A 163,679-nucleotide genomic window follows, 5' to 3' on the forward strand; every position below is an offset into this window, starting at 1 on the left:
TCCCACCGCAAGTTTTCGGCCAAAACCGCAGGCAGCCGGCCGATGGGTGCTCAACCGGGTGGCACCCCCTCTGCTCAATTTTGCGACCGCGCGTGGGCGGATGAACAAACAAGCACACCCCCGCGTTGCGGCCGACTCAGAACAGGATACTGGCCGGCGACTCATGTCCGATGTTGAGACATTGGCCGGGCAATACCAAGTCAGAATGGACCACAGACACAACGTGATTATGAAGACGTATCGTTTCCGCAGCACCGTCGGGGCGTTGCTCGCAGCATTGGCCTGCTCCGCCGCCTTACACGCGCTGAACACCCGGGCCGTAGCCTTCCGCCTGCCCAATCAGGATCCCGCGGCGATTGCCCGCGGCAATGCCTTCGCCGCCACGGCGGATAATCCGTCCGCCATTTACTACAACCCCGCCGGCATCACGCAACTGGAGGGCAACAACGCGCGCATCGGGCTTTATCTCGTCTCCGCCGGGGTGGATTACACCTCGCCCGCCAACGCCAAGGCATCGGTGGACGGGTCCTTTCAGCCGGTGCCGGAAATTTACTACGTTTACACGCCGCAAGGGTCGCCGCTCTCGTTTGGTTTCGGTGCCTATTCGCCCTATGGCCTGGCGGTGGACTGGGGCAAGGACACCACCTTCAACACGCTCGCGGAAAAGGGCAAGGTGCTTTACGAATGCTTCAACCCCGTCATTGCCTGGAAGGTGCATCCGAAATTCTCCGTCGCCATCGGGCCGACCATCAACTACTCGCAGGCGAACTTCGAGCGCGCCATCGGCCTGTCGCCGGGCGACTCGTTCAAATTTGACGGTGACGGCATGGGCTACGGGTTCAATGCCGGGCTGCGCTGGCAACCCACCGAACACTGGGCGTTGGGCGTGAACTATCGCTATGAAACGGAGGTCGAATACAAGGGCAACTCCGAAACGATCCCCTACGCGCCTGCGCAATCCACGCACGGGCCGTTGCTTTATCCCCAGTTTGTTGTGCTCGGCCTTTCCTATCGGCCAACACCCGACTGGAACATCGAGGTGAACGCGGACTGGTCGGATTGGGACAAGCTGAACCAGATTGTTTTCAACGGCACGGCATTTGGCGACATCACACTGCCGCTCAACTATCGCTCGAGTTGGATGTATGAGTTCGGCGTCACCCGTCAGCTGGGCAAGGGATATTTTGCCAGCGTGGGTTATTTTTTCAGCGAGAACTCCAGCCCAGATGCGTATTTCAACCCCATAGTCCCGGATAGCGACCTGCACCTGGGCAGCGTCGGCTTTGGACATCATGGCCAACGGTGGGATTGGGCGATCGCCTACCACTTCGGCTACAATCCGGGACGCACGGTGACGGGGAGCCCGCTCAGCCTGACCGGGCAGAGTGCCGACGGCACCTACAAGGTGCTCAACCAGGCCGTCAACCTGGCCGTGACGCTGAAGTTCTAAAACCAAGCACCGGAACTCACAGCCGGTTGGCAGACATGTAAAACGTCATCGGCTGGGCCAGCACGCTGTCCAGGTCGATCAAAATCTCCCTCACCCAGTTGCGCATCCACGCTTCGGGCACGGATGCGCTGGTCGTCAATTCCGGATGGGCCTGAACGACCAGGCTGAGGCGGTTTTGAAACGTGACACAGCCGGCTCCGAGCATCTGGCAGCGCAACACGGGCGGCGAGAACAGCCAACTGCCCAGGCAATCGGTCTGTGTGATCCGCTTGTCGGGATCCCAGACCCCCAGATTGGAAAAGCCGCCAAGGTTCCACTGCGCCGTGGCGCGATCCATTTTCAGCATCAGCCGGCGCATCGGCGCGGGTAGGAAGGAACCGGATTTGTAGGCATTCCAATTCGCCCAGTGTTCACCGCCCGCCAGCGCGCGATAAATGCTGCGATGCACGTCATACACCGTTTCAAACGAACGCACCCGCACGCTGACGTAGCTGGAATGATTTTCCACATCGTTCGAGCGGCGCACGCGTCCCCGCAAATTCACCGGCACCATCCACGGCAACGTGGCTGATTGATCCCGCAGAAACGGCCGCACCGCCTTGGTAAGATGCTTCAGGAGGAAAGAATTGACGGTGTAGTTCGCCTTGCGGCAAACCCGCCGGATCTGCGTCGTCTCCGCATCATCGAACACGTGCCATGCAACGGCCGGCGGCGGAGCGTGGTGGCTACTGTTCTGTGTGGCCCCGTCCAACCGCGCCCACTGCACACGATAACGCGGTGCAGCATACTTCGGCAACGCGCGCAGCAATGCGCCCAGCGAGGGTTCCGAGTAGTGCCGGATTTGGGGCAGGCGGGAGAGTTCCGCGCCGCGCTGACGAAGCAAACCGGCAAACCCGCCGATGCCATCCACCTCGGAGTGGGGCAGGAAAAACCACTCCGGCCGGCTGGAGCCGGGGGCGATGCGCCCAAAACGAATGCCAATGAATTCGCCCAGCTCTTCGGCGGTAGCGAACCATTTGCTAATGGCATCAGCTTGTTGATTGGCCACGACGCCGTGGTTTTACTTGCTCCCCCCTGACCCGTCAACGCAGGCTTTTTCCCGAATCGCAATTCCACTGGCCGGAAAACTGCAGCATCCCACCCATACGGCGTGCCCGACCGGCGGGCCGCCCACACAGTGGCGGCCCGATCTTATGAGGCGATAATCACCCAATCGACGGGCTTTTTCTCTGTCCTTCCGCCGGTGCAATTGCTACAAGCCCGAGGGATGATGGATTTATACCAAGGCGTCCACCTGGTTTCCTGCGGAGTTGGCTGCCGTCGCCACGAGCCCGCTGCGTCATGACCCCCAACATTCACGACCGCAACGCTTCGGGCAGCCTCGCGTTGAATGTCGCGCAGGCGGTCAGCGCCGATTTCACCTGTGCCCTGCTCGTCTTTGATCAAGACCAGCAGTTGATTCATTACTCACCCAGCGCCGCCGGATTGTTGGACCTGCCACCCACAAGCCTGGCCGACCGCCACACTTCCCAGCTCCCGGCCCGCATTCGCAATCTGTTGGAACGGACGACCCGCCACGGCCAGACCACGTGTGAAACGGAATTCATCGAACGCCACGGCGCGCCAAACCAGAATCTTCGATTGACCGCCCTGCCCTTGCAGGACGCATCCGCCAAGGGCGCGGTGGCCATTCTGATCCAGGATGTCAGCCTCGCCCGCCGGCTGGAGGACGACGTGCGCCAGCTGGACCGTCTCGCTGGTGTGGGCACCCTGGCCGCTGAAATGGCGCACGAAATCAAAAACGCCCTCGTGGCGGTCAAAACGTTTGTGGACCTGCTTCTTGAAAAAAATCCCGAAGCCGAACTGGCCGGCACGGTCCAGCGGGAAATGAAGCGGATCGACTCCATCGTGGCGCAAGTGCTCGGTTACAGCCGCAATCCCGCCCCCGAACAAATCGCCATCTCCACACACCGGTTGCTGGAACGGACCTTGAAGCTCGTGACACCGCATTTGGACGGGCGCAACATCACGGTGGTGTCACGTCTGACGGCGGCCCCGGATGTCATCGCCGGGGACGAGAACCATCTCGAACAGGCCATTCTCAACCTGCTGCTCAACGCCGCGGAGGCCATGAATCGCGATGGCACGCTGACCGTGGAATCCGATTTGATCCGCAACGGCGGCAAAGCCCCCCACCCGGCCGCCCCAGAAAAGCTGGTGCGTATCGTGATTCGCGACACGGGCGTGGGCATTTCCTCCGAGCACATGGTCCGCCTGTTTGAACCCTTCTTTACGACCAAGAAGAACGGCACCGGTCTGGGACTCGCGATCACGCGGCGCATCATCCACGAGCACCACGGGTTGATCAGCGCCGAGAGCGAACCCGGCAAAGGATCCGCCTTCACCCTGCTGCTGCCCGCGGTTGAAACGGATTGATGCAGCGTCTCGCCATCGTCAGCGACATTCACTACGCCGGCCCGCGGGAATCCCGGCACGGGCGCGATTTCGAGTTTGCCGGCGCCCCACCGTCGTTCGCTCGCGCGCTGGTGCGGCTGTATCGCCGGCACATCTGGATGAACAACGCGCTGGCTCACAACAGCCTGTTGGACCGTTTCCTTGAAAGGACGGCCCAAGCCGACTGGGCGATTGCCGCGGGCGATTACACGTGCGACGCCGCGGGCGTGGGCGTCAGCAATGATGATGCCTGCGAAAGTGTGCAGCTTTGCCTGGGCAAACTGCGCGCGCGTTTTGGTGACCGCTTGTTGGCGATTCCCGGCGACCACGAACTGGGCAAGACCAGCCTGCTGGGGGACCATGGCGGGCTGCGGCTGGCCAGCTGGCAGCGCATGACGCACGACTGCGCCTTGCGCCCGTTCTGGCAGTTAAAACTCGGCGCCTACGTTTTGCTGGGGATCACTTCAACGCTGGTGGCACTGCCGCTCTTTCAAGCTGATGCGCTGCCCGCGGAGTGGCCGCAATGGGAGGCTTTGCGCGCCGCGCATCTGGATGAAATCCGCGCGGCGTTCGACGCATTGGCGCGCGATCAACGCGTGGTGCTGTTCTGTCATGACCCCACTGCGCTGCCGCGACTTTGGCAGGAGCCGGCGGTGCGCGAGCGCGTTCACCAAATCACGGCCACCGTTGTCGGCCATCTGCACACACGCCTGGTGTTTTGGAAAAGCCGGCTGCTGGCGGGCATTCCGCCCGTCCGCAGTTTGGGCATCTCCGTTCAACGCATGACCTCCGCCTTGCACGAAGCCCGGCAATGGCGGCCATTCAAGGTGCATCTTTGCCCCGCGCTGGCCGGCATTGAACTGACGCGGCGCGGAGGTTTTTTGACGGTGGACCTGGATGAAACCGGCGTGGTGCCGCCGTTGATCCACCGGCACGCCATGCCGAGGGAGAATTAGTAGTTGATGAACGAATCCGTCTCGATCGTGTCCTCGCCCGGCTGGTAGCGCGGCAGCGCCTTGATGGAAAAGGTAAACGCGATGGTGTAATCATCCGGCCGGCCTTCGTCCTTGCGCGCCCGGAACGACACGGCGCCAGTCCAGCTGCGAAAGTCACGGTATAGCGAGTAAATCTGCTCGCGCAGCTTGGAATCGCGCACGTCGAAATAGTGCGACGCGCGCAAGCCCCAGTTCTCGTTCACCCGCAGATAAATGGTGCTCGTCACCAGATCATTGCCTTCGCCCCACGCGGTCGGTTCGGGGTCAAAATTATCGCGCAGGTAGAAATACCCGAGCCGCCAGTTCCAGACCGTATTCGGTTTCAGCGTCAGCGAATTAAACGCCATGCGGAACTGTCCGCGGTCGATGTCGTAACGGCTGAGCGATTCCAGGGTGATCCAGGAACGCGGGCTGAAACTCAGGTCCGACGAAAGATCGGCAAAGGTTGTTTGGCCCGGCTCCGGACGTAGCCGCCAGTCAGCGAAGACGTCCCACGACAGAAAATCTTCAATGTGCCCATCGCGCTTGGTCTGGAGGCGATTGCGCAGGCCCCAACGGATGACGTTCTGGCTGTCCACCGAATCAATGGCGTTGTAGTCCGGATAATCGATGGGCAGCACCAACAGGCTGGGCAGCGCGGCATCAAACTGCGGTAAATCATTCGTCAGCACCGAAGGCTGCGGCACATAAACGTAGTTAACCGAGGGTTCGATGATGTGGCGCAATCCATCGAGATCGAACAGCCCGTTGTGCGCCCCCGCCCACGTGTGACTGGCCTTGAAAGAAACCTCCGCGCCGGTGTTGAAGACCGTCCGGTCCTGTTCGGACGTTGCCGCTCCCGGACCGCTGGCCTCGCTGTAATAGGTGTAGCGGCCGCCCGCGCGGGGGGTCACATTCAACCAGCCGAACAACGTCGTCGGCAACACCACTTGATGATACGTGTCCGCCCGGGCCGCTTCGTAATCCAAACCGGTCGGACCGTTCGTTTCCGCAAAGAGCCGCCGCAGATAGCCGACCCGGCTCTCGCTCTCGTAGTAAAGCGGCGTGGGCCCGATTTGCTGCCGGAAGGCGGACAGCTTGACTTCCGGCAGTCGTTCGACGGTCTCAAAAAAATCATTCACCCTTGGCTGCGCCATCACGCTGAGCGCGAAGTTGTCCCAGAAATGACGCGCCTCGACGAACGTGCTGGGCTGGACATTCTGCCGATACTCGCCTTCGAAGAATTCACGTCGCACGCCTTCGTCACTTTGATAACTGACCCGCGATTTGAACGTGGTGTTGGTGAACGGAGACGCGAGCCAGGAGAGCTCAACGCGTTGACGGTTGTCGGGAAATGGCGTGCCAAACTGGTTGGTCTCCGGTTTGAGATCGTAAAGATAATAGTATTTGAACAGCGCATCGCCCCATTGGCCCAGGTGGAAATCCAAGTCGGGCCCCACGCCCGGACCGCGTTTGGCCCGATAATCGACGTGCAGCTTGCCATCGACTGCATCGCCCCAGTTCCACGCATAACTCCCGCGCGCATACGGACCAAACCGGCTGCGATAACCGGGCGTGACGGTGAACGCGGGCCGGGCGGCCTGCATGTTCTGCGCGTAATACGGAAAATAAAAAACCGGCACCGGACCGATGTGCAGGGTTGCACCGTGGGCCTCGAACCGTTTGTTGGGACGGACGACCAGCCGCTTTGCTTGGACATACAACAGCGGCTTGGCGTAGTCATCGAGTGTGATGTAGCCGTTCGTCGCCGTGTAAGTCTGGTTGGTCACGTCGCCCGCCACGCCCTCCCCCCCCGCGTAGAACGGCGCCTTGCCCGTGCGAAACTGGCGCGATTCGATGTTCTTGGTCTTGTAGTTGTAGAGCACGTGCTCGCCCGCCCAGATCATGTCGTCGCTTTGGATGCGCACCCGGCCGTCGGCCATCACGTCGCCGGTCATTTTATTTGCGGAAATCTCATCGGCGGCCAGCACCACGTTGCCATAGCGGACGATCGCGCCATTGGTCACCGTGATGGTCGCGGCCGCCACATCCACGAAGGCGTCACCGCCATCAACAATCAAGTCCTGCCCGGCCGGTTCCAATCCCGGCAGGCCGGCCCGTAACGACACGGCCAGGCCGAGGCAAAAGAGGAGGAAAAAGGTGATGCGGGAGCGTCTCATTCGGGCGCGCACAACTAACCAGAAGCCCCGAAAACTGCCAAGCGGTAACTCTGCCGGCCCATCTTTTCCCACGCCCCTTCCGTCGGTGGCATACGAGTTGCACCCCTTCGGAGCGAAGGATGAAGCCTATGGCCAAGAAGCTAAAACTGATGTCGCTCCTCGAAGAGTTGAGCGGACGCGCGGTGGTCACCAACCGCCATGCCGTTCAGCCCGCGGCGGGTGTTTATCTGATGCAATTGCGGGCCCATGCCGGCGCCACGGGCCTGCCACGGCGCCAAATCCAGATCGAAGTGACGCTCAACCCGGCCCAGTCGCAGGCGCGTCCCGTTAAAATCAAGCACGTCACCCCGACAGTCCGCGAAAACGCACAGGCGCCGGACAGCACGACCGCACCAGCCAAGCTGCCCGCCCTGCCTCAAGTTCGGCCAGCCATTGACTGATAATGGGTCACCGAAGTGCGGACGACCGATCCCGGCCGGCCCGCCTTTCAGCGAAATTCAACCTGCTGGAACCCCAACTGCTGAAACAGCTGCTTGAGCTGTTCGCATGCCCGCTGGTCGGCGTCCTTGGCAATCCCGCCCAGCCGGGCAGCCCGCCGAATGTCATCAATCGCATTCTGCCGCGCGGTCTGTTCCAAATCCTTGTCGAACGCACGCAATAATCCGGTGCTCCGCTCGATGACTTGCGTTTTATCCTCGTCGAGATAGGTGTCCAGCACTTGCGCGGGCGGCAGCTTCAGCGAAATTTTGGTTCCGGTCACCGTGACATCCTCGGGCTTCAGCCGGCCCAAATCCACGCCCGCCTTGACTACGCCGTGCGCGAGCAGCAACACGCGGTTTTCGCCATACCACTTCACATCCTCCAGCACGACCACTTTTTCGATCACGTATTTTACGGTGACGAGCTCGGACAAGGCCTGGACTTGCTTGAGAATGGCGGCCGTGTTGTAGGTCCTCAATCCGCCAGCGCCCGGAAGGAACCGGCCGAGATAAGCGCCCACCAGGAGTCCGGCGATGAGGCAGATCAAAATGAGAATTGTCGCGAGAATTTTGCCTCTGCGCATGGCGGCAATGTAACCCGCCAACCCGGCATGCAAAGCGGAATCCGCCCGCCCGTCAGTTTTCCCTTTGATGGCGCGCAGCGCGGCCTAAACTGTTGCCATGAGTGCAATCAACGTAAGCTCGTTTCCCACCAACCGCCCGCGCCGGCTGCGTCAGTCCCCCGCCCTGCGCCGTCTGGTGGCGGAGACCCAATTGAACATTGGGCAGTTGATTTACCCGTTGTTTGTCCGGAGTGGCCGCAAGCTGCGCAAACCCATCGGCGCCATGCCCGGGGTTGCTCAACTGTCACCCGACGAGATGCTGAAGGAGGCGCAGCATGCGCACGAACTGGGGATTCCCGGCGTGCTGCTGTTCGGCATTCCGGACCGCAAGGACACCACGGCTTCGGGCGCCTACGCCCGCAACGGCATCGTGCAACAAGCAGTGCGGCTGCTGAAACGGGAACTGCCCGAACTGCTCGTCATCACGGATGTCTGTTTGTGCGAATACATGTCGCATGGTCACTGCGGCATCGTGCAGTCCGGTCCCGGCGGAGCACGCATCCTGAATGACCCCACGCTCGAATTGCTGGCCCGCACTGCGGCAAGCCACGCGGACGCCGGCGCGGACATTGTGGCGCCCAGCGACATGATGGACGGCCGGGTGCGCGCCATCCGGCAGCAACTGGACAAGGAGGGTTTTACCGACACGCCGATCCTGAGCTATGCAGCCAAGTTTGCCTCGGCGTATTACGGCCCGTTTCGGGAAGCGGCTGAATCCACGCCCAAGTTTGGCGATCGCCGCAGCTACCAAATGGACGCAGCCAACGGCAACGAGGCGTTGCGTGAAGTGGCGCTGGACATCGCCGAAGGAGCGGACATGGTCATGGTGAAACCCGCGCTGGCCTACCTGGACATCATCCACCGCGTAAAAATGGAGTTCGGCTTTCCCACCGCCGCCTACAACGTGAGTGCCGAGCATGCCATGATCAAGGCCGCGGCGGCCAACGGGTGGGTGGATGAACGCGCACTGACGCTGGAGACATTGCTGGCCATGCGGCGGGCGGGTGCGGACATCATCATCACCTACGCCGCTTGCGAAGCGGCGAAATGGCTCAAGGAAGGCTAAACTGGAAAACCAAGGGGAAGGGTCCACCGTCAAACGGTCGCGTTGGTCAGGGCGATTTGATGGATTTCAGGGCAATGGCCAAGCCAATCAGAATGATCACGCCCAGAATGATGCCCCCAATCAGGAAGTAACGATTGACCTTGTTGGTCTTCTTCGTGAATCCGCTGGTTGCGGTGTCAAAGCCGGAGCTGCGCGGTTCAGCGAGTTGATCCAAGCTGACGCCGCGCTGCACCGCCATGGTCTGGTCCTGCCGTTTGGCGCCCGCCGCTGGTCCGGGTGCGGGTGCAGGCGTGGACGCGCTGGCGGTAGCCGATGGCGGTGGCAGCGGTGTGCCGTCATCCAGGCGCAGCTCCACCTGCCCCAAACGGAGCACCTGGCCGGCCTTCAGAACGGATTCCGTGATTTTCTCGCCGTTGATGAAGCTGCCGTTGGTGGAACCCAGATCCTTGATGATGACGTCCTGTTCGACGACGTGGATTTCGGCGTGGTGGCTGGAGACCGAAGGTTCAGCAATCAGGATGGCATTGTCCTCAACACGACCGACGGTGGTTTTACCCTCCTTCAGTTCGAAGCTTTGACCGGCCAGCGATCCGCTGAGAACCTGCAATTTCGCCATAGCTTGGTTAATGATGTCGAATTATCCGGAGCATGTCAGTCAAGTCAAACGCAAAGCTCTTCTTTTCAATGACTCGCAACCAGCCACCCGGGCTTCATCGTGATTTGGCGAGCACCAATTCCCGAAACTCCGCGAACAGCGGCGTCGAATCGTGCGGCCCGGGCGACGCTTCGGGATGATACTGCACGCAAAACACCGGCTTGGTCTTGTGCCGCATGCCTTCCACGGTCTGGTCGTTGAGATTAATGCGGTCGACCTGCACATCGGCCGGCAGCGACGCAGGGTCAACGGCGAAGCCGTGGTTTTGCGAGGTGATTTCGACACGCCCGGAATTCAAATCTTTGACGGGCTGGTTCCCGCCTCGATGGCCAAACTTGAGTTTGAACGTCTTCCCCCCGAACGCCTGCCCCAAAATCTGGTGGCCGAGGCAAATGCCAAAAATCGGAATGCCGGTCTGCAACAACGCGCTGACGGTGTTGACGGCATAACCCAGCGCCGAAGGATCACCCGGACCATTGGAGAGAAAGATTCCGGCCGGCTTGTATTCCAAGACCTCGGCCGCCGTGGTGGTGGCCGGCACAATCTGCACTTGAAAGCCGTGCTGCCGCAGCCGCCGGGCAATGTTGTATTTCATCCCAAAATCCAGCGCGACAATGGGAATGTCCGCGGGTGGCAGGGGATCGCGCACGTTTCGCGCGTCAGGAGCGGCATTGCCGCGCACCAAGTTGAAACTCGCACTTTGCTGATCGCCCTTGTCCCATGCAAAAGCCTCCTTGTGCGTCACCTCTTTGACGTAATCCACCCCGAGCAAACCTTCCCATGCCTTCGCCCGCGCCACCGCCTCATCGGCCGTCGTGTCTTCGGTGGTGATGAACCCGTTCATTGCGCCTCGCACGCGCAACTTCTTGGTCAGGGCGCGGGTGTCGATTCCTTGAATGCCGGGAATGCCATTTTTGGCCAGATAATCCGGCAACGACGAATCCGCCCGCCAGTTGCTCACCACCGGAGAGAGTTCGCGGACGACAAAGCCCGACACATGCGGCTTCCACGACTCCACATCCTGCTCATTCACGCCATAATTGCCGATGAGCGGATAGGTCATCGTAACAATTTGCGCCTTGTAGGACGGATCGGTCAGGATTTCCTGATACCCCGTCATGGACGTGTTGAAACAAACCTCGCCGCACGCCGACGCACGTGCGCCGAATCCTGTGCCGTGGAAAACCGTGCCGTCCTCGAGGGCTAGAATTGCTTTCATCTCGGTCAAAACTGACTGCGATGCTAGGGCACGTCCCCCCATGGTCAAGAACCAATGGACAAGGGAACCGCTTGTCTCGCCGCGGCGGCGTGCGCCACCGGGCGCATTTTTAAGCCCGAAGTTCGGCGGCGTGTTCTAGGATTTTGACTTGGGCACAACGGGAGCACTCGGCGGCTCATCTTCGGCCAGCGCGTCTTCAACCGAACGGTTTGAAGTCTTGGGCAGACCGCGCGCCACCATCAAGTAGAGCCCCCAGATGCACACGAGCATCACCACGAACAGCGGTATGAACCAGAAGTAATGCATAATGGCTCGCAGGGATTGCGCTTCACCCTCGCGCCGCACGCTGGCGCTGTCAACCGTGCTGCCGGAAAAGAAAAAGCGCGGCGGATTCAATCCCGCCGCGCGTTGTCATTCAACCGGTTGACTATTTCTTCAGCTTGTCGAGCGCCGCAATGAACGGCTTGGGGCCACCCGGCTGATAACCCAGTTCGCCGACTTTTTTGCCATCCGCGTTCAGCACAATGACGGTCGGGTAGCCTTGGATGCCATACTTCCGTTCCAACGCAGCGTTGGCCTTTTTCAATTCCGCGCTCTGGGCCTTCTTGCGGGGGAAATCAACTTCCACCAGCACGAGGTTTTTGTCCGCGTAAGTCTTGAATTCCTGGGTGTCAAAGACTTCATTCCGCAGCTTGATGCACCAAGGACACCAGTCGGACCCGGTAAAGTCCATCAACACCAGTTTGTTGTTCTTTTTGGCCTGCGCCTGCGCTTGGGGCACATCGGTCAGCCATTCGCCCGCCGACGCGCTCAACACAAGCGTCGCGGCCACCATTCCCATCAATAGCTTTTTCATAGTTTTCTTTTAACTTCGGTTAGACTCCGGTCGGTAAACTTTGTTCAACCCAGACCAATTGTCCGCCCACTATAGTCCCAAGCGGCCGCCCCTTCAATGTCCACCCGCCAAATGGCGTATTCTGCGCCTGGCTGGCCGAGTCCTTGACGTCAAACACCCATTCGCGATCCGGGTCAAAAATCGTGACATCGGCATCGGCCCCGACGTTGAGCGTGCCCTTTTCCAGCTTCAACAGCCGCGCGGGATTGACCGTGAACTTGGCAATCACGTCCGCCAGGCTCAAATGCCGCGCGTGATACAGCTGCATCAGCGAGAGCGCGAGTTCGGTTTCCAGTCCGGTGATGCCGAACGGCGCGTAATCGAATTCGACCTCCTTTTCAAAGTTGCAGTGCGGCGCATGATCGCTGGCCAGGATCTCAATGGTGCCATCCGCCAGTCCGGCAATGATGGCCGCCCGGTCCTGGGCCGAACGCAGCGGCGGGTTCATCTTGAAATGCGTGTGATACGCCGGCCACGCGGGCAGGGCCGCGGCCATCCGGTCAAAGCCCGTCACGCCTTTGCCATCGGCGGCCCAGAACTTCTCGCTGCCGGCGATTGCCGCGTCCGTCAACGTGAAGTGATGCGGACAGGCCTCGCCCGAAATCGGCACGCCGCGCTGTTTTGCCTCCCGCAGCAGCCGGACGCTGCCCGCCGAACTCAGATGCTGGCAATGCACGCGGCAGCCCGTTTTTTCGGCGAGCAAAATGTTCCGGGCCACAATCATTTCCTCGCCGGCCGCCGGCCAGCCGCGCAGTCCCAGCACCGTGCTCCAGTAGCCTTCGTGCATGACGCCATCGGTGACCAGCGCGTAGTCCTGACAATGGTCCATCACCGGGAGGTCGAACATCCGGGCGTATTCCAGAGCCCGGCGCATGATTTCGTTGCTCTGCACGCAGTGACCATCGTCGGTGATGGCCACCACGCCGACGTTTTTGAGCGAGCCGATTTGCGCCAGTTCCTCACCCGCAATCCCCTTGGTGATGGCCCCAGCCACATAGACGTTGACCCGGGCGGATTGAGCGGCGCGTTCGTGAACAAGTGCGACCGTGGAGGAACTGTCAATGGCCGGCGCCGTATTCGGCATGCATACCACCGAAGTAAAGCCGCCGCGCGCGGCGGCCAGCGTGCCGGTGGCGATGGTTTCCTTCGCCGTCTGCCCGGGTTCGCGCAAGTGCACGTGCAGATCAATCAAGCCGGGGCAAACCACGAGCCCGCTCACATCCAGCGTTTTGGTATCAGCCGGCGCCTGGGAACGCACCCGGGCTCCCACTGCGGCGATTTTTCCACCTTGAATCAGAACATCAGCAACTTCATCCCGACGATTGGCCGGGTCCACCACGCGCCCGCCAGTGAGCAGCAGCGAATTCATGTGGCCGCGAGGATATACGCGCAGATTGACAAGGCAAGCGCCCCGGCTACGATGCCGGTCGTGGCGGGCGTAGTTCAATGGTAGAACGGCAGCCTTCCAAGCTGCACACGAGGGTTCGATTCCCTTCGCCCGCTCCACTTCCGCCCAGCTTGGCCTTCCTCAGTTCTTTGGCCAGTTCCGTGAGATTTCCACCGTCGCTTGAAAATGAACCCCGGTGCCGTCGAGCCATGCCGTCCTCTCGACTTTCGCAGGCAAGTTGGTGGTCAGTTCGTTTGATCAGGAAATTATCGTCCACGCCCACTTCGGCCAACGATGCGGGCGATGAAAACGAAGAACCTAGCGGTCGAAGAACCGCGGCCGTAAGACGCAGCATTCAATAAACGACGACGTAGAACTGCCGGCCGTAGTCGGTCACGCCCCACAGATTCAGCGGCGCGCACGCGGTGCCATAACGGAAGTAACGCGCGCTGCCATCCGTCATGGTGAAATTGGAGCCGCCGGTCTTGCTCCCGCCACCCCGCCCCTGATGGCGGCTCTCCTCCACCTCGCCCTGGTCGTTGCCGATACCCTCATCGAAGTCCATGTAGAAGTGCCCGGAGCTCGTGTCCTTTTCGCCGAACAGGAAGGTGTCGCTGGAGTGCAGCACCGCTGTCGTCTTCATGCCGCGCGGATAGGTGCCGCTCATGTAGGCCGTCCAGTTTGTGGAGTCGAGCGACTGTTGAAAATAGTCATTGAAGGCATTGATGATGTAGCTGCGCGGGGAGGCGTCTGCGATGTAGTTGCTGTCCGCGCCGAAGGTTTTCGGATCGAGTCCATCCGACGGGCACCGGAGAATGGTCGGAGTTTTGAAGTAATCTTGCAGCCGGGAGGGCCACCGCTGCGCACCGCTACGGGGTGGAAAGTAATCGTCATTGTCCGAGGCATACATCATGACCGACAGGCCCATCTGGCGCATGTTGTTAAGGCAGGCAATACGCTTGCCCGCCTCCTTGGCGCGTGCCAGGGCCGGCAGCAGCATGCCGGCGAGAATGGCAATGATGGCGATGACCACCAGCAGTTCAATGAGCGTAAACGCGCACCGCGCGCGACACCGGGCTGGGATGAATGGAGACCGTGACATGATTCTTCTTCTGTTGGGGCCACCCCAATTGATTTAATGACGTCGGGCGCGGGCAAAAGGTTTCAGTTTGAATAACCTCGCCCCACCCGCGTCCACCAGAGAACCAGGTTATGAACAAACGACAAATCGGACTGCTGATCCTCCTCCTAGCCCTGGCCGGGGCGGCGTTTTACATGTTGAAGGACTCGTTTGCGTCGCCGGATATTCAAATCACCTACTCCATCCGGCCGCTGCCCCCAGACCGCCAGGCCCAAGCCCGCCGCCGCGCCAACCCGTCCGGCCTGCCCGGCTACCTCGTGGCGTTTGGCTTTGACCAGAAGATCTCGCTGACCGGTGTGAAGGTGTTCCCTCTGCAGGATGTGCTCACCAACAAGTATCCACATCCCATCTGGAATCTGACGGCCGTATCCAACTCCCCGCCCCTCAAATCCATCGTTTACGGCGGCTACATCCGCGGCCTGCATCCGGCGGTCAAAGGCGCCACGCCCGACCCGTTGGAGCCCGGAACCAAGTATCGCCTGATTGTCGAAACCAAGGATCGCCAGGCCGAGAAGGATTTCGAGATGCCGAAGTAACAATCTCTCGCGCGGGGCCGTGCTTTCGCCCACGGCAATTCCCTTGCCTTGACGGGCGGGGTGGCTACGTTGCGCGCACATGAAACTGAAGTCGTTTGCCTGCCTTGGGGCCGCCGGTTTGCTGGCGGCCTGCGCCAGCCAGAATGCAAAATCCCCCACCCCTTCGGCTCCAACCATGACCCTCGCACAGTTCCAGGCCAAAGCCGCCACGTTCGGCAACCTTATCAGCGTCCCGCCCTACGAAACCTCGGCGGCGGAAGTCAATCAATCGCTCGACGCCACCATCGCCAACGCCAACACGGCGCTCGACCGCCTGGGCCGTTTGCGCCCCGACGAAGTGACCTTCGCCAACACTGTCGGTGCGCTGGACGCCATCATGTGCGAACCCACGGACACCTCGGACCGTCTCAACCTGGTGAAGGAAACCAGCCGTGACACCGCGGTGCGCGAGGCGGCCACGGAAGCTCTCAAGAAGTTCGAGGCCTGGTCCGTCGGGCTCGAATACCGCACGGATGTTTACGCCGCCATCAAGGCGCTGGACGACAAACATCCGTCGCTTGATCCCGTCGAAACAAAACTGCTGGAAGAAACGCTGCGTGATTACCGTCGCGCCGGGCTCGGCCTGCCAAAGGCGGAACGCGACGAAGTGGAACGGCTCCGCAAAGAACTGGCCGGATTGACCACCGACTTTGAATCCAACATCAACAAGGCGCGCGGGCCGGTGAAATTCACCCGGACCGAACTCGCCGGGGTTCCGGACAGTTTCCTCGGCCAGGAAGGCCTCAAAACCGGCCCCGATGAATACACGCTGATGGCGAACATCACCTTCCACTACCTGATGGTGCTGGAAAATGCGAAGAGCGAGGAAACCCGCAAACGCTTTGAAATCGTGCACGACAGCCTCGCCAAGGACGAAAACGTGCCGCTGCTGAAAAAAATCCTCGTCCTCCGCGACACCATCGCCCAAAAGCTGGGTTACGCCTCCTGGGCCGACTACGAAATCGAACCCAAAATGGCCAAGACCGCCGCGCGGGCCACGACCTTCCTGGAAAAGCTCAAGACCGGACTGCAACCCAAGCTGGATACCGAGATGGCGGAGTTTCGCGCCTTGAAAGTCAAGGAGACCGGCGACCCCAACGCGCAGATCAACCTGTGGGACTGGCGTTACTACGCCAATCAACTGCAAAAGACGCGTTACAACGTCGATGCCGAGCAGTTGCGGAACTATTTCCCCATGGACCGCACGCTGAATGGCATGTTCACGATTTACCAGAAAATCTTCGGCGTGAAATTCCAGCAGCTTCAGGCGCCGGCCAAGTGGGTTGACGACCTGCAGCTTTGGGCCGTCAGCGACAGCAAGACCGGCGAGCCGCTCGGGCTGTTTTACCTCGACCTTTTTCCGCGTGACGGAAAATACAACCACTTCGCGTGCTTCGGCATCATCGAAGGCCGGCGCCTGAAAGACGGCCGCTATCAGCGGCCCACCGTGGCCATGGTGTGCAACTTTCCGCCGCCACAGCCGGGCAAACCCTCCCTCATGGCGCACGACGAGGTGGTGACGCTGTTCCATGAGTTCGGCCACGTGATGCATTCCATGCTGACCCGTGCGCGTTTCATGCGCTTCTCGGGCAGCAACGTGGAACGGGACTTTGTGGAAGCGCCGTCGCAGATGCTGGAGAACTGGGCGTGGGACAAGAACGTGCTCGACACCTTTGCCGCCGACTACCGCAATCCGCGAAAGAAAATTCCCGAGGCCATTCTGGCCGGTTTGAAGCAGGCGGACCTGGCAACCAAGGGCACTTGGTATCGCCGCCAGCTTAGCTTTGGTCTGCTGGACCTCGCGCTGCACACCCGGATTCACGCGGACGGCAATGTTGATCCCGTCGAACTCTCCAACCAGATTCTCAGCGACACCCTGCTTCCAGTTCCGAAGGACTCGGCATTCGTAGCCTACTTCGGCCACCTGATGCATTACGATGCAGGCTACTACGGTTATGCGTGGGCAGACGCCATCGCGGCCGACATGGCGAGCGTATTCGAGCATTCGCCGGGCGGTTACTTCGATGTGCCGACCGGCATGCGGTTGCGCAACGAAATCTACGCCGTGGGCGACTCGCGCGATCCCAATGTGTCGATTGAAAAATTCCTTGGCCGGCCGCAGTCGATTCAGCCGTTCCTGGAGAAAATTGGCATTGCCAAACCGTGAGTCTGGCGGGCTTGGGCAGCAGGGATGAGGATGGTGCGCGATGCAGGGTTCGAACCTGCGACCCCCACCGTGTCAAGGTGATGCTCTACCACTGAGCTAACCGCGCAACCAGCGGGCTGGTAAAATGGCAAACAAGCGCCCATTGGCAAGCGCGGATTTCCCCGCATTTGCCGATTGACTCATCCCGTCCGGCAGGACAAACGTGTCCGCCCTATGGGGAAAATTCGTCGCGCCCTTCTTTCCGTCTCGGACAAACATGGCCTGGTGCCGTTCGCGCAAACACTCGCGGCTGCCGGCGTTGAACTGATTTCCACCGGTGGCACGGCCAAGGCCCTGCGGGAGGCAGGCCTGACCGTCAAGGACATCAGCGAACACACCGGCTTTCCCGAAATGCTCGACGGCCGCGTCAAAACGCTTCATCCGAAGGTCCACGGCGGGCTGCTCTACATTCGCGGGAATGCCGATCACGAAGCCGCCGTCGCCCAGCACGGCATCGCCCCCATCAATCTCGTGGTCGTCAACCTTTACCCGTTCGAGGCCACCGTGGCCAAACCGGGAGTCGCCTTGCACGAGGCGATCGAAAACATCGACATCGGCGGACCATCCATGCTGCGGAGCGCCGCGAAGAACCACGACAGCGTGACGGTGATTGTGGATCCGGCCGATTACGACGCGGTCGCGACGCAAATCAAGGAAACCGGTGACACCACGCTGGCATTGCGGCGTTCGCTCGCGGCCAAGGTGTATGCCCGCACGGCAGCCTACGACGCCGCGATTGCGGCGCATTTGAGCAAGGAATTTGGCGGCGCCGCCCTGCCCGCCACCCTGACCTTGAGCGCAAAACAGGCACAACCCTTGCGATACGGCGAAAACCCCCACCAGCAGGCCAGCCTTTACGGAAAGTTTCACGACTACTTCCAACAGCTCCATGGCAAGGAACTTTCCTACAACAACATTCTCGATCTGACGGCGGCCGCGGCCCTCATCACGGAATTCCGCGCAGAACCGCCAACCCTCGCCATCTTGAAGCACACCAACCCGTGCGGCGTCGGCCAGGGCGGCACCTTGCGCGAAGCGTGGGACAATGCCTATGCCACCGACCGGCAGGCCCCCTTTGGCGGCATCATCGCCGTGAATCAGCCGTTGGACGGGCCCTGCGCCGAAGCCATTGCGGAGATTTTCAGCGAAGTGATTGTGGCGCCGGGCTTCACCCCGGAAGCACTGGCCATTCTCCAGAAGAAAAAGAACCTGCGGCTGCTGCAATTGATGAAGAGCCCGCTCGACGCGACCCCGTGGGACGTGCGCAGCGTCGGCGCCGATTCATTCCTGCTCCAACAGCGCGATCTCAAGGAAATCCAGGCGGCCGATTTGAAAATCGTCACGCAGCGGGCGCCCAGCGACGCGGAACTGCGGGCCATGCTCTTTGGCTGGCGGGTGGTAAAGCACGTCAAATCCAACGCGATTATTTACTGTTCGGCAGACCGCACGTTGGGGATTGGCGCCGGACAAATGAGCCGGGTGGATGCCAGCCGCATCGCGGTGTGGAAAGCCGGGGAAGCAGGACTGTCACTCAAGGGAAGCGTGGTGTGCAGCGACGCCTTCTTCCCCTTTCCGGACGGGCTGATCGCCGCCGCCGACGCCGGAGCCATGGCTGCCATCCAGCCCGGGGGCTCGGTGCGCGACCCGGAGGTCATTGCCGCTGCAGATCAACGCCACCTCGCCATGGCATTCACGGGCGCACGGCATTTCCGGCATTGACCCCGAGCCGGCGGCGAACGTCTCAGCGTGAGAACTGGTAGATCAAGGCCACCTGCGCCAAGGTCACCGCAGCGATGCCGGCCCACACCAGAAACTCGCGCAGCCGGAAACCCGCCTGACGAGTTTCTGCGAGCCAGAATTGCAGCCGGGCGCCACCCATGGCGATAACATCGCCATTGTGCAACCGCTGCTCCCGCACGGATTCGCCGTTGATGGTCAGCAGGGCTTCGCCTTGGGCCTGCGCCCAATAGCCTTCGCCTCGCTCGAATTGAACCGCAACATGCTCGTCCCAAACGCCCGGATCATCCACCACCATGTCCGCGTCCGGCGCACGCCCCACCCGGAAAGGAAAACGGCGGGCCACCGAAGTGCTGCCCGCCTGTTTGCCAGTTATGACTCGCAGTTGAATCATCACCACCACTTTTTGGCGACATTGATCAGGTCCCCCGGATAAACGGGCAAGTCGAGTTCAGGCCGGTCCTGGGCCTTGTCGGCATTAATGGTGATCTTCTTGCCGTTGACGCGGGTCAGATAGACTTTTTTGTGATTCGCATAATCGGTGAAACCACCCGCAGTCTGGATGGCCTTCAGCACGGTCATGCCCTCGGTGTAAGGATAACGATTTGGCAGCCGGACTTCCCCACCGACAAAGACGAAACGCTCCTGGCCCGAAACCGTGATGTTCAAACTGGCCGTGTAGTAACCGCCTTGAATGTATTTGTCCCGAATCTCCCGTTGCAACTGGCCGGGGCTTTGGCCCGCCGCCTTGATGGAGCCGATGAACGTGAGCGTAATCGTGCCATCGTCCTTGATGCGCTCCTCGTGGGGCAGCGGTGGCACGTCGATGCCCGAGTAGGTGACCTTGACGAGGTCACCGATGTTGAAGATGTCGTTTGTAACCGCGGCCCCGGCGGCGGCGCCGTCAAAATGCGGTTGCGGCGTGGTTCCACAGCCGGCGAACAGAAATGCCGCCAACGCCAACAACAGCAAGCCGGCCGTGTTCTTGATGATCTTCAATCTCGCCATGTTTCAAATCCCTCGCTTCTTCCGACAGCAACTCAGTATTTTTGTTTGATCTCCACGCCACCCTTCTCGCCGGCCGGCTTTTTGGCAGCACCCTTTTCGTCCTCGTCCTCGTTCTTGGAGTAATAGTAGTCGTGGTAGTAGCCGCTGTAGTAGTAGTAGCTCTCGTCCTGCGACATGTTGATGTTGTTCAGCACGATGCCCACGAGATTACCGCCCACCTTTTCGATCATCTGCTTGGCGCGGATATTCATCGGCTGTGGATACCGGCGGTATTGAATGACCTGCATGGTCATGTCCACTTCACTGGCCAGAATGGACGCGTCGCTCACCCCCATGATCGGCGGCGAATCGAAAAAGACAAAGTCGTAGCGCTGCTTGAGCTCGTGGATCAGCTCCTTCATCTGCGATGAGCTCAAAATGCCCAGCGAACTGCTCGGCAGTTTGCCGCTGGCCATGAAGTCGAACGACGGAATGCTGGTCGTTTGAATTACCTGCTCCAGTGTGTTTTGCTTCAGCAGGTAGTTCGTCAATCCGATGGAATTGGAAACCCCGACCATTTTGTGGAGCGTCGGGCGGCGCAAGTCGGAATCGACGATGATCACCCGATGGCCGCTTTGGGCGAAAATCGTCGCCAAGTTGAACACGGTGGTCGATTTGCCTTCGCCTGCGCCGGCGCTGACCACGCACATGCAATTGCGCTTTTCATCCTTGCGGGAGAAAAGAATGTTCGTGCGCAACACCCGATAGGCCTCGGCGTGCGGACTTTCCGCCCCCTCCTTGATCAGCAAGCCGACGTTCTGTGGAATGACCCCAAGCACCGGCGCCTGCAATGCCCGCTCAACGTCGTCAATGGTCTTCACGCTCGTATCGAGGTATTCAATGAAGAACGCCAGGCCGATGCCCACCACCAGCCCGACCACCACGCCGAGCGCGATGTTGAGCGGCTTGTTGGGGCGATCAGGCCGGGCTTGAACGACCGCGCGATTCATGATTTCCACCATGCCGCTGCGGGGAAGTGAAACATCGACTTTTTCCGCGGAGAGCCGGGTTTCCAGAATTTTTTGGAAGTTGAGAAGCACCTCGAGCTCCCGCTTCTTGTCCCAATAGGGACGGGTCTCGGAGGCGCGTTTGATGTCGGCATTCTTGGCGTCGGTGAGCATCTTGCGGAGCGATTCCACCTTGGCCTTCATCGTTTCCACGGTGGCTTCCTGCCCGACCAATATCCCATCAATTCGATCATCCAATTTTTGGGTCAGCTCGCTCACCAGTTTCTCCGCGTTCTGATAGGTGGCGGAATTGGTGCCGTAATCCTTCGAAACCTTGATGAGCGCCTGCTGGGCGAGGTTGAGCTGCGAACTGAGTTCGGTGAACTGGGTGTCGGGCACCACATTGGGAATGGCTTTACGCAGTTCCCCCCGGCTGAAGGACTTGAGGATGCGCAGCTTGGTCTCTTCTCCCTGATATTGAGATTCACCTTCAGTGAGCAGGCCGTTCAAATGTTGCACCGTGGTGAAATCCAATGAGGGCGCCGGGCCGGTGCCTGCTGCGTCCGCATCGCTGATTTCGTATTTTTGGCGCAATTCAGCGAGCTCCTGGCTGGCCTTGGTTATCTTGTCCTGCTGCTCCTGAAAGCGTGCCTCCAAAGCTTTGATACCACCCTCCGACGCGTTGCGAATCTGCAGCAGGCGATAGTCGCGATACGCTTCCGCAATGGCATTGGCCAGGTCAGCCGCCTCTTGCGCGTTGTCACTGTAAACCCCGATGTCAATGAACATCGTGTTGCGCACCGGACTGAGATTCATGTTCTTGCGCAGAATCATCAGTGTGTCGGTCTGCTTCAGCGGCTTGCCATTGTTATACTTGCGGCCCCACTTGTTGTTCAGGTCAAAGCGGGCAATGACATTGGTCAGAATGGCCTCGGACTTGATGGCTTCAAATTCCGTCTGGATGAAGTAAGGGTCATACACTCCCGGATTGCGAGTCCCGGTGAAGGAGGTGATGTCGGTCACATCACGATCGATTTTAATGCTGGCCGTGCTCAGGTAGTATTCGGGCAGCACGAAGGTGACCAGCGTGGCCGTAATGAGAACCAGCAAAAAAACCGCGAGAATAACGGTTTTACGAATGCGAATGATCCGCCAATAGTCGAGAAAGTGAAGCTTGTTCTCTGGCGCAGCCGGGGCGTTCAACGGGTCCATATAAAAAACGAGGGGGCTAGCCTGTCAGTGCTGCCCCCCACGGTAAACATCTTTCTTCGGTTAATAAGTGGCGGTCACGCCCAAATAGACACGGTTGCGGTCGTAGTCGCGGCCCGGAATGTCAGAACTGAGGTTGCTGAAGTTGTAGCCCACTTCGCCCGCGAGATGGCGGTTGAACTGGTAGGTCAGACCCACGCCCGCGTCGAGGAAGTTGTCGGTCTGGCCATCATAAAGGCCGCCGTTGAAATCCGAATTCTGCCATTGAACGGAGGCATTGCCTGAAATTTTCGCATCAAACTTGTGGTGGATGGAACCGTAAACCACGGACGACTGCTGGTCGGCAGTGACTTTGCCCGAAGCATCCGGCGCAAGGATGTCGGTCTGATTGCGTGAATGGGTGAAGCCGATTTCCACGCTGCTGCCCGGCAGATACGCGTAGTTCAGGCTGACACTGCCGTAGGGGCTGGTGGCACTGTTATTCGCCGGATCATTGTAATAGTCGGTCCATTGACCGCCACCACGAACCGAAAGCACCAAGTCCTTCGAAAAGTTTTGGTCGATGCCGCCGTAAACATAATGCGACCGGTTGTTGCGCAGCTTGCTGGTTTGAAACCCTGCGGACGGACCAATCGGAATGAAGGTGATGGTTTCGTCGCTCTGATAATCGACCTGACCGTAGTTGTAGCCCAAAACAAACACCGTTTCGGGCTGCACCTGCCAACGCAGATTCGCGAGCACCAGATGTTCAATACGGTCCAACAAACCAGAGAGGCTGGGCGTTACAAAATTGCCGCCGCTGTTTTCGTAATCGTAGTAATTATTTTGATACCCGACAACAAAGCCCAACTGCCGGGTCAACGCGCCATTGAGCAAGGCCTCACCGTGATTGTGAATGTTGTTGCCCTGAATGCGGTAGGGGAGCGTGATGGGCCCGGAAGTCAGCAGTTCCGGTTCTTGGGCCACCACGAACGAATCGCGCACGCTCACCGAATAACGCTCGTTGAACCGGTGCAGCAACGACGCGTCGATTTGATGGGACTGATCCCAAGCGTTGTTGTCGGAATTGACATCCGAGCGGTCCGCATACCATGTGGCGCCGTAAGTGTATTTCAGATCAATGTCCGTCTGATCGAGTGGCAATTTCAACGCCACCGACGGACTGATGGAAATGCCAAAACTGTCCCGCTCGTAACCCTTCGGCGCGGTGATGTAGTTGTCATCGTAAAACCCGCGCAACGTTGCCGAAACGCTCCAAGGTTTGGACGAATCCGCCGCGTCGCTACCCGCCGCTTGCACATGAGCGGCCGTTGCTCCCACGGCGACAATTCCAACGGACGCAAGGATCTTTTTCATAAGCTTCTAACGGTTTGCTGTTCCGGCAACTAGGTGACAAAAACTCCCCATCGTTGTATCTGCTCTTCCAGGATTTTGTCAAACTAAACTTCGAGCGAATCAAGCATTTAGGTTTAACCCGCCTCGGGCACTGAGAGTTGCTGTTTATTGCTCCTCCAGCGCCAATAAAAACCCATCGAAAGGGCCTCACCCAACTTCGAGCCGCATGATTTTTCCTCATCGCACCTCACAACCGCCCAACGAACTTCCCAAGGAAGCCTTTGGACTCAACCGATGCGTGAAGGATGGCGTCACTGTGCCGGAATGTTGATCGTTTGTCCAACCTTCATTCGCCGGGGGTCAAGCCCGGGGTTGGCGGCAACCAGCGATTCAAGCCTGACTCCGTATTTTTTCGCAATCGCCGTTAGTGTTTCTCCGGATTTGACGGCGTAGGTGCGTGCTGCTGTGGCACCGACAGACCGGCTGGGCGGATCACTGGCGGCACTTGAGGAATTTGCCGTAGCCCCAGCAGCCCCCGAAACCGCCGGCGTGCGCGGGCCGACCGAATGCTCCGGCGGGCGGGTTTCCACCGAGCCGCTGGCTACCCGCGCCCGGGTCTGCCGGGCATAATAGGCGCGCCATTGATCGAGTTCTGCGCGCAACTGCTTGTTTTCCTCGGCCAGCTTGTCGAACTCTTTTTGCAGGTTCTGGGTCACGGGAGCGAAGGCGGCCGTTTTGGACAGCTCCATTTTATCGGCGGTCACACGCTCCTTGACGATTTGTGAATATTCGGAAGCGGGCCGCAGCTTCAAGAAGCGTTCAAAGTGGTAGATCGCCGCAGCGTAGTCGGTTTCCTTTTCGTAAAGCAGCCCGAGTTCAAAATGAGCAGAGCCATTCTGTGGATTGACTTCCAGCGCCTTCTCAAAGGCTTCGATCGCACCCTTGTAGTCGAGCGCGTTCTCGCGTGCCTTGCCCGTCAGGAAGTGCGGCTCTTTTTGTTCATCCAAAGGCCCCTGACTGGAAGGCAGGCACCCGCACAGCGAAGCGCACAACGCGAGGCCCACGAACCAGTGGCGGAAACCCGTCTTCAAAAACATGCCGCGAACGTAAACAATGGCCAGAGGGCGTGCAATCGCAGGTTGTTCGCAGCCGTCAGTTCCGTCACGGAGGGCCGGCAAAGGGATTCTTGGCCGGACCCGGCACCTCGGCGACTCGCGGCAGGAAGAGCGGGCCGACGAACAGATAAACCCACGCGATCACAAGGTGCAGGCAGAATGCCAGCCCCAGACGGATGAAATCCAGCCACTGCAATCCGTAAAGCAGGATGGCCGCCGCCATCAGCAGGGCGCCGGGCATCAACGCCGCACCAGCCAGGCGCCAGCTTCCGCCCCACGACAGTTCGCGATTCAAGAAAAACGCCACCAGCCAGGCCGGCACGAAATACACCGTGGCCAGCACCGCCCAACTGCAAAACAAATACAACCCCGCGCCCAACACCGCCAAGGCGATCAGGAACGGCTCCCGCGCCTCCCACCATGGCCCCAAATTGGAACGGCTGAACGCAATCACATATCCGCGTGGATAGCCGGTGTTCAGCAACCGCGGCAGGTGGAGCGTTCCAAGCAAGGAAGACACCTGCCAGTCATGCCGGCCAAATTCAATCCGGACGGGCGAGGTTGTTGTCGCCTGGCCGGTGTGGTCCAGATCGACGGCAATGGACAAAAAGTGATTTTCCGCCAGAACGCACGGTGACTCGCGCGGCCACAACAGGGTTCCATCCTTGATCTGCGATTGCTCCGGCAGATTGGCAATGGCCGCGCCGATCGTGGGGAACCATACGACCCAGAGGAACCAGCCCACCGCTCCGGCCGCCCCCAGCGCCACGATGAACTGCACCAGGAACAGACGGCTCCACCGCGCCCGGGCAAATGCGGCGACCCCCCGGGGCGTCAGCGGAAGCCAAGCGGTCTTGGGAACCAAGGCTGGCAAGTTCATGGCAATGGCGGAGCAGCCCACCCCGCTGGCGATGGCGGCCGGCCGCGCCTCAACCGGCGGCCGGCCCGCTGGCGGGCGCCGGCGATGGCGTGTTGGGCGGCGGAGCCAGAATCACCGGCACCGGATAGCGGAGCTTCATGACATCATCGACCAGCACTTCGACGTAGTAGGTGCCCGCGGTCTTGAACTCGACTTGCGTCAACACCGTGACATTCGTCGCGTGCATGCTGGGCTCCGGCAGTGCGAACCGCACCTCGCCCTTGCGCAAAACCGTCGTCTGATCCGGCCCGATCAGCCGCACACTTTCCACAAACTGCCCCACCCCGGCGGTCCACCGGTTGAAGATGCTCAGTTTAAACGCCATCACCGGCACCTGTGGCACGCGGATGTAGTTGATGACACCGAGCAGAATGAAATTACCGGTGACTTCCTGACGCACGTCTTCGCACAGCAGCGAGCATTGCAGGTCGGGCAGAATTCGGGAGGCTTGCATGAATGGATGAATCGTTGTGGGGTATGAACTGCGATAAAAAAGCGGCCTAGCGCATGGCCATTTCAGCGGCGCGCACTGTGTTTTGCATGAGCATGGCGATGGTCATGGGACCAACCCCACCCGGGTTCGGCGTAATTAGACCAGCAATGGGCTGCACTTCGGCAAACGCCACGTCGCCCACGAGTCTGGTGCCCGTCTTGGATGCAGGATCGGGAATGCGATTCACCCCCACGTCCATTACGACCGCGCCGGGCTTGACCATGTCCGCCTTCACAAACTCGGCCACGCCCATCGCCGCCACGATGATGTCCGCCCGGCGGCAGTGCACCTTGATGTCGCGGGTGGCCGAATGACATAGCGTTACCGTGGCGTTGGCGTGCCGGCCCTTCTGGCAAAGCATGGCTGCCATCGGTTTGCCCACAATGTTGCCACGCCCCAGAATCACCACCTCGGCGCCCTCGATTTTCACACCGGCCCGCACGAGCAGTTCCCGCACACCCGCCGGCGTGCAGGGCTGAAACCCATCAGGGTCGCCCAGCATCAACCTGCCCACGTTCATCGGATGAAAGCCATCCACATCCTTCGTCGGCAGCACGGTGGCATAAACCACTTCCTGACGGATGTGCCTGGGCAGGGGCGCCTGCACCAGAATGCCGTGCACGCGCGGGTCCGCATTCAAGCGATGCAACAACGCCAGCAATTCGCCTTCGCTGGTCTGTTCCGGCAGGACGTGCGTCTCGGAATGAATGCCCAGCTCGGTGGACGTCTTTTCCTTGCGCCCAACGTAAACCTTCGACGCCGGATCCTCGCCCACCCGGACGAACGCCAAGCCCGGCTGCACGCCACGCGCCGTGAGCGCGTTCACCCGTGCCGTCAATTCATGGAGGATTTGGGCCGAGATGGCGCGACCATCGATCAGGTTCGCGGCCATTGCTATTCGTCAATGACCTGGATGCGCTGAAGCGTCAGCACCGGCGTGTTGGGCCACCGCTCATCGATGGATTCCTCGCCGGTTACGATCACATGCAGGCCGTTGTAGAGGTTGAGGTTCAAATTGGTCGAAGTCGTGTAAAGGTAATCAATCGTGCGGCCGGTATCCATGCCAGCCAGACTGTAATAGCTCGGAGCCTGGATGCTGGTGGCATTGCGCACGATGCCTTCGCGCATGACGATGCGCGGGGGCAGCGGCTCGTCCGGCGCCTCAGCCATCTCGGTGTCATTGGTGCCGGCTTCGTTGGTTACAGCCGCATTGCTGGCCAGAAATGCGGCCAGTTCGTTGGTGTCACCACCCGTTGCAGCGGAAGCGACGTCCGTGGTGTTGGTCGCAATCGGCTCAACGTCCACGACGGGATTGGTCGAAACCGGTTCGACCGGCGGCTTGACCGCCGTTGGCTGGGCTGCGGCCAGCAGGGTTGCATCCTGCTTGAGGTAGATCGCCGAAATGTAGGCCGTGGCGGTGTCCGGCGGCACAATCTTCAGCCATTCGCCTTTGGTGTCGGTGACGGTGACGGTCGTTCCCTTGGTGATGCGGCCGACGATGCTGTAATTCTCACCAGGCCCGCCGCGCAAATTCAGCTTGGGCGCCGTGACCGCCTTGTTGGCGTCAATGAACGAGCCGAAGATCCAGCAGCCCGCGTTGGTGGGATAAGCGATGCGCGCCCACTGCCGCATGTCGCCATCCTTGGCCCACTTGTTCTCCACCTGTTCGATCACGGTGACCGTGTCGCCCTTGTTCATCTGGGTGAGCACCTCGCTCAGGATGGTGCTGCGCCCGCGCACGTTGACGTGGGTGGCATCCACCACGGCCGGGCCGGGCTGGAGGGAAACGGTTTTTTCGACGATGACGGGCCGCTTGGCGGCGGGTTTTTTCGCCACGGCCTTGGTTTTCTTCACCGGCTTGGCGGTGGCCACCGGCGCGGGCGTGGCCGGCGCAGCGGTCGGAGCGGTCGCGGGCGTTGCCGGAGCCACGGCCGGTGCCGCGTCAGGCACGACGGGAACTGTGCTGTTCGTTTGAGCCATCAAACCGGTGCTCAGGAACACCCCCAACACCAGCGCGTAATTCTTCTTCATGTCAACGAGAGTAGAGTTTTTATCTCGGCGCCTGTCAATGTCCGCCACCGGCCCGGACGCAGTTCGCCGAGTTTGATTTTTCCGACCTGCGTGCGGACCAAACGTTCAACCGTCAAGCTGACCGCGGCACACATCCGCCGCACCTCGCGATTCTTGCCTTCTGTCAGTTCCAATTCAATCACAGAACGGCTTTTTGTGGCGGTGACAATCCGGGCCGACAACGCCCGCAGCAGCTCCCCTTCATCCCGGATGCCCTGCACAAAGGCTGCCACCTGCTCCGGCTCGGCGCGGCCTTCAACCGTCACCTGATAGATTTTGCGCACGCCATACCGAGGATGAGTCAGCCGCAGATTTAGTTCTCCGTCATTGGTCAGCAGCAGCAGCCCCTCGGAATCATAGTCCAAGCGGCCCACCGACTGGACATTGGCCCAATCCGGCGGCAGCAATTGATAAATCGTGGGCCGGCCGCGCTCATCGCGACGCGAGCAGACACATCCCGGTGGCTTGTGCAAGGCGATGTAATGCTTGCGCACCGACCGAACCAGCTTCCCGTCCACCATCACTTGGTCCCGCGCGGGATCCACCTTGGTGCCAAGTTCCTGCACCTGCCGGCCGTTCACCGTTACCCGCCCGCTTAGAATGATTTGCTCCCCGGCGCGCCGCGAGGCCACACCGGCTTCGGCCAGATATTTTTGGAGGCGAACCATGGGAAAAAGCGCCGCGCAGCATCAAAAGCGGCAATAAAAAGAGCGGAGCGGCGGACAAACTCCGCGCTCCGCGCTCAACAAATGCGAATTGGACTATACTGGCGGCTTGGTCTTGCGCAGACCGGTGATGCGATTGCCGTCCTTCCACTCGCCCGCCTTGCGGAGGAGTTCGACACGCTCGTAGCGCTTCAGGACATTGCGCTTGCCACCCAGCGTGGAGGCGGCGCGGAGACTGCGATGTTGTGACATAAGCCGGATTATCTGGTTAAAAACAACCGCCCCATGCCGGGGCGGACGGGCGGTATAACAGATCCCTCCGCGCCTGCCAATGGGGAATTTAGCCCCGCCGGGGCGCGGAGCGGCTGGCAGCGAATCCCGGCCGGCCGGCAAGCCGACTGCCCATACCCAAGCACTTCGCCGGCAAGCTTATCAGCAGGACGACCGCACTGACCACTCCGACCCGGCTCCAAAGCCGTGCGCGAAAAATAATTTCCTGCGCCAGCCGGCAATTTTACCCTGCGCTCACCATGAAAAAGCGCAGCCAAGGGAGTGGTCTGACCATCTTGCTGATCTTCGGACTGTTCTGGACGGCGCTGGTGGGCACTTTCGATGGTTTGCTGGGCTGCAATTTCTACCGGCAGGTGCGCGCCTCCCATTTTGCCCAAACCACCGGCCAGGTCACCGCCAGCGAGGTCACTCACCATCGCGGGTCCAAGGGTGGCACCACCTACGGCGTCAGCATTCATTACAACTACACGGTGGACGGTCAGAAATTCTCCGGCGACCGTTACCGCTACGCCAACTGGTCGTCCTCCGATTCCCAGTGGGCTCACGACGCAGTTGCGCAAAACCCCGTTGGCGCCGCGGTGCCGGTCTTCTACAACCCCAAGAATCCCCAGGACTCGCTGTTGAGTCCGGGCGTGACCGGCGGCGATTGCTTTATGCTCCTGTTTCTGACGCCGTTCAATGTGGTCATGCTGGGGATTTGGTCGCTCCCGTGCGCTGCGTTGCGGCGCAAATGGCGGCCATCCGATTGTGGCGGCGTAAAGTGGACCACCGACGGTCGCCGGTTGCGGGTTCGTTTGCCGCGGTATTCACCCTGGGTCATCGGCCTGGCCACCATCGGGTTGACCTCGTTTTTGGCCACGTTTGTGGTCGCATTGAGCGGCGGTTTTCACCCCCGGTTTGCCGTGGTCATGGGCACCTGGGGCTTGATCCTGGTGCTGGGCGCCGGCGTGGCGCTGTGGACTTGGCGCCGGCAACGGAGCGGACAGTCGGATCTGGTCATTGACGAAATCGAAGGCACGGTGCAACTGCCCGCCACTTTCAGCCGCAAGTTCCCGCAGACCGTGCCCCTCGCCGCCTTGGGCGAGGTCGAGGTGGAAACCATCGCGAATCGCGGCAGCCGCGGCGGCACGACCTACTCCTACGCCGTCACACTCCCCTGCGACGGCGGCTCACAAAAGCTCACGGAATGGTATGACGAACAGCGGGCCCGCGATTTTGCCGGCTGGTTGCGCCAGCGTCTCAAACCGGCCGAGCCGGCTGCGCCACCGCGCAAAACGAAATGGCCCGACACCCTGCCCGTCACCTAGACTCATCGCGTGCATTCACCGGCAGCCAGCAAGCAAACCGTCATCCGCTACGTGGAAGCCTTCAACCGCCGGGATTATCCGGCACTGACCGCCGTGTTGGCGCCCGACGCCACGGTGCAGGGCGTGCTGGGCTGGGGCAACCCCGACCAGGCGTTGCCAATCTGGCGCGAACTGCACGCAGCGTTCGACCTCCAGCTCGCGATTGAAAGCCTGGTCGCCGAGGGGAACTTTGTGGCCGTGCGCTACACCGAACGCGGCAAGTTCATCGGACCGTTTCGCGGGCAGGCGCCAACCGGAAACACGTTCGAGCTGGTCGCAATGGAATGGCTTGAACTGCGCGACGGCCGGATCTGCCGCCGTTGGGGCGCCCGCGATCACGCTGCCCAAGCCCGCCAGCTGGGGTTGAAATTGAATTAACCGCGGCGCTCAAAACGGCCAGAACCGCGGGATGAACCACACGGCCAGCGCCCAGAAAATCAGGTTCAACGGCAGGCCGACCTTGAGGAAGTCCGTGAAGCGATATCCGCCCGCGCCATAGACCATCGTGTTGGTCTGGTAACCCACCGGCGTCGCAAAACTCGTCGAGGCCGCGAACGTCACGGCCATCAACAACGGTTTCGGATCCACGCCCAGATGGGTCGCCGTGGAAATGGCAATCGGCGCCAGCAGCACGGCCGCCGCGTTGTTGCTCATCACTTCGGTCAGCAATGCCGTGATGAAATACAGCGCGGCGAGCACCACCAGCGGACCGAACTGGCCGATCCAGCCGAGCAGATGGTCGGCAAAAAAACGCGCCGCCCCGGACTTTTCCAGCGCCAGCCCGAGCGGCAGCACGCCCGCGAGCAGGAAAACCACCTTCCAATCAATCGCCCGATAGGCTTGCGCCAGTGTCAGGCAGCGCGTGAGCACCATGCCCAGCGCACCGAGAATGGCCGAGACAAGAATCGGCATGACATTCAACGCCGCCAACGCCACCGCGCCGCCGATGATGAGCAGGGCCGTCAAGGCGCGCCCTGTCCGCAGCGCCGGTGTGTCCACCTCCGAGAGCACCACGATGTCGTCGTTGGCGCGTAGCCGGTGCAAATCCGCGCGGCGCAGGAGCAGCAGCAGCGCATCGCCAAATTCGAGCCGCACCCCCGCCAGCTTTTCGCGCAACACCTGGCCGTGCCGTTGCAGCGCGAGGACGATGGCATCGTAGCGCCACCGAAAATCCGCCTCGGCCAGCGTGCGATTGGCAAGCCGGGAACGCGGCGACACGAGCGCCTCAACCAGCACCAGTTCCTGGTTCGCCAGCGTTTCATCCTTCAGCTTGAACTCGGATTCAATCTCAAGCCCGGTCCGCGCGCGCAGCTCCATCAGATTCGCCACCTTGCCGCGGACGAGCAGGATGTCGCCGGCCTGCAGTTGCGCGTCGTCCGGCGTCCAAATGCGCCGGTCGCCCCGCAGAATCTCCAGCACCGTGACGTCATGGCGCTCGCCCAGCTGGCTTTCGGTCACCGTTTTGCCGATCAGCGGCGAATCGCGCAGCACACGCACCTCGGTGAGATACTCGCGCAACTGGTAGGTTTCGGTCAGTTGAACGCCGCGACGGTCGGGCAAGAGCCACCGGCTCGCGAGCAGCAAATAAACGCTGCCCACGCCAAGCAGAATCACGCCGAGCGGGCTCATCTCAAACAGACGAAAGGCGCCCGCGCCCGCCTTCTCCGAAATTGAACTGACCAGCAGATTGGTCGAAGTGCCGATGAGCGTGCAGACGCCGCCGAACTGCGACGCGAACGAGAGGGGAATCAACACCCGCGACGGCGGCAGGTTGTGGCGGGCGCACACCAGCAGCACCAGCGGCAGAAAAACGGCGACCGTGGCGGTGTTGTTGATGAACGCGGACACCACGCCCACCACCAGCATCATCACGGTGAGCAGCACGGTTTGATGCCGGCCCAGCCGGATGAACACCTGGCCAACCGTGGCCAGCGCGCCGGTCTTTTCCAAGCCGGCGCTCAGGACCAGCATGGCCGCCACGGTGACGACGGCCGGATTGCTGAAGCCCGACAACGCCTCCGGCAGCGTGATCCATTTTGCCGCGTCCACCCAGCCCGTCGCGGGCCCGACTGCGGCGACCAGCAGCAACAGACCCAGCACCAGGAGCGACACCAGTTCCACCGGCAAACGCTCGGTGACAAACAGCGCAAGCGCCCCCGCCAGCAGCACCAGCACAAGCAGCATTTCCACGCGCGAAACTATGGCAGGGCCTCGCGGCGCACGCCATCCCGGATCGCGTTGCGCGGGTTGACGACGGAGCCAATCGGTCCGAAGTTTTCCCATGAAAACCTTGTGCTACTTAATCCCGTTGCTGGGGACGGCCCTGCTCGCGACCGCCGCGGAACCCGCCCAGTCCAATTTCAACACGCGACCGCTGACGCTTTCAGCCCCGACAAATTCCACCGTCACCAGCGCCGTTGATGTGGTCAACGCCGCGGACAAAACGTTTGACCGGCAAATCAGCCAGCAGCTCATCCGGTCCGGCGCGCTCACCGTCAAGCCGCCGTCCTCGCCCGGCCGCGCGCTGTTGCAATCACTCAATCCTTTTGCCCCGGTGAAGCGCGCCCTGCAAACGCCGTGGCTGAGCCGGGCGGCCTGGAGCACCGCGGCCACCTCCGCCGGGCACGGCACCACGCCGATTGAAATGTGCCATGAATCGCATTTCGGAGTGGTGGTGGTAAGCCGCTGAGGATCGCCCGGAGCACTCCCACTCCGCCCGCCATTCAAGGTTGCGATGGTTGCAACGCCCGCTCGCGTTCGACCAGGGTTGGGTGCGAGTAGTAGAACCCGCTGTAGAACGGATGCGGCGTGAGGTTGCTCAGGTTCTTCTCGTTGAGCTTGCGCAGGGCACTGACCAGCGGAGCGGCGTCGTGCATGATGTCCCTCGCGAACGCATCGGCTTCGTATTCGTAGCGGCGCGTCAGCCCGTGCGTCAGCGGGGACAACCAGAACAGCACCACGCCCGCCAGCAAGCCAAAGAGCACCAGCACCGGCGCGAGGCCGGCGTCCGGCGGGAAACCGAACGCCCCGGCAAACCACGATTGCCGCGCCAGCCAGGCCAGCGCCGCAAACGCGATCAGCGAACCGGCGGCCGACAGCGCGAGCATTTTGGCGATGTGCCGCCGCCGCCAGTGGCCGATCTCATGCGCCAGCACCGCCTCCAATTCCGGTTCGGCCAGTTGCGCGATGAGCGTGTCAAACAGGACGATTTTTCGCAGCCGGCCAAACCCGGTGAAAAAGGCGTTGGAATGTTTGGACCGCCGGCTTCCGTCCATCACCTGAATGCTCGCGGCGCGGAAGCTTGTTTTCTGGGCCAGCGCGAGCAGCCGTTCGCGCAACGAGCCTTCCGGCAACGGCGTGAGTTTGTTGAAGAGCGGCAGAATCAACACGGGCGCGAGCACGGACATCAGCAGTTGAAAGGCGAGCAGCGCCGCCCAGGCCCACAACCACCACATCGCGCCGGCCCAGGCGAAGCATTGCAGCACGAGCACCAGGAGCGGATAGCCCAGCAGCGCGCCGAGCAGCAGGCCCTTGACCCGGTCCAGCCACCACGTCGCCTGGGTGGTGGTGTTGAAGCCGAAGCGCGCTTCAAGGCGGAATTGATTCCACCATTGCAGCGGCAGGCTGACGAATGAGAGCGCCACAAACACGACGAACAGAAAGGCGGCACCAGCCCAGGCGGATTGCGGGTTGAACTTCGCAAAGCCCCACGGCAGCACGCCGCTGAAGAGCACCGCCAGCAGCACAAGCAAATCGAACGTGGCCTCAAACTGGCTGAAGCGGCTGTTCGCGAGCGTGTATTGGACGGACTTTGCATAGGTTGCATCGTCCATCACGCCGCGGAAAGCTTCGGGCACGGCGGCAGCGTGCGTGCGAACATGGCGTTGGTTGAGGCGGTCGAGCCACAGTTGCGCGAACCAGCGCGCAATGAGCAGTCCCGCAGCGGTGATGGCCATGCCGTTCATTGCCCGTCCCCGGCGGATTTTTCGGCCAGGGAGGCAGCCGTGCTCCATTCGCGCATCATGGCTTCAACTTGTGACAGGGTTCCCACCGGCACAAGCATGCGATAAGAGTAGTCACCAGTGGGCAGGCCCTTCGCGCCATGCACGCGGAAAACGCAGTTCCATTTCACCACGCGGTGATCGGCGAATTTCCACCGGCCATAGCTCGGGCCGGTCGTGTTCGGTTGCGCCTGCGGCGGGGCGAAGATGCCCATCGCATGGCGACCATCGGGCGTGGCGAGCACGACGGGATTCCGAATTTCGCCGGGGCCATCACTGAGCGGCTCCAGCTTTTTTGCCGCCGGGCTGAACTGCCAGAATTCGGAAAACTCCGGCGGCATGTAGCCGGTCAGCGCTTCGAATTGTGCCGCGGTATGCTGTGCGTTCGCTGGCACGGTAAAGGTCACCCGATAATCCAGCGCCTGCGGCCAGCGCTCATAACCAATGCGAACGTCCTTCGTCAGGACATAATCGGAGAGCGTGTTGGTGTTGCGCGCGAGTTGGCCGTCCGAGCGCTCGCCAGGCGCGAGCCAGAAGGCCATTTGCGTCCGCGTGTGCAGGTGGTTGCCGTCCGCGGCAAGTTCCAGCAAACGGCTGGTCGAGTTCGGCCCGACATGGTCGCGGCGCGAGCCGGCCTCGGTGGGATTGAACGTCTCGGCGTTCGCCTGGGGCGCGTTGTCGAAGGAGCAGGCGGATTGCAATTGCCGGCCGTGGTCGGTGCTGTTGATGAATTCGCGTCCGTTCCACGTCAGGGAATGAATCGCCCCCGCCAGCCGTATGGTCGTGGTGATGACGATTTCGGACCTGCCCGCCGGCGCGCGGATCACGGCGTCGCCGGCTGGCCCGGCTTGCAGCGGCATCGCAGCCAGCGTGAGCAGGATTGAAAGGTGAAGCGGCCACATGCCGCCAGCTTGAAACAGGCGCGCTAAAGAAGCAAACCGCGGCTCAGCCTTCTACCACTTCAACTCCGGCAAGCGGCGGGCGACTTCCTCGGCGTTGGCGCGGCTGTTGAAGCTGCTGATGCGGAAGAAGCCTTCGCCCTTTGAACCAAAACCGCTGCCGGGAGTGATGACGACGTTCGCCTCCTTCAGAATCTTGTCGAACGCGTCCCAGCTCGTGACGCCTTTGGGCGTGCGGACCCAGATGTAGGGCGCGTTCTCGCCGCCGAAAACTTTCAGTCCGGCCTTCTTTGCGCCCTTGCGCAGAATCGCCGCGTTGCCCATGTAGTGCTCGATGAGCGCCTTCACCTGCTGCTTGCCTTCGGGTCAGTGCAACCCCTCTTCGGCATCGCAGTGTGGTCCTGCTATTCAAGGGATTCCAACGACCCGGTAGAAACGGAAGTTCAGATTGGATGTGTCGCCGTCAATCACCCCAAAAACACTCGCCACGGGCACGTTGGTGGCGATGGGTAACCAGTTCTGTAAATCCGTGCAGGCCTCAACGAGATAGGTGTGGCCCGGTGTTGCACCGGTCACTGTTAACTGGAGCCCGCCCTTTTTGAGCAGCCTGACATCGGAGATCCGCATGGAGCCGGGTGAAGCCACGCCTGCTGCTGCGCTCGTGGTTTGATAGCCCGCGAACTGGACCCGGTTGCTGTTCCCGTTCCAGAAACGACTCGTGGGGGCCACGGTTGGCACCAACGCGTCGCAGTCCTTTGTGCCGTCACCCAGCATGGTCCAGAATTCCGTGGCCAGCAGGACCGGCGCATTTGTCGCCAGCCCAAACGCACTATAGTTGATGTCGCCAGCGGCGAACTGGACCGCGTCCGCGTCACCATCGCCTTCCAAATCCGATCTGGCAGCAGGAATTTTCAGCGCGAATCGCCACATTTCTTCGCCCCAGCTCATTGCGATGAACTGGCCAGAAGCAGCTTGAGGCTGAACAAAGCCTGTTTTGGTGCTGGCGATGGTTACCGCGAAGTCCGACAGCCCGATCGCATCGGTCCCGTGCATCTCACCCCAGACCTCGACGGCGAAGCCCGCATTTGAGGAAATGGGCCCGCTGGGGATCACGAGCCAAACATCAAATGTGGCGCCAGATAACCAACCTGCCCCAAAAAGCATGATCACTCCGAGAATCGTCGTAATCGATTGTCCACTTCGCCTTACCCTGCATCCAACAAGTTTGAATCCAGTTTTCATGGCGGACGCCTCCCGGTCCGGGTCATGAGGATGACTCTGCTTCAAAAATACCCTCCGACGAGAAACGATCAGGGTCAACTCACCAAGGGCGGAATTGATCCTGAGGAATGCTTCAAACAAGGCAGAATAATCCGCACTGTTGGTGCCACACGCCTTGCATTCCCTGCACCGATAGGTTCGGCTGGCTCAGCCTTCTACCACTTCAACTCCGGCAACCGGCGTGCGACTTCCTCGGCGTTGGCGCGGCTGTTGAAGCTGCTGATGCGGAAGAAGCCCTCCCCTTTCGAACCGAAACCGCTGCCAGGGGTGATGACGACGTTCGCCTCCTTCAGAATCTTGTCGAACGCGTCCCAGCTCGTGACGCCTTTGGGCGTGCGGACCCAGATGTAAGGCGCGTTCTCGCCGCCATAAACTTTCAGCCCGGCCTTCTTTGCGCCCTTGCGCAGAATCGCCGCGTTGCCCATGTAGTGCTCGATGAGCGCCTTCACCTGCTGCTTGCCTTCGGGCGAATAAAGCGCCTCCGCAGCGCGCTGGATGATGTAGCTCACGCCGTTGAACTTCGTCGTCATGCGGCGATTCCAGAGCGGATGCAGCGGCTTTGCCTCGCCGGTCTTGGTGTAGGCGTTGAGCGTCTTCGGCACGACGGTGAACGCGCAGCGCACGCCGGTGAAGCCGCCGTTCTTCGAGAAGCTGCGGAACTCGATGGCGCAGTCGCGCGCGCCGGGAATCTCGTAAATTGAGTGTGGAATCGCCGGGTCGCTGATGTAGGCCTCGTAAGCGGCGTCGAACAGGATGATGGCCTTGTGCTCCAGCGCGTATTTCACCCACGCCTCCAGCTGCGCGCGCGTGGCAACGGCGCCGGTCGGATTGTTCGGCGAGCAGAGGTAGATCACATCCACGTGCTTCTTCGGCGGCTCGGGGATGAAGCCGTTGCTCGGGCGGCACGGGAGGTAAACGATCTTGCCGTAGGCGCCGGCTTCGTTGGCTTCGCCGGTGTGGCCGGCCATCACGTTCGTGTCCACATAGACGGGATACACAGGATCGCTGATGGCGATTTTGTTTTTGCCGCCGAGGATGTCGAGGATGTTGCCGCAATCGCACTTCGAGCCGTCACTGACGAAGATTTCATCGTCGGCCACGTCAAGATTGCGTTCGCGGAAATCGTTCTGCGCAATGGCGTGGCGCAGCCATTCGTAGCCCTGCTCAGGACCGTAGCCTTTGAAAGTCTCCCGCACAGCCATCTCGTCCACGGCCTTGTGCATCGCGGCGACGACGGCGGCCGGCAGCGGCTCGGTCACATCGCCGATGCCGCAGCGGATGAGGCGGCTGGCGGCTTCGGGATTGGCGTCGCAGAAGGCTTTCACGCGGCGGCCAATTTCGGGGAAGAGGTAGCCGGCTTTGAGTTTCAGGTAATTGTCGTTGAGTTGGGCCATAACAAAGTTCAGGTGCGACGGGTCGGGTTTTCAGTTCAGTGCGCGGCCGCGGCCGCAAAATCAAGGCGCGGAAAGTAGCGGAAAGCGGCCCGGCAGGCAATCCTTGTGGCGGAGGCGGTTCGCCCGCACCACTACGGCTCGTTCATCCGCGCCAGCCGCCGTTCGGCTGTCCCGGCGACGGTCGTGCGCGGGAATGCTTCCACAACCCGGCGCAGCAGCGCCGCGGATTCATCCGGGCGCCGCAGCAACAGGTAACACGCCGCCAGCCGCACCATCAGTTCCGCCTGCACCGGCCGCGGCAGGCGTTGTTGCAGCGCGGCTTCGTATTCCAGCGCCGCCGCCAGCGGGTTGCCGAGGTCCTGCTGATAAATCTCCGCGATGCGAACCGCCAGGCGCCACTGACGCGGGTGGGCGATGAGCTGTTCGCGCAGCACGCGCACGGCATCCAAGGGTCCGGCCTGCCGCCGCAACCGTTCGGCGCGCCAGAACACGGGGGTGAAGCGTCCCAGCCGGCCGCCGCCCAGGAACAGGCGCGCAACCAGCCCGCCGCTGAAGACGGCGACTTCGCGCGCAAGGAACACGGCCAGCGCGGCGCTCACCAGGAGATACCCGCTGAACAGCGCATAGGCCCGCGTGCCGTCATCCGTCGAGCCGGTGGCGGTTGCGCGATTGAAGCTCGCCGCGATCTGCGGGACCAGCCAGGCCAACGCGGCCATGGCGAGTCCCAGGAACAGCAATTTCAAAAAGAGACGCATGAAGCGCGTTGCGTTTCAGACCGGACCGTCAACTGCGACCGCCGTTTTGTGGAACGCAGGACGCACCAGCACGTCGGATTTTCGGCTTTGTTCGGGCATGGGCAAACAAGCAGCAAAGCAGAGACATTCGATCCACGCCCACGTTCATCGTCAGGCGGCTCTCACAACAAAACCCCGGCGATGGACGCGGTGAGGTAACACGCCAGCAAGCCGCCGATCATCGCGCGGATGCCCAGCCTGGCCATGTCGCCGCGGCGCTCGGGCGCCAGCGAGCCAATGCCGCCCACCTGGATGGCGATGCTGGCCACGTTGGCAAAACCGCAAAGCGCGTAGGTCGCAATCGTGTAGCTGCGCAGGTCCACCGTCACGGCGTTCAGCGAGGTGTAGCCGATGAATTCGCTCAGCACGATGCGCTGCCCCAGCACGCTGCCGACGGTTGCGCAGTCGTGCAGGGGCACGCCCATCAACCAGGCAAAAGGCGCGTTGAGCCAGCCAAGGATGGCCTGCAGGGTCACGGGATGCGCCACGTGCAACTGCGCCTGCGGCCAGACCAGCAGAAAATTCACCGCCGCCACCAGCGCCACGAAGGCGATCAGCATGGCAATGACGTTGAGGGAAAGCATCATGCCATCGCCCGCACCGCGGCACAGCGCGTCCACGCTGTTTACAGTGACCCGCGGTGGATCCGCCACGTGGCCGCCGGCCGTTTCGCTAAGCTCGGTTTCAGGCACAAGAACTTTCGAGACCAGCAGCGCTGCGGGCGCATTCAGCACGGAGGCGGTCAACAGGTTGCCCGCGACCTCGGGATGGCCGGCTTGCGCGCCGAACGCCGCATACACGGCGGCCACACCGCCGGCGATGGTGGCCATGCCGCCGGTCATCATGCACAGCAGTTCGCTCCGGGTCATGCGCGGGATGTAAGGCTTGATGAGCAGCGGCGCCTCGGTCTGGCCCATGAAGATGTTCGCCGCGGCCGAAAGGGTTTCCGCCCCGCTGGTGCGCATGGCCTTGCGCATCACCCACGCCATGGCGTGCACGACCTTTTGCAGAATGCCCCAGTGGTAAAACAGCGTGGACAGCATCGCGACGACGATGATGGTGCCGAGGATCAGGATGCCGAGCACGAGGGTGTTTTGCGGTCCGAACGCCTGCCCCAGCGACGTATTGTCCGCCAGCGGACCGAAAACGAATTTCGATCCTTCGTTGGCAAAATCCGCCAGCTTGCGGATGGCGGCGCCGGTCACGTTGAAGATGGCGCGGCCGGGCGCGGTCTTGAGAATCAGAATCGCGAAGGTGAATTGCAGGGCCAGCCCCCAGAGCACGGTGCGCCAGGGAAACAGTTTGCGGTTTGCGGAAAGTGCCCACGCCAATCCGATGAAAGCCACCAGACCCAGCAAACTGATCAGCCTAAGTTGCACGGCACCGCACGGTAGTGGCTCACCCCGGGGAAGTCGAGCGTCGCGCCCGCCGACTTTCTCCTTCCGTTCGGCCGGCAGATGGCGTTTCTTCCCGGCTGTCCATGAAAACGTTTGCCACCCTCACCGTGATTGGACGGGACAAGACCGGCGTCATCGCCCGCGTCACGAGTTTTCTGTTTGCGCAACGGGCCAACATCGAGGCGCTCGAAGAACAGGTCACGCGCGGCCAGTTCAGCATGACCCTGCAGGCGTCCTGGAAGCGCGGCCAGCTCGACGGCGAAGGACTGGAGTCGGGCCTGCTGCGGCTCGCCCGGGAACTCGGCATGGAAATCAAGCTGCGCTTCACCGACCCGCGGCAACGGCAACGCATGGCCCTGCTGGTCACGCGGGAACCGCATTGCTTCGAGGCCATCATGGCGGCCTTCAAGCGCGGCCAGTTCAAGCAGGCCGAACCCGCCGTTGTCATCGGCAACCGGACGGATCTCCGGCCGCTGGCGGAAAAACACAAGCTGCCCTTCGTGCACGTGCCCTGGAACGAGCGGGCCGAGGCCGAGGAACGCCTGCTTGCGCTGACCGAGGAGCACCGCGTGGATTTTATGGTGCTCGCGCGGTTCATGAAGATTCTCTCGCCGAACATCGTGTGGCGGTTCAAGAACAAGATCATCAACGTGCATCCGTCGCTGCTCCCCAGCTTTCCCGGCGCGCAGGCGTATCGGCAGGCCTACGAGCACGGCGTCAAGATCGCGGGCGTCACCGCGCACTTCGTCAGCATGCACCTGGATGAAGGCCCCATCATCGCGCAGGATTCATTTGTGATTTCGCCGCGCATGACGCTGAAGGACATCGTGGCCGCGGGCCAAAAGCGTGAAGCCCGGGTGCTGGTGAAAGCCATCCGGCTTTACCTGGCCAAACGGCTGGATGTGTATTGGGGCACGGTGAAGCAGGTGTGAGACGCGGGGAAGGGTTGGAAGCGTCGAACAAGTTGCAGGCGTCAAGGTCAACGCTCCCCGCATTGATTCGCCTTGGCAACCTTTCGTCTATTTGACCTTTTTAACCGTCTTCGCCTTGCCGCCCTGCCGGTAAACGTGCGGATGCAACACGCCCACGAATGGCAGGTTGCGGTAGCGCTCGGCGAAATCCAGTCCGTAGCCCACCACAAACTGGTTCGGAATCTTGAAGCCGACGTAATCCGCTTCCACGTCCTCGGTGCGGCGCTCCGGCTTGTCCAGCAGCACGCAGGTTTTGATGCGACGCGGTTTAAGCACGAAAAGCTTGGCCAGCACCCGGCTCATCGTCCGGCCCGTGTCGAGAATGTCGTCCACCAGCAGCACGTCGCGCCCCGCCACGTCGATGCGCAATTCCTTGGTGAAGACCAGTTCGCCGGATTCCGTGCCGGCGCCGTAGCTGGACACGCCCATGAAGTCCAGCCGCAGCGGCAGTTCCAAGTGCCGGATCAGGTCCGCCAGAAACATGACCGTGCCGGTCAGCAGCGAAACCACCACCAGTTCCCGGCCGCGGAAATCGCGCTGAATTTCCCGGGTCATCTCGGCCACGCGGCTGGCAATTTGCGCTTCCGTGATGAGGATGCTTTCCACCTCGGCCTGCCAGCGTTTGGGCACCGCCGCCGCGCTGCTCCCGGAACACACACGCGCTTCCATAAGGTCAGATGTGCTTTGAATCGTCGTGGTTTTTCACCGCGTAGCCGGAATCCTGCCGCTGGAAATTGACCTCGTTCTTTTTGACGTAGGCGGCGAACACGTCGTCCGCGCTCATCCCGAGCACCTGCGCCAGGCTGATGAGAAAGTGAAACAGGTCCACGACCTCGACGCGGGCGTTTTGCTCGTCAAACTTCTGATACTTCGCCCACCACTTCCAGGGCACGCTGTCGGTCAGCTCGGCGATTTCCTGCGTCATGGCGCGGCAGTAGTTGAGAATCCATTTCGTTTTTTCCTCGTCGCTCATGCCGGCCGTCCGGACGCCGATGCGCTCGTTCAGCGCCTGCTGCATGCGGAACAACTCGCGAAGCTGGTCTGGCTTTTCCATGCCGCAGAATTTCGGCGAAGCGGCGGCGAAGCAAGCGGAAAGGTATGAAAACAAACGGCCCGCAACCGGCAATGCCCAACGTCGATCCGGTGCATTGGCGACCGGCCGAACTGGGCCTTCGGCATGGCCGATTGAGCGTTGAATGTTGCCCCTTTTTTGCCGCCGCCGTATAACAGGCCCATGCTACTCGCGACGCTCACGTTTCCGGTCCTGGCCGCGGCGCCGGGAACGGCGCCCGACAGCCAGCTGATGCTCCGCACCCTGCTCGGCAACGGCGGCCCGATGATGTGGTTGCTGCTCGTGCTGAGCGGAGTTGCCATCGCGGTGTTCATCGAGCGCGTGCTTTACTGCCACCGTTCCCAGATCAACTCCACCGAGTTTCTCAACGGCGTCCGCACCGTGCTGAAGCGGGACAACGTCGTGGAGGCCCTGTCCATCTGCGACGCCACCCCCGGTCCGGTGGCCCGGCTGGTGCGCACCGCCATCGTCAATCGTGACAAGGGCAAGGACGGTGTCCGCGAGGCACTGGAGGACGCGGGCCTCGTCGAAGTGCCGCGGCTGGAGGCGAAACTAAACCTGCTGGCGACGGTGGCCCAGATCGCGCCGCTGCTGGGATTGCTCGGCACCGTGCTGGGCTTCATCACGGTGTTTTACCAGTTGCAGGACGCCGGGCTGGGCGCACAAATCGGGCAGCTTTCCGGGGGCATCTGGCGCGCCCTCATCAGCGCCGGCGCCGGCATCGCGGTCGCCATCCCGACGCATGTCGGCTACAACTACCTCGTCAGCCGGGTGAACACAATCGTCCTGGACATGGAACGTTCCGCCACGGAAATCGTGAACATTCTGGCGGAGCTGAACAGCAGCAAGACGTCATGAAATTTCCACGCAACGCCCGCATCGCCAAGGGCTCGCTGGAAGCCGCACCGTGGGCGGCCGTCATGTTCCTGCTGGTCACCTTCCTGTTACTGGGCAACCTGCTCTACACCCCGGGCGTCCACATTGAACTGCCCGTGGCCAGCCTGCCGGCGGACGACGCCCTGCCCGGCACGGACAAGCCGACGCTCAGCGTGGCCATGGACGCCAGCGGCCGGTTGTTCTACGAGAACCAGCTGATGGAAGAAACCCAACTGCTGGCGCGGTTGAGCGAAACCGTAAAGGCCGCCCCCGAGAAACCAACGCTGATCGTCCGCGCAGACCGGGCCGTCAGTTACGAAAACTTGATCCGTCTGACGCTGCTGGCGCGGCAGGCCGGCATTGAAAACGCGGTCCTGGCGACGCTTCCCCGGCCGTTCGACAAAACGCCGGCCCGCCCGTGAACGCCGTGCTGCCAGATTCCTCCGCCTGGACAAGGCGCCAGTGGATTGGGGCCGTTGTGCTCGCCGTGCTTGTGCAGGCGGGATTGATTCTGTGGTTCAGCGAACACACGCCACGCCCGGTGCATCGGTTGAACGCACGGCCCGTCGTGCGCATGGCGCCACGGGTCAAAAATGAGTGGCTGACGCTCACGGACCCGACGCTGTTCGCGGTGCCGCACCCGGAAGGATTCTCGGGTCCGGCCTGGCTCACTGTTCCGCCGCATCAATACCGCCCCCCCGGTTCGCTGGACGAACCCTTGTGGCTGGCGCCAACTCCGGTCGCGTTCGGCGCCGCCTTTCATGAATTCGTGCGGACAAGTCCGCTCGCCCCGTTCCATTTTACCGTCCGCCCGCTGGCCGCTCCAACCGATCTTGGCAATGTGCCCAACCCACCGCTGCGCACGGGCTCCGAGTGGGAGGTCACGGGCGACCTGGCCCGCCGCGGTCTCGAGTTCATTCCGCCGCTGCCGTCCTGGACGAACGCCGAAATCCTGGCGCCGAGCGTCGTGCAGGTATTGATTGACGCCCGCGGCAATCCCATTTCCGCCGTGCTGCTGGACCCCAAGGGCAGCGGCCTGAAGGCAGCCGACCAACGCGCGGTGGATCTGGCCCGCGCCGCTCATTTTGGCCCGGACCAGGCGGCGTTGACCGAACATCCGAACGATCCGGCGGCCGGACTTGGCTCGGGCCGGCTGATTTTTCACTGGAACACCCTGCCCGCGCCGGTCACCAACGACAGCGTCAACCCGCGTTAATCATGCCCATTCATACGCTGATTCTGGGATTCGTGGTGATCTCGCTGGGAGCCTTGGGGCTGCTGGTGATTTGGACTGAACTGCGCCGGCGCCGCTTCGAGCCGCACCCCAGCCAGGATCGCATTTTCCGCTGCCAGAAATGCGGCTCGGTTTACACGGACGACCCCGACGTGGACCGCTCGCGCTGCCCGCAATGCGGCAAGCTGAACGAGGCCATCCAATTTTAGCTGCCGTTCCCGCAGGCAAACCCGCCACGAGCCGCGCCCGCCCCACGCGCGTCGCGTGGACGACGCGCAATGCGCGCCCACGCCTCGCCAAATCACACGGTTTCGGCCCCACCTTCGGTTGGCAAGCGCGATGCTCAACAGGCAGACGCACCCACAACCCGCGCCACCATGCCAACGCCGTTTCATGATCTCAAAATCGCCGGGCTCGATGAGGAGCGTTGTTACCGGCTAGGCACAGGCGAGGTCCGGTCTATCTGCAACTGTCAGAGAAACCGCCCGTGGGCTGGTCGAATCTGTTCATCCGCGCGTGGCAATCCATGATCCACGTGCCGGAACGCCGGGTGGGCATGGAAGATGGCGCGATCTGGATCGAGTGCACGCCGGCCGAATTGAAATCCCACCACCTGGCGGAGCTCGAATCCGCCTTGGCTCAGGCGAACCAGCAATTCTGGTCGGCTGTGGAGCGGCGGCTCAACGCGGAACGTGCGCAGCGGGAGGCCGCCCGACAGATGGAAGCGGAACTGGCCTCGCTGGCCGAACATTGGAATCCTCCGTCACAACCCGTCCACGAGGAAGCACCACCGCGCGCCGGCCCAAGGTTCCCGGGCCACCGCTTTTGGCGGATGATTTGGCGCGCGTTTTAGCGCCGCCGCCGGCTCCGTCAATGGCCCGTCTTCAATTCCACGACGTCGTGGGGCGCGGCTTCTTTCATGCCGGCCGGACTGACGCGGATGTAGCGGGCCTTCAGGCAGAGCTGCTCCAGATTGGCGGCGCCGAGGTAGCCCATGCCGCTCTGGATGCCGCCGATGAGCTGGGACAGCACCTGGTCCACGGAGCCGGACACTTCCTTGAGCGCCTCGATGCCTTCGGCGGCCACCTTGCGCGTGCTATCGGCCTTGTCGTGGCCGTAACGCGCGGCCGAGCCCGCCTTCATGGCTGCCAGGCTGCCCATGCCGCGGTATTGCTTATACATTTTGCCGCCGATTTCCATGATCTGCCCCGGCGCCTCGGGACAACCGGCCAGAATGCCGCCGCACACCACGGCCTGCGCGAGCGTCAACGCCTTCACGATGTCGCCCGACTTCGTAATGCCACCGTCGGCCAGAATGCTGACGCCTTTCCTGGCCGCAGCGCGAGAGCACACGTAGAGGGCCGTCAACTGGGGAATCCCGACGCCCGCCACCACGCGCGTGGTGCAAATGGAGCCCGGGCCCTGGCCCACCTTGATGATGCTGGCGCCAGCGTCGGCGAGAAATTCCACGCCGGCGGCGCTGGTGACGTTGCCCGCGATGATGGGCAGCTGTTTGAATTCGCCGCGAATCATCTTCACCGTTTCCGCCACGCCCTTGCTGAAGCCGTGGGCCGTGGAGACCGCCACCACATCAACGCCCCGCTCCACCAGACCGCCGACGTGCTTCAGGATGCGGTCGCGGTCCAGCTCGCCAAAGGCGTTGCGCGTGGCACTCACGGCCGCACCGCAGACGAGCCGGAATTGCGCGTCGCGCGCCGGTTTGAACTGCGCCTTCCGCTCCTGCGTGATGCGCTCGACGTCGCTCATCGTGAACAGCCCGTGCAGGTGATCCTTGTCATCGACGACGAGCAGTTTGTGAATGCCGGGATGGTCGGTGAAGAATTTGTCCGCCCGCGCGATGGGGTTGGAGCCGAGCTCTTTTTTGCCGATGGTCTGGACCTGGCTGCGCGGGGTGAGCGCCTCGGAAACTTTGCGCGCCGCGTAACGGTGCTTCACGACGTGCCCCGACAACAAGCCGACGAGCTTGCCGGAAGCGTCCACCACGGGGAACGTCCGAAACTCGAAACGGCGCTTCTCCACCATGGCCAGCACATCGCCAATCAGTTCATCCGGGGAAACCTTGATGGGATCCTGGATCAGACCGTGCACGTGGTTCTTCACGCGGCTGACGTGATGCAGTTGGTCCTCTTCGGGCATGTTGTAGTGGATGAGCCCCAGCGCCCCGTTCAACGCCATGGCGATGGCCATGCGCGATTCGGTCACGGTGTCCATGTCCGCGGAGACAATGGGGATGTTCAACTGCAGGCCATTCGCGAGCATGGTGCCCAGTTGCGTGTCGCGGGGCAGGATTTCGGAATACTGCGTGGCCAGGGTAACGTCGTCGTAGGTCAGGGCGAGGCCGGCCTGCGCCGGGAAAAAGACATCCGCCGCCTGGAAAAACTGTGAATCAATGGGGTGGGGCTTCAGCGTAGCTGCCATGCGCGAAAATGCCCGAGGCGGCTCGGGGTTGGCAAGAATTTCCCGGTCTCCAGGCGGAAGCCTCCAAACACCAGCAACAAGCCAAAGCCCGTTTCTCGCCGCCATCCTGCGGATGCCACGCTTGCCCGGCCGCAGGCTTTTTGCGAGCTTCCCGCCATGCGAATCGTCTCCGCCCTGGCCCTGGCTGCGCTCTGCGTGACGGCCCGGGCCACGGAAAAGCATTTTAACTTCAGCGAACTGCCCGCCGGGTCGCGGCCCAAGGGGTTCAGCAGCCTCGTCTCGGGCAGCGGTCAGCCCGGCGACTGGCAAATCGTGCTGGACGAGGTGCCGCCGCTGCTGGCGCCCTTGACACCGCAGGCGCCGTCCGTTTCCCGGCACGCGGTGCTCGCCCAACTGGCCCAGGATCCCACGGACGAACATTTTCCCCTGCTGGTTTTTGACGGCGAATCCTTCGGCGATTTTACGCTCAGCACGCGCCTTAAAATGGTGGGCGGCAAGACGGAGCAAATGGCCGGCATCGCCTTTCGCATCCAGGACCCCACCAATTTCTACGTGATTCGCGCGAGCGCACTGGGGCGCAATGTGCGCTTCTACAAGGTGGTGAACGGCCTGCGCAGCGTTCCCATCGGCCCCGAACTGGACGTGAAGACTGGCGTGTGGCACGAACTCAAAATCGAGTGCCGGGGCAACTCGATCCGGGCCGATTTCGACGGCCGCGAAGTGATTCCCCGGCTGACCGACACCTCGTTCACGGCCGGCAAGATTGGCTTCTGGACGAAGTCCGACGCCGTCAGCTACTTCACCGACACCGTCATCACCTACACCCCGAAGGTGCCCTTGGCGCAAACGCTCGTGCAGAGCATCATGGAAAAATATCCACGCATCCAGGCGTTGCGAATTTATACGCTGGCCGGCACGAACGCGGACCCCACGGTCATCGCGAGCAACGAGCCGGCTGACGTTGGCACCGGCGGCGGCAAATACGAACGGGAGTGCATCCAGCAGGCGAAAACGTTTTACGCCAAAACGCAGGGCCACGTGGAAATCGTCAAGCCGCTGCGCGACCGCAACGGCGACCCGATCGCGGCCGTGCGGATTCATCTGGAATCATTTCCGGGTCAGACCGAGGAAAACGCCCTGATGCGCACCCTGCCGATCATGAAGCTGATGCAGGCCCGGGTTCAGCTGGGCCGGGATCTGGCCGAGTAGCCGCGTCAGAAGGTCACCCCGATGGCCGAACGCAGTTGGAATTCGCTGCGCGTGACGCCCGGCGCCGGCTGCGTGTCATACAGCTCCACGCCCGTCAGGTTGAAGGACACGCTTTTGAACAGCGGAAACGCCAGCGTGGACTCCCACCGGAGTTGGGTGTTGTCCGGGTTGTCCATCTGGACCAGCACGGTGGCGCTCTCTGACAGGGTGATGCCCTCGTAAATCTTCCACGTCAGATCCTGGCTCGCGCGGGCAAACGCCGACTCCGAGCGGGGAGAGGCCTTGAAATCCTGCCGCTGATAGCTGATGCCGCCCTCGAGATTCGCCGCAAGATTGGCCTTCTTGAACAGATGATAGCCAAGACCCGGGCCAATGTTGTATTGCAGGTCAATCTGCCGCACGTTGTCGTAGCCCACGCTCATCGCGTTGTAAACGAACATGCTGGTGCCGATGTCAAAGTCGCTCTTGTTATTGGCGTTCATGCGGTCGGCGGACTTCGTCCCGTCGGTGCGCGCGTAATCGGCCCGGTAGTCAAACTTGTTGCGGAAAAACTTCTTCGGATTGGACTGGTAAGGCCGGGAATACGTCAGCCCCAGCGTGCCGTAGTAAATGTTCTGGTCCCGCTGGCCGTAAATCAGGTCCATGCCCAGCTTGATGTCGGTGCGCCATTCGCCGTGCGGTTTGGGCTTGGCAGGGGCGACAGCCTTGGGGGGCGGTGCCGGCTGGGCGGGTGGGGTGGCCTTGGCCACGGTCACGGGTGCCGGATGATTCGTCGCGGCCGGCGCTGGCGGCGGCGTAGCGGCCACGGCATTGGTCACCACCGGGGCGGGCACCGTTTCGCGGCGCAGGATCTGGTCAACGGGCAGGGTCAGCGCCTTGGCCCACGGCGTGGAAACCACGACGTTGGTGGTGGTTTCGGACACAATGGCGCCCGCCACGCGGTCGCCGTTTTTCAGATGGAAGACGATCGTGTCCGCGCGGACAGAAAGAGTGGAAAGGACAAGGAGGAGCAGAACCGCGCTGGCACAAGCGCGGCGGGTCAGGTCATGATTGAGGCAACTTTCGATCATCCGATGCATCGGTCGCGGCGGGCACGTCATCCGCCGACGGGCGGCGCACGCCACCGACGACTTGAATTTCCCCGCGGTCGTTTAAGCGCAGACGCGGGCGGGTCTCGGAATATTCATAAGTTTGCCGCACTTTTATTTCACCGTCGGGATCCACCACGAGATAGCTGAAGGTTTTGGCCCCGTTTTGGTAGAGCAAATGCAACCGGCTCTTCGCATCAACCTGGGGTTCAGGCTGCCCGAAGGTGATCATCGGACCGACGTTGATGAGCTTGAGCACGCGGCCGTCGGCGGCGGACACGCGGAGATAAAGGCGCAACTGACTGCGCAGGTAGTTGGCCTGTTGCAACGTGTATTTGCGCACCTCCGGCGGCTCCGAGGCCCCGGCGCTCGCGGGCACGCCGAACGCCTGTTCCCACAGCTTGGTGCCTTCGATGACCTCGAACTGCACCTCCTTGGTGACGAGCGTTTGTTTCCAGTCCTTGATTTTGACGAGGGCCGAAATGAGGTAGGCGCCCGGCCGGCGCAGATCAAAGCACGGCGCGAGATCCACCTTCATGGTCGCCTGCTTGGAGGATTCCAAATCGAAGGCGCCCTGCACGGGCGGCGCGCTGTTTTGATGCACGCCCCCCCCGTTGAGACGCTGAATCGTGAACTGGACCCAGTCGGCATCCTCCCCGAGATGCAGCGTCTGCCCGGAACGATTGACGATGCGGACACCGGCCATCAATTGTTCCGCCGGCAGATACTTGTCCTGATCGAGCACAATCTCCACCGAGACCTGCGCCCGCACAGAAAGCACCGAGACAAACAAGGCGAGCCAGATGAACGAGCAGATTTTCATGGGGCCACTCTAGTTCCCTGCCACGGGCCTGCAAGCCACAATACCGGCCCCACCTAACCGCAACCGGCCAGCGCCCGCCGGGCCGCCGTGACCACCCGGCCCACGTCAATCCCCTGCAAACACGCCAGCGGCTTCACATAATGACAGCGCGGCTTCAGGCACGGAGAACAGGGCAGATCAATGCGCAAAACGTTCTCAATTTGTCCGTAGGGCCCGGTGCGATGCGGCGAGGTCGGACCGAACACGGCCACCACCGGCCGGCGCATGGCGGCCGCCACGTGCATGGGTCCGGTGTCGTTCGTGACCAATAATTCCCCCAGCCGGACCCATTCAATCATCTCCGGCAGCGAAGTTTTTGCCGTGAGGTCCAGACAGCGGCCCGGCAAGGCCGCCGCAATGGCCTGCCCCGCTTCCGTGTCGTCCCGTCCGCCCAAAACAGCGAAGCGCAAATCAGCGGCATCCGCGGCCAGCTGTTGCGCAACGGCGGCAAAGTTGGCGGCGGGCCAGCGTTTGTTCGCCCACCGCGCCCCGGGTTGAAGCAAAACCCACCGCGCACCCGCCACGTCCCATTTGTTCCGGAGCGCAGCGGCCACCTCGGCCCGCTCCGGCAGCCACGTGAACGGCAGCGTCGTCGGCACCTGCAACGGCTCCAATGCACGCAGATACCAATCCACGGCGTGCGTGTGCCAGGACGGGCGCTGCACGATGACGTCGTAAAAGCCGCGGGCGCCCTCGCGGGGCTCGTCAAGGCCGATGAGTTTTTTGCCGCTGGCCAGCCACGCCACCGCGCCGCTGCGGGCCAGGCTTTGCAGATCGATGACCCAGTCAAAGTGCCGGGCGCGCATCCAGCGCAGATCGCGCAGGAACTGGCGAAGGTATTTGGGTTGCGCCCACCGACGGCGCTCGAAGCGGATGATGCCGGCCAGGTCAGGATCACCCTCCAGCAACGGCGCCAGGCTGGCATCCACCCACCAATGGATCTCGCTGTGGGGCAGGTGGCGCTTGATGAGCCGTGCAACGGGCAGCGCCTGGATGACATCGCCGAGCGAACTGGGCTTAAGGATGAGAACCTTCAAGCGAAAACCGCGGGCTGGCCCGGCGCGGCGGCGGGTTGATGAGAGCGGCGGTTATTTACCGTAGGCCAGGCGTTCCGCGAGCCGTTCCGGCAGACCGGCGGCCCGGATCTTCGCCTGCACGGCGGGAATGTCGTAATCCAGCCGGCGAATTTCCACGGTGCCCTCGTGCACGTCGTAAACCACGTAGGATGCCTTGGGGTTGCCGTCACGCGGCTGGCCCACGGCGCCCACGTTGATGAAATATTTTTTACCCGGCTCCGTCTTGAATTTGGAATAGGTCCCGCCGCGCACCATGCTGTCACGCATGAAGGCAACCGGCACGTGGGTGTGACCGAAAAAGCACATGGCCGTGTTCTGGTAGGTGAAGCTGGCGGCGGCGGCCAGTTTGTCGAACACGTAACCCCAGCGTTGGGGGCCGTCGAGCGTGGCGTGCACGATTGTAAAGCTGGTCACCATGCGGACGTATTTCAGATCCCGGAGCCACTGTTTGTCGTCCTCGGTCAGTTGCTGCCGCGTCCAGAGCACCGCCTCGGCGGCGGCGGGGTTGAATCCTTCCGTGGATTGATCCACCGAACAGTATTCGTCGTGATTGCCCTTCACGCAGGGCATGCCCATGCCGCGGATGATGTCGAGGCATTCCTTGGGGTTGGGGCCATAGCCGACCACGTCGCCCAAGCAGGCGTAATGGGTGCAGCGTTGCTGTTTGGTGTCTTCGAGGACAACCCGCAACGCGTCCAAGTTCCCGTGAATATCTGCTATGATGGCAAACCGCATGTTATGTCACGATTTCAAACCCGCGAAACTCGCCGGTGGCCGATTCCCAAGCCACGGCTTCATCCCGGATGAACGCCGCCACGCCGGCTTCCCGGATGCCTTGACGGAAGGCTTCCAGCTCTTCGCGCGCACCTTCGGCCACGAGTTCCACCCGTCCATCGGGGAGATTACGCACCGTGCCGGTCACCTCAAACCCCAAGGCCACGGTTTTGACCGTGTATCGGAATCCCACGCCCTGAACCCTTCCCGAATAATATACATGCATTCGTGCGCGGTTCATGAGAAGGACATCCTTGATACCCGGCCCAATCAGGCCCGATTTCACGGCAAAATCGCGACGCGATAAAGCCAGAACCGTGCCCGGGCGGCAATGTTTTTCTCCCGATCTCCTGGCGGAAGGGAGCGCCACGCGGCCCCGTTCAGGTGCCGCTCAAATGCACCGGACGATAGCCCCCCTTGGTCTTGAAGTAGAGAATCAGCGAAAGATAACAAACCAGCATGAACGCCGGGAACATGGCCATTTTGCCCAGTGCGGCAAACTGTCCGGTGACCTGGGCGGTTTTGATCGTCTGCTGCGCGGCCGGATCCTGCACCGCCGCGGCCTTTTCCGGGTCAATCGCCCGATACTGCCCCAGCAGATAATGGCTCTCCTTGGTCACACTTTGATACAACGCGGTGTCGGCGGTCTGAAGTTTCGCCGTGGCCGAATACTCCTGCAAATAGCCAATGAAGGGCGCGCCCAGAATGCCCACTGCCAGCATCCCGATGCCGCCCATGGCATTCAAGGTCAACGCGCCGCCTTTGGGACATTGTTCGGTGGTCAACCCCAGCATCGTCGGCCAGAAGAACGTTTTGCCCACCCCGTAAAGCGTGGCGGCGGCGAAAATCGCCAGCATGCCCGCGCCGCTCGTCTTCGAAAGTGCCGTCAATCCAGCGATGGCCAGTGTGGCGCACGTCGCCAGCAGGCCCAGGGGCGAAAGCTTGTGAATCAACGGTCCGGCGGAAAACCGCAGCACCATCATGATCGCCGAGGTGTAAACCAGCACCCACGCAGGATTGTGCCCCGCCATTTTCATCGGCGCCTCCATCAACGAGGTGATCCAGCCATCCGTGCCGAGCTCTGTCGTCGCCAGCGGCATCATGATGATGATGAGAAATCCCAGCAAAGGCCGGCCCACCGACCGGGTGACCACGGCAAAGATGACCGCGACGGCCAGCACCAACCCCCAGCGCAGATTCCCCGACCAGCCGAACACCTCGCCCAACTGGGCAATCACCAGCCCAAATCCCACGAACGCCCCAAACACGCCCAGTTCCTTGAGCATGTCCACATAACCCACCCCCGCCTGCTCACGTTCGCTGCGGGGAAATTTCAACCCGATCAGCATGAGGAAAAAAATGACCGCCGGAATGAGAATCAACCCCAGCGTCAGCCGCCAGTCCGTGATCTGGCGTTCTGCAATGTAAATCGTGCAAAGTCCCCCAATCACCAGGCCACCCGGCCAGCCCGCGTGCAGCCGGTTGAGCCATTTGGTTTTGTCCCGGTTGAACATGGTGGCAACCACCGGATTCGCGTAAGCCTCCACCGTGCCGTTGCCCAGCCCCAGAATGATGCTGCCCCAATACAACAGTTGGTAACCGTGCTTTTGTGCCGCCAGCAGCGCCTCACCGGAAACGCCCTGAATCGCATGATAGGCCGCAAAGGCCAGCGCGCTGTAAATGAGGTAGCAAACGAACGAAAACACCATCGCCACCTTGTAGCCAATACGGTCGATGAACAGGCTGAACACGATGATGCTCACGCCAAACGGCCAGATGCCCGCGCCCTGCAACTCGCCCACCGCCACCTTGTCGAGACCGAAGTCGGTAATGAACTGGCCGCCGCACAGGATCATGCGGCTGATGAAGGCGTAACTCGTGGTGATGAGCGCGATGAAGCAGCCCCAGAAGAGGATTTTGTCGTGCTTGTTGTTCATGGGCAGACGTTTGTTGCCAACTTTCGTGCGGGTTCTCGCGCGCAATACACCCGCGCCGCGCCCCCGAGTCAACGGCAAAAATGACGTGCCGACCTCGGATGAGTCCAATTCGGAATGGTGGAAAAGTCCATCCCCGGCCGTTCGCTGCAAATGAGCGCGCCTCCTGCCCACGCGGCCAAGCGCGATGGACGGCCCGCGAATCATGCTGCAGGTGTCCATCCGAGCATTTGATTCTGATGGGGCAGTTCCCGAAACAAATCAGGGCGACCTGATTTGATAGAAGCGTCGCGGCAACGTTTTCGCCTGTGAATCCAGAAATTCATAGAACTGGTTGCTGGTCGTGACCCCGCTTCCCAAAAATTCCCAATCCATGAGGTTGGTCGAACTCCATACGGAGTAAGATGCATTGCTCGATCCGGCAAACCGAAACGCGAATCCCGTATCGGGTGATGCTGAAACGAAATGAGCGCTGCTTGCATCAATGACCGGCGCAGCCGGCAGGACGATGTGAACCGTGACGTGGGCCGGCAACGAGTCGTCGGTTCCGTCATTCGCAACGTATGTGAAGGAGGTAAGAGGCATCCCGAGTTGCTGGCTTGCGGGTCTGAAAACAAAGCGGCCGGCCGGATCTGAAATCGCATCGTTCAGGTTTAACAGCGCGCCGGGACTGCCGTTGTTGAATTGATACAGAGAGCCGCCCTCGGGCAGCGATTCACACCGGAAGGTAAAGCTGTCGCCATTATAATCCGCCGGACTGGGAAGCGTGATGATGAGATCCGAGTTTACGAATCCTGTTACCACCAAATCGCCTGCCATGGGCGGCAAGTTTGGACCAATGGCAAGGCTGGACCAATCTCCGGCTCCAATTGCCGCAACATTGGTCAGTCCGGAGGGCAGGGTGACTGGTCCATTCGTATAAGTCGTTCCCAACGAAGTCGCACGTTCGCTCGCGGTGGCACAATTCGTCCCCCAAGCCACGATTTGTCCATCGGCCGTCAACGCCAGGAGGTGGAACCAACCCCCAACCACACTCACCAGATTGCTGAGTCCCGCCGGTGGATTGGTCTGCCCGGCAATATTCCACCCCCAAATATTAGGACTGCCCTGTGAGTTTAAAGCCACGCAATCCCACACGGGAGCAGCGATGCCAAACGAATTCGAAACCGCTGCTGGGATGTTCAACTCGCCGTGCAGGTTGGCGCCCCAAGCGAATACCTCGCCACTGTTGCGCAGCGCAACCATGTGGTCCCCCGAAGTGGCGATGCCAACCAGGTTGTAAGCATCTGCGGGGGGCGACCTCAGAGCACTCCCGCCATATCCAGCATTTCCACCCCAGACCACAACGTCACCACTTCGGGTTAACGCTGCCGAATGCCATCCCCCGGCGGCAATGGCTGCAACATTACTCAGTCCGACGGGCACATTTGTCTGGCCTCCCCCATTCCACCCCCAGGCAGTGACCGTCCCATCGGCTTTCAGCGCAAGACAATGCTGCCATCCTGCGCTGACGGCCACCACGTTGGTCAGGTTGACGGGGACGTTGGTCTGCCCGGAAAAATTCGCCCCCCAGCAGCGCACGGTCCCGTCATTGAGGAGTGCAATGGTGTGGTCTCTTCCACTGTCGGCGGAGACGACATGATCCAAGCCAGTCGGCGTCTTCGCCAGGGCGCTGCTCAATCCCCACGCACTGAGTTTGCCGCCGGTGGTGAATCGTTGAAGTGATCCAAATTGCAGACCGAGCTGATTGCTGCTCGCCAACCGGTATAGGTAGGTGCCGCCATCCTCCAAACCCGTTATCTCATTGGTAAACCAAGCCACGCCGTCGGTTGTGTTCAAATCCACATGGGGAGTGACCTGCCCCAGTTGCGCATTCGTGCCCCATTCAAACCAAGCCGACGTGGGCAGCTGATTTGGCGAAACCATCCCGACCAGAACCGCCGAGTTGGGTCTTACTTGCATGGGACTCAGCGTGCCGGGCTTGCCGAGTCGAGCGGGCACGAGAGCAAGTCCAAAGACAGCGCCGGAGCCAACGGCGACCGAAACAACTCCATTGGTCTGCGAAAACGGCGGCAGCGCTCCGGAGTAAGCGAGCGTCTGGTCTTGTCTAACCCCTGCAATTCCACCGCCCGACGCGTTCGCGGCAATCTGAACCAGATTTGTGAATCCACCCCCCAGCGCGCCTCCGGGGAAGGCCGCAACAGTTCCGTCGTTTCGCAGGGCAAAGGTGGCGGATGGATCGCACGCAATACTCACAATGTTGGTCCAGTCGTTCGGCACGTTGGTGTAGGTCCATGCCCCCCATGCCCGCACCTTGCCATGGATGTCCAATGCAGCGGAATGCATTTTGCCGGCCGCAACGGCAACAACGTTGCTCAGGCCACTCGGGACCACAGACTCGTTAAAGTTGGTCCCGCCCCATGCCACCACCGTTCCATCGGAACGCAAAGCGAGACAATGATCCACGCCGAAGGAGATGGCGACGGCATTGGTTAAATCCACCGGCACATTGGTTTGACCGGAGGCGTTGTCGCCCCACACCAAAACACTTCCATCGGCGCGCAGCACAGCATTGTTATTGATTCCGGCTGCAACGGACACGACGTTGGTGGCAGCCGTGGGAACATTGGTGAGGGTCGATGATCCCCCCCACGCGGCAACGCCACCATCCAACTTCACTGCGAGGGTTTGGCCGCTGGCGCAAACTGCTGAACCAACGGGCTGGTGAATCGCATAGGTAAGCCTGCGATCGAACGCTGAGCCCCACGCCAGCCTTAATTCCGACTGCGGCGTAAATCGAGTGACCGCCCCACGCGCCACCGCAGTTGCATTGCTGGCCACGATCCGCACATCATAAGCTCGACCAGGCACTGGGGCGTCGACCGCCATGGTGACCCGGGTCAACGCCCCGTTTGAAGGAACTAAAATTGCCGGGCTTGTCGCGTAAAAATCACCATTTGTGCCCCACTCGAACCAGGCGCTGGTGTCGAGGCCATTGGGCAGGACAAATCCATTCAGGTGAATGTTTGTCAAACTGTTAACCCAAGCCGGCGAGGTGTATGCCAATGGAGCATTCTGCCCGTGAAGCAACTGATTGCCCTGAAATGTCAGCAAAAACGCAATTGCGACCGTATGGCGCCCGATCGGCTCGCTTAAAAATATTCTCGGTTGCATGAATTTTCTTGTCTCCTTGCCTACTTGGGAATTCTAGCCGTTGTTAGGAGAGCTGCATCAACTGGTCAACATCAAATTTCCAGTGATGATAACTTATGGCTCGCCATGTTGGGTATAGATGATCCCCGTGTCGGATAACTTGGTTCTCAAGAGTGTGTGCCTGAGCCCGCTTGAGCTTTGCGGCCATCCGGCTAAACTGCGGGCATGCCGATTTACGAGTTTCATTGCGCGAAGTGCGAGCACGACAGCGAAATCCTGGTGCGCTCCAGCGACTGGCAGGGAACCAAATGCCCGCATTGCGGCTCGACCAAGCTGGAGAAAAAGTTCTCCACCTTTGCCTCCAGTTCAGCCGGCGCCAGTGAACCCTCTGCCTGCGGCAACGGGGGCGGCGGCGGGGGCGGCGGTTGCTGCGCGTGCGCCAGTGGGCGGCCACACCGGCACTGATCGGGAAGAAACTGACATCGGCCGGAACAAACCAAACCCGGGGGTGCGCGGCGGCGGCTTAAATGCCGCGACAGACCTCCGCGGCCCGCAATGCGCGCAAGTCCTGTGTGACCCAATCCGGCTGGTGTGCCTTCAGTTCCTCGTAACGCGCGCCGCCCGTGGCAACCGCCAGGACTTTCGCACCGATGGCCCGGCCGCACCGGATGTCCAGCGGGGTGTCGCCCACCACCACGATCTCATTGCCCCGCAATTCCCGGCCGAGCACCCGGCTGCCGCGCAGCTTCGCGGCCGCCGCAATTTTGTCCCGGTCCTCGTCATCGTCGGCAAAACCGCCGGTCACAAAAAAATCCCACAAGCCGAAATGCCGGAGCTTGATTTCGGCCCCCAGCCGGATGTTGCCCGTGAGCAGGCCCAGCAGCGGCGGTTCGGGTTGCGCATGCAGATCGTGAATGAAGGCACGCACGCCCGGGCATTCGGCGCTTTCGCTCCGCGCGAGGATGTAATCCAGCCAGTGGACGTAACGCTCGAAAAAGCGCTCGAAGTTGGCACTCGTCGCCGGGATGCCGTGCAGGTTGAAAAATTCGCGCACGAGGCTCACATCCGTCCGCCCGGCGAATTTCATGCGTTCGACACCGTCGCGCGCGCCAAATTCGGAGGCGAAGACTTTGGCGAACGCCCTCACGCCGGCGCCGCCCGTGTGAACAAGCGTGCCGTCGATGTCGAAAAGAACCAGACGCACCATGCGGACAGAGAGTAGCCTTCGGGTGACGTGCCCGGCAATGCACATTCCCCACAGTTAGCATTGAATTTCGGTCGTTTCGCACGAGAATGGCGCCGCTCATGCACATTTTTTACTCCATTTTTCGCAAGGCTCTGGCGGGGCTTGCCGGATTGAGCTGCTGCGTCGGATCCGGCGTGCTGGCCGCCCCGACCATCAGTTCGTTCAGTCCGACCTTTGGCTCGTCCACCGATCCCGGCAACATCACCATTACCGGCACCGGCTTTGCTCCCGGAACGGTGGTCGTCAAATTCAACGGGGTCCAGGATCCCACGGCCGGCGCGACCTCGACCACGACCATTCAAGCGCATGTCCCGGCGGGCGCGCCGCTGGGCGCCGGACCCATTTTCGTTTCCGTCGCCGGCGTCGGGGTGAACAGTGCGGACGATTTCACCGTGATCGGCTCCGGACCGTTCGTTAGCGGCTTTTCACCGGCGATTGGCAACGCCGGCGCTTCCGTAACGATTTTCGGCGCGCATTTTTCAAATCCCCTGACGGTAAAGTTCAATGGGGTGACGGTGCCCGGCGCCTCGACTGCGGCTCCCGACCAATTCACGGTCACGGTCCCGGCCGGAGTCACGACGGGTCCCATTTCCGTGACGACGACGGCCGGAACCTGGACAACGGTGAGCAATTTTTTTGTGCCTCCGGTGATTACCAGCTTTTCTCCCGCCAGCGGGCGGGCGGGCACCAATGTCCTGGTCCGTGGAACCAATTTTGTGGGGACAACCGCCGTGCGCTTCAACGGCGTGGACGCCGCCAGCTTTTCCGTTCTGAGCAACACCGTCATTCAAGCCACCGTCCCCGCCAATGCCACCACCGGTCCGGTCCGGGTCAACACACCGGCCGGCTCGGCCATCACCACCAGCAACTTCGTCGTGCTCCCGACGGTCACCGGCTTTGCGCCCGCTTTTGGACCGGTGGGAACCAGCGTCACCATCTCCGGCGCCAACTTTAACGTCGGCACGCCCACGGTGAAATTCAACGGCGTGACGGCCGCCGCACCCACCGGCGTTTCCTTCGGCCAGCTCACCGCCGTCGTCCCCAACGGCGCCACCACCGGCCCGATCACGGTGACGACCACCGACGGAACCGGGACAAGCCCGGCCTTGTTTTATCTGCCGCCGCGCATCACTGGCTTTGCCCCGTCCAACAGCGCCCCGGGCACCACCATCAAGATCACCGGCACCAACTTCACGGACGCCAGCGCTGTGCAATTCAACGGCACCCCCGCGGCCGCGTTTTTCGTGACGAACAACAACACCTTGAGCGCAGTGGTGCCGGCCGGCTTCGTCACCGGGCCCATCTCGGTCACCGCGCCCGGCGGCACGGCCAGTTCATCGTCGATTGCCAGCTCGAACTTTTACGCCGCACCCCTCATCTCCGGCATCAATCCGCTGCACGGTCTGCCGGGCACGAACGTGACCATTTCCGGCGCCAGTTTTCTGGGCACCACAGCGGTCCAGTTTCAAGCGGACGGCGGCGGGACGACCAACGCCCCGATCGTCTCCGTCAACAACGGACAAATCGTGGTCCGCGTGCCCACCAACGCGGTGACCGGCCCCATCACGGTGGTGGCACCCGCCGGCAGCGACACCAGTTCGAGCACGTTTTTCCTCGATTACGCGGGGCTGCTGGTCACGGTCGCCGACTCTCCGGATCCGGTCATGGTCGGTGAGAACCTGACCTATGCGATCCAGGTGAAAAATCTCGGCCCGAATGCCAGTGCCGTGACGGTCACGAACGTGCTGCCGCCGGGCGTTTCGTTTGTGTCCGCCAGCGCGGGCGTAACCACGTCGAACGTCACGGTCGCAAACCTTGGCACCCTTGCGGTGGATGCGACCGGCACATTGACGATTGTCGCCACCCCCAACACCGCCGCCGTGGTGCTGACCAACCTGACCACGGCTTATAGCGGGCCGCTGCCCTCCTACACACCTACGGTGACCACCACATACGTCGAACCACCGCGGCTGTTGTCGATTGCGCCCTACACGCCGGGCGTGGTGCTGCTCGCCTGGCCCACGGCGCTGTCCAACTACACGCTGCAATACAAACACACCCTCGACCCCAACGTGACGTGGGCGGATGTGTTGACGACGCCGGTCACCAACGGCGGTTCCAACCTGATCGCCGAACCCATCAGTGGCTCGATGCAGTTTTACCGGTTGAAACGTTAAGCTCGAGCGGTTCACCTTAAAGTGTAGCCCATGTGGAGGGAGGCTCTGGCTGGGGTTTACACCGGAGCGCCGACTTGTAGTCGGCTTATGTGGATGGGAAGTTCAAAGCCCGTCCCATACCGGCGCTCCAAATGGCTACAGTATTTGTGAAAACGCTCTCGAGCATTTCCAAAGAAACTGCAGCCGGAGCGCGGCGTTCACGCCGCATCCGCATCGCCAGGCAAAGGCGCATTGAAGCGGGCTGAAGCCCGCGCCCCGCCGTTGCGGTCGCCGTGTAAAGAAGGCTACAGCTTTTATTGAACCGCTCCAAGCCGGAACGATTCAGTTGAAAAAAGGGGGAGCGCGACCGGCTCGGTCGCAACCAACGGCGTCCCGCCGCTGGCTCAAGACGTGCGATGGACATCCCAAACGGCGTGGCCTGCCGCTGCTTCACGTGTGGGCCGCGAGGATGCAGCCCACTGCGCCCGAGACGGGCGCGCTCCCCAACCGACTGAATCGTTCCGGCTAAGGCTCCCGGTAAACCCGGAAGAATTGCGGCCCGAAGCCGGCGTTGGTCACAAAGGTCAGGTTGGTGCCGCTGGCGACGAGGTTGGTGGCAAGTGTCGTCCACGATTTCAAATCGCCGGACGCTTCCACGCCATAAACGCGGTTGCTGTGGGATTCCCAACGCAAAGCCACCTGCCCGGCGTCCACCGCCGCCGCCAGCAACCGGAAGGGCTGCGCGTAGGGATTGGCAAATCGCAGGAGCACGGGCAGATGATCGGAGGCCGTCACATCGTCATCGGCGAGCAACGGCCCCGGCGGGTTGGTGAGCAGGTCGCTGCGAAACACCTTGCCCCCGGCGTAATTGGAAAACAACAAGCCACACGGCAGGATGTAATCATACCGTTTCGACGGCCCGCCGCCGGCCTGAATGGAAAAGGTGAGCTCGCTGGCCGTGACGGGATTCACCGGTGACGTGAGCCACAGACCGGTGACATCGTTCGCCAGCCGCTGAATCGGCTGCTGACTGCCCGTGGCCGGGCGCGCAATGTCTTCATTCATGTCGCCGGTCAACAGATACGGGTCATCCGGATGAGCCGGTAAAAAGACCTGGGCCAGGTAGTTGGAAATGGCGGCCGCCTCCGCCGCGCGTTTCGCCGCCGCATCGGATGAGGTGTCGCCCGATTTCAAATGCGCGGTGAACACATGCAACGGCCTTTCAAAACCGGGCACGGCGATTTCGGCCTCGAACAAGTCGCGCGTGAAATTGTCCGCGAGGGATGATGAGGTGTTGGTGTAACCAAACGGCTTGAGGTCCGTCCAGTGGAGCCAGCTTTGCGAGCGGTTGATGGGAAAACGGCTGAGGATGGCGCTGCGGATGTAGCCGTCATCGCTGGAATTTGTCGCGAGTTGAAACCCCGGACGGAAGGCGGCCACAAATTCCGGCAGCTTCGCCCAACCCGCGTTGGTCATGGGAATTTCCTGAAACGTGATGATGTCGGGATCGAGATACATCACCTGCCGGCCGATGGCTTGAACCTGCTCGGCATTCGTGCTCCAATCGGCGGCCGAATTCCCGTGCGTGTTGTAAGTCAGCACGGAAAACGCCGGCGTGGGCAACGGCGGTTCCGACGGCGGCGCATTGGTGGAAACCACCTCGGCAAATGATTCCCCCACCAGCAGATTGTCCACCGTCAACAGCCCCTTGTCCCCGCCTTGCCGCAGCGCAAACACGGTCACCGTGCTGCTGGCCACGCTTTCGGTCGTGGTGATGGAGGGATCGGATTCCGCGACGGGATTCAGCCAGAGCGTTGCCGTGCCCGTGGCGTTGGTCAACCGCACCACGACACGGTAGTCGGTGTTCAAACTGAGATCCGCCGGATACGTGGCATTGAGACCGGCAGCCGTGGAGGAAAGTCCCACCCGGAATTTTCCGCCCGCCGCACCGTTCGTCAGCGCCCAGACACGGGCCCGAAAGCCACTGCTCGTTCCCGTGTCCTTGAACAGCGCAAAGTAACTGCCACCACCCGGGGGCAGCGTGCTGAAACGGAGGGTGAAGCCCGCGCACACCACGCCGGTTGCCGGTGGCGGCGACAACAGCGCCTGCACATCCTCGCCATCCGCCAGATTCAAACTCGCCCGCCCGGCGGCGACCGTGATTTGCCCGGCGGTTCCGCTGAACGTCTGCCAGGCGCCGTCGCTCACCGTGACGAGTGAACCATCGGCGTAATCGAATGGCTCATTCAACAGCACGGCCGCCGGCGTGGAGCCGGCCATCACCCCGAGCACCCAGGCAACAAACACTAATTTCACAACTCGTCTCAAAACTCCCCCGGTCAGCGCTTCTGATTGTAATCCGCGCGGGCGTATTTGGTTTCCTCCAGCTGTTCGGCGCGGGCGAGCAACGCACCCGCCACGACCAGCTCCTGCCAGCCGGCACAATACTGGCCGATGGCCGTGATGCACATCGCCGCCTGCCAGTCCGCCTTGGCCAGTTTCAACGGCGGCGGCTGCACGGAGCCCTGGATCAGCAAGCCCGTTTTGGTCCGGCGCTGGGCCGCGCCCGCAATCTTGCGCCCTTCCCATAGCACGTCGAATTTTTCATAGCCCACAAAGCACTGGCCGGGTGCGGATTTGCGGCAGCACGAGGCCAGTTCACTGGTTACCCCGACACGGCGGAAGGCGTTCCGCACCCATTCGTGCGCGCGCTGATAACTTTCCACCGCCGCCAGCGAATACCACTCATGCCCCGGCGGAAAGACGAGGCTGTAGGTCCAATCCGCATCGTGCGGCACCAGCCCGCCGCCGGTCGGCCGGCGCACCAATGGACGCAACCGCGTGGTCCGCTCAATCTCGGCGTAGTGTTGAAAGTAACCAAAGCTCGCCGCCGGCTGGCTCCAGCCATAAAAGCGCAGCACGGGGACCGCCAGTTGCGAGGCCTCCAGCAGCAGCGCCTCGTCCAGCGCCATGTTGAACGCCGGCTCACAGGCCCCGGAGTTGAAGAACAGCCAGTGCGGGCAGCCGGGCATGGCGGGCGCCACCTCCGGCGCCATCCCGGGCGCGGCGGTCGTGGTGCGTTGGTTGTTGGATGCGGAATGTTCTCTCACCGTTGACACTTTCCTGCGCTGGGACACAGCCCGACAATTTCACAGCCCGCACAATCCGGCTTGCGCGCGGAACAACGGCGCCGCCCGTGCCAGATCAGCCAGTGGCTGAACAGGGTCCAGTCCGCGCGCGGCACCAACGCCAGCAAATCCTGTTCGATCTTTTCCGGATTCGTTTCGCGGGTGAGCCCGAGCCGCTGCGCCAGGCGCGTGACGTGCGTGTCCACCACCACGCCATCGTTGATGCCAAACGCATTGCCCAGCACCACATTGGCCGTCTTGCGTCCCACGCCGTCGAGATGGGTCAGCGCCGCCATCGTGCGTGGCACCTCGCCCCCGTGCAGTTCCAGCAATTTGGTGCAGCACGCCCGGATGTTCTTCGCCTTGTTGCGAAAAAAGCCCAGGCGCCGGAGGTCGCTTTCCAACTGCGCCTGTGTTGCCTGCGCGAAATCCGCCGCGGTGCGATACTTCCGGAACAACTCGGCCGTGACAAGGTTCACCTGTTTATCGGTGCATTGGGCGGACAGAATGGTGGCCACCAGCAACTCGAGCGGGTTGGTAAAGTTCAACTCGCAATGCGCGTCCGGGTAGGCGCGTTGCAACGCCGCGATGATTCGCTGGGTGCGGGCGGCGCGGGCGGCATGACTTTCACGCGGCATGGCGCCGCCAATCTGCGCGAGCCGCCCTCGCGGAGCAAGCGGGCGAATAAGGACGAGGGCGAGCCGGGTGCGCACCGGCAGGGAGCCGTCCGCCGGCAGCCTCGAAGATATTATCAGGCCACCCGGATGGGCTCAAAATTCAGGGTGGACAGCCCCAAAGCCCCGGCCTTCCGTTTCACAACCACGCCCGGTTCAACGCGCCTGGCTGCGCGGGCGGACGAGGTGTTGTCCCGCACCGCCCGCAACGCCCTGCGCCAAGGCGAAAGCCCGCCCCACGCCTCACGCCAGCACGTTCAGCGTGTCCCCGACCATGGCCCAACCGTTCCTGCCGAAGCCGAAGAAAGACCGCACGCCCCGGATCAGGGCCGGCACGGAAACACTTTCCCCAGTAAGGACCTCGCGGGTTCCGCGGCTCAGTTCAACGGCAGTGTATCCCGCCCCACCGCCCACAACATGCGACGCTTGCTCCCGGCGGACTGCGGGATAAACTGCTGGAAGTTCGGCAACAACCCTACAATGACTGACACCGAATACCAACGGATCATGCAGGACGTCGAGTGTGGGAGGAAACGAATCAATTACCAGACGGCTGGCGCGAAAAACCTCTTCCTGCGGGTTTCGCCTCAGCTTTTTAAGGAGCGGACGGGGTGTTCGGTTCATCTCTCGTGTTACGTGACAAGAGCGGTTGTATTTATTCTTGATCCGCTGCTAGTGGTTGCATCGGCCATTGTTGGCTTTTGGTGGCTGGGGCTTGCTGGCGTTCTCCTGGCCATACCCGCTGTGTTTCTATGGGGATGGACCAAGACCTTCTTCAGCACGCGGCTTCCCACCGGATGGACTGTGCTTTTTGTTTGCGGTGGCATCTCGTTGCTCGGCTACGCGTATTTCAAAGGGCCGGCGCCGCTCGCGTATTTTGTATGCTTGGGTGTGCTGATATTTCAGAATTACCTGCTTTACGCCATCCCACTTGCGGAGGTGATGAAGTGCGTTCCCCAGAGCAAGATGGCATTTGAGATTTTCTACGAAGCCAGTAGGAACACGCTCATGCCAGTGCTTACGGTTCTTCAACTCGACGAGTATGTTGACGACGAGACGAGGAGACAGGCCCATGAAAACTGAGCTGAACCAGATCACTGGACCGAACGCGGGCGGGCCGCGTCAGTTTCCAATTCGCACGCCACTGGCCGCCCGCGTCGCTAAGTTCTGGCGTTAGCCGACTTCGCGCCATGAAAATCACATATCCAGCCGAGCGGACAGTTTCAGTTTGGATAGGCACGTTTCGCAGCGAGGACGATTTCGACCGTTGCGTGGACAAGAGTGTGACTCCGGCTTTGGCATTGAATACCGACATTGCCTCGATTTGTGAGGTTGGATTTGAGCATGATCCAGTTGCAGTTCGGGATTTGCTCAATGGCTTTTCCGGCTCGGACACTTTCGTTGAGAGTGCCGTATCGGCAGCCTCAGCTCGCGACCTCTCGATGGCGAACTCCGCGCTCGTGTGTTACTACCTTCGGTGTAGTGACGCACCGGCAGATTGGGGAGCGTTGAGTTTTCTTGGCAGCTTTTCGGGACAGGATGTTGTATGAGATTCACGTCGGCTAATCATGCGCGAGCCCGTGTGAAAACTCCCGGCGGAGTTCAGGTTGGCAACGTGGCGGAGTGATTTTTCTGGGGGAGTCGGTGGGTGCTTCTCGCTTCAACTCCCGTCCCAGTTCAAACGTGCTGAACCGATACGTCAGTTCATTCCCCGCCGGACACTGGTAAACATCCTTCGCCGCGGCGTAGTGAAACCGGCTATTTGCATACAACCCCCGCGCGGTGTTCGCGCTGGTCTCCGCCTTGGGAATGAACGGCGTCAGCCCCTGAGGCCCCACGCGCGCGACACTGCCATCTTCAGGCCCCCGACCCGACCACGAAAGTGGTCACCTGTTTAGTGCACATGCGCATGCATGCCGATGTCGGCGCTCAGCTTGTCGGCAGCGGCGGCATCCACCCAGCGGACCAGCGAAATGAAATTGAGCAGCGTCGCGCTGTCGGGCTTGGCTTTGAACATGTTCTTCAGGCTGTTCACCACCTTGGTGTAGGTCGCCGCGTATTTTTCGTGCATGAGCCGCACGACGTAGGATTCCAGCACGGGCTGGGCGATCGAATCCGTCCGCCCGTCCGGCAGATACGGCAACTGGCAGAACGTCCGGATCAGCGAGATGGCATCCGCCTCGGTGAGCATCAGCCAGCTTTGCTTGACCTCGTCGGAATCATACTTCGCGTGCAGCCGTTCGCGGATCGCGGCGGCAATCGCCGTCGGGTCCGCCCGGTTGACAATGAGGTCCTTGACCTTGCCCCACGCCATCTGGCGTTCCACCTCGGGCGGCACGGTCGTCTGGGCCTTCATCGTGGCTTCGAGCTTGCTCAGACCCAAATCCCTGGCGAGCGCCAGGCTCAGGGCCTCGGATTCCTCCTTGCCCAGGCGGTCGGAGGTCATGATGCCCTTGACGATCACGCGTTGCATTTCCGGCGTGAGGAACCGCAGCAGCGCGGTCAACGCCTTTTGTTCCTCGGGTTTCTTCGGGGCCGGCGACACGAGGTGCTTGATGAATTCCGGCACGACCTCGTGCATGACGGACGGATTCTCGGTCGGCGATTTTTCCGAGCGCAGGCGCAGCACGAATTTGGCTGATTTGGCAAGGCCGCCACCCTTGCCCATGTTGTTGATGACGGAAAGCCGGTGGTCCGGGTTGATGATGAAGTTCAGCAACGTCTCGGCCTGCGCCACCTGTTTCTCGTCCAAACCATCCTGCGGACCGGAGAGGGCCAGTTGCTCAATCACGGCGGGCAGGCGCTGGGCGAACACCACGTCGGGCGCCTCGGTGTTCTGGTGCTCATAGTAATGCAGCACCTCGAGCACGAACGACAGCCGCAGGAAGGCGTTTTTCTGCGCGCGCGCCTCGTCAGTGGCGGCCTTGCTGCGCTGCACGCGGTGGAACAGCCCCAGCAACTGCGGACGCTTGTCAGGGATCAAATCGGGATTTTGCTGGAAGGCGGCTTCAAAATTGTTGCTGAACACCAGCATGATGTCCTCGGGCTTCGGCCGCGGGTTCAGCTTGGGGTCCGTGGTGACGTCGGTGAAGAAGATCAACGCCGCCTCGCCGTATTGCCGCACGATGCGCTCGCGTGTCACCTGGCCTTTGACAAAGCCGCGGTTCGTGCGGACGAAGGCCGGCGTGAAAAACAGTTCGGGATCCTCCAGCAACGAACGCAGCAGGCCGGATTCATAGGGCGAATCGAGCCGGATCAATTCCTCCACCTCCGGCTTGATGGCCGCCCGCAGGTCGCGCTTGGTCTGGTCCAGCATCCGCAGCACCGCGGGCTGCAGCTGGTGCGCCTCCACCTTGCCCTTGACCAGCGCGGCGCACACTTCGGCGACGTGCGCGTTGTGTTCCATCAGGCGGGCCACAACGACGCCGATGTCGTTGATGGGAAGTTTGCTGACGAGGCCGGAGAGCAGATTGATGAGTTCGGTGTGGGACTTCTGGCGGTGCTCGATGGCGCGTTCCAGCAATTGGCGCAGCTCCTTGTTCTCCGCCTCCAGCACGGTGCCTTCGGCTTCCAACTGTTCGACCCGCAACTTCAGGTCATGCCAGCCCTGCTGCACTTCCTGCACGGGAACCACCAGGGCTGTGTCCGAATCCGTCTGACTCATGAACGCAATGTTTCACAAGGTGGGGTGGGTTTTCCACCCCTTTTTAATCCCAATTTGACTCCGGGGGAAAACCTTGTGCGGCCAGCCGTCGCGCGACGCGCGTTGAATCGCACGTCAGGCCAGCTCCGGCTCTTCGACACTGCGCGGCGCCTTGAACAGCGGCGTGCCGTCGTGCGCCTCGGGGTATTCGAAGATTTTGCCCTCGTAATTGCGGATCACCACGCGGTCGTTGTTGCGGCTCAGCACGTATTCCGGCGCCACCGGCACCTTGCCGCCGCCACCCGGTGCATCGATCACGTATTGCGGCACCGCATAACCGGTCGTGTGCCCGCGCAACTGCTCCATGATCTCCAGCCCGCGCCGCACGCTCGCCCGCAGATGCGCCGAGCCCGCGATGAGGTCGCACTGGTAGAGGTAATACGGCCGCACGCGACACATGAGCAGCTTTTGCACGTGCGCCTTGGCGGTGACCGGGTCGTCGTTCACGTGGCGCAGCAGCACGGACTGGTTCCCGAGCGGAATGCCGGCATCGGCCAGCCGGCCCAGCGCGTCGCGCACTTCCGTCGTCAATTCGCGCGGATGGTTTGAATGAATGCTGATGAACAGCGGATGATACTTCTTCAGCCGCGCGCACAGTTCCGGCGTGATGCGCTGGGGTAGAAAGATGGGAATGCGGGTGCCAATGCGGATAAATTCCACATGCGGGATGGCCCGCAACTGCGCCAGCAGGTGCTCCAGCTTCTCGTCACTGAACAGCAGCGGATCGCCGCCACTCAGCAGCACGTCGCGCACTTCGGGGTGCGACCGGATGTAGGCAATCTGCTTGTCGAACTCGGGATGGAAATCATAGCCGGTGGCGTTGCTGACCAGGCGCGAGCGCGTGCAGTAACGGCAATATGCCGCGCACCGGTCCGTCACCAGAAACAACACGCGGTCCGGATAACGATGCACAAGCCCGGGCACCGGCGAGTGCGCATCCTCGCCGCAGGGGTCCGTCATTTCCCACGGCGCGGTGTGGGTTTCCTCAACGCGCGGAATCATCTGGCGCCGGATGGGACAATTTTCGTCCGCGGGATCGATCAGGTTGAAGAAATAGGGCGTGATGGCCAGGGCGAGCTTGTGATTCGCCAGCTGGGCGCCGGCCAGTTCCTCCGGCGTCAGCGTGGGCATCAGCCGGCTCAACTGCTCCGGCGTCGAAATGCGATGCTTGAGCTGCCAGTGCCAGTCGTTCCAGTCGGACTCGGAAACATTGGCCCAGAACCCGCGTCCCGCGGACTTGAATTCCTTCAGCGCCTGCTGGCGCGGCGGACACGAGCCAGGCTCGTCGGTGGTCCCCAATGAAGATTCAGTGTGCATCAAAGTAAGCGGAAGATAGGCGCGAACCCCGGGCTGTCAAGGGAAGCAGCCGGACTTATCTCAACGCTCCGTAAGGCGCGCCGCGAGCACGCGTCGTGAGGGCACGTAGTTCGCGATGAACTCGCGGCGGAATTCACTGAATGTGCCCGCCGCCAGATGCGCACGGATGTCGCGCATCACGCGGAGAAACATGTGCGAGTTGTGGACGCTCAACATGCGCGCGCCAAGAATTTCGCCCACGTTGAACAAATGCCGCAGGTAGGCGCGGGTGAAGCGCTGGCACGCGAAACAGTCGCAGCCTTCCTCGATGGGCCGGAAGTCGGCCTTGTATTGCCCGCCCTTGAGCACGTAGGCGCCCTTGTAGGTGAACACCGTGCCGTTGCGCGCCACGCGGGTCGGCAGCACGCAGTCGAACATGTCCACGCCGCGCGCCACAATCTCGACCAACTGCGCCGGGGTGCCGAGGCCCATCGCATAACGCGCCTTTTCAGCCGGCAGAAACGGCTCGGCGAGTTCAATGGCCTTCATCATTTCGGGCTCGGGCTCGCCCACGCTCACGCCGCCGATGGCGTAACCATCGAAGCCAAGCTTCGTGATTTCCTTCGCGCAATGTTCGCGGAGGTGCGCGTCGCTGCCGCCTTGCACGATGCCGAACACGTGCTGCCCTTCCGCGCGCGGTTGCTCGCGACATTCCCGGGCCCAGCGGAGGGTCCGCTCGACGGCGGCCTTCATCTCCTTCGCCGGCGCGTCGTGCGGCGGACATTCGTCAAACACCATCGCGATGTCCGAACCGAGGATGCGTTGAATCTCCATGGATTCCTTCGGCCCGAGGAACAACAGCGAGCCGTCGAGGTGCGAGCGGAATTCCACGCCGTGCGCCTTCACCTTGCGGATGGAACCGAGGCTGAAGACCTGGAAGCCGCCGCTGTCGGTCAGGATCGGCTTGGGCCAGTTCATGAACCGGTGCAGGCCGCCGGCGGCGCGGATGATCTCCATGCCGGGGCGGATGTTGAGATGGTAGGTGTTGCCGAGGATGATCTGCGTGCCCATCTCGTCGAGCTCGCGCGGGTCAATCGCCTTCACGCTGGCCTGCGTGCCGACGGGCATGAACACGGGCGTCTCGATGACGCCATGCGCGGTGGTGAGCCGGCCGAGGCGCGCCTTCGAGGTGGAATCGGTTTTCAGCAGTTCGAACACGCCGGGTTTATAGCGGGAGGCGGAGGAACATCCAACTTCGATGTTGTGAAGCCGAACCAGCGGCAAATGCAGAAAGGCTTACGAACCGAAAACAGGTGAAGAGCACAACAACCATTAAAAGTTATGGCCTTTTAAGGAGCAACCGGCTCAAAAACCTCCAATTCACCCGCCAAAAATGAATTGGATAAGCGAGAGAAGAAAACGCCAGGTTCCGTAGGCAGTTGAATCACAACGCCGCCCGTTAAGAAGCAAAATCGCAATTACTGGCGGCGGCTACCATCAATGCAGGCATCGGCAATATCGACGAGCAGGGAGGCCAGCGGCTTGTAGAGCGCCACCCAGGCGATGAAAATCCCGCCGGAGATCAGCGCCAATATGATTGATTCCATGCTCGTCCGGGCGGCCAGATAGATAAGCCACCCGATTAAATTACAGCAGAGCAGCACCGTGCCGATGATGTTGATCATATCAATCGCATCGCGGATCTCCGGATAGGCTGTGTGGGAACGGAGCGATTTCAATTGATCGCGGAGCGGTTGCTGGGCGGGCGGCATAAATGAGGCGTCGAGTCTCTCCTCCGCCAAAACCGGTCGCAGCTTAGCGGGCACAAATCCGGTCTGGCAGCTCGGACACTTGACGCCCTGGGCCATTATTTCACCGCCTTCGATCCGGTGGTTGCAAACAGGGCATTCGGTTTTGAATAGTTGCATAATCACCTCCAAAAATCGCGAAGTGGCGCGGCGGTCTCCGCTCGGACAAGAAGGAGCAAAGACTGGTGCGCGGGGCGGGGGTCGAACCCACAACCTTCGGCTTCGGAGGCCGACGCTCTATCCAATTGAGCTACCCGCGCAAGGTGGGCGAACATTACGCCGCCCGGGCACGCCGCTCAATGCAATTTTCAATCCAAAACGAGCCCCGATCAGGGCCGGGCGCCCGGCTCCCAGAACCGGCGGTTCTCCGCCTGGAACTCGGCAAACCGCGCGCGCTGCTCATCGGTCAGCACCGCCCCCGCCCGCTGTTCGGCGTTGCTCATGATGGCGACAAACTGCGGCCGGAATTCGCCGCGCAGGGCATGCAGATCCTTTTGCGTGTCGACCAGAATCGCATGCACCTGCCCGCGCTGGGCCGCACTCAGGTCCAACTGCCGGACCAGCCGGTGTTCTATGACGTCGCGCACACGGTCGGGATTCGTCACGGCCTGCTGGATCAGATGGCGCACCGCGATGCGCGACAACCAGTGCGCGAAGGGCGCCCGCGCATCAAAGCTGGCCAACGCCCGCCACGCCTTGAGAAACGTGTCCTGCACGAGGTCGTCGCAAAGGTGAACGTCAAGTTCGTCGCGACCGACGATGCGCCGCACCTGCGACTGATGGCGGCGGACCAGTTCGGCGAACTCGTCGGTCGCGCCATCGCGGATGCGCTGAACCAATTCGGCATCGTCATGCACTGTTGGTGCGCCAATTAAGCCGTTCCGCCGCCCGGCGTCACGCTCTCAACAGGCCTCCGCTTATTCGACCAGCTTTTCGGCAAATTTGCCAATCGCACCATCGACGAAGTCGTCGATTTTTTCCTGCACCTTCGCCAGCTGGTCCAGTTGCTCGGGCGTCAGGATGGGTTTGATTTGCCAAAGAGCCGGTGGCGTTCAACCGCCATGTCCGCCTCGACCCTGGTCAGATCCGCGGCGGCGGCCCGGATGTCAGCGTCGGTCGCGTTGTCCTTCTGAATAGCGGCGCTCAGTTTGACGTGGCCATCGTGCAAGGCGTGTGCAAGTTGTCCGAGCGTTTCGCGCTCCTCCTTCAGCACCGCACGAATCCGCGCCGCCTGAACGTCGGTAATGCCAAGGCGTTCCTTGGCGCATTGCAGGAGCGCGCCCGGGGCGCGGCGCGCGCCTGGCGCCGGAACCTCGGCATGGACGACGAACCAGCCGCCCACCCCGAGAACGGCGGCCAACGTGAGAATCAGGATTTTAGGTTTCATACACGATTCATACGCATCCGCCCCTGGAAATGTTACCGCCAAAGCAGGCTCCCCGCGGATTGAACCAACGTTTGGCATGCCGCTGGAACCCTGCGCTTGACGCTCGCGTCCGCAATTCGTTACCTACCGCGCATCCGATGACATCCCACCCCTCCGTCCATCCGACGGCTGGCATCGAACCGGCCGGCACCGTCTGCCGGCCCGTGGCGGTTTAGAGTGCGCCACGCAGGTCAAACCAATGCGGTAACAATTCGGTGTTTCAACATGTTATGAGTGAAAAAAAACAAGGCATGTTCGTTGGTGAGAACGGGAAAAGCCTGCTGTTCACGTTTTTGCTGGTCAGCTCGCTGTTCTTCCTGTGGGGCGTTTGCAACGGGATGATTGACGTGATGGACAAACACTTTCAAACCGAGCTCGGCCTGAGCAAATCCCAATCCGCCTGGGTGCAGTTCGCGCACTACCTCGGGTATTTCCTGATGGCCATGCCGGCCGGCATGCTGGCCAGCCGGCTCGGCTACAAGGGCGGCATCATCGCGGGCCTGCTGCTCGTCGCGGTGGGCGGCTTCTGGTTTCTGCCCGCCACACACATCAACGCGCTGGCCCAGGCCGGGAGCGTGTCCCCCAAGACCGCCTTCGTCGGTTACCTGGCCGGCGTATGTGCCATCGCCGCCGGGTTGACCTTTCTGGAAACCGTGGCGAATCCCTACACCACGGTGCTGGGGCCGACGCGCTACGCCGCCACGCGCATCAATCTCGCGCAGTCCTGCAACGGCGTGGGCTGGATCTTCGGCCCCATCATTGGCGGCATGTTCTTTTACTCCAAGGACGCCGTGACGGGCCGCAGCACCGGCAGTGAAACGCTTTACATTCCTTACGTCATCGTGGCCGTGGTGGTGCTCGTGCTCGCCGTGGTGTTTTATTTCGCCTACATCCCCGACATCAAAACGGAGGACGATTATCACCTCGATGACACCACACCCAATGTGTCGCATTCGATTTGGAAACATCCCCACTTCGTGGCGGCCGTGGTGGCGCAATTCCTTTACGTCGCGGCGCAGGCGGGCATTTTCAGTTTCTTCATCAACTACATGACGGCGGAGACGCCGGCGATTCCGGAATCCATCACGGCCAACCTGCTGAAGAGCTGGTTTGAAACAAATGCCAACGGCGTCGTCATCCTCAGCGACAAAGGCGCCGCCAACCTCGCCTCGGTGGGCTTCTTCTGCTTCCTCGTCGGCCGCTTCAGTGGGGCCGCCATCTTGAAGAAATTCTCCGCCCACAAGGTGCTCGGCATTTACGGCATCATGAACGTGCTGATGTGCCTGCTGGTCTTCCTCAAACTGGGCTGGCTCTCGGTCACCTGCGTGTTCCTGAGCTATTTCTTCATGAGCATCATGTTTCCGACGATTTTCGCGCTCGGCATTTTTGGTCTGGGCGTCCGGGCAAAAAAGGCGTCCGCCTACATTGTCATGGCCATCATGGGCGGTGCGGTGCTGCCCAAGCTGATGGGCTACGTGGCCGATCAATACGACATGTCGCGCGGCTTCATCGTGCCGCTGTTCTGCTTCGCATTCGTGGCCTTATACGGCTGGATGTGGCCGAAGTTCAGCGGCGCGGAATCGCTGCACGGCGTGAAAACCGCCGGCGGCCACTGAGCAGCGACGGCATTCAAAAAGGCCGGACGGGTTCAACCCATCCGGCCTTTCGTTTTGAAACAATCAACCGGCGGCGTTACTTCGCGGCGGCGGCGGACTTTTCCTTCGCCGGACCGTGACCGCGCCGTTCCTTGCGCAGGTCCTCGAGCTTCTTCTGCTGGTCCGGCGTGAGAATCTCTTTGACCTTTTTCTGCGTGTCTTCCGCGATGGCCTTGCCCTTTTCGCGCCGTTGCTCCTGCGTCAGGCTGGTGTCGTCGCGCAGCGCCTTGCGCTTCTCCGCCGCGTCTTTCATCACGGCTTCAAACTTCGTCTTCTGCTCGGCGCTCAGGCCGAGTTCCTCTGCGATGCGACCGCCGCCGGGCCGGATGGCCCCCGCGCGCGGACGCCGTTCAGCCTTGTTCGCATTGTCCTGGGCGGATGCGTTCACGGCCATCAACGCGGCCAGCGCCGCCACGGCCATCAGTTGTTTTGCTTTCATGGATGTCTATGCTTTGGGTTTGGCGCGGGCGCGCCGGCCGATGGACGGATCGCCCACGCGATGTTACGAAAACCAAGACGGGGCCGGGCGTGGAAAGGTTTCAGCAAAAGCAAAACGGCGGGAGCCATGGCCCCCGCCGTCATGCGGATAAACTCACTCAACTTTGCGTCGGCGCCGGGTCGGGGGCGGGCACCACCGGTTCAGCGGTGGCCGCCGGTTCTAACGGTTCCGCCGGCTCTGCAACAGGCGCGGTGGTTTCGCCCGCAGCCTGGGCTTCGGCCGGCGTCGGAACCGCATCCTCCGGCTTCGCTTCAACCGTCGCCGCGGCGGCCGGCGCGGGCGTCGTCCCGGCGGGCTTGGCTTCCGCCTTCGCCGGCTTCGGCGGCTTGGGCGCGGGTTTCTTGGCCGTTTCCAAAAAGCCCGTCGTCGCAAACTCAATGACGTGCCCCTGGTGGATGAGCCAGTGCAAATCGGACACCACTGCCGTCTGTTCCGGCGTGGGTTCCGGAGCCGGCTCGGGCTTGGCGGATTGCGCCGCGGGAGCCGCGCCCTCGGCGGACGCATCCGGAGCGGGCGCGGGAGTCGCCGCGGCGGGCGTGGGTGCGAGGGCCTCCACGAGGTCGCGCCGCGTGCATTTGGCATGCGCGTTGATGAAGTCCACAATCCGCCTCACACCATCCGAAACCGGCGTGGTTTCGAGGTCGAGATACTTCGGGCGCGCCACCCAGACGTGCGTCACGGTCTTGTTGACCTTGAAGAACTGCAGGCCGTGCTGGGCAAACTGCTGGCTCAACACGGTGGCGATCTGCAACGGGAACCGCCGCTGATCCTCCACCGCGATGCGGTAGAGCCGCGCGAGGCCGGGGCAACGCAGGTTGCGGCAGGTCTTGCCGCTGATCGTGATGGTCTCCACCGGCTTCACGATGTTCGCCGCGTGCACGGCGCGAAAGTGGTTTTCCACATCCTCCATGGATCCGAGCTTCGGCGCGTCGGGGATGTTCAGGCAGATGTATTCGGTCTTCCAGCTCTGGTCTTCGATCCATTTCGCGACGACCGCCTCGTCCTTCACAATCTTCACGCGCGCCTTGAAGGCGTCGAACGGCAGGCGCGGGAAACGTTGCGCGTGGAGTTCCTGGAGCTTCTTCTGATAGTCGTGGTGGTTGGGCGGGCCGAGGATGACGCCGCTCATGCCGCACTGCGCGACGAAGGTGTATTTGCCCTTGGGCGGATCGGACTGGGTGCGTTCGGCCTGGTAAAACGTGGCGAGGTGCTGGCTCAAAATGTGTTTGACCACGTCGTCCTCGGAGAGCCAGAGCGATTCGTCGAGCGCGCAGCCGAACAACGGCTGAACCGGCTGGCCCTCGGCATTTTTCTTCACCGCGAACGTGGCGGCGTGGCGCTCGGGCTTTTCCAGAATCATCAGCGCGATTTGGAACAGCGGATACGCGCGGCCGGTCATCTTGATCTGGCGCGCGAGCAGATCCACGCCGTTCGCGTCGGGCACGAGCGCCAGCGTCACCTCGGGCAACGGCTGCGGCTCGGGCCGTTCGCGACGCTCGCCCTGCGGCGCCCGGTCGTCCCGCCGGAAGCCACCCCGCCCGGCTGGCCGGCGATCCCCGCCGGGACGTGGACCACCGAACCGTCCGCCCGGTCCACCCGCCCCGCCAGGGCCACGCGGGGGCCGCGGGCCGCCCTCGCGGCGTGGGCCGCCGAAGCCGGGTCGTCCGCCCCGGCGTTCGCCGCGGTCGGAGGTTTCATCGCGCCCCTCGTATTTTGCGTAGCGATTGGCCTCAGTCGGCTCTTTCGCCCAAGCGGGTGCGAACAGATTGTCCAGGTTGAACAAGTCGTTCTCGGGTTGGTTGCTCATGGCTCTAAAACATCAGGCGCGGGCTCCCCGCGCCTCGAAATGAATACAGTTTGAGCATGACTGGACGGCCTCTCCTTGGCAAGCCCGGCTTGGCCGCCTCAACAGGCCGTTCCGGGGCCAATTGGGGCGCGCGTCAAGGCGATTTACAAGACGTCTGCGCGCCGGTCCTCATGCGTTTACGTGGATGACCCTGGCCGGCGGGAAGCCATTGAAGTGGGTGGCCGAGGCGTTCGAGTAGGCGCCGATGTTCTCGGAGTAAACCAGGTCATCGACCTCGAGGTTGGGCAGCAGCTCTGATTGCGAAATCACATCCAGCCCGTCGCAGGTCTGGCCGAACACGGCGCACACCTCGGGCTTGCCCGTCTTGAACGCCTTCAGCGGATACTGGCAGTGATCGAAAATGATCCCGCTGTAGGTGTGATAGACGCTGTCGTTGACGTAATAACAGCGCTTGCCTTCGCGCACGGCCTTGCCGGTGATGCGTGCAATGGACGTGGCGGCCGTCGCCACAAGGAAGCGGCCCGGCTCGGCGATGATCTGGATGTGCTTGTCAAACAAACGGTCAATCTCGGCGTTGATGACGCGCGCCAGTTCGCCGAACGGCTTCACGTGCGGATTGTAGGGCGCGGGGAAACCGCCGCCGATGTCGAGAATCTTGATTTCGTGCCCGCCGCGTTCGCGCGCCTCCTTGATGACGGCGGCGGCCATGTTCAGCGCTTGGACGAAGTTCTGGAAGTTGGTGCACTGGCTGCCGACGTGGAAGCTGATGCCTTCCACCACCAAACCCATTTTGAAGGCGGCCAGGATCAAGTCCACCGCCTCGCCGGGCGAGCAGCCGAACTTGTTCGAGAGTTCGCACTGCGAACCCGTGTTCGCCACCGCCAGCCGCACGACCACGCCCGCGTGCGGCGCGAATTGTTTGATCTTCTCCAGCTCGGTCAGGTTGTCGAACGTCACCAGCGGCTTGTATTTGTCGAGGGCGATCAGCGTCTCGCGCGGCTTGACCGGATTGGCGTAGATGATCTTGTCCCAGATGAAATCCTGCCGCGCCTTGGCCGGGAGCTTTTTGATGTTCTCATAAACCAGCATGAACTCGGGCAAGGACGCGACATCGAAGCTCGCGCCCGCCTTGAACAGCGTGCGAATGATGGCCGGCTCGGCGTTGGCCTTCACGGCGAAGTAGCATTGCACCTTGGGCAGATGTTTGCGGAACAGGGCGTGGTTCCGGCGGATTTCGGCGTGGTCAATCACCACGAGCGGCGTGCCGTGTTGCTTCGCGAGCGCTTGGAGCTGGGTCTTCGTCATGGCAAAACAAAAATGCAGACGCGGCTTTAGGGTCTTTGCCGCGGGCGCACAAGTTAATTCTCAATCAAGAAAGCGAAACGGGCCGGCCGCACGTCAACGGAACTGCGCCGGCTGGCCGGTGGTGGCCAGCACCGAACGCCACTCCGGACCGTGCGGATCCACCCGTTTGCGATGTGCGCCCAGCAATTCAATCGGCACGTGAATAAACTGATCGTGCAGCAGCCCAATCACCAGGCCCGTCTTGCCCGCCATCGCGGCATGCACGGCGTTGCGCGCGAACTGGTCGCACAGGATGGCGTCCTCCGCGTCGGCCGGCACGCTGCGAATGGTGTAGCTCGGGTCCAGGTAACGCACCGTCACCGGGATCCGCTCCGCCGCGAAGAACTCCGTCACGCGCGCTTTAAGAAACAGCCCGCTATCCCTCAACTTCACGTTACCGGAGGCGTCGCGTTCCCCGCTGGCGCCCACCCAATCCTGCCCCGCGCCTTCCGCCACGACGATGACAGCATGGGCGCGCCGCAACACGCGCTGCTTCAGCGCCGCCAGGAAACCGCGTTCGCCCTCCAGCGTGAACGGCACTTCCGGCACGAGACAAAAATTCACGTCCTGGCTCGCCACCGTGGCGCTCGCGGCAATGAACCCCGCGTGACGTCCCATGAGCTTGACGATGCTGACGCCGTTCTGAACGCTGTGCGCCTCCATGTGCGCGCAGGTAATCACCTTCACGGCCTCTTCGACGGCGGTCAGGTAGCCGAACGTGCGCGAAACGAACGGCACGTCGTTGTCGATCGTCTTGGGAATGCCCACCACGGACAACGCGTGCCCGCGCCGCTGCGCCTCGCGAAAGAGATCCGCCGCACCCCGCTGCGTGCCATCGCCGCCCACGGTGAACAGGATGTTCACCCCGCGCCGGATGAGATGCTCGACGGCCACCGCACAATCCACCGGACCGCGCGACGTGTTGAGCACCGTGCCGCCTTCCTTGTGAATGTCCTCGACGAATTCCGGCGTGAGCACGACGGGCTCCCGACCGTGCCCCGGGTCGAGCCCGCGGTATCCATCACGAAACCCCAGCACTTCCTTGACGCCGTAAAGATGATGCAGCTCCAGAAATGCCGACCGGATGACATTGTTCAGCCCCGGACACAAGCCGCCGCAGGTCACGATGCCCGCGCGCGTCTGCTTCGGATCGAAAAACAGCTTCGCGCGCGGACCGGCCAGTTCGAATTCCAGATCGCCGGCCGGTGAAGCGTCCGCGTCACGGAGGATGTGAAAGGGCACGCGGACGCGATCACTGACAGCATGTGAAATCGGAGAGGGAAAACGCACCTCACCCAGAGGGGTGACGTTCATGCTCCCATGAGCGGGGGAAGTGAACAAGGTGTCAAGCTTGTCGGCACTTCAAAAAGCAAACGAGCCGGGAACCTCCCGGCTCGTCGCGTGAAACGTAATTCCTTGTCGGCTCAGAACACCGGATCGCTGCCGTCGAGCATCTTCACCTGGTTGTGCTTGAAGTATTCCTTCTTGAGCAGCGTCATGGTCTTGTCGCGCTGATCGTAAAGGCGCTTCAGCTTGCGCGGCTTGTGCTTGGCCAGCGCGTAGTGCGTGAGCAACGGCATGGCAATCGTCGTGTCCGTGTAGCAAACGACCGCGTCGGGCAGCTTGGTCGGATCCACCTTGCCCCAACTGACCGCTTCGCCCGGCGTCGCGCCGGAAAGACCGCCGGTGTCCGGCCGCGCGTCGGTGACCTGGATGAAATAATCCTGGCCGACTTCGTTGATGCGGAGCACTTCCTGGATTTGCGGTTCGGTCTGGAGCATGAAGTTCTTCGGACTGCCGCCGCCCCAGAGCAACACGCCCGTCTTGCCACCCGCGCGCTTGGCTGCGAGCACGAACGAGGTCGTTTCATTCACGTCGATGGACGGATTCACCCGCAGCTTGTTGCCGCGCAGTTCCACGCCGGCAAAGTTCATGCCGATGGTGGAGTCGCCGGGCGAGCTGGTGTAGCACGGCACGCCCGCGCGATACGCGGCGGCAAGCACGGAAACGTCCTTCAGCTTGTGCTTGCGTTCCCATTCGGCGCAATACTTGCCGAGCTTGTAGTGCAGTTCCGCCGTGCCCATTTCCTTCTGGAATTCCGGCTGAATCAGCATGTCGCGGAGCAATTCGTCCGTGGCCATCAAACCGTCGGAATAAGGGATCACCACGTCGTAAATGCGGACGAGGTCGTTGTTGCGGAGATCCACGTCGTCGAAGCGGAAACTGCCCGTGTGCACTGGATAGTTCAGCGCGAAGTGCATGTCGTGATACAGATTCGCGCCCGTCGAAACGATCCAGTCCACGAAGCCCGCCTTGATGAGCGGGATGACGCTGGAACAGCCGAGGCCCGCCGGCGTGAGCGCACCCGTCAACGTCATGCCGATGGTCACGTCATTGCCGAGCATCTTCTCCGTGAACAACTGGCAGGCTTCCTTCAAGCGCGCCGAGTTGTAGGCGAGGAAGCATTCATCGATGACGTAGGTCAGCTTTTCCTTGCCGGTGAGATTCTTCGGCTGGATGCGCTTGCCCGCCATGTATTTCTTCTTGTTCGGGCAATGCTGTTCCTTCAGCCACGCAGGCATGTCGGCAACTTCTTCGCGATTCCGGATTTTTGCTCGTTCAGTTCTGGCCATAAAATCAATCAGGGTTTTGTCGAAAACGACGTGGGGCAACGATACGCAAGCAGCGGGCCTTGCCAATGCTTATTTGCTCACCGTTGCAGGCGACCGCGGAAACACACCCCGTGCACGGCTGGCGGCTGACCCCTGCGCGATGGGGAGCGATGGTGAGACTTGCGGGCTGCCCGATACGGCCGGGGTGGTCCGGAAAAGTTGTCCGTGCGCCGCCTGCTCAAATGCCCGGCCGTGCCAAAGCCCAAAACCGGCTGCCGTTTTCCAATATTGAAAACGCATTTCCGAAATTCCAGACTCAGAGAAATCAGACAAGGGAAATGGCACGCAAAGCTTCCTCCACCAAAGACTCCACCGCCAACCTCGGCTTCGAGGCCAAGCTCTGGCTCGCCGCCGACAAGTTGCGAAACAACATGGACGCGGCGGAATACAAGCACGTCGTCCTCGGACTCATCTTTCTCAAATACATCTCCGACAGCTTCGAGGAGCACCACGCGAAGCTGGTGGCAGGCCAAGGCGACTACGCCGGGGCCAATCCCGAGGACCCGGACGAATACCGCGCCGAAAACATCTTCTGGGTGCCGCCCGCCGCGCGCTGGAGCTACCTGCAAAACAGCGCCAAGCAGCCCACCATCGGCAAGATCGTGGACGACGCCATGGTCGCCATCGAGCGCGACAACCCGCGCCTCAAAGGCGTCCTGCCCAAGGACTACGCCCGCCCCGCGCTCGACAAGCACCGCCTCGGCGAACTCATCGACCTCATCGGCACCATCGGCCTCGGCGACAAGGAGAGCCGCAGCAAGGACATCCTCGGCCGCGTCTATGAATACTTCCTCACCCAGTTCGCCAGCGCGGAGGGAAAGAACGGCGGGCAGTTCTACACGCCGTCCTGCGTCGTGCGCCTGCTCGTCGAGATGCTCGCGCCCTACAAGGGCCGCATCTACGACCCCGCCTGCGGCTCCGGCGGCATGTTCGTGCAGTCGGAAAAATTCGTCGAATCCCACGGCGGAAAGCTCGGCGACATCTCGGTTTACGGCCAGGAATCGAACGCCACCACGCGCCGCCTGGCCATCATGAACCTCGCTATCCGCGGCATCGAGGCCGACTTCGGGGAAGAACACGCCGATACCTTCCGCCGCGACCTCCATCCCGACCTCCGCGCCGACTACGTCCTCGCCAATCCGCCCTTCAACGACTCCGACTGGTTCCGCAAGGACGACGACGTGCGCTGGCAGTTCGGCGTCCCGCCGAAGGGCAATGCCAACTTCGCCTGGGTGCAGCACTTCATCCACCACCTCGCCCCGCAGGGCATGGCTGGCTTCGTCCTCGCCAATGGCAGCATGTCGTCGAACCAGTCCGGTGAGGGAGAGATTCGCAAAGCCCTCATCGAGGCCGACCTCGTGGACTGCATGGTCGCCCTCCCCGGCCAGCTCTTCTACAGCACGCAGATTCCCGTCTGCCTCTGGTTCCTCACGAAGTCGAAGGGAGCGCGGACACTCCTGTCCGCCTCAGGGCAAAAAGAATTCATCCGCGCCCGCAAAGGCCAGACCCTCTTCATCGATGCGCGGAAGATGGGCACGCTCATCGACCGCGTGCATCGCGAGCTCACGGATGCCGACATCGAAAAGATCGTCTCCACCTATCACACATGGAAGGACGATGACCTCGCGTGGCGTCGTGCCATGGAAAAGGAAGGATGCACGCTGCCTGCGGAACCCGGCTCCGGCTACGCCGACATCCCCGGCTTCTGCAAATCCGCCACCACCGCCGAAATCGCCGCGCACGGCCACGTTCTCACGCCCGGCCGCTACGTCGGCGCCGAGGAAGTCGAAGACGACGGCGACCCCTTCGAGGAAAAGATGCCGCGCCTCGTCGCCGAACTGCACGCCCAGTTCGCCGAGTCCGCGAAACTGGAGCAGGCCATCCAAGCAAACCTGAGGGGGCTGGGTTATGGCGGGTAGAGACTTTCTGCCATTCGCGGAGCTGTTTGAAACTCCGCTGCGCAATGGACTTACCAAGCCAAAAGCCGTCCGCGGTGAAGGCATGAAAATGGTGAACATGGGAGAGGTCTTTGCTCATCGACGGATTCATAACATCGACATGGATCGCGTCCCGATGGACAGCAGAGAGCGGGAGAGCAGCTTACTGCGTGGGGGTGACTTGCTCTTCGCCCGGCAATCACTCGTGCTATCTGGCGCAGGGAAATGCGTTTTGTTCCAAGGAGACAAAGAGGATGTCACCTTTGAGTCACACATCATTCGTTGCCGTCTTGACCAGCGAAAGGCGGAACCAGTTTTCTACTTCTACCTTTTTCAATCGTCGCTGGGGCGTTCGCTCATTGAATCAATTGTCGAGCAAGTTGCCGCAGCGGGCATTCGCGGAAGCGATTTGGGCCGCTTGGCAGTCCCAGTCCCACCCCTCGCCGAGCAGAAAGCCATCGCGGCGGTGCTTGGGGCGCTGGACGACAAGATCGAGTTGAACCGCCGGATGAACGCGACGCTCGAGGCGATGGCGCGGGCGCTGTTCCAGAGCTGGTTCGTGGATTTCGACCCCGTCCGCGCCAAACTCGACGGCCGCCCCCCCCGCCGCCCTCGACCCCGCCACCGCCGCCCTCTTCCCCGCCTCCTTCCAAGACTCCGAACTCGGCCCGATTCCCAAAGGCTGGACTGCAAAGCCGCTTCCCGAAGCCATCGAAGTGAATCCGCGCCGCACGTTGAAGGCAGGAACCATCGCGCCCTACCTCGACATGAAGAACCTGCCGACCCAGGGCCATTCCGCCGAGGAAGTCATCGACCGCGAGTTCAGCTCCGGCACCAAGTTCCAAAACGGCGACACGCTCCTCGCCCGCATCACGCCGTGCCTAGAGAACGGCAAGACCGGCTACGTTGATTTCCTCGAAGACGGCCAAGTTGGCTGGGGCTCCACCGAATACATCGTCCTCGCCCCGAAGCCGCCGCTCCCGCCGCAGTTCGGCTACCTCCTCGCCCGCTCCGACGCATTGCGCTCCCACGCCATCCAAAACATGACAGGCACCAGCGGACGCCAGCGCGTCCCCTCCGAGTGCTTCAACACCTTCTGGCTCGCCGTCCCGCCGCCAGACATCGCCGAACGCTTCGACGAACTCACCGCGCCGCTGATGGCGAAAATCAAAGCCAACTCCACCCAATCTCGCACCCTCGCCACCCTGCGCGACACGCTGCTGCCGAAGCTGCTGAGCGGGGAGTTGCAACCAAACTCAATAACCTGACCATGGAATACGAAATCGATTTTTTACCAGTTGGAGAGGAGTCGAAAGGCGGAGACGCGATTTGCTTCCGTTATTGGGACGCCACGACTCCTCAATTTGTGGGCATCATCGATGGCGGGACCGCAGACGCAGGAGAGGCGCTCGTCACCCACGTTCAGAAATACTACGGCACGAAGCGCGTGGACGTCGTCATTAACACCCATCCGCATGCTGACCACACGTCTGGGCTCTACACGGTGGTTGAGAAGCTCGATGTGCAACTCCTCATGATGCACAAGCCGTGGGACCATGCGGTTGCTTTGAAGAACGTCTTTCAAGACGGGCGGATCACTTCAACGAGTATTGATGAACGTGTGCGGAATGCTTTGCAGCACGCCCACGACCTCCATGAGCTCGCGACGAAGAAGCGGATACCTATCGTTGAACCCTTTGCTGAAGGGAACCAGCCCTCCCCGCATATCCAGTTCCTGAGTCCGACAGTGAAATACTACCAGCAGCTTTTGCTGGAGTTCACTGCGACGCCGAAGGCCCCGACGTTGGAATCAATCTACGAGGCAATGATGAAGAAGGCGCAGAAGGCTGTGCAATGGGCGAAAGAAAACTGGAACACTGAAAGCCTCGTTGAACCGGTGGAAGGCACTAACGCCGAGAATAATTCTAGCGTAGTCACCTTGTTGTCGTTCGGCGACGAACGCTTTCTGTTTACGGCAGACGCTGGTGTTCCGACCTTGGAGTTGAGCTGCGCTGTCGCCGAAATCCTGAAAATTCCTCTCGCCTCATTCAAACTCGTTCAAATTCCGCACCACGGCAGCAAACGGAACGTAGGCCCAAGTGTTCTGAACAAACTGGTTGGTGTTCCAGTAGCTGAGGGGACAAAGAAATTCTCTGCCTACGTCTCGGTTCCAAAGAAGGGAGAGCCAAAGCACCCATCGAAGCGAGTCTGCAACGCGTTCACGCGCCGGGGTGGGAAGGTGGTCGAGACCAAGGGAACCATCAAATACCTGCACTCTAATGGAGTTCCCCTTCGCCCAGGTTGGGTGACTGTCGAACCGATGCCACTCCATCCCAACGTAGAAGAAGATGACTCCGATTAACATTATTACCGACGGCTACGAACGCAAGGCGCGGCTATACCCCGCGCTCTTGTTGATTGCACCTGTAGTCGGAACGGCGGTTGCCATGCTCACCGCGAAGTTCACAGGGCTTCAATCGCTGGCCGCGGGTGTAGTCGGGTGCGGCGGTGCGTTCCTTCTGACACAACTCGCGCGGGACTCCGGCAAGAAACACGAAGCCTCTTTGTTCGCGAAGTGGGGAGGATTGCCGTCCATCGCTATTTTCAGGCATCGCGACGTTCGCCTCGATGCCATCACTAAAGCCCGCTACCACAAAAGGCTGGCGGGACTCGTGAAGGAGGCGAAAGCCCCAACGCCTGAGCAAGAACAGGCGGACCCAGCCGCCGCCGATGCGGTCTATGCCGCTTGGTCGAACTATCTTCGCGTGAACACGCGAGACACGAAGAAGTTTGGGCTGCTGTTTCAGGAAAACGTGGCCTACGGCTATCGGCGCAACGTTTGGGGGCTGCGTGCCTTCGGCATCATGCTATCCCTTCTCAGCTTAGTTGCCTGCGGGATCCGGCTCTACTTTGTTCACTCCTCGACTGGCAAGATTGACGAGGCTTTAGGTGGTGCGGCGGCATTCGCGGCAATCATGCTCCTGCTGTGGCTCCTCCGATTTAATGCAGACTGGGTCCGCGTTCCCGCTGATGCGTATGCTGAACGTCTGGCGGAGTGCGCTGAGTCATTCGGAAAACCAACTGGAGCTAAGGAGGGCACCAAGAAATGAGCGCTGATAAGAAACCCGTTATTCTCTTCGTGGACGTTCTTGGTGTGCGCTCCAAGTGGCTCAGCGGCGGGCAGCCCGCCGCGGAAGCGGCATTTCAGGAGTTCCGAACCCTGATTGCTGCTTCTATGAAGGGGACTGTGTCCGAATCGCTCGTTCGCGGCGTGGTTGAATCGGACTCTGCTGCTTTGACGTTTTCGAGTCTTCTCCCAGCGCTGGAGGCAGCAAAAGCACTTTATTCTGCGGCTTTCCGCCGCAAGCACGGCCGCGTCTGGCTGCGAGGCTGCATAGTAAGCCTCGATGGACAAGATGCGCTGAGAACATCGACCACATTCTCGGGGAAGCTGAAAAGCATTGAACTCAACCTTTACAGCAAACCGTTGTTGGAGGCGATTGCCGTGGAGAAATCCGGGTTTAAAGGAATGAGGCTTTTGGTGGAGAGCAGTTTGATTACTGCCGAGGTGCGGGCGGCCGTGAAACAGCCAATAGGCCACCTCAATTTCATCCCGTTGTGCAAGCTCAAGGCGATGCGCTATCCCAAACGTATCGACGGACTCTTCGTCGACTACCTGTGGATGGCAACCGTTGAACGCGACGAGTTTGATGATATGAGAAGCATCATGGCCGTGCGCCTGCGTGGAGCTGCGGGCGACCCCGAAGAGTTCAGCCAAGCGGCGGCTACTCAGGTCGTTTTTCACGAGTGTGGTGCCATTCTTGGTTCGCTGGGCGGAAAGGTGCACTACAGGACGCTCCGAGACGCTGAACGAGCAGTTGAGGAAGGAACGCCCAACTCAAACCCCGAAGAATGAGCCTCACCGAATTCATCGTCGAAGACGCCGCCCTGACGTGGTTCGGGGAGCTGGGCTATGCGGTCGGGCACGGGCCGCAGATGGCTCCGGGCGAAGCGGCGGCGGAGCGGGAGGCGTTTGGCGAGGTGGTGCTGGTCGGGCGGCTGCGTGAGGCCTTGCGGCAGTTGAATCCCACCCTGCCCGACGAGGCGCGGGAGGAGGTATTACGGAAAGTGCTGCGCGTGGCGACGCCCTCGCTGGTGCAGACAAACCGGGCCTTTCACCGGCTGCTGCGCGATGGCATTCCGGTTGAGTTCACTCAACCGGAACCCTCACCCCAGCCCTCTCCCAGTGGGAGAGGGAGCGAGCAATACCGAGGCGGTTTTGATTTCTCGGGTTTGAAGGCGGAAGCACGTGAGTTGAGGGAGAAACAAACAGAAGCCGAGACGCTGCTTTGGGAGCTGTTGAGGGATCGCAAACTAGCGGGCGCGAAGTTTCGCCGACAACATCAGTTTGGCGAATACATCACGGATTTCTTCTGCAACGACGCGAAGCTGGTCGTTGAATGCGATGGTGCTCCTCACAGCAAGCCGGAACGAAAGAAGATTGATCAGAAACGGGATGGCTACCTGAAATCCCAAGGACTAACGGTCCTGCGCTTTGAGAACAAGCATGTGCTTGCCGAGCCGGAGGCAGTCTTGGAAGAGATTGCAGCACACCTCCCCTCTACCTCTGGGAGAGGGGCCGGGGGTGAGGGTGAAGGTGGCAAAGCCATATCCCTCAGGCGGAACATCATCGTCGTAGCGGATGAGGCTCACCGCAGCCAATACGACCTGATCGACGGATTGGCGCGCCACATGAGGGACACTCTTCCGAATGCCACCTTCATAGGCTTCACCGGCACGCCCATCGAAAAGACGGACGCGAACACGCGGGCGGTCTTTGGCGATTACATCAGCATCTACGACATCCAGCGCGCCGTCGCCGACAAGGCCACGGTGCCGATCTATTACGAGAGCCGCATCGCCAAGCTGGGCCTGAACGCCAGCGAGCTGCCGAAGCTGGACGCGGAGTTTGAAGAGATCACCGAAGGCGAGGAACTGACGAAGAAGGAGAAGCTCAAGACGAAGTGGGCCGCGCTGGAGGCGCTGGTGGGCGATCCGAAACGCATCGCGCTCATCGCCGCCGATCTGGTCGCGCACTTTGAGAAGCGCACCGAGGCGATGGACGGCAAGGCGATGGTCGTCTGCATGAGCCGCCGCATCTGCGTTGACCTTTACGATGCGCTCATCAAGCTGCGCCCCGAGTGGGCGAGTGCGAAGGACGACGCCGAAGCCGAGAAAGGCAAGGCCTGCGTGGTGAAGGTCATCATGACCGGCAGCGCCGACGACGGCCCCGAGTGGCAGCCTCACATCCGCAACAAGGAGAAGCGCCGCGCCATGGCGAACCGGTTCAAGGACAGCAAAGACCCGTTCCGCATCGTCATCGTGCGCGACATGTGGCTGACCGGCTTTGACGCACCTTGCCTGCACACCATGTATGCGGACAAGCCCATGCAGGGCCACGGACTCATGCAAGCCATCGCCCGCGTGAACCGAGTCTTCCGCGACAAGCCGGGCGGCCTGGTGGTGGATTACCTCGGCCTCGCCGATCAACTGAAGCACGCCCTCGCCAACTACACCGAGAGCGGCGGCAAAGGCGATCCCACCTACGACACCAAGCAGGCCATCGCCATCATGCTGGAGAAGCACGGCGTCGCCTGCGACCTGCTGCACGGCTCGGATTGGCGGCGCGCGGTGGGCGACGGCAAGAAGACCCTCCTTGCCCTGCCTGCGCTGCAAGAGCACCTCCTCGAACTCGAAGACGGCAAGACCCGCTGGAACCAGGTCATCACCGAGCTGTCCCGCGCCTTTGCCCTCTGCGCCGCCAGCGATGAAGCGACGGAGATCCGCGATGACGTGGCGCTCTTCCAAGCCATCCAGGCCGCGCTGAACAAGCAGCACAGCGGCAACCGCAAGACGCCCGAGCAGATCGACGCCGCCATCCGCCAGCTCGTGAGCAAGGCCATCACGACCGACGGGCAGGTGATCGACGTCTTCACCGCCGCCGGATTGCCCAAGCCGGACATTTCCATCCTCAGCGACGGCTTCCTCGCCGAAGTGCGCGGCCTCAAGCACAAGAACGTCGCCGCCGAGCTGCTGGAAAAGTTGTTGAAGGATGAACTCAAAGTGCGCGCCAAACGGAATCTGGTGCAGAGCCAGCTCTTCAGCGAGAAGCTCAAAAAGACGCTCAACGCCTACCACAACCGCGCCATCAGCACGATGGAAGTGATCGAAGAACTGATCCGCCTCGCCAAGGAGATGGATGCCGCCACCAAGCGCGGCGAAGACCTCGGCCTGACCGACGATGAAGTGGCATTCTACGATGCGCTCGCCGCGAATGAGTCCGCCGTGAAGGCGATGGGCGACGACAAACTCAAAGTCATCGCCGCCGAACTCATCACCCAGGTGCGCAAGAGCGTGACCATTGACTGGACGCTGCGCGAAGGCGCGCGGGCGAAGATTCGCGTGATGGTGAAGCGCATCCTGAACAAGTATGGCTACCCGCCGGACCTTCAGGAGGAAGCGGTGAAGACTGTGCTCGCGCAGGCGGAGCTGCTGTGTGCGGATTGGGCTGTTTAGACCGCGCGCTTCGTGGTCAAAGCATCGCTCAAAACAACGTCATCTGCACGCCGGCCGGACGCCGGTAATGCGCCGTGGATAGTCCGGCCCCGCGCTCGTTCAGCCCGAGCCGGCGCGTCATCACGTCGAACATTTGCCGCAACTGTTCCGCCCACACGCCTTCGCCGGTCATGCGCGAACCGAAATCGGCGTTGTTCAACTTGCCACCGCGCAGCGAGCGCACGCGATTCAGCACGTTGTCCTTGCGATCGGGAAAATGCCGCGTCAGCCAGTCGGCGAAGAGATCCTTCACCGCAAAGGGCAGCCGCAGTGGCACGAGTCCGGCAAACCGCGCGCCCGCGTCGGCGGCGGCCGCCAGAATCTTCGCCAGCTCGTGGTCGTTCAGCCCGGGAATCATTGGTGCCGTCATCACGCCGACCGGCACGCCGGCCTCGCTCAGCTTGCGGATGGCCGCCAGCCGCAGCGCGGGCAGCGAGGCGCGCGGTTCCAGCTTCGGCGTGAGTGCGGCATCGAGCGTGGTGATGGAGATGTAAACCGCCGCGCAGTTGAACCGCGCCAGTTCGGCGAGCAGGTCAAGATCGCGTGTTACCAAATAGTTCTTCGTCACGATACCGACGGGATTGCGGAACTCGGCAAAGACTTCCAGGCAACGCCGGGTCAGTTGCAGCCGCCGCTCGATGGGCTGGTAACAATCCGTCACGCCGCTCATCGCGATGGTCTGCGGCTGCCACTTCGGCGACGACAATTCCTGCCGCAGCAGTTCCGGCGCGTGGTATTTCACGACGATTTTCGTCTCGAAATCCAGGCCGGGCGAGAAGCCGAGATATTCATGAAACGGACGCGCGTAGCAATAAGCGCAGCCGTGCTCGCAACCGCGATAGACGTTGATGCTCGCGTCGAACGGGATGTCCGGGCTGTCGTTGTAGTTGATGAGCGTGGCGCTGGCGTCGGGGATGAACTGCGTGCGCGGCGCCGGGTCTTCGCTCGGATCATAATCCTCGAATTGCTCGCTGAACGTGGACACAAAGCGGTTCGCCGGATTCTCCGGCACACCGCGCCCGCGAAACTTGTCCACTCGTTCTGGCACAGGCGCAATCTAATGGGAGGCGGAGAAAATGCGAATCGTGACTGAGACCAGGCGCATGCTGGAGCAATGACGTGGCGATATCTGAACCGCAGAGACACGGAGACGCAGAGATTGGAACAACAGCCCATTAGCAAAATGTCAGCGGATTGACCATTGGGATGACGCGCTCTCCCAGCTTGATCCCGGCGTCTCTGCGCCTCCGCGGTTGATAATGGTTTCCTGTTTTCAAATCGTGTCTGGTCACTATCCTCCACAGACCGTTATGGCGAAGATTGAATTGATCACGAACCAGTCACCGGCGGAACTCGGCTATTCCATGCCCGCCGAATGGGAACCGCACGCCGCCACCTGGCTCGGCTGGCCGCACAACGAATCCGACTGGCCCGACAAGATTGACACCATCCGCTGGGTCTATGGCGAAATGGTCCGCAAAATCACGCAGGGCGAGATCGTCCGCCTGCTCGTGCGCAGCAAAGCCGAGGCAAAATTCGCCGCCAGCTATCTCAAGCGCGCCCATTGCGATCTGAAGCAGGTCCAGTTTGTTGTGCATCCGACCAACCGCGGCTGGACGCGCGACAGCGGGCCGATCCATGTAACCCGCCCCGCTCCGCGTTCCGCATTCCGCACTCCGCGTTCAGAAAAGGCGATCGTCCATTTCCATTTCAACGCCTGGGCCAAATACCGCAACTGGCAGCTCGACACCAAAGTTCCGGAGACCGCGGCGGCCCTGCTCAAACGCCCGTTGTTTGACGCGCAGTTCAACGGGAAGAAGTTCGTCATCGAGGGTGGCGGCATCGAGGTGAATGGCCGCGGCACGTTGCTCACCACCGAGGAATGCTATCAGCATCCGACGATTCAGGTGCGCAACAAGGGCATGACCAAGGCGCAATATGACGCGCAGTTCAAAAAGTATCTCGGCGTGAAGAACGTCCTTTGGCTCGTCGCGGGCCCCGTGGGCGACGACACGCATGGCCACATTGACGACATCTGCCGCTTCACGGACCCCAGGACGCTCGTGCTCATCAAGGAGACGAACACGAAGGATCCGAACTACCAGCCGCTCGCCGAAAACTGGGAGCGCATTCAGGATTTGCGCCTCGAAGACGGCTCGAAGCCCGAGGTCATCGCGCTGCCAATGCCCGCTCCGGTCCACTACAAGAACTGGCGGCTGCCGGCGAGCTACGCGAATTTCTACATCGCGAATTCCTGCGTCATCGTCCCGACGTTCAACGACCCGAACGACCGCGTCGCGCTCGGCATCCTCGGCGACTTGTTCAAGGACCGCCCCGTTGTCGGCATCCACGCGGTGGATTTGGTGCTGGGCTTCGGTTCGTTGCACTGCCTGACGCAGCAGGAGCCGGCGTAGAGCAGAACCCGTTCAGTCCTGCCACGCGGGCAGCTCCAGAATGAAGGTGGCGCCCTCGCCGAGACGGCTTTCGCACCGCACCGAGCCGTGCATGGCTTCAGCGAGGCGCTTGACGATGGAGAGCCCCAGCCCGTTGGACGATTCGCCGCCCGTGGGCCGGGCGCTGAGCCGGGTGAACTTGCCGAACAGTTTGCGCTGATCCGCCTCGCTGAGGCCCGGCCCTTCGTCACGGACGGAAACCATTGCCGTGGAGCCGTTCATCGTCACGCGGAGGTGAACGGTGGTCTTGAACGGCGAATACTTCACGGCGTTGGACAAAAGGTTGTCGAGAATTTGCATCGTGGCGTTACGATCGGCCCGGCACCAGCACGGCGAGTCCGTCTCCAGGCGCAGTTGGATTTCCTTGCGCGTGGCCGACGGCCGGTTGTGCTCCAAACATTCATGCGTCAGTGCGTGAAGGTCACAGCGTTCGAGGTTCGAGGTGAACCTGCCCTGTTCGATGGCGTTGGCGTCGAGCAGGTTTTTGATCAGGTGCAGCATGCGGGTGCCGGCGCCGACGATGTTGCCGAGCAACTGTTCCCGTTTCGTTTCATCGCGGCTGAACTTGAGCAGCTCCGCCGTGCCGATGACCACCGTGAGCGGATTCTTCAAGTCGTGCGCCGCAATGCCGAGGAATTCGTTCTTCTCCTGATTCAGGTGGACCAGCTCGGTGTTGGACCTTTCGAGTTCGGCGAGCGCCTGCTGCATTTTGCCGAAGGCCTGCTCGCGGCTGGTTTCAAAAATCACCCCGAGCAGAAACATGAACAGAATGAACCCGAGATAGCCGGCGGCGGACACCAGGCCCTCCCAGCGCGGGTCATACGCGGGCGGCAACGGCACGCCGGCGAGATTCAGGCCCACAATGCCGGCGCACGCCGCGAAGCTGGCCACCATCCACCGCCCCGCCGCCCCGCGGCCGAGCAGCAACAACGCGCACAGCGGCACGCTTGCCAGCCAGGCCAGGGCGTGTCCGGTCATGCCGCCTTCGAGACAGCACAACGCCGCAAAGCCGAGAATCAGAATCAGCACCAGCGCGTTCCCCGCGATGTCCATCGAGCCCGTGCGCCGCAGCAACGCGGGCATCGTCGCAAAGCCGGAGCTGCAAATCACAATCACCAGCGCACCCCAGTCGTGGCCGATCAGCAAATAGAACGTGGCGTAAATGAGTCCGAAGAACGCGCCCAGAAACCCGAACCGGCAAATCAGCCGCGCCCGCCGGGCCGCGTCCGGATTCTGGTCGCACGCCGCGGGAATGAAACGATCCGTCTGCCGCGCCAGTTGCCGGCTGAGGGCGCCCCACACCCGCCCCCCCAGGCGCACCGGCCGGTCCGGCCGGCCTGAAATCTCTGGAGCGGCCGACGGCGCGAAAGCTGAATCAAGATCGGGCATGGGCAATCGGGTTTTGAGACGTTGCCGGGCACAGGTGTCCAAGAATGATTCACGGGCCACCTGCACGGGCACGTTGCCGACAAGTCCAGCAAGGTCCATTCCGCCACCGCCGGAAGTCATTTCTGCTCCGCCGCCAGCGTCTGACATCACGCACCACCGGACAACTTTTGCGCTGCCGCCGCATCAAACGCGAAATAGTCGCAGGTCAGCTCCTCGCCTGCGCCTATGTCACGCAAGGCCACGGTGGTCACCGGCAAAACTGCAGCCGGCGGCGCGCCCGTGTTGGGCTGCACCGCGTGGTTCATGAAGATGGAACCGTCGCCACCGAGCACCCAGCAGTCACGGGCGGCGTCGCGGAAGGCGAACCATTGCACGTGCCGTTGCGCCGGGAGTGGAAGGGCGGCGACCTGGGGGGGCGTGAATTCGCGGTCCCATTCGTGCACGAAGCGCCACACCGGCGTGCCACGCGGCACGAATTCCTCCGCGAACAATCCCAGCCCGTGAATGGCGCTGGGCCGCACGCGCGTTTGAATGAGCATCATGGCACGCAATCTAGCAGCCCGCCGCCACAATGCCAGACGGCGGAGAGCTTTCGCCCAAACGCACCCGCAGTAGTCGCTGACAAATCATGATTACCCGGCTATGCTCTGGCTCACTTGAATCAGCGGAGCAGCCATCTCAAACGGTTGACCGGGCTCGTTGGCCGGTGGGCAAACCTGCTGGTCTGGCTGGGATTCGGCGGAGCTGTCCTGCTCGGACAGGCGGGCGGGCCGCCGTGGGTGCGGTCTACAAGTGCGGTGGACGTGTTCACGAACTTGTCCACCCGGCTGCTGGCCGCGGACGGCCATCCTTTTGGCGCCGGCAACATTCCGGTTTACACGAACGGCACGTTCGCCTTCTCGCCCGACGTGCATCGCGTGCTGCAGGTGGCCGCGAACATCTATGATGCTTCGACCAACCGCACGGATCGCGGCGGGCCCGATGCGCCGTTTCTGCCCAGCGTGTTTCGCCCCACTTTCGCTGTCGCAACCAACGGCGACATTTTCATCAACAACTGGCTGGAAGTGACGAATGCCGGCGACGCCGAGCTGGCCCAGCCGCTGGACTTGAACGAGCCCGATGAGCTGGCCCAGGTCCGCGCGGCAGGATTTTTCAGCGGCAACCTCTACGACGTGCCCTGGATTATTGGCGCCAAGAAGGGTTTTCCCAATTTCAACGAATTCGCCCTGCAAAGCGTGGCACAGATCACCCGCCGGCTGCAATTGCGCCGGCTGACGCCCCTGACACGGCCGATGGCCACCAACCAGATGTTCCTCGTCGGCATCTCGAACATCCTGGGCGTGGAATTGTGGCATCCCTACGTGTCAAACTATTCACGCGCGGTGCAGGTCATCGTGGCGGATGATCTCACCATCACCTTGAGCGCCACCAATGACGCGACGTTCGATTTCCGAGGCACGCAGCAGGTGAGCCGCATGACGATTGGCGGGGTCACCAACTTGGAGGCCGGAACCTGGCCCGGCACCGGCAATGATTTAATCAATGGCACCCGTCTCAGGCTAAGCTTCGTGATTCCGCTGCTGACCAATCTGGTCGTGCTGCAGGATTCCATTTACCGGACGGACTCAGGCCCCACGCCCTATTTCACAACGCAGACCAATTCGGGCGTCAACCTTTTGGACGGCTTCGAGCAAACCGGCCGTTTCCCGTTGCCGCAATTCCAACTCGCCGTCACCAACCGGATCCGCGTGCTGCTGATTGACACCGACACGCAGCGCGTCATTGATTGCGTGCAACTGGGCGGACTGATGAGCCTTCGCAATCTGAGTGAAGAACTCGGTGATCAAACCATTTTTCCAGTAGACTCAACCGAAGCTGCCCTTTGGGCTACAAACCGAGTCGGCGGGGACAGCATCTCCAATGCTCCGGCGGGCGTTATCAACCAGCTTCAAGCTGGCTTGGGCAACATCAATATTGTCAACTGGAATTCTTACGGCATCGCTCAACCATCCGGACAGACCAAACAAAAGGCCATCGACTCTTTCCGCGTTTTCTGCCGCCTGACACCGATTTATTTTCCCAACACGGTCAACACAAACCTGATCGTGACCGCGCCCTTCACGCCCACCCGCAAGACGTCGCTTTACCAGACGTGGCAGGCCAACGATCCGTTCGTGCATTTTCAGCGCGCCGACCTCCAGTCGATCACGGGCAGTTGGGGCCTGCGCCGCGAATCACCGAACGGCCCGGTCCTCGCCGTTCCGAACCTCGGTTCGCTAAACAACCGCTTCGAGCCCTGGGGTGGCAACCCAAGCAGCTCGCAATCTCTCGGCATCGTTCCGCCGTATGACCTGACGGTCAAAGACCCGCTGATCCGCTCTGCGGAAAACTGGCAATTCGGCGAGCCCGCTCCACTGGCGGTAGCCTGGCTCGGCCGCGTGCATCGCGGCACCCCGTGGCAGACGCTGTATTTGAAGGCGGCGAATGTTTCGCCAACGACATGGCAACAGTGGCTGGGCTTGTGGGATGCCGAGACAGCACAGCGCGCCCGTCCGGTCACTGACCGGGCATTGATCAACTCGCTCGTCGCCCTGCTAAACACGAATACGCCCGCTACCCTGCTCTCCCTCAACACCAGCGACAACAATGCGTGGCGGCAGGCGTTCGACGGATTGACCGCCATCACCAACACCGCCACGGAGGCGGAGCTGAATTATAGCCCACCGGCTCCACGCTTTGAAACCAACCTCATGACCGCCGCTTCGCCGCAGGCGGCCGTGCTGGCCGACGCCATCCTGCAGGCGCGGGCCGGTGTTGAGTGGCAGGCAGTCACCGACGTGCTCCGCACACCAGCGCTCACCGAGGACTCACCCTGGCTGAACCAGAGTTCGGCGGCGCAATTGCAATATGGCCTGTCGGACGAGGCCTACGAAACGCTGGCGGCCCAACTGCTGCCGCGTTTGCGCCCGGATTCAATCGGCGCGGTGCGGAGCCGTCCAACCGGCTTGGTGCTGACGTTCACAGGCTGCGACGCATTTTTCTACGTCGTCGAAGCCAGCGAGGATCTGGCGCATTGGTCTTCGTTGAGCACCAATTCACCGGAGAACGGCGTGATTGAACTCCCGCTGCCCGAAGTTCGCGATCTGCCTCGTCGCTTTTATCGCTCGCGGCTTCTGCCGTGACGGTTTGCGGCGTGGTTCGCTTTCCGCCCGGCTACAACTGATTTCCCAGCGCGGCGCGGTAGTGCGAAGGGGACAGGCCCGCCGTCTGGCGGAACTGGCGGGTGAAGGCGCTCTGGTCGGAATAACCGCAGTCCAGCGCGATGACGGCAATGGGATCGTTGGTCTCGCGCAGGCGCTTGACGGCGGCTTCCATGCGGATTTTCTGAATCAGCTGTCCCGCGGTGAGCTGGAAGATCCGCCGAATCCGCTGTTCGAACTGGTAGCTGGACAGCCCGGCCTGGCGCGCGAGTTCCTTCACGCGCAGGGTGCTGCCAAAATTTTGCTGCATGTGCTGCACCACCTTCGCCACCGCCGAGTAATCCTCGCCCCGCTCGTTCGCCGCGCGCAAATCCTTGGAAATCCCCACGAGCCCGACGACCTGGCCTGCGCGGTTCCGCAACGGAAGTTTGTTGGTCAGGCACCAGCCGCGGCCGCCGGTCGGATAGAAATGAAGTTCCAGTTGATTCAGGATGGGCGTGCCGTTTCGCAGCACACTTTCGTCCTGTGCGCGGTAACCTTCCCCCAGTGGCAGGGGAAAGAGTTCATCCGCGCGCCGGCCAATCAACTCCCGTTTGTCCCGCCGCCCGCAGCGTTCCACCAGCGTGCGGTTGACCACCACGTATTCGCAGCGGCGGTTCTTGATGAAAAAGACCAGGTCGGCCAGACAGTCGAACAAGGCTTCGCCGGTGAACGGCTCGGCCAGTTGGGAGAAAAGCTCGGTTTGGAGTTGCGCCGGGGTCATGGTTCAACCGTTGTGCCGAAATGTTAGCCGGGGCTCCACCGCCCGACAAGACACCAAGGGCGATGCCGGGCAGAATGTCAGTCGTTTCAGACCATGCCCATGCGCAAGGTAACCATCATCGATTCCCATACGGGCGGCGAACCGACCCGCGTCGTGACAGCCGGCGGCCCGGACCTCGGCCGCGGCCCGCTCGCGGAACGCCGCGACGCCTTCCGCCGCGAGCACGACCATTTCCGCTCGGCCGTCGTCAATGAACCGCGCGGTTCGGACGTCGTCGTGGGCGCGTTGCTGGTGGAGCCCACCGACCCGGCGTGCGCAGCGGGCGTCATCTTCTTCAACAACGTCGGTTACCTCGGCATGTGCGGGCACGGCACCATCGGACTCATGGTGACGCTGGCGCATCTGGGCCGCATTCAACCGGGCGAACACCGGATTGAAACCCCCGTCGGCATCGTCACGGCGACCTTGCACGCGAACGGTGAAGTGTCCGTGGGCAACGTGCCCAGCTGGCGCGCACAGGCCGGCGTAACCGTGGACGTGCCCGGATTCGGACCCGTGACCGGCGACGTGGCGTGGGGCGGCAACTGGTTTTTCCTCGTCGAAAAGCACGGTCAGGAATTGACGCTGGCGAACGCGGACCGGCTCACGGATTTTTGCTGGCGGGTGCGCCAGGCCGTCAACGCCCAGGGCTTTCCGGACGTGGATCACGTCGAGCTGTTCGGTCCGCCCACTTTGGCGGGCGCGCATTCGCGGAATTTTGTGCAATGCCCGGGCAAGGCTTACGACCGGTCGCCGTGCGGCACGGGCACCAGCGCCAAGCTGGCGTGCCTCGCCGCCGCCGGCAAATTGCCACCCGGCGAAACCTGGGTGCAGGAAAGCATCATCGGCAGCACGTTTGCCGGAAAATTCACCTGGCTCGACCGCGCCGCCGGTCAGATCGCACCGGTCATCACCGGCGCGGCGTTTGTAAATGCCGAGGCCACCCAGCTCCTCGACGAAAGCGACCCGTTCTGCTGGGGCATCCGGACGTTATGAGCAAACGCATCCTCATCGTGGGCGCCGGCGTCGTCGGACTGAGCACGGCTTACTACTGCGCCCGCCGCGGATTCAACGTCACAGTGGTCGAGCGCAAGCCGGCCGAGCGCGACGGCACGTCGTTTGGCAACGCCGGCATGGTGGTGCCGAGCCATTTCATTCCGCTCGCGGCGCCCGGCATGGTCGCGCTGGGCCTGAAATGGATGTGGAATCCCGCCTCGCCGTTCTTCATCAAGCCGCGCCTGGATGCGGGTCTGCTGAGCTGGGGCCTGAAGTTCTGGCGCGCCGCCAGCCCCGGGCACGTCCGCCGCGCCGCGCCGTTGATTCGCGATCTTTCGCTCGCCAGCCGCGCGTGCTTTGAGGAAATCGCCGCGCTGCCCGGCGTGGACTTTGGCCTGGTGAAACGCGGACTGCTCATGCTCTGCCAGACGGAACACACGCTGCACGAAGAAGCCGGCACCGCGGAACGCGCCCGGGCGCTGGGCATTCCGGCGGACGTGCTCGACGCGCGGCAGACGACCGCCCTCGATCCGGCGGCGCGCATGAACATTGCCGGTGCGGTGCATTTTCCGCTGGATTGCCACCTCGACCCGGCGCGGTTCATGGCGGCGTTGCAGGCGCAGTCGGCCGCGCTCGGCGTGCAATTCCTCTGGCAGTCCGAGGGGCTGGATTTCCGGGTCGAAAACCGCCGCCTCCGGGCGCTCACCACGGCATCGGGCGACGCCTTGGAAGCCGACGAATTCGTTCTCTGTGGCGGATCCTGGACGCCCGCGCTGGCACGCCGGCTCGGCCTCAAACTGCCGATGGAAGCAGGCAAAGGCTACAGCCTCACCCTGTCGCGGCCCCGGCGCGCGCTGCAACTCTGCTCCATCCTGACCGAGGCACGCGTGGCCGTGACGCCGATGGGCGACACATTGCGTGTGGGCGGCACCATGGAACTCGCCGGCCTGAACGAGCGCATCAGCCCGATTCGCGTGCGCAGCATCATCGAATCGTTCTGCCGCTATTACCCGGAATTTGAGCCTGCGGATTTTGACGGGATCCAGCCGTGGGTTGGCCTGCGACCGTGCTCGCCCGACGGGCTGCCGTATGTGGGGCGCACGGCGAGCTTCGCCAACGTTTCGCTGGCCACCGGCCACGCCATGATGGGCATGAGCCTCGGTCCGGTAACAGGCCAGCTCATGGCACAGGTGCTCGCCGGCGAACCCCCGGCCTGCGAGCTGACGCAGCTTTCGCCCGACCGTTATCAATGATTACAACCCCAACCGAATCCATTCTAAATTCATGAAGAAAATGAAATGGGCCGGCGTCATGCCGGCCATCACCACCGCGTTCAAACCTGATTACAGCGTGGACCACGCGTTCATCGCGCGCCACGCCCAATGGCTGGTCAAAAACGGCTGCACCGGCATCGTCGCGCTCGGTTCGCTCGGCGAAAGCGCCACGCTGCGGTTCGACGAGAAAGTGGCCATTTTGAAAACCCTCGTGGCCGCCGTGGGCGACCAGGTGCCGGTGGTGGCGGGCATCGCCTCACTGAGCACGCTGGAGGCGGTGGACCTCGCGAAAGCCGCGGCTGGCGCGGGCTGCTCCGGTTTGATGGTTCTGCCGCCCTACGTGTATTCGAGCGACTGGCGCGAAATGAAGGCGCACCTGCAACCGGTCTTCCGCGCAACGAAGCTGTCGTGCATGCTTTACAACAACCCGGTTTCCTACAAAACGGATTTCCTGCCGGAGCAAATCGCGGAGCTGGCCCGGGCCCACGCCAACCTGCACGCCGTGAAGGAATCCAGCGCCGACGCCCGCCGCGTGACCGCGCTGAAGGCGTTGTGCGGGGACCGGCTGGCGCTGTTCGTGGGCGTGGATGATTTGATCGTGGAAGGCATCCGGGCCGGCGCCACCGGCTGGGTGGCCGGGCTCGTCAATGCGTTCCCCCGCGAATCCGTGGCCCTTTACAATTACGCGCTGCGGGGCGAAAACAAGAAGGCCGACGCGTTGTATCGCTGGTTCCTGCCCCTGCTGCGCATGGACACCGTTCCGAAGTTCGTCCAGCTCATCAAGCTGGTGCAGCAGGAAATCGGCATGGGTCACGAGCGCGTCCGGGCGCCGCGCTGCGTGATGGCGGGCGCCGAACGCAAGGCCGCGCTGGCCACCTTGAAAGCCGCCCTGGCCAAACGTCCAAAGCTGTAAACACCATGAATCTGACGGGTCTCTCCATCCTCGGTCAAAGTCGCGTGCCGGCGGCCGGCGCGCCCAAAACCGCCCTCAACCCCGCCACGGGCCGCCCGCTCGGGCCGGATTTTTTCTGGGCCACCAACGTCGATGTGGATGCGGCGGCGCACCTCGCGGCGCAGGCGTTCAGCGAATTCCGACGCTGGTCCGGCGCGCAGCGGCAGCGGTTGTTGCAACGCGTGGCCGAGCTGCTGGAAGCGAACGGCCCGGCGATTGTGGAGCGCGCGCAACAGGAAACCGCCCTGCCCGCCGCGCGGTTGCAGGGCGAACTCGCGCGGACCTGCTTTCAGCTCCGCCTCTACGGTGAGGCGGCCGCAACGGGCCTGTGCGCGGGAGCCCGCATCGACCACGCCGACCCAAACCGCAAACCGCTGCCGAAGCCGGATCTGCGTTCAATGCTCGTGCCGCTGGGACCAGTGGTGGTGTTCAGCGCCAGCAATTTCCCGCTCGCCTTTTCCGTGGCGGGCGGCGACACGGCGGCCGCATTTGCCGCCGGTTGTCCCGTGATCGTAAAACCCCACCAGGGACACCTCGGCACTTCTGAAATGGTCGGGCTGCTCGTGCAGCAGGCGGCGCGCGAGACTGGCGCGCCGGACGGCGTCTTTTCCCTGCTTTACGGCGACGGGGCGAACCTGGGCATCGCGCTGGTAAAGCATCCGCTCATCAAGGCCGTGGGCTTCACCGGTTCGCGCCGTGGCGGCCGGGCGTTGATGGATGCCGCCGCCGCGCGGCCTGAGCCCATTCCGGTCTATGCCGAGATGGGCAGCATCAATCCGGTTTTCGTGTTCACCAACGCGCTGGCCCAGCGGGCCGGGGAAATCGCCACCGGACTGCACGGCTCGGTGACCTTGGGCGTCGGCCAGTTCTGCACCAATCCGGGCCTCGTGTTCATCGAAGCCGGCGCGGCGGCGCAGGAATGCATCGCCAAGCTCGCTGATCTGATCCGCGGCACCGCGCCAGGCACGATGTTGACGGCGGGACTGTGTGCGGCCTACCGGCAGGGCGTGGAAAAATTCACCCAGACCGCCGGCGTGAAATTGCTGGCCCGCGCGGAGGCCGAGGCCGGTCCGGGCGGCGCCCAGGCCGGGGCCGCGCTGTTCAGCACGACCGCGGAAACCTTCCTGAATCATCACAGCCTGATGGACGAGGTGTTTGGCCCGTCCACGCTGATCGTGGAATGCACCTCCCGCGCGCAGATGCTGGCGGCGGCGCGGCAAATCGAGGGCCAACTGACCGCCACCATTCACGCCACGCCCGAGGAACTCGGCGCCAATCAGGAGCTGGTTGACGTCCTGAGCCAGAAAGCCGGCCGGCTCCTGTTCAACGGTTTTCCCACCGGCGTGGAAGTGGCCCACGCCATGACGCATGGCGGGCCGTATCCCGCGACGTCCGACGGCCGTTCCACGTCCGTGGGCACGCGCGCCATCGAACGCTTTCTGCGGCCGGTCAGCTACCAGAATTTTCCCGACGCCGCGCTGCCGCCGGAATTGCAGGAGGCAAATCCACTGCGTCTCGTGCGGCTGTGCGATGGAAAGATGCAACTCCCGAACGGCTAGCCGCGCGCCTGAATCCAGCGCATCACCTTTTCCGCCAGCTTGTCGAGGGCGATCACGCTGAGGGCCAGGTGCTCCTCCCGCGTGTCCTCAATCTTGTTGTGACTGATGCCGTGCAGGCTTTGCACGAACATCATGACGGTGGGAATGCCGGCCGCCGCGACTTCCGCCGCGTCGTGCAACGGTCCGCTCGGCAGGCGGTGTGAACGGCCGCAGGTTTCCCGGATCGCCTCATCGCACAGTTCGATCAGTTCCGGCGCGAACGGCCGCGGGGCAATCTGCCAGAGACGTTCCCAGGAAACGTCAACCCGGCCCTCCCGGGCGAAGCGTTCACTGGCTGCCTTTGCCTCGGCCAGCATTTGGGCCAGTTGGGCGGCGTCCAGATGGCGCTGATCCAGCGTGATGCGGCATTGTTCCACCACGCTGGTGACAATTCCCGGCTTGGTGCTGCACGAGCCGATGGTGCAGACACCGGCGCCGCTGCGTTCGGCGATGCGGTAAATTTCCGGACTCATCCGGGCCGCCGCCAGAAGCGCATCCTTGCGCCGGTTCATCGGCGTGCTGCCTGAATGCGCCGCCTGGCCGTGGAACGTGATGGCGTGACGTTCCACCCCGAACGTCCCCAGCACGGCGCCCAGCGGCAGGTCCAGATCCAGCAGCACGGGACCTTGCTCGATGTGCAGCTCGAGGTAGGCCGCCGCACCGCGGAGTTCCCGCCCGCTGTCCTTCAAGCGCTCAAAATCAATGCCCACCTGCTTCAGCGCGTCCGGCAGGCGAATGCCGTCCTTGTCCTGAAGCCCGCGCGCTTCCGCCATGTCCAGATGGCCGGAACAGGCGGACGAACCGAACAGGCTTTTGCCAAAGCGCGCCCCTTCCTCGTCTGCCCAATCGACGAGCCGCACGGTGACAGGCGGACGGCCGTGATATTGCGCGTTGAGGCGCCGCAGAATTTCCACGCCTGCCAGCACGTTCAGGCAGCCGTCCAGCCAGCCGCCGTTGGGCACCGAATCCATGTGCCCGCCGATGAGCAGCGCGCGGTCCGACTCCCCGCGCAAGGTGAACCACGTGTTGCCCGCGGCGTCGTCGTGGATTTCGAGCGGCAGTCCCGCGACCTTCTCGCGCAGCCAGGCGCGCGCCCGCACCCACGTGGGTGTGAAGGCGACGCGCTGGGCGCCGTTGGCGTCGGCGGTCAGCGTGCGCAGTTCCTTGAGTTCGGCGATGGTGCGTTCGGGATGAAGCGGAGCGTTCATGCGTCGGCAAGTTTCTAGTGGCGGACCCGTTTGCCGCGGGATTATGCTGCCGCGTTAAATTAAAATTGGGAGGGTAAAGTTATGCCGACGCTGGCCACGACTGTTGATGGCTTGAAACTACCGAACCCGTTTGTGATCGGTTCGGGACCGCCCGGAACCAATCTCAACGTCATCACGAAAGCCTTTCAGGAAGGCTGGGGCGCCGTCATCGCCAAGACGGTCAGCCTTGATGCTGCCAAGGTCATCAACGTGACACCGCGCTACGCCAAGCTCCACTCGGCCGACGGCCAGGAAGTCATCGGCTGGGAAAACATCGAGCTGATCAGCGACCGGCCGTTCAAGCTGTGGGAGGGCGAATTCAAGAAGTGCAAGGATCTGTTCCCCGACCGCGTGCTCATCGCCTCGGTCATGGAGGAATACCGCAAGGACGCGTGGGTGGAAATCATCGAGCGGTGCCAGGCCTGCGGCGTGGACGGCTTCGAGTTGAACTTTTCCTGCCCGCACGGGCTGCCCGAACGCAAGATGGGCGCCGCCATGGGTGAAAACCCCGAAATCCTTCACGAGGTGGTGGGCTGGGTCATGAGCGTCGCGAAGAAGCCCGTCTGGGCAAAGATGACCCCCAACGTGACGCACATCGAAGATCCCAGCCGCGCCGCATTGCAGGCCGGCGCCACGGGTATCAGCGCCATCAACACCATCCGCAGCGTCATGGGTGTGAACCTCGACACCCTGCGGCCCGAGCCCAATGTCGAAGGCTACACGACGCCGGGCGGCTATTCGAGCCGCGCCATCAAACCCATCGCACTCCGCATGGTCATGGAAGCGGCCCAGCTTATCCGGCGGGAATTCCCGGGCCGCTCTCTGTCCGCCATCGGCGGCGTGGAGTCCGGCCACGACGCGGCCGAGTTCATTTTGCTGGGCGCGGACACGGTTCAGGTTTGCACCGGCGTCATGAAATTCGGCTACGCGCACGTGAGGCCGATGTGCGACCAGTTGCTCGCGTTCATGGCGAAACACAACTTTGCCACGCTGGCGGACTTCAAAGGCCGCAGCCTGGATTATTTCACCACCCACGCCGACCTCGTCAGGCGCCAGGCCGAGCGCAAAGCGGCGCAAAAGGCTGCCGCCGGGGGCAAGGCGGTCAGGAGCGACGCCGAATGGACCGGCGACGAGTTCGTGAAACAATCCAACGCGTTGTCGCGTTGAGCCGGACGTCATCCGCCGCGCACACACCGACCCCGGGGAAGCTTATGGCCGCAACACTTGAACCGTGTCCGTTCTTCATCGGCGGCGAATGGGTGCAACCCCGCCTTGCCGGCACGCCCGTTTTCAACCCTTCCGTGGGCGAGGTCATCGCCGAATGTCCCGCCGGCACGGCAGCCGAGGTCAACGCCGCCGTGGAGGCCGCGCAGGCGGCTTTTCCCGCGTGGATGCAGACACCCGTGGTCGAACGGGTGCGGATTCTGGCGAGGTTCAAGATGTTGCTCGAAGAAAACTTTGAAGCCATTGTCCGCTGCAACACGCGGGAACACGGCAAGACACTCGTGGAATCGCGCGGCGACGTGAAGCGCGGCCTGGAGGTCATTGAATTTGCCCTCGGCGTCCCGTCCTTGATGATGGGCGAGGTGCTGGAAAACGTGGCGCGGGGCATTGATTGCGAAGCCATCCGCCAGCCGCTGGGCGTGTGTGCGGGCATCACGCCGTTCAACTTTCCGGCAATGGTGCCGTTGTGGATGTATCCCATCGCCATCGCCTGCGGCAATACGTTCGTCCTCAAGCCGAGCGAAAAGGTTCCGCTCACCGCGCTCAAAATCGCGCGGCTGCTGGAGCAGGCCGGGCTGCCCAAGGGCGTGCTGAACATTGTCCACGGCGGCCGCGAGGTCGTGGACGCCCTGCTCACGCATCCCAAGGTCCGGGCGATTTCCTTCGTTGGTTCCACGCCGATCGCGCGTTACATCTACGAAGTCGGCACCCGGCACGGCAAACGCGTCCAGGCCAACGGCGGCGCCAAGAATTACGTGATCATCATGCCCGATGCCGATGTGGAAAACACCACGCGCGGAGTGATTGAGGCCGCTTTTGGCTGCGCCGGCGAACGGTGCATGGCCGGGTCCACCGCCGTGCTGGTTCGCGGCGCCGAGCAGACCGTTTTGCCCACGCTGGTCGAAGCCACCCAACGCCTCAAGGTCGGCCCGACGGACCGCGACGCCCAGCCGGACATGGGCGCGGTCATCACCCGGCAGCACCGTGACCGCGTGGTGCAACTGATTGAAGCCGGCGTGGCGGAAGGCGCGAAAATTCCAGCGGACGGACGACGGGTGAAGATTCCCGAAGCGCCAAAGGGATTTTATGTGGGCCCAACCATTCTCGATCACGTGGATCACCAGATGACCGTGGCGCGTGAGGAGATTTTCGGCCCCGTGTTGAACGTGATGCACATGGAAGATCTGAACGACGCCATCGACCTGGCGAACCGCTCCTGCTACGGCAACGGGGCGTCCATCTTCACGCGCTCCGGCAAGGCGGCGCGCGAATTCAAGCACCGCGTAAAGGCGGGCATGGTGGGCATCAACATTGGCGTGCCGGCGTCGATGGCGTGGTTCCCGTTCAACGGGTGGGACGAATCCTTCTTTGGCGACCTGCATATGCAGGGCAAGGAGGGCGTGCAGTTCTTCACACAACTGAAGGTGACCACGAGCCGCTGGTTCAGCTACGGCGAAGAGGACATCTGGCACAGAGAAAAGTGACAAGTGATCGGCGATGAGTGACGAGCCGAAACATCGAACGGCGAGCGCCGATGGCAAGGTGCAGAGCTGTCGCGATTTGCTCGTTTGGCAAAAGGGCATTTCGCTCGCGAAGATGATTTGCAGAATTACGGCTGAATTTCCGCCAGAAGAAAAGTTCGGGCTCATTTCGCAAATGCGACGGGCTGCTGTTTCTGTCCCTTCAAACATTGCTGAAGGACAGGCTCGGCACACAAGCGGAGGATTTGTTCAATTTATTTCTCACGCCGAGGGTTCGCTTGCCGAACTCGACACCCAATTAACTCTCGCGGCGGGACTCGGTTTTCTTTCGACGCAAGAATCCCTGCCATGTGCAGATTCCATCCACGAACAGCGGCGCATGCTGAATGGCCTGCGCCGTGTTGTTAGTGGGCAGAAACCTGCTGCCCCAAGCGGCCAGAGATGACAACTTGTCACGCATCACACATCACATGTCACTCCTCATCAAAAACGGTGAAATCGTCACGGCGAGCGAACGCTACGTGGCCGATATCCTCTGCGAGAACGAAACCATCGCGCGCATCGACCGCGGCATCACGCCGCCGAAGGGGGCGGAAGTGATCGACGCGCGGGGCAAATTCGTTTTCCCCGGCTTCATCGACCCGCACGTCCACATTTACCTGCCCTTCATGGGAACGTTCGCCAAGGACGACTACCGCACGGGCAGCCAGGCGGCGCTGGTGGGCGGCACCACGACGCTGATCGAGATGTGCTGCCCGGCCCGTTCGGACGATGCACTGAAGAGCTTCGAGCTTTGGCGGGGCAAGGCCGAGGGCAAATCCGCGTGCGACTTCACGTTCCACATGGGCGTGACAAGATTTGACGCCCGCACAGAGCGGCAGCTGCGTGAAATCGTCCGGCGCGGCATCAGCTCCTTCAAAATCTTTCTCGCTTACAAAGGCGCGTTTGGCATCGACGACACGGAGCTGTATCGCACGCTGAAGCTGGCAAAGGAGCTGGGCGTCATCGTCACGGCGCACTGCGAAAACGAGACGCTCGTGACCGAACGCTGCCGCGAGCTGCTGGCTGCGGGCAAAACCGGCCCGGGTTTCCACGAACCGAGCCGGCCCGTGCAGGTTGAAGCCGAAGGCGTGCATCATTTGATGACCTTTGCCGAACTCACCGGCGCGGCGACCTACATCGTCCACCTCAGTTGCCGGGAAGCCCTGGCCGAAGCCGTCGCCGCGCGGCAACGTGGCGTGCGCGTTGCGGTGGAAACGCTCATCCAATACCTGACGCTCGACAAAACCTACGCCGAGAAGCCGCGCTTCGAGGGCGCCAAGTATGTGATGTCGCCGCCCCTGCGCGACAAATGCAACCAGGACATCCTCTGGCACGGCCTGCGCGACGGGCTCATTCAAACGGTCGCCACCGACCATGCGCCGTTTGATTTCCGGAAGCAAAAGGCGATGGGCAAAAATGATTTCACCAAAATCCCCAACGGCATCCCCTCGCTCGAGGACCGCATCAACCTGCTTTACACCCACGGCGTGAAGGCCGGCCGGATTGACCTGCACACGTTCGTGAATGTCGCCAGCACCCAGGCCGCCAAACTCTTCGGCCTTTTCCCGCGCAAAGGTGCCATCCAACCGGGCGCGGACGCGGACCTCGTCGTTTATGACCCGCGTTACCGCAGCCGAATCTCGGTGAAAACACAGCACATGAATCTTGATTACAGCGCGTTTGAAGGCTGGAAGATTGCGGGCCGGCCCAGCGTGGTGACGGTGCGCGGTCAGATTGCCGTTCGCGATGGGAAGTTTGTCGGCAAGATTGGTCACGGCAAATTCCTCGCGCGCCAACCGGGACATTTCTGAACATGCCTCCCGTGTCAGTTCCATGCGTGGTTCATCGATTTTGCGGTGTCATTTGTCCTTTACCTGGGGCCGCGCAAAGCGTTTCCCCGAGCCTGAAATCACATGAAAACTCCCGTGCTGCCCGCGTGCCCGCATCAACCCAAACCCTACACCGGCCCTTCGGCCGAGGAGGTGCTGGCCACGCGCCGGCAATTTCTAAATCCGGCCATTTTTCATTACTACAAGCGGCCGCTGATGATTGTGGAAGGCAAGGGCCAGTGGCTCTTTGACGAACAGGGCCGGCGCTATCTGGACGGCTTCGGCGGCATTGTCACCGTCAGCGTCGGGCATTGTCACCCGCACGTCGTGGCCGCCGCGCACGCGCAGAACGAAACCATCCAGCACACCACGACGATCTACCTGCACCCGGGCATTGCGCTTTATGCGAGGGAGCTGGCCGCCAAGATGCCGGGCGACCTCAAGGTGGTTTACTTCGTCAATTCCGGTTCCGAGGCGAACGACCTCGCGCTGCTGATGGCCCGCGCCTACACGGGCAATTACGACGTGATCGCCCTGCGCAACGCCTATCACGGCGGCAGCCAGGCCACGATGGGACTCACCTCGCATCACACGTGGAAATTCAACGTGCCGCACGGCTTTGGGGTGCAGCACGCCATCATGCCGGATACGTATCGCGGTCCTTACGGGAAGGACGACGCGGAGGCGGGCCGCAAATACGCAGACGATGTGAAGAACCTCATTCAATTCGGCACCTCCGGACAGGTGGCCGGCTTCATCGCCGAATCCATCCAGGGCGTGGGCGGTTCGGTGGTGTTTCCCGACGGCTATCTCCGCCACGCCTACGCCCACGTGCGCGCCGCCGGCGGTATTTGCATCGCCGACGAAGTGCAGACCGGATTCGGCCGCACCGGCACGCATTACTGGGGCTTTGAAACCCAGGGTGTCATTCCGGACATGGTCACCATGGCCAAGGGCATCGGCAACGGCTGTCCGCTGGCCGCCGTGGTCACCACACCGACCGTCGCCCGGGCCATCGCGACCCGCATCCATTTCAACACCTTTGGCGGAAACCCCGTCTCCTGCGCACAGGGACGGGCAGTGCTGGAAGTCATCGAACGCGAGGGCTTGCAGGCCAACGCGCTTAAGATTGGCCATCACCTCAAGACAGGACTCCAACGGCTGGCCGGCAAGCACCCGCTCATCGGCGACGTCCGGGGCCTCGGGCTCATGCTCGGCGTCGAACTCGTGAAAGACCGCACCACGAAAGAGCCAGCCCGCGACGAATGCGCCGCCGTATTTGAAAAGGCGCGCGACCTCGGCCTGCTCATTGGCAAGGGCGGACTCTGGGGCAACACGCTGCGCATCAAGCCGCCCATGTGCCTCACGCCGGCCGATGCCGATTTCCTGCTGGACGTTTTGGATTGCGCCCTCGCCAGCGTTTGATCCCCCAGCAGGAAGTCAGACCAATTTGTCCGGCGCCGGAAGGAAATGCGGTTTGGCTAAACCGGCAACCGCACCTTGAATGAACTTCCCCGGCCGGGTTCGCTGGTGACTTCGATGGTTCCGCCGTGCACCTCGACGATGGATTTGGTGATGGCCAGGCCCAGGCCGGTTCGGCCTTGCGCCGCCGTGCGGGCCGCGTCCGCCCGATAAAACCGCCCGAAAATGTGCGGCACGTGTTCCGCCGCAATGCCAATCCCCGTATCCGCAACAGTGACCACCGCGTGCCGATCTTCAAGGGCCGTGATGATGCGCACCTCGCCACCCTCGCGGTTATAGTGAATCGCATTCGTCAGCAGGTTCGTCACAACCAGCGTCAAGTGATCCGCGTTGCCGTGACACGGTGCCGGCGACAATGCAACGTGCAGGCGGACACGCCGATCTGCCGCAAGCGACTGCACCAGCGCCACGGATTCTTCCACCACCTGGGCCAGGTCCAACGGCTGGCGCCGATCCACGTCCGGGCCGGCATCGAGACGCGCCAGTTCGAGCAACGATTCGATGAGCTTGCGCATGCGCTGGGCCGCCCGCTGACAGGCTTCGAGGGTTTCCCGATATTCCGCCGGCGGACGTTCACGGCTCAACGTGGATTGCGTCTGGGTGAGAATCACCGAAACAGGCGTGCGCAACTCATGAGCGGCGTCGGAGGTGAACTGTTGCTGCCGGGCAAACGCCGCTTCGAGCCGGGCAAAGGTGTCATTCAAAACGGCAGCCAGGCGGCCCAGTTCACTCCCGGCCCCGCTGATGTCGATTCGTTGCGATAAATCGCCACGCGAAATGCGCGCGGCCGTTTCGCTGATGCGGTCGATGGGCCGGATGGCCCGCGTCGCAATCCACCAGCCGCCGGCCAGCCCGAGAAGCCAGACGCCGCCGCCCATGCCGGCGAGCTTCCACGCCGTGCGCCGCAACTCCAACAATTCCGCCACCACGGAACGACCGATGCGGATGATTTCTCCCGGCGGGGTCACGACCGTGACTTCACGGAATGTTCCCCGCAACTGCGCCGGCTCAGGTTCGCCCGGAAACCGCCGTCGCCCGTCCGCCGGCAGCGCCTCCCGTTCAGGCGCCGCCACCGGTCCGCGCACCGGCAACACCAACGCCTGTTCGGGCGCATTCGTGGAGTGGCTCAACTCATGGCCATCGCGCGCCCAGACGACGTAATAAAATCCGTTTGGGCCGGATTCATCGAAGAGATGCGCCTGCGGTTCCGGCAGCTGGAACGTCCGGCGACGCATTCGCTCCCACGGCGGCAACGGACCATCATCCGGCAGCGCCGGTTCCGCTGATCCGGCCGGGGGCGGCTGCGGAAAAGGCGGCTGGCCGGCCGCATTACGCAATGCCGCCGGAGGTCGCAGCGCACCGGCGATGGCGCTGACCCGCCGCTGCAGTTCGCCATCGATGCGCTGGAACAGCCGGCCGCGTTCCTGTTGAAACGCCAGCACGCCAAACCCGGCCAGCACGGCCAGCAAAATCAGGCCATACCAGAGCTGCAGCCGCCACTTGATGGAGGGCACGATCATTCGATGCAGTAGCCGTGGCCGCGCCGGGTGGTGATGAAGCCCGCGCCCAGTTTTTTGCGCACATTGGAAACGTGCACGTCAAGCAGGTTGGACAACGTGCTGTCGTTCTCATCGAACAGGTGCTCGTAAAGCTGCGTGCGCGTCACCACCTCGCCCCGATGCAGCGCGAGAAACTCGACGAGCGCATATTCGCGGGCGGTAAGCTCGACCCCCCGGCCCACCACCGTCACCGTGCGCGCGGCCGTGTCGATGGTGATGTCACCGAGAACGATGGTGTTTGTGGTTCTGCCGGCGCCGCGGCGAATGAGCGCACGTAACCGGGCCAGCAGTTCGGGCAGGTCAAATGGTTTGACGACGTAATCATCCGCCCCCGTGTCGAGCCCCTTCACCCGGTCGCGCGATTGATCGCGGGCGGTTAGCATGAGCACCGGAGTTTGTTTGGAGCGGCGAAGCCGGCGCAACACCTCCCAACCGTCGAGCCGCGGCAGCATGACATCCAGAATCACGGCGTCGTAACCGGTGCTTTCCGCGTTGAAGAGACCGTCCTCGCCGTTGTCCACGGCGTCGACCGCGTAACCCTCATCGCGCAAGGCGCGCGTCAAACCGCTGCGCAGGTCGGGTTCATCTTCCACAATCAGGAGTCGCATGCGTCGCTTGAAGCATAGCGCGGACCGGCCGCGTCCGCAGTTGAATTTCCGCCCGCAGCGTGTCACCCGCCACCTTAAGTTGCGATGAAGCCGGCAACCAAGACTTTCGCCCGCGCTTCATCATCCCTAAAGGTTGCCGGCGGTAAGCTGGCGGCGTGAAAAATGAATTACCTGAACCCGCCGCCAAAGTTGCCGCGTCACCGTTGACGCGGCCGGAAGGGGTTCGGCGATTCGTGGAAAGGACAAACATGAAACTGCAAAGCAAACTCTGGATGGCGGCGCTGGTGCTCGCCGGCACCGCCTTGTGCGCCACGGCTCAAGACGCCGGCGGCCCGCCCAACGAGGGGCCGGGCGGTCCCGGCGGCCCGGGCGGACGTGGCATGGGCCGCCGCATGATGCCGCCCCCGCCGGTGATCGCGGTGCTGGATGCCAATCACGATGGCGTGATTGACGCCGATGAAATTGCCAACGCCTCCGCCGCGCTGAAGAAGCTCGACAAAAACGGCGACGGCAAGCTGACCCAGGATGAACTGCGCCCGCCTCGTCCTGCGGGTGCCGGCCCCGGCGCCGCCGAAGGACGGGACGGAATGAACGGACCGCGTGGTCCGCGCGGCCCCCGCGGCCCGGGTGGATTTGGCGGACCGCGTCCGCCGGGCGATGGCCCGGACGGCCAGGCCCCTCCGGACCAAGCGCCGGAGAACTGATCCGCATCTGACCCACCGCCGGACTGTTCAACAGTCCGGCGTTTTTATTTGCACCGGCGCGACGCAAGGCCGGCAGCACGCCGGCAGGAAATGGATGACGCAAAAAAAACCGGGCCAATCTGCCAGAGGGTGGCGGATTGGCCCGGGGAATTTCGATTGGTTCAATAGCAAGCTTGTGTAGGACATCGACGCCAAACAGAACCAGCATCCGGCGTCAAAATCTTCAAAGAACGTCCCGGCTTGGCCGGAGGCAAACTTCCACGAGGGAAATTGCGCTTATGGAGGTTCGACTGCGGGCGCGAGGATTTGTTCAAAGTATTTTCAGGTATTTGCCCCCGCCGCCACAGTCCGGCCCGGGCTGCGGCGGTGGACGTGCATTGGCGGTGGTTCTCGCCTACACTGCGGCATGCGTTTGCCGGCTTTGTTAAGCGCCTTGGAGTCCCGCAACTACCGCCTGTTCTTCGGCGGGCAGATTGTGTCGCTCATCGGCACCTGGATGACGCAAACGGCCTCGCTGTGGCTCGTGTATCACCTGAGTTCCTCGCCGTTTCTGCTCGGGGTGGTGGGGTTTGCCAGCCAGATTCCCATTTTCTTTCTGGCCCCGTTTGCCGGCGTGTGGATCGACCGCGTCAACCGACACCGGCTCCTGGTCGGCACGCAGGCCGCGGCCATGCTGCAGTCCTTTGCGCTGGCGGCGTTCGCGCTCACGGGCACGATCACGGTGACGCATCTCGTTGTGCTGAGCCTGGTGCAGGGAATCATCAACGCGCTCGACATGCCCACCCGCCAGGCCCTGGTGGTGGAGTTTGTCGAGCGCAAGGAACATCTGGGCAATGCCATCGCGTTGAATTCGTCGTTGTTCAACCTGGCCCGGCTCGTGGGCCCGGCCCTGGCGGGCTTTGTGGTCGCCGCGCGCGGGCCGGGATTCTGTTACCTCGTGGACGGCTTGAGCTACGTGGCGGTCATCGCGGCGCTGCTGGCGATGCGCCTGCGGGAACGGCCGCCCCGCAAGGTGGCGCAGCATCCGTTGATCGAGCTGCGACAGGGATTTCATTATGCCTTTGGCTTCACCCCCATCGCGGCGCTCATCGGCCTGGTGGCGGCGATCAGCGCGGTGGGCTTCTCCTACACGGTGCTCACGCCGATTTTTGCCCGGGACGTGTTCCAAGGTGATGCCCGGACGCTGGGGGCGCTCATGTCCGCCTCGGGCGTCGGCGCATTGAGCGGGGCGTTGTATTTGAGCACCCGCCGGACCGTGCGCGGGCTGGGCAATGTAATTACGTTTGGCGGTGCCGCGATGGGTCTGGGATTGATCGGTTTTGCTCTTTCGCGCTGGCTGCCATTGTCGCTCGCATGCCTCACCTTGACGGGCATGGGCGGCGTGCTCCTGATGGCCTCCTGCAATACGCTGGTGCAAACCCTGGTGGACGACGACAAGCGCGGCCGGGTGATGAGCATTTATTCGATGGCGTTCACCGGCACGATGCCGGTGGGCAATCTGCTCGTAGGATTTGGCGCCGGCCGCGCGGGCACGGCCATCACACTGGCCACTTGCGGTGCGCTGTGCATCTTCGTGGCGGGACTGTTTTTCCGGTCACTCCCGCGATTGCGGGCCGTGGCTGCGCCCATTCTGGCCAGGCTGGACACCTCGGAAATCGAGCCGGTGGTGACGCCCGCGGCCAAACCAGAGGCGCCTCGCTGACGCCGGATAAATTAATACGGCGTAAACAGCACAACACACCGACAAAAGCGATTGGCCCGCATTCATCCGGTGCGCATCTGAGTCGGCTGTTGTGCGGCTGGAGCGGATGGTCAATACTCCGCGCGTGAAGACGACACGTTGGATGAATTTCTGTCAGTTCGTGCAGCGGACACGGCGGGCCCTGGATGTGCCGACGATGCTTCAGGCCAGGACCGGACTGGGCGTCGGCTTGATGCTGTTGGCCATCGGCGCCGGCGCCGCGCCCACCATCACCGTTCAGCCCGTGGGTGGGCAGGCGGCCACCAATGAATCGTTTGCGATGAGCGTGCAGGCCACCGGCACGGCCACGGTCACCTACCAATGGACCCGGAACGGCGGCGACCTCAGTGCCGCCACCAACGCCACGTTGTTGCTGACCAATCTCACCACCAGTCAGGCCGGAACGTATGCCGTCCGCGTGACCGACAGCGGCACCACGGTAACCAGCTCGAACGCCTTTTTGGTGATCAGGTCCCAACCGCGCCTCCTGACGACCGGCGTGATTTCCGGCGGCGGCCAGGCCCAGGTGGAAATCCAGTTGCGCGCCAACGGCCGGGAGCATGCCGTGTCTTTCTCGCTGGGCTACCTCACCAACGTGCTTGCGAATCCGGTGTTCACGCCCACCTATCCGGGAGCCGGGGCCACCGTCGATGCTACGGCAGCAAGCAACGGACTCGTTGGCGTGACCTGGCAACTGCCCGCAGGCGTCATGCTGACCAACGGCCCGGTTTCACTCGGCTACTTCACCTTCGATTTCACCGGTGGCAACAATCCGTTCGCCGGCGGATTGTATTTCACCAATGCACCAACCGATCTGGCCGCCACGGACACCAACGGGCTGGACTTGGTGCTGCCCGCCGCCGTCCTGCCCTCGGCCGAAGTGCTCGGCACGCCCACGCTGAACCGGCAGTCCGGCCTGTTCGAGCAATCAGTGATGCTGGGCAACGGCGGACCGGTGTTGTTGACGAACGCTCAACTGCTCGTTTACGGGCTGGGCAACGATTCGCTCTCGAACGCGATCACCTTGTTCAACGCGCAACGCTACGCCAGCCAGGACTGGAACGCGGACGGCGCTTTTGAACCGGTTCCTTTTGTGCAGGTCAGCAGTTTGACCAACGGCGAAACGCGGCTGCTCACGCTGGAATACTACGTGGGCGATCACATCACGATCCCGGCACCGGGGGTGCTGACGCTGGCGAGCAACGCGTGGACATTTGTGCCACCAGCGGGAAACCCACTGGCCGTAACCCGCGCACTCTATACGAATGGCGTGTTCCTGATTGAGTTCAACACGTTGACGAACCGGCACTACTTCATCCAATACGCCGACACGCCCGCGGATTTGATGGACAGCGCCACCGTGCAGACGGCCTTTCCCGCCGTAACCGGCACCGGCAGCCGCATGCAATGGATCGACAACGGGCCGCCGAAGACGGCTTCGCCGCCCACCAACGGCAGCCGGTTTTATCGCGTGCTGCTCCAAGGCCAGTGAACCCGCTTCGCTCTGAATCCATGAAGAAGACATTTTGCCTCTCCCCTCACCTGCCGATGACCCTGGCCGCCCTGGCGTTGGCCGGAACCGCCGCGCACGCCCAGGACGATCCTGAACCGTCCTGGACGGACGGCTGGTTCGTGCGCGCCGGGGCGCGCCTCCTGCTCAACGCAAAGGCATCCGTCTCACTGTCCGCGCCGCCGGCCGCCGCCACGATGTATGACAACGGCTATGTGCTGCCGGACAGCAGCGGCAACAGCGGTTCGACGTGGAACTGGGGTTATACGGCCGCCAGCCAGGTCAACGGAAGCCAGTTGAATTACACGCGGCTCGACAACACCGCGGCCGGCACGTTGAACGGCGGTAAAAGTGATGCCTCTCTGGGCGGCGAAGTGATTTTGGGATCCGAGCTGGTCCGGTTCGACATGGGCGAACGCGAGGCCCGGCTCGGATTCGAAATCGGTTATGGCTACAATCCCTTTTCCCTGACTTACAGCGGCATCGCCACCGGCACCGCCGCTTACACGCAAGCCAGTTACGACTTGGGCGGCATCGTGCCGCCGGAAGCGCCCTATTCCGGAACCTACGCCGGTCCGGGACCGCTGATCAGCACCGCGCCGTCGAGCAGCACGACCATCAATTCCGCGAGCCAGTCGGCGTATTCGGGCAAACTCGACAGTTCGCTGCACAACATGAAGCTCGGGCTGTGGCTGGATGTTCCGCTCAGCAAGCGGTTCCTGGCGGGCGTCAGCGTGGGTTATTCAGCGCTATATGCCGACACACAATTGACATTCACCGAGAACACCACCTACGCCGACGGCGGCATTCCGGTCACGGGCCCGGTCACGCGCAAGATTGGCGGGCGCGATTGGAATCCAGGTGGCTATGCGGAACTGCGGGTCAGCTACCAAATCACGTCGCACATTGCCGCCTATGTGAGCGGCGACTACCAATACAATGGCCGGTTCAATTTCTCCGGCGCCGGACGCGACGTGGAATTGGACTTCACGTCGCTATTTTCGGTCGGGCTGGGCGCGAGCTACACCTTCTAACAACCAGCCGCCTCGCGCCAGGACACCGCACGCCGGTTGCCGGTCTATGCCAGCGCCAGGTTTTTCAGGATGGCCGTCGTGGCCGCGGCCTTGTTGAGCGTGTAGAAGTGGATGCCGGGCGCACCGTTCCGCAGCAAATCGGCGCATTGGCGGGTGGCGTATTCGATGCCAAACGCGGCGCACGCCTCGTCGTCATCAACACGTTTCTCCAGTTCAGCCAGCAATGGTGCCGGCAGTTTCGCCCCACACAGTGCCGTAAAGCGTTTGATTTGCGCCGCGCTGCCGATGGGAATGATTCCTGGCACGATGGGAACCTTCACCCCGGACCGGGTCAGGTAATCTCGAAATTCATAGAAATCCGTGTTGTCGAAGAACAACTGCGTGATGACGAAGTCAGCACCACAGTCGATTTTGTGTTTCAGCCGCTGCCAATCCACCCGCTTGCCTTCTTTGCAGGCGATGTGCCCCTCGGGAAATCCTGCCACGCCGACGCAAAATCCGCCGAGTTCACGGAGCAATTGCACCAACTGATGGGAATATTCGAAGCCGCCCTCGGTTTTTTGGAACTCGCCCACGCCGCCCGGAGGATCCCCCCGAAGCGCCAGGATGTTGCTGATCCCCAAAGCCCGGGCCTGCGCCAAAATGTCCTTGGTTTGTGGCGCCGTCGCATTGACGCAGGTCAGGTGGGCCATGGTTGTCAGGCCATGATCCTGTTGGATGCGGGCCACAATCCCCAACGTCTTTTCGCGCGTGCCGCCGCCCGCACCGTAGGTCACGGAGCAAAAATCCGGCTGCAATTGACAAAGGGCCGGAATGGTTTTTTCCATCAGCGTGCGCTCGCCCTCGTCCGTCTTGGTGGGGAAAAACTCGAAGGAAACGACCGGCCGCCCCGCGGCCTGTTTCGCGGCGAAGATGTCGCGGATGAATTGCACGGGGCTGATACTGTCACAATGAGCCACAAAATCCAGCGCGGTTGAAGCGGAGCGGAAGAAATCGCGGCTGGATTTATGCGCCGGCCGGAACTAATGGTGGCGCATGGCCATGACGAAGCATTGTTGGAAGTGCGGCGCGGAATGGACGTTCGCCCGCGCCCCCGGACGCAGCGAAACCTGTGTCAGCTGCGGCGCCGACTTGAAGGTGTGTCTGAACTGTGTGAGCTACGACAAAACGGTGGCCTACCAATGCCGGGACCGGCGGGCGGACGAGGTGGTGGAGAAGGCCGCGGCGAATTATTGCGAATACTTTGACCTTGCCCGACGCGAATACATGCCTGTGACCGAAGGTCTGGCACGTGAGGCCAAGGCGAAGGACGCCCTGCGCAAACTGTTGGGCGATTGACACGCCTTTGCCATGGGCATTACCACGCCGCCGGCAACAAAAAAAAAGCCCCTCCCAGTTTTCCCGGGAGGGGTTTTGCTTAAGCGATCAATCCGCTTAGAACTTGTAGATCAAGTTGGCGAACAATCCGACGCTGGAGTCGGTAGAATCGTTCTTGACATAAGCTTCATCCCACCGGAGTTCCACGCGGCTGATGACGTTCTTCCACAGGTCGTATTGAACGGTGCCCGTGATTTCAGTCAGGTTGCCATCGGTGTGCTCATCCATCGCAACCGCTTTGCCATATTCGGCGCGGCCGTGGAGGCTGAGTTTCTCCGTCGCCTGGAAGGAGGCGTAAGCACCAAGCATCCATTGGTTGGACTTGTCGATGCCGCCCGCGTTTTTGACGTAATCAAACGCCAAACCAGCCTTCAGGCCGGTAACGGGCGTATTGAGCGTGGCACCGGCATAGTAGTTGACTTGGTCGGCGCCAGACTCTTCAACATCGCCGCCATTGTTCAAACCACCCACGACGCCCGCATACAGTGTCGATCCAGAGAGGAAGCCCAAGTCCTGCGGAGCGGTCAACGCGACCGACGCCAAGTAGGTCTTGTGCCAGGTCTCACCCGAAACGTATTCAGGGTCAGGGCGGTTATTGATGCCGGGCGACAGGGTGTTGGCCACACCAGCGGCAACCGAAACGATGTCATTCACGCGATAGGTCGCGAGAATACCGGTGTGTTCAGTGGGTTCAATGGCATAGCCCCAAGAACGGCTGAAGTTGGGGTTATTGCCCGACTCGAAGGTTTCGTAGCCAATCGTCGTGTCAAACACGCCGACCTTCCAGTCAATGCCGTTACCGACGGGCGTGCGCAGGGCAACATAGGCCTGCTTGATGCCGAAATCGGACGCACTGTAACCAATACGATAGTTGTCCTGACGTTGGCTGGAGTCCAAAGAGGCATTATAGCCAACCGCGTCCGGTCCGAAGAGCAGATCCACCTTGTAACCAGCGGCCCATTCGGACTCATCCATCGGCTTTTCGATGGTGAGCTTGACGACGTTCAGGTTAAAACCGTCGCTCTTGCCGTTGCGGAACGGAATGGCATTGTGAAGGCTGTTATCCTTGTCACCGACGTTCCATTCCACTGACGTATCGACGTAACCGCTGATGGTGGTTGAGGACAGGGCCGTCTGCACTGCGTTCATCGTGCTCTCGTCTGCCTTCACGGCCGAAGCGAGGCTGACAACGCCGACCGCAGCCAGACCCAAGGTCCATTGGTTAATCTTCATTAGTTCCTCCGATTTTTATGGTTGTATGTCCGTGCACTTGCACTGTTCTGGAGTAAAAACAGTTTACCCCACACACCCCAAAAGGTGTAGATGGGCGCATCAATAGGAGAGAATCCCCGGTTTGACAACTAAAAATTAAGAATTGGGCAGGGTGCAGGCGATTGAATGACCCATAAAATATTCATTATGAACGACATTACCAACAATTGGCCAGCCTGTCCGTAGTTTAGGCAGCGGGAAGCCCGGTCAATCTGGCATCGCCGGAATGAGAAGCCGGATTTGGCCGGAATTCTCATCGCCTTGAATGGCTGGAACACCGTCTGCTAGAGGGGCAGCAGGGAATTTGAGGCTTGGCTGGCACCGCCGTCGAAGGGCGGCTGAGGGCCAGCGCGTGAGCCCGCAAAGAACCCGAGAACGATTATGCCTTCTTTTGTTTATACAGCACGCGAAACGGCTTCGGGCCGGGAAATCAGGAGCTCGCTCGAGGCCGCCACGGAGCAGGCAGCCATAGCGGCGCTTTTGAACCGCAACCTTCTGGTCGTCTCCATCCAAGAGAAGGTCGGCAAGAAGGGCAAGACCAGCGGCGGCAAGGTGGCCCTCCAAGATTTGGTCATTTTCACCCGCCAGCTGGCCACCATGATCGACGCCGGTCTGGCGATGGTTCAATGTCTGCAAGCGCTGGCCGATCAGACGCAAAACAAGGTCATGCGCGACGTCATCAAGGACGTGTGCACGCGCGTCGAAGGTGGCGACAGTTTTTCCGAGGCCCTCCAAAAACACCCCAAGGTGTTCAACCGGCTCTACTTCAGCATGGTGTCCGCGGGTGAAAAGGGCGGTCTGCTGGCGGAGATTCTCGCCCGCCTGGCCACCTATCTCGAAAACACCGCCCGCCTGCGGAAAAAGGTCAAATCCGCCCTGATGTATCCCACCATCGTCACCGTGGTGGCCATCGGCATCACGACCTTTTTGCTGGTGAAGGTGATTCCGGTGTTCGGGGAAATTTACAGCGGCTTCGGCGCGAAACTGCCCGGCCCCACGCAATTCCTGATCAACTTGAGCAATTTCGTGAAGAGTTACTTCCTGCTCATCTTTGCCGCACTGGGCGGACTGATTTACGCGTGGCTCTATTTCATCAAAACCAAGTCCGGCCGGGAATTCTGGGACGCCAAACGCATCAAGCTGCCGATTTTTGGGCCGATTGCCCACAAGATCTGCCTGGCCCGCTTCAGCCGCACCCTCTCCTCGCTGATCCGGAGCGGTGTGCCAATTCTGGAAGTGCTGCAAATTGTCTCCCAGACAGTGGGCAATGTGGTCATGGAAAAGGCCATCCGGAGCGCCGCTTCCGATATTGAGCGAGGCGAGGGCATTTCCACGGCACTGAGCCGGCATCCGGTCTTCCCGAACATGCTGATTCGCATGTGCACGGCCGGTGAGCAAACCGGCAAAATGGACGCCATGTTGGAGCGCATCTCGGACTTTTTGGACGAAGAGATCGAAACCACCCTTTCGGGCCTCACTTCGCTAATTGAACCGTTGTTGATCGTGTTCCTGGGCGTGGTGATTGGCGGCATGGTGATTTGCATGTTCCTGCCCATCTTCAAGCTGAGCGAGGTGGTCAGCAAATAGCCTCGGATCCGGGGCCGTCCCGGAAGTTGCAACAACCGCCCTGCAACCGTTGGTGGGAGCGAAGAAATCGATCCATTCCAAGTGATTGAATTGAAATTATGGCAAAAGTGCTTCTCGTTGATGATGAGCTGACCATGGTTCAAATGGTCGCCGACCTTCTTCGGGAAGACGGCCATGAGGTATTCCCCTTTACCAACCTCGCGGCAGCCGTGGCGGGTTTGACGACCCACCAGCCGGACTTGGTGGTGACCGACCTTTACCTCGACAAGACCAACGCCCACGGCTTGGAAATCATCAAAAAAGCCCGGGCGCTCAGCCCACCGGCGGTCGTCATCGTCATCACCGGCTACGGTTCCATTGACACCGCGGTGGATGCGATGCGGAACGGTGCATTCGACTACTTGGAGAAACCGTTCAAGGTCGATGAACTGCGGATGTGCATTCAGCGGGGACTGTCTTACAGCACGGCCGTCAGCGAAACCACCTTCCTGCGGCGCCAGCTCAAAAAGAAATACCATTTCAGCCAGATCGTGGGTGCTTCGGCCCCCATGCAGGATGTGTTCAAGCTTATCGAACGGGTGGCCAACACAGACAGCACCGTGTTGGTGCTGGGCGAAAGCGGCACCGGCAAAGAACTCGTCGCCCGCTCCCTCCACTTCAACAGCCGCCGCCAGCACGCGCCGTTCGTCCCCATCAACTGCTCGGCCCTGCCCGAAGCGCTGCTGGAATCGGAATTGTTCGGCCACCGGCGCGGTGCGTTCACCGGCGCGATTGCAGATAAAAAGGGACTTTTCCAAGAGGCGGATGGGGGAACGATTTTCTTGGACGAAGTCGGCTCCATGTCACCGTTGCTGCAAAGCCGTTTGCTGCGCGTCCTGCAGGAAAAGGAAGTCCGCCGGGTGGGCGACAACGTGCCCGCCTATGTCGATGTGCGGGTCGTGGCCGCCGCCAACGAGCCGCTCGAAATCCGCATCAAAGAAGGCACTTTTCGGGAGGATCTTTATTACCGCCTGAATGTGATTCCCATTCATCTGCCCGCCCTGCGCGAGCGCACGGATGACATCCCGCTCCTCGTCGCCCATTTTCTCAAGCAAAAGGCCCGGGGCGCCATCGGTGAGCCCTTCAAAGTTTCCCGGCGGGCCATGGAAGTGTTGCTGGCCCACCAATGGCCCGGCAACGTGCGCGAACTGGAGAACGCCATCGAGCGCGCCACAACCCTTTGCGAGACAAACATCCTCCGGCTGGGCGATCTCCCGCCCTCGCTGCTGGCCAAAACCGGCGCCTCTCCCGAACAAGACACGGACTTGGAAACGGCGACGCTCCCGCAGGTGAACGAGCCGACCGCCTCACTCCAAACGGCAGGTGGCACCAACGGTTCGCTGACAGAAACAGCCACCACCCGGCCGCTGGACGCGATCAAACCCCTGAAAAACTACCTGCGCGAACAGGAGCAGTCGTATCTAAATCGCGTCATGGAAGCCACCGGCGGCGATAAGGAACAGGCCGCCCTAGTTTTGGGGGTCAGCCTGGCAACGCTCTACCGCAAGCTCTCCGGCGACGACCGGGAACCGTGAAGCCGGGGTAATTTCCCGCGTTAGCACGGTTACAAACTGTCATTTTGTGTTTCCCTCCCCCCCGCGGTTTCCTAGTATCCCCAACGCCGCCGCGTCGCGCGCGACGGCGCACAATCCGCAACTGAACTTGAATTATGCCATTGACTCATACTCGCGACCTGTTCGCCAAGGCGCTTAAAGGCAAATACGCCCTCGGTGCTTTCAACGTCAACAACATGGAGCTCATCCAGGCGATCGTCGAAGCCTGCGAGGAGGAAAAGGCACCGCTCATTCTCCAGATTTCGAAGGGGGCACGACAATACGCCAACCCGGTTTACCTCAAAAAGTTGATCGAAGCGGCCGTCAGTCTCTCCACCGTCCCGATTGCGGTTCACCTGGACCATGGCGACACGTTCGATCTCTGCAAGCAGTGCATCGACGAAGGCTTTACCAGCGTCATGATCGACGCCTCCCACGAGCCGTTTGAGAAAAATGCGGAAATCACCCGCAAAGTCGTGGAATACGCTCACAAGCACAATTGCTCCGTCGAGTCTGAACTCGGCCACCTGGTCGGCGCCCAGTTCGACGAAGGCGAAGAGGGCGGCGCCCATTCCACCAGCGGCCATTACACCGAACCTGATGAAGCCGTCAAATTCGTCAAGGAAACGGGCTGCGATTCGCTGGCCGTCGCCATCGGCAACAGCCACGGCGCTTACAAGTTCAAGGGCACCCAGCACCTCGACTTGGAGCGCCTCAAGCTCATCAAAAAAGCATTAATGGATGCCGGCATGGGCGATTATCCGCTCGTTTTGCACGGTGCCTCCAGCGTCCCGCAACACCTTGTCACCGAGGTCAACAAATACGGCGGCAAAATGCCCGACGCGCAAGGCGTGCCCGAAGCCGACATCGAAGTCGCCCGCCGGGTCGGTTGCACCAAGGTCAACATCGACACCGACTTGCGTATCGCGATGACGGCGGGCATCCGCAAGGTGTTCTCCGAAAACCCGAAGGAATTCGATCCGCGCAAGTATCTCGGCCCCGCCCGCCAAGCCGTGAAGGATCTGGTTCGCCACAAGGTGAAGAATGTCCTGTGCTGCGCTGGCCACGCCTTCGACTGATCATTTCGACGCCCACCAAGCCCGCTTCCCAGAAGCGGGCTTTTTTGTTGCCGGAATCCACCCGGAATCGGGCTATTATGACCCATATAGGCCGCGCACTATTCGCCACAATGCGCCATTATTGCCCTTTTTATCCAATCCGTTGCACGTCGAATTTTATACAAATACTTTCCCTTAAACATTTTATCGAGCGTGATGTCGTTTGGCATGCCTAAAGCAATTGGATTGAGGTGAGATTTGTTTAACAACAACGAAAGGATCAAATCATGAAACTAGTTCGCTTCCAAAGTCCGTTGCTGGCCGCGTGGCCGGCATTCAATCGTTTGTCTGATCTCCGCCAAGAGATCGACCGCCTCTTCGAATCGCCATTGGCGGAACTGGCGGAAACCCCTTCCTTGTTCGCCGGATGGACACCGGCCATTGATGTGTATGAAAACAAGGAAAACATCGTCATCGTTGCCGAGTTGCCCGGCATGAAGAAGGAGGACATTGACGTCACGCTGCACGAAGGGACGTTGAGCATTTCCGGTGAACGCAAGAGCGAGAGCAAAGCCGAAGCCGGCGAGACGTATCGCACCGAACGGTTCTTCGGCCGCTTCCAGCGCACCGTCAGCCTGCCCACGCCCGTTGCCGCGGACAAGGTGAAGGCTGATTACAAGGATGGCATCCTGACCGTAACCCTGCCAAAGACCGAAGAGGCCAAGCCGAAGCAGATCAATGTCAACGTGAATTGAAGAAGACACTGCCAGGCTGGCCATCCAGCAAACGCCAACTCTTAAAGAAAGGAATCGTCATGAGCAACGTGATGCAAAAGGAAAAGAATGAGGTTTCTTCACAGCCGAAACGGCAGGAATACGTTCTGCCCGAGGTGAACATCTACGAGGAAAAGGACGGCTACACGCTGGAAGCCGAAATGCCCGGCGTGAACAAGGATGGGCTCGAAATCCTGTTGGAAGGCACGGAACTGACCCTTGTCGGCCATCGCAATCCGCCCGCCATCGTGGGCGGCGTCATCCTCCACGAAAGCCGCACGGCTGATTACCGTCGCGTGTTCGAACTGGATCCCGCCATCGACACCGCACGGATCGCCGCCAAAATGAATCAGGGCGTGCTGACCCTGACTTTGCCCAAGTCGGAACGCGTGAAGCCGCGCAAGATCACCGTGAACGACTGAACGCGGTTGACATCGCCCTTCCAGATGGCAAGAGCGGTCCGGAAGGGCGTTTTGTTGGTGCCATCCGGATGTTCAAACGCCGGACGTTCCCGCCCTTGTCCTTGACGCAAACCTTTTCCGCCGGAAACCTGCCGAACTTTATGAGCCAAACTGAAAACCACCATTTTCAAGCCGAGATTCAGCAGTTGCTGAACATCGTCATCCATTCACTCTACACCGACAAAGAGATTTTCATCCGGGAACTGATTTCCAACGCGGCCGACGCCTGTGAAAAGCTGCGCTTCAAACAATCGTCCGGTCACACCGTGCACCAGTCAGACATCCCGCCCACCATCGCCGTAACGACCGATGACAAGGCCGGCACCATCACAATCACCGACACGGGCATCGGCATGACCCACGGTGAACTGGTTGAAAACCTCGGCACCATCGCGCATTCAGGCACGAAGGCATTCTTGAAACAATTGGCTGAAAACCAGCAGCCGGACGTCAACCTGATCGGCCAGTTCGGCGTAGGCTTCTACTCGGCATTCATGGTGGCGCGGCGCGTCACGGTGTCGAGCCGCTCCTTTGCGCCGGAGGAACAAGGCTGGCAATGGACCAGCGAAGGCGTCGGCGGTTACGAACTGGCCCCGGGCGGCGATTTGCCGCGCGGCACGCAAATCACCCTCCAGCTCAAGGACGAAGCGAAGGAATTCGCCCAGGCCCACACCATCGAACGCGTCATTCAACGCTATTCCAGCTTCGTGCCGTTTCCGATTGAGTTGAACGGCAAGCGGCTGAACACCGTGCAGGCGATCTGGGCGCGGAACAAGAGCGAGATCAAAGAGGAGGAATACAACGAATTCTACACCTTCGTCGGCCACGACCACGATCAGCCGCGGTTCCGCCTGCACTTCACGGCCGACGCACCCCTGGCAATTCAAGCCCTGCTGTTTGTCCCCCAACGCAATTTGGAAACGCTGGGCATGGGGCGGATGGATTCCGAGGTGAATCTGTATTGCCGCAAGGTGCTCATTCAGGCCAAGGCGAAAGGGCTGTTCCCCGAATGGCTGCGCTTCCTCAAGGGCGTGGTGGACAGCGAAGACCTGCCCCTGAACATCTCGCGCGAAACAATGCAGGACTCGTCGTTGTTGCAAAAGCTGAACAAGGTTCTCACCGGACGCTTCCTGAAATTTCTGGAGGAGCAGGCCGAAAAGGACGCGGAGACCTACGCAAAATTCTACCACGAATACCAGCGCTTCCTGAAGGAGGGGGTCGTCACCGATTTCAGCCACCGGGAAGCCCTTGGCAAACTGCTCCGTTACGAGTCTTCCACCCTTGACGCGGGCAGCCTGACCTCGCTGGCCGATTACGTGAAACGCATGCCCTCGGAACAAAAGGAGATTTACTGCCTGCTCGCCCCCAACCGGGCCGCCGCGGAAAGCAGCCCCTATTTTGAGGTGTTTCGCGAACGCAAATTCGAGGTGCTCTTCCTTTACGACCCCTGGGACGAATTCGTCATGGAGCATCTGAGCACATTCGACGGCAAGGGCATCACCCTGGCCGAGAAGGCGGACCTCCAGCTTGAGGACACCACGAAGGACGGTGCGCTGTCGCGGGAAACCGCCCAGGCGCTCGCGGCCTGGCTCAAGGAAACGCTCGGCGAAAAAGTCGGTGCCGTGCGTCCCTCACAACGATTGGTGGAAAGCCCCGCCGTGGTGGTGGACCCGGACAAGTTCATGACTTCCAGCATGCGCCGCCTCATGAAGGCGATGAAGCAGGGCGACAACGAGGCGGCCCCCGCAAAATACGACCTCGAAATCAATCCGGCTCACCCGGTCATCGTGCGGCTCGAAGCCATGCGTCAAAAGGATGCCGCACTTGCCGGCAGCGTGGCTGAACAGGTTCACGACAACGCACGCGTGGCCGCCGGCCTGTTGGAAGACCCGCGCACCATGTTGAACCGGTTGAACCAGCTGCTGGAAAAAGTTCTGACCTCCGCATAGCGGCGCACCGAACCAGCAAAAAACTCCGCCGGATGAATCCGGCGGAGTTTGCGCCCGGCCGTTCCGGTTCGTCTATTTCGCTGCGGCCAGCTCAGCCGTGAAGAGTTCCGCAGTTTTCGCGCGCAAGTCTGCCAGCGGGATTTCACCCTTGTCGGCCTTCGCGAGCAGCGCCTTTTGTGCGAGGTAATCCTTGTTCACCACGCCGGCCTTGCTTTGCAGCATGCGCCAGGCTTTGCGGCGTTCGACGCCGAACAGCACCATCTGGCGCGAGACGGCAAACCATTTGAATTTCCCGTTGATCTCCGCCTTGATGTAGCAGCCGAAGTTCGGGACGAAGCTGCGGTGTTCGGGATTGAACACGCGGCGGTGCTGCACGTCGTCCTGCGTGATGAGCGCGAGCATGTCGTCGTAAAACCGCAGGCCCTTCGCCTCCTCTTCCGTGATGCTCTTCACGTGCTTGCGGAAGCGGCCTTCGGTGATGGCCCAGTGCGCCACGGTGTAATTGTATTCCTCGCCGGTGCTGGCGTATTTCGTGCGCCACCAGTCGCGGTCCTGATTCGGATTGCCCTTGAGGTCGAAGGCCTCCTGCGAGGTCTCGCCGCGGCGCGGGTTGAACACGAACTCTGGCATGCCGCGCGCGTCGCGCACGAGCTTGGCCTGGTCAGCGCTCATGTTGTCACCCACGCCGTGTTCGGGCTGGCAGGTGGTGTAGGCCTGGAAGAACGCCGTGCCGCGGTATTCGAGGCCATCGAGCATCGCCTTGTAGAGCTTCGCGGCGTTCGCCATCGAGACCTGCGCGACGAACGGCGATCCGTGTCCGCTCGTGAACGCCTCGGCGACGTTCTTCTTCTCGATCAACTTGCCCTGCGACGCGGTGCCGAACTGGTTCATGTCGTAACCGCCGAGCATCGTCGAGCTGTCGGAATTCTGGCCACCGGTGTTGGAATACACCTGCGTGTCAAGCATGAGGATCTTCACGTTCGGCCGGTTCTGCAGCACGACCTTCGAGACGTTCTGGAAGCCGATGTCGCCGAGCGCGCCGTCGCCGCCCACAACCCACATCTTCGGCAACTCGTGGATTTCCTGCTCGGTCATCGAAGCGTCGTCGAGGTGCGTGAGCAGGAAGTATTCGGCGTCAGACGAAACTTTCTCCGTGCGGTCAAGGAGCGCATCGCTCAAGCGTTCAGGCACGACGGAACGGCGCGAATGGTTGAGGATAAGCGACTCGGCCAGCAGCCACGAGATGGTGGCGCCGTCCTGGAACAGCGAGTTCATCCACGGATACGGATGCGGGTTTGATGGCGGCGTCGAGCCGTATACGGTGTTACAGCCCGTGCTCGCGCCCATCATCATGACGGACATGCCGTTCGCACGGCGGCCATCCACGGCCTGCAACTCGCGGTGATTGAATGCGTCCTGCCGCAGCACGGCGACGAGGCCTTTGACGATCTGCTCGTCCGCGATGACACCATGCTTCGCCTCGTAATCCGCGACGCGCTTGGCAGTGTCCGGGTCATTCTCGCCACCGAGACCCATGATGACGTGGGCGAAACTTTTGCGGAACAGTTGATACTCCGCCTCGCTGCGCGCCTTGAGCGCAGCCAGTTTTTGCGCGCCGTCCTTTTCCAGACGCTCGGCCTTGGCGCGGAGGCGGTCAGCCTTCGCATGATAGATGGGCCGCATGTAGGCCTCGGTGGTCGAGGCCAGCGCCCGCAGCACGCTCTTCTCGCCGCAACCAGCGCACGCGCCGTCGCCGGAAACGAGCGCCTCGTAATTGCGTCGCACCATCAGGTGATTGCGGAGCGCGGCCTCGCGGGAGTTCGCTGCGTCGCCGTCGTTGTAAAGACCGAGGAATTTTTGCGGTGTGTCGGGCAGCAGGCGCGAGAAGATCTGCGCCGTGGTCAGGTCCGCGTTGAGTTCCTCGGTCTCGCGCACCATGCGGAGCGCGTCGTGATCGCCGCAGACCTGCACGCATTCACCGCAGCCTTTGCAAAGGTCACTGACAAAGATGGAGAACAAGCCACCGGCGCCGGGCGTCTTCTGTTCGAGCGAACGGAAGATGGCCGGGACGTTTGAGTAGGCCAGCGGCAGCTTGGCAATGATGCCGGTGAACTCGGTTTTGGATTTGTCGCTGATGCCGGCGAGCGCGGTGACTTCGGCGGCGATGATGTCCTTGAACGGCACGTTGGTCTTGGCCTTCACGGACTCGCTCATCTTCGCACGGGCGCGTTGTTCGAGCGCGGGGATTTCCGTGAACAGTTTTTTGCGGTCGGCCAGGTCACTGACGTAATTGCCCGCCGCGGTCTTGAGCACGGTGCCAACTTCCTGTGCCATGTTGGGCAACGCCGTGTCCGGGCACGCCGTGATGCACTCCATGCACTGGGTGCAGTTCTCCGCGATGTAAACCGGCGTCTCACGACGTGCGACATACTTGGACTGCGTGGCGCCGGAGCCTGCACCCATCACGCCGCAGGAGGCAAACGCGCCTGACGGCTGGTGGTAGCCAAGGCCTGCGCGGAATTCGCTGTCGAACTTGCCGAGCGAGAACAGCGGCAAACGCGCCTGACTTTCAGGCCGGGGCACACCCGTGGTGATCGAGCCGCAGCCGGCGGTCGGCAGCAGGTTATGCTCGCCAAGCGGCGTGACCGGCGGATTGCGCATCGAGGAGCGATCCGGGTCGGCCAGTTCGCCGTATTTGATTTCGATGACACGTGAAAAACCCTCCTGCATGACCGTCATGTTCGACGCCACCACCGCGTCACCGAAACGGCCGAACTTCTTTTGATACTGCTTCTTCACGTCCGCCAGGAACATCTCCTCACTGATGCCGTAATCTTTGAGGAACGCGCTGACGCGGAAGAACGCGCCGAGGAATGAGTTACCCTGCATGCGCAGCTGCAGCTCGGGCTTGTTCGTCGCTTTGCGCGCGATTTCAAAACCCGGCAGGATGAACACACGGATACCGTTGTCCTTCACGAACTGCCGATACTTTGCCGGGATGCGCGTCCACGCGGTCTCGGGCGTGTCGCTGGATTCCCAAACGAAGCTGCCGCCCTTCTTGAGGCCGTCGAGGGGGTTCGTGTGCGTGAACGCCTTCGGGTCGCAGCACAACACCACGTCCACGTGGTTCAGCTCGCAGTTCACCTTGATCCGCGCGGGAGCCACGGTGAGGTAATAATTCGTCGGCGCGCCCTTCTTCTCGGAGCCGTATTTCGGGTTCGCCATGACGAACAGCTTTTGCTTCAGCGAACCGTCGGGCTCGTGAACGGGATTGGCGTTCGTCAAATACTCGCCGAACTCGCCGATCAACTCGCCGAGGTTCTTGCCCGTCGTGATCATGCCCCAGCCGCCGATGGAGTGGAACCGCACCGCAATCGCGCCCTCGGGCAGCAACGACGGTGTGTCCTTGCTGATGGCGGCATACGGATGATCGATGCCCAGCGTGAAATACGTTTCGCCATCCGCCGCGCCCTTGCCATCCTTCCGCTTCGTCTGGCCGGTGGCGAACTCATACGCGCCCAGCGTGTGCTCGGGGCGAAAGTCGCGCGAACCGATGCCGTAGCTGCCGCGGAACAGGCGCGGCGTCTCGGCGGGTGTCAGCGCAGGAAGTGCGCCGCCAAACTTCGCGGCTTCATTCGCCTTGTTGAGCGCCACGCGGATGTCGCGGGCCAGCGGGTTGTCGCCGGCGAGCGCTTCATCGGTGCGTTCGAGGATGATGACGTTCTGCTTGCCGCGCAGCGCATTGATGACCGCCGCTTCAGGAAACGGACGGATGACGTTGATGTGAATGCTGCCGACTTTCGCGTTGCGTTGGTTGCGGAGGTAATCACAAGCCTCCTCGATATTGTCTGCCGCGCAGCCGAGCGAGACAAACACGGTGTCGGCGTCCTCGGTTTTGTATTCGGTGATCAGGCCGTAGAAACGCCCGGTCAGATGGCCGAACTCGGCGTAGGCCTTTTCCAGGAAGCCGAGGATGGGCTCGTTGAAATTATTGCGGCGGGCGATGACGCCGTTCATGTGATGCTCCTGATTCTGCACCGGGCCGAGCAGCAGCGGATTCTTCAGGTCCATCATTTCCGGCACGCGGCGACGCTTCGGACCGAACAGCTCCCGCTGCGCGGGCGTCGGGCAGTCAATCAGGTCGTCCGCTGCGCCAAGGAATTCACGGAGCAATTCCGCCTCGGGCGCGAGATACATGCGTTCCGAGTGCGTCGTGAGCATGCCATCCTGGATGTTCATGCCGGGGTTCAACGCGAGTTCGCAAACCTTGCGCAGGATGATCGCCTGATCGGCGGCCTGCTGCGCGTCTTTTGACATCAGCATGATCCAGCCGGTGTCGAGTGCGGCGTTGATGTCGTCGTGGCCGCAATGGACGTTCAACGCGTGCTTCGTCAGCGCGCGCGCGCCGATTTCGAGGACCATCGTGCACAACTTGCCGGGCGCGTGATAATACTGTTCCATGGCATACGCGATGCCCTGGCCGGAGGTGAAATTGACCGTGCGTTTGCCGCTGACCGCGAACGCCGTCGCACCGCCCTGGGCCGCGTGTTCGCCTTCGGTTTCAACGGCGACCTTGGGCTGGCCCCAGACATTGAGTTCCCCCATCGCGTAGGAGCCCTGGTAAATTTCGCCACCTTCGGTCGAGGGGGTGATCGGGTAGAACACACCGCCTTCGGTGATGCGCGTTTCAACATGCTGGGCGACGAGCTGGTTGCCATTACACGTGACGCGGACACCGGGATATTTGGGCGTGTGACGGGCGGCTGGGGTGTGGCTTGCAGGAGTCTTTGGAGCGGCGACTGGATTACTCATAAATTTTACAACGCTGACCAGACACAGAATCTGCTTACAGCAGCAGCCTGAACATAGAAGTGATTACGACGGGACACAAAGGAAAATGACGGACAAAAATTGCCGCACGCCGGGGGCCCGGGAAGCGGCTCGCCGCAACGGATTTTGGGGAAATTCACCTCCGCCTGGGCACCAGCCTCGATGACAGGAACGGAAACCCGGCAACAGCAAAAACTTTGGCCGGAGAAACGACACTACGGGAAGCGGCTTGGCGGCTTCAAGCAATCAAAATCTAACGGCGAAATTTTATCACTGGCCGCCACGACCCATCATGGGCACCTTGGGCGCATGGCAAGCTCTGGGAACAACGCGCTCGTGCTTGCCGGATTTTTTGCATGTGGGCCCAACAACAAACGCTCGCGACTGACCCGGCCGAATGGCTGGGCCGCTGGCATCCGCTCGCCGCGCAACTGGGCTCGGCGGATGACCTCGTCGCGCTCGCGTCCCTGACCGCCGCCCTCAATCTGCCGCCCATTGGTGATCTGCCTTCGCTTCGCCAGTTCCTCCGCGCCTACCACGACCGCGTGTTGCGCCCCATTGAACTGCCGGCCATTCGCCGCGCGTTTCAGCACGCAACCGCCTTCGAACTGCGCGAATTGATCGCGTTCGATCAGGAACTGGCACAGCACGCCGAACTGCAACCCCTGGCTGCGGCCAGCCGCCGCGTGGGCCGGGCGCACCTGGAAAGTTTGCGGCCGCTGCACGATGACCGTTTCGTGCGCCGCTATCTGGCCGCCGCGGACGAAGGTCGCGCGAACGCGTGGCACACGCTCGTGTATGGGGTGACGCTTTCCGTCTATTCGCTGCCGCTCCGCCAGGGACTGGTGAACTACGCGGCACAAACCACGCGCGGCTTCATTCAACTCGCCGTCTCGGGCCTCAATTATCGCGAAGCCGATTGCCGCGCGTTGTTTGACGAATTCTGCGACAAAGTCTCCACTGATTTGGATGCCGTGGAACTGGTTGCGGTGAAGTGACCCGCAACTTCCCCTCAAACCGCTTTCCGCGCGCCCCGCGCCGCCTCACCTTCACAGCCCCAGAGCGCGTTTCACCTTTTCTCCAAACGGCGGTGGCGGTGGTGAATCATACGTCACGTTACCCAGATTATTGGTGACGCCGGGCTGGCAAATGAACCAGGTCTGGGGGCCGTGCGAGTAACCGCCGCCCGTTCCCATGCGGATTTCACGGATCAAATTCAACTGCACCGGCGGGGCGTTCGAGAAAAAGAATCGCCCCCTGGCGTCCGTGACACAACCGCCCTGAATGTTCACAATGGGGTCGCCGGTATTCCAATCGTAGGGATGCGTCAAATGCAAGGGAATCCCGGCCATCGGCGTGCCGTTGCTGGCGATGAGCGTGCCTTCGACGCACGCCCACGGCGCGAGGGCCACCTTGAGATTCGCCGTGTCGGGCTTGACCTCCACTTCCGCCCAGCCATTGGTGTGCGCCATGAAGAGCGTGCGCCCTTCGGGTCGCGCGCCAAAAGCAAACCGTCCATCGGCGCCCGTCGTTTTCAGCCCAGTCGCGCTGCCGTAAAGCGACAGCGCGCGGTCGGTCAGGCCCGCCTGTTCCCGGGCCACGGCATACCAGATTTTCGCCCCCGCCGCCGGCTGCCCATCCGGCAGCAACACCACGCCACTGGGTCCGGTGCCCGTGCGCAAACGCACCATCAGCCCGTTGGTGGACAGCGGAAACGCCTCCGAAGTGAACGGCTCGTAGCCCGCGGCCTCGACCCGCAGCATGGGCACGCTGGTCAGTGGCTGGAAGTTCACGCGGAACTGGCCGTTGCTGAAGTTTTCCGTGCGCCCCACGTCCCACCACGGCAGTTCATTCCAAGGCGTGACCGGTTTGTGAAACGCCTGCACCAGTTGCTGCAAAAGGGGCTTCGTCGGCGCGGGCAGGGTGGAGGCGGGCGGCTTGCGGCCGGGAATGACCTGAAAGACCGGCACCGGCTTGCCGGTCGCATCATCCAGCACGGTTCCGCCGAGCACGATGGGGATTGGCCCGTTCGTTTCCGCGCCAAACAACGGACGCGCGCTCGCATAATCCGCCGGCGGCAACTGCCCGCCCAGATTGTTGTTGTTGTAATTGCGGTCGCCCGGTTCGATCTCGATGACCAGGTCGGTTTTGTCTTCGTTGAGCAGACCGCACAGCCGCCACGGATTCCAGTTGTCGAGACTGCGGTTCGCGCCGGTGAATCGCCATTTGTTCTGGTTGGCAGAAATCTCCACCAGGCCGGGCACGACGCCGTCGAAGGCGAACCTGCCGTCCGGGTCCACCGTGGCTGATTGCGAGTCCCAATACGTGTCGGCGCCGAGGGTAAGCTGCAATCCGGCGGGCAGGGGCGCACCATCGCGCGTGCGCACTTCGCCGGCGAGGCGACACGCGGCACCCACGTCGAGATCGCCCAGGTCGTTGGTTTCCCCAATGCCCGCCGAGGTGAACTGCCGCGGCCGCAGCGCGCCAAAGTTCTTGAACGAACCCATCTGCCCGTGCAACCACCAGGAAATGTGTGCCGGCAGATGCGCGAAGCTGAAAACGCCCGCCGCATCCGTGGTGGCCTCGTAATGGCCGGCGAACACCTCCGAACTCCGCTCCACGCCAGACACGCCCACGCGCACGTTCGCCAGTGGTTTGCCGTCGAGCAGCACGCGACCCCGCACCATCGCCCCCACGTCGAGGGTGACGGTTTGCGTGACATTGCTCACATCGAGCCACGTCTTGCGCGGCGCCAAACCCGGAGCCGCGAACTCCAATTGGACGGCACTGAACGGCCGCGTGCGGCTGAGTTCCAGTTCGCCGTGGGCATCCGTGGCCAGGTATTCCGGAAAATCCTGCGGGCCGCCATACGACGTGCCGCCTGCGTAGCGCACGCCGCCCACCTCGGCCACGGCGGCCACCACCGGTTGGCCCGCGCCGTCCACGACACGAACCCGCACGACAAAACTGTTCGTTGCGGGCCGGTATTCCCGCAGCCGGATTTCAATGGTAGCGGACTTCGGATCCGCGCCGTTGAAAAACGTCGCGTCATATCCCGGCGCCAACGCGACGACGTGATAAAGCTGGTTGTCCGCCAGGTTGGTCAGCGCAAAGCGGCCCGCGGCGTCGCTGTAGGCAGCCGGGCTGCTCACCGTGGCCAGGCGACTGGCCTGCCAGCTCGAGGTGTTGAAGGCCCGCGTGGCCACCACCCGCACCGTGGCATTGGCGACCGGCTCGCCCGTCCACGTGCGCACCACGCCCGCCAGCTGCGCGGGTGCACCGGTGCGGCGGCGCAAATCCGGAAACGGCGCCGCCGGCAATTCCACCGTGTCCGGTTCGCGGTGCGCCTCCGTCCCGGCCAAGGTAATCCCGGCAATCACCGGCGGGCATTTGGCCTGCGGCGCCTCGAACGTGAGTGCGCGCACGGCCTTCGCCGGATGGGGATTGTCGAGCGTCACGTGATACAGCCGCGCGTAACGGTCCGATGCCGCGAGCGGCGCGGACTGGCCGGCCCAGGCGAGCGCGGCGTGATTCGTGTCCCGCAACGGCCGTTCGGTCTTGTGCAACGCGGCGTCCCAACGGCGGAGTTGATCACCAAAGGCGAGTTCCTGCGTCGCGTCACCGCCGTCTGCATACGCCAGCCGCACCCGCAGCACGACGTTGCTCTCCGGCGCACTGCCAGCCAGCGTGGCCAGCAGATGCAGGCGCGCAAACGTCGCATCAACAGGCACGATGATCCGGTTCGTCGCCGCACCCGCGCCGTCCGGGATTTCCACGCTGCCCGCCAGGTGAAAGGGCACGCCGTCAATGACCTGTTCCCCGACCGGCAGCAGGCCCGCCACCTCGTTCTGCTCCAGGACGGTGTGGTTCGTGAATGCCGTGAGATCCGCGGTCTGCCAGCCGGCAGCGGCAACCACCCGGAAAGCGGCCACCAGCGTGGCACTCAAACCGACCAGCGCACGTGTGTTCATGGGGGAAACTCCGGCGCGCATTGTTAAACGGGAGACCTCCGCTTGAACAGGAGGAAAAACAGGCGCCCGCATCCGGCCAGTCCGTCTCACTGCCAATTTTGCAACTCCGTGACAACTGCGGCTTGCGGTGCGTCCAAGCTTGGCGGCAAATAGAACGCACATGGCCCTGACACGAACGCAACGACATGCCCGGGTGGTTTGGGTGGCCCGGTTGTTGTTGTTCGTGATTCTGCTCCTGGGCGCGGCCGGCGTTCTCCTGCTGCGCCAGGACAAGGCGCAGGCACGGCGTGATGCGGAGTTGGTGGCGGAGGCGCTCGCCAGCTCATTGGCCAACGACTGTCGCAATGAATTCAGCGACGCGCTGGAGCATTACACCTCCGGGGCCGAAGCCGGGCGCAACCACCTCTTTCAGATAATGCTCGCGGGCACTGACACAAACACCCCGGCGGACCTCTGGCAATTCTCCGCCGGGCGACTCAACGGGCTGCCGCGTCCGCAGAACATCGTGTCGGGCGGGGCACCGGCCGCGCCGCCCGAGTATTTGAGCCCGCCGTCACCGCCCGACTGGCTCCTCCAGGCCTCACCGGCATGGCGCGCCGAACTGGAACGGACCGAGCAACTCCTCCAATCCTCAGGCGATGCCGGCGAGGCCATGAGCCAGTTGCAACAAAGCGCCGGAACTCCCGAACAGCGCGCCCTCATCCAATTGCTGGACGCACTCCACCGCGGCGGGAGCGAAGACGAGAAAGCGGGACGGCTCTCCGCCCTGGCGGCCGCGCAATGGCCGGCCACAACGCCCAGCGGCGTTCAAATCGGCGACGTCGCATTGTTCCAGGCCACCCACGAAGCAAAATCAGACCAGCTCCTGGGCCAACTCCTGTCAGAGCTGGTGGCGGTTGGCTATCGTCATCCGTCGTTTATGACCGAACGGTTGCTCGGTGAATTTGCCAGGCGCGCAGCGCATGGTCATCCCGGTCTGAGCAATCGCCTGGAAGCAGCGCAAACCCTGTGGGCGATGGATAAAAACACCTGGCCGTTGCTCCGCCAGTGGAATGCGAACGGCCGCCAACGGTCCGCCCTCATTTCGGACGGCACAGAGCCGGGCGGGTATTACGCCTTCAGCGAGCCGTCGCCCTTCGTGCTGACCAACATCACGGTCAACCACCAAACCGCCACGTCCACGACCAACGTTTCCTCGGGCAACAATTACCGCGTCTCCATTGTTCCCGCCTCCGAATTTGCCGCCGCTGCCGGGCGTGTGGGGAAAAAGGCGGCGGCACATTGGCCGGCGTATTTGTCGGCGGACGTCGAAATGTTGGGCCGACGATTCGACCTGACTCCTTGGGCGGGCGGCGAACCGCAGCTCGCCAACACACCACCGCCGCTCAGCAGCAAGACGGTCACCGGCATGAGCACCGCCGGACGCCTGGCCCTGACGGTCAACGTGCACCTGGCCCATCCCTCGGTTCTCTACACAAAACAACGTCAGCGGCTGATGCTCTTCAGCTCGCTCATTCTGCTGGCGACCCTGGTGGCCGTGCTGGGCGTGTGGCAGTTGCAAAAGACGCTTCAATCACAACTCGCGCTCAACGAACAGAAATCCAACTTCGTTTCCAGCGTGTCGCATGAGTTGCGGGCGCCAATCGCGTCGGTGCGGTTGATGGCGGAGAGCCTCGAGCGCGGCAACGTCACCGAGCCGGCCAAGCAGCGCGAGTATTTCCATTTCATCGGCCAGGAATGTCGCCGGCTCTCGGCGCTCATCGCCAACGTGCTCGACTTCGCCCGCATCGAACAGGGCCGCAAACAATACGAATTCGAACCCACCGATCTGCGCGCGCTCGTCGAGACGACCGTGAAACTCATGGAGCCGTATGCCTCGGAGAAGGGCGTGAAGTTGAAATTGGAAACACCGAACATCCAACATCGAACATTCAAATTCGAATGTGGGGACAACCCCTCACCCGGCCTGTCGGCCACCCTCTCCCCATCCGATGGGGAGACGGACGGGGTGAGAGGCAGCCTCGAACTCAACGTGGACGGCCGCGCCATTCAGCAGGCGCTCGTGAACCTGATCGACAACGCCATCAAACATTCGCCGGCCGGCGAAGCCGTGGTGGTGACACTGGATGCCGGCGATTCGGGGCAACCCACCCCTGACCCCTCCAAGGAGGGGAACCAGGCAAGTGCGCCGCTCTCATTCCGCACTCTGCGTTCCGCGTTCCGCGTTTCAGTCAGTGACCACGGTCCCGGCATTCCGGCGTCCGAACACGAAAGGATTTTTGAGCGATTCCACCGGCTTGGTTCCGAACTGCGCCGCGAGACGCAGGGCGTCGGTATCGGCTTGAGCATCGTGAAGCACATCGTCGAAGCGCACGGCGGGCGCGTGCTCGTCGAAAGCGAAGTCGGCCAAGGCAGCAAATTTACAATTGAATTGCCTGTGTCAGCCACAGAGGTGCAGAGGCACAGAGAGAGGATTTGAACAATCTCTGCGTCTCTGTGCCTCTGTGGCAAAGAATATGTCGCGCATCCTGATCATCGAAGACGAATTGCCCATGCGGCGCGGGCTGGAGGATTGCCTCGCCGCCGAAGGTTATCGCGTGTTCAGCGCCGCCGACGGCGAAGCCGGATTGCAACGTGCGCTCGCCGAACAGCCCGACCTCATCCTCCTCGACATCATGATGCCGCGGCTTGACGGATTCGCGGTCGCCGCGGAACTGCGCCGGCTCGGACGCACCACACCCATCCTCATGCTCACCGCGAAGGGACAAATCGAAGACCGTGTCAACGGCCTCGATGCGGGCGCGGATGATTACCTCGTGAAACCGTTCAGCATCGAGGAACTGCTGGCGCGCGTTCGGGCCTTGCTGCGCCGTGTGCCAAAGCCCGGTCAAGTCGCAACGAAGCTGGCCTTCGGCGACATCGTGGTGGACCTCGCACGGCAGACGGCGACGCGTGGCAAACGCGAATTGCATCTCACACCGAAGGAATTCGCCATGCTGCGTTTATTGTCCGCCACCCCAGGGGAGCCGGTGTCACGCGAGCGGTTCTTGGATGTGGTCTGGGGCTACGCCGCGTTCCCCACGACGCGCACGGTGGATAATCATATCGCCAGCCTGCGCCGCAAGCTGGAGAAAAATCCCGACGACCCGCGCTGGTTGAAGACGGTGCATGGCGTGGGCTACAAGCTGGAGGCATGAGCAACCACGGAACCCACGAGAGCCGATTGGAGGAGCGTGGAATTTATTCCGCTTCGTGTATTTCGTGGCTCGTCAATTTTGCATCGCCATGACAAATCGCAGACGCGATTCAGGGACACTCAACACATGGAACCGCACATGAAAACACCGAACCCACCCACCCCGGACCCCTCCCAGGAGGGAAACTGCCATCGGCGCGCGTCCGCCACTCGGGCTCCCCTCCTGGGAGGGGCTGGGGGTGGGTTCCTTCGGCTACTCGCGACTTTGTTCCTTTGCGTCTTGGCGTTGCTTCCCCTCGCTGCACGCGCCGCGACGAACGAGCTTTCCACCGCGCTGCAAACGGGCCTGTTCGAGGAGGAGGCGAACCGGAATCTGCCGGCAGCCATTGAAGCGTATGAAAAGGTGGCCAAACAGTTCGACCAGAACCGCGCGCTGGCAGCGACGGCAATTTTCCGGCTGGGCGAGGTGAACCGGAAGCTCGGCAAGACCAACGAAGCCGCCGTGTTCTACCAGCGCATTCTGCGCGAGTTCAGCGATCAGGACACGCTCGCCAAACTCAGCCAGCAGAATTTGGCGGGGATGGGGATAATTACTAGCTCTAAAAACACGCCGGCCACTCCCAATGATTTGGACCTATCAGACAACCAAGCAAAAGCCGAACTGATGTGGGCGGGGCGAATTGCACAATGCGAAGAACAACTCGCCACGTTGAAGAAACTGGACCGGGAAAAACTGCTCAATACGTTGCCCTCCATTCATCAGGACGGCCAATTCATAGAACTGCTTCAGCAATTAAATCTCGCCGAGCAGGGCCGGCTCACCGCTATTGCCAAGTATGACGCCGGCAATCCAAATGTGAGGCGTGCAGATGCTCTTGTGGAAGATTTGCGTCAAAAGGTAAACGACCGCGCAGACGGAATAATGACCGCCCTCGAAACACAGTTGGAATCCCTCAAGGCGGGACAGGAGGCAACCCGGGAATACTACGCGAAAATCAAATCCGGTGCGACCATTGCCGCCAAATCAGCGTCTGGGGAAGCCCCCATCACCACCGTCCCGGACGAGGAGGAGGCTGAAATCCGCCGCATTCAGGCGATGATCCAGAACAGCCCGGACCTCATCAATTCGACATCGGGCGAAGACAAGCTCACGCCACTCTGCCGTGCGGCGATGAAAGGGCAGTTGCGTGTCGCCGCTTTTCTGCTCGATCACGGGGCAGACATCAACTTGAACAGCCCGTTGCGGCTCGCGGCCATCAACGGGCACAAGACGATGGTCGAATTGCTGCTCGACCGGAAAGCCGCCGTGGATGCCCGCAGCAACGCCGGCTTCACCGCGCTGTATGATGTGGCGGGGCGCGGCTACAAGGCGGTTGCCGAGGTGCTCCTGGCCCACGGTGCGGATGTCAACGCGAAGGCCGATGATGGCCGGACGCCATTGCATCGCGCCTCCGATCCCGACGATCCGGCCATGATCGCGCTGCTGCTCGCGCACGGGGCCAACGTCAACGCCACGGACAACAAAGGCAAAACGCCGCTCATCACCTGCGCGATGAACCGCCAGAACGCCCGGGCGATGGCGGCTTTGCTTGCGGCGAAAGCCCAGGTGGACGTGATCGACAATGACGGGCGAACGGCGCTGAGTTACGCCGCCGAGCTGGGCCAGGACGAGAACGTGAAGCTGCTGCTCGCCGCGAATGCGGACCCGAACGCAGGCCAGGCGAACCTGCCGTTGCTGGGCGCCATCAAGAGCAAAAACGCAGGCACTGTCGAGGCATTGCTCCAGGCGGGGGCGGACGCGAATCGAGCCGCGAAGGTGACCTGGCCAATCCAATCCGTCGGCATGTTCCATCCTCAAGGGCTGGACGGCGTAACGCCACTGGCGTTCGCCATGACCGCGCCGCGTCTCGATGTGGTCAAGCTGCTGCTCGCGCACAAGGCCGATCCCAACGGCCGGCAGTTGGGCGGAAGCATGCCGCTGATTTTCGCCGCCTGGAATGACGCCGAGATGATGAAAGCCTTTCTCGACGCGGGCGCGAATCCGAATGCGGAGGACAACGCAAGCGAACCGCGCACCCCGCTGACTCTGGCCACTGATCCCAAAGTCATCAAGTTGCTGCTGGTGGCGGGCGCCAATCCCGAAGCACGGCTTGGCGGCGGGACGCCGCTCATCAACGCGGTCGTTCGCAAGGATCGCGCGGCCGCGGCGGCGTTGTTGGAGGGCGGCGCCCAAGTGAACGCCAGAACCACGGACGGCCGGACGCCATTGCACATCGCCGCCCAGATCCATGATTCGGAGCTCATCGCCCTGCTGCTCGCGCACAAAGCCGATGTGAACGCGCGGGATAATCAGGGGCTGACACCGCTGGATTATGCGGAAGGCAAGGGGGGTGGAAATATGATTTTGGGCGGCACACTGGCGATTCCCCCGCCTGGTTTGCCCATGCCTGGCTCGCCAATTTCGTATCAGTGGAGCAATGGGCAGGGCGCCGCAAAGCCCGAACCGACTCCGGTCGCCGACCTGCTGCGCGAACATGGCGGGCTGGCCAATTTGCCCAATATGGACCGCATCATGGTGAGCCGGCCCGCCGCCAACTACGCACAGGCCGTGTTTTACAAGAGCACGAACGACTGGAATCGCTTCACCCTGCTCGACGTGTTGTATAACCACTATGCGCCCGCGCCAGGTGCCGCCCCGGGAAATTCAACGTTTCAGGATCGGTTGCGGAACATCATTGCCGGATCAACAGCCCGCGAGCCGCGCTTTCCTGACTTGCGCCACCTGACCATCGTTCGTCCCAGTCCAAAAGCGGGCCAGCCGGCCGCCCGGATTCAGGTGAATCTTTTTAACGCAACCAACGCGATCGACTGCGCCAAGGATGTCCCGTTGGAGTTTGGCGACACCGTCGAAATCCCCGAGCGGCTGCACTCGTTGGAAGAGGCGCCCATCGGGCTGAACGCGGCGGAACTCACCGCCATCGCCGCATGCCGGCAGGGCACGGTTTCACTGGTGTTCCAATCCCGGAAAACCCCACTGACCGTGGGCGGGTATCGGGAGGCGGCGCTCATCGGCTCGATTCTGGGCAGTGACGCCGCGCGGCGCGTGCTGCTGTCCACGGCCGACCTCAGCCGGGTGAAGGTCACACGGCGCGAATCGGATAACGCCCGGCCGCAGGTGTGGACCGTGGATTGCAGCAACCCGAACCAGGCGCCCGACCTCTGGCTGCGCGATGGCGACGTGGTCGAAGTGCCCGAGAAGTGAGGTGAAATGCACCGCGGAGGCGCGGAGATGCGATGCTGGAGCACCGACCTTTGGCCGGCTTTCGATGTGTGCGCGATTTAAGCCGGCAAAATGCCGGGGGCTCCCGCGACGCTGACGTGGGGTTTCCCAACTCAGATTTGCCAGTCGGGCATATAACCTTCGCGGTCGCGCTTGTTCAGGATTTTCACGTTCGGATCCTCCTGGACGACGAGCGAATGCGGCGGGACGCTGTGGGTGAGAAACACGCTCGCGCCAATCGTGCTGTCGGCCCCAATGACGGTCTCGCCACCCACGATGGTGGCACCGGCATAAATCGTCACGCGGTCTTCGAGCGTGGGATGGCGCTTCTTGCCGCGCAACTGCTGGCCGGCGGCCAGCGAGCGCGCCACGAGCCCAACGCCCTGATACATCTTCACGTGGTTGCCGATTTCCGACGTCTCGCCCACGACGGTGCCGGTGCAGTGGTCCACGAAGAAGTGCGTGCCGATCTGCGCCCCCGGATGCAAATCCATGCCGGTGCGGGCGTGCGCCCACTCGGTCATGATGCGCGGAATCAGCGGCACGTCGTGCCGGTAAAGCGCGTGGGCCGCGCGCTGGACGGCGATGCCCTCCACGAACGGATAAGCGACGATCACTTCTTCGCGGCTGAGCGCCGCCGGATCGCCGTTGTAAGCCGCGTCAATGTCGGTTTGCAGCAGTTCGCGGATGGCGGGGAGCTGGCCGAGGAATTGCAGGGTCAGCGCGTGGGCCGCCCCGTGGATTTCCTTCTTGGACAGGCCGGCCGGCGGTTTGTATTCGAGAGCTTTGACCATTTCCGCCTCCAGGCTGGTGCGGACGGTGTTCAGCAGGGTTTCCGTGTTGGCACGCAGTTCCGAGGAATGCTGCAATTGTTCGGCAAAAAAGCCAGGAAACAGCAGGCACAACAGGTCCTCAGTGATGGCGGCGATCTGCTGCTTGGACGGCAGGTTCTTGCCGTCCACGTGGTTGATGCCGCCGAGCCGCTTGTAGGAATCGACCAGCCGGTCCGTCAACTGGGCAATGGTTGGTTGCACGCGCGCAGTATCCGGCAGGTCCCGGCGGGTGGCAAGGGCAGGACGAAGGTTGCGCCGGTTTGGGCGGGCGGCTTAGACTGGCCGCGCGTGACCCGCGCCCGGAAACCGACCAACCCAAGCAATGAAAGTCAGCGGCTTCACCTTCCTCCGCAACGGACAGAAGTTTGGCTACCCCTTTGTGCAATCCATCCGCTCCGTGCTGCCGCTGGTGGATGAATTCGTCGTGGCCCTCGGACCTTGTGACGACGCCACGGAAACGTTGGTGCGCGGCATCGGCGACCCGAAGCTCCGCATCATCCCCACACAATGGAACGAGCGCATCCGCAGTGATTACAGCGTGAAGGGTTTCGTCTATGGCCAGCAGAAGTCCATCGCGCTGTTCAACTGCACCGGCGACTGGGCTTTTTACCTCGAAGCCGACGAGGTGCTGCACGAAAACGACCTGCCGAAAATCCGCCGCGCCATGGAGCACCACCTGCCCGACGAACGCGTGGAGGCGCTGGCGTTCGACTACCTCCACTTCTACGGCAACGCGAACACGTATGCGTGGTCGCCGGGCTGGTATCGCAGCGAAGTTCGCATTTTGCGCAACACCATTCCGGCCTGGGCCTCGGAAGGGCTGTTCTTCAACGTGCTGGTGGATCACAAGCGTGCGCGTTACCCCCGCGCCGCGCACACGGGAGCGACGATCTATCATTATGGCTGGGTGCGCTCGAACGACGAAATGAACCTCAAGCTCAAGGCCGTGGAGAAGAACTGGAGCGCGAACGAGAAAACGGTCCGCTACGAGGACGTGGACCCGCACATCCTGCGGCCGTTCACCGGCACGCATCCGGCCGTGATGCGCGACTGGCTGCCACGCGCCGAAGGTTTGTTCCAGGCGGACCCGAATCACCGGTTGACGTCGCGCGAGAAGAAGCATCGCCTGATGCTCAAGCTGGAAACGCTGTTCGGCTTTCGCTTCAACAAATGTCATTACCAGCGCGTGCGCTGAAGCCCGCCCGACGGCCCTCCCTTTCGACTCGCCACGCTGAAGGATGTCCGCCACTTTCGCCGCCATGAAGCCCGCGCTTCCCCTGTCCGTTGCCATCATCACGCTCAACGAAGCAGAGCGCCTGCCGCGCTGTCTGGCGAGCGTCCAGGGGCTGGCGGCCGAGATTGTGGTGGTGGATTCCGGCTCGCAGGACCGCACGGTGGACATCGCCCGGGACGCCGGTGCGCGGGTGGAAGTTGAACCCTGGAGCGGCTACGTGGCGCAAAAGAACAAGGCGCTCGAACGCTGCCAGCAACCATGGGTGCTGTGCCTCGACGCCGATGAGGCGCTGACACCCGAACTCGCGGCCTCCATCCGGCAGCAGTTTGCCGCCGGCGAACCGACCGTGGCTGGTTTTGCCGTGAACCGGCGCACCTGGTATCTCGGCGCATGGATCTGGCACGCGTGGTATCCCGAATGGCGCCTGCGCCTCGTGCGGCGCGACGGGGCGCGCTGGACCGGACTCGATCCCCATGACAAGCTGACCGTCACCGGCTCAATCGCGCGACTGCACGGGGATTTGCTGCACTATTCCTTCCGCGACTTGAACGACCACCTCACCCGAACCATTCGTTACGCGCGCATCATGGCCGGTTCGTATGTGGCGCAGGGCAGGCAATTCAGCTGGCTCAAGTTGATCTTTTCACCGCCCGCCACGTTCCTGAAACACCTGGTCATAAAGCAGGGCTTTCGCGACGGCTGGCGCGGTTGCGTCATCGCCGGCGTCAAGGCCGTGGACACGTTTGCGAAGCAGGCGTTCCTGCTGGAAGCGGAACGCGCGCCGCAACCCGCTGATCCGGCGTCCGCGGAAAAATGAAATCCGCCGTGGAGCCCCCCAAAAAAATCCTCGCGGTGCAGTCGAAATACTTTGGCGACGCCGTGATGATGGTGCCGGCATTGCGCGCGTTGCGGGCCCGCTGGCCGGCCGCCGAACTGCACCTGTTGCTGCCCGCCGAAATCGCGCCGGTCCTGCAACACCTGCCGTGGATTAACAAGGTTTGGGCCATCCCCCGTAAACGTGGTCAAGCTGCAGCCGGTGCGACGTGGCCCATTCTGCGGGCGCTGCGCCAGGAGCGATTTGACTGCACCGTGGACTTCAGCGGCAACGACCGCGCGGCCATTTTGACCAGGTTCTCCGGCGCTCGCCGGCGGCTGGGGCGGTTTCAATCCGGCGGCTTTTGGGGTCGCCGCTGGTGCTATCACCAGATCGGTGCACCGCCAGCCGCCGACACGCATGAATCGGTGCAATTGGTGCGCTTGTTGGCGGCGTGGGATGTGCCGCCGCCGGCTTCAATGGAACTCGAACTGCGCAGCGATCCGGCGTTGGACGCCTTCGCCCGCGAGCTGGTGCCCGGCCAGCCCGTGCTGGGCCACCTGTCCACGGGAATGCTGAAAAAAGAATGGCCGGTGGCGGCGTGGGCCGGATTGTTCCGACACGCGTCCGCGGCGGGCATTGAAATGATTTTTTCCTCGGGCGTGAGCCCGCGCGAACGCGCGTTGCTCGAAGAACTGCAACGCCTCGCGCCGGCCGCAACGATTTTGCCCGCCCTGCCGGACATCCGGCAGTTTCTGGCCGTGCTCGCCCGGGCGCGCGTGTTCGTGGGCGGTGACACGGGACCGTTGCATTTCGCAGCCGGGCTGGGCGTGCCCACGATTGCGCTGTATGGGCCGACCTCCGCCAAACGATGGGCGCCGCTGGGCCCACGCCATCGCGTGTTGCAGGGCACCGCCTGCACGTGCCCCGGCGCCCAGGGCCATTGCACCAGCATGAATCCCTGTCTGGCCGGCCTGACGGTGGACGCTGTCGCAGCCACATTGCAGACCGTTCTGACCGCGGAAGTGAAGCGGCCGTGACCCGGCGCCACTTCAGGGAACCTCCAGCAAATCGGCAACCCGAAACTGTTCCCGTTCCACGCGCGTGTTCTTGTCCCGCAAATGCAACAACGGCTTGTTGCCGTGGAACGAGGCCCACTGCGAGAATGTGCTCAACGGTCCCAACACGTAATCACACTCGGCCAGCGCAAACAGATCGCCGACCGGAAAGCCGGGACCAAAGCCCACCTCCAGGCCGGGAAACTCCTCGCAGGCGCGCGGCTCATCGCTGCACACAAGGAAGGCCACCCGCTGGCCGGGAAACTGGCCGGCCAGCGCGCGCAGCCAGCCGGCGTATTGCGGCAGCTCAAAATAACACCGGCCATCACGCCACGTGCGGTAGTCGCCGCGCCGCACATGCACGCCCACGACCACATCCGCCCGGGCCCGCAACGGCGCCACAGCCGCGCGGCTGGCCCGGGCCAGTTCAGGCACCGGCTGGAAGAAAGCGCGGATGGTTTCGGCGTGCCGCTGAACGGCCTGGGGAGCGCGAAAACGCCAGCCATAAACGAACACTGTCGGGGCGTTCTGCCAGCGCATCTGCAGCTCCGGCGCTTCGAGATGGGTAACGTCCTCGCCAGGGGTTTCAAACAAGGTAACGACCCGCGAACCGAACGGGGCCCATTTTGCATTGAGCACGGCGCTGGCGCGGGTGACGTGGAAGAACAGCCGCGATTTGCGAATCAACGCGGCCAGACCCGGCCAGCGGCTTAACGCGCCGGGCCGTGCCACCGGGGGAAAACGGCAATAGAGATCGCGCGCAGTGCTGGTGAACAGGTGGGCGTAGGAGTGGAAACTGACGTTGCTGATGCGGTGACCATGCTCGGCGGCGAAGGCGATGAAATTGGCGAACAGGACCAGCCGGTTTGCGAGGCGCCCGCTACGAAAGGCGATGACGAAATGTCGGGCACCGGGCGTTGAGCTCATGGGGAGGTTGGGCGGCGCACAGGTTGATGGCGGCACCGGCGTTCGTCGGCCCGGCCGCGCGAACACCTTACCCGGGCGCAGGCCGGGCGGGAACATCAATTCGCCGGCCGATATTGTGCTGGAGCCTCGCCCGCCAACGCCGGCATATTCCGGGCGACCGCATGATCGATTTTTTTCGCAAACTGTGGGATTTAATCCGGCCTTATCGGAGCCGGTTCGCGCTCGGGGTGGTTACGGGCATCATCAGCGGTCTGATCGAGCCGTTGATGATTGCCACGATCACCTTCGTTTACGGCGTCATCTTCCCCTCGGCCAACGCCTCGTTTCCCGGCATGCATGCCACATGGCTGCCGGCCTGGATCCGGCAAACGGTGACGGCGGCGCAGGAAGCCTTGACGGGCGCGGCGTCGCATCCAGGCGCGGTCATCCTGCTCGTCTCGTCCATTCCAGTGGTGATGCTGCTGCGCGGGTTTTTTTCGTATCTGAACATCTATTGCCTGCAATGGGCGGCGGTGCGCGCCGTGACGCGGTTGCGCACCCGCCTGTTTGAGCACCTGATGAATCTCTCGGCCGGCTTCTTTCACCGCGCCAACACGGGCGAATTGATGTCGCGCATCATGAACGACACCGCGATGCTGCAAAACCTCCTGTGCAGCAACACGGCCACGATGATCAAGGATCCGGTGACGCTGCTGAGCCTGTTCACTTACCTCATGTGGACGCAGCCGAAGCTGACGCTGCTGTCCGTTCTGGTGCTGCCGGTGTGCATCGTGCCCATCGCGATTTACAACAAAAAGTCCCGGCAATCGGGCCGCGCAATGCAGTCCCAACTGGCCGAGCTGGGCAGCGTCATGGCGGAATCGTTCACCGGCTTTCGCGTCATCAAGGCCTACAACCTGGAAACGACGGCGGTGGGCCAGTTCCAGGCCGCCGCCAGCCGGTTCATCAGCCATTACATGCGCATCGTGCGCGCCATGGAAATCCCCGGCCCGCTGCTGGAATTCGTCGGCGCGCTGGGCGTGGCCGCCGTGCTGGTCTATCTCGCCTTGAGCGGTGGCGTGCGCACCACGTCGGCGGATTTCCTCGCCGTGCTGCTGGCGATTTATTCGATGTATCGCCCCATCAAGTCGCTCACCCGCCTCTACAACAACCTCGAACAGGCGCGGGCCAGCAGCGAACGCGCCTTCCAACTGCTCGACACGCCGTTCAGCGTGCCGGAGCCCGCGCAACCGAAGCCGCTTCACGCGGCGGGCGCCGCCATCGAGTTTGCCGCGGTCAGTTTCGCCTACGGCGACAAACCTGCCCTGCGCGATGTCAATCTCACCATCGCGCCGGGCCAGGTCATGGCGCTGGTCGGGCCCAGCGGCTCGGGCAAAACGTCCCTGACCAATCTGCTGCTGCGGTTTTACGACCCGCAGCACGGCCGCATCCGCATCGGCGGCGTGGACCTCCGCGACGTGAGCAGCCGCGAACTGCGCAATCAAATGGCCGTCGTCACGCAGGAAACCATCCTGTTCAACGACACCATTCGCAACAACATCGCCCTCGGCCGGCCCGGCGCGACCGACGAGGAGATCGTCGCCGCCGCCAAACATGCCTACGCGCATGAATTCATCCTGCAAAAGGAGGGCGGCTACGAGGCGCTGGTCGGCGAAAAGGGCGTGAACCTTTCCGGCGGACAACGCCAGCGCATTGCCATCGCCCGGGCGATTTTGCGGGATGCGCCGATTCTGATTCTGGACGAGGCCACCAGCGCGCTCGACACGGAGTCGGAGCACGCCGTGCAACAGGCACTGGAGCAGTTGATGCAGGGACGCACCACCATTGTCATCGCCCACCGCCTTTCCACGATTCAAAAGGCCGATGTGATCGTGGTGTTCGAGCAGGGCCGGATTGTGGAGCGGGGCACGCACGTCGATTTGCTGCAAAGCGGCGGGCTGTATCAGCGGCTGCACGATATGACCCTGCCGGCATGATGGGGCACCACCCGGCCAAAACCCCGGCTCGACAGGGCGGGCGCCCCGCAATTAGGCTCGCGGCCCATGACACACTTGGAACAACCGGCCGAGGCCAACGCGCCGGATTCCATTCTCATCGTTCGCCTCAAGTGCATGGGCGATGTGGTGATGACCCTGCCGCTGGTTCACCGTCTGCGTGACAATTTCCCCCGCGCCCGCCTGTCCTTTTTGGTTTCCAGCGAAAACGCACCGCTCTTGCAGGGGTTTGCGGACGTGGATGAAATGATCGTTCTCAACCGCACGCCGTTCCGCCACGGCACCGTGGGCGAGATGTGGCGCGAACTGCGGACGCTGTATCGACAACTGCGACGCGGCCGGTTTGCGATGGCGCTGGACCTGCAAGGTTACGGCGAGACGGCCGGTTTGGTGCGCCTGACGAGCGCGCCGGTGCGGTGGGGGCGGGGCCGTAATTTTCCACGCCGGTGGGCTTATACCCTGCCGCCCATGCCGGCGGTGCGGATGCATCCCGCGCAATGGAATCTTTCACTGCTGGACCACGGCGGGATTGCGCCACAGCCAGTGCGCAACGAATTCCGCACGCCCGTCACCGCCCGTCGCGCCGCGGAGCAATTCCTCCGGCAGCACGAACTGAAGCCCGGCCAGCCGCTCCTCTTCATCCAGCCCTTCACCAGCACGCCGCAGAAGAACTGGCCGTTGCCGAACTACCTGGCCGTTGCGCACGCGGTGCGAACCCGGGGAGGGCAGGTTTTGTTTGGCGGTGGCCCGAGCGATGAAGCCCTGCTGGAGCCCGCCCGGCAGCAGGGTTTTGTGGTGGCTGCCGGCCAGCCGTTGTTGACCATGGCCGGCTTGATGCAACACGCCGCGCTCGTGCTCGGTTCGGACACCGGCCTGCTGCATCTGGCGGTCGCGCAGGGCCGGCGCGTCCTGATGCTCCTGCCGTCCGCCATGAAGGGATTGTGCCCGTTTCAACATCCTGACTGGGCTTTCCGCTGGCCCGAGGCCCGCCACGTAGCGGACATTCCCGCGGCGGCCGTGGACGCCGAAGTGAATCGGATTCTGGCGTTGGCGCAACCGGCGGCCGCGTAACACCGCCGGAATGGCGCAGGTCTGCCGCCAGGCATCAACCACGCATCAACCGCGCGTAGGTTTCAAATCCCCGCCGCTGGCCGCGCGCCCGGGCCTGGAAAAATTTCCACCGATGTCCCCACAACCGCAGGCAGGTGCGGAAATACTTCAGCTTCCAGCGCCAGGTTTCATGGCGGAGCACGCTCAGCCCGCGCTCCAGTCGCAGGAGAATTTCCGAGGCCGCCATGCCTTCCTGCAATCGCAGCAGGTAGGCTTCCTCCAGCCGTTCAGGCGGAATCAGGTGATCCAGATGCAGCCGGGCAAACAGGCCGTGGCTCATGCCGATTTCCGGCGCGACGAGAATCAGGTCGGTATCGCCACCCGACGAAAGCTCGCGCCCGATGCGGTCGAGCTGCAATCGCAGGGCCGATTGCGACGCCGTCGCGGCGTAACGCCGGGCCACGGCGCGATGCACACAAAGACCGGCTCCCACGGGCATCGCACCGTCCGGTTCCCGACTCTTGCTCCAGACATCCTGCGGCACGGAACGCGTGGCCAGCAAACGCCAATGCCGTTGCGTCCAGGCCGGCGGCGGCACCGTGAACTCCAAACGCACATTGCCGCCCCACGCGCCGAGTTCGGGCCGTTCCCGGTGAATGGCCAGGGCCTGCTCCAGATAATCGGGTCGCAGCACGTTGTCGTCGTCCACGAAAACGAGGATTTCTCCCACACTCGCCGCGATGCCGCGCAAACGCGCGCGGGTCACGCCCAGTTGCTCCTCCAACACCAGCCGCGCCTGCGGATGCCAGTTCAAATCAACCCAGCCCGCCAGCGGCTCGGTGGAGGCGTTGTCCACAAGCACCAGCTCCCACCGCACCACGGGCAGCGTTTGGGCGCGCAGCGCCGCCAGGACGCGCTCCAAAAATGGCCGCCGCGGATTGTGCGCGCAGAGGATGACGCTCAATTCAATCATGCGAACTGCTTTGCGGCCGACCTTCCGGCAGGGTCAAGGCGGCGTAGCCATCGTGCGCGAGGCGGATTTGGCGTTCCGTTTCCTGCAGCAGCGCCGGACGCCAGGCTGCGCCCGCCTGCCACGCCGCGTTCATGGCCGCGGCGAGTTGCGCGGCAAAATGGGCTTCATGCGCCCACAAGACTGTGCAGCCCGGAACAAAGCGTTGGGCCAGCCCTTGAAACTTGTGACGGTAATACTCGCTCGCAGCCACCCCAATCGCCGGCACACCCTGCGCAAGCGCGAAGACGGCCGCGTGATAACTCCCCGTCACGACCAGGCGGCATTCGCCAATCCGCCGGGCCAGCGCGCGCGGCGACGTCACATCCGCTCCCGCCGCCTGCGGGTCCGCCAGCCCCAGCGCGGCCAGCGAGCGCACATCGGAATCACCACCACCCACGGCCACCGGAACACCGCGCAGCGATGTGGCGTGCGTCGCGGCAAACTCATGTGCGACGCGGCGCACCATGGCGCAGATTGTGTCCGTCAGCCCGGAATAATTCGCCCGGCGCAGGTTCAACCCAACCTGCCCGCCCCAATCACTGCGGCGTTCCCGCCACGCCAGTTCAAGCGCGTCATCGCCCGTGAAGCGGACCTTTTCCGACGGCACCCCGAGCGCGGCCAGCAGCGGTGCGGTGGTGCGTTCATCGCGAATGAAAATCCCGTCCACCCGCGGCAGGACTTCAGCGGCCCGCGCCCGCAACTCCGGATTTTCCAGCGGGCCGATCCCCTGGCTCAGCAGCAGGACGGGCCGACGGCGTTGTTCGACGGCCGCCATCAAGTCCAGCGCGTGCAGCGTGTGCCGGGGAAAGGCGTCATTCAACAAACCACAGCCCGTCACCACCAGGCCGTCCGTGCGCTCGAGTTCCTGCACGAACTCCCGGGCCGCGCGGTAACGGGCCGGCCGCAACGCCGCCTTGCGCCACCACCAGCGGTAAAAACTGGCCGGCTGCCGCCGGCGCCAGGCCGCTTCGCGGACGGGCCACAGCCAGCGCGGCAGAATTTTGGCGCGCAACCACTGGTCGGCACCGCGCAGCGACACCGCTTCGGCCAGCGGACATTGTTCACGCAGCCGCTTGGGCGCGTGGGTCAGCACCCTGAGCCGCGCATCCGGCCACCGGGCATGCAGCCGTTCCAGGGCGATCTGCAACATGGCGAGGTCGCCAAGGTTGCCACCGTCCCGCGTGCCGGGCAGCACCAGCAGTTGGGGCGAACGGGTTGACGACGGGGCGAAATGGCTCATGCGTCAGTAAACGGTCCGGCGCCGTATGCGTTTGGCGGTGCGCACCGCCTGGGCGCCCAACCACGGCAGCGGCGCCAGCGCACGCAGTGTGTTTTCGACCAGTTCAAACCGGCGATGTCGCCGCAGGCAGGCAGCGACAGCGCCAGCGATGTCAGACCGGCCGCGCCGGGCCGCCTGTCGTTGCAGTTGTTGCAGCACGACCACCGCGGCCGTGGACGCCGGACGGCACCTCATCAGCGCTGCGGGCGAAAAAGATTTCGCCGCAAAGCCCGCCGCGAAATCGAGCGCGCCCAGAACGGCCAGCGTGGCCTGCGTGCGCAGGCATTTTTCGCACCGGCCACAATTGCGGTCCGACGCGTCCCGGTAGCAAACCTGCAAATGGCGGAGAGCCAGTTCGGACGCCGCCACACGTTCGGTTTTTTCAAAGCGATCGTAACCGAGGCCGTAATGCACCAGGCGCGTGTTCCGGGTGCCGATGAGCGGCATGATCAACGGATGCTCCCCCCACGGTTGCAGATAATCACTGGTGTCGCTCGCGGAAAACAGCAACCGCGCATACCGGCCGCCCAGCAGGACACCCGCGGCCCCGAGCGCCAGCCCGTAGGTGTATTGTCCCCAGTCCAGTTCCCGCAGCCGGGTCAACCGCAGATTCGTCGCGAAACAAACCGCCTGTTTGCCGCTCGTGCGGGCGATCTCCATGAGCTTTGCCTGCTTGCGTTCGAAGGCCGCCGCGTTGGCCAGCGGCAGGTCGAACCCCCACACGAAGAGGAGGTCATCAATCGGCCGTTCGTCCGGCAGCGGCTGGGCGCGTTGCCGGTCGTCGTGGTGCAGCAGCGTGAAAAATGAATCAACGCCCAGCGTGAAGAACAGACCGGTGCGTTCGCCCGCGCCGGGTCCGGGCGGCGCGATCGTGGCGGCCACGGGCACCGGCGTCAACGGCGGATACCAGAACTTCCAGATGCGCTGAATTTCCTCGACGTTGCGCAACAAGGCGGCATCGCACGGCGCTTCGATCACCAGGCGTTCGCCGGTCTGGAAGGCCAGCGGCAACAGCGCCAGCAGCCACGGATCGCCGGTCGGCGCCAGGTCGGCGGCCAATACCTCCGGAACCTCGAACCACAATTCCTCAACCGCGTGGCCGCGTTCGTAAACAATCCGGCACGCCGCGCGCACGCTGCCGCGCCAGGTGCCGGATTTTTTGGGAAGGGGAGTGACAATCATCCTGCACTGCTTCTAATTAGCCTTCTGATCAGGCTGTTGCCGTCAGCAACACGCAGAAAATTATTGTGATCGGGCGGCTGCTGGCGATGACAAATTCCGCAGGACCGCCACGAGCTGCGACGCCGTCTGGCGCAGCGTGTAACGCCGCTCAAATTCGGCCCGCGCCTGCCGGCCAAGCTGCTGCCGCAACGCGGGCTCCCGCAACAGCCGGAGCATCGCCGGCGTCCAGGCGCCCGGCACCGCGAAGAGCGCCGTGCTTCCCGCGTGCAACAGTTCGCGCGTGGCGCCCACCGGCGACGCGACCACGGGCGCGCCGCTCGCCAGATATTGCAGCGCCTTGATGGGTGATTTGCCCGCGGCAAAGGCATTGTCCGGCAGCGGCAGCAAACCGATGTCGAAGGAACGGATGGCTTCGCTTTCCGTGCCCGCCACGAAGGGAAGATGCCGCACCGGCAGGTCGCGAAAGTTTGGCGCCGCCCCACTGAACACCGCCACTTCGACCGACGGGAATTGCTGCCGCACGGCGAGCAATTCCGCCTCCAACGCTTCGAGGTAGGGCAGATTGACCGGCGCGCCGGCCCAGCCGATGCGCAGCGGCAAGGCGCGCCCAGCCGCCGCGTCGCCGCGCGGCGGCCAGCAGTTTTCGTCGAGGGCCATCGGCAGGACAGTGACGCGGGACGACCACTGCCGCACATGCTGCGCGAGGACTTGATTCGCCGTCAGGCAAACATCCGCCGCCCGCACGACGGCCCGCAGCCGGAGCCGGGTGCGCCAGCGGGTGAGGAATGCATGCGGCCGGCCGTGCGGTTCCCACAGGGCGTCGTCAATATCGTAAACCAGCCGGCGCGCCCGGGCGCGCAACTGACGCACGCGGGACAGGTTGAACAACCGTTTCTGCACCAGCACGGCGTCGTAATCATTGAGCGACGACCACGCGGTAAAGCGCGCCGCCGGCACCAGTTCCAACCGGATGCCCTCCCGTTCCAACGGCGCTTGATACTGGTGCACGCGGTAAAGCGTGCTGCCCTGGGAACATTCGCCAAAAGTAAGCGCCAAAACGCGCATGGTGCTCATGTCACTCGACGACGACAATTTTGCCCGCAACCCGGAACCGGCCAAAATTGACGGAACCGTGGTGGAGCGGCAAGGCGGATGCTGTCTGACGGTCAAATCCCACCGGGAGGCTTGTGCCGCTTTGACATTGGGCGGCGGGTGATGCATGGTGGCCCCTGTTTGCAATGAAGATCGCGCTCATCCGGCAAAACTACACGCCCAACGGCGGGGCGGAACGCTATGCGCAGGCGATTGCGCAAGGCATGGCGGCGCGCGGTCATGAGGTCCACCTGCTGGCCCGTTCGTGGCCGGTGGCCGGCGCGGCGGGCTGCCAGTTCCGGCGCGTGCCCACGGTGAATTTCTCCTCCAGCCTGCGCACGCTGTCGTTTGCCCTCGCCTGCCGGCGGATGCTGGCGCGCGAAAAGTTTGACCTGGTCTTCAGCCTCGAACGCACGCTCGACCAGGACGTCTATCGGGCCGGTGACGGTTGTCATCGCGAATGGCTGGCGCAACGGGCGCCCCATCGTTCACGACTCCAGCGTGCCGGCGAGCCGTTCAATGTGCATCACCGTCTCGTGCGCGGACTGGAACGCCGGATTTTTTCACCCCGTCACACGCGGCTGGTCATTGCCAATTCCCGGCGCGGCCGCGACGAAATCATCCGCCACTTCGGCTTCCCGGACGACCGCATCCGCGTGATTTACAACGGCGTCGATTGCGAACGTTTCCACCCGCCGGCGGCGCGGCATGCGGGACGGGAAGTCCGGCTCCTGTTTGTGGGCTCCAGCTTCACGCGCAAAGGGCTTCAGTTCGCCATCGCGGCCCTGGCCCGCCTCCCGGAACATTTCGTTCTTCACATCGCCGGCAAGGGCGACATCGCCCGGCAGCTGCGACTGGCCGGAACGCTGGGCGTGACGGCGCGTGTGCGGCATCTGGGATTCAACCTCGACACGGCCCGACTGCTGCAATCGGCCGACCTGCTCGTGCATCCGGCCATTTACGAACCGTTCGCCAACGTCTGTCTCGAGGCGCTCGCGAGCGGCGTGCCGGTCGTCACCTCACGCATCAACGGCGTCTCCGAAATCATCGAACCCGGACGCAACGGAGCCGTGGTCGAATCGCCAAATGACGCCGCCGAACTGGCCGCGGCCATCCGATTGTTTGAAACGCACCCTGCCCGGACCGAAGCGTCCCGGGCGGCGCGGGCCACGGCCGAACGATTCGAGGTCAGCCGGCATGTGAGCCAGACGCTGACCGCACTGGAAGGCGTGCTGGCCGCGAAGCTTGCCGACCAGCCCGTGTCGTTTGCGGAGTCACTGTGCCAGACCGCGGCCCTCCGCTAAGGACCGCAGCACCGCCGCCACCACCGTCTCCACCGCGATGCCCTGGAGGCACCGGAAGTCAATCGGGCAGGTGCGCAAGTAACAGGGCGCACACGGCGCCGCGCCGCGCAACAACGTGTGGCGCGCTTCACCCGGCAGGCCCGGGCCCGTCAGTTCCGGCGACGTGCTGCCAAACAACGCCACCACCGGCGTCCCCACCGCGGCACCGACGTGCATCGGCCCCGTGTCATTCGTCAACAACACGCGGCTCAACTTCAGCACCGCGCACAATTCCCGCAGCGACGTCCGCCCGGCGAGATTGCGGAGCGCGGCCGGCGGCCGACCGATGGCAGAAGCAATGGTTGCGGCCAGTTGCACATCGGCCGCGCCGCCCAGAATGATCCAGCCCACGTTCCCGGAGCGCTTTTGAATTTCCTGCGCCGCGGCGCTGAAGCGCTCCGCCGGCCAGCGTTTGGCGGGACCGTATTCCGCGCCCGGATTCAACGCCAGCCAACGCGTGCCGGCGGACAGCTCGAACTTGTTCGCGACGGCGGCTACTTCCGCATCGCTCACACCCAACGCCGGCGGCAGCGGCGCCGGATTCGCACCCAACGCCGCCGTGAGGTGCAGGTATTGATGAACGTGATGGGCCGCGGGATCGCCAGGCGCGGCTGGCGAGTTGACTATTTGACCGGTGCCCCGCGCGACCAGTCGGCGGACCTCGCCCGGCGTTCGTTTGTGCATGGTGACCGCGCCCGGGCGGTCTGCGACGCAGTCGGTCAGAAACCAGTTCCGCCACGAACGCCGGTAGCCCACGCGACGCGGGATGCGGGCGATCCAGCTTTCCAGCGCGGAGCGCGGTGAATTGGGCAGGACCAGCGCGAGATCGAAGTTGTGCGCTCGCAGCTGGCGGCCGATGGCGAGCGCCCCTGCATCCGCGGCAAAGGGAATCACCGCGTCCAGCGCCGGATGCCCTGTCCACAAGCCGGCCAGCTTGGCGTGCGTCAGCAACGCAATGTGCGCGGCGGGAAACCGCTCGCGCAACCGCCGCAACGCGGGCGTGCTCATCACGGCGTCGCCGAGCCAGTTCACGCCGCGCACGAGGATGCGACGGGGCTCGCGGGATGAGGCTGGAGGCAAGGTGCTCACACCGGATGGGTGGCTTGATCCGGTTCCACTTTCGCCGTCGCCGCCCCGCCTTTCCAGCGATTGTGAACCCAGAACCAGTTCGCGGGATCGCGGCGGATGGCGGTTTCAAAGGCGGCGTTCACGTCGCGCATGATGTCTGCCACCGGACGGGCGGCGCCGTGTTCGTGCGTGGGGATTTCGGCGCCGGCTTCAATCCGCCATTGCGCCAGGCCCACGCGATAGCAGATGCCCGTGTAGAGCGGGCATTTGTAGCGCAGCGCAAACACGGCCGCAGCCGGACTGGTGCTGGCGTCGTGCCCGAGGAACGGCAGGCGCAGGCTGTTGCCGCCGGCGCTTTGATCACACAACAGCCCCAGCATCATGCCCGGCCGGTTCATCGCGGCCTTGAGCGCGTCGGCATCGAAACGCCGCTCAAAGAACAGGCAGCCGGACTGCGCGCGCAACGATTGCAGCAGCCGGTTCAACGACGGCTGCCGCAGCCCGCGATACGTGGTGGCGCTGGTGTAGCCCGGACTGAACTGGCCGAAACGCGCGTAGAGTTCGAAGTTGCCGAAGTGGCCGATGGCCACCACCACGCTGCGCGGCGTGGTGCCGGGCGCCGCGCGAAACTCCGGCGGCACCACGAATTCAACGTGGGCCTGCAAGGCGGCAAAGGTCATGCCGGCGGTTTTCGCGGCGCACGCAAAGTTTTCGCCAATGCGCCGGAAGTTTTCCTTGGCCAGCGCAGTAATCTCAGCGGCCGGCTTTTCGGGGAAGCAGCGAGAAAGATTGCGCTGCGCCACCCGGCGGTGACGCGCATCCAGCCCGTAGGCCAGGACACCGCCCGCGCGCCCCAGCCGGGCGACGGCGCGCAACGGCAGGGCTTGCAACACCGCGATCAGACTGCGCGCCAGAAAATAGAGCAACGCGTCCATGTCAGCGGAAACAAATCTTGCGCACGCAATCCGCAAAGTCCTCCGCGCCGCTGAGGATGCGGATTTCCACGCGCATGAAGTAAATCGGCAGGTCGCGCCGGTCGATCTTCGGAAAACGCACGGCGTCCTTCTGCGTTGTGATGATGCACTCCGCCTGACGCTTCTTGCCGCGGTTGATGGCGTTCAGCACTTCCTGCTGCTTGAACCGGTGATGGTCGGCGTGGCGCTTGGAATAGACCAGCTCGGCGCCAAGTTTGACGAGGCTCTGCTCGAAGCTTTCGGGCTGGGCGATGCCGCTGAGCGACGCGACCCGCCGGCCCTTGAAAAACTCCAGCCCGACGCGTTCGCCGGTGAAGAGATCCTCCAGATACATCGGATGATGCACGCATTCGATGATGCCCGCGTCCGGGTTGAGCAGGGTGATGCGTCGGCGCAGGTCGGCGGTGTGGCCGTCGCTCTTGGTGATAAAAATGGTGTCCGCGCGGGAAAGGTGTCCGGCCGGCTCGCGCAAGGTGCCGCGCGGCAGCATGAACTCGTTGCCGAAGGGCTGCTGCCGGTCAATCAGCACGATGTCCCGGCGGCGGCCCGCCAGCTTCCAGTATTGAAAACCGTCGTCGAGCAGAAGCGTATCGCAACCGAACTTTTCAATCGCGTAACGCCCCGCCTTGACGCGGTCCTTGTCCACCAGCACCACCACGTCCTTCAGATTCGACGCGAGCATGTAGGGCTCGTCGCCGGCCGTTTCGGAATCGAGCAGGAGCGACTTGCCGTCCGACACAACGCGCGGCGGCGTGGTGTCGGAGCGCAGCAGGAGGCGGTTAAGCAGCCGGGTGCGCAGCGGCGGCGGCTTGGACCGGTAACCGCGCGATAGGATGGCCACCTTGCGGCCGGCATCCTGCAAGGCACGCGCGAACTTTTCGACCACGGGCGTTTTGCCCGTGCCGCCCACGGTGAGGTTGCCCACGGCGATGACCTGGATGCCGAGGGTGTAATCGCGGAGGATGCGTTTGTTGTAAAGAAAGCGGCGCAATTTGACGATGCCCGCGAACAACTTCGAAAGCCACAGCAGGCTGGTGCGGGTGACGGACGCGGCAAACCCCGTGCGTTCCCCGAAGATGACTTCGAGGACGAACGTTTCCAGGGATTCCATCCAGTTGCGTAGGGTTTCCCGCACGGCGGCCTACTGTGACAAGTCGCCGCGGACAGGGCAAGCGGACGCCTTGAACAAACCTGAAGGAAGATTCCGCAAGGCTGGACCGATTCATTCCCGACCGGTCGCCGACGGCTGGTCCAGGCGCAAAATGAATCCACCGCGCGGCGGCAGCGTGTGCTGCCATGACGCCGCCCGCGCCAGGGGCACCGCGACCACCTGCATCGCCGCGTCGGCGCCTTCCGTGACGGCGAGGCGATGGGGAAAGCGCCTGAACGCCGACAAATCCAGGTTCACCGGCAAGGCTTCCCCCGTTCCGTTCAGGCCGGCAAGGAACCACGTGTCACCGGTCCGCCGTGCGAACACCACCACGCGCCCCGGCTCGCCCATCAGGCAACGCGTTTCGTCCCAACGCGCCGGCGCGTCGCGGAATAATTGCACGACCTCCGAAGGCAACGAATCGAAGAACTCCGGTTTGTCCGCGTAGTGGATCAGGCCGGACCGCGTGATGATGGCCGTGGCCAGTTCGTGCGCCACCGTCGTGGTGCGCGGGTATTTCTTGGGCGAACATGCCACCGGCGTGACATCCATCGGCCCGACGGCGTTCCGCGTGAACGGCAGCACCGTGTTTAACTCCGCCGCCTTATCCGTGTAGCGGGGCTCGTAGAAGTAGCTCTCCGTGCCCAACACCGCCTCCGCCGTCAGAAAGTTCGGCCACGTCCGCTCCCACCCACGCGGCATGGTGCAGCCATGCAGGTTGACCACGAGCCGGCGCGCCGCCGCGTCCGCGAACAATGCCTGCATCGCGGCAATGGCCTCCTGTCGGTCGGAACACCAGAAATCCACTTTCACACCGCGAACTCCCGCAGCAACCATTTCGTCCAGCTTGCGCCGGCGGGAGCCGGCATCGTAAAAATCTTCTGCGTGCGACCACGCCAGCGGCTTCACGCCCTTGGCCCGCGCGTGCGCCGCAAGGCCTGACAACCCCGGCCCCCACCAACCCGCGTCGAACAAGGTGTATTCCCAACCCATTTGCGCAGCAAAATCGGTGAACTCATTGAACACGTCGGCAGTCGCCGGTCCGTCTGGATAAGACCACCACGCCCACGAAGCGCGCCCCGGCTGGATCCACGACGTGTCCGCAATTCGCGACGCCGGGGCGAGATCCGTGACCAGCGTGGCCAGGGCGATGTTGCCCGCCGATTGACCCAGCACCATCACGCGCCAGGGCAGGGTCCACGGCAACGACCACCGCGGCTCCGGGCCAAACTGATTCGCATGACCTTTCGTTCCTTCATCCGCAAGCGGAAAGGCGAGGCGATACAAACCGCCCGTTGAATCCGGCGACAGATGACATGCACAGAACGACGCGTCAGTGCCCGACTCCGTCAGCAACACCCACGTGGCCGCGTCTGGCACGTGGAAGAGCGCCGGAAAACACCAGCCCGCGGGCCGGGCGCGCGAATGCGGCGGCGGCTCGCCCGGTGACACGTTGAAATAGAAGTCCTCGTAGGCGGGCGTATAAGGACCCGCCGCGTGATAGGGCTGCAACCAGCCGCGGGCATTGCGCGGCAGCTGAAAGCCCGTCAACTCGGCCTTGAGCACCCGCGTTTCGGCCGACGGTGCGGGAAACCGATAACGAAACGCCACGCCTTCGTCGCTCGCCGCAAGTTCCAGCTCCAACAGAGTCTGGTTCGGATTGCGAAAGGTGAGCGTGCGACCGTTCAACCGGTGATTCACCTGGGCCGCACCGCCGGCGAACAGTTCATATTGCTCACGCCGGCCCTGGACTTTTCCGGCCCCGGCCAACACCAGTCCGCGTGAAAAGTCCTGATCATCCCGTTGCAAGCCCAGCGGCGAATCTGCCAGCACAAGGCGGCCGGCGCGCCAGACTTGGTAATGGAGCGTTCCGCCATCGCCAAGGGTGACCGCGATCCGACACTGGCCGTTGGGCGAGGCCAGCGACCACGCGTTGGTTCCGCCAACCGCCCGGGCCGGGTCGGCGACCAGCCCCAACGCCAGCACCAAGCCCGCGGCAAACAAACGGTTCAACCACGACTTCGATCCGGAAAGGTGGCGCATCCTCAATTCGCTACTGGAGACAGCTCGATGACACAAGCCTCCAGCGCTTTCGCACACGAAGGCACGAACCCGTCCCGCATCCATTCCGCACCGGTCCGCGTCTGGCCCGTCTGCGGCAAAGCGGCCCGGCCCGGCGCGGGGTTAAGCTCGGCAATCCTGTAACGTTTGGCCGGGTCCAACCCCTGCGGGTGCACGGGATTGACGTCGCCATCCTTCAACTGAAACACAAACACCACCGCGCGGGTCCGATCCGGCGACACGAAGTTCAACGCACCACGTGCCGTGCCGTGCGGATCCTCCAGCCGATACAGGTCACCGAGTTGGGTCACGTCGCGGATGTGCTTGTAGGCGCTGATGGCGCCGGCGCAGATGGCCTTGTCCTCCGGCGACAGTTTGACCAGATCGAGATCCATGCCGAAGCGCGCGCTCATTGCCACGGCGCACGCGAAGTGCATCGGACGGTGGCCCCAGTGCGTCACGTGGCTCGCGATGGCCATGGGCGGGAAGAAATACGAATAGTCCCATTGCATCCGCACGCGCACGGTCGGGTCGGTGTTGTCGCTCGGCCAGAACTCGTGGAAGTAACGCAGCGCGCCGTAATCCACGCGCCCGCCGCCGCCGGAGCACAGCATCAATTCGGTGTTCGGGAAGGTCGTCGCCGTCTTGTCCATGAGTGCGTAAAGCGCCCGCACGTAATCGATCCACAGATGCGACTGGCGGTCCGGCGCGAGATACGACGAGCCCGGCTGCGTGAGGTAGCGGTTGCAATCCCACTTCGCGTAGCTGATGCCCGGCACACTCAGGATGCGGTTGATGACGTGCCATTCGAACTGCTGCACTTCCGGCCGGGTGAGGTCCAGGACCAGCTGGTTGCGCTGCAATTCCAGCGGGCGCTTCGGCTGGCGGATGACCCAGTCCGGATGTTTCTCAAACAGTTCGCTCTTGGGATTCACCATCTCAGGTTCCATCCAGATGCCAAAGCGGAGGCCGCGCTTCACGGCCTCGGCGGCAAGCGGCGCGAGACCATCCGGCAGGCGCTTACGATTCGGCTCCCAGTCGCCCAAGCCCGCGTGATCGTTGGTGCGCGGATACTTGTTCCCGAACCAGCCGTCATCCAGCAGGAACAGCTCGGTGCCAATTTCCTTCGCCGGATCAAAGAGACTGACGATGCGGTTGAAATCGAAGTCAAAGCCCGTCGCCTCCCAGTTGTTCAACAGCACCGTCCGCGGTGTGTGGCCGTCGCGCATCCCAAAGTCGCGCGCCCACGCGTGCAGCTTGCGGCTCATTTCGCCCAGCCCGTGCGCGCTCCACACCCAGATCATCGTCGGCGTGGTGAAGGTTTCCCCCGGCTTCAGATAATACGCCGACGCAAACGGATTCACCCCGCACACCGCGCGAACCCGGCGGCCGAAATGATCGAAGGCACACGAAAAACTGCCCGACCACGCCAGCGAACCCGCCAGCACCCGGCCGCGGTTTTCCGCCGGCGGACCGTCGAGTGAAAGCACGAACGAGGGATTCTGGAATTGATGCGCCCGCACGCCGAGCTTCGAGTCGAGCACCTTCGTGCCCGGCGTCAGCGGCTCCATCGTCGGCACCATTTCTCCCGCCCAATCCCCGAAGAAATGCAGCAGGTAAAGATTCGCGGGATCCAACAGCCAGGCGCTCGAAGCCATCCGCTCCAGCTCGACGGGCCCGGATTCCCCGTGGCGGATTTCCGTCCATTGCTCAATCAGGTCGCGGTCGTGGTGGGCGCGAAAGCACAGCGTGACAAAGAACGGATACGCCGGATCGTGCAGTTCAATCCGCACCACCTCGCGGTCCGCGGTTTCATTCGTGCGCGTGATGTGGTCAAAGACCAGCGCCGTGGAGGTGTTGCCATCGGCATGGACCGCCTGCAACGCGGGCTCCCAGATGTAACCGTCGCCAGCCTGCGGATAGAATTCATCCGTGCGCTGAAGCTTGTCCTTTCCCTCGGGGACGCCGATGCCGCGCTGATACAGCCGCCCATCGTCACCCACCTGCAGTTGGAGGGCGAAGCTGGCGGTCTTGAGGTTGATGGTTTCGGCCGCGGGCGCCGCGGCCGCGGCCACGAACAGCACCAGCATGGCGCAACCCATCGTTCGGAATTTCATACGCATAAATTTTTCAAGTTGTCAGCGTCAGTTTCAGGCAAGTGATGCAAACCAATTCAAGGCGCAGCCAGATCCAAGTCACGGCCCCAGCCGCAGGCGAATGTCCCACGTCACGGAACCACCGGCGTCCACGACACCGCAACACCCGCCTTCCGCGGCCAGCGTCAGCGCGTCGTGCGCACTGTTGGTGGGCTCCAGCGCAAGATGGTGATGGCCATGCCAGCCGCCGCGTGTGAGCCACAGCCCGAGCGTGTCGTTTTCCTTGGGATCCCAGACGAATTCGAGGTAGTCGCCGCTCACGCGATTGTAAACGCCGGCACAGCCAACGTGCACCGGCCGGGCAAAGACCTTGACGCACTGCCCCGCGGGCTGGACCAAATCCACGGCGTCAATCCATTCGCCGCTGTCCAATTGTGCGCGGGTGGACGCCGGCAATTGCAGTTGATCCCCGTCAACCAACCGCAGTAACGGATGCATCGCCCAGAGATACAACTCCTCCTCCGGGCCGAGGTTGCTCAACCGGTAGCTCAGCCACACTTCATGCCCGCGCAATTCGATGACCCGCTCGAACTCGAGCGGTGAAATGGCCAGCCGAATCGTCATTCGCAATTCACCCGCCTCCCACGCCGCTTCATCCACGTTCCACGGCACGGACCAGACTTCGCCGTGATCCGGCAAGGCGCGGCCCTGCCACGAACACGGCGCGATCGTTGGCAGGCATTCGTCCATGCCGACCAGCGGACCGCGGGAAAAATCATCGCCGCGCCGGTTGCGAAACAGTTTCGGTCCGCCGGGCGGATGCCACATCCATTCGCGACCGGTGCGCAGGTTCTTGAGCGAGATCATCCGCGCCCCCAGTTCGGGCACGACGGCCAGTTCAATCCGCTCATTGCCGAGGACATAAACATCAAAGGCCTGTTCCTTGCGAATCCTAAACCGGCTGCTCTGGTCAACGGCGCTCACGATTGAATTTCCCGGAAAAGGTCCGCGGCGAGCGGGTGGTTGGGGTCGCGTTGGAGCACGGTGTGGAGGAGCGTCCGCGCGGCGGCCGGGCGGCCCAGGCCGAGCTGCGCCTGTGCCTGCAGGAACAGCGCGGTGGTTTCCTGGCGTTGTTGCAGGTCA

The 163,679-nt window shown here is 62.4% G+C and carries 136 protein-coding genes, 3 tRNA genes and 2 pseudogenes; 63 read left to right on the forward strand and 78 right to left on the reverse strand.

Going from position 1 to position 163,679, the window contains the following annotated elements; genetic code table 11:
* Nucleotides 1–229 precede the first annotated feature (229 nt).
* On the forward strand, nucleotides 230–1,450 hold the full coding sequence (locus VFV96_06430) for an outer membrane protein transport protein (GenBank protein ID HEU5070033.1): 1,221 nt from the start codon (nucleotides 230–232) through the stop codon (nucleotides 1,448–1,450).
* Nucleotides 1,451–1,466: 16 nt separating this feature from the next.
* On the opposite strand, the gene VFV96_06435 is transcribed toward VFV96_06430, so the two are convergent.
* Entirely contained in the window at nucleotides 1,467–2,498 is a 1,032-nt protein-coding gene (locus VFV96_06435; GenBank protein ID HEU5070034.1) for a hypothetical protein, read from the reverse strand.
* 293 nt (nucleotides 2,499–2,791) lie between these two features.
* Here VFV96_06435 and VFV96_06440 point away from each other — a divergent pair, with 293 nt between their 5' ends.
* Together VFV96_06440 and VFV96_06445 are read left to right on the forward strand one after the other, a co-directional pair.
* The gene (locus tag VFV96_06440) at nucleotides 2,792–3,886 is read left to right on the forward strand and encodes an ATP-binding protein (GenBank protein HEU5070035.1); all 1,095 of its coding nucleotides are present in this window, start codon (nucleotides 2,792–2,794) and stop codon (nucleotides 3,884–3,886) included.
* Nucleotides 3,886–4,860 (forward strand): metallophosphoesterase, encoded by a 975-nt coding sequence (locus VFV96_06445; GenBank protein ID HEU5070036.1) that lies wholly within the window; start codon nucleotides 3,886–3,888, stop codon nucleotides 4,858–4,860. The genes VFV96_06440 and VFV96_06445 overlap by 1 nt, the downstream gene beginning before the upstream one ends.
* On the opposite strand, the gene lptD is transcribed toward VFV96_06445, so the two are convergent.
* Complete coding sequence (gene lptD / locus VFV96_06450) at nucleotides 4,857–7,058, reverse strand: LPS assembly protein LptD (GenBank protein ID HEU5070037.1); 2,202 nt, start codon at nucleotides 7,056–7,058, stop codon at nucleotides 4,857–4,859. The two genes, VFV96_06445 and lptD, sit on opposite strands and share 4 nt — an antisense overlap.
* 128 nt (nucleotides 7,059–7,186) lie before the next feature.
* Here lptD and VFV96_06455 point away from each other — a divergent pair, with 128 nt between their 5' ends.
* Nucleotides 7,187–7,498: a hypothetical protein gene (locus tag VFV96_06455; protein HEU5070038.1), complete on the forward strand. Its 312-nt coding sequence runs from the start codon at nucleotides 7,187–7,189 to the stop codon at nucleotides 7,496–7,498.
* A gap of 47 nt (nucleotides 7,499–7,545) precedes the next feature.
* Here the strand turns inward: VFV96_06455 and VFV96_06460 are convergent, their stop codons facing one another.
* On the reverse strand, nucleotides 7,546–8,121 hold the full coding sequence (locus VFV96_06460) for a DUF4230 domain-containing protein (protein HEU5070039.1): 576 nt from the start codon (nucleotides 8,119–8,121) through the stop codon (nucleotides 7,546–7,548).
* 97 nt (nucleotides 8,122–8,218) lie between these two features.
* Here VFV96_06460 and hemB point away from each other — a divergent pair, with 97 nt between their 5' ends.
* Nucleotides 8,219–9,226 (forward strand): porphobilinogen synthase, encoded by a 1,008-nt coding sequence (hemB, locus tag VFV96_06465; protein HEU5070040.1) that lies wholly within the window; start codon nucleotides 8,219–8,221, stop codon nucleotides 9,224–9,226.
* Between the two features lie 46 nt (nucleotides 9,227–9,272).
* On the opposite strand, the gene VFV96_06470 is transcribed toward hemB, so the two are convergent.
* From VFV96_06470 to VFV96_06490, 5 genes are all read right to left on the reverse strand, one after another.
* Entirely contained in the window at nucleotides 9,273–9,842 is a 570-nt protein-coding gene (locus VFV96_06470) for an FHA domain-containing protein (protein ID HEU5070041.1), read from the reverse strand.
* Between the two features lie 94 nt (nucleotides 9,843–9,936).
* The gene (gene carA / locus VFV96_06475; protein ID HEU5070042.1) at nucleotides 9,937–11,100 is read right to left on the reverse strand and encodes a glutamine-hydrolyzing carbamoyl-phosphate synthase small subunit; all 1,164 of its coding nucleotides are present in this window, start codon (nucleotides 11,098–11,100) and stop codon (nucleotides 9,937–9,939) included.
* A gap of 135 nt (nucleotides 11,101–11,235) precedes the next feature.
* Complete coding sequence (locus tag VFV96_06480) at nucleotides 11,236–11,406, reverse strand: hypothetical protein (protein ID HEU5070043.1); 171 nt, start codon at nucleotides 11,404–11,406, stop codon at nucleotides 11,236–11,238.
* A 121-nt stretch (nucleotides 11,407–11,527) separates the two neighbouring features.
* Nucleotides 11,528–11,956, reverse strand: a complete 429-nt coding sequence (locus tag VFV96_06485) for a thioredoxin family protein (GenBank protein ID HEU5070044.1) — start codon at nucleotides 11,954–11,956, stop codon at nucleotides 11,528–11,530.
* Nucleotides 11,957–11,975: 19 nt separating this feature from the next.
* A complete protein-coding gene (locus VFV96_06490; GenBank protein ID HEU5070045.1) occupies nucleotides 11,976–13,364 on the reverse strand; it encodes a dihydroorotase in 1,389 nt (462 codons plus the stop codon).
* Nucleotides 13,365–13,427: 63 nt separating this feature from the next.
* Between VFV96_06490 and VFV96_06495 the strand changes: the two genes are divergently transcribed.
* Nucleotides 13,428–13,501, forward strand: a tRNA-Gly gene (locus VFV96_06495).
* Nucleotides 13,502–13,737: 236 nt separating this feature from the next.
* On the opposite strand, the gene VFV96_06500 is transcribed toward VFV96_06495, so the two are convergent.
* The gene (locus VFV96_06500) at nucleotides 13,738–14,484 is read right to left on the reverse strand and encodes a type II secretion system protein (GenBank protein ID HEU5070046.1); all 747 of its coding nucleotides are present in this window, start codon (nucleotides 14,482–14,484) and stop codon (nucleotides 13,738–13,740) included.
* Nucleotides 14,485–14,594: 110 nt separating this feature from the next.
* On the opposite strand from VFV96_06500, the gene VFV96_06505 reads away from it, so the two are divergent.
* Together VFV96_06505 and VFV96_06510 are read left to right on the forward strand one after the other, a co-directional pair.
* Nucleotides 14,595–15,059: a hypothetical protein gene (locus VFV96_06505; protein HEU5070047.1), complete on the forward strand. Its 465-nt coding sequence runs from the start codon at nucleotides 14,595–14,597 to the stop codon at nucleotides 15,057–15,059.
* Between the two features lie 79 nt (nucleotides 15,060–15,138).
* Entirely contained in the window at nucleotides 15,139–17,265 is a 2,127-nt protein-coding gene (locus VFV96_06510) for a M3 family metallopeptidase (protein ID HEU5070048.1), read from the forward strand.
* Nucleotides 17,266–17,296: 31 nt separating this feature from the next.
* Here VFV96_06510 and VFV96_06515 read toward each other — a convergent pair.
* Nucleotides 17,297–17,371, reverse strand: a tRNA-Val gene (locus VFV96_06515).
* A gap of 107 nt (nucleotides 17,372–17,478) precedes the next feature.
* Between VFV96_06515 and purH the strand changes: the two genes are divergently transcribed.
* Entirely contained in the window at nucleotides 17,479–19,023 is a 1,545-nt protein-coding gene (gene purH / locus VFV96_06520) for a bifunctional phosphoribosylaminoimidazolecarboxamide formyltransferase/IMP cyclohydrolase (GenBank protein HEU5070049.1), read from the forward strand.
* 22 nt (nucleotides 19,024–19,045) lie between these two features.
* On the opposite strand, the gene VFV96_06525 is transcribed toward purH, so the two are convergent.
* From VFV96_06525 to VFV96_06575, 11 genes are all read right to left on the reverse strand, one after another.
* A complete protein-coding gene (locus VFV96_06525) occupies nucleotides 19,046–19,435 on the reverse strand; it encodes an FHA domain-containing protein (protein ID HEU5070050.1) in 390 nt (129 codons plus the stop codon).
* Nucleotides 19,435–20,049: a polysaccharide biosynthesis/export family protein gene (locus VFV96_06530; GenBank protein HEU5070051.1), complete on the reverse strand. Its 615-nt coding sequence runs from the start codon at nucleotides 20,047–20,049 to the stop codon at nucleotides 19,435–19,437. Before VFV96_06530 ends, VFV96_06525 begins: the two co-directional genes overlap by 1 nt.
* Before the next feature lie 32 nt (nucleotides 20,050–20,081).
* On the reverse strand, nucleotides 20,082–22,247 hold the full coding sequence (locus VFV96_06535; GenBank protein ID HEU5070052.1) for a polysaccharide biosynthesis tyrosine autokinase: 2,166 nt from the start codon (nucleotides 22,245–22,247) through the stop codon (nucleotides 20,082–20,084).
* Between the two features lie 60 nt (nucleotides 22,248–22,307).
* Nucleotides 22,308–23,600 (reverse strand): outer membrane beta-barrel protein, encoded by a 1,293-nt coding sequence (locus VFV96_06540; protein ID HEU5070053.1) that lies wholly within the window; start codon nucleotides 23,598–23,600, stop codon nucleotides 22,308–22,310.
* 290 nt (nucleotides 23,601–23,890) lie between these two features.
* Nucleotides 23,891–24,676, reverse strand: a complete 786-nt coding sequence (locus tag VFV96_06545) for a tetratricopeptide repeat protein (GenBank protein HEU5070054.1) — start codon at nucleotides 24,674–24,676, stop codon at nucleotides 23,891–23,893.
* Between the two features lie 64 nt (nucleotides 24,677–24,740).
* The gene (locus VFV96_06550) at nucleotides 24,741–25,574 is read right to left on the reverse strand and encodes a hypothetical protein (GenBank protein ID HEU5070055.1); all 834 of its coding nucleotides are present in this window, start codon (nucleotides 25,572–25,574) and stop codon (nucleotides 24,741–24,743) included.
* A 49-nt stretch (nucleotides 25,575–25,623) separates the two neighbouring features.
* Nucleotides 25,624–26,067 carry a hypothetical protein gene (locus tag VFV96_06555; GenBank protein ID HEU5070056.1) on the reverse strand — a complete coding sequence of 148 codons (444 nt, stop codon included), beginning with the start codon at nucleotides 26,065–26,067 and terminating at the stop codon, nucleotides 25,624–25,626.
* Between the two features lie 46 nt (nucleotides 26,068–26,113).
* Nucleotides 26,114–26,998 (reverse strand): bifunctional 5,10-methylenetetrahydrofolate dehydrogenase/5,10-methenyltetrahydrofolate cyclohydrolase, encoded by an 885-nt coding sequence (locus VFV96_06560; protein ID HEU5070057.1) that lies wholly within the window; start codon nucleotides 26,996–26,998, stop codon nucleotides 26,114–26,116.
* A 2-nt stretch (nucleotides 26,999–27,000) separates the two neighbouring features.
* On the reverse strand, nucleotides 27,001–28,137 hold the full coding sequence (locus tag VFV96_06565) for an SH3 domain-containing protein (GenBank protein ID HEU5070058.1): 1,137 nt from the start codon (nucleotides 28,135–28,137) through the stop codon (nucleotides 27,001–27,003).
* Nucleotides 28,134–28,844, reverse strand: a complete 711-nt coding sequence (locus VFV96_06570) for a pseudouridine synthase (protein ID HEU5070059.1) — start codon at nucleotides 28,842–28,844, stop codon at nucleotides 28,134–28,136. The genes VFV96_06565 and VFV96_06570 overlap by 4 nt, the downstream gene beginning before the upstream one ends.
* Before the next feature lie 93 nt (nucleotides 28,845–28,937).
* Nucleotides 28,938–29,093 carry a small basic protein gene (locus tag VFV96_06575; protein HEU5070060.1) on the reverse strand — a complete coding sequence of 52 codons (156 nt, stop codon included), beginning with the start codon at nucleotides 29,091–29,093 and terminating at the stop codon, nucleotides 28,938–28,940.
* 278 nt (nucleotides 29,094–29,371) lie between these two features.
* Here VFV96_06575 and VFV96_06580 point away from each other — a divergent pair, with 278 nt between their 5' ends.
* Together VFV96_06580 and VFV96_06585 are read left to right on the forward strand one after the other, a co-directional pair.
* On the forward strand, nucleotides 29,372–30,439 hold the full coding sequence (locus VFV96_06580) for a DUF3592 domain-containing protein (GenBank protein HEU5070061.1): 1,068 nt from the start codon (nucleotides 29,372–29,374) through the stop codon (nucleotides 30,437–30,439).
* 9 nt (nucleotides 30,440–30,448) lie between these two features.
* Nucleotides 30,449–30,856, forward strand: a complete 408-nt coding sequence (locus VFV96_06585; protein HEU5070062.1) for an ester cyclase — start codon at nucleotides 30,449–30,451, stop codon at nucleotides 30,854–30,856.
* A gap of 9 nt (nucleotides 30,857–30,865) precedes the next feature.
* Here VFV96_06585 and VFV96_06590 read toward each other — a convergent pair whose 3' ends face one another.
* Nucleotides 30,866–32,662, reverse strand: coding sequence for an SLC13 family permease (locus VFV96_06590; GenBank protein ID HEU5070063.1), 1,797 nt, complete (start codon nucleotides 32,660–32,662; stop codon nucleotides 30,866–30,868).
* A gap of 97 nt (nucleotides 32,663–32,759) precedes the next feature.
* Between VFV96_06590 and VFV96_06595 the strand changes: the two genes are divergently transcribed.
* A complete protein-coding gene (locus VFV96_06595; protein HEU5070064.1) occupies nucleotides 32,760–33,167 on the forward strand; it encodes a hypothetical protein in 408 nt (135 codons plus the stop codon).
* A 34-nt stretch (nucleotides 33,168–33,201) separates the two neighbouring features.
* On the opposite strand, the gene VFV96_06600 is transcribed toward VFV96_06595, so the two are convergent.
* The 7 genes and pseudogenes from VFV96_06600 to VFV96_06630 form a co-directional block, all read right to left on the reverse strand.
* Nucleotides 33,202–34,434, reverse strand: a complete 1,233-nt coding sequence (locus VFV96_06600; GenBank protein HEU5070065.1) for a M48 family metallopeptidase — start codon at nucleotides 34,432–34,434, stop codon at nucleotides 33,202–33,204.
* Between the two features lie 5 nt (nucleotides 34,435–34,439).
* The gene (locus VFV96_06605) at nucleotides 34,440–35,381 is read right to left on the reverse strand and encodes a hypothetical protein (protein HEU5070066.1); all 942 of its coding nucleotides are present in this window, start codon (nucleotides 35,379–35,381) and stop codon (nucleotides 34,440–34,442) included.
* Between the two features lie 51 nt (nucleotides 35,382–35,432).
* Nucleotides 35,433–35,738 (reverse strand): annotated as a pseudogene (locus tag VFV96_06610) (aminotransferase class I/II-fold pyridoxal phosphate-dependent enzyme).
* Between the two features lie 48 nt (nucleotides 35,739–35,786).
* Nucleotides 35,787–36,740, reverse strand: a complete 954-nt coding sequence (locus VFV96_06615) for a hypothetical protein (GenBank protein HEU5070067.1) — start codon at nucleotides 36,738–36,740, stop codon at nucleotides 35,787–35,789.
* Between the two features lie 74 nt (nucleotides 36,741–36,814).
* Complete coding sequence (locus VFV96_06620; protein ID HEU5070068.1) at nucleotides 36,815–38,053, reverse strand: LL-diaminopimelate aminotransferase; 1,239 nt, start codon at nucleotides 38,051–38,053, stop codon at nucleotides 36,815–36,817.
* Between the two features lie 131 nt (nucleotides 38,054–38,184).
* Nucleotides 38,185–38,796, reverse strand: coding sequence for a hypothetical protein (locus tag VFV96_06625; GenBank protein HEU5070069.1), 612 nt, complete (start codon nucleotides 38,794–38,796; stop codon nucleotides 38,185–38,187).
* A 173-nt stretch (nucleotides 38,797–38,969) separates the two neighbouring features.
* A complete protein-coding gene (locus VFV96_06630) occupies nucleotides 38,970–40,226 on the reverse strand; it encodes a nucleoside transporter C-terminal domain-containing protein (GenBank protein ID HEU5070070.1) in 1,257 nt (418 codons plus the stop codon).
* A 101-nt stretch (nucleotides 40,227–40,327) separates the two neighbouring features.
* Here VFV96_06630 and VFV96_06635 point away from each other — a divergent pair, with 101 nt between their 5' ends.
* Complete coding sequence (locus VFV96_06635; GenBank protein ID HEU5070071.1) at nucleotides 40,328–41,176, forward strand: formyltetrahydrofolate deformylase; 849 nt, start codon at nucleotides 40,328–40,330, stop codon at nucleotides 41,174–41,176.
* Nucleotides 41,177–41,263: 87 nt separating this feature from the next.
* Here VFV96_06635 and hpt read toward each other — a convergent pair whose 3' ends face one another.
* Both hpt and VFV96_06645 read right to left on the reverse strand, forming a co-directional pair.
* On the reverse strand, nucleotides 41,264–41,884 hold the full coding sequence (gene hpt, locus VFV96_06640) for a hypoxanthine phosphoribosyltransferase (protein ID HEU5070072.1): 621 nt from the start codon (nucleotides 41,882–41,884) through the stop codon (nucleotides 41,264–41,266).
* A gap of 4 nt (nucleotides 41,885–41,888) precedes the next feature.
* Complete coding sequence (locus VFV96_06645; protein ID HEU5070073.1) at nucleotides 41,889–42,269, reverse strand: dUTPase; 381 nt, start codon at nucleotides 42,267–42,269, stop codon at nucleotides 41,889–41,891.
* Nucleotides 42,270–42,449: 180 nt separating this feature from the next.
* On the opposite strand from VFV96_06645, the gene VFV96_06650 reads away from it, so the two are divergent.
* From VFV96_06650 to VFV96_06670, 5 genes are all read left to right on the forward strand, one after another.
* Nucleotides 42,450–43,145 carry a MotA/TolQ/ExbB proton channel family protein gene (locus VFV96_06650; GenBank protein ID HEU5070074.1) on the forward strand — a complete coding sequence of 232 codons (696 nt, stop codon included), beginning with the start codon at nucleotides 42,450–42,452 and terminating at the stop codon, nucleotides 43,143–43,145.
* Nucleotides 43,142–43,585: a biopolymer transporter ExbD gene (locus VFV96_06655; GenBank protein ID HEU5070075.1), complete on the forward strand. Its 444-nt coding sequence runs from the start codon at nucleotides 43,142–43,144 to the stop codon at nucleotides 43,583–43,585. Before VFV96_06650 ends, VFV96_06655 begins: the two co-directional genes overlap by 4 nt.
* Nucleotides 43,586–43,641: 56 nt before the next feature.
* Nucleotides 43,642–44,379, forward strand: coding sequence for a hypothetical protein (locus VFV96_06660; protein HEU5070076.1), 738 nt, complete (start codon nucleotides 43,642–43,644; stop codon nucleotides 44,377–44,379).
* A 2-nt stretch (nucleotides 44,380–44,381) separates the two neighbouring features.
* Nucleotides 44,382–44,606, forward strand: coding sequence for a hypothetical protein (locus tag VFV96_06665; protein ID HEU5070077.1), 225 nt, complete (start codon nucleotides 44,382–44,384; stop codon nucleotides 44,604–44,606).
* A 278-nt stretch (nucleotides 44,607–44,884) separates the two neighbouring features.
* Nucleotides 44,885–45,250 (forward strand): hypothetical protein, encoded by a 366-nt coding sequence (locus VFV96_06670; GenBank protein ID HEU5070078.1) that lies wholly within the window; start codon nucleotides 44,885–44,887, stop codon nucleotides 45,248–45,250.
* A gap of 17 nt (nucleotides 45,251–45,267) precedes the next feature.
* Here the strand turns inward: VFV96_06670 and VFV96_06675 are convergent, their stop codons facing one another.
* Nucleotides 45,268–46,836 (reverse strand): IMP dehydrogenase, encoded by a 1,569-nt coding sequence (locus VFV96_06675; protein ID HEU5070079.1) that lies wholly within the window; start codon nucleotides 46,834–46,836, stop codon nucleotides 45,268–45,270.
* A 156-nt stretch (nucleotides 46,837–46,992) separates the two neighbouring features.
* Here VFV96_06675 and VFV96_06680 point away from each other — a divergent pair, with 156 nt between their 5' ends.
* A complete protein-coding gene (locus VFV96_06680; protein HEU5070080.1) occupies nucleotides 46,993–48,045 on the forward strand; it encodes a hypothetical protein in 1,053 nt (350 codons plus the stop codon).
* Between the two features lie 5 nt (nucleotides 48,046–48,050).
* On the opposite strand, the gene VFV96_06685 is transcribed toward VFV96_06680, so the two are convergent.
* The 7 genes from VFV96_06685 to VFV96_06715 all read right to left on the reverse strand — a co-directional run bounded on the left by VFV96_06685 (nucleotide 48,051) and on the right by VFV96_06715 (nucleotide 56,953).
* Entirely contained in the window at nucleotides 48,051–49,115 is a 1,065-nt protein-coding gene (locus tag VFV96_06685; GenBank protein HEU5070081.1) for a DUF481 domain-containing protein, read from the reverse strand.
* Nucleotides 49,090–49,956: a hypothetical protein gene (locus VFV96_06690; GenBank protein HEU5070082.1), complete on the reverse strand. Its 867-nt coding sequence runs from the start codon at nucleotides 49,954–49,956 to the stop codon at nucleotides 49,090–49,092. Before VFV96_06690 ends, VFV96_06685 begins: the two co-directional genes overlap by 26 nt.
* A 53-nt stretch (nucleotides 49,957–50,009) precedes the next feature.
* Nucleotides 50,010–51,032 (reverse strand): lipopolysaccharide heptosyltransferase II, encoded by a 1,023-nt coding sequence (waaF, locus tag VFV96_06695; GenBank protein HEU5070083.1) that lies wholly within the window; start codon nucleotides 51,030–51,032, stop codon nucleotides 50,010–50,012.
* A gap of 51 nt (nucleotides 51,033–51,083) precedes the next feature.
* Nucleotides 51,084–51,806, reverse strand: a complete 723-nt coding sequence (locus VFV96_06700; protein ID HEU5070084.1) for a metallophosphoesterase family protein — start codon at nucleotides 51,804–51,806, stop codon at nucleotides 51,084–51,086.
* A gap of 1 nt (nucleotide 51,807) precedes the next feature.
* Nucleotides 51,808–52,086 carry an acylphosphatase gene (locus VFV96_06705; protein HEU5070085.1) on the reverse strand — a complete coding sequence of 93 codons (279 nt, stop codon included), beginning with the start codon at nucleotides 52,084–52,086 and terminating at the stop codon, nucleotides 51,808–51,810.
* 139 nt (nucleotides 52,087–52,225) lie between these two features.
* A complete protein-coding gene (locus tag VFV96_06710) occupies nucleotides 52,226–53,782 on the reverse strand; it encodes an MFS transporter (GenBank protein HEU5070086.1) in 1,557 nt (518 codons plus the stop codon).
* A 258-nt stretch (nucleotides 53,783–54,040) separates the two neighbouring features.
* The gene (locus VFV96_06715) at nucleotides 54,041–56,953 is read right to left on the reverse strand and encodes a hypothetical protein (GenBank protein ID HEU5070087.1); all 2,913 of its coding nucleotides are present in this window, start codon (nucleotides 56,951–56,953) and stop codon (nucleotides 54,041–54,043) included.
* A 204-nt stretch (nucleotides 56,954–57,157) separates the two neighbouring features.
* Here VFV96_06715 and VFV96_06720 point away from each other — a divergent pair, with 204 nt between their 5' ends.
* Nucleotides 57,158–57,397, forward strand: a complete 240-nt coding sequence (locus VFV96_06720; protein ID HEU5070088.1) for a zinc ribbon domain-containing protein — start codon at nucleotides 57,158–57,160, stop codon at nucleotides 57,395–57,397.
* A gap of 58 nt (nucleotides 57,398–57,455) precedes the next feature.
* On the opposite strand, the gene VFV96_06725 is transcribed toward VFV96_06720, so the two are convergent.
* Entirely contained in the window at nucleotides 57,456–58,139 is a 684-nt protein-coding gene (locus VFV96_06725) for an HAD family hydrolase (protein HEU5070089.1), read from the reverse strand.
* 98 nt (nucleotides 58,140–58,237) lie between these two features.
* Between VFV96_06725 and VFV96_06730 the strand changes: the two genes are divergently transcribed.
* On the forward strand, nucleotides 58,238–60,355 hold the full coding sequence (locus tag VFV96_06730) for an IPT/TIG domain-containing protein (GenBank protein HEU5070090.1): 2,118 nt from the start codon (nucleotides 58,238–58,240) through the stop codon (nucleotides 60,353–60,355).
* 504 nt (nucleotides 60,356–60,859) lie between these two features.
* Here the strand turns inward: VFV96_06730 and VFV96_06735 are convergent.
* The 3 genes from VFV96_06735 to nth are packed head-to-tail and all read right to left on the reverse strand — an operon-like array spanning nucleotide 60,860 to nucleotide 64,100.
* Entirely contained in the window at nucleotides 60,860–62,650 is a 1,791-nt protein-coding gene (locus VFV96_06735; protein ID HEU5070091.1) for an endonuclease/exonuclease/phosphatase family protein, read from the reverse strand.
* Between the two features lie 23 nt (nucleotides 62,651–62,673).
* A complete protein-coding gene (locus VFV96_06740; GenBank protein HEU5070092.1) occupies nucleotides 62,674–63,444 on the reverse strand; it encodes a hypothetical protein in 771 nt (256 codons plus the stop codon).
* Nucleotides 63,441–64,100, reverse strand: a complete 660-nt coding sequence (gene nth / locus VFV96_06745; protein HEU5070093.1) for an endonuclease III — start codon at nucleotides 64,098–64,100, stop codon at nucleotides 63,441–63,443. Before nth ends, VFV96_06740 begins: the two co-directional genes overlap by 4 nt.
* Nucleotides 64,101–64,244: 144 nt before the next feature.
* On the opposite strand from nth, the gene VFV96_06750 reads away from it, so the two are divergent.
* Nucleotides 64,245–65,219, forward strand: coding sequence for a hypothetical protein (locus VFV96_06750; protein HEU5070094.1), 975 nt, complete (start codon nucleotides 64,245–64,247; stop codon nucleotides 65,217–65,219).
* A gap of 107 nt (nucleotides 65,220–65,326) precedes the next feature.
* Entirely contained in the window at nucleotides 65,327–65,686 is a 360-nt protein-coding gene (locus tag VFV96_06755; GenBank protein HEU5070095.1) for a hypothetical protein, read from the forward strand.
* Nucleotides 65,687–66,030: 344 nt separating this feature from the next.
* Here VFV96_06755 and VFV96_06760 read toward each other — a convergent pair whose 3' ends face one another.
* From VFV96_06760 to VFV96_06790, 7 genes are all read right to left on the reverse strand, one after another.
* Nucleotides 66,031–67,800, reverse strand: coding sequence for a hypothetical protein (locus VFV96_06760; protein HEU5070096.1), 1,770 nt, complete (start codon nucleotides 67,798–67,800; stop codon nucleotides 66,031–66,033).
* A gap of 114 nt (nucleotides 67,801–67,914) precedes the next feature.
* Nucleotides 67,915–69,156 carry a KamA family radical SAM protein gene (locus VFV96_06765; GenBank protein HEU5070097.1) on the reverse strand — a complete coding sequence of 414 codons (1,242 nt, stop codon included), beginning with the start codon at nucleotides 69,154–69,156 and terminating at the stop codon, nucleotides 67,915–67,917.
* A gap of 60 nt (nucleotides 69,157–69,216) precedes the next feature.
* On the reverse strand, nucleotides 69,217–70,353 hold the full coding sequence (gene tgt / locus VFV96_06770) for a tRNA guanosine(34) transglycosylase Tgt (GenBank protein ID HEU5070098.1): 1,137 nt from the start codon (nucleotides 70,351–70,353) through the stop codon (nucleotides 69,217–69,219).
* Between the two features lie 260 nt (nucleotides 70,354–70,613).
* Complete coding sequence (locus tag VFV96_06775; GenBank protein ID HEU5070099.1) at nucleotides 70,614–71,063, reverse strand: hypothetical protein; 450 nt, start codon at nucleotides 71,061–71,063, stop codon at nucleotides 70,614–70,616.
* Between the two features lie 63 nt (nucleotides 71,064–71,126).
* Nucleotides 71,127–71,203, reverse strand: a tRNA-Arg gene (locus VFV96_06780).
* A 69-nt stretch (nucleotides 71,204–71,272) separates the two neighbouring features.
* Nucleotides 71,273–71,800, reverse strand: coding sequence for a sigma factor (locus VFV96_06785; protein HEU5070100.1), 528 nt, complete (start codon nucleotides 71,798–71,800; stop codon nucleotides 71,273–71,275).
* 158 nt (nucleotides 71,801–71,958) lie between these two features.
* The gene (locus VFV96_06790) at nucleotides 71,959–72,330 is read right to left on the reverse strand and encodes a periplasmic heavy metal sensor (GenBank protein HEU5070101.1); all 372 of its coding nucleotides are present in this window, start codon (nucleotides 72,328–72,330) and stop codon (nucleotides 71,959–71,961) included.
* A 269-nt stretch (nucleotides 72,331–72,599) separates the two neighbouring features.
* On the opposite strand from VFV96_06790, the gene VFV96_06795 reads away from it, so the two are divergent.
* A complete protein-coding gene (locus VFV96_06795) occupies nucleotides 72,600–73,985 on the forward strand; it encodes an MFS transporter (protein ID HEU5070102.1) in 1,386 nt (461 codons plus the stop codon).
* 76 nt (nucleotides 73,986–74,061) lie between these two features.
* Here VFV96_06795 and VFV96_06800 read toward each other — a convergent pair whose 3' ends face one another.
* The 5 genes from VFV96_06800 to speY form a co-directional block, all read right to left on the reverse strand.
* The gene (locus VFV96_06800; GenBank protein HEU5070103.1) at nucleotides 74,062–74,463 is read right to left on the reverse strand and encodes a hypothetical protein; all 402 of its coding nucleotides are present in this window, start codon (nucleotides 74,461–74,463) and stop codon (nucleotides 74,062–74,064) included.
* A gap of 157 nt (nucleotides 74,464–74,620) precedes the next feature.
* Nucleotides 74,621–76,330 carry a hypothetical protein gene (locus tag VFV96_06805; GenBank protein HEU5070104.1) on the reverse strand — a complete coding sequence of 570 codons (1,710 nt, stop codon included), beginning with the start codon at nucleotides 76,328–76,330 and terminating at the stop codon, nucleotides 74,621–74,623.
* A gap of 168 nt (nucleotides 76,331–76,498) precedes the next feature.
* Complete coding sequence (locus tag VFV96_06810) at nucleotides 76,499–77,635, reverse strand: type III PLP-dependent enzyme (protein ID HEU5070105.1); 1,137 nt, start codon at nucleotides 77,633–77,635, stop codon at nucleotides 76,499–76,501.
* Nucleotides 77,636–77,728: 93 nt separating this feature from the next.
* Nucleotides 77,729–78,988: an ATP-dependent 6-phosphofructokinase gene (locus tag VFV96_06815; GenBank protein HEU5070106.1), complete on the reverse strand. Its 1,260-nt coding sequence runs from the start codon at nucleotides 78,986–78,988 to the stop codon at nucleotides 77,729–77,731.
* Nucleotides 78,989–79,098: 110 nt separating this feature from the next.
* The gene (gene speY / locus VFV96_06820) at nucleotides 79,099–80,256 is read right to left on the reverse strand and encodes a deoxyhypusine synthase (protein ID HEU5070107.1); all 1,158 of its coding nucleotides are present in this window, start codon (nucleotides 80,254–80,256) and stop codon (nucleotides 79,099–79,101) included.
* Between the two features lie 368 nt (nucleotides 80,257–80,624).
* Between speY and VFV96_06825 the strand changes: the two genes are divergently transcribed.
* The 7 genes and pseudogenes from VFV96_06825 to VFV96_06855 all read left to right on the forward strand — a co-directional run bounded on the left by VFV96_06825 (nucleotide 80,625) and on the right by VFV96_06855 (nucleotide 88,859).
* Entirely contained in the window at nucleotides 80,625–82,265 is a 1,641-nt protein-coding gene (locus tag VFV96_06825) for a class I SAM-dependent DNA methyltransferase (protein HEU5070108.1), read from the forward strand.
* Between the two features lie 154 nt (nucleotides 82,266–82,419).
* Nucleotides 82,420–82,749: pseudogene (locus VFV96_06830) on the forward strand (restriction endonuclease subunit S).
* Nucleotides 82,750–82,999: 250 nt separating this feature from the next.
* Nucleotides 83,000–83,551, forward strand: coding sequence for a restriction endonuclease subunit S (locus tag VFV96_06835; GenBank protein HEU5070109.1), 552 nt, complete (start codon nucleotides 83,000–83,002; stop codon nucleotides 83,549–83,551).
* 2 nt (nucleotides 83,552–83,553) lie between these two features.
* Nucleotides 83,554–84,645 carry an MBL fold metallo-hydrolase gene (locus VFV96_06840; GenBank protein HEU5070110.1) on the forward strand — a complete coding sequence of 364 codons (1,092 nt, stop codon included), beginning with the start codon at nucleotides 83,554–83,556 and terminating at the stop codon, nucleotides 84,643–84,645.
* Entirely contained in the window at nucleotides 84,632–85,393 is a 762-nt protein-coding gene (locus VFV96_06845; GenBank protein HEU5070111.1) for a hypothetical protein, read from the forward strand. The genes VFV96_06840 and VFV96_06845 overlap by 14 nt, the downstream gene beginning before the upstream one ends.
* Entirely contained in the window at nucleotides 85,390–86,199 is an 810-nt protein-coding gene (locus VFV96_06850) for a hypothetical protein (GenBank protein HEU5070112.1), read from the forward strand. Before VFV96_06845 ends, VFV96_06850 begins: the two co-directional genes overlap by 4 nt.
* The gene (locus VFV96_06855; protein HEU5070113.1) at nucleotides 86,196–88,859 is read left to right on the forward strand and encodes an HsdR family type I site-specific deoxyribonuclease; all 2,664 of its coding nucleotides are present in this window, start codon (nucleotides 86,196–86,198) and stop codon (nucleotides 88,857–88,859) included. The genes VFV96_06850 and VFV96_06855 overlap by 4 nt, the downstream gene beginning before the upstream one ends.
* A 28-nt stretch (nucleotides 88,860–88,887) precedes the next feature.
* Here the strand turns inward: VFV96_06855 and VFV96_06860 are convergent, their stop codons facing one another.
* Nucleotides 88,888–89,946 carry a PA0069 family radical SAM protein gene (locus tag VFV96_06860; protein HEU5070114.1) on the reverse strand — a complete coding sequence of 353 codons (1,059 nt, stop codon included), beginning with the start codon at nucleotides 89,944–89,946 and terminating at the stop codon, nucleotides 88,888–88,890.
* A gap of 262 nt (nucleotides 89,947–90,208) precedes the next feature.
* Between VFV96_06860 and VFV96_06865 the strand changes: the two genes are divergently transcribed.
* Nucleotides 90,209–91,312, forward strand: coding sequence for an agmatine deiminase family protein (locus VFV96_06865; GenBank protein ID HEU5070115.1), 1,104 nt, complete (start codon nucleotides 90,209–90,211; stop codon nucleotides 91,310–91,312).
* Nucleotides 91,313–91,324: 12 nt separating this feature from the next.
* Here VFV96_06865 and VFV96_06870 read toward each other — a convergent pair whose 3' ends face one another.
* Both VFV96_06870 and VFV96_06875 read right to left on the reverse strand, forming a co-directional pair.
* Nucleotides 91,325–92,740 (reverse strand): MFS domain-containing histidine kinase, encoded by a 1,416-nt coding sequence (locus VFV96_06870; protein HEU5070116.1) that lies wholly within the window; start codon nucleotides 92,738–92,740, stop codon nucleotides 91,325–91,327.
* Nucleotides 92,741–92,886: 146 nt separating this feature from the next.
* Entirely contained in the window at nucleotides 92,887–93,282 is a 396-nt protein-coding gene (locus VFV96_06875; protein HEU5070117.1) for an SET domain-containing protein-lysine N-methyltransferase, read from the reverse strand.
* Nucleotides 93,283–93,396: 114 nt separating this feature from the next.
* On the opposite strand from VFV96_06875, the gene VFV96_06880 reads away from it, so the two are divergent.
* Nucleotides 93,397–95,922 carry a hypothetical protein gene (locus VFV96_06880; GenBank protein HEU5070118.1) on the forward strand — a complete coding sequence of 842 codons (2,526 nt, stop codon included), beginning with the start codon at nucleotides 93,397–93,399 and terminating at the stop codon, nucleotides 95,920–95,922.
* A 31-nt stretch (nucleotides 95,923–95,953) separates the two neighbouring features.
* Here the strand turns inward: VFV96_06880 and VFV96_06885 are convergent, their stop codons facing one another.
* Nucleotides 95,954–96,703 (reverse strand): AraC family transcriptional regulator, encoded by a 750-nt coding sequence (locus VFV96_06885; protein HEU5070119.1) that lies wholly within the window; start codon nucleotides 96,701–96,703, stop codon nucleotides 95,954–95,956.
* A gap of 99 nt (nucleotides 96,704–96,802) precedes the next feature.
* Here VFV96_06885 and VFV96_06890 point away from each other — a divergent pair, with 99 nt between their 5' ends.
* From VFV96_06890 to VFV96_06905, 4 genes are read left to right on the forward strand one after another with little or no spacing between them, the layout of a single operon-like run.
* A complete protein-coding gene (locus tag VFV96_06890) occupies nucleotides 96,803–97,738 on the forward strand; it encodes a proline racemase family protein (protein ID HEU5070120.1) in 936 nt (311 codons plus the stop codon).
* On the forward strand, nucleotides 97,735–98,991 hold the full coding sequence (locus tag VFV96_06895; GenBank protein ID HEU5070121.1) for an FAD-dependent oxidoreductase: 1,257 nt from the start codon (nucleotides 97,735–97,737) through the stop codon (nucleotides 98,989–98,991). The genes VFV96_06890 and VFV96_06895 overlap by 4 nt, the downstream gene beginning before the upstream one ends.
* Before the next feature lie 40 nt (nucleotides 98,992–99,031).
* The gene (locus VFV96_06900) at nucleotides 99,032–99,925 is read left to right on the forward strand and encodes a dihydrodipicolinate synthase family protein (protein ID HEU5070122.1); all 894 of its coding nucleotides are present in this window, start codon (nucleotides 99,032–99,034) and stop codon (nucleotides 99,923–99,925) included.
* Between the two features lie 5 nt (nucleotides 99,926–99,930).
* The gene (locus VFV96_06905) at nucleotides 99,931–101,523 is read left to right on the forward strand and encodes an aldehyde dehydrogenase (NADP(+)) (GenBank protein HEU5070123.1); all 1,593 of its coding nucleotides are present in this window, start codon (nucleotides 99,931–99,933) and stop codon (nucleotides 101,521–101,523) included.
* Here VFV96_06905 and VFV96_06910 read toward each other — a convergent pair.
* Nucleotides 101,520–102,770, reverse strand: coding sequence for a hydantoinase/carbamoylase family amidase (locus tag VFV96_06910; GenBank protein HEU5070124.1), 1,251 nt, complete (start codon nucleotides 102,768–102,770; stop codon nucleotides 101,520–101,522). The genes VFV96_06905 and VFV96_06910 overlap by 4 nt on opposite strands.
* 81 nt (nucleotides 102,771–102,851) lie before the next feature.
* Here VFV96_06910 and preA point away from each other — a divergent pair, with 81 nt between their 5' ends.
* From preA to VFV96_06935, 5 genes are all read left to right on the forward strand, one after another.
* Nucleotides 102,852–103,976, forward strand: a complete 1,125-nt coding sequence (gene preA, locus VFV96_06915; protein HEU5070125.1) for an NAD-dependent dihydropyrimidine dehydrogenase subunit PreA — start codon at nucleotides 102,852–102,854, stop codon at nucleotides 103,974–103,976.
* Between the two features lie 44 nt (nucleotides 103,977–104,020).
* Nucleotides 104,021–105,517, forward strand: a complete 1,497-nt coding sequence (locus VFV96_06920; protein HEU5070126.1) for a CoA-acylating methylmalonate-semialdehyde dehydrogenase — start codon at nucleotides 104,021–104,023, stop codon at nucleotides 105,515–105,517.
* Nucleotides 105,518–105,530: 13 nt separating this feature from the next.
* Nucleotides 105,531–105,959, forward strand: coding sequence for a four helix bundle protein (locus VFV96_06925; protein HEU5070127.1), 429 nt, complete (start codon nucleotides 105,531–105,533; stop codon nucleotides 105,957–105,959).
* 25 nt (nucleotides 105,960–105,984) lie between these two features.
* Nucleotides 105,985–107,367 carry a dihydropyrimidinase gene (gene hydA / locus VFV96_06930; GenBank protein ID HEU5070128.1) on the forward strand — a complete coding sequence of 461 codons (1,383 nt, stop codon included), beginning with the start codon at nucleotides 105,985–105,987 and terminating at the stop codon, nucleotides 107,365–107,367.
* A gap of 102 nt (nucleotides 107,368–107,469) precedes the next feature.
* On the forward strand, nucleotides 107,470–108,810 hold the full coding sequence (locus tag VFV96_06935) for an aminotransferase class III-fold pyridoxal phosphate-dependent enzyme (GenBank protein ID HEU5070129.1): 1,341 nt from the start codon (nucleotides 107,470–107,472) through the stop codon (nucleotides 108,808–108,810).
* Between the two features lie 56 nt (nucleotides 108,811–108,866).
* Here VFV96_06935 and VFV96_06940 read toward each other — a convergent pair whose 3' ends face one another.
* Complete coding sequence (locus tag VFV96_06940; GenBank protein HEU5070130.1) at nucleotides 108,867–110,381, reverse strand: ATP-binding protein; 1,515 nt, start codon at nucleotides 110,379–110,381, stop codon at nucleotides 108,867–108,869.
* 2 nt (nucleotides 110,382–110,383) lie between these two features.
* Complete coding sequence (locus tag VFV96_06945) at nucleotides 110,384–111,034, reverse strand: response regulator transcription factor (protein HEU5070131.1); 651 nt, start codon at nucleotides 111,032–111,034, stop codon at nucleotides 110,384–110,386.
* A 248-nt stretch (nucleotides 111,035–111,282) separates the two neighbouring features.
* Between VFV96_06945 and VFV96_06950 the strand changes: the two genes are divergently transcribed.
* The 4 genes from VFV96_06950 to VFV96_06965 all read left to right on the forward strand — a co-directional run bounded on the left by VFV96_06950 (nucleotide 111,283) and on the right by VFV96_06965 (nucleotide 116,023).
* On the forward strand, nucleotides 111,283–111,738 hold the full coding sequence (locus VFV96_06950) for a hypothetical protein (GenBank protein HEU5070132.1): 456 nt from the start codon (nucleotides 111,283–111,285) through the stop codon (nucleotides 111,736–111,738).
* Between the two features lie 406 nt (nucleotides 111,739–112,144).
* A complete protein-coding gene (locus VFV96_06955) occupies nucleotides 112,145–113,440 on the forward strand; it encodes an MFS transporter (protein ID HEU5070133.1) in 1,296 nt (431 codons plus the stop codon).
* A gap of 124 nt (nucleotides 113,441–113,564) precedes the next feature.
* Nucleotides 113,565–114,971 (forward strand): immunoglobulin domain-containing protein, encoded by a 1,407-nt coding sequence (locus tag VFV96_06960; GenBank protein HEU5070134.1) that lies wholly within the window; start codon nucleotides 113,565–113,567, stop codon nucleotides 114,969–114,971.
* A gap of 20 nt (nucleotides 114,972–114,991) precedes the next feature.
* A complete protein-coding gene (locus tag VFV96_06965) occupies nucleotides 114,992–116,023 on the forward strand; it encodes a hypothetical protein (protein ID HEU5070135.1) in 1,032 nt (343 codons plus the stop codon).
* A gap of 44 nt (nucleotides 116,024–116,067) precedes the next feature.
* Here the strand turns inward: VFV96_06965 and metF are convergent, their stop codons facing one another.
* Nucleotides 116,068–116,955, reverse strand: a complete 888-nt coding sequence (gene metF / locus VFV96_06970) for a methylenetetrahydrofolate reductase [NAD(P)H] (protein ID HEU5070136.1) — start codon at nucleotides 116,953–116,955, stop codon at nucleotides 116,068–116,070.
* Between the two features lie 109 nt (nucleotides 116,956–117,064).
* Here metF and VFV96_06975 point away from each other — a divergent pair, with 109 nt between their 5' ends.
* Nucleotides 117,065–117,361 (forward strand): hypothetical protein, encoded by a 297-nt coding sequence (locus tag VFV96_06975; protein HEU5070137.1) that lies wholly within the window; start codon nucleotides 117,065–117,067, stop codon nucleotides 117,359–117,361.
* Nucleotides 117,362–117,457: 96 nt separating this feature from the next.
* Here VFV96_06975 and VFV96_06980 read toward each other — a convergent pair whose 3' ends face one another.
* Entirely contained in the window at nucleotides 117,458–118,633 is a 1,176-nt protein-coding gene (locus tag VFV96_06980; protein HEU5070138.1) for an outer membrane beta-barrel protein, read from the reverse strand.
* A gap of 519 nt (nucleotides 118,634–119,152) precedes the next feature.
* On the opposite strand from VFV96_06980, the gene VFV96_06985 reads away from it, so the two are divergent.
* The 6 genes from VFV96_06985 (at nucleotide 119,153) to htpG (ending at nucleotide 126,092) form a co-directional block, all read left to right on the forward strand.
* On the forward strand, nucleotides 119,153–120,259 hold the full coding sequence (locus VFV96_06985) for a type II secretion system F family protein (protein ID HEU5070139.1): 1,107 nt from the start codon (nucleotides 119,153–119,155) through the stop codon (nucleotides 120,257–120,259).
* A 98-nt stretch (nucleotides 120,260–120,357) separates the two neighbouring features.
* Complete coding sequence (locus VFV96_06990; protein HEU5070140.1) at nucleotides 120,358–121,833, forward strand: sigma-54 dependent transcriptional regulator; 1,476 nt, start codon at nucleotides 120,358–120,360, stop codon at nucleotides 121,831–121,833.
* Nucleotides 121,834–121,967: 134 nt separating this feature from the next.
* Nucleotides 121,968–122,930, forward strand: coding sequence for a ketose-bisphosphate aldolase (locus tag VFV96_06995; GenBank protein HEU5070141.1), 963 nt, complete (start codon nucleotides 121,968–121,970; stop codon nucleotides 122,928–122,930).
* Between the two features lie 266 nt (nucleotides 122,931–123,196).
* Entirely contained in the window at nucleotides 123,197–123,664 is a 468-nt protein-coding gene (locus VFV96_07000) for an Hsp20/alpha crystallin family protein (protein HEU5070142.1), read from the forward strand.
* A gap of 59 nt (nucleotides 123,665–123,723) precedes the next feature.
* Complete coding sequence (locus tag VFV96_07005) at nucleotides 123,724–124,104, forward strand: Hsp20/alpha crystallin family protein (protein HEU5070143.1); 381 nt, start codon at nucleotides 123,724–123,726, stop codon at nucleotides 124,102–124,104.
* A gap of 140 nt (nucleotides 124,105–124,244) precedes the next feature.
* The gene (gene htpG / locus VFV96_07010) at nucleotides 124,245–126,092 is read left to right on the forward strand and encodes a molecular chaperone HtpG (GenBank protein HEU5070144.1); all 1,848 of its coding nucleotides are present in this window, start codon (nucleotides 124,245–124,247) and stop codon (nucleotides 126,090–126,092) included.
* 72 nt (nucleotides 126,093–126,164) lie between these two features.
* Here the strand turns inward: htpG and VFV96_07015 are convergent, their stop codons facing one another.
* On the reverse strand, nucleotides 126,165–130,904 hold the full coding sequence (locus VFV96_07015; GenBank protein ID HEU5070145.1) for a 2-oxoacid:acceptor oxidoreductase family protein: 4,740 nt from the start codon (nucleotides 130,902–130,904) through the stop codon (nucleotides 126,165–126,167).
* A gap of 374 nt (nucleotides 130,905–131,278) precedes the next feature.
* Here VFV96_07015 and VFV96_07020 point away from each other — a divergent pair, with 374 nt between their 5' ends.
* Nucleotides 131,279–131,920, forward strand: coding sequence for an urease accessory UreF family protein (locus tag VFV96_07020; GenBank protein ID HEU5070146.1), 642 nt, complete (start codon nucleotides 131,279–131,281; stop codon nucleotides 131,918–131,920).
* A 51-nt stretch (nucleotides 131,921–131,971) separates the two neighbouring features.
* Here VFV96_07020 and VFV96_07025 read toward each other — a convergent pair whose 3' ends face one another.
* On the reverse strand, nucleotides 131,972–134,893 hold the full coding sequence (locus VFV96_07025; protein ID HEU5070147.1) for a hypothetical protein: 2,922 nt from the start codon (nucleotides 134,891–134,893) through the stop codon (nucleotides 131,972–131,974).
* 160 nt (nucleotides 134,894–135,053) lie between these two features.
* Between VFV96_07025 and VFV96_07030 the strand changes: the two genes are divergently transcribed.
* The 3 genes from VFV96_07030 (at nucleotide 135,054) to VFV96_07040 (ending at nucleotide 141,351) form a co-directional block, all read left to right on the forward strand.
* Nucleotides 135,054–137,372: a HAMP domain-containing sensor histidine kinase gene (locus VFV96_07030; protein HEU5070148.1), complete on the forward strand. Its 2,319-nt coding sequence runs from the start codon at nucleotides 135,054–135,056 to the stop codon at nucleotides 137,370–137,372.
* Nucleotides 137,373–137,409: 37 nt separating this feature from the next.
* Nucleotides 137,410–138,090, forward strand: a complete 681-nt coding sequence (locus VFV96_07035) for a response regulator transcription factor (protein ID HEU5070149.1) — start codon at nucleotides 137,410–137,412, stop codon at nucleotides 138,088–138,090.
* Nucleotides 138,091–138,369: 279 nt separating this feature from the next.
* Nucleotides 138,370–141,351, forward strand: a complete 2,982-nt coding sequence (locus tag VFV96_07040; protein ID HEU5070150.1) for an ankyrin repeat domain-containing protein — start codon at nucleotides 138,370–138,372, stop codon at nucleotides 141,349–141,351.
* Nucleotides 141,352–141,482: 131 nt separating this feature from the next.
* Here the strand turns inward: VFV96_07040 and VFV96_07045 are convergent, their stop codons facing one another.
* Complete coding sequence (locus tag VFV96_07045) at nucleotides 141,483–142,403, reverse strand: serine acetyltransferase (GenBank protein HEU5070151.1); 921 nt, start codon at nucleotides 142,401–142,403, stop codon at nucleotides 141,483–141,485.
* Nucleotides 142,404–142,524: 121 nt separating this feature from the next.
* On the opposite strand from VFV96_07045, the gene VFV96_07050 reads away from it, so the two are divergent.
* From VFV96_07050 to VFV96_07060, 3 genes are all read left to right on the forward strand, one after another.
* Complete coding sequence (locus VFV96_07050) at nucleotides 142,525–143,397, forward strand: glycosyltransferase (protein HEU5070152.1); 873 nt, start codon at nucleotides 142,525–142,527, stop codon at nucleotides 143,395–143,397.
* 64 nt (nucleotides 143,398–143,461) lie between these two features.
* On the forward strand, nucleotides 143,462–144,253 hold the full coding sequence (locus VFV96_07055; protein ID HEU5070153.1) for a glycosyltransferase family 2 protein: 792 nt from the start codon (nucleotides 143,462–143,464) through the stop codon (nucleotides 144,251–144,253).
* Nucleotides 144,254–144,261: 8 nt separating this feature from the next.
* Nucleotides 144,262–145,290, forward strand: a complete 1,029-nt coding sequence (locus VFV96_07060; protein ID HEU5070154.1) for a glycosyltransferase family 9 protein — start codon at nucleotides 144,262–144,264, stop codon at nucleotides 145,288–145,290.
* A gap of 12 nt (nucleotides 145,291–145,302) precedes the next feature.
* On the opposite strand, the gene VFV96_07065 is transcribed toward VFV96_07060, so the two are convergent.
* Nucleotides 145,303–146,235 carry a hypothetical protein gene (locus VFV96_07065; protein ID HEU5070155.1) on the reverse strand — a complete coding sequence of 311 codons (933 nt, stop codon included), beginning with the start codon at nucleotides 146,233–146,235 and terminating at the stop codon, nucleotides 145,303–145,305.
* 161 nt (nucleotides 146,236–146,396) lie between these two features.
* On the opposite strand from VFV96_07065, the gene VFV96_07070 reads away from it, so the two are divergent.
* Together VFV96_07070 and VFV96_07075 are read left to right on the forward strand one after the other, a co-directional pair.
* On the forward strand, nucleotides 146,397–148,211 hold the full coding sequence (locus VFV96_07070; protein HEU5070156.1) for an ABC transporter ATP-binding protein: 1,815 nt from the start codon (nucleotides 146,397–146,399) through the stop codon (nucleotides 148,209–148,211).
* Between the two features lie 66 nt (nucleotides 148,212–148,277).
* Nucleotides 148,278–149,300 (forward strand): glycosyltransferase family 9 protein, encoded by a 1,023-nt coding sequence (locus VFV96_07075; GenBank protein ID HEU5070157.1) that lies wholly within the window; start codon nucleotides 148,278–148,280, stop codon nucleotides 149,298–149,300.
* A 34-nt stretch (nucleotides 149,301–149,334) separates the two neighbouring features.
* On the opposite strand, the gene VFV96_07080 is transcribed toward VFV96_07075, so the two are convergent.
* Genes VFV96_07080 through VFV96_07095 form a run of 4 tightly spaced genes read right to left on the reverse strand, consistent with a single transcriptional unit; the run spans nucleotide 149,335 to nucleotide 153,826 of the window.
* Nucleotides 149,335–150,252, reverse strand: a complete 918-nt coding sequence (locus tag VFV96_07080; GenBank protein ID HEU5070158.1) for a glycosyltransferase — start codon at nucleotides 150,250–150,252, stop codon at nucleotides 149,335–149,337.
* The gene (locus VFV96_07085; GenBank protein ID HEU5070159.1) at nucleotides 150,245–151,531 is read right to left on the reverse strand and encodes a polysaccharide pyruvyl transferase family protein; all 1,287 of its coding nucleotides are present in this window, start codon (nucleotides 151,529–151,531) and stop codon (nucleotides 150,245–150,247) included. Before VFV96_07085 ends, VFV96_07080 begins: the two co-directional genes overlap by 8 nt.
* A gap of 3 nt (nucleotides 151,532–151,534) precedes the next feature.
* Complete coding sequence (locus tag VFV96_07090) at nucleotides 151,535–152,752, reverse strand: hypothetical protein (protein HEU5070160.1); 1,218 nt, start codon at nucleotides 152,750–152,752, stop codon at nucleotides 151,535–151,537.
* Nucleotides 152,753–152,812: 60 nt separating this feature from the next.
* Nucleotides 152,813–153,826 carry a glycosyltransferase family 4 protein gene (locus VFV96_07095; GenBank protein HEU5070161.1) on the reverse strand — a complete coding sequence of 338 codons (1,014 nt, stop codon included), beginning with the start codon at nucleotides 153,824–153,826 and terminating at the stop codon, nucleotides 152,813–152,815.
* A 164-nt stretch (nucleotides 153,827–153,990) separates the two neighbouring features.
* Here VFV96_07095 and VFV96_07100 point away from each other — a divergent pair, with 164 nt between their 5' ends.
* A complete protein-coding gene (locus VFV96_07100) occupies nucleotides 153,991–155,148 on the forward strand; it encodes a glycosyltransferase family 4 protein (protein HEU5070162.1) in 1,158 nt (385 codons plus the stop codon).
* Here VFV96_07100 and waaF (VFV96_07105) read toward each other — a convergent pair.
* The 6 genes from waaF (VFV96_07105) to VFV96_07130 all read right to left on the reverse strand — a co-directional run bounded on the left by waaF (VFV96_07105) (nucleotide 155,119) and on the right by VFV96_07130 (nucleotide 163,520).
* Nucleotides 155,119–156,276, reverse strand: coding sequence for a lipopolysaccharide heptosyltransferase II (gene waaF, locus VFV96_07105; protein HEU5070163.1), 1,158 nt, complete (start codon nucleotides 156,274–156,276; stop codon nucleotides 155,119–155,121). The genes VFV96_07100 and waaF (VFV96_07105) overlap by 30 nt on opposite strands.
* Nucleotides 156,273–157,190: a hypothetical protein gene (locus VFV96_07110; protein HEU5070164.1), complete on the reverse strand. Its 918-nt coding sequence runs from the start codon at nucleotides 157,188–157,190 to the stop codon at nucleotides 156,273–156,275. The genes waaF (VFV96_07105) and VFV96_07110 overlap by 4 nt, the downstream gene beginning before the upstream one ends.
* A gap of 1 nt (nucleotide 157,191) precedes the next feature.
* On the reverse strand, nucleotides 157,192–158,340 hold the full coding sequence (lpxK, locus tag VFV96_07115; protein ID HEU5070165.1) for a tetraacyldisaccharide 4'-kinase: 1,149 nt from the start codon (nucleotides 158,338–158,340) through the stop codon (nucleotides 157,192–157,194).
* Between the two features lie 111 nt (nucleotides 158,341–158,451).
* A complete protein-coding gene (locus VFV96_07120; GenBank protein ID HEU5070166.1) occupies nucleotides 158,452–160,422 on the reverse strand; it encodes a glycoside hydrolase family 97 catalytic domain-containing protein in 1,971 nt (656 codons plus the stop codon).
* A gap of 2 nt (nucleotides 160,423–160,424) precedes the next feature.
* Nucleotides 160,425–162,557 (reverse strand): alpha-galactosidase, encoded by a 2,133-nt coding sequence (locus VFV96_07125; GenBank protein ID HEU5070167.1) that lies wholly within the window; start codon nucleotides 162,555–162,557, stop codon nucleotides 160,425–160,427.
* A gap of 78 nt (nucleotides 162,558–162,635) precedes the next feature.
* Nucleotides 162,636–163,520: a hypothetical protein gene (locus VFV96_07130; protein ID HEU5070168.1), complete on the reverse strand. Its 885-nt coding sequence runs from the start codon at nucleotides 163,518–163,520 to the stop codon at nucleotides 162,636–162,638.
* Between the last annotated feature and the right edge of the window lie 159 nt (nucleotides 163,521–163,679).

It is taken from the genome of Verrucomicrobiia bacterium, from assembly GCA_035765895.1.
Lineage (GTDB): Bacteria > Verrucomicrobiota > Verrucomicrobiia > Limisphaerales > DSYF01 > DSYF01.

What these genes read in the sequence shown, in the direction of transcription:
- VFV96_06430 (HEU5070033.1), top strand. Translation starts at nt 230, where the DNA reads ATGAAGACGTATCGTTTCCGCAGCACCGTCGGGGCGTTGCTCGCAGCA.
- VFV96_06440 (HEU5070035.1), top strand. Translation starts at nt 2,792, where the DNA reads ATGACCCCCAACATTCACGACCGCAACGCTTCGGGCAGCCTCGCGTTG.
- VFV96_06445 (HEU5070036.1), top strand. Translation starts at nt 3,886, where the DNA reads ATGCAGCGTCTCGCCATCGTCAGCGACATTCACTACGCCGGCCCGCGG.
- lptD (HEU5070037.1), bottom strand. Translation starts at nt 7,058, where the DNA reads ATGAGACGCTCCCGCATCACCTTTTTCCTCCTCTTTTGCCTCGGCCTG.
- VFV96_06455 (HEU5070038.1), top strand. Translation starts at nt 7,187, where the DNA reads ATGGCCAAGAAGCTAAAACTGATGTCGCTCCTCGAAGAGTTGAGCGGA.
- VFV96_06460 (HEU5070039.1), bottom strand. Translation starts at nt 8,121, where the DNA reads ATGCGCAGAGGCAAAATTCTCGCGACAATTCTCATTTTGATCTGCCTC.
- hemB (HEU5070040.1), top strand. Translation starts at nt 8,219, where the DNA reads ATGAGTGCAATCAACGTAAGCTCGTTTCCCACCAACCGCCCGCGCCGG.
- VFV96_06470 (HEU5070041.1), bottom strand. Translation starts at nt 9,842, where the DNA reads ATGGCGAAATTGCAGGTTCTCAGCGGATCGCTGGCCGGTCAAAGCTTC.
- carA (HEU5070042.1), bottom strand. Translation starts at nt 11,100, where the DNA reads ATGAAAGCAATTCTAGCCCTCGAGGACGGCACGGTTTTCCACGGCACA.
- VFV96_06480 (HEU5070043.1), bottom strand. Translation starts at nt 11,406, where the DNA reads ATGCATTACTTCTGGTTCATACCGCTGTTCGTGGTGATGCTCGTGTGC.
- VFV96_06485 (HEU5070044.1), bottom strand. Translation starts at nt 11,956, where the DNA reads ATGAAAAAGCTATTGATGGGAATGGTGGCCGCGACGCTTGTGTTGAGC.
- VFV96_06490 (HEU5070045.1), bottom strand. Translation starts at nt 13,364, where the DNA reads ATGAATTCGCTGCTGCTCACTGGCGGGCGCGTGGTGGACCCGGCCAAT.
- VFV96_06500 (HEU5070046.1), bottom strand. Translation starts at nt 14,484, where the DNA reads ATGTCACGGTCTCCATTCATCCCAGCCCGGTGTCGCGCGCGGTGCGCG.
- VFV96_06505 (HEU5070047.1), top strand. Translation starts at nt 14,595, where the DNA reads ATGAACAAACGACAAATCGGACTGCTGATCCTCCTCCTAGCCCTGGCC.
- VFV96_06510 (HEU5070048.1), top strand. Translation starts at nt 15,139, where the DNA reads ATGAAACTGAAGTCGTTTGCCTGCCTTGGGGCCGCCGGTTTGCTGGCG.
- purH (HEU5070049.1), top strand. Translation starts at nt 17,479, where the DNA reads ATGGGGAAAATTCGTCGCGCCCTTCTTTCCGTCTCGGACAAACATGGC.
- VFV96_06525 (HEU5070050.1), bottom strand. Translation starts at nt 19,435, where the DNA reads ATGATTCAACTGCGAGTCATAACTGGCAAACAGGCGGGCAGCACTTCG.
- VFV96_06530 (HEU5070051.1), bottom strand. Translation starts at nt 20,049, where the DNA reads ATGGCGAGATTGAAGATCATCAAGAACACGGCCGGCTTGCTGTTGTTG.
- VFV96_06535 (HEU5070052.1), bottom strand. Translation starts at nt 22,247, where the DNA reads ATGGACCCGTTGAACGCCCCGGCTGCGCCAGAGAACAAGCTTCACTTT.
- VFV96_06540 (HEU5070053.1), bottom strand. Translation starts at nt 23,600, where the DNA reads ATGAAAAAGATCCTTGCGTCCGTTGGAATTGTCGCCGTGGGAGCAACG.
- VFV96_06545 (HEU5070054.1), bottom strand. Translation starts at nt 24,676, where the DNA reads ATGTTTTTGAAGACGGGTTTCCGCCACTGGTTCGTGGGCCTCGCGTTG.
- VFV96_06550 (HEU5070055.1), bottom strand. Translation starts at nt 25,574, where the DNA reads ATGAACTTGCCAGCCTTGGTTCCCAAGACCGCTTGGCTTCCGCTGACG.
- VFV96_06555 (HEU5070056.1), bottom strand. Translation starts at nt 26,067, where the DNA reads ATGCAAGCCTCCCGAATTCTGCCCGACCTGCAATGCTCGCTGCTGTGC.
- VFV96_06560 (HEU5070057.1), bottom strand. Translation starts at nt 26,998, where the DNA reads ATGGCCGCGAACCTGATCGATGGTCGCGCCATCTCGGCCCAAATCCTC.
- VFV96_06565 (HEU5070058.1), bottom strand. Translation starts at nt 28,137, where the DNA reads ATGAAGAAGAATTACGCGCTGGTGTTGGGGGTGTTCCTGAGCACCGGT.
- VFV96_06570 (HEU5070059.1), bottom strand. Translation starts at nt 28,844, where the DNA reads ATGGTTCGCCTCCAAAAATATCTGGCCGAAGCCGGTGTGGCCTCGCGG.
- VFV96_06575 (HEU5070060.1), bottom strand. Translation starts at nt 29,093, where the DNA reads ATGTCACAACATCGCAGTCTCCGCGCCGCCTCCACGCTGGGTGGCAAG.
- VFV96_06580 (HEU5070061.1), top strand. Translation starts at nt 29,372, where the DNA reads ATGAAAAAGCGCAGCCAAGGGAGTGGTCTGACCATCTTGCTGATCTTC.
- VFV96_06590 (HEU5070063.1), bottom strand. Translation starts at nt 32,662, where the DNA reads ATGCTGCTTGTGCTGGTGCTGCTGGCGGGGGCGCTTGCGCTGTTTGTC.
- VFV96_06595 (HEU5070064.1), top strand. Translation starts at nt 32,760, where the DNA reads ATGAAAACCTTGTGCTACTTAATCCCGTTGCTGGGGACGGCCCTGCTC.
- VFV96_06600 (HEU5070065.1), bottom strand. Translation starts at nt 34,434, where the DNA reads ATGGCCATCACCGCTGCGGGACTGCTCATTGCGCGCTGGTTCGCGCAA.
- VFV96_06605 (HEU5070066.1), bottom strand. Translation starts at nt 35,381, where the DNA reads ATGTGGCCGCTTCACCTTTCAATCCTGCTCACGCTGGCTGCGATGCCG.
- VFV96_06620 (HEU5070068.1), bottom strand. Translation starts at nt 38,053, where the DNA reads ATGGCCCAACTCAACGACAATTACCTGAAACTCAAAGCCGGCTACCTC.
- VFV96_06635 (HEU5070071.1), top strand. Translation starts at nt 40,328, where the DNA reads ATGAAAACGTTTGCCACCCTCACCGTGATTGGACGGGACAAGACCGGC.
- hpt (HEU5070072.1), bottom strand. Translation starts at nt 41,884, where the DNA reads ATGGAAGCGCGTGTGTGTTCCGGGAGCAGCGCGGCGGCGGTGCCCAAA.
- VFV96_06645 (HEU5070073.1), bottom strand. Translation starts at nt 42,269, where the DNA reads ATGGAAAAGCCAGACCAGCTTCGCGAGTTGTTCCGCATGCAGCAGGCG.
- VFV96_06650 (HEU5070074.1), top strand. Translation starts at nt 42,450, where the DNA reads ATGCTACTCGCGACGCTCACGTTTCCGGTCCTGGCCGCGGCGCCGGGA.
- VFV96_06655 (HEU5070075.1), top strand. Translation starts at nt 43,142, where the DNA reads ATGAAATTTCCACGCAACGCCCGCATCGCCAAGGGCTCGCTGGAAGCC.
- VFV96_06665 (HEU5070077.1), top strand. Translation starts at nt 44,382, where the DNA reads ATGCCCATTCATACGCTGATTCTGGGATTCGTGGTGATCTCGCTGGGA.
- VFV96_06675 (HEU5070079.1), bottom strand. Translation starts at nt 46,836, where the DNA reads ATGGCAGCTACGCTGAAGCCCCACCCCATTGATTCACAGTTTTTCCAG.
- VFV96_06680 (HEU5070080.1), top strand. Translation starts at nt 46,993, where the DNA reads ATGCGAATCGTCTCCGCCCTGGCCCTGGCTGCGCTCTGCGTGACGGCC.
- VFV96_06685 (HEU5070081.1), bottom strand. Translation starts at nt 49,115, where the DNA reads ATGATCGAAAGTTGCCTCAATCATGACCTGACCCGCCGCGCTTGTGCC.
- VFV96_06690 (HEU5070082.1), bottom strand. Translation starts at nt 49,956, where the DNA reads ATGAAAATCTGCTCGTTCATCTGGCTCGCCTTGTTTGTCTCGGTGCTT.
- VFV96_06700 (HEU5070084.1), bottom strand. Translation starts at nt 51,806, where the DNA reads ATGCGGTTTGCCATCATAGCAGATATTCACGGGAACTTGGACGCGTTG.
- VFV96_06705 (HEU5070085.1), bottom strand. Translation starts at nt 52,086, where the DNA reads ATGAACCGCGCACGAATGCATGTATATTATTCGGGAAGGGTTCAGGGC.
- VFV96_06710 (HEU5070086.1), bottom strand. Translation starts at nt 53,782, where the DNA reads ATGAACAACAAGCACGACAAAATCCTCTTCTGGGGCTGCTTCATCGCG.
- VFV96_06715 (HEU5070087.1), bottom strand. Translation starts at nt 56,953, where the DNA reads ATGCAACCGAGAATATTTTTAAGCGAGCCGATCGGGCGCCATACGGTC.
- VFV96_06720 (HEU5070088.1), top strand. Translation starts at nt 57,158, where the DNA reads ATGCCGATTTACGAGTTTCATTGCGCGAAGTGCGAGCACGACAGCGAA.
- VFV96_06725 (HEU5070089.1), bottom strand. Translation starts at nt 58,139, where the DNA reads ATGGTGCGTCTGGTTCTTTTCGACATCGACGGCACGCTTGTTCACACG.
- VFV96_06730 (HEU5070090.1), top strand. Translation starts at nt 58,238, where the DNA reads ATGCACATTTTTTACTCCATTTTTCGCAAGGCTCTGGCGGGGCTTGCC.
- nth (HEU5070093.1), bottom strand. Translation starts at nt 64,100, where the DNA reads ATGCCGCGTGAAAGTCATGCCGCCCGCGCCGCCCGCACCCAGCGAATC.
- VFV96_06755 (HEU5070095.1), top strand. Translation starts at nt 65,327, where the DNA reads ATGAAAATCACATATCCAGCCGAGCGGACAGTTTCAGTTTGGATAGGC.
- VFV96_06760 (HEU5070096.1), bottom strand. Translation starts at nt 67,800, where the DNA reads ATGAGTCAGACGGATTCGGACACAGCCCTGGTGGTTCCCGTGCAGGAA.
- VFV96_06765 (HEU5070097.1), bottom strand. Translation starts at nt 69,156, where the DNA reads ATGCACACTGAATCTTCATTGGGGACCACCGACGAGCCTGGCTCGTGT.
- VFV96_06775 (HEU5070099.1), bottom strand. Translation starts at nt 71,063, where the DNA reads ATGCAACTATTCAAAACCGAATGCCCTGTTTGCAACCACCGGATCGAA.
- VFV96_06790 (HEU5070101.1), bottom strand. Translation starts at nt 72,330, where the DNA reads ATGAAACCTAAAATCCTGATTCTCACGTTGGCCGCCGTTCTCGGGGTG.
- VFV96_06795 (HEU5070102.1), top strand. Translation starts at nt 72,600, where the DNA reads ATGAGTGAAAAAAAACAAGGCATGTTCGTTGGTGAGAACGGGAAAAGC.
- VFV96_06800 (HEU5070103.1), bottom strand. Translation starts at nt 74,463, where the DNA reads ATGAAAGCAAAACAACTGATGGCCGTGGCGGCGCTGGCCGCGTTGATG.
- VFV96_06805 (HEU5070104.1), bottom strand. Translation starts at nt 76,330, where the DNA reads ATGAGCAACCAACCCGAGAACGACTTGTTCAACCTGGACAATCTGTTC.
- VFV96_06810 (HEU5070105.1), bottom strand. Translation starts at nt 77,635, where the DNA reads ATGACGAAGACCCAGCTCCAAGCGCTCGCGAAGCAACACGGCACGCCG.
- VFV96_06815 (HEU5070106.1), bottom strand. Translation starts at nt 78,988, where the DNA reads ATGAACGTCACCCCTCTGGGTGAGGTGCGTTTTCCCTCTCCGATTTCA.
- speY (HEU5070107.1), bottom strand. Translation starts at nt 80,256, where the DNA reads ATGCCTGCGTGGCTGAAGGAACAGCATTGCCCGAACAAGAAGAAATAC.
- VFV96_06825 (HEU5070108.1), top strand. Translation starts at nt 80,625, where the DNA reads ATGGCACGCAAAGCTTCCTCCACCAAAGACTCCACCGCCAACCTCGGC.
- VFV96_06840 (HEU5070110.1), top strand. Translation starts at nt 83,554, where the DNA reads ATGGAATACGAAATCGATTTTTTACCAGTTGGAGAGGAGTCGAAAGGC.
- VFV96_06845 (HEU5070111.1), top strand. Translation starts at nt 84,632, where the DNA reads ATGACTCCGATTAACATTATTACCGACGGCTACGAACGCAAGGCGCGG.
- VFV96_06850 (HEU5070112.1), top strand. Translation starts at nt 85,390, where the DNA reads ATGAGCGCTGATAAGAAACCCGTTATTCTCTTCGTGGACGTTCTTGGT.
- VFV96_06855 (HEU5070113.1), top strand. Translation starts at nt 86,196, where the DNA reads ATGAGCCTCACCGAATTCATCGTCGAAGACGCCGCCCTGACGTGGTTC.
- VFV96_06865 (HEU5070115.1), top strand. Translation starts at nt 90,209, where the DNA reads ATGGCGAAGATTGAATTGATCACGAACCAGTCACCGGCGGAACTCGGC.
- VFV96_06870 (HEU5070116.1), bottom strand. Translation starts at nt 92,740, where the DNA reads ATGCCCGATCTTGATTCAGCTTTCGCGCCGTCGGCCGCTCCAGAGATT.
- VFV96_06875 (HEU5070117.1), bottom strand. Translation starts at nt 93,282, where the DNA reads ATGATGCTCATTCAAACGCGCGTGCGGCCCAGCGCCATTCACGGGCTG.
- VFV96_06885 (HEU5070119.1), bottom strand. Translation starts at nt 96,703, where the DNA reads ATGACCCCGGCGCAACTCCAAACCGAGCTTTTCTCCCAACTGGCCGAG.
- VFV96_06890 (HEU5070120.1), top strand. Translation starts at nt 96,803, where the DNA reads ATGCGCAAGGTAACCATCATCGATTCCCATACGGGCGGCGAACCGACC.
- VFV96_06895 (HEU5070121.1), top strand. Translation starts at nt 97,735, where the DNA reads ATGAGCAAACGCATCCTCATCGTGGGCGCCGGCGTCGTCGGACTGAGC.
- VFV96_06900 (HEU5070122.1), top strand. Translation starts at nt 99,032, where the DNA reads ATGAAATGGGCCGGCGTCATGCCGGCCATCACCACCGCGTTCAAACCT.
- VFV96_06905 (HEU5070123.1), top strand. Translation starts at nt 99,931, where the DNA reads ATGAATCTGACGGGTCTCTCCATCCTCGGTCAAAGTCGCGTGCCGGCG.
- VFV96_06910 (HEU5070124.1), bottom strand. Translation starts at nt 102,770, where the DNA reads ATGAACGCTCCGCTTCATCCCGAACGCACCATCGCCGAACTCAAGGAA.
- preA (HEU5070125.1), top strand. Translation starts at nt 102,852, where the DNA reads ATGCCGACGCTGGCCACGACTGTTGATGGCTTGAAACTACCGAACCCG.
- VFV96_06920 (HEU5070126.1), top strand. Translation starts at nt 104,021, where the DNA reads ATGGCCGCAACACTTGAACCGTGTCCGTTCTTCATCGGCGGCGAATGG.
- VFV96_06925 (HEU5070127.1), top strand. Translation starts at nt 105,531, where the DNA reads ATGAGTGACGAGCCGAAACATCGAACGGCGAGCGCCGATGGCAAGGTG.
- hydA (HEU5070128.1), top strand. Translation starts at nt 105,985, where the DNA reads ATGTCACTCCTCATCAAAAACGGTGAAATCGTCACGGCGAGCGAACGC.
- VFV96_06935 (HEU5070129.1), top strand. Translation starts at nt 107,470, where the DNA reads ATGAAAACTCCCGTGCTGCCCGCGTGCCCGCATCAACCCAAACCCTAC.
- VFV96_06945 (HEU5070131.1), bottom strand. Translation starts at nt 111,034, where the DNA reads ATGCGACTCCTGATTGTGGAAGATGAACCCGACCTGCGCAGCGGTTTG.
- VFV96_06950 (HEU5070132.1), top strand. Translation starts at nt 111,283, where the DNA reads ATGAAACTGCAAAGCAAACTCTGGATGGCGGCGCTGGTGCTCGCCGGC.
- VFV96_06955 (HEU5070133.1), top strand. Translation starts at nt 112,145, where the DNA reads ATGCGTTTGCCGGCTTTGTTAAGCGCCTTGGAGTCCCGCAACTACCGC.
- VFV96_06965 (HEU5070135.1), top strand. Translation starts at nt 114,992, where the DNA reads ATGAAGAAGACATTTTGCCTCTCCCCTCACCTGCCGATGACCCTGGCC.
- VFV96_06975 (HEU5070137.1), top strand. Translation starts at nt 117,065, where the DNA reads ATGACGAAGCATTGTTGGAAGTGCGGCGCGGAATGGACGTTCGCCCGC.
- VFV96_06980 (HEU5070138.1), bottom strand. Translation starts at nt 118,633, where the DNA reads ATGAAGATTAACCAATGGACCTTGGGTCTGGCTGCGGTCGGCGTTGTC.
- VFV96_06990 (HEU5070140.1), top strand. Translation starts at nt 120,358, where the DNA reads ATGGCAAAAGTGCTTCTCGTTGATGATGAGCTGACCATGGTTCAAATG.
- VFV96_06995 (HEU5070141.1), top strand. Translation starts at nt 121,968, where the DNA reads ATGCCATTGACTCATACTCGCGACCTGTTCGCCAAGGCGCTTAAAGGC.
- VFV96_07000 (HEU5070142.1), top strand. Translation starts at nt 123,197, where the DNA reads ATGAAACTAGTTCGCTTCCAAAGTCCGTTGCTGGCCGCGTGGCCGGCA.
- VFV96_07005 (HEU5070143.1), top strand. Translation starts at nt 123,724, where the DNA reads ATGAGCAACGTGATGCAAAAGGAAAAGAATGAGGTTTCTTCACAGCCG.
- htpG (HEU5070144.1), top strand. Translation starts at nt 124,245, where the DNA reads ATGAGCCAAACTGAAAACCACCATTTTCAAGCCGAGATTCAGCAGTTG.
- VFV96_07015 (HEU5070145.1), bottom strand. Translation starts at nt 130,904, where the DNA reads ATGAGTAATCCAGTCGCCGCTCCAAAGACTCCTGCAAGCCACACCCCA.
- VFV96_07020 (HEU5070146.1), top strand. Translation starts at nt 131,279, where the DNA reads ATGTGGGCCCAACAACAAACGCTCGCGACTGACCCGGCCGAATGGCTG.
- VFV96_07025 (HEU5070147.1), bottom strand. Translation starts at nt 134,893, where the DNA reads ATGAACACACGTGCGCTGGTCGGTTTGAGTGCCACGCTGGTGGCCGCT.
- VFV96_07030 (HEU5070148.1), top strand. Translation starts at nt 135,054, where the DNA reads ATGGCCCTGACACGAACGCAACGACATGCCCGGGTGGTTTGGGTGGCC.
- VFV96_07035 (HEU5070149.1), top strand. Translation starts at nt 137,410, where the DNA reads ATGTCGCGCATCCTGATCATCGAAGACGAATTGCCCATGCGGCGCGGG.
- VFV96_07050 (HEU5070152.1), top strand. Translation starts at nt 142,525, where the DNA reads ATGAAAGTCAGCGGCTTCACCTTCCTCCGCAACGGACAGAAGTTTGGC.
- VFV96_07055 (HEU5070153.1), top strand. Translation starts at nt 143,462, where the DNA reads ATGAAGCCCGCGCTTCCCCTGTCCGTTGCCATCATCACGCTCAACGAA.
- VFV96_07065 (HEU5070155.1), bottom strand. Translation starts at nt 146,235, where the DNA reads ATGAGCTCAACGCCCGGTGCCCGACATTTCGTCATCGCCTTTCGTAGC.
- VFV96_07070 (HEU5070156.1), top strand. Translation starts at nt 146,397, where the DNA reads ATGATCGATTTTTTTCGCAAACTGTGGGATTTAATCCGGCCTTATCGG.
- VFV96_07075 (HEU5070157.1), top strand. Translation starts at nt 148,278, where the DNA reads ATGACACACTTGGAACAACCGGCCGAGGCCAACGCGCCGGATTCCATT.
- VFV96_07080 (HEU5070158.1), bottom strand. Translation starts at nt 150,252, where the DNA reads ATGATTGAATTGAGCGTCATCCTCTGCGCGCACAATCCGCGGCGGCCA.
- VFV96_07085 (HEU5070159.1), bottom strand. Translation starts at nt 151,531, where the DNA reads ATGAGCCATTTCGCCCCGTCGTCAACCCGTTCGCCCCAACTGCTGGTG.
- VFV96_07090 (HEU5070160.1), bottom strand. Translation starts at nt 152,752, where the DNA reads ATGATTGTCACTCCCCTTCCCAAAAAATCCGGCACCTGGCGCGGCAGC.
- VFV96_07095 (HEU5070161.1), bottom strand. Translation starts at nt 153,826, where the DNA reads ATGAGCACCATGCGCGTTTTGGCGCTTACTTTTGGCGAATGTTCCCAG.
- VFV96_07100 (HEU5070162.1), top strand. Translation starts at nt 153,991, where the DNA reads ATGAAGATCGCGCTCATCCGGCAAAACTACACGCCCAACGGCGGGGCG.
- VFV96_07110 (HEU5070164.1), bottom strand. Translation starts at nt 157,190, where the DNA reads ATGGACGCGTTGCTCTATTTTCTGGCGCGCAGTCTGATCGCGGTGTTG.
- lpxK (HEU5070165.1), bottom strand. Translation starts at nt 158,340, where the DNA reads ATGGAATCCCTGGAAACGTTCGTCCTCGAAGTCATCTTCGGGGAACGC.
- VFV96_07120 (HEU5070166.1), bottom strand. Translation starts at nt 160,422, where the DNA reads ATGCGCCACCTTTCCGGATCGAAGTCGTGGTTGAACCGTTTGTTTGCC.
- VFV96_07125 (HEU5070167.1), bottom strand. Translation starts at nt 162,557, where the DNA reads ATGAAATTCCGAACGATGGGTTGCGCCATGCTGGTGCTGTTCGTGGCC.